This window comes from Thalassospiraceae bacterium LMO-JJ14 (assembly GCA_021555105.2).
In the GTDB taxonomy this organism is placed as follows: Bacteria; Pseudomonadota; Alphaproteobacteria; order Rhodospirillales; family Casp-alpha2; genus UBA4479.
On sequence record CP134604.1, the window covers coordinates 1,207,682 to 1,438,367 of the forward strand.

Annotated in this window: 224 protein-coding genes, 3 tRNA genes, 1 pseudogene and 3 riboswitches (2 of these 231 cut by a window edge); of the genes and pseudogenes, 120 read left to right on the forward strand and 108 right to left on the reverse strand. The window is 57.9% G+C overall.

The features are described from left to right. From L2D14_05860 to L2D14_05940, 17 genes and pseudogenes are all read left to right on the forward strand, one after another. Window positions 1–212: the final stretch of an RNA pyrophosphohydrolase gene (locus L2D14_05860; GenBank protein ID WNK00947.1), read on the forward strand. 298 nt of this gene lie to the left of the window's left edge; 212 of the gene's 510 nt are visible here — the last part of the coding sequence; its start codon lies off the left edge, out of view; the stop codon is at window positions 210–212. A gap of 4 nt (window positions 213–216) precedes the next feature. Next, window positions 217–1,194, forward strand: coding sequence for a calcium/sodium antiporter (locus tag L2D14_05865; GenBank protein ID WNK00948.1), 978 nt, complete (start codon window positions 217–219; stop codon window positions 1,192–1,194). 12 nt (window positions 1,195–1,206) lie between these two features. Next, window positions 1,207–1,962: an SDR family oxidoreductase gene (locus L2D14_05870; protein ID WNK00949.1), complete on the forward strand. Its 756-nt coding sequence runs from the start codon at window positions 1,207–1,209 to the stop codon at window positions 1,960–1,962. A 20-nt stretch (window positions 1,963–1,982) separates the two neighbouring features. Next, entirely contained in the window at window positions 1,983–2,396 is a 414-nt protein-coding gene (folB, locus tag L2D14_05875) for a dihydroneopterin aldolase (protein WNK00950.1), read from the forward strand. 351 nt (window positions 2,397–2,747) lie between these two features. Continuing rightward, window positions 2,748–4,658: an excinuclease ABC subunit UvrC gene (gene uvrC / locus L2D14_05880; GenBank protein ID WNK00951.1), complete on the forward strand. Its 1,911-nt coding sequence runs from the start codon at window positions 2,748–2,750 to the stop codon at window positions 4,656–4,658. 12 nt (window positions 4,659–4,670) lie between these two features. Further along, window positions 4,671–4,955 (forward strand): annotated as a pseudogene (locus L2D14_05885) (DUF3303 family protein). 59 nt (window positions 4,956–5,014) lie between these two features. Next, window positions 5,015–5,659, forward strand: a complete 645-nt coding sequence (gene pgsA / locus L2D14_05890; protein WNK00952.1) for a CDP-diacylglycerol--glycerol-3-phosphate 3-phosphatidyltransferase — start codon at window positions 5,015–5,017, stop codon at window positions 5,657–5,659. A gap of 71 nt (window positions 5,660–5,730) precedes the next feature. Continuing rightward, window positions 5,731–6,249 (forward strand): molybdopterin-guanine dinucleotide biosynthesis protein B, encoded by a 519-nt coding sequence (mobB, locus tag L2D14_05895; GenBank protein WNK00953.1) that lies wholly within the window; start codon window positions 5,731–5,733, stop codon window positions 6,247–6,249. Continuing rightward, complete coding sequence (locus tag L2D14_05900; protein WNK00954.1) at window positions 6,236–7,495, forward strand: molybdopterin molybdotransferase MoeA; 1,260 nt, start codon at window positions 6,236–6,238, stop codon at window positions 7,493–7,495. The genes mobB and L2D14_05900 overlap by 14 nt, the downstream gene beginning before the upstream one ends. Window positions 7,496–7,499: 4 nt before the next feature. Next, window positions 7,500–7,751, forward strand: a complete 252-nt coding sequence (moaD, locus tag L2D14_05905) for a molybdopterin converting factor subunit 1 (GenBank protein WNK00955.1) — start codon at window positions 7,500–7,502, stop codon at window positions 7,749–7,751. A gap of 1 nt (window position 7,752) precedes the next feature. Beyond that, a complete protein-coding gene (locus L2D14_05910) occupies window positions 7,753–8,217 on the forward strand; it encodes a molybdenum cofactor biosynthesis protein MoaE (protein ID WNK00956.1) in 465 nt (154 codons plus the stop codon). 4 nt (window positions 8,218–8,221) lie between these two features. Beyond that, a complete protein-coding gene (locus L2D14_05915; protein ID WNK00957.1) occupies window positions 8,222–9,064 on the forward strand; it encodes an LOG family protein in 843 nt (280 codons plus the stop codon). Window positions 9,065–9,137: 73 nt separating this feature from the next. After that, the gene (locus tag L2D14_05920) at window positions 9,138–10,352 is read left to right on the forward strand and encodes an EAL domain-containing protein (GenBank protein WNK00958.1); all 1,215 of its coding nucleotides are present in this window, start codon (window positions 9,138–9,140) and stop codon (window positions 10,350–10,352) included. A 57-nt stretch (window positions 10,353–10,409) separates the two neighbouring features. Next, complete coding sequence (locus L2D14_05925) at window positions 10,410–10,937, forward strand: gamma carbonic anhydrase family protein (GenBank protein WNK00959.1); 528 nt, start codon at window positions 10,410–10,412, stop codon at window positions 10,935–10,937. Window position 10,938: 1 nt separating this feature from the next. After that, window positions 10,939–12,462 (forward strand): AMP-binding protein, encoded by a 1,524-nt coding sequence (locus tag L2D14_05930; GenBank protein WNK00960.1) that lies wholly within the window; start codon window positions 10,939–10,941, stop codon window positions 12,460–12,462. Further along, window positions 12,459–13,253: a citryl-CoA lyase gene (locus L2D14_05935; GenBank protein ID WNK00961.1), complete on the forward strand. Its 795-nt coding sequence runs from the start codon at window positions 12,459–12,461 to the stop codon at window positions 13,251–13,253. Before L2D14_05930 ends, L2D14_05935 begins: the two co-directional genes overlap by 4 nt. A 3-nt stretch (window positions 13,254–13,256) precedes the next feature. Further along, window positions 13,257–13,883 carry a flavin reductase family protein gene (locus tag L2D14_05940; protein ID WNK00962.1) on the forward strand — a complete coding sequence of 209 codons (627 nt, stop codon included), beginning with the start codon at window positions 13,257–13,259 and terminating at the stop codon, window positions 13,881–13,883. A gap of 6 nt (window positions 13,884–13,889) precedes the next feature. Here L2D14_05940 and traT read toward each other — a convergent pair whose 3' ends face one another. After that, window positions 13,890–14,648, reverse strand: a complete 759-nt coding sequence (gene traT / locus L2D14_05945) for a complement resistance protein TraT (GenBank protein WNK00963.1) — start codon at window positions 14,646–14,648, stop codon at window positions 13,890–13,892. Window positions 14,649–14,680: 32 nt separating this feature from the next. Continuing rightward, window positions 14,681–16,855, reverse strand: a complete 2,175-nt coding sequence (locus tag L2D14_05950) for a S1C family serine protease (protein ID WNK00964.1) — start codon at window positions 16,853–16,855, stop codon at window positions 14,681–14,683. A 285-nt stretch (window positions 16,856–17,140) separates the two neighbouring features. On the opposite strand from L2D14_05950, the gene L2D14_05955 reads away from it, so the two are divergent. The 5 genes from L2D14_05955 to L2D14_05975 are packed head-to-tail and all read left to right on the forward strand — an operon-like array spanning window position 17,141 to window position 21,234. Next, a complete protein-coding gene (locus tag L2D14_05955; protein ID WNK00965.1) occupies window positions 17,141–17,827 on the forward strand; it encodes a dienelactone hydrolase family protein in 687 nt (228 codons plus the stop codon). Then, window positions 17,824–18,714, forward strand: coding sequence for an S-methyl-5'-thioadenosine phosphorylase (locus L2D14_05960; GenBank protein WNK00966.1), 891 nt, complete (start codon window positions 17,824–17,826; stop codon window positions 18,712–18,714). Before L2D14_05955 ends, L2D14_05960 begins: the two co-directional genes overlap by 4 nt. After that, complete coding sequence (locus L2D14_05965) at window positions 18,707–19,168, forward strand: GNAT family N-acetyltransferase (GenBank protein ID WNK00967.1); 462 nt, start codon at window positions 18,707–18,709, stop codon at window positions 19,166–19,168. Before L2D14_05960 ends, L2D14_05965 begins: the two co-directional genes overlap by 8 nt. Further along, window positions 19,165–20,253, forward strand: a complete 1,089-nt coding sequence (gene mtnA / locus L2D14_05970; GenBank protein WNK00968.1) for an S-methyl-5-thioribose-1-phosphate isomerase — start codon at window positions 19,165–19,167, stop codon at window positions 20,251–20,253. The genes L2D14_05965 and mtnA overlap by 4 nt, the downstream gene beginning before the upstream one ends. A 27-nt stretch (window positions 20,254–20,280) precedes the next feature. Next, the gene (locus tag L2D14_05975) at window positions 20,281–21,234 is read left to right on the forward strand and encodes an NAD-dependent epimerase/dehydratase family protein (GenBank protein WNK00969.1); all 954 of its coding nucleotides are present in this window, start codon (window positions 20,281–20,283) and stop codon (window positions 21,232–21,234) included. A gap of 18 nt (window positions 21,235–21,252) precedes the next feature. On the opposite strand, the gene purB is transcribed toward L2D14_05975, so the two are convergent. Next, a complete protein-coding gene (gene purB, locus L2D14_05980) occupies window positions 21,253–22,593 on the reverse strand; it encodes an adenylosuccinate lyase (GenBank protein WNK00970.1) in 1,341 nt (446 codons plus the stop codon). Between the two features lie 157 nt (window positions 22,594–22,750). Here purB and L2D14_05985 point away from each other — a divergent pair, with 157 nt between their 5' ends. Both L2D14_05985 and L2D14_05990 read left to right on the forward strand, forming a co-directional pair. Then, window positions 22,751–23,596: a type II toxin-antitoxin system prevent-host-death family antitoxin gene (locus L2D14_05985; GenBank protein ID WNK00971.1), complete on the forward strand. Its 846-nt coding sequence runs from the start codon at window positions 22,751–22,753 to the stop codon at window positions 23,594–23,596. Window positions 23,597–23,621: 25 nt separating this feature from the next. Then, window positions 23,622–23,954, forward strand: coding sequence for a DHCW motif cupin fold protein (locus tag L2D14_05990; protein WNK00972.1), 333 nt, complete (start codon window positions 23,622–23,624; stop codon window positions 23,952–23,954). A gap of 101 nt (window positions 23,955–24,055) precedes the next feature. On the opposite strand, the gene L2D14_05995 is transcribed toward L2D14_05990, so the two are convergent. From L2D14_05995 to petA, 3 genes are read right to left on the reverse strand one after another with little or no spacing between them, the layout of a single operon-like run. Further along, entirely contained in the window at window positions 24,056–24,883 is an 828-nt protein-coding gene (locus L2D14_05995) for a cytochrome c1 (GenBank protein ID WNK00973.1), read from the reverse strand. Between the two features lie 4 nt (window positions 24,884–24,887). Continuing rightward, window positions 24,888–26,177, reverse strand: a complete 1,290-nt coding sequence (locus L2D14_06000; GenBank protein ID WNK00974.1) for a cytochrome b/b6 — start codon at window positions 26,175–26,177, stop codon at window positions 24,888–24,890. Window positions 26,178–26,191: 14 nt separating this feature from the next. Continuing rightward, complete coding sequence (gene petA, locus L2D14_06005) at window positions 26,192–26,761, reverse strand: ubiquinol-cytochrome c reductase iron-sulfur subunit (GenBank protein ID WNK00975.1); 570 nt, start codon at window positions 26,759–26,761, stop codon at window positions 26,192–26,194. Window positions 26,762–27,060: 299 nt separating this feature from the next. Here petA and L2D14_06010 point away from each other — a divergent pair, with 299 nt between their 5' ends. From L2D14_06010 to L2D14_06030, 5 genes are all read left to right on the forward strand, one after another. After that, window positions 27,061–27,549, forward strand: a complete 489-nt coding sequence (locus tag L2D14_06010; GenBank protein ID WNK00976.1) for a tRNA (cytidine(34)-2'-O)-methyltransferase — start codon at window positions 27,061–27,063, stop codon at window positions 27,547–27,549. Between the two features lie 31 nt (window positions 27,550–27,580). Next, on the forward strand, window positions 27,581–28,459 hold the full coding sequence (hemF, locus tag L2D14_06015) for an oxygen-dependent coproporphyrinogen oxidase (GenBank protein ID WNK00977.1): 879 nt from the start codon (window positions 27,581–27,583) through the stop codon (window positions 28,457–28,459). Between the two features lie 28 nt (window positions 28,460–28,487). Continuing rightward, window positions 28,488–28,670, forward strand: a complete 183-nt coding sequence (locus L2D14_06020) for a PLDc N-terminal domain-containing protein (protein WNK00978.1) — start codon at window positions 28,488–28,490, stop codon at window positions 28,668–28,670. A gap of 18 nt (window positions 28,671–28,688) precedes the next feature. Next, on the forward strand, window positions 28,689–29,822 hold the full coding sequence (locus L2D14_06025; protein WNK00979.1) for a PrpF domain-containing protein: 1,134 nt from the start codon (window positions 28,689–28,691) through the stop codon (window positions 29,820–29,822). 71 nt (window positions 29,823–29,893) lie between these two features. After that, window positions 29,894–30,289: a hypothetical protein gene (locus tag L2D14_06030; protein ID WNK00980.1), complete on the forward strand. Its 396-nt coding sequence runs from the start codon at window positions 29,894–29,896 to the stop codon at window positions 30,287–30,289. Here the strand turns inward: L2D14_06030 and L2D14_06035 are convergent. Genes L2D14_06035 through L2D14_06060 form a run of 6 tightly spaced genes read right to left on the reverse strand, consistent with a single transcriptional unit; the run spans window position 30,270 to window position 33,975 of the window. Further along, window positions 30,270–30,548, reverse strand: coding sequence for a DUF3253 domain-containing protein (locus L2D14_06035; protein ID WNK00981.1), 279 nt, complete (start codon window positions 30,546–30,548; stop codon window positions 30,270–30,272). The genes L2D14_06030 and L2D14_06035 overlap by 20 nt on opposite strands. Then, a complete protein-coding gene (locus L2D14_06040) occupies window positions 30,541–31,179 on the reverse strand; it encodes a GDSL-type esterase/lipase family protein (GenBank protein WNK00982.1) in 639 nt (212 codons plus the stop codon). The genes L2D14_06035 and L2D14_06040 overlap by 8 nt, the downstream gene beginning before the upstream one ends. After that, window positions 31,176–32,480 carry a CCA tRNA nucleotidyltransferase gene (locus tag L2D14_06045; protein WNK00983.1) on the reverse strand — a complete coding sequence of 435 codons (1,305 nt, stop codon included), beginning with the start codon at window positions 32,478–32,480 and terminating at the stop codon, window positions 31,176–31,178. Before L2D14_06045 ends, L2D14_06040 begins: the two co-directional genes overlap by 4 nt. Continuing rightward, window positions 32,477–32,770 carry a hypothetical protein gene (locus tag L2D14_06050; protein ID WNK00984.1) on the reverse strand — a complete coding sequence of 98 codons (294 nt, stop codon included), beginning with the start codon at window positions 32,768–32,770 and terminating at the stop codon, window positions 32,477–32,479. Before L2D14_06050 ends, L2D14_06045 begins: the two co-directional genes overlap by 4 nt. A 3-nt stretch (window positions 32,771–32,773) precedes the next feature. Continuing rightward, window positions 32,774–33,388 carry a CoA pyrophosphatase gene (locus tag L2D14_06055; protein ID WNK00985.1) on the reverse strand — a complete coding sequence of 205 codons (615 nt, stop codon included), beginning with the start codon at window positions 33,386–33,388 and terminating at the stop codon, window positions 32,774–32,776. Then, window positions 33,385–33,975 (reverse strand): DUF1285 domain-containing protein, encoded by a 591-nt coding sequence (locus tag L2D14_06060; protein WNK00986.1) that lies wholly within the window; start codon window positions 33,973–33,975, stop codon window positions 33,385–33,387. Before L2D14_06060 ends, L2D14_06055 begins: the two co-directional genes overlap by 4 nt. Window positions 33,976–34,051: 76 nt before the next feature. Here L2D14_06060 and L2D14_06065 point away from each other — a divergent pair, with 76 nt between their 5' ends. From L2D14_06065 to L2D14_06080, 4 genes are read left to right on the forward strand one after another with little or no spacing between them, the layout of a single operon-like run. Then, on the forward strand, window positions 34,052–35,044 hold the full coding sequence (locus tag L2D14_06065) for a MoxR family ATPase (GenBank protein ID WNK01655.1): 993 nt from the start codon (window positions 34,052–34,054) through the stop codon (window positions 35,042–35,044). 11 nt (window positions 35,045–35,055) lie between these two features. Then, entirely contained in the window at window positions 35,056–35,937 is an 882-nt protein-coding gene (locus L2D14_06070) for a DUF58 domain-containing protein (protein WNK00987.1), read from the forward strand. Then, a complete protein-coding gene (locus tag L2D14_06075; protein ID WNK00988.1) occupies window positions 35,937–38,654 on the forward strand; it encodes a DUF4159 domain-containing protein in 2,718 nt (905 codons plus the stop codon). Before L2D14_06070 ends, L2D14_06075 begins: the two co-directional genes overlap by 1 nt. Next, entirely contained in the window at window positions 38,651–40,741 is a 2,091-nt protein-coding gene (locus L2D14_06080; protein ID WNK00989.1) for a hypothetical protein, read from the forward strand. Before L2D14_06075 ends, L2D14_06080 begins: the two co-directional genes overlap by 4 nt. Here L2D14_06080 and L2D14_06085 read toward each other — a convergent pair. Next, window positions 40,738–41,673 (reverse strand): LysR family transcriptional regulator, encoded by a 936-nt coding sequence (locus L2D14_06085; protein ID WNK00990.1) that lies wholly within the window; start codon window positions 41,671–41,673, stop codon window positions 40,738–40,740. The two genes, L2D14_06080 and L2D14_06085, sit on opposite strands and share 4 nt — an antisense overlap. Before the next feature lie 135 nt (window positions 41,674–41,808). Between L2D14_06085 and L2D14_06090 the strand changes: the two genes are divergently transcribed. Further along, window positions 41,809–42,441, forward strand: a complete 633-nt coding sequence (locus tag L2D14_06090; GenBank protein WNK00991.1) for an NAD(P)H-dependent oxidoreductase — start codon at window positions 41,809–41,811, stop codon at window positions 42,439–42,441. A gap of 21 nt (window positions 42,442–42,462) precedes the next feature. After that, on the forward strand, window positions 42,463–43,167 hold the full coding sequence (locus L2D14_06095; protein ID WNK00992.1) for a pirin family protein: 705 nt from the start codon (window positions 42,463–42,465) through the stop codon (window positions 43,165–43,167). Between the two features lie 7 nt (window positions 43,168–43,174). Here L2D14_06095 and L2D14_06100 read toward each other — a convergent pair whose 3' ends face one another. Next, window positions 43,175–43,600, reverse strand: coding sequence for a RidA family protein (locus tag L2D14_06100; GenBank protein WNK00993.1), 426 nt, complete (start codon window positions 43,598–43,600; stop codon window positions 43,175–43,177). Between the two features lie 106 nt (window positions 43,601–43,706). Here L2D14_06100 and L2D14_06105 point away from each other — a divergent pair, with 106 nt between their 5' ends. Then, window positions 43,707–44,687: an ABC transporter substrate-binding protein gene (locus L2D14_06105; GenBank protein ID WNK00994.1), complete on the forward strand. Its 981-nt coding sequence runs from the start codon at window positions 43,707–43,709 to the stop codon at window positions 44,685–44,687. A gap of 223 nt (window positions 44,688–44,910) precedes the next feature. Beyond that, window positions 44,911–45,693, forward strand: coding sequence for a flagellar basal-body rod protein FlgG (flgG, locus tag L2D14_06110; protein ID WNK00995.1), 783 nt, complete (start codon window positions 44,911–44,913; stop codon window positions 45,691–45,693). A 60-nt stretch (window positions 45,694–45,753) separates the two neighbouring features. On the opposite strand, the gene L2D14_06115 is transcribed toward flgG, so the two are convergent. Further along, window positions 45,754–47,052, reverse strand: a complete 1,299-nt coding sequence (locus tag L2D14_06115) for a D-alanyl-D-alanine carboxypeptidase (protein WNK00996.1) — start codon at window positions 47,050–47,052, stop codon at window positions 45,754–45,756. A gap of 165 nt (window positions 47,053–47,217) precedes the next feature. Here L2D14_06115 and L2D14_06120 point away from each other — a divergent pair, with 165 nt between their 5' ends. Continuing rightward, complete coding sequence (locus L2D14_06120) at window positions 47,218–48,441, forward strand: MFS transporter (GenBank protein ID WNK00997.1); 1,224 nt, start codon at window positions 47,218–47,220, stop codon at window positions 48,439–48,441. A 51-nt stretch (window positions 48,442–48,492) separates the two neighbouring features. Next, window positions 48,493–48,858 (forward strand): hypothetical protein, encoded by a 366-nt coding sequence (locus tag L2D14_06125; GenBank protein WNK00998.1) that lies wholly within the window; start codon window positions 48,493–48,495, stop codon window positions 48,856–48,858. 10 nt (window positions 48,859–48,868) lie between these two features. Here L2D14_06125 and L2D14_06130 read toward each other — a convergent pair whose 3' ends face one another. After that, window positions 48,869–49,108 carry a DUF6356 family protein gene (locus tag L2D14_06130; protein WNK00999.1) on the reverse strand — a complete coding sequence of 80 codons (240 nt, stop codon included), beginning with the start codon at window positions 49,106–49,108 and terminating at the stop codon, window positions 48,869–48,871. Between the two features lie 129 nt (window positions 49,109–49,237). Between L2D14_06130 and L2D14_06135 the strand changes: the two genes are divergently transcribed. Continuing rightward, entirely contained in the window at window positions 49,238–49,699 is a 462-nt protein-coding gene (locus tag L2D14_06135) for an Lrp/AsnC family transcriptional regulator (protein ID WNK01000.1), read from the forward strand. Here the strand turns inward: L2D14_06135 and L2D14_06140 are convergent. Then, the gene (locus tag L2D14_06140) at window positions 49,696–50,115 is read right to left on the reverse strand and encodes a VOC family protein (protein WNK01001.1); all 420 of its coding nucleotides are present in this window, start codon (window positions 50,113–50,115) and stop codon (window positions 49,696–49,698) included. The genes L2D14_06135 and L2D14_06140 overlap by 4 nt on opposite strands. 4 nt (window positions 50,116–50,119) lie before the next feature. Continuing rightward, the gene (locus L2D14_06145) at window positions 50,120–50,836 is read right to left on the reverse strand and encodes a haloacid dehalogenase type II (GenBank protein WNK01002.1); all 717 of its coding nucleotides are present in this window, start codon (window positions 50,834–50,836) and stop codon (window positions 50,120–50,122) included. Window positions 50,837–50,939: 103 nt separating this feature from the next. Between L2D14_06145 and L2D14_06150 the strand changes: the two genes are divergently transcribed. Beyond that, window positions 50,940–51,731 carry a DUF1194 domain-containing protein gene (locus tag L2D14_06150; protein ID WNK01003.1) on the forward strand — a complete coding sequence of 264 codons (792 nt, stop codon included), beginning with the start codon at window positions 50,940–50,942 and terminating at the stop codon, window positions 51,729–51,731. 26 nt (window positions 51,732–51,757) lie between these two features. On the opposite strand, the gene gcvP is transcribed toward L2D14_06150, so the two are convergent. From gcvP to L2D14_06180, 6 genes are all read right to left on the reverse strand, one after another. Beyond that, window positions 51,758–54,646, reverse strand: coding sequence for an aminomethyl-transferring glycine dehydrogenase (gcvP, locus tag L2D14_06155; protein WNK01004.1), 2,889 nt, complete (start codon window positions 54,644–54,646; stop codon window positions 51,758–51,760). Further along, entirely contained in the window at window positions 54,643–55,020 is a 378-nt protein-coding gene (gene gcvH, locus L2D14_06160) for a glycine cleavage system protein GcvH (GenBank protein WNK01005.1), read from the reverse strand. Before gcvH ends, gcvP begins: the two co-directional genes overlap by 4 nt. 41 nt (window positions 55,021–55,061) lie before the next feature. Next, window positions 55,062–56,177, reverse strand: coding sequence for a glycine cleavage system aminomethyltransferase GcvT (gene gcvT / locus L2D14_06165; GenBank protein ID WNK01006.1), 1,116 nt, complete (start codon window positions 56,175–56,177; stop codon window positions 55,062–55,064). Between the two features lie 75 nt (window positions 56,178–56,252). Beyond that, a riboswitch (glycine riboswitch) is annotated at window positions 56,253–56,348 on the reverse strand. Window positions 56,349–56,351: 3 nt separating this feature from the next. Then, a riboswitch (glycine riboswitch) is annotated at window positions 56,352–56,443 on the reverse strand. A gap of 71 nt (window positions 56,444–56,514) precedes the next feature. Then, complete coding sequence (locus L2D14_06170) at window positions 56,515–57,084, reverse strand: hypothetical protein (protein ID WNK01007.1); 570 nt, start codon at window positions 57,082–57,084, stop codon at window positions 56,515–56,517. A gap of 2 nt (window positions 57,085–57,086) precedes the next feature. Then, window positions 57,087–57,326, reverse strand: a complete 240-nt coding sequence (locus tag L2D14_06175) for a CDGSH iron-sulfur domain-containing protein (GenBank protein ID WNK01008.1) — start codon at window positions 57,324–57,326, stop codon at window positions 57,087–57,089. A gap of 94 nt (window positions 57,327–57,420) precedes the next feature. Beyond that, window positions 57,421–59,202, reverse strand: a complete 1,782-nt coding sequence (locus L2D14_06180) for a peptidoglycan-binding protein (protein WNK01009.1) — start codon at window positions 59,200–59,202, stop codon at window positions 57,421–57,423. 125 nt (window positions 59,203–59,327) lie between these two features. Between L2D14_06180 and L2D14_06185 the strand changes: the two genes are divergently transcribed. Further along, the gene (locus tag L2D14_06185; GenBank protein ID WNK01010.1) at window positions 59,328–60,290 is read left to right on the forward strand and encodes a homoserine kinase; all 963 of its coding nucleotides are present in this window, start codon (window positions 59,328–59,330) and stop codon (window positions 60,288–60,290) included. Further along, window positions 60,277–60,738, forward strand: coding sequence for a ribonuclease HI (rnhA, locus tag L2D14_06190; protein WNK01011.1), 462 nt, complete (start codon window positions 60,277–60,279; stop codon window positions 60,736–60,738). The genes L2D14_06185 and rnhA overlap by 14 nt, the downstream gene beginning before the upstream one ends. Before the next feature lie 123 nt (window positions 60,739–60,861). Here rnhA and L2D14_06195 read toward each other — a convergent pair whose 3' ends face one another. Continuing rightward, complete coding sequence (locus L2D14_06195; protein ID WNK01012.1) at window positions 60,862–61,032, reverse strand: hypothetical protein; 171 nt, start codon at window positions 61,030–61,032, stop codon at window positions 60,862–60,864. A 156-nt stretch (window positions 61,033–61,188) separates the two neighbouring features. Here L2D14_06195 and gcvA point away from each other — a divergent pair, with 156 nt between their 5' ends. Beyond that, window positions 61,189–62,151 carry a transcriptional regulator GcvA gene (gcvA, locus tag L2D14_06200; GenBank protein ID WNK01013.1) on the forward strand — a complete coding sequence of 321 codons (963 nt, stop codon included), beginning with the start codon at window positions 61,189–61,191 and terminating at the stop codon, window positions 62,149–62,151. 68 nt (window positions 62,152–62,219) lie between these two features. Here gcvA and L2D14_06205 read toward each other — a convergent pair whose 3' ends face one another. Then, window positions 62,220–62,699 carry a peroxiredoxin gene (locus tag L2D14_06205; GenBank protein WNK01014.1) on the reverse strand — a complete coding sequence of 160 codons (480 nt, stop codon included), beginning with the start codon at window positions 62,697–62,699 and terminating at the stop codon, window positions 62,220–62,222. A gap of 123 nt (window positions 62,700–62,822) precedes the next feature. Continuing rightward, a complete protein-coding gene (locus tag L2D14_06210) occupies window positions 62,823–64,991 on the reverse strand; it encodes a protein-disulfide reductase DsbD family protein (GenBank protein WNK01015.1) in 2,169 nt (722 codons plus the stop codon). A gap of 216 nt (window positions 64,992–65,207) precedes the next feature. Here L2D14_06210 and L2D14_06215 point away from each other — a divergent pair, with 216 nt between their 5' ends. The 3 genes from L2D14_06215 to L2D14_06225 all read left to right on the forward strand — a co-directional run bounded on the left by L2D14_06215 (window position 65,208) and on the right by L2D14_06225 (window position 66,992). Then, window positions 65,208–65,795 carry a YqgE/AlgH family protein gene (locus L2D14_06215; GenBank protein WNK01016.1) on the forward strand — a complete coding sequence of 196 codons (588 nt, stop codon included), beginning with the start codon at window positions 65,208–65,210 and terminating at the stop codon, window positions 65,793–65,795. 76 nt (window positions 65,796–65,871) lie between these two features. Next, the gene (locus tag L2D14_06220) at window positions 65,872–66,102 is read left to right on the forward strand and encodes a hypothetical protein (GenBank protein ID WNK01017.1); all 231 of its coding nucleotides are present in this window, start codon (window positions 65,872–65,874) and stop codon (window positions 66,100–66,102) included. Window positions 66,103–66,116: 14 nt separating this feature from the next. Then, on the forward strand, window positions 66,117–66,992 hold the full coding sequence (locus L2D14_06225; protein WNK01018.1) for a CoA ester lyase: 876 nt from the start codon (window positions 66,117–66,119) through the stop codon (window positions 66,990–66,992). Window positions 66,993–66,996: 4 nt separating this feature from the next. On the opposite strand, the gene L2D14_06230 is transcribed toward L2D14_06225, so the two are convergent. From L2D14_06230 to thrC, 3 genes are read right to left on the reverse strand one after another with little or no spacing between them, the layout of a single operon-like run. Beyond that, entirely contained in the window at window positions 66,997–67,194 is a 198-nt protein-coding gene (locus tag L2D14_06230) for a DUF3553 domain-containing protein (protein WNK01019.1), read from the reverse strand. A gap of 4 nt (window positions 67,195–67,198) precedes the next feature. Further along, the gene (locus L2D14_06235) at window positions 67,199–68,455 is read right to left on the reverse strand and encodes a pitrilysin family protein (protein ID WNK01020.1); all 1,257 of its coding nucleotides are present in this window, start codon (window positions 68,453–68,455) and stop codon (window positions 67,199–67,201) included. Next, window positions 68,452–69,861, reverse strand: a complete 1,410-nt coding sequence (gene thrC, locus L2D14_06240) for a threonine synthase (protein ID WNK01021.1) — start codon at window positions 69,859–69,861, stop codon at window positions 68,452–68,454. The genes L2D14_06235 and thrC overlap by 4 nt, the downstream gene beginning before the upstream one ends. Window positions 69,862–70,026: 165 nt before the next feature. Here thrC and L2D14_06245 point away from each other — a divergent pair, with 165 nt between their 5' ends. Then, complete coding sequence (locus L2D14_06245; GenBank protein WNK01022.1) at window positions 70,027–70,989, forward strand: TAXI family TRAP transporter solute-binding subunit; 963 nt, start codon at window positions 70,027–70,029, stop codon at window positions 70,987–70,989. 2 nt (window positions 70,990–70,991) lie between these two features. Here the strand turns inward: L2D14_06245 and L2D14_06250 are convergent, their stop codons facing one another. The 5 genes from L2D14_06250 to L2D14_06270 form a co-directional block, all read right to left on the reverse strand. Next, a complete protein-coding gene (locus L2D14_06250) occupies window positions 70,992–72,503 on the reverse strand; it encodes a carboxypeptidase M32 (protein ID WNK01023.1) in 1,512 nt (503 codons plus the stop codon). Between the two features lie 15 nt (window positions 72,504–72,518). Next, window positions 72,519–73,460 carry a heme o synthase gene (locus L2D14_06255; GenBank protein WNK01024.1) on the reverse strand — a complete coding sequence of 314 codons (942 nt, stop codon included), beginning with the start codon at window positions 73,458–73,460 and terminating at the stop codon, window positions 72,519–72,521. 82 nt (window positions 73,461–73,542) lie between these two features. Continuing rightward, window positions 73,543–74,946 carry a cbb3-type cytochrome c oxidase subunit I gene (locus L2D14_06260; GenBank protein ID WNK01025.1) on the reverse strand — a complete coding sequence of 468 codons (1,404 nt, stop codon included), beginning with the start codon at window positions 74,944–74,946 and terminating at the stop codon, window positions 73,543–73,545. Between the two features lie 3 nt (window positions 74,947–74,949). Beyond that, window positions 74,950–75,381 (reverse strand): DUF420 domain-containing protein, encoded by a 432-nt coding sequence (locus tag L2D14_06265; GenBank protein WNK01026.1) that lies wholly within the window; start codon window positions 75,379–75,381, stop codon window positions 74,950–74,952. Window positions 75,382–75,402: 21 nt separating this feature from the next. Then, on the reverse strand, window positions 75,403–75,552 hold the full coding sequence (locus L2D14_06270) for a hypothetical protein (protein ID WNK01027.1): 150 nt from the start codon (window positions 75,550–75,552) through the stop codon (window positions 75,403–75,405). Window positions 75,553–75,916: 364 nt separating this feature from the next. Here L2D14_06270 and coxB point away from each other — a divergent pair, with 364 nt between their 5' ends. The 4 genes from coxB to L2D14_06290 all read left to right on the forward strand — a co-directional run bounded on the left by coxB (window position 75,917) and on the right by L2D14_06290 (window position 79,936). Beyond that, window positions 75,917–76,792, forward strand: a complete 876-nt coding sequence (gene coxB / locus L2D14_06275) for a cytochrome c oxidase subunit II (protein WNK01028.1) — start codon at window positions 75,917–75,919, stop codon at window positions 76,790–76,792. Window positions 76,793–76,827: 35 nt separating this feature from the next. Continuing rightward, window positions 76,828–78,447: a cytochrome c oxidase subunit I gene (gene ctaD, locus L2D14_06280; protein ID WNK01029.1), complete on the forward strand. Its 1,620-nt coding sequence runs from the start codon at window positions 76,828–76,830 to the stop codon at window positions 78,445–78,447. A 21-nt stretch (window positions 78,448–78,468) separates the two neighbouring features. Beyond that, window positions 78,469–79,056, forward strand: coding sequence for a cytochrome c oxidase assembly protein (locus L2D14_06285; GenBank protein WNK01030.1), 588 nt, complete (start codon window positions 78,469–78,471; stop codon window positions 79,054–79,056). A gap of 64 nt (window positions 79,057–79,120) precedes the next feature. Next, complete coding sequence (locus L2D14_06290; GenBank protein ID WNK01031.1) at window positions 79,121–79,936, forward strand: cytochrome c oxidase subunit 3; 816 nt, start codon at window positions 79,121–79,123, stop codon at window positions 79,934–79,936. A 79-nt stretch (window positions 79,937–80,015) separates the two neighbouring features. Here L2D14_06290 and L2D14_06295 read toward each other — a convergent pair whose 3' ends face one another. Continuing rightward, a complete protein-coding gene (locus L2D14_06295; protein ID WNK01032.1) occupies window positions 80,016–80,237 on the reverse strand; it encodes a GDCCVxC domain-containing (seleno)protein in 222 nt (73 codons plus the stop codon). A gap of 9 nt (window positions 80,238–80,246) precedes the next feature. Continuing rightward, entirely contained in the window at window positions 80,247–81,653 is a 1,407-nt protein-coding gene (locus L2D14_06300) for an SLC13 family permease (GenBank protein ID WNK01033.1), read from the reverse strand. 92 nt (window positions 81,654–81,745) lie between these two features. Between L2D14_06300 and phaC the strand changes: the two genes are divergently transcribed. Next, window positions 81,746–83,542, forward strand: coding sequence for a class I poly(R)-hydroxyalkanoic acid synthase (gene phaC, locus L2D14_06305; GenBank protein WNK01034.1), 1,797 nt, complete (start codon window positions 81,746–81,748; stop codon window positions 83,540–83,542). Window positions 83,543–83,551: 9 nt separating this feature from the next. Here phaC and L2D14_06310 read toward each other — a convergent pair whose 3' ends face one another. After that, on the reverse strand, window positions 83,552–84,163 hold the full coding sequence (locus L2D14_06310) for a TetR/AcrR family transcriptional regulator (GenBank protein WNK01035.1): 612 nt from the start codon (window positions 84,161–84,163) through the stop codon (window positions 83,552–83,554). Window positions 84,164–84,343: 180 nt separating this feature from the next. Between L2D14_06310 and L2D14_06315 the strand changes: the two genes are divergently transcribed. Genes L2D14_06315 through L2D14_06360 form a run of 10 tightly spaced genes read left to right on the forward strand, consistent with a single transcriptional unit; the run spans window position 84,344 to window position 93,543 of the window. After that, the gene (locus L2D14_06315) at window positions 84,344–85,006 is read left to right on the forward strand and encodes a DUF1326 domain-containing protein (GenBank protein WNK01036.1); all 663 of its coding nucleotides are present in this window, start codon (window positions 84,344–84,346) and stop codon (window positions 85,004–85,006) included. A 56-nt stretch (window positions 85,007–85,062) separates the two neighbouring features. Next, complete coding sequence (locus L2D14_06320; protein WNK01037.1) at window positions 85,063–85,803, forward strand: DUF2182 domain-containing protein; 741 nt, start codon at window positions 85,063–85,065, stop codon at window positions 85,801–85,803. A gap of 48 nt (window positions 85,804–85,851) precedes the next feature. After that, window positions 85,852–87,630 (forward strand): SpoIIE family protein phosphatase, encoded by a 1,779-nt coding sequence (locus tag L2D14_06325; GenBank protein ID WNK01038.1) that lies wholly within the window; start codon window positions 85,852–85,854, stop codon window positions 87,628–87,630. Between the two features lie 6 nt (window positions 87,631–87,636). Then, complete coding sequence (locus tag L2D14_06330) at window positions 87,637–87,969, forward strand: STAS domain-containing protein (protein WNK01039.1); 333 nt, start codon at window positions 87,637–87,639, stop codon at window positions 87,967–87,969. Between the two features lie 43 nt (window positions 87,970–88,012). After that, window positions 88,013–88,822 carry an ABC transporter permease gene (locus tag L2D14_06335; protein ID WNK01040.1) on the forward strand — a complete coding sequence of 270 codons (810 nt, stop codon included), beginning with the start codon at window positions 88,013–88,015 and terminating at the stop codon, window positions 88,820–88,822. Window positions 88,823–88,831: 9 nt separating this feature from the next. After that, window positions 88,832–89,701, forward strand: a complete 870-nt coding sequence (locus tag L2D14_06340; protein WNK01041.1) for an ATP-binding cassette domain-containing protein — start codon at window positions 88,832–88,834, stop codon at window positions 89,699–89,701. Window positions 89,702–89,711: 10 nt separating this feature from the next. Continuing rightward, complete coding sequence (locus L2D14_06345) at window positions 89,712–90,716, forward strand: MlaD family protein (protein WNK01042.1); 1,005 nt, start codon at window positions 89,712–89,714, stop codon at window positions 90,714–90,716. After that, window positions 90,713–91,342 carry an ABC-type transport auxiliary lipoprotein family protein gene (locus L2D14_06350; protein ID WNK01043.1) on the forward strand — a complete coding sequence of 210 codons (630 nt, stop codon included), beginning with the start codon at window positions 90,713–90,715 and terminating at the stop codon, window positions 91,340–91,342. Before L2D14_06345 ends, L2D14_06350 begins: the two co-directional genes overlap by 4 nt. Next, complete coding sequence (locus L2D14_06355; protein ID WNK01044.1) at window positions 91,339–92,664, forward strand: class I SAM-dependent RNA methyltransferase; 1,326 nt, start codon at window positions 91,339–91,341, stop codon at window positions 92,662–92,664. The genes L2D14_06350 and L2D14_06355 overlap by 4 nt, the downstream gene beginning before the upstream one ends. Window positions 92,665–92,709: 45 nt before the next feature. Continuing rightward, the gene (locus L2D14_06360; protein WNK01045.1) at window positions 92,710–93,543 is read left to right on the forward strand and encodes a hypothetical protein; all 834 of its coding nucleotides are present in this window, start codon (window positions 92,710–92,712) and stop codon (window positions 93,541–93,543) included. 3 nt (window positions 93,544–93,546) lie between these two features. Here L2D14_06360 and L2D14_06365 read toward each other — a convergent pair whose 3' ends face one another. The 5 genes from L2D14_06365 to L2D14_06385 form a co-directional block, all read right to left on the reverse strand. Then, on the reverse strand, window positions 93,547–93,792 hold the full coding sequence (locus L2D14_06365) for a DUF2312 domain-containing protein (protein WNK01046.1): 246 nt from the start codon (window positions 93,790–93,792) through the stop codon (window positions 93,547–93,549). A gap of 105 nt (window positions 93,793–93,897) precedes the next feature. Then, window positions 93,898–95,085: an MFS transporter gene (locus tag L2D14_06370; GenBank protein WNK01047.1), complete on the reverse strand. Its 1,188-nt coding sequence runs from the start codon at window positions 95,083–95,085 to the stop codon at window positions 93,898–93,900. 129 nt (window positions 95,086–95,214) lie between these two features. Beyond that, a complete protein-coding gene (locus L2D14_06375; GenBank protein WNK01048.1) occupies window positions 95,215–95,379 on the reverse strand; it encodes a hypothetical protein in 165 nt (54 codons plus the stop codon). A 112-nt stretch (window positions 95,380–95,491) separates the two neighbouring features. After that, on the reverse strand, window positions 95,492–96,634 hold the full coding sequence (locus L2D14_06380) for a carboxylate-amine ligase (protein WNK01049.1): 1,143 nt from the start codon (window positions 96,632–96,634) through the stop codon (window positions 95,492–95,494). Continuing rightward, window positions 96,634–97,434, reverse strand: a complete 801-nt coding sequence (locus L2D14_06385; protein WNK01050.1) for an N-formylglutamate amidohydrolase — start codon at window positions 97,432–97,434, stop codon at window positions 96,634–96,636. The genes L2D14_06380 and L2D14_06385 overlap by 1 nt, the downstream gene beginning before the upstream one ends. A gap of 105 nt (window positions 97,435–97,539) precedes the next feature. On the opposite strand from L2D14_06385, the gene L2D14_06390 reads away from it, so the two are divergent. Continuing rightward, complete coding sequence (locus L2D14_06390) at window positions 97,540–97,764, forward strand: DUF1289 domain-containing protein (GenBank protein ID WNK01051.1); 225 nt, start codon at window positions 97,540–97,542, stop codon at window positions 97,762–97,764. 12 nt (window positions 97,765–97,776) lie between these two features. Continuing rightward, window positions 97,777–98,781 (forward strand): betaine--homocysteine S-methyltransferase, encoded by a 1,005-nt coding sequence (gene bmt, locus L2D14_06395; GenBank protein WNK01052.1) that lies wholly within the window; start codon window positions 97,777–97,779, stop codon window positions 98,779–98,781. A gap of 14 nt (window positions 98,782–98,795) precedes the next feature. Here the strand turns inward: bmt and L2D14_06400 are convergent, their stop codons facing one another. The 4 genes from L2D14_06400 to L2D14_06415 all read right to left on the reverse strand — a co-directional run bounded on the left by L2D14_06400 (window position 98,796) and on the right by L2D14_06415 (window position 102,036). Next, window positions 98,796–99,215, reverse strand: coding sequence for a VOC family protein (locus L2D14_06400; GenBank protein WNK01053.1), 420 nt, complete (start codon window positions 99,213–99,215; stop codon window positions 98,796–98,798). Window positions 99,216–99,249: 34 nt separating this feature from the next. After that, entirely contained in the window at window positions 99,250–100,170 is a 921-nt protein-coding gene (locus tag L2D14_06405; GenBank protein ID WNK01054.1) for a bifunctional helix-turn-helix domain-containing protein/methylated-DNA--[protein]-cysteine S-methyltransferase, read from the reverse strand. 108 nt (window positions 100,171–100,278) lie between these two features. Continuing rightward, entirely contained in the window at window positions 100,279–101,781 is a 1,503-nt protein-coding gene (locus L2D14_06410; protein WNK01656.1) for a PAS-domain containing protein, read from the reverse strand. A 180-nt stretch (window positions 101,782–101,961) separates the two neighbouring features. Next, a tRNA-Thr gene (locus tag L2D14_06415) sits at window positions 101,962–102,036 on the reverse strand. A 355-nt stretch (window positions 102,037–102,391) separates the two neighbouring features. Here L2D14_06415 and murA point away from each other — a divergent pair. The 5 genes from murA (at window position 102,392) to L2D14_06440 (ending at window position 106,708) form a co-directional block, all read left to right on the forward strand. Continuing rightward, the gene (gene murA / locus L2D14_06420; GenBank protein WNK01055.1) at window positions 102,392–103,657 is read left to right on the forward strand and encodes a UDP-N-acetylglucosamine 1-carboxyvinyltransferase; all 1,266 of its coding nucleotides are present in this window, start codon (window positions 102,392–102,394) and stop codon (window positions 103,655–103,657) included. Window positions 103,658–103,817: 160 nt separating this feature from the next. Continuing rightward, complete coding sequence (gene hisG, locus L2D14_06425; protein WNK01056.1) at window positions 103,818–104,486, forward strand: ATP phosphoribosyltransferase; 669 nt, start codon at window positions 103,818–103,820, stop codon at window positions 104,484–104,486. Next, window positions 104,470–105,771 carry a histidinol dehydrogenase gene (gene hisD / locus L2D14_06430; GenBank protein WNK01057.1) on the forward strand — a complete coding sequence of 434 codons (1,302 nt, stop codon included), beginning with the start codon at window positions 104,470–104,472 and terminating at the stop codon, window positions 105,769–105,771. The genes hisG and hisD overlap by 17 nt, the downstream gene beginning before the upstream one ends. Before the next feature lie 9 nt (window positions 105,772–105,780). Then, window positions 105,781–106,254 (forward strand): UPF0262 family protein, encoded by a 474-nt coding sequence (locus tag L2D14_06435; protein WNK01058.1) that lies wholly within the window; start codon window positions 105,781–105,783, stop codon window positions 106,252–106,254. A 7-nt stretch (window positions 106,255–106,261) separates the two neighbouring features. Then, window positions 106,262–106,708 carry an arsenate reductase ArsC gene (locus L2D14_06440; protein WNK01059.1) on the forward strand — a complete coding sequence of 149 codons (447 nt, stop codon included), beginning with the start codon at window positions 106,262–106,264 and terminating at the stop codon, window positions 106,706–106,708. A 16-nt stretch (window positions 106,709–106,724) separates the two neighbouring features. Here L2D14_06440 and L2D14_06445 read toward each other — a convergent pair whose 3' ends face one another. Both L2D14_06445 and L2D14_06450 read right to left on the reverse strand, forming a co-directional pair. Further along, complete coding sequence (locus L2D14_06445; GenBank protein ID WNK01060.1) at window positions 106,725–109,847, reverse strand: multidrug efflux RND transporter permease subunit; 3,123 nt, start codon at window positions 109,845–109,847, stop codon at window positions 106,725–106,727. A 3-nt stretch (window positions 109,848–109,850) separates the two neighbouring features. Then, complete coding sequence (locus L2D14_06450; GenBank protein ID WNK01061.1) at window positions 109,851–110,993, reverse strand: efflux RND transporter periplasmic adaptor subunit; 1,143 nt, start codon at window positions 110,991–110,993, stop codon at window positions 109,851–109,853. 184 nt (window positions 110,994–111,177) lie between these two features. On the opposite strand from L2D14_06450, the gene infA reads away from it, so the two are divergent. The 6 genes from infA to L2D14_06480 all read left to right on the forward strand — a co-directional run bounded on the left by infA (window position 111,178) and on the right by L2D14_06480 (window position 115,446). After that, a complete protein-coding gene (infA, locus tag L2D14_06455) occupies window positions 111,178–111,396 on the forward strand; it encodes a translation initiation factor IF-1 (GenBank protein WNK01062.1) in 219 nt (72 codons plus the stop codon). A gap of 45 nt (window positions 111,397–111,441) precedes the next feature. Next, a complete protein-coding gene (locus L2D14_06460; protein ID WNK01063.1) occupies window positions 111,442–112,026 on the forward strand; it encodes a Maf family protein in 585 nt (194 codons plus the stop codon). Further along, the gene (locus L2D14_06465; protein ID WNK01064.1) at window positions 112,023–113,423 is read left to right on the forward strand and encodes a ribonuclease E/G; all 1,401 of its coding nucleotides are present in this window, start codon (window positions 112,023–112,025) and stop codon (window positions 113,421–113,423) included. Before L2D14_06460 ends, L2D14_06465 begins: the two co-directional genes overlap by 4 nt. A 35-nt stretch (window positions 113,424–113,458) precedes the next feature. Then, the gene (gene yacG / locus L2D14_06470; GenBank protein ID WNK01657.1) at window positions 113,459–113,638 is read left to right on the forward strand and encodes a DNA gyrase inhibitor YacG; all 180 of its coding nucleotides are present in this window, start codon (window positions 113,459–113,461) and stop codon (window positions 113,636–113,638) included. 96 nt (window positions 113,639–113,734) lie between these two features. Then, window positions 113,735–113,810: transfer RNA gene (locus L2D14_06475), tRNA-Phe, on the forward strand. An 85-nt stretch (window positions 113,811–113,895) separates the two neighbouring features. Further along, a complete protein-coding gene (locus tag L2D14_06480; protein ID WNK01065.1) occupies window positions 113,896–115,446 on the forward strand; it encodes a tyrosine-type recombinase/integrase in 1,551 nt (516 codons plus the stop codon). Window positions 115,447–115,798: 352 nt separating this feature from the next. On the opposite strand, the gene L2D14_06485 is transcribed toward L2D14_06480, so the two are convergent. The 6 genes from L2D14_06485 to L2D14_06510 all read right to left on the reverse strand — a co-directional run bounded on the left by L2D14_06485 (window position 115,799) and on the right by L2D14_06510 (window position 123,721). Beyond that, window positions 115,799–116,692 (reverse strand): ParB/RepB/Spo0J family partition protein, encoded by an 894-nt coding sequence (locus L2D14_06485; protein WNK01066.1) that lies wholly within the window; start codon window positions 116,690–116,692, stop codon window positions 115,799–115,801. 59 nt (window positions 116,693–116,751) lie between these two features. Beyond that, window positions 116,752–119,925: a type I restriction endonuclease subunit R gene (locus L2D14_06490; GenBank protein ID WNK01067.1), complete on the reverse strand. Its 3,174-nt coding sequence runs from the start codon at window positions 119,923–119,925 to the stop codon at window positions 116,752–116,754. After that, window positions 119,922–121,190 carry a restriction endonuclease subunit S gene (locus L2D14_06495; protein ID WNK01068.1) on the reverse strand — a complete coding sequence of 423 codons (1,269 nt, stop codon included), beginning with the start codon at window positions 121,188–121,190 and terminating at the stop codon, window positions 119,922–119,924. The genes L2D14_06490 and L2D14_06495 overlap by 4 nt, the downstream gene beginning before the upstream one ends. Then, a complete protein-coding gene (locus L2D14_06500) occupies window positions 121,183–122,745 on the reverse strand; it encodes a class I SAM-dependent DNA methyltransferase (GenBank protein ID WNK01069.1) in 1,563 nt (520 codons plus the stop codon). The genes L2D14_06495 and L2D14_06500 overlap by 8 nt, the downstream gene beginning before the upstream one ends. Before the next feature lie 77 nt (window positions 122,746–122,822). Beyond that, a complete protein-coding gene (locus L2D14_06505) occupies window positions 122,823–123,410 on the reverse strand; it encodes a recombinase family protein (protein ID WNK01070.1) in 588 nt (195 codons plus the stop codon). Window positions 123,411–123,439: 29 nt separating this feature from the next. Continuing rightward, window positions 123,440–123,721, reverse strand: a complete 282-nt coding sequence (locus L2D14_06510) for a hypothetical protein (protein ID WNK01071.1) — start codon at window positions 123,719–123,721, stop codon at window positions 123,440–123,442. 417 nt (window positions 123,722–124,138) lie between these two features. Here L2D14_06510 and L2D14_06515 point away from each other — a divergent pair, with 417 nt between their 5' ends. Further along, on the forward strand, window positions 124,139–124,717 hold the full coding sequence (locus tag L2D14_06515; GenBank protein ID WNK01072.1) for a hypothetical protein: 579 nt from the start codon (window positions 124,139–124,141) through the stop codon (window positions 124,715–124,717). Window positions 124,718–125,059: 342 nt separating this feature from the next. Here the strand turns inward: L2D14_06515 and L2D14_06520 are convergent, their stop codons facing one another. Then, on the reverse strand, window positions 125,060–126,361 hold the full coding sequence (locus tag L2D14_06520; GenBank protein ID WNK01073.1) for a hypothetical protein: 1,302 nt from the start codon (window positions 126,359–126,361) through the stop codon (window positions 125,060–125,062). Between the two features lie 1,157 nt (window positions 126,362–127,518). Here L2D14_06520 and L2D14_06525 point away from each other — a divergent pair. Beyond that, window positions 127,519–129,183 carry an ATP-binding protein gene (locus L2D14_06525; protein WNK01074.1) on the forward strand — a complete coding sequence of 555 codons (1,665 nt, stop codon included), beginning with the start codon at window positions 127,519–127,521 and terminating at the stop codon, window positions 129,181–129,183. A 12-nt stretch (window positions 129,184–129,195) separates the two neighbouring features. Here the strand turns inward: L2D14_06525 and L2D14_06530 are convergent, their stop codons facing one another. Continuing rightward, on the reverse strand, window positions 129,196–130,188 hold the full coding sequence (locus L2D14_06530) for a WYL domain-containing protein (protein ID WNK01075.1): 993 nt from the start codon (window positions 130,186–130,188) through the stop codon (window positions 129,196–129,198). Window positions 130,189–130,303: 115 nt separating this feature from the next. Here L2D14_06530 and L2D14_06535 point away from each other — a divergent pair, with 115 nt between their 5' ends. Continuing rightward, window positions 130,304–131,065, forward strand: a complete 762-nt coding sequence (locus L2D14_06535; GenBank protein WNK01076.1) for a creatininase family protein — start codon at window positions 130,304–130,306, stop codon at window positions 131,063–131,065. On the opposite strand, the gene L2D14_06540 is transcribed toward L2D14_06535, so the two are convergent. Further along, window positions 131,051–131,758 carry an alpha/beta hydrolase gene (locus L2D14_06540; protein ID WNK01077.1) on the reverse strand — a complete coding sequence of 236 codons (708 nt, stop codon included), beginning with the start codon at window positions 131,756–131,758 and terminating at the stop codon, window positions 131,051–131,053. The two genes, L2D14_06535 and L2D14_06540, sit on opposite strands and share 15 nt — an antisense overlap. Before the next feature lie 60 nt (window positions 131,759–131,818). Here L2D14_06540 and L2D14_06545 point away from each other — a divergent pair, with 60 nt between their 5' ends. Further along, complete coding sequence (locus tag L2D14_06545) at window positions 131,819–132,445, forward strand: 2-hydroxychromene-2-carboxylate isomerase (GenBank protein WNK01078.1); 627 nt, start codon at window positions 131,819–131,821, stop codon at window positions 132,443–132,445. Here the strand turns inward: L2D14_06545 and msrA are convergent. Together msrA and L2D14_06555 are read right to left on the reverse strand one after the other, a co-directional pair. Further along, entirely contained in the window at window positions 132,442–133,077 is a 636-nt protein-coding gene (msrA, locus tag L2D14_06550) for a peptide-methionine (S)-S-oxide reductase MsrA (protein ID WNK01079.1), read from the reverse strand. The genes L2D14_06545 and msrA overlap by 4 nt on opposite strands. Window positions 133,078–133,151: 74 nt before the next feature. Further along, entirely contained in the window at window positions 133,152–133,616 is a 465-nt protein-coding gene (locus L2D14_06555) for an Lrp/AsnC family transcriptional regulator (protein ID WNK01080.1), read from the reverse strand. A gap of 166 nt (window positions 133,617–133,782) precedes the next feature. Here L2D14_06555 and ald point away from each other — a divergent pair, with 166 nt between their 5' ends. Then, window positions 133,783–134,901: an alanine dehydrogenase gene (ald, locus tag L2D14_06560; protein ID WNK01081.1), complete on the forward strand. Its 1,119-nt coding sequence runs from the start codon at window positions 133,783–133,785 to the stop codon at window positions 134,899–134,901. Window positions 134,902–134,971: 70 nt separating this feature from the next. Here the strand turns inward: ald and L2D14_06565 are convergent, their stop codons facing one another. The 4 genes from L2D14_06565 to L2D14_06580 all read right to left on the reverse strand — a co-directional run bounded on the left by L2D14_06565 (window position 134,972) and on the right by L2D14_06580 (window position 141,773). Continuing rightward, window positions 134,972–135,226 (reverse strand): MoaD/ThiS family protein, encoded by a 255-nt coding sequence (locus L2D14_06565; protein ID WNK01082.1) that lies wholly within the window; start codon window positions 135,224–135,226, stop codon window positions 134,972–134,974. Between the two features lies 1 nt (window position 135,227). Beyond that, window positions 135,228–137,057, reverse strand: coding sequence for an aldehyde ferredoxin oxidoreductase family protein (locus tag L2D14_06570; GenBank protein ID WNK01083.1), 1,830 nt, complete (start codon window positions 137,055–137,057; stop codon window positions 135,228–135,230). Window positions 137,058–137,193: 136 nt separating this feature from the next. After that, complete coding sequence (locus L2D14_06575) at window positions 137,194–139,239, reverse strand: hypothetical protein (protein WNK01084.1); 2,046 nt, start codon at window positions 139,237–139,239, stop codon at window positions 137,194–137,196. A gap of 254 nt (window positions 139,240–139,493) precedes the next feature. Continuing rightward, on the reverse strand, window positions 139,494–141,773 hold the full coding sequence (locus L2D14_06580) for an NADP-dependent malic enzyme (protein ID WNK01085.1): 2,280 nt from the start codon (window positions 141,771–141,773) through the stop codon (window positions 139,494–139,496). 127 nt (window positions 141,774–141,900) lie between these two features. Between L2D14_06580 and L2D14_06585 the strand changes: the two genes are divergently transcribed. The 3 genes from L2D14_06585 to L2D14_06595 all read left to right on the forward strand — a co-directional run bounded on the left by L2D14_06585 (window position 141,901) and on the right by L2D14_06595 (window position 145,011). Further along, entirely contained in the window at window positions 141,901–142,638 is a 738-nt protein-coding gene (locus tag L2D14_06585) for a glycerophosphodiester phosphodiesterase family protein (protein WNK01086.1), read from the forward strand. A gap of 106 nt (window positions 142,639–142,744) precedes the next feature. Next, entirely contained in the window at window positions 142,745–144,043 is a 1,299-nt protein-coding gene (locus L2D14_06590) for a nucleoside recognition domain-containing protein (protein ID WNK01087.1), read from the forward strand. Beyond that, window positions 144,043–145,011 (forward strand): DMT family transporter, encoded by a 969-nt coding sequence (locus L2D14_06595; protein ID WNK01088.1) that lies wholly within the window; start codon window positions 144,043–144,045, stop codon window positions 145,009–145,011. The genes L2D14_06590 and L2D14_06595 overlap by 1 nt, the downstream gene beginning before the upstream one ends. A 5-nt stretch (window positions 145,012–145,016) precedes the next feature. Here the strand turns inward: L2D14_06595 and L2D14_06600 are convergent, their stop codons facing one another. Next, the gene (locus L2D14_06600) at window positions 145,017–147,959 is read right to left on the reverse strand and encodes an SPOR domain-containing protein (protein ID WNK01089.1); all 2,943 of its coding nucleotides are present in this window, start codon (window positions 147,957–147,959) and stop codon (window positions 145,017–145,019) included. A gap of 580 nt (window positions 147,960–148,539) precedes the next feature. On the opposite strand from L2D14_06600, the gene L2D14_06605 reads away from it, so the two are divergent. The 3 genes from L2D14_06605 to L2D14_06615 all read left to right on the forward strand — a co-directional run bounded on the left by L2D14_06605 (window position 148,540) and on the right by L2D14_06615 (window position 150,842). After that, window positions 148,540–149,037, forward strand: a complete 498-nt coding sequence (locus L2D14_06605) for a DUF4402 domain-containing protein (GenBank protein ID WNK01090.1) — start codon at window positions 148,540–148,542, stop codon at window positions 149,035–149,037. A 190-nt stretch (window positions 149,038–149,227) separates the two neighbouring features. After that, the gene (locus L2D14_06610; protein ID WNK01091.1) at window positions 149,228–149,899 is read left to right on the forward strand and encodes a hypothetical protein; all 672 of its coding nucleotides are present in this window, start codon (window positions 149,228–149,230) and stop codon (window positions 149,897–149,899) included. A gap of 55 nt (window positions 149,900–149,954) precedes the next feature. Further along, a complete protein-coding gene (locus L2D14_06615; GenBank protein ID WNK01092.1) occupies window positions 149,955–150,842 on the forward strand; it encodes a hypothetical protein in 888 nt (295 codons plus the stop codon). 28 nt (window positions 150,843–150,870) lie between these two features. On the opposite strand, the gene L2D14_06620 is transcribed toward L2D14_06615, so the two are convergent. From L2D14_06620 to L2D14_06635, 4 genes are all read right to left on the reverse strand, one after another. Beyond that, window positions 150,871–151,377 carry a DUF4402 domain-containing protein gene (locus L2D14_06620; GenBank protein ID WNK01093.1) on the reverse strand — a complete coding sequence of 169 codons (507 nt, stop codon included), beginning with the start codon at window positions 151,375–151,377 and terminating at the stop codon, window positions 150,871–150,873. A gap of 117 nt (window positions 151,378–151,494) precedes the next feature. After that, entirely contained in the window at window positions 151,495–152,244 is a 750-nt protein-coding gene (locus L2D14_06625) for a helix-turn-helix domain-containing protein (GenBank protein ID WNK01094.1), read from the reverse strand. Window positions 152,245–152,361: 117 nt separating this feature from the next. Next, window positions 152,362–153,216: a universal stress protein gene (locus tag L2D14_06630; protein WNK01095.1), complete on the reverse strand. Its 855-nt coding sequence runs from the start codon at window positions 153,214–153,216 to the stop codon at window positions 152,362–152,364. A 133-nt stretch (window positions 153,217–153,349) separates the two neighbouring features. Then, window positions 153,350–154,384, reverse strand: coding sequence for an outer membrane beta-barrel protein (locus L2D14_06635; GenBank protein WNK01096.1), 1,035 nt, complete (start codon window positions 154,382–154,384; stop codon window positions 153,350–153,352). Between the two features lie 552 nt (window positions 154,385–154,936). Between L2D14_06635 and L2D14_06640 the strand changes: the two genes are divergently transcribed. Together L2D14_06640 and L2D14_06645 are read left to right on the forward strand one after the other, a co-directional pair. Then, complete coding sequence (locus L2D14_06640) at window positions 154,937–155,635, forward strand: GntR family transcriptional regulator (GenBank protein WNK01097.1); 699 nt, start codon at window positions 154,937–154,939, stop codon at window positions 155,633–155,635. A gap of 201 nt (window positions 155,636–155,836) precedes the next feature. Continuing rightward, window positions 155,837–157,222 (forward strand): aspartate aminotransferase family protein, encoded by a 1,386-nt coding sequence (locus L2D14_06645; protein ID WNK01098.1) that lies wholly within the window; start codon window positions 155,837–155,839, stop codon window positions 157,220–157,222. Window positions 157,223–157,337: 115 nt separating this feature from the next. Here L2D14_06645 and L2D14_06650 read toward each other — a convergent pair whose 3' ends face one another. From L2D14_06650 to L2D14_06665, 4 genes are all read right to left on the reverse strand, one after another. Next, window positions 157,338–158,879, reverse strand: coding sequence for a sulfatase-like hydrolase/transferase (locus L2D14_06650; protein WNK01099.1), 1,542 nt, complete (start codon window positions 158,877–158,879; stop codon window positions 157,338–157,340). 144 nt (window positions 158,880–159,023) lie between these two features. Continuing rightward, the gene (locus L2D14_06655; protein ID WNK01100.1) at window positions 159,024–159,986 is read right to left on the reverse strand and encodes a tripartite tricarboxylate transporter substrate binding protein; all 963 of its coding nucleotides are present in this window, start codon (window positions 159,984–159,986) and stop codon (window positions 159,024–159,026) included. Window positions 159,987–159,988: 2 nt separating this feature from the next. Then, a complete protein-coding gene (locus tag L2D14_06660; protein ID WNK01101.1) occupies window positions 159,989–161,500 on the reverse strand; it encodes a tripartite tricarboxylate transporter permease in 1,512 nt (503 codons plus the stop codon). Window positions 161,501–161,503: 3 nt separating this feature from the next. After that, window positions 161,504–162,088, reverse strand: coding sequence for a tripartite tricarboxylate transporter TctB family protein (locus tag L2D14_06665; protein WNK01102.1), 585 nt, complete (start codon window positions 162,086–162,088; stop codon window positions 161,504–161,506). 391 nt (window positions 162,089–162,479) lie between these two features. Here L2D14_06665 and L2D14_06670 point away from each other — a divergent pair, with 391 nt between their 5' ends. Beyond that, window positions 162,480–163,160: a GntR family transcriptional regulator gene (locus tag L2D14_06670; protein ID WNK01103.1), complete on the forward strand. Its 681-nt coding sequence runs from the start codon at window positions 162,480–162,482 to the stop codon at window positions 163,158–163,160. 527 nt (window positions 163,161–163,687) lie between these two features. On the opposite strand, the gene L2D14_06675 is transcribed toward L2D14_06670, so the two are convergent. Next, window positions 163,688–164,584, reverse strand: a complete 897-nt coding sequence (locus L2D14_06675) for a DMT family transporter (protein ID WNK01104.1) — start codon at window positions 164,582–164,584, stop codon at window positions 163,688–163,690. Between the two features lie 663 nt (window positions 164,585–165,247). Continuing rightward, window positions 165,248–166,423: a hypothetical protein gene (locus tag L2D14_06680; GenBank protein WNK01105.1), complete on the reverse strand. Its 1,176-nt coding sequence runs from the start codon at window positions 166,421–166,423 to the stop codon at window positions 165,248–165,250. Between the two features lie 15 nt (window positions 166,424–166,438). Between L2D14_06680 and L2D14_06685 the strand changes: the two genes are divergently transcribed. Next, window positions 166,439–166,831: a peptidylprolyl isomerase gene (locus L2D14_06685; protein ID WNK01106.1), complete on the forward strand. Its 393-nt coding sequence runs from the start codon at window positions 166,439–166,441 to the stop codon at window positions 166,829–166,831. 21 nt (window positions 166,832–166,852) lie between these two features. On the opposite strand, the gene L2D14_06690 is transcribed toward L2D14_06685, so the two are convergent. Beyond that, on the reverse strand, window positions 166,853–167,194 hold the full coding sequence (locus L2D14_06690) for a DUF1491 family protein (GenBank protein ID WNK01107.1): 342 nt from the start codon (window positions 167,192–167,194) through the stop codon (window positions 166,853–166,855). Between the two features lie 134 nt (window positions 167,195–167,328). Here L2D14_06690 and L2D14_06695 point away from each other — a divergent pair, with 134 nt between their 5' ends. Further along, entirely contained in the window at window positions 167,329–169,602 is a 2,274-nt protein-coding gene (locus L2D14_06695) for a PAS domain S-box protein (GenBank protein WNK01108.1), read from the forward strand. 151 nt (window positions 169,603–169,753) lie between these two features. Here L2D14_06695 and L2D14_06700 read toward each other — a convergent pair whose 3' ends face one another. Further along, window positions 169,754–170,914, reverse strand: a complete 1,161-nt coding sequence (locus L2D14_06700) for an amidohydrolase (GenBank protein ID WNK01109.1) — start codon at window positions 170,912–170,914, stop codon at window positions 169,754–169,756. Window positions 170,915–171,061: 147 nt separating this feature from the next. On the opposite strand from L2D14_06700, the gene L2D14_06705 reads away from it, so the two are divergent. The 6 genes from L2D14_06705 to L2D14_06730 all read left to right on the forward strand — a co-directional run bounded on the left by L2D14_06705 (window position 171,062) and on the right by L2D14_06730 (window position 176,697). Further along, window positions 171,062–171,526: a tellurite resistance TerB family protein gene (locus L2D14_06705; protein WNK01110.1), complete on the forward strand. Its 465-nt coding sequence runs from the start codon at window positions 171,062–171,064 to the stop codon at window positions 171,524–171,526. Window positions 171,527–171,546: 20 nt separating this feature from the next. Next, on the forward strand, window positions 171,547–172,734 hold the full coding sequence (locus tag L2D14_06710; GenBank protein ID WNK01111.1) for a CaiB/BaiF CoA-transferase family protein: 1,188 nt from the start codon (window positions 171,547–171,549) through the stop codon (window positions 172,732–172,734). Then, on the forward strand, window positions 172,691–173,173 hold the full coding sequence (locus L2D14_06715; protein ID WNK01112.1) for a thioesterase family protein: 483 nt from the start codon (window positions 172,691–172,693) through the stop codon (window positions 173,171–173,173). Before L2D14_06710 ends, L2D14_06715 begins: the two co-directional genes overlap by 44 nt. Before the next feature lie 125 nt (window positions 173,174–173,298). Beyond that, window positions 173,299–174,915 carry a hypothetical protein gene (locus L2D14_06720; protein ID WNK01113.1) on the forward strand — a complete coding sequence of 539 codons (1,617 nt, stop codon included), beginning with the start codon at window positions 173,299–173,301 and terminating at the stop codon, window positions 174,913–174,915. Continuing rightward, entirely contained in the window at window positions 174,905–175,438 is a 534-nt protein-coding gene (locus L2D14_06725) for a hypothetical protein (protein WNK01114.1), read from the forward strand. The genes L2D14_06720 and L2D14_06725 overlap by 11 nt, the downstream gene beginning before the upstream one ends. Continuing rightward, the gene (locus L2D14_06730) at window positions 175,435–176,697 is read left to right on the forward strand and encodes a hypothetical protein (GenBank protein WNK01115.1); all 1,263 of its coding nucleotides are present in this window, start codon (window positions 175,435–175,437) and stop codon (window positions 176,695–176,697) included. The genes L2D14_06725 and L2D14_06730 overlap by 4 nt, the downstream gene beginning before the upstream one ends. A 19-nt stretch (window positions 176,698–176,716) precedes the next feature. On the opposite strand, the gene L2D14_06735 is transcribed toward L2D14_06730, so the two are convergent. From L2D14_06735 to L2D14_06745, 3 genes are read right to left on the reverse strand one after another with little or no spacing between them, the layout of a single operon-like run. Then, a complete protein-coding gene (locus L2D14_06735; protein ID WNK01116.1) occupies window positions 176,717–177,946 on the reverse strand; it encodes a cyclopropane-fatty-acyl-phospholipid synthase family protein in 1,230 nt (409 codons plus the stop codon). 19 nt (window positions 177,947–177,965) lie between these two features. Then, on the reverse strand, window positions 177,966–178,757 hold the full coding sequence (locus L2D14_06740) for a DUF1365 domain-containing protein (GenBank protein ID WNK01117.1): 792 nt from the start codon (window positions 178,755–178,757) through the stop codon (window positions 177,966–177,968). Next, complete coding sequence (locus L2D14_06745) at window positions 178,754–180,088, reverse strand: NAD(P)-binding protein (GenBank protein ID WNK01118.1); 1,335 nt, start codon at window positions 180,086–180,088, stop codon at window positions 178,754–178,756. The genes L2D14_06740 and L2D14_06745 overlap by 4 nt, the downstream gene beginning before the upstream one ends. Before the next feature lie 237 nt (window positions 180,089–180,325). Between L2D14_06745 and L2D14_06750 the strand changes: the two genes are divergently transcribed. The 4 genes from L2D14_06750 to L2D14_06765 all read left to right on the forward strand — a co-directional run bounded on the left by L2D14_06750 (window position 180,326) and on the right by L2D14_06765 (window position 183,320). Further along, entirely contained in the window at window positions 180,326–180,901 is a 576-nt protein-coding gene (locus tag L2D14_06750; GenBank protein ID WNK01119.1) for a sigma-70 family RNA polymerase sigma factor, read from the forward strand. Next, complete coding sequence (locus tag L2D14_06755; GenBank protein WNK01120.1) at window positions 180,898–181,554, forward strand: ChrR family anti-sigma-E factor; 657 nt, start codon at window positions 180,898–180,900, stop codon at window positions 181,552–181,554. The genes L2D14_06750 and L2D14_06755 overlap by 4 nt, the downstream gene beginning before the upstream one ends. 123 nt (window positions 181,555–181,677) lie before the next feature. After that, window positions 181,678–182,160 (forward strand): hypothetical protein, encoded by a 483-nt coding sequence (locus L2D14_06760; protein WNK01121.1) that lies wholly within the window; start codon window positions 181,678–181,680, stop codon window positions 182,158–182,160. Further along, window positions 182,157–183,320, forward strand: a complete 1,164-nt coding sequence (locus L2D14_06765; protein WNK01122.1) for a hybrid sensor histidine kinase/response regulator — start codon at window positions 182,157–182,159, stop codon at window positions 183,318–183,320. Before L2D14_06760 ends, L2D14_06765 begins: the two co-directional genes overlap by 4 nt. 3 nt (window positions 183,321–183,323) lie before the next feature. On the opposite strand, the gene L2D14_06770 is transcribed toward L2D14_06765, so the two are convergent. The 3 genes from L2D14_06770 to L2D14_06780 form a co-directional block, all read right to left on the reverse strand. Then, window positions 183,324–184,598, reverse strand: coding sequence for an FAD-binding oxidoreductase (locus tag L2D14_06770; GenBank protein ID WNK01123.1), 1,275 nt, complete (start codon window positions 184,596–184,598; stop codon window positions 183,324–183,326). Window positions 184,599–184,611: 13 nt separating this feature from the next. Continuing rightward, a complete protein-coding gene (locus L2D14_06775) occupies window positions 184,612–186,708 on the reverse strand; it encodes a TRAP transporter permease (protein WNK01124.1) in 2,097 nt (698 codons plus the stop codon). A gap of 114 nt (window positions 186,709–186,822) precedes the next feature. Continuing rightward, entirely contained in the window at window positions 186,823–187,815 is a 993-nt protein-coding gene (locus tag L2D14_06780) for a TAXI family TRAP transporter solute-binding subunit (protein WNK01125.1), read from the reverse strand. 341 nt (window positions 187,816–188,156) lie between these two features. Between L2D14_06780 and L2D14_06785 the strand changes: the two genes are divergently transcribed. The 4 genes from L2D14_06785 to L2D14_06800 all read left to right on the forward strand — a co-directional run bounded on the left by L2D14_06785 (window position 188,157) and on the right by L2D14_06800 (window position 192,031). Further along, the gene (locus tag L2D14_06785; protein WNK01126.1) at window positions 188,157–189,059 is read left to right on the forward strand and encodes a LysR substrate-binding domain-containing protein; all 903 of its coding nucleotides are present in this window, start codon (window positions 188,157–188,159) and stop codon (window positions 189,057–189,059) included. Between the two features lie 161 nt (window positions 189,060–189,220). Further along, window positions 189,221–190,342 carry an FAD-dependent oxidoreductase gene (locus L2D14_06790; GenBank protein WNK01127.1) on the forward strand — a complete coding sequence of 374 codons (1,122 nt, stop codon included), beginning with the start codon at window positions 189,221–189,223 and terminating at the stop codon, window positions 190,340–190,342. Next, entirely contained in the window at window positions 190,323–190,622 is a 300-nt protein-coding gene (locus tag L2D14_06795; GenBank protein WNK01128.1) for a (2Fe-2S)-binding protein, read from the forward strand. The genes L2D14_06790 and L2D14_06795 overlap by 20 nt, the downstream gene beginning before the upstream one ends. Continuing rightward, window positions 190,619–192,031, forward strand: coding sequence for an NAD(P)/FAD-dependent oxidoreductase (locus L2D14_06800; protein ID WNK01129.1), 1,413 nt, complete (start codon window positions 190,619–190,621; stop codon window positions 192,029–192,031). The genes L2D14_06795 and L2D14_06800 overlap by 4 nt, the downstream gene beginning before the upstream one ends. 7 nt (window positions 192,032–192,038) lie before the next feature. Here L2D14_06800 and L2D14_06805 read toward each other — a convergent pair whose 3' ends face one another. The 4 genes from L2D14_06805 to tcuA form a co-directional block, all read right to left on the reverse strand. Further along, window positions 192,039–193,322, reverse strand: coding sequence for an FAD-binding oxidoreductase (locus L2D14_06805; protein WNK01130.1), 1,284 nt, complete (start codon window positions 193,320–193,322; stop codon window positions 192,039–192,041). 165 nt (window positions 193,323–193,487) lie between these two features. After that, window positions 193,488–193,697 (reverse strand): cold-shock protein, encoded by a 210-nt coding sequence (locus L2D14_06810; protein ID WNK01131.1) that lies wholly within the window; start codon window positions 193,695–193,697, stop codon window positions 193,488–193,490. Window positions 193,698–193,907: 210 nt separating this feature from the next. Beyond that, entirely contained in the window at window positions 193,908–195,302 is a 1,395-nt protein-coding gene (locus L2D14_06815; protein ID WNK01132.1) for an MmgE/PrpD family protein, read from the reverse strand. A 12-nt stretch (window positions 195,303–195,314) separates the two neighbouring features. After that, window positions 195,315–196,814 carry an FAD-dependent tricarballylate dehydrogenase TcuA gene (tcuA, locus tag L2D14_06820; GenBank protein ID WNK01133.1) on the reverse strand — a complete coding sequence of 500 codons (1,500 nt, stop codon included), beginning with the start codon at window positions 196,812–196,814 and terminating at the stop codon, window positions 195,315–195,317. Window positions 196,815–196,923: 109 nt separating this feature from the next. Between tcuA and L2D14_06825 the strand changes: the two genes are divergently transcribed. Continuing rightward, window positions 196,924–197,835, forward strand: a complete 912-nt coding sequence (locus L2D14_06825) for a LysR family transcriptional regulator (protein ID WNK01134.1) — start codon at window positions 196,924–196,926, stop codon at window positions 197,833–197,835. Between the two features lie 25 nt (window positions 197,836–197,860). Here the strand turns inward: L2D14_06825 and L2D14_06830 are convergent, their stop codons facing one another. From L2D14_06830 to L2D14_06865, 8 genes are read right to left on the reverse strand one after another with little or no spacing between them, the layout of a single operon-like run. Further along, window positions 197,861–198,049, reverse strand: coding sequence for a hypothetical protein (locus tag L2D14_06830; GenBank protein ID WNK01135.1), 189 nt, complete (start codon window positions 198,047–198,049; stop codon window positions 197,861–197,863). 19 nt (window positions 198,050–198,068) lie between these two features. After that, window positions 198,069–198,437, reverse strand: a complete 369-nt coding sequence (locus L2D14_06835) for a hypothetical protein (GenBank protein ID WNK01136.1) — start codon at window positions 198,435–198,437, stop codon at window positions 198,069–198,071. Further along, entirely contained in the window at window positions 198,434–199,801 is a 1,368-nt protein-coding gene (locus tag L2D14_06840) for an acyclic terpene utilization AtuA family protein (protein WNK01137.1), read from the reverse strand. The genes L2D14_06835 and L2D14_06840 overlap by 4 nt, the downstream gene beginning before the upstream one ends. Before the next feature lies 1 nt (window position 199,802). Next, window positions 199,803–200,564, reverse strand: coding sequence for an aldolase/citrate lyase family protein (locus L2D14_06845; GenBank protein WNK01138.1), 762 nt, complete (start codon window positions 200,562–200,564; stop codon window positions 199,803–199,805). A 14-nt stretch (window positions 200,565–200,578) separates the two neighbouring features. Further along, the gene (locus tag L2D14_06850) at window positions 200,579–201,688 is read right to left on the reverse strand and encodes a malate/lactate/ureidoglycolate dehydrogenase (GenBank protein WNK01139.1); all 1,110 of its coding nucleotides are present in this window, start codon (window positions 201,686–201,688) and stop codon (window positions 200,579–200,581) included. Window positions 201,689–201,691: 3 nt separating this feature from the next. After that, complete coding sequence (locus tag L2D14_06855; GenBank protein ID WNK01140.1) at window positions 201,692–202,660, reverse strand: hydroxyacid dehydrogenase; 969 nt, start codon at window positions 202,658–202,660, stop codon at window positions 201,692–201,694. 20 nt (window positions 202,661–202,680) lie between these two features. Continuing rightward, a complete protein-coding gene (locus L2D14_06860) occupies window positions 202,681–203,589 on the reverse strand; it encodes a phytanoyl-CoA dioxygenase family protein (GenBank protein ID WNK01141.1) in 909 nt (302 codons plus the stop codon). Window positions 203,590–203,626: 37 nt separating this feature from the next. Further along, window positions 203,627–204,289, reverse strand: a complete 663-nt coding sequence (locus L2D14_06865; protein ID WNK01142.1) for a GntR family transcriptional regulator — start codon at window positions 204,287–204,289, stop codon at window positions 203,627–203,629. Between the two features lie 202 nt (window positions 204,290–204,491). On the opposite strand from L2D14_06865, the gene L2D14_06870 reads away from it, so the two are divergent. From L2D14_06870 to L2D14_06895, 6 genes are all read left to right on the forward strand, one after another. Next, on the forward strand, window positions 204,492–205,523 hold the full coding sequence (locus tag L2D14_06870) for a TRAP transporter substrate-binding protein (GenBank protein ID WNK01143.1): 1,032 nt from the start codon (window positions 204,492–204,494) through the stop codon (window positions 205,521–205,523). Window positions 205,524–205,618: 95 nt separating this feature from the next. Continuing rightward, a complete protein-coding gene (locus L2D14_06875) occupies window positions 205,619–207,652 on the forward strand; it encodes a TRAP transporter large permease subunit (GenBank protein WNK01144.1) in 2,034 nt (677 codons plus the stop codon). A gap of 36 nt (window positions 207,653–207,688) precedes the next feature. Then, window positions 207,689–207,838 carry a hypothetical protein gene (locus tag L2D14_06880; GenBank protein ID WNK01145.1) on the forward strand — a complete coding sequence of 50 codons (150 nt, stop codon included), beginning with the start codon at window positions 207,689–207,691 and terminating at the stop codon, window positions 207,836–207,838. Window positions 207,839–207,847: 9 nt separating this feature from the next. After that, on the forward strand, window positions 207,848–209,587 hold the full coding sequence (araD, locus tag L2D14_06885) for an L-arabinonate dehydratase (protein WNK01146.1): 1,740 nt from the start codon (window positions 207,848–207,850) through the stop codon (window positions 209,585–209,587). Window positions 209,588–209,606: 19 nt separating this feature from the next. Next, window positions 209,607–210,332 (forward strand): ribonuclease activity regulator RraA, encoded by a 726-nt coding sequence (locus L2D14_06890; GenBank protein ID WNK01147.1) that lies wholly within the window; start codon window positions 209,607–209,609, stop codon window positions 210,330–210,332. A gap of 25 nt (window positions 210,333–210,357) precedes the next feature. Continuing rightward, window positions 210,358–211,059 (forward strand): RraA family protein, encoded by a 702-nt coding sequence (locus L2D14_06895; GenBank protein ID WNK01148.1) that lies wholly within the window; start codon window positions 210,358–210,360, stop codon window positions 211,057–211,059. A 22-nt stretch (window positions 211,060–211,081) separates the two neighbouring features. On the opposite strand, the gene L2D14_06900 is transcribed toward L2D14_06895, so the two are convergent. Continuing rightward, the gene (locus L2D14_06900; protein ID WNK01149.1) at window positions 211,082–212,419 is read right to left on the reverse strand and encodes a HAMP domain-containing sensor histidine kinase; all 1,338 of its coding nucleotides are present in this window, start codon (window positions 212,417–212,419) and stop codon (window positions 211,082–211,084) included. Between the two features lie 134 nt (window positions 212,420–212,553). Here L2D14_06900 and L2D14_06905 point away from each other — a divergent pair, with 134 nt between their 5' ends. The 3 genes from L2D14_06905 to L2D14_06915 all read left to right on the forward strand — a co-directional run bounded on the left by L2D14_06905 (window position 212,554) and on the right by L2D14_06915 (window position 214,966). Then, on the forward strand, window positions 212,554–213,390 hold the full coding sequence (locus L2D14_06905; protein ID WNK01150.1) for a phytanoyl-CoA dioxygenase family protein: 837 nt from the start codon (window positions 212,554–212,556) through the stop codon (window positions 213,388–213,390). A gap of 45 nt (window positions 213,391–213,435) precedes the next feature. Continuing rightward, window positions 213,436–213,649: riboswitch (cobalamin riboswitch) on the forward strand. Between the two features lie 60 nt (window positions 213,650–213,709). Next, window positions 213,710–214,396, forward strand: coding sequence for an energy-coupling factor ABC transporter permease (locus tag L2D14_06910; protein WNK01151.1), 687 nt, complete (start codon window positions 213,710–213,712; stop codon window positions 214,394–214,396). 81 nt (window positions 214,397–214,477) lie between these two features. Then, entirely contained in the window at window positions 214,478–214,966 is a 489-nt protein-coding gene (locus L2D14_06915) for a copper chaperone PCu(A)C (protein ID WNK01152.1), read from the forward strand. Between the two features lie 27 nt (window positions 214,967–214,993). Here L2D14_06915 and L2D14_06920 read toward each other — a convergent pair whose 3' ends face one another. Together L2D14_06920 and L2D14_06925 are read right to left on the reverse strand one after the other, a co-directional pair. Beyond that, entirely contained in the window at window positions 214,994–215,434 is a 441-nt protein-coding gene (locus L2D14_06920; protein WNK01153.1) for a M67 family metallopeptidase, read from the reverse strand. After that, the gene (locus tag L2D14_06925; GenBank protein WNK01154.1) at window positions 215,431–215,760 is read right to left on the reverse strand and encodes a hypothetical protein; all 330 of its coding nucleotides are present in this window, start codon (window positions 215,758–215,760) and stop codon (window positions 215,431–215,433) included. Before L2D14_06925 ends, L2D14_06920 begins: the two co-directional genes overlap by 4 nt. 98 nt (window positions 215,761–215,858) lie before the next feature. Between L2D14_06925 and L2D14_06930 the strand changes: the two genes are divergently transcribed. Continuing rightward, entirely contained in the window at window positions 215,859–216,827 is a 969-nt protein-coding gene (locus tag L2D14_06930) for an RluA family pseudouridine synthase (GenBank protein ID WNK01155.1), read from the forward strand. Between the two features lie 125 nt (window positions 216,828–216,952). Further along, window positions 216,953–217,837: an RNA polymerase sigma factor RpoH gene (gene rpoH, locus L2D14_06935; protein WNK01156.1), complete on the forward strand. Its 885-nt coding sequence runs from the start codon at window positions 216,953–216,955 to the stop codon at window positions 217,835–217,837. Here rpoH and L2D14_06940 read toward each other — a convergent pair. The 3 genes from L2D14_06940 to L2D14_06950 all read right to left on the reverse strand — a co-directional run bounded on the left by L2D14_06940 (window position 217,830) and on the right by L2D14_06950 (window position 220,808). Further along, the gene (locus L2D14_06940) at window positions 217,830–218,609 is read right to left on the reverse strand and encodes a hypothetical protein (GenBank protein WNK01157.1); all 780 of its coding nucleotides are present in this window, start codon (window positions 218,607–218,609) and stop codon (window positions 217,830–217,832) included. The genes rpoH and L2D14_06940 overlap by 8 nt on opposite strands. Before the next feature lie 143 nt (window positions 218,610–218,752). After that, on the reverse strand, window positions 218,753–219,580 hold the full coding sequence (locus L2D14_06945; GenBank protein ID WNK01158.1) for a nitroreductase family protein: 828 nt from the start codon (window positions 219,578–219,580) through the stop codon (window positions 218,753–218,755). 10 nt (window positions 219,581–219,590) lie between these two features. After that, window positions 219,591–220,808 carry a multidrug effflux MFS transporter gene (locus L2D14_06950; protein ID WNK01159.1) on the reverse strand — a complete coding sequence of 406 codons (1,218 nt, stop codon included), beginning with the start codon at window positions 220,806–220,808 and terminating at the stop codon, window positions 219,591–219,593. A gap of 192 nt (window positions 220,809–221,000) precedes the next feature. Between L2D14_06950 and L2D14_06955 the strand changes: the two genes are divergently transcribed. Next, window positions 221,001–221,090 (forward strand) — tRNA-Ser (locus tag L2D14_06955). A 234-nt stretch (window positions 221,091–221,324) separates the two neighbouring features. Here L2D14_06955 and L2D14_06960 read toward each other — a convergent pair. The 3 genes from L2D14_06960 to L2D14_06970 form a co-directional block, all read right to left on the reverse strand. After that, window positions 221,325–221,828, reverse strand: coding sequence for a DUF4135 domain-containing protein (locus tag L2D14_06960; protein WNK01160.1), 504 nt, complete (start codon window positions 221,826–221,828; stop codon window positions 221,325–221,327). 96 nt (window positions 221,829–221,924) lie between these two features. Further along, entirely contained in the window at window positions 221,925–222,641 is a 717-nt protein-coding gene (locus L2D14_06965; protein ID WNK01161.1) for a DUF4135 domain-containing protein, read from the reverse strand. Then, the gene (locus L2D14_06970) at window positions 222,638–223,153 is read right to left on the reverse strand and encodes a GNAT family N-acetyltransferase (protein ID WNK01162.1); all 516 of its coding nucleotides are present in this window, start codon (window positions 223,151–223,153) and stop codon (window positions 222,638–222,640) included. The genes L2D14_06965 and L2D14_06970 overlap by 4 nt, the downstream gene beginning before the upstream one ends. 470 nt (window positions 223,154–223,623) lie before the next feature. On the opposite strand from L2D14_06970, the gene L2D14_06975 reads away from it, so the two are divergent. Further along, window positions 223,624–224,007, forward strand: a complete 384-nt coding sequence (locus L2D14_06975) for a hypothetical protein (GenBank protein WNK01163.1) — start codon at window positions 223,624–223,626, stop codon at window positions 224,005–224,007. A 251-nt stretch (window positions 224,008–224,258) separates the two neighbouring features. Here the strand turns inward: L2D14_06975 and L2D14_06980 are convergent, their stop codons facing one another. The 4 genes from L2D14_06980 to L2D14_06995 form a co-directional block, all read right to left on the reverse strand. Beyond that, window positions 224,259–225,539, reverse strand: coding sequence for an HlyD family type I secretion periplasmic adaptor subunit (locus L2D14_06980; protein WNK01164.1), 1,281 nt, complete (start codon window positions 225,537–225,539; stop codon window positions 224,259–224,261). Next, window positions 225,536–227,239 carry an ATP-binding cassette domain-containing protein gene (locus L2D14_06985; protein WNK01165.1) on the reverse strand — a complete coding sequence of 568 codons (1,704 nt, stop codon included), beginning with the start codon at window positions 227,237–227,239 and terminating at the stop codon, window positions 225,536–225,538. The genes L2D14_06980 and L2D14_06985 overlap by 4 nt, the downstream gene beginning before the upstream one ends. 72 nt (window positions 227,240–227,311) lie before the next feature. Continuing rightward, window positions 227,312–230,020: a FecR domain-containing protein gene (locus tag L2D14_06990; protein WNK01166.1), complete on the reverse strand. Its 2,709-nt coding sequence runs from the start codon at window positions 230,018–230,020 to the stop codon at window positions 227,312–227,314. A 25-nt stretch (window positions 230,021–230,045) separates the two neighbouring features. After that, window positions 230,046–230,686, reverse strand: partial view of a TolC family protein gene (locus L2D14_06995; GenBank protein ID WNK01167.1) — the final stretch only. 661 nt of this gene lie beyond the right edge of the window; the window shows 641 of its 1,302 coding nt (coding positions 662–1,302); its start codon lies beyond the right edge, outside the window — the gene reads right to left on this strand; it ends in the stop codon at window positions 230,046–230,048.

Sequence of the window (230,686 nt, forward strand, 5' to 3'; positions counted from 1 at the left end):
GGCAGGCGCAACGCTGGTTCGCTTATGGCTTCACCGGCAGTCCGGATGAGATCAATCTAGAACACCATGGTGAGCCTGAGTTTCAGCAATGGGACTGGGTGCCGTTGAATCGTGTTCCTAGTCTGATTGTCCCCTTTAAACGCAATGTCTACTTGTCTATTGTAAGCGCGTTCCAGCCGCTAGCAGAGCGTTGGGCTCGACAGGGGATTTGACTGAATGATGATGTATTTGCAGGTTATCGGGGGCTTTGTGATCCTCGTCATTGCCGCTGAGGCAATGGTGCGCGGCGCTGTCATCCTGGCCGAGAAGATGGGAATTTCGGCGATGGTGATCGGCATGACTGTGGTGGCCTTCGGCACCTCGGCGCCGGAACTCATGGTCAGTCTGCAGGCATCACTCAACGGTTCGACCGGTCTTGCTCTTGGGAACATCGTCGGCTCGAACATTGCCAATGTCTGGTTGATTCTGGGGGCGTCCTGTCTTGTCACGCCGATCCTGGTTCGCCCCGATGCAATGAAGCGCGATGTTATCCTGTTGATGGGCGGTTCTCTGCTTTTTACCGGTTTCTGCCTTGAGGGAGAACTCAGTATCCTCGCTGGTCTGGTCTTGCTTGTGGTTTTTGCAGCATTCCTGGGGTTTTCTTATTTCCGGGAGAAAGCCGACCCGGTCGTGATGAAAGAGCATGAGGAAGAGCTGGAAGAACTTGAAAAAGGCTTGCCGAAGAGCGTCCCGCTGGCGATCGCGGCAACGGTTATCGGTATTGCCGGCCTGGCCTTCGGTGCAGACATGCTGGTTGCCGGCGGTTCCGAGATCGCCCGTTCGTTCGGCGTATCCGAGGAAGTTATCGGTCTGACCCTGTTTGCCTTCGGCACGTCGCTGCCTGAACTTGCGGCATCCGTCGTTGCCGCCTACCGGGGGCATCCGGACGTTGCCATCGGCAATGTCGTCGGCTCCAATATCTTCAATATGATGCTGGTCGGCGGCATTGTTTCGTTGGTGACGCCGATCCCGGTGCCCGGACAGGTGCTCAGCTTCGACATATGGGTGATGCTGATAGCGACCTTGATGCTTCTGCCGGTGTTGCTCGGCTGGATGAAGCTGGATCGTAAATATGCGTTCCTGTTTTTCGTCATATATATCGGCTATGTCGGTGCGCAGGCCTACGGTGTCGAGCGTCTGCTGGCGGCCATCTGAGAAAGATCGAATATGCGGCATGTCCTGGTAACGGGTGGCGCGAAGCGTATCGGCAAGGCAATTGTCGAATGTCTGGCCCAGGAAGGCTGGGACGTCGCGATCCACTACAACGGATCTGCCGATGACGCGGAACGGCTGGCCGCCGATGTATGCGCGACGGGCCGCAGGGCTGTTGCACTTCAGGCTGATTTGTCTGATGAAAATGCTTTGCAAAACCTAACTCAAGAAGCATCCGCCGCTCTTGGCGGTCTTTGCGCGCTTGTGAATAACGCTTCTGTTTTCAAGCGCGATGACCTCGGTACGGATGGTCGCACGTTCTGGGATCTGCACATGGCGGTTCATGTGCGTGCACCTTATGTCTTGTCACAAGCGCTGTTCCGGCAATTACCGGAAGATGTGCCGGGGGCGATCGTCAATATCGTCGATCAACGTGTGCTCAACCCGAGTAGCCATTTTCTGAGTTATACGCTCAGTAAGATGGCGCTCTGGGACCAGACTAAGGTGCTGGCGCGTGCGATGGCGCCACGTATCCGCGTCAATGCGGTCGGGCCCGGCCCCGTGTTGCCGAGTTCGCGCCAAAGCGGGGAAGACTTTGAGCGTCAGGCTCGCCAAACCCCACTGGCGCACGTCGTGCAGCCGGGTGAGGTGGGCCGTGCAGCGGCGTTTCTCCTTGACGCTCCGTCGGTGAGCGGGCAGATCATCGCTGTCGATGCGGGGCAGCATATGAACTGGGCGTTTGAGACGCCGGAAACGGCACCCCGGGAATAACGTGAAAGCGGAAGGTGAGCATGGAACCGAAAGAAGTCCTGGAACCCTTGAAGATTGCCGATGCGCGTCAGCGGGTTCGCCATGTTTTCGTCCGTGATCTCGTATTGCTGGCTCTAATCGGCGTGCATGATCACGAGCACGACAAGCCTCAGCGGGTACGGGTTAATCTCGACCTTGCGGTGCGTGAGAGTGAAAAAGGCCTCGATGATGATCTGGCGAATGTTGTTTGCTACGAACAACTGGTGTCCGGGGTGCAGAAAATCTTCGATCAGGGCCATGTCGGGCTTGTCGAAACGATTGCCGAGGCCATTTCCGAGATGTGCCTGACGGATACCCGCGTTCGATCGGCACGGGTACGTGTTGAAAAACTTGATATTTTTGACAATGCACAAAGTGTCGGCGTGGAAATCGAACGATTTAATAGCAAAGTATAAATCGTTAATATATCAGCGTTTACTTCCCTATAAATACGCCAGGTAGACTTTACCCGGCCTATGTTTTGCACAATTTGAGGTATGTTACGTACATATGGCGTACGTATTGAAAACCTTTTGCGGCTGCCAGGGAATTAAAAAAAAGTACAGCAATATCAATGCATTACGTGATTGCATAATTTTTAGGCACTTTAATTAAACCCTACTGATTCATAACGATTTTTCCCGGTTCCGGCTTTTTTCAACATGGTTATCCACAGGAATCGTGGATAGGTTTATGGTTAATCCTAACGTCATCCTGACTGTCCGTCCCCGAGTTGACGGATTGCCCTAAACTGTTGAAATAAAACCATGCAAGACCAGCCGTTAGAAATTGAAGGCGATAAGGGTGACGTCACCGGTGCCCCGGATAAGGGGGCGGATGTGATACGGGCGCGGTTGCCGGGATTGCCGACCTCGCCCGGGGTCTACCGCATGCTCAACGAAGCCGGTGATGTGCTGTATGTCGGTAAGGCGAAGAATATTCGCAAACGGGTCACCAGTTATGCCAACCCGAACCGTCAGTCGATCCGCATCCGCAGGATGATTGCGCAGACCGTCGATCTGGAAATCGTCAAAACCGAGACCGAGGCCGAGGCACTTCTTCTGGAATCGGATCTGATCAAGCGCTATGCGCCCAGATACAACATCCTGCTGCGTGACGATAAATCATTTCCGATGATTCTTGTTACCGGGGATCACGACTATCCACAGATCGTCAAGTACCGGGGCGCACGGAACCGTTCGGGAGAGTACTTCGGCCCGTTTGCCTCGGTATGGGCCGTCAATGACACGCTGGGGCTTTTGCAGCGCGCCTTTTTGCTGAGAACGTGTTCGGACAATGTTTTTGCCAACCGTACCCGGCCGTGCCTCTTGTTTCAGATCAAGCGTTGCAGCGGTCCCTGTGTCGGGCGGATTTCCAAAACGGATTACAAGGGACTGGTCGACGAGGCACGCGAATTTCTGACCGGTGACAGCCAACGCATCCAGCGCAAGCTGGCTGAGAACATGCAGGCCGCATCAGACGACCAGGAATATGAGCTGGCAGCGCAGTACCGAGATCGCATCCAGGCCCTGACGCGTGTGCAGTCCCGCCACGAAGCCTTCAGCGCAGGATTGGAGGAAGCCGACGTCATTGCCCTGCATCAGGAAGGCGGCCAGACGTGCGTGCAGGTGTTCTTTTATCGCGGTGCCCGCAGTTACGGGAATCGTGCCTATTTCCCGAGCCATGCACGTGAAGATACACCCGAAGAAGTGATGGAGGCATTTATCGGCCAGTTTTACGCCCGTACAACGCCGGCGCGTCTGATCCTGACATCGCATAAACTGCCTAACCGGGGCCTGGTCGAAGAGGCGCTTCGGGTGCGCGCGGATCGCAAGGTTGAAATCCGTGTGCCGACGCGTGGTGAAAAGAAACGCGTTATCGACAATGCCGTCACGAATGCCCGCGATGCACTGGCACGGCGGATGTCGGAAAGCGCGTCGCAACGTAAACTTCTTGAAGGCTTGTCAGGTGTGCTGAACCTCGACGGTACGCCGGAGCGGATCGAGGTATATGACAATTCGCATGTTTCGGGGACCAATGCGATCGGCGCGATGATCGTCGTCGGATCCGAAGGCTTCATGAAAAACGCCTACCGCAAATACAATATACGCCGTGCCGGTGCGGGCGGGGCATCTGCGGGGGATGATTACGATATGATGCGCGAAGTGCTGGAACGGCGTTTTTCGCGCGCACTCAAGGAAGACCCGGACAAGACAAAGGGGCAGTGGCCCGACCTTGTGCTCGTTGACGGCGGCAAGGGGCAGCTGTCTGCGGCACAGGATGTTTTCGACCGGTTGGGGATCGAGGATGTGCCGCTCGCGGCGATCGCCAAGGGGCCTGACCGGAATGCCGGGCGTGAAAAAATCTTCCTGCCGGGCCGGACCGAGGCGATCCAGCTCGGCTACAAGGATCCGGTTCTGTATTTTCTGCAGCGTATACGGGACGAGGCGCATCGCTTTGCGATTGGCACACATCGCGCGAAGCGCGGCAAACAGGTGAATAAATCCATATTGGACGAGGTTCCGGGTGTAGGTGCGAAACGGAAAAAGGCCCTGTTGCATCATTTCGGCGCTGCGCAGTCCGTCGCCAGCGCCGGTATCAAGGATCTCGAGACCGTTGACGGTGTCAGCCACGCCATGGCCAAGAAAATCTACGACTGGTTCCATCCGGAGGACTGATCCATGCTCTATATGGTCATCGAGACCTTTGATGCAGGCGCCGAGGCCGTCTATGCTAGATTCGCCGAAAAGGGACGCATGCTCCCCGACGGACTACACTACATTGATAGCTGGGTAACGATTGACCGGCACCAGTGTTAGCAGATCATGTCGGCTGAAACGCCGGAACTGCTCGACGCATGGATGGCGCACTGGAATGATATTGTCGCGTTCGAAGTGTTGCCGGTTCTTTCCAGCCGTGATGCGCAAAAGCAAATACCGGGTATGGAGCAGGTTTCAACCTGGGGCGGAAGCTGATAGAAAAGGTTGCTGGAACGGGGGCCTTGTGTCCACGCGTAACACCCGGGGCTTTGGGCATGCTGACGAAGATACCGAATATGCTGACGATAGGGCGGATCGTTGCGATCCCGCTGCTTGTCGTTGCCCTGATTTTCCTCGAAGCCCCGCTCGCCAACTGGATTGCATTTACCTTTTACACGCTGGCCTGCGTCACGGACTTTTTCGACGGCTATCTGGCGCGAGCACTGGGCCAGCAATCGGCCTTCGGACGGTTTCTGGATCCGATTGCCGACAAGTTGCTGGTGGCTTCGGTGCTGCTGGTTCTGGTCGGTGTCGATCGTATCAGTGATGTTACCGTTCTGCCGGCGGCGGTCATTCTTTGCCGCGAGATACTTGTATCGGGACTGCGCGAGTTTCTTGCCGAAGTCCGGGTGCCGATGCCGGTAACGGCGCTTGCGAAATGGAAAACGACCATACAGATGCTGGCCCTCGGATTTCTGCTGGTCGGCCCTGCCGGCCCTGAATTCGGGCCTTTAAGCACAACCGAAGTCGGTGTTATCGGTCTTTGGGGGGCGGCGCTGCTGACGCTGGTCACGGGGGCGGATTATCTTATCGTCGGTATTCGCCAGATTGCCGCTGTGGATGAAAGGGCGGCCGACAGTGACGGAAAATCCGGTAGCAGCCCCGACACCGGCGGCGGTAAAATGCGCAAGGTTGGCTAATACCTTGCACGGCCGATGAAAATTCACCACATACGAGCAAAATCCGATAAGAAACCAGAGGGTATCCAGGTATGAAGATTTTCGGTTTCGCAGGCTGGAGCGGCAGCGGCAAGACGACACTGGTCAAGGCGGTCATTCCCGCGTTGATCGAACGCGGCCTGAAGATATCGACCATCAAACATACACATCATAATTTCGATATCGACCGCCCCGGCAAGGATTCGTTCGAGCACCGTACGGCAGGGGCCCATGAAGTCGTGATTACCGGCGCCCAGCGCTGGGCCTTGCTGCATGAGAACCGGGGTGAGGCCGAGCCGAGCATCGAGGATATGCTGGCCCGCATGTCGCCTGTCGATCTGGTGCTGATCGAAGGCTTCAAGTCCTATCCGCACCCGAAGATAGAGGTTTACCGTCCGGAAATCGGCAAGCCATTGCTCTGCAAGGATGAGCCATCGATTGTTGCGGTTGCGACGACGGCGGCGCTCGATGTCGGCGTGCCGTGTCTTGATCTCGATGATGTAGGCGCGGTCGCGGATTTCGTGATGGCGTTTTGCGAATTGCCGGCGGAGCGGCGGCATGGCGCAGCTTAAGGATGATTGTTTTGCTTTCGGCGATACGCTGGTGCCGTATGCAGATGCCATGTCGGAGTTGGCGGCCAGGCTTGAGACGGTCGTCGATACCGAAACGGCTGCAATAACGAAAGCCGCAGGGCGGTTACTTGCCGAGGATGTCATATCCGACCGCCAGGTGCCGCCGCACGACAACAGCGCCGTCGATGGTTACGCCGTATTCCATGCGGATTTAAATCAGGATACGGAAACACGTCTGCCGGTTACGGGGCGTGTTGCCGCCGGGCATCCGCTGGGGCGAGACGCTAGGCAAGGTGAAGCCGTGCAGATATTTACCGGCGCCCCGATGCCTGAGGGCCTGGATACGGTCTTCATGGAGGAAGACTGCACGCGCGACGGCGATGCCGTTGTCCTGCCGCCCGGATTGAAGCAGGGCTCAAACCGCCGCTTTGCCGGGGAGGATATTCAGACCGGCGATGTTATCGTCAAGGCGGGAACCAAACTCCGCCCGCAGGACGTCGGCCTGGCCGCCTCGGTCGGCCGCGATACGCTTAAAGTCTACCAACCGCTTCGCGTCGCGGTCTTTTCAACCGGCGACGAAGTTCGCGATCCAAGCGGCGATGCACCGGCAGGGTGCATTTATGATGCGAACCGTTACACCGTGATGTCGATGCTCGCTCAATTGGGCATGGAAGTTACGGACCTCGGTATCCTTCCGGACAATGAACAGGCGATTGCGGATGCACTGGCGTCTGCCGCCGATGCGCATCATGTCCTGATGACCTCCGGCGGCGTTTCAGCCGGTGAGGAGGATCACGTTAAGTCCGCCGTTGAAAAACTCGGCGATATTCATTTCTGGCGTCTTGCCATCAAACCTGGCCGACCGATAGCGCTGGGTCAGGTTGGCGATACCGCATTCGTCGGCTTGCCGGGCAATCCGGTCGCCGCGATGGTGACATTCCTGATGGTGGCGCAGCCGATGCTGCGCCGGCTTGCCGGAGAAACCGGCTATAAGCCAACACGCCTCAGGGTAACGACGGATTTCGCCTATAAAAAGAAAAGCGGTCGCCGTGAATGGGTGCGGGTCGGGCTTGGCGGCGACGAGAACGGCGTCCCCGTCGCTTTCAAGCATCACTCCAGCGGCGCCGGCATTCTGACATCCATGGCCGCGGCGGATGGTCTGCTTGAAATCGGCGAAGATGTCGAGAAACTGGAAGCCGGTGCCAGCGTCACGTACATTCCCTTCAACGGGCTGTTATCGGGGTAAGATATTGAAACTTCTTTATTTCGCATGGGTGCGTGAGCGGATCGGCCAATCGTCGGAAGAAATCGCACGCCCGGAGGGTGTGGCGACGGTCGGGGAACTGATCGGTTGGCTGGCCGAACGCGGTGGCGGGTATACCGAGGCATTTGAAAATACGGCCCATGTCCGTGCGGCTGTTAATCACGAGCATGTTGATGCATCGCATCCGGTAACGGATGATGACGAGGTTGCTTTTTTCCCGCCGGTCACCGGAGGCTGAGATGATCCGCGTTCAGGAAAAGGATTTCGATCTGGCGGCCGAGTTGCAGGCGATGAGTGCCGGCAACACGGCAATCGGCGGTCTTTGTTCCTTTGTCGGCCTTGTCCGGGATATGGCGGGTGAGGCCGATATCGGCGCGATGACGCTTGAGCATTATCCGGGTATGACCGAACGCGCCCTCGAGAAGATCGAGGCGGAAGCGCGCGCACGCTGGCCGTTGGAAGCAACGCTGATCATACACCGATATGGGCGCCTTGAGCCGGGCGAGCAGATCGTGCTTGTCGCAGCGGCCTCGGCGCATCGTGAAGCTGCCTTTGAAGCCTGCCATTACCTTATCGACTTTCTGAAAACCCAAGCGCCGTTCTGGAAGCTCGAAGAAACGCCGGAAGGCCCTAAATGGGTGGATGCACGTGCCAGCGACGACGCCGCTACGGCGCGTTGGGCTGCCAAGGGCGGCGGGGAATAACCGTATGAAAAAAGGTGATGGCGGGAACTATGATGAGCCGGATTCCCAACAACCGATCAAGGCTTATGAGGATTTGGAATTCCTGAGAAGCCGGGACGGTCGGACGCTGAGGATATTGTCCGAATATCTGGAACCTGAAGCACGTTTTGAAGAATACAATATTGCCGATACCATCGTATTTTTCGGCTCGGCCAGGGTCAAAAGCCGCGAAGAAGCTGAAAAGCATCTGGATGCCGCTAAACGACACGGCGGGGATATCGTGGAAGCCGAGCGTGGCTTGCACATGTCACAGTATTACGAGGCCGCCCGGACCCTGGCGCAGCGCCTGACCACATGGTCGAAGACCCTTGAAGGGTCGCGCCGGCGTTTCGTCGTATGTACCGGCGGCGGCCCCGGTATCATGGAAGCGGCCAACCGGGGCGCTTCCGAGGCCGCCGGCATCAATATCGGGCTGAATATTTCCCTGCCCCATGAACAGCACGAAAACCCTTATGTGACGCGCGAGCTTGGATTCGAATTCCACTACTTTTTCATGCGCAAGTTCTGGTTCATCTATCTTGCCAAGGCGATGCTGGTTTTCCCGGGCGGTTTCGGCACCATGGACGAATTTTTCGAAACGCTGACCCTGATGCAGACCAATAAACTGAAAAAACGCGTGCCGATTGTGCTCTTCGGGAAATCGTTCTGGAAAGATGCCCTGAATCTAGATGCTTTGGTCGAGGCCGGGACGATTACGCCGGAGGATCTGGACCTGTTCCTGACGACGGATGATATCGACGAGGCATTCGACTATATTACGGCGGAACTGACACAACATGCGCTGGGGGCGCCCGGCGGCATATTGTAAGCGTCACTATTGCCGAAAAGATCGAACATGCGTACCCTAACTGACTGATTTTACCCAGAAAGGGGAACGGAGTTTGCCGGAAAATATCTATTCACGCTTGTACAAGGCGGGAGACGTCATCTTCCGCAGAAACGAGCCGGGCGATCATGCCTATTTCATTGAACGTGGGTCTGTAGACGTGATCATCGAAAAAGATGGTGCTGACTTCGTTATCGCACAGCTTGGACCTGGTGAAATCATTGGCGAAATGTCGATGATCGACGATGCCCCCAGATCTGCCGATGTCATTGCAACTGCGGATACGGAATTGATCGTGATCCAGCGCTCGCGTTTCATCAAGCCGCTGACATCCGCCGATCCGATGATGAACCTGATCTTGCGGGTTGTGCTGACCCGGTTCAGGAGTGCGCAAAATCGCTATTCCGGGCTCAGTAACAAAGACGACATCCAAAACGGTTCGCTCGAAGAAATACGGGCGATGGCATTTCAGCGGATCCATGATGAACGCGATTTACTGAGCGGCCTTGAAGCGCAGGAATTCCGGATGCATTACCAGCCGATCGTGTCTCTGGAGAGCGGCAAGATTGCCGGTTTTGAAGCGCTCATGCGCTGGCAAAAGGATGACGGCTCTTTTATTTCGCCGGGACAGTTTATCCCGCTTGCCGAAAACACCGGGCTGATCGTCGAGCTGGGCCGGTTTGCGCTGGAAACGAGCTTAAGCGACCAGAGCCGTTTCGCGGAAGCCTTCGCGCAGAAGAATCCCAATGACCCATTGCCGTTCATGAGTACGAACGTGTCCGGACTGCAGCTTTCCGATCTCGATGAAATTGATCGTATCGGCAGCATCATTCATGCAAGCGGGGTCGATCTGGAGCAGGTTAAGCTTGAGATCACCGAAACGCTGATGGTCGAGAACCCCGATCATGCGGCGAATGCCCTGAAAAAATTGAAGGCACTGGGACTTTCGCTTGCGATTGATGATTTCGGGACGGGGTATTCCAGCCTCAGCTATCTGCACATGTTCCCGCTCGATACCCTCAAAATCGACCGGGCATTCGTCAACAGCATGGACGAGACCGAAAATAGCCGGCGAATCGTGCACAGTATTGTCGGGCTGGCATTGGCGCTCGATATGAATATCGTTGCCGAGGGTATTGAGACCGAAGCGCAGCAGGCGCGGTTGCGGGAGCTCGATTGTCATTACGGGCAGGGTTATTTGTTCGCCAAGCCGCAATCGGCCGATGATGCGCTGGCACTGATCAACTCCGGCAAGACCTGGCAAATTTAGACGTTTTCCTTCCCATTCGCAGTCTGCCAAAATCTCCCGGACAAACGGAGGATACTTATGAAATACGCACTCGGTGAGGACCGGGTTACGACCCGTGGTGATGATTACTGGATTGCCCCAAATGCATCGGCGATTGGCAAGGTGACGCTGGAAGCTGGCGTTAGCATATGGTTCGGCGCTGTGCTGCGCGGGGACAATGAGCATATCATTATCGGCGAAGGCTCGAACATTCAGGAAAACAGCGTTCTGCATACCGATCCCGGCTATACGCTGCGTCTCGGTAAGGGTGTCACGGTGGGGCACATGGCGATGCTGCACGGCTGTACAGTCGGCGATAATTCACTGATCGGGATCGGCGCGGTGGTGCTCAACGGTGCCAAGATCGGTAAAAACTGTATTGTTGGCGCCAAGGCGCTGATTACCGAGAATACGGAAATTCCAGACGGATCGCTGGTCGTCGGCGCGCCCGGCCGCGTCATCCGTCAACTGAAACCGGAAGCCATTGCGGATCTGACGCGCATTGCCGAGCATTACGTGGAACGCTGGAAGCGCTTCAAGACCGATATGGTCGAGGACGGTGCCTGAGATGCTGCCGATCGACCATTTTTTCAGAGCCGCGCAACGCTTTCCGGACAGAATTGCGGTCCGGAGCGGCGAGATTGACATCACCTATGCGGATCTGGCGCGTCGCACCAATGCACTCGCCGCCGCACTTCAGGCAATCGATCCTGAACCTCAAACCCGCGTCGGTATTTGCGGTTATAATACGTTCGAGCATCTTCTGGCCTGGCTTGCGGTATTTGCCGCCGGCAAGACATGGGTGCCGCTCAACCCCCGTAATGGCAAGCCGGAGCTGGACCGGATCTGCGAAGTCACCAATCCGAAGATCGTCGTTATCGATGCGGACTGCTGGGACAAGGTGGATTGCCCGTCGGCCATGCGATTGATCGGCAAGCCGGGAGATCGGGCCGAAGGGACAGGCATTGAACAGCTTGTCGGCCAGTTCGATGGCGAAATGCCGACCCGTCACGATCTTGATCTCGATGATCTGCAGGCCATCAAGTTCACCGGCGGTTCCAGCGGTCAGCCCAAGGGCTGCATGCAGACCTACCGGGTTTGGAATACCTGCATCGTTTCTATGCTTCATGAATTCGGCTTTGATGCGGATGATCGCAATCTTCTTGCGGCGCCGATGACACATGGGACCAATACCCTGATTATGCCGACGTTCGCCGTCGGCGGGATGCAGGTTTTCATGGGGCAGGCGAAGCCGGCGTCGATTATCGAGGCGCTGGAAAAAGACGGTATTACCAGCGTTTTCCTCCCGCCGACCGTGATCTACATGATGCTCGACGAACCAGATGTCGAGAGCAGGGATTTCTCGGCACTCAGGCATTTGATCGTTGGCGGGGCGGCCATTCGCAAGGATGAAGTGCCGCGCGCGATGAAGGTCTTCAACAACGCCCTTGAAACCTGCTTCGGCCAGACGGAAGCGCCGCAAATCGCCATATGCATGCGTGCGGAGGACTGGGCCAAGCCGGAGAACTGGGCCTCGACCGGGCGCGCCACGCTTATGACGCGTGTCGAAATCATGGACACGGCGGGCAACATCCTTGCGCCGGGTGAAACCGGCGAGATCGTGCTCAAGGGCGACCTTGTCATGAAGGGCTATCTGGACATGCCTGAAAAAACAGCCGAGACGATTATCGACGGCTGGCTGCATACGGGCGATGTCGGCATCATCGACGAACGGGGTTTCATCTATATCAAGGACCGTATCCGCGATGTTGTCATCACAGGCGGCTTCAATGTGTATCCGAGCGATGTCGAGGCGGTATTGGGCCAGCATCCGATGGTCAGTGAATGCGTCGTCTTCGGTATTGCGGACCGCAAATGGGGCGAGGCGCTGACGGCGGCGGTCGAAGTTCGGCCGGGAAGCGATGTCAGTGGCGAAGAGATCGCTGCTTTCGTCAAGGAACGGCTGGATTCCGTGAAGACGCCGAAAGTTGTGCATATTGTCGATGAGTTACCGCGCTCGCCCGTCGGCAAGGTTTTGCGGCGCGAGGCCAAGGACAGATTCACGCCGAAGGATGGGGAGAGTGCAGCATGAGCGGGACAGAAAAGCCGACGACACGGCTGGCGACGCATACCAACGAGGAACTGTATTACCGCGATGACGGTCTTGTTGCGGATCTGATGGGCAATGTTACGTTCACGGAAATGATGTTCATGCACATCATGGGGCGCAAGCCGACGGCGGGCGAGATTGTTATTCTGGATGCGGTCCTGGTAACGCTGATGGAACATGGACTGACCCCCAGCGCAATCGCCACACGGCTAACGTATCATTCGGCGCCTGAAGCCCTGCAGGCGGCAGTGGCGGCGGGGCTGCTCAATGTCGGTTCGCAGTTCGTCGGCACCATGGAGAATGCGGCCAAGCTGCTCATGAGCCTTTTGCAGGACGATGAAGGGTTCGATGCCGCTGCCCGCCGTGAAATTCGTGCTCTCAGAGCCGCCAGGAAGCCGTTCCCGGGGTATGGCCATCACCTGCACAAGCCCGACGATCCGAGGACCGAGCGCCTGTTCGGAATTGCCCTGTCGCAGGAAGGGATCGACGGCATATACATCGACGCCATGAAGCGTTTGTCGGGCCTTATAGACGATGAACTGGGCCGTCATCTGACGATCAATGCGACAGGGGCCGTGGCTGCCGTATTATTGGAGATCGGGGTCGAGCCTGAAATCATGCGCGGGTTTTCCGTGATCAGCCGATCTGCGGGCCTTGTCGCGCATATCCGTGAAGAGCAATCCGAACCGACGGCGCGCCATATTTGGGATGTGGTTGAAGAAACGATCCCGTATGTTGGCGATGCACCAATCGGCGAGATGGAGGAGCACTAGATCATGTTTTGGAAAACCAGCGAACCGCACGGTCTCCCGCGCAACCCGTTCAAGAGTTGTGTCATCCCGCGTCCCATCGGCTGGATATCGACAATCGGTCCCGATGGTGTCGGGAACCTCTCACCATATTCGTTTTTCAACGGTGTCTCGGGCGATCCGCCGATGGTCATGTTTGCGAGTGGCGCGCGCTCTGCCGAAGCCCCCAAGGACAGCATTTACAATGTTCAGCAGACGGGGGAATTCGTCTGCTCGATGGTCTCATATGAATTGAAGGAAATTATGAGCGATTCCAGTGCGGCTTATGGACCCGAGGTCGATGAGGCCAATCATCTGGGAATAGAGATGGAGCCGTCCGAGTTGGTCAAGCCGATGCGCGTCAAGGCGGCCCCGATCCATTTGGAGTGCACCTACATCGATACCATGGAACTCCCCAAGGACAGGAACGGCGGTGGCAATGCGATCTGTGTCGGCCGCGTTGTCGGTGTGCACATCAAGGATGAATTCCTGGTCGACGGCATCGTCGATGTCGAAAAAATCCGCCCGGTCGCAAGGCTCGGGTATATGGATTACACCTCGGTTCAGGAAGTATTCCCGATGGCACGGCCAAGCCTGAAATCGGCGGCGGAGTGAGCCGCGTTAAATGATGTTGCCGACGATACGGGCGATGCGTTCGCTCACAATGCTGGAAATTTCGCTTTGTGAGGTATTACGTCCCCCGGCGTAAACGGCAACACCGGTTTGTACCGAGTGTTTCAGGCCGCGCTTGGAGCGATTCTGATCTTCCTCTTTTTCCTCGTCAGTTTGTCTGCTGCGGCTGAATGTCACGGTTTTCGAAGGCTTGCTCGTGGTACGGTCCCTGATCGTCGCGACGGTAACGTTCGTGACGATGATGTACGTGTCATCGGTGACGAAGCTGCCGATTATGCTGCCAAGGGCGGCGCCTGACACCGCACCGATGCCGGCATCGGTGCGCGTTGTGCCGATGCTTGCCCCTGCAAGGCCGCCAGAAACGCCGCCGAGGAAGCCGTATTCAGCGGACATATTTGTCTGTATCTGCCCGCTGTATTGAACGTTGACGTCGATGAGGATGCCAAAATCATCCTCCGCCGTCGGCTCGAAGCCGATATTCCGGTATGCACGCTCAATCTGCGAGCGGAACCTGTGCAGGTCGAAGGCAGTATCGCCGGATGTGTTGCGGATGCGGACCTTGATCTTCTTGTTCTTATGGAACGATGCATCGGTGACGATGTTCCGCTCAATCGTCGAGCCGATCATCAGGCCGGAACCGTCTTCCTGTTTAACCATGCCCATCCGGGTGGTCGGCGCGCCGATACACCCGCTCAGCATCGGTGAGATCAGCAAGGCGCACATAAGCAGGAAACGGGGAAGGGTCATTTTTAATTTATGGAAATATATCATGATCACTCCTATGACCCACCGAGATTTTCATTCAGAAAACGCTGTGCTTCGGAATGGTGGACAGTAAAATTCAAATTTTCTGAACCTTGACGCGCATCCCCCCAAGACACGACCGAAATGACATAATCATCAAGGAAAACAGGGCCTCCGGAATTGCCGGGGCTTGTGGCCGCATCAATCTGTACAAAAAGGACGTCGGAACCGGCTGCCAAGTTCACGCTTTTGCTTTTTCTGATGGCACTGACGACACCGCGCGTGATCGAAAATTCATATCCCTTTGGATGTCCGATCACTTCCACCGTGCTTCCAAGTTCAATTTTATTTTTATTGAAAAAGCGAACAGGTTTCCCGCGGCTTTGAACCTTTATGAGCGCGAGATCGAGAACGGCATCGCGGGCGATCACCTTGCCGAAGGTTTCCTGTTCGTCGTGCATTTTAAGCTCCACGAACTCACCCTCGTCGACGACATGATAGTTTGTCATGACAATGTCAGGTCGTACAAAAAAACCCGAGCCAAGTGATGTTCCGGTATAAATGGCAACAACGCTGTCAAAGCGCGGGTCGTTGGCGGTGCTTTCCTCGAACGTGTTTTCCTTGTATTTCGCAATCGCCGTGTTCCGGTCCTCCAGCATTTCCTTGCGCAGCGCCGTGATGTTCGTCATGCGCTTGGATTTGGACTGATTGGCGAGATAATGATCGACCAACTGGCTCAACTTAACGCTGGATGGTGCTTTTTCCCAGTCCGCGACATCCGCTTCATCGTCTTGCTTCCCAGCAAGGTTCTTCGCATCAGGATCTGTCTCGCTGATACCGTAAGCGACTTCGAAGCGTTCGTTTTCTGTAATATCGAATGTGGACTTGAAGTATCGTTTGTTGGCTTTGTCGATCACATAGTAGTGCACGGTCATTGTTTTTGATGCATCGACGTTGGCCACGCGGTACTGGTAAGCGGCCTTTACCGGCACTTCGATCATCGTCGGTGTCGAACTCAACTGCCCCATGATGTTCTGTAACTCGTTCTGCGCTTCCTGGCGCTTCGCATCGGCCGCTGCGACGGCGATGATCTTGCCCATGCAGCCGAGGCCGTAGCAGTATTGAGATTGCGCCATGTTAACGTTCATGGCTTCCGTCTGGACGCGCATTTGCGTCGCCGTGACCTGGTTTTGCAGTTGTGTGTATTTCGGGTTGGATTCCTGTTTGTACCCGACAATTCTCTTGGAAGACCTGCCGCTCATCTTGCCGATTTTACGACGCACCTTGGCCAACGCGACATCGAACACGACAAGATAATCGGCATTGTTTGCAGTAGAGCTTTCGAACGCCGTATCCAGCTCGCTTTTTTCGATATCGAATGGAAGGTCAACTTCGATCGAGGCCGGAAATTCGATCTGCCCCTGGTTGAGAAGCGTGCGGCTTGTGACTTCAACAAAGCCGACCTTTACGCTGTCCAGTTTTTGCACTTCATAACCTGCCGATTTTGCCGCAGAGACGATGCTGAGGACATCGGCGAGCTTTCGGTTCTTTTTCGGCAGTTCTTCAAGCCGGGCGTTCACATAGGCGCGGCTGATGGTTTGCCAGTCGTCGCCGGCAACATTGTCCTGTCCGAGCTGGTCGGCGAATTTAGAAATTTCAGCGCTTGAGCGGCCCTTCAGAACAGCCGGCAAAGCCGTCGGGTTTTCAACGAAAAACTCTTTTGCACTGAATGATCCGGGATGAACGGCGAAAAAGGGTTCGCCGGAAAAATGGTCGTAAGCGATGAAATCCGTTGCGGTGCTGCTATCCACCTGTTTGCGAAGCGCAGCGACTTTGGTTTTCAATGCCACCAGACCTTCAGGTTGGTAGGACGGGTTCACGAAAACGCCATCAGTAGGGATTATTGCCAGGATGCGTTCGGCTGTTTGCAGCTTCAATCTGGCAGAATCCCAGTTCGAAGGATCGGCCGGCCATGAAAACGTATCGAGATCAGCCATGGTTTCGGAAATATCGGACTCGAAAACCGTACTGACGTTTTTGACGACGTTGGATATCTCCGAGGACAACTCGGGGTCGTCCTTGGCTTTGGAATCGAAGTATTCCCGCTGTTCTTCGTAAAGGATCGACGCATCGGCGAAGTTCCCGGCAGCCGTCAATTCCTTCAAATGATCTTTTTGGTCAAAAAATAATGTATAGCTGTCTTTTGCCACGCGAAAATTGCTGCCTGACGCGTTGGAGACACCTGTGCCGGTTGTCTGGCAACCCGTGACAAACAGCATGAACGTCATAGTAGCGCTGAGTAGCAGCTTTCTTCGTGGAACCCCCATCATACCCCCAAAATCCTATTATTTTTTCCCCTGAGAATTCAATCATAACGATACGATAAAAATAAAGTACAATTTTTGTAGATGAATTCAAACCGCAATGCTCTGCATTTGCTCTATGCAAGGACGTAAGCTATTTTTCCGGATCACTTCAGGAAGGAAGACGAAAAAATGCCCGAAACCATCAAATTGACAGCATCAGACGGCCACTCGTTCGATGCTTATCGCGCCGATCCTGAAGGTACGCCCTTTGGCGGCGTGATCGTCATACAGGAAATCTTCGGTGTGAACGTGCACATCCGCGATCTGGTCGAACGCTGGGCGGCGGTCGGCTACACGGCGATTGCGCCGGCGCTGTACGACCGCTGGGAGCCGGGCTTCGAAACAGGCTACGAGCCTGCGGATATAGAACGTGGCCGTGCCCACAAGGCGACCGCCAATGAAGATCTGGACGGCGTTATCGCCGATGTCGATGCTGCCCGAGCCGCGATCGCCGATGCCGGGCGGATCGGTGCGGTCGGATACTGCTGGGGCGGGTTCGTGACGTATTTGGCTGCTTGCCGGCTCGATATCCAGGCGGCCAGTGGTTATTACGGCGGCGGTATCACCGATGTGATCGACGAGGCGCCTAAGTGCCCGACGATTTTGCATTTCGGCGATAACGATGCGTCCATTCCGCTTAGCGACGTCGAAGCCGTCCGCGCCGCACATCCGCAAGTGGGCATCAACATTTACGAGGCCGGTCATGGCTTCCATTGCGACATGCGGGGCAGCTATGATCCGCGTGCGGCTGCCATTGCCGGGATGCGGACGACGCAACTGTTCGAAGCCGTCCTGCGCCGCGGAGAGAGCGTATGAGCGATGCGGCGCAGACACCGATGATCGGCGTGATCGGCGGCAGCGGTCTTTACGAAATCGACGGACTTGAGGATGCCCGCTGGGAGAGCGTGAAGACCCCCTTCGGCGATCCGTCCGATGACATTCTGCGAGGCACACTCGACGGTATCGAGATGGCCTTTCTGCCGCGCCATGCGCGCGGGCACAGCATTCCGCCGTCGGACCTGAACTTCCGTGCCAACATTGATGCGCTGAAACGACTCGGCTGCACCGAGGTTCTTTCACTGTCGGCGTGCGGCTCGCTCAAGGATGAATACCCGCCGGGCACGTTCGTCGTCGTCGATCAGTTCATCGACCGAACGTTCGCGCGCATCAAAAGCTTTTTTGCCGAGGGTCTGGTCGCCCATGTCGGGTTCGGGCACCCGGTGTGTTCGCGCCTCGGCGATGCGCTGACGGAAAGTCTGGCGGCGCTGGATATTCCGCATGCGCGGGGCGGTACATATCTCGCCATGGAAGGGCCACAGTTCTCGACCATCGCGGAATCCAACCTTTACCGCTCATGGGGATGTGACGTGATCGGCATGACCAACATGCCCGAAGCCAAGCTCGCCCGCGAAGCCGAGATGTGTTACGCCTCCGTCGCCATGGTCACGGATTACGACTGCTGGCATCCGGATCACGACCACGTCTCGGTCGAAGCCATCATCGCCGTCCTGGTCGGCAATGCCGACAAGGGCCGTTCGCTGGTCAAGGATGTGGTGCCGCGGCTCAAAGGCCGCACGGAAATCTGTCATCAGGGCTGTCATACGGCGCTGGACAACGCGATCATCACTCATCCGGACAAGCGTGACCCGGGCCTCGTCGCGATGCTCGACGCGGTTGCCGGACGCGTGCTTAATGATGGCTGAGTTGATTTTTCGCCCTGCTGTTGGTGAAGACCTCAATCGACTTCGTGATATCGCTTTCCGGGCCTATGCAAAATACGTGTCGCGGATCGGCCGCGAGCCGGCACCGATGGTTGCCGATTTCGCTGCGCACATCGTCCGCAATGAAATCATCGTCGCGGTGTCCGATGACGTCGTTTGCGGCTATATCGTATCCTTTCCACGGGTGGAAGACTTCTTTATCGAGAATGTTGCCGTTGATCCGGATGCTGCAGGCACCGGGATCGGCAGGGCCTTGATGTCGCATGCCGAGAAAGCGGCCCGTGCGGCGGGCTGCAATCTTGTCCGTCTTTATACGAACGTAAAAATGCACGAGAACTTTCCCTTCTATGAAGCACTTGGGTATCTTAAAACCCACGACGTGACGGAAAGCGGGTTTCACCGGGTGTATTTTGAAAAGGCACTGGAGCAGGCATGAAAGTAGACGGCATTCCTTATCGCACCATCTGGCTGGCCGACGACGGCTGGGCGGTTGAAATCATCGATCAGACGCGTTTGCCGTTCGAATTCGTCACGGTACGGCTGGAAAACGTCGACGATGCCTGTGTCGCCATTCGCGACATGCTGGTCCGGGGTGCGCCGCTGATCGGCGCCACGGCGGCCTACGGCATGGCGCTGGCGATGCAGGCGGATGCTTCCGACGTGCATCTTAAAGCGGCCTACGGCAAGCTGCTGGCGACACGGCCGACGGCGGTCAATCTGCGCTGGGCGCTGGACGACATGAAGGCTCTGCTGGGGCCGCTGTCGGAGAATGAACGCACACAGGCGGCATACGCGCGGGCCGCCGAAATCTGCGATGAAGACGTGGAAATCTGTTCCGCGATCGGTGACAACGGCCATGCCATCATCCGCGACATCGCCGCGACCAAACCGGGCGAACCGGTCAACATTCTGACGCACTGCAATGCCGGATGGCTGGCGACGGTCGACTGGGGCACGGCGCTGGCGCCGATCTACAAGGCCTTCGACGCCGGCATTCCGGTGCATGTTTGGGTTGATGAAACCCGGCCCCGCAACCAAGGCGCCAGCCTGACGGCGTGGGAACTGGGCCGCCACGGCGTGCCGCTGACGGTGATTGCCGACAATGCCGGCGGCCACCTGATGCAGGAAGGCCGGGTCGACATGTGCATCGTCGGCACAGACCGGACCACGGCGTCGGGGGATGTCTGCAACAAGATCGGCACCTATCTGAAGGCCCTGGCGGCGCACGATAACGGTGTGCCGTTCTATGTCGCCCTGCCGTCGCCGACCATCGACTGGACGCTGGACGACGGCATGGACATACCGATCGAGGAACGTTCCGCCGAAGAGGTGACGAAGATTCAGGGCAAGACGGCGGACGGCAAGATCGTCACCGTTGAAATCGTGCCGGAAGGTGCGCAAGGGGGAAATCCCGCGTTCGATGTCACGCCGGCCAGGATGGTCACCGGCCTGATCACCGAACGGGGCGTCTGCGCCGCGTCGAAAGAAGGCCTCAGGGGATTGTTCCCCGAAAAAGCCTGAACAAATCCGTTCTGTGGGAGGAACATCATGAAAATCGTCATTACGGGCGGCACCGGTTTCCTTGGCCGCCTGCTTGCCGAGCGGGCTGTTGCCCGCGGTGATCAGGTAACTCTGTTTGATATTGCCTCGCCGCCGGACGGTCTGGGCGGGCTCGACGGCAAGGTCGACGTGGTCCTTGGTGACATCACCGATGCTGCGACGGTCAACGCCGTGATCGCAGGCAGTGACGCGGTGGTGCATCTGGCGTCCATGGTCAGCGCCGGTTCGGAAGCGGATTTCGACGCCGCCATGCGGGTCAATCTGGATGGCGGGCGGACAGTGCTGGAAGCGGTCCGCGCCAACGGGCCGCAGACGAAACTGTTGTTTACTTCAAGCCTGGCCGTGTTCGGCGGGACCGCAATGCCGCCGACGGTTGACGGCATGACCCGCCCGGTGCCGCAGAACACCTATGGGATGACCAAGACGGTCATGGAGCTTCTGATCAACGACATGAGCCGCAAGGGCTTTTTCGATGGTCGTGTCGGCCGGTTGCCGACGGTGATCGTGCGTCCCGGAAAGCCGAATACGGCAGCCTCATCGTTTGCCAGCGGCGTAATCCGCGAGCAGTTGACCGGGGATGTCTGCGAACTGCCGGTCAGCCGCGACCTCACGCTGTGCGTCGGTGGATACAGGACCGTGGCCGACGGCTTGATGGCGATGTTGGATGCGCCCGCCGAAAGCTTCGGCGACGACCGGGTGATCAATCTGCCGAATATCACGGTCAGTGTCAGCGACATGATCGCCGCCACCAAAGCCGTGGCGGTGCGTCACGGCATCACGCTGGGCACGATCGAGGACACGCCCAACGAGACCGTCCGTGCCATTGTCGGTAGCTGGCCGGTGGCCATGGATGCGACCCGGGCGTTGGCGCTCGGCTGTCCCCGCGATACCGACCTTGATGCGATCATCGAGGCGTTTATCGCGGATTACCTGCAGGGCTGAGGGTGGAGTAAGGGATAATCATCCCTCGGCGACATCCCGGGCCATGCGCGCCGCCAGGCCGATATAGGCTTCGGGGTCGAGCAGGGTATCGATTTCATCCTCGCTCAGGGCATCGGTCACGGTGGGCAGCCGCATCAGCGCTTCCTTCATGGTGGTATCTTCCTTGAAGGCAGTCATGCAGGCGGCGTGAAGAACATCGTGCGCCTTCTGGCGGCCGAATTTCTCACCCAGCGACATCATAACCGCTTCCGAAAGCGTAAGCCCCTTGGTGATGTCGAGATTGCGGCGCATGTTGGCGGCACGGACATCCAGCCCGTCGCAAAGAACGATGGTTTTCGCCAGCGCGGCATCGGCCTGACATACGGTGCGGCTGATAAATTCCCGTTCGGTGTTGAGTGCAATTTTATCGCGTTCGTTCTCGCTGACCATCGTCTCGAACGCCAGTGAAACGCTGGAGCGCACCGTCCGCACCAATCCGGCGATGCTTTCACAGATCGCGGGGTTGCGCTTGTGCGGCATGGTCGACGAGCCGACCTTGCCGGCGGGGTAGGGTTCCTCGACTTCCTGCAGTTCGGTCTTGGTCATCAGGAACAGTTCGTTGGCGATCTTGCCGCAGGTGCCGGCGATCATCGCCAGAACGGAAACCATCTCGACCAGCCGGTCGCGGGCGGTGTGCCATGTGATGGCCGGTTCCTCTAGTTCCAGATTGCGCATCAGTTTTTCACGCACGGCAAAGCCCTGATCGCCGAGCGCGGCCAGGGTGCCGACGGCGCCGCCGAACTGTCCGGCCAGAAGCCGCGGGCGCATTTCGTCAATCCGGGTCTGGTGGCGGCGGACCTCGTCGAGCCAGATGGCGGCCTTGTAGCCGAACGTCACCGGCTGCGCATGCTGGCCGTGGGTGCGGCCGGGCATGGCCGTGGCGGCATGGGTGACCGCATGATCGGCCAGGCTGTCGGCCAGGGCTTCGAGTCGCCCGGCGATGACATCAATGGCGTCCCTGATCTGCAGGATCATGCCGGTGTCGGTGATGTCCTGCGTCGTCGCCCCCCAGTGAACATATTCGCCCAGACCGTCCGGGCATTTCGCGCCGATCATGCGGACCAGTGGGACGATCGGATGCGAAGTGCGGTCCATCTCGCGTTTCATTTCGGAAAGATCGTAATCGGCGGCATCCCCGGCATCGCGAATGGCTTTGGCCGCCTCGGCGGGGATGATCCCCAGTTCGGCCTCGGCTTCGGCCAGGGCGACCTCGACATCCAGCCAGGCCTGTACGGTGCGGACGTCGGAGAAGATCTCCCGCATTTCGCTGGTTGAAAACTGATCACGAAACAATTCGCTGTCGATAACGTACGCGGCCATTGGGGAAACTCCTGTGGGGAAACGCCTTATTTATCCGGCAGAGATTGGACGGCATCCTATCGGGGCCGTCAACGCCGATAGGATTGATTTTCCTTGATCTATGATGAATTGGAATAATATAGTGACTTACCTATATAGGTATGTAACTAATTAATATATGAAACATGATCGATTCGCGTTGAAAATCAGCGCCACGGATGCCAACCAGCGGTTTTCGCGCCTCCTTGCCGAAAGCGAAGAGGGCCGCGATGTCATTATCACCAAGCGCGGTCGCCCGGTAGCACGGCTGCTGTCGATGCATGCGGACACCAAAGCCGCCCCTTTGGCAGGTGTGCCGGTGGATCCCGACATACCCGATTTCTCTAAACGCCGGGCGCTGATCGATACCTGTCGGCGGATGAATGCGGTGGGATTGAATCAGGGGACCAGCGGCAATGCGTCGACCCGCGTCGAGGGCGGGCTGCTGATCACGCCGTCGGGGCTCGATTACGACAGAACGGAACCGGTCGATATCGTGAAAATCGACTGGGCGGGCCGCGTGCTGCGGGGCCACCGCGCACCGTCCAGTGAATGGCATTTCCACTGCCGTGTCATGGAAGCCCGCCCCAAGGCCGGGGCGCTGCTGCACACACACTCCATCAATGCGACGACGCTGGCGTGTTTGAGCCGGGGCATTCCGCCGTTTCATTACATGGTCGCCGTGGCCGGCGGGCGGGATATCCGTTGTGCGCCCTATGCCACCTTCGGCACGGAAAAGCTCGCCGACGCGGTGCTCGAAGCGCTGGACGGCCGGCTTGCATGCCTGATGGAGAACCATGGCATGCTGGTGTTGGGACGGGACCTGGAAGAGGCGTTCAAGCGGGCCATTGAAATTGAAACGCTGGCCGAGCAGTACCTGAAGGCGCTGGCCATCGGCACTCCGAAACTGCTGACCGTCGGCGAAATGGAAGTGGTGCTTGAGAAATTCAAAAATTATAGCGCCTGGGCCGACCCGAAGCGCTAAGTGATCAACAGAACAGGTCCAACAAATGAAAATTCCCGAACTGCCGTTTACGCTGACAAACTGGGACGATGTCGACCCCGTCGTCTATCCGGGTGAAACCGGCGAAGCCATCTGGCGGACCCTGAACATCGGCGATATCCGTGTCCGGGTCGTCGAGTACTCCGCCGGGTATCTGGCCGATCACTGGTGCGATCGGGGGCATATTCTGTATGTCCTCGAGGGCGAGCTGACCAGTGAACTCAAGGACGGCCGCAGCGTCGTCATGACGCCGGGGATGAGCTATCAGGTCTCCGATTTCGGGGATGCGCCACACCGCTCACGGACACAGGTCGGGGCGAAACTGTTTATCGTCGATTGAGCGGTCGGACCTCTTAAGCCGCCGCATGATATCCAGTGCGGAAAACAAAAAAGCCCCAGTCGCGAGACCGGGGCTTTTCGTTTGGGCTGGCCGGCGAACCGTTAGTGAATGTCGGACCAGATTTTCCGTTTCAGTGCATAGAGCATGGCGGTCAGAACGATCAGGAAAAGGATGACCTTGATCCCCATGTTCTTGCGGTGCTCCAGCTCAGGTTCCGCGGCCCAGGCCAGGAACGTCGTAACGTCCGACGCCATTTGCTCTGTGGTGGCCTTGGTCCCGTCTTCATAATCAACGACGCCCTCGCCGAGCGGCGGTGCCATCGAGATCGCATGGCCCGGGAAGTAGTGGTTGTAGTACTTGCCATCGGGCAGCGCGAAGTCTGCCGGCGCGTTTTCCTCATACCCGGTCATCAGGGCGTAGAGATAGTCCGCACCCAGCGGGAAGCCGGCGGGCTGCATCAACGAAACGCGGATCGCCGAGTCGCCGCCAGAGCCACGCGCCTTGGTAATCAGCGACAGATCCGGAGGCGTTGCGCCGCCGTTGGCCGCCGCAGCGGCCTTGTCATTGGCGAACGGCGCCGGCCAGTGATCGGACGGTGAAGCCGGACGGGTAAACATGTCGCCATCGTCATTCGGGCCGTCCTCTACTTCATAGGCACCGGCAATCGCTTTGACTTCGTCTTCGTTATAGCCGAGCGATTCCAGATTGCGGAAGGCGATCAGGTTGAGCGAATGGCAGTTGGCGCAGACATTGCGGAACACTTGAAAGCCCCGTTGCAGTGCGGCTCGGTCATAGGTCCCGAAGATGCCGTTGAAGGACCAGTCCTTCGCAGGGGCTACGGGGCCGCCACCGGCAGCCTGAACAGACGTGGCACCGACAAGAATGCCGAGACCGAGGGCAAGGGCGGTGAGGGTTTTGGTCATCTTCATGGTCTTACTCCGCCGCCTGATGTGCACCGGTAACCGACGCGGCAATGCTCTCCGGAAGCGGTTTCGGGCGCTCCAGGATACCGACCAACGGCACGATGATAATAATGTGGAAGAAATACCAGAACGTGGATATCTGGCCGATCAGGACCAGCGCCCCTTCCGGCGGTTTTCCGCCGACCCATCCAAGCACGATGCAGTCGAGCACGAATACCCAGAAGAAGAACCGGTTCATCGGACGGTACTTCGACGAACGAACCCGCGAACGGTCGAGCCACGGCAGGAAAAGCAGAACCAGGATCGACGCGAACATCGCGATAACCCCGGCCAGTTTTGCCGTCATCAGCCACCCGCCGAGGGAAATCACCTGATACACCCAGTAGTCGCTCGTGAAGGCCCGCAGGATTGCGTAGAACGGCAGGAAGTACCATTCCGGCACGATGTGCGGCGGCGTCACAAGAGAGTTTGCCATGATGTAGTTATCAGGATGCCCGAAGTAGTTGGGCGCGAAGAAGATAAAGAACGCGAAGAAGATCATCATGATCCCGAGGCCGTACAGATCCTTGATCGTGTAGTACGGGTGGAACGGGATGGTATCCTGTTTTTCGTCCTTGATTTCAACGCCGGTCGGGTTGTTGGAGTGGTGCATGTGCAGCGCCCACAGATGCAGGAACACAAGGCCGACGATCACGAACGGCAGCAGATAGTGCAGCGAGAAGAACCGGTTCAGCGTCGGGTTGCCGACAACGAAACCGCCCCACAGCAACTGCACGATCCAGTCCCCGACCAGCGGAATGGCCGAGAACAGGTTGGTGATCACGGTGGCGCCCCAGAAGCTCATCTGACCCCATGGCAGAACGTAGCCCATAAATGCGGTCGCCATCATCGCCAGCAGGATGAAAATCCCGATCATCCAGAGAATTTCGCGCGGCGCCTTGTACGACCCGTAGTAGAGACCGCGGAAAATGTGGATATAGACGACGATGAAGAAGATGCTGGCGCCGTTCATGTGGATATAGCGGATCAGCCAGCCGGAGTTGACGTCGCGCATGATCCGCTCGACCGAGTCGAACGCCATGTCGACATGCGGCGTAAAGCTCATCGCCAGCGTGATGCCGGAAACGATCATGATGACGAGCACGATGCCGGCCAGTGAGCCGAAGTTCCAGAAGTAGTTCAGGTTTTTCGGCGTCGGATACTGATGCAACTGCGAGTCCAGGAACGAGAACACCGGCAAACGGTGCTCGATCCAGTTCACGACCCGGCTGTTGGATTGGAAATTCGAGGTTCCACTCATTGTTCTTTTCCCCCTCAGCCGATCAACACGGTCGTGTCGGTGGTGAATTCATATGATGGCACCGGAAGATTGTTCGGTGCCGGACCTTTGCGGATACGGCCGGACGTGTCGTAGTGCGAACCATGGCAGGGGCAGAACCAGCCGCCGAAGTCGCCTTTCGGATCGCCCTGCTTCTGACCGAGCGGAATGCAGCCCAGATGGGTGCAGACGCCGACCATGATCAGCCATTCGGCTTTCTGGACACGTGCCGAGTCCGGTTGTGGATCCGGCAGGTCGCCAAGCGAAACAGCTTCGGCTTCGGAAATTTCTTCGGGCGTGCGGTGACGGACGAAGACGGGCTTGCCGCGCCAGATGACGGTAATGCTCTGACCGACCTCGATTTGCGAGACATCGACTTCGGTCGATGCAAGTGCCAGCGTATCCGCAGCAGGGTTCATCTGGTCGATGAACGGCCAGACGGCTAAAGCCGTCCCTGCGGCGCCGACGGCAACCGTGCTCCAAATAAGGAAATCGCGGCGCGTCTGTTCATCGATTTCTGCGCCGCCACTCGTGGGTTGGCCCGCATGGTTTGCGGTTTCGCTCATGGAAATTCCCCTCGATTGACAAATTACCCGTCGCCGCCGAAACGGCATGTTGTTCTGTTTCGGGACCGATCCACTCACCCTTGGATCGAGCCTTCGCTTATCGTAAGAGAGCGCTGCTGCCTGATTCAAGCGTACAGCGGCAAACGAACGATAAAACACGCCCCGGGAAAGCCCCGGAAGCGCTCAATCGTTATACTTGATGACCCAAACGTTGCAAGGGTTTAGATACTCTGCAAGAACCCTTAACCGGGCAAATGAAAGGCATTTGCAATGGTTCAAGGTGCAAGGAGCGCTGAGACATGAGTGCCGGACATGTTCCTGCTATATCGCTAAGCCTTTTTCAGCCGGATATTCCACAAAATGCGGGCAGTTTGTTCCGCACGGCGGCTTGTTTCGGTGTGCCGGTACATATCATCGAACCCTGTGGATTCGTCCTCAACGACACGAAAATGCGCCGTGCCGGCATGGATTATATGGCGCATGTCGATTTATCCCGCCACCAGAGTTGGCAGGCGTATCAAAATGACCGGCCAAGCGGGCGAGTGGTGCTGTTGACCACGAAAGGCGACAGTTCCCTGACCGGATTCCGTTTTGAACCCGGCGATAATCTGCTGCTGGGCCGTGAAAGCGCAGGCGTCCCGGAGGACGTCCATGCGGCATGCGATGCACGGGTGACGATGGATATGATGCCCGGCCTTCGGTCCATGAATGTCGCGGTTTGCGGCGGGATTGCGATGTTCGAGGCGCTTCGCCAGTTGCGGGCGCTGCCTGTCCCAACATATATATAGTGGATTCCATGCGTTTCTCGGGAGATAGGGTATGAACGATGTGGCTGCCGACACCCTGTTCGGCGAGGCGCATAAAGAGCGTGCGACGGCTTGGTTCGCGGAAGTCCGCGACAATCTGTGCGCGCGGCTTGAGGAACTGGAGCAGACCGCCCAGCCCCACGAACTGAACGAAGCGTTCGCGCCGGCCGCGTTCGAGCGTAAATCCTGGACCCGCGACGGCGGCGGCGGCGGCACCATGGCCGTTTTGCGCGACGGCCGGGTCTTCGAGAAGGCCGGCGTCAATATTTCGACCGTTCACGGCGAGTTTTCCGACGAATTCCGGAGCCGGATTCCCGGCACCGACAAGGATCCGCGATTCTGGGCTGCGGGCGTTTCCGTCGTCATCCACCCGCGTTCGCCGCTGGTGCCGATCGCGCACATGAACACACGCATGATCGTCACCACCCAGGGCTGGTTCGGCGGCGGCGGCGATCTGACGCCGGTTTATCCCGACGAGGCGGAAACACAACGTTTCCATCAAGCCTTCGCGGATGCCTGCGACAGGCATTGCGCGGATTATTACGACCGCTTCAAGAAATGGTGCGACGAATATTTCTATTTGCCGCACAGGGGCGAGGCGCGGGGTGTCGGCGGCATCTTCTATGACAATCACTTCACCGGGGATTGGGAAGCCGACTTTGCCTTTACCCAGGATGTCGGCCGGGCTTTCGTCGCCGCCTATCCGGACATTGCCCGCGACAAGATGGACCTGACGTGGACCCCCGACCAGCGCCTTGCGCAGCGCATCAAGCGCGGACGATACGTGGAATTCAACCTGCTCTACGACCGGGGCACGATATTCGGCCTCAAGACCGGCGGCAATGTAGAGGCCATCCTGATGAGCCTGCCGCCCGATGTCGCCTGGGTTTAGCCGGCAGAATATATAAAGGAGAACGATCATGGGTTTGGAAGGAATCGGCCTCGGCGGCCTGTTGATATTGATCGCCGATGTTTATGCGATCATCAAGACGCTCGGCAGCACGCAGGCGACGACGGGCTCCAAGGTATTCTGGATCATCCTGATCCTGCTGCTGCCCATTCTCGGCGTCATCTTCTGGTTTTTTGCAGGCCCCAGAGACTAACCGAACAGGATCGAATACATGGCACAGCAGGGCTACACGGCGACCTTCATGCGCGGCGGTACATCGAAAGGTGTGTTTTTCCGTCATGACACACTTCCCGGTGACCTCGAGGCACGCGATCGCATCTTCTTGCAGGCGCTCGGCAGTCCCGATGCCTACGGCCGTCAGTTGAACGGTATGGGTGGCGGGGTGTCGTCGGTTTCGAAAGCGGTCATCGTCGGCCCTGCCAGTGTCGACGGCGCCGATGTGGACTACACATTTGCGCAAGTCGTGATCGACAAGCCGGAAGTGGATTATTCCGCGACATGCGGCAACCTGTCGTCGGCGGTCGGCCCGTTCGCCGTCGATAGCGGCTTGCTCAGTCCGGAAGAAGGCCAGCAGACCGTTCGCGTCTACAACACCAATACGAAAAAAATATATCATGCCACCTTCGAGGTTGCGGACGGCGTGTTTCAACCGGTCGGCGGCTTTGAGATTCCCGGCGTCAGCGGCACGGGATCGCGCATCCGTCTCGATTATCTCGATCCCGGCGGCGCCACATCAGGGTCGCTGCTGCCGAGCGGCAATGCGATGGATGTGCTCGACGTGCCGGGCGTCGGTAAGGTCGAAGCAAGCCTCGTCGATGCCTCGAATGCGGTTGTCTTCGTGGCCGCGGAACGGTTCGGCAAGACGGCGACGGAATGCGTCGGCGATCTTGAGGCGGATAAAAAATTCATGGCCGATCTGGATGCCGTCCGGCGCGTCGCCGCCGTCGTCATGGGACTGGCGCAATCGCCGGAAACGGCATCGCTGGGCAATCCGAAGATCGGCATCGTCGGCAAGGCCGCGGCGGGGACAACGCTGGCCGGGACGACATTCACGGCGGACCAAAACGATTTGTCGGCGCGTATCGTCTCGATGGGGCAGGTGCACCGGGTGCTGCCGCTGACCGGGGCCATGTGCCTGGGCGTTGCCTGCCGCATACCGGGCAGTGTGCCGAATGCCCTGTGCCGCGAACAGGCGGGGGATCTGCGTCTAGCCAATCCCTCGGGGATTTTGCCGGTCGATGCCAACGTGGTGAGCGGCGCAAACGGGGTGGCGGCCGAAAGCTGCACGGTTTACCGGACCGCGCGGCCGTTGATGCTGGGCCAGGTGCTGGTTTCCGGCGGGTGATGCCCGTCACAGCTAAGTCTCTCTCATAAAAGCTAGAATCAGCTTCCTGGGGACTGCCATAGGGGGCTGTGATGGATATGACGCCTGGATTTTTGAGCAGAGAGCGTGCCGAACGCCGTGAATTTGAACGGCTGCATCGAGCGCAGCTCTATCTGCGGGTCGGCGGACAGGTTTTCCATACCGTGGAATGGAGTTACGGCGGCTTCGTGATCGAGGATCGCACGGGGTATCTGCCGACCGGTGCGTTGTTGCGTATAGACGGGCTGGCGGATGAAGAAACCTATCGCCATGCTCAGCCGCCTTATCAGGTCGATATCCGAGCCCGCGTGGTCCGCACAATACCGGATCTGAGGCAGGCGGCTCTTTCCTGCCTCAAGCTGGACGATGCGGCGTACCGGATTCTGAGCGGGATTGAAAACGGCGTATCCCTGGCCGAAACCGAACCGGTTATGGCAAACCCAGCCTGATCACACCCTTGAACGTTTCGGGGTCGACGGCTTTGCCCTTGCGGTAAATAGCGATCCGTCCTTCGCGCGCGAGTTTTTGTGCGCAACGCCGAACCGGTTTCATAAGCGAGCGCCAATCGTCTCCCCGCTCGGCGCGCGCCGCTTCCGACGGGCAGATGGTTTTCCCGGCGCCGCTTTCATTGACCAGGCGTAAAATATGCGCCGTCAGCCGGGTATCCAGATTCCCTGCCGGCGTGGCCGTTTGCTCTTCGTCAGTCATCGAACCATTTCCGCCACGCATCCCAGCCGATGATGTGCTCGGCGATGATGTCATATCCGCCGCTTCTCGGGTGCACGCCGTCGCCTTTGACATAATGGCTGGCCCAGCCGGGATCGGATGCGGTCAGGGTGAAGATATCCAGATACGGCACGCCCAGTTCGTCGGCGACGCTTTCGAACATGTCGGATAATTGGGCATTGCGGCTCGACGACAAGAAGCGTTCGCGTCCCGGTGCCGATGAAAACGGCATATCGTCGTCATTGACGGGCGGCGGCCCGACCCAAAGCGTCGGCAGCCAGTCCTTGGCCTCCGTGATCATGCGCCGGGCGGAGGCGACGGCAATTTCGGGCGAGTTGCGTAACTCGCCGTTCTGCATCGCCATGTCGTTGCAACCGAAAGAAAAGACCAGCGCACACGGATTTTCAGCCGGCAGCCGTGCTTCCGCTTCGGCCCGCCAGCGGGCTTCGACCATCGTCGTGGTATCGCCGCGAATACCGGTATTATACATGGTGACGTCATGCCCGGCTTCGCGCTCGCGCTGCATGACCCGACCGGGCCAGCCGAGATATTTTTCATCGCCGGTGCCGAGCACCAGACTGTCGCCGATAAAACACACGCGAAGTTCAGTCATTTATCCGTAATTCCTTGTTCCGCAAAAATGTCCTTGAGTTTTTCAAGACAGGCTTCGCGATCGGCGGTGAACCCGCCATCAGCCCACCAGTCTTCGACGGCACGCAAGGCGGTGCCGATTTCAGGGCCGCGTGGTACGCCCATGATTTTCACATCTTCGCCACCGATCGGCAATATTGGCGCTTGCCAGGAAAACGCGGTTTCCAATGCTTTGCGTCTCAAGGCGGTCTCTTCAGCCGGCAGCTTGGCTTCGGAGGCAAGGCGCGCGGCCCACGCCAGGATCAAAGCATCGCCCACGGTTTCGTTGCCGAGCTTGTGGATGCGTGTTTCGATATTCTGCAATGTGTCTGCGACCGCAAATAACGGGGCAAATTTTTTCATGCTGACGAGCCGTTCGGTTTCCTTGTTCGACAGCCGCAGACGCTGCGCGATGCCCTTGGCATCGCAATCCGGGCTAAGAAGTGCGCCAAGACGGCGCAATGCATCCGGTTTCAGGCCATCGATGATGACCCCGCGCGACGCCAGCCACGCGGCGGCACGCAGGGAACCTATTTCCGTCGCTTCCGGCAGGACCACATCAAGCACATGAGCGTTCCGCATCATGATGAAGGCATCCGCAGGCTCAACGGCTCTGAGCGTACGAACAAGTTCGTGGCGAATACGCTCGGCTGAAATGCCGCTCAGCTTTTCCGCGTGTTTGCGGCACGCATTGAAAGCCGCGTCGTCATAGGGCGGGCGGCCGAAGTGTGCGTAAAATCGAAAATAGCGGAGGATGCGCAGATAGTCCTCCTGCACCCGCTCCTCGGCGATGCCGACAAAGCGGATGCGGCCATGCGCCAGGTCGGCAATGCCGTCGTGATAATCATAGACATCGCCATCGCGGTTCGCCGAAAGCGCGTTGATGGTGAAATCGCGCCTGGATGAATCGATGATCCAGTCTTCCGTATAGGCAATGACGGCGCGGCGTCCGTCCGTTTCTACGTCGCACCGAAGCGTCGTTATCTCGAACGGCTGCCCTCCCTTGATGGCGGTGACGGTGCCGTGCTCGATCCCCGTGGGAATTGATTTGATGTCGGCCGCCTTTAGCCGCGCAATAACCTGCTCGGGCGGTTCCGGTGTGCCGATATCGATATCGGCGACGGGACGCCTCGCAATCGCGTCGCGCACGCATCCACCGACATAGCGGACATCCGCGCCGCCGGCGGAGAGGGCATTCATCACGCTGAGGGTATTCGGATCTGTAAGCCAGGGTTCCGGGTTCAACTTGCCGGTCGGATCTCGCGTGGCATTCAGCGAGATCACTGCCCGGGCACTTTCTCATAGCGCGGCGGCAGTATTTTGCCGTCTTCATATCGGGGCGCAATATAGCGGCCGGAATCGGGGTCTTCGCCGCCTGTCAGCGCCAAGGTGATCAACGATGCCGCGAGCAGGATGAACCCGGCGATAATCGACCAGAAAATCGGCCCTTTCTGCAGGCTCGGCTCCTCGCCGCCGGTCTTGCGCGCCTGAGCACGGGCATACGCATTCCATGCCAGGTACATCAGAAACGGCAACAAAAGCGGTAAAACGTACGTGATTACAAGCCGTCCCATATGTTATTCTGCCTCGCCGATCAAAACGTCATAAAGATTGCGGATCATACCTGCCGTTGCTCCCCAAATATAATAGTCGCCATAAGGCATGGCATAGAATTCCCGCTTCAATCCCTTGTATACACGTGAATCGCGACGGTGGTTCGCGGCATCAAGCAGGAAAGAAAGCGGCACTTCGAACACTTCCGCGACCTCGAATTCATCGGGGTTCACAGTGTATTCCGGATGGACTAGACCGACCACCGGCGTTACCGAAAATCCGGTGCGGGTGATGTATTGATCGAGCCTGCCGACGACACTGATATGCTTGCGGTCGAGCCCGACCTCTTCTTCGGCTTCGCGGAGTGCCGCTTCTTCGGGGGATCCGTCTTCAGGTTCGATGTGGCCGCCCGGAAAACTGATTTGCCCGGGGTGATGGTCGAGATGATCCGTGCGCTGGGTCAGCATCATCGTCAGCCCCCCGTCACGTTCCACCAACGGTACCAGAACCGCAGCCTCGCGGAGTTCCGTCCCCGGAATCATACCGGGATTGAGATCGTGGTCGCCACGCGATGATGAGCGTACGCCGAACGTCTCGAATGACTGCTCCAGACGCTCGATGATGATTGAACGTTTCATGCGTCCTCCGGCACCGGTCCCAGTACAAAAGTCGCGCCGGCGCTCTTGATGATCAGCATATCTTGTCCGTCCATTTCTGCCACAACTGCATTTTCCACCAATTGATAGAATACCGCACGATTGATTCGCGCCTCCGTGCCGTCTTCAGCAAGTTGAATATAGGGTCTGGGTTCGTCCGTTTCAGGGTCTATGTCGACGCGAATCGGGTGTCCGGCATCCGCGGTAACCCATTTGTCGACATTTGTCCGGAATTTCAGGGACTTCACGTGTTTGTCATTTGTCTCAATCAATTCGACAGCCAAAAATGGTGCATCATCGACCTTGATCCGCGCCATTTCTGCGGGCGTAATAAGCCAATAGTCTCCGGCTTTGTCGCGGCGCACCACGGTCGAGAAGAGTTTGACCAGTTTTTGGCGGTTTATGGGCGTTCCGTGATAAAACCAAGTGCCGTCTGCGCTGATACGCATATCGATATCGCCGCAGACAATCTGGCCCGGACGGGGTGTATACCCCTTGGGCGGCGGACATGGCGAACCCGGCGTTTTCGCAAAAGTAATATTTTCGACCTTTTCCGGCGTATCGATCATCCGTTACGCTTCCTTGTAATCATCTACAGGAGGTTTCGACGTGACAACGACGACCACCCCACAAGATAAAGATAGCCTGAACGGCGTCGAGCGCCATAGCGCAGTTGCCGAGGTCGAGGCTTTGGCGGAACGGATTACCGCTGCACGTGCCGCCGTGGGCCAAGCCATTTTCGGTCAGGAAGACGTGGTTGAGGAAAGTCTGGTCACTCTGCTGGCCGGCGGACACATCTTGCTTATCGGTGTCCCCGGGCTTGGCAAGACCCGGCTGGTCGAAACACTGGGTACGGTCTTCGGCCTTGATGACAAGCGCGTACAGTTCACGCCGGACCTGATGCCGGCGGATATCCTGGGCTCCGAAGTTCTCGAAGAAGCCGACAGTGGCCGCCGCTCGTTCCGGTTCATCAAGGGGCCTGTGTTTACACAGTTGCTGATGGCCGATGAAATCAACCGCGCCAGCCCACGAACGCAATCCGCCCTGCTGCAGGCGATGCAGGAAAAGCGGGTTTCCGTGGCCGGCCATTATCACGATCTTCCGCGTCCGTTCCATGTTCTGGCGACGCAGAACCCGCTGGAGCAGGAAGGAACATATCCGCTGCCCGAAGCGCAGCTCGACCGCTTCTTCATGCAGGTGAACGTTGAATATCCTGATTTGGACGCGGAACGGGATATCCTGATCCGGACGACCGGGAATGAAGATGTAAAGCCGGGCCAGGTCATGGACCCGGAAAGCCTGATGGCGGCGCAGCGTTTGGTGCGCTCGATCCCGGTCGGGGAATCTGTCTCGGAAGCCATCCTGACACTGGTCCGTGCAGGTCGCCCGGAAACCTCGGATCTGGCGCTGGTGCAGGCCAATGTGTCCTGGGGACCGGGGCCGCGCGCGTCGCAGGCGCTGATGCTCGGCGTCAGGGCCCGTGCCGTGATCGATGGCCGGATGTCCCCCAGCATCGACGACGTTCTGGCCCTTGCGGGACCGATCCTGCGACACAGGATGGCGTTGACGTTTGCCGCCCGCGCCGAAGGCATAACGTTAGAGGAAATCGTCGGCGCCCTATGTGAGAGAATCGGCTGAGGTAGTAAAGCATGGCCGAGCGCGTAAAGCGTTCCCACCACAATGCAGAAGCGTTAGCCGCCGGGTTGCCGCCGTTGATGGTCGCTGCCGAAAGGGTTGCGTCGACCGTGTCACAGGGTGTGCATGGCCGCCGGCGTGTCGGTCAGGGCGAAACATTCTGGCAGTTCCGCCGGTATCAGGCCGGTGACAGCGTTCAGCACATCGACTGGCGTCAGTCGGCGAAGAACGATCCGGTTTTTATCCGCGAAACCGAGTGGGAAGCGGCGCAAAGCGTTTGGCTTTGGCGCGATGGTTCGCCGTCTATGTCGTTTTCTTCGGGGGATGAATTCGTCTCCAAACAGGAACGCGCCGAGCTTTTGATGATGGCGCTTGCCTCTCTGCTGATCAGAGGGGGCGAGCATGTTGCATTGCTTGGCACCGGCACGCCGCCCGCCTCCGGACGACATGTGCTGACCAGACTGTGGAACGAAATTGAAGGCGGTTATGCGTCGTCCGGCAGCCTGCCGGCATTCGAGATGCTGCCAAGGCACGGTCGTGTCGTGATGTTCAGTGACTTCCTTTCTCCCCTCGATGATGTGCGGATGGCGATCAATGCCTTTGCGCATCATGGTCTCAAGGGGCATTTGATTCAGATCGTCGATCCGGCGGAAGAAACGTTCCCCTATGACGGCCGTATCCAGTTCGAAGGCCCGGAAGGCGAAGGAAACGCCGTGATCGGCAATGTGGAATCCATTGCAGGGACATATCAGAACGCTTTCAAAGCACACTTGTCTGGCGTCCAGACAACCGCCCGCGCAGCGGGATGGGGATATACCCGTCATCGCACGGACCAGGCGCCGGAAATCGCCTTGATGTCACTTTATGTCGCACTTAGCGACCAGGGCAGGCATTGATGTTTTCGTTGGGCCCCCTGGCATTTGCACAACCCTGGGCGCTGGTTGCGCTTTTGGCGCTGCCGGCGATCTGGTGGTTGCTGCGTCTGACACCGCCGTTACCCAAGCGCATCGTTTTCCCGCCGATCCGGCTGCTGTTCGGGATTGTCACCGAGCGCGAAACCTCGGCCCGCACGCCTTGGTGGCTTTTGGTGCTGCGTTTGCTGCTGGCGTCATTGATCATTCTTGCCGCATCAAGGCCGCTGTGGAACGCAGAAGCCGAAATCGGTGGTGGCGGTCCGGTGCTTCTGGTCGTCGATAACGGTTGGGCGTCGGCCGGCCGATGGGATGTACGCCGCGACGTTGCGGTGGCCATGACCGACCGGGCGGTTCGGGCCGGACGGCAGGTTATTCTGTTGACGACGGCCCCGCCGGCGGATGGCAGTGCCATCACGGTCGCCGCGCTGGCGCCGGGCGATGCCCGCGGTGAGGTTTCGAAACTGATCCCGGAGCCATGGCCGACGGACCGCGGTCAGGCGGCACAGGCCGTAGCCGATTGGACGGAGGGCTTCGGCGGCATTGCCGATGTGCGCTGGCTGTCGGATGGCTTGGATGGACCGGGTGCGGATGTGCTTTCAGAACGTTTGCGGGCTTTGGGCCCGGTCACGATCTACGGCGCGGGGGACGTCCCTGTCACCGTATTGCGTCCGCCGTCCTCAACACCGGAAGGCTTGAACGTGCACCTGGAACGTTCCATGCCGCAGTTGCAGCCGGTCAGCGTTGAAGTGCGGGGCATGGATCGGGATGGCCGTGTGCAGGCTGTTGCGACGGCGGAATTCGCCGCCGACGATACCGAGACCGATGCCGTGCTTGGTGGCCCGGTGGAGATTCTTAACCGCATTGAACGGGTGCAGATCGAAAGCGGTGCGCATGCGGGCGCTGTCGTGCTGCTTGATCTGCGCTGGCGCCGCCGTCCGGTCGGGGTCGCTGATGTTGATGGTGCGGCGGCCGTTCAGCCACTGCTCAGCAGTACGTATTATGTCGAACGCGCCCTTGAGGGCACGACGACGATTCAACGTGGTCCGCTGGATACGCTTTTCGCCCAGCCGATGTCCGTGCTGATCGTCCCGGACGGCCTGGAATTTTCCGCAGACCAGGTTGCCGTGATTGAGGACTGGGTTTCCAAAGGCGGCATTCTGGTTCGCTTCGCCGGTCCCGCTCTGGCACGGCGTACCGGCGACATCGTTCCGGGTGCCGGCGGAGAGCCGTTGCTGCCCATCGTGCTGCGCGGGGGCGATCGGATCATCGGCGGGGCCATGTCATGGCGTCAGCCCATGGGCTTGATGCCGTTTCCCGAACATTCGCCGTTTGCCGGGCTGGCCGTGCCAAGGGATGTGCGCATCAACCGTCAGGTGCTGGCGCAACCGGCCCCGGATCTGGCGCAAAAAACATGGGCCAGACTGAGCGACGGTACGCCGCTTGTCACCGCCGATCAGCGCGACCAGGGCTGGATCGTCCTGTTCCACACGGCGCCGAATACGTCGTGGTCGACATTGCCGATCAGTGGCGTCTTCGTTGAAATGATGCAGCGTCTGACGGCCTTGGGACGGGGGGTGAAGAATGCCGGTGAAACGCCGCCGTTGCCGCCGTATCGGATTATGGATGCATTCGGCCAGTTGTCGGCACCCGCCGCGAACGTGCAGCCGATCGATGCCGCCGCCGTAGATAGCGAACTTGTCTCGGAACAGCATCCGCCAGGCATTTACGGCGCAGAGGATTTTCGCCGCGCCTTCAACCTGACCACGTCGTTGCCGCCCCTGAAGACGCTGCCCGTCCCGTCCGACTGGACGCGCGCGGTTTATGAAAAGCCTGTTGAGCGTGATTTAACCGGGTGGTTGTTCCTTGCGGCGTTGGTGCTGTTCCTGATCGATATGACGGCCGGTCTTTGGGTGCGGGCGGGCGGCCGGTCCGTACGGCCCGCGGCGAGCGCGGCTGCACTGGCGTTGTTTTTCATCACAAGCGCGGCTCCGGCTATAGCAAACGAGAAATTTGCTCTCGAAAGCAGTCTCGAAACACGGCTGGCTTATCTTGAAACCGGCAATGCGCGTGTCGATGCGACCAGCGCAAGCGGCCTGACGGGGCTGACCACGATGCTGGCCCGGCGGACAGCCGCTGAGCTCGGCCTGCCGCAGGGGGTTGAGCCCGGCGTTGACGAATTGGCTTTCTTCCCGCTGATCTACTGGCCTGTGACGCCGGACCACGAGCTTGATGACGTTTCGGCGCTGGCGGTGAAGGAATACCTCAAGAACGGCGGGACGATCCTTTTCGATACGCAGGACCGGGGCGGCGGGGCGCAGGCCCAGGCTTTGCGGGATCTGGCGGTAAGGCTCGATCTGCCGCCGCTGGTCCCTGTCGAGGCCGGTCACGTTCTGACCCGCTCATTCTATCTGATGAACGATTTCCCGGGCCGCTATGCAGGCGCGTCGATCTGGGTCGAGCGGGCCGGCGAGCGGGTTAACGACGGTGTCTCGCCGATTGTCGCCGGATCAAACGACTGGGCTTCGGCGTGGGCTATGGATGAAGCGCAGCGGCCGATGTATCCGGTGGTGCCGGGCGGCGAACGGCAGCGCGAAATGGCGTTCCGCTTCGGGATAAATCTCGTCATGTATGTGCTGACAGGCAACTACAAGGCCGATCAGGTCCACCTGCCGGCGATCATGAAAAGGCTCGGCCAATGACGGCGGAAATTCTCTGGACCCCGGCGCTGCCGACCGGCGTGATTGCCGTTCTGGCGGCCCTAGGCGCTACGCTATTGCTGGTGCAGCTCTTGCGGGCCGGCCGGCGTGGCGTCATCGCCCGGGCCTGCCTGCTGGCGGCGCTTGTGCTGGCGTTGCTGGAGCCGCGTGTCAGTGTCGAAGAACGCGCACCCGAGAACGACATTGCCATCGTGCTTGTCGACGAAACCACCAGCCAGCGGATCGGCGAGCGGCGAAAGCGCAGCGAGGATGCGGCGTCGAATATCGCCAGCGACCTGGAGGCGATGCCCGGCATGGAGGTCCGGACCGTTACCGTTCGCGACGGGGACGGGCATGGCACCCGTGATGGATCAAGACTTGTCGGTGCGCTCGTCGATGCGCTGGGGGATCTACCGCGGTCGCGCTTTGCCGGCGCAGTGATGATTACGGACGGGCAGATTCACGATACGGAACTCGCCGCCGGCGGCGGCGTTGCCGGACCGGTGCATGTGCTGATCAGTGGCGAGCGCGATGAAATGGACCGTCGTCTGGTGATCGCCGACGCGCCCGGTTACGGCATTGTCGGCAACGAAGTCAGTGTGCGCTACCAGATTGAGGACAGGGTCACCGGTGACGGCAGCTTCGGCACCGGGCTTGTCGATGTGACGGTGCATGTCGATGGCGTGGCGCGCGAGACATTGAAACTGCCCGCCAACACCGATCATGAATTCAAGCTGACGCTGGAACATGCCGGTCCGACCTTTATCGAGATCGAAGCAAAGGCCGCCGAGGGCGAGCTTTCCGCAGTCAATAACCGCGCCGTTGTTTCCGTGAACGGTGTGCGTGACCGGCTCAGGGTGCTGTTGGTTTCCGGTCAGCCGCATGCGGGTGAACGCACGTGGCGCAATCTTTTGAAATCCGATCCTTCCGTCGATCTAGTACACTTCACGATTTTGCGCCCGCCGGAAAAGAACGATTTCACCCCCTTGAACGAAATTTCGCTGATTGCCTTTCCGGTACGTGAGTTGTTCGAGGAAAAAATTGACGAGTTCGACCTGATCGTCCTCGACCGGTATATCGTTCGCGATGTTTTGCCGCCGTTGTACTTCCGCAATATCTCCAGGTACGTGCGTGACGGCGGTGCGGTGCTACTTTCCGTCGGGCCCGAGTACGGCGGGCTCAGGTCACTGGCGCGGACCCCGCTTGCAGATATTTTGCCGGGCGAGCCGACGGGCCAGATATTCGAAAAACGCTTCAAGCCGCGCATATCCGAGCTGGGTCATCGTCACCCCGTGACCAGTGCATTGCCAGGCGCCGTGGTGCCCGGCCGCGACGACCTGGAACCGAGTTGGGGCGCATGGTTCCGCCAGATCGGTGTTACCAGCGGGGTCGCGCCGTCGTTGATGCAGGGCGCCGACGGCAATCCGCTGCTGCTGATGGAGCGTGTCGACGAGGGGCGTGTGGCGTTGCTTGCCAGCGATCAGATATGGCTTTGGGCGCGTGGTTTCGACAACGGCGGCCCGCAGGCCGAACTGATGCGCCGTATTGCGCATTGGCTGATGAAGGAACCGGAACTGGACGAGGAAGGCCTGTTCGCATCGGTTGAAAACGGCGAGCTTCGGATCGAGCGCCGGAGTCTCAGCGCGGCCCCGGCCGAGGTCAGTGTCGAAAGCCCGAGCGGCGAAAAAATGACGGTCAAGCTTGAGCAGCAGGCTTCGGGCAAGTCCACGGCACGGGTCCCGGTCGAGGAAGTGGGGCTGTATCGCGTCGGTGACGATACGCATGTCGCCCTGGCCCCGGCGGGGGCGCTGAACCCGCTGGAACTTGCCGATCTTCGTGCCACGGAAGGACCGGCGAAGACGATCGCCGATGCCGCCAACGGCGGGGTGCGCTGGCTGATCGACGGATTGCCGAGCCTGCGCGGCGTGCAGGCCGAGCGCCAGACACACGGTTCGGGTTGGCTTGGCTTCGTCAGGAACGAGGCCTTCACCGTCACCGGCGTCACCAGCGTGCCGCTGGCGCCGTGGTGGCTGGTGATTGCGCTCGGCATCGGCCTCGCCAGTCTGGCGTGGTGGCGCGAGGGGCGTTAGGCGGAAATTTCCGGCGTGATTATCCCGTCCCAATAAGGATTGTCCCCAAAGCGCGCTGCCAGAAAATCGACGAAGGCACGCACGCGCGCCGACAGGTGGCGGCGGTGCGGATACACCGCATAGACCGATATCGGGTCGTCCTCATATTCGCCAAGCGCGATTTCAAGCTCACCGTCGCGGACTTCACCGCAGCAAAAGAACGTCGGCGCCAGGGCAATCCCCAGGCCGCATTTCGCCGCATTCAGCAAGACCTCGCCGTTGTTGGCGCGAAGCCGCCCCGAGACGGTGACGGCGATTCGGCCTTCCGGCCCCTTGAAGGTCCATGTATCGGGTTCGCTCAGGTAATCGTAGATCAGGGCTTCATGATTTCTGAGTTCGCTCGGATGCGTGGGCCGCCCCATACGGTCCCAGTACGCGGGGCTGGCCAGCAGAACACGGTGACAAGGGGCGAGGCGGCGGGCGATCAGGCTCGAATCCGGCAACCGGGCAATGCGGATGGCGACATCGAACCCGTCTTCGACGACATCGATCTGGCGGTCGTTGAGGACAAGATCGATTTCGATCTCGGGATATTGATACATGAAATCCGCAATCGCCGGACCGAGATGCAGCGTGCCGAACGACATCGGGGCATTCACGCGCAGCACGCCGCGGGGTGCGCTACCGGTGTTGTCCAGGGCATCCAGGGCTTCACGTGCTTCATCGAGGATGCGGCGGCAATGCTCATAGAAAGCACGGCCTTCATCGGTCAGGGAAAGCCGGCGCGTCGTGCGGTTCAGCAAACGGACACCAAGCCGGTCCTCAAGCTTCTGCAGTTGCGTGCTGACCGAAGCCTTGGAAGCGCGAAGCTGCTTTGCCGCCGCCGTGAAGCTGCCGGCATCGACCACGGCGGTAAAAACGGTCATGCCTTCAAGCGGGTCTGAAACGGCCATGATGTGCCCTATTGTTCATAATAATGAACAATATATTCATATATTGACCAATTGTCTCGTTTAATCGACGCGCTTATCTTCCCTCCAACGCCACGGGAAAGCCCGATGGCCATCACACAAGAGAGGACGAAAAAAATGAAAACATTGCTCGTTATGGATACCAGCCCGCGTCAGGACGCCGCATCACGGCAGTTGACCAACCGGTTCATTGATAAAATGAACGCCAGCTTTCCGGATGCCCGGATCATCCACCGAGACATCGGCGCCAACCCGCCCGTGCACATCGACGATGAACTGATCGACGCGCTCCGGCGTGAACCGGAAACGCTGAGCGCACGCCAGCAGGCCGCGCGTGCCGCATCTGATCAGATGATTGCCGAGATGCGGGATGCGGACGCCATCGTCATCGGTGCGCCGATGCACAACTTCACCATCACCGGTGCGCTGAGAACCTGGATCGACCACATTGCACGGCCGGGCAAGACGTTCGGATACGATCCGGATACCGGCCCCAAAGGGCTTCTGGACGACAAGCCGGTGTTCGTGCTGTCGACGCGCGGCGGCAAATACGGCGACGGCGACCCGGAAAACCCGAATCCCGCCGATTTCCAGAGTGGCTATCTGCGTCATATCCTCGGCTTCATCGGTATTGAAGACGTCCGCATCATTGCCGCCAACGGCATGGATATGGGGCCGGAACCCCGCGCCGAGGGCCTTGCAGAAGCCAGCAATAAAATCGATGCCGCAGTCGCGGCGCTTGCGGCCTAGGTTTGGAAGAGGAGAATTGAAATGATCGACGTTACGAACTTCGAAGACCTGGGCACCTTCAAAAACGATTGGTTGAATGCCCATTACCACTTCAGCTTTGCCGAATATCACGACCCGGCAAAGATGGGGCTGGGACCGCTTAGGGTCTGGAACGACGACACCATCAATCCGCACACGGGTTTCGATCCGCACGGTCATCGGGATATGGAGATCATCACCTATGTCCGGACCGGTGCGATCTCGCACGAAGACAGTCTCGGCAACAAGGGCCGGACCGAAGCGGGCGATGTGCAGGTGATGCATGCCGGCACCGGTATCCGTCATGCCGAGATGAACCGCGAGGATGATGAAACCACGCTGTTCCAGATATGGATCCAGCCGGACAAGGCCGGGCACGAACCGGGCTGGGACGCGCGGCAGTTCCCGAAGGACCCCGTCGCAGGCTCGCTGCCGGCGCTGGCATCGGGTCGTGCGCATCACCCGGACGCCATGCGCATCCATCAGGATGCCGCCGTGCATGGCGGGCGTATCCGTGCCGGCGACGCCGTGCACCATGAACTGGGCGAAGGCCGCGCGGCTTATCTCGTCGTCAGCGAGGGTGCGGTCGAAGTCAACGGCACCTTCGTCGACACCCGCGCCGGGGCGACGATCAAGGACGAGACGACCCTTGAAATCAAAGCGCTCGAAGACGCGGAAATTGTCCTCGTTGATGTCGCGCTAAGCTGACCGGAGGTCAGGCCCCGCCGCTTTCGCCGGCGGGTTGGCCATCGTGTGTGTATTTGGCGGCGACGGCCTCGATCTCGACGGTCCAGTCCGGATCGGCAAGGCCTGAGACGATCAGCAACGTCGACGCCGTCAGATGCCCGTTCAGATGCCGGTCGCGGACTTGCCGGTACAGGCCGACATCTTCCGGCCTGGTCAGATAGGCCGTGACCTTGACGATATTGCCGATCCCCATGCCCGCATGTTGAAGCACCGCGATGATCCGCTGCCAGCAAACGTCCATCTGTTGGGCGCTGTCACCGGCAAGGGCACCGTCGGGGTGGGTGCCGACCTGACCGGATATATGCAGCCACGATGTCGCGTCGTCGGCACGGACACCGTGCGTATAGGCGGATGACGGCGGGGCGACGCCCGGCGGATTGTGAATGGATTGCATATCGAAGTCTCCCGAAAAGTCTTGGTGGACAGGCGCGAAAGATACGCGATCATAGTGCCGGAACTGCGGCCCGCTGTCATCGGCCGCGGCAGGGGAGGAGACAAGAATGCCCGAGATCAGTCTGGCCTGCTGGGATTATGACCGGGCGCTGCCGATACTGGACGGACGCATCGGCGTCGCCGGTTATCGCCTCAAGACCGAGACGGCACCGCCCGGCAAACTGTTTCCGCTGGCGGTCGGCGACGCGCCATACGATGTCACGGAGTTGTCGTTTGCCAGTTATGTCATTCAGGTTTCCCGCGGCACCTGCAAGTACATCGGCATCCCGGTATTTCTGTCCCGAGCCTTCCGGCACGGCGCGATCTATGTCAGATCGGATCGCGGTATCCGCACGCCTGAAGATCTCGAAGGCCGTGTCGTCGGCGTGCCTGAATATGCGATGACGCTGGCGGTCTGGGTGCGCGGGTTTCTTGTCGACGACTTCGGGGTCGACGTTTCGGCGCTGAAATACCGGACCGGCGGGCTGAACGAACCGGGCAGGGTTGAGCGGTTGAAGCTCGATCTGCCGGCGGAAATCGATCTGCGGCCGTTGGGGCCTGAGAAAACCCTGAACGAGGCCCTGCTGGAAGGTGAATTGGACGCGATCATCGCGCCGGCGCCGCCCCGGGCCTTTGCCGATGGAAATCCGCTCGTTCAGCGGCTGATAGATCCTGCTGGCCCGGCGGAGCGGGCTTACTTCGAACGCACCGGCATCTTTCCAATCATGCACATTCTCGGTGTTCGCAAGGATGTCGCGGAAACATATCCCGACTTGCCGAAAGCTTTGTTCGATGCTTTCGAAGATGCACGGAAGCTTGCCATGGCGCGGGTCAAAGCAGTTGCCGAAGCCTCAGCCAACCGCGACATGTCGCCCTGGTATGCCGAAGCCTATGAACAGGCGGTCGCCACTATGGGCAAGGATTTCTGGACCTATGGTGTGGGCGGCAACGAGGCGGCGCTGGACGCTTTCTGCCGCTATATTCACCAGCAGCACCTGAGCGCGCGGCAAACCCCGATCAGGGAACTTTTTCATCCTGAAACCCTGTAAGGCCGGGCATTTTGCCGTTCGGGGGGCAAAACCTGCCGTATGCACGTGCGTATTCGACGATATGCGGTAATTATTGCAACAGATTCCAATATAACGCATTGAAATAAAACAAATTATAAATTGGCACGCCCGTTGCTTATTAAATCTTGAGAAGATCGCTCAGAAGAGCGGTTCGGGACGAAAAGCACGGCCAAAAAGGTCGGCAGATATAAGGAACGGGATAATGGATGCTTTACGCATTGGCGCCTCCGGTATGATGGCGCAGCAACGAAACGTCGAGGTTGTCGCCAACAACCTCGCCAATATGAATACAACCGGTTATCAGCGGCGGCGGACGGAATTCCACGATCTGATCTACAAGAACAGTGCACGGCCGGACGAAGTCGGCTCGCGCGCCGGCGACAAAGTGCCGGGCGGCGTTCAGTCGGGCCTCGGTGTCGATCTGATGTCTGTCTATCGGGTAACCGAGCAGGGCAGCCTGAAAGCCACGGACAATACCTTGGATCTTGCGATTCAGGGTAAGGGGTATTTTCAGGTGCAGCTACCGAATGGTGAAACCGCCTATACCCGCGATGGTACGTTCCAGTTGGACAGCGGGGGTCAGATGGTGACGCAGGACGGGTTTCTTGTGCTGCCGGGTATTTCCGTGCCGGTCGATGCGATTGATGTATCCATCAATGCCGCCGGCGAGGTTCTGGTCAAACAGGACGGTGCGGATTTGCCGAGTAATGTCGGTGCGATCGAGCTTGCGATCTTTCCGAACGAAGGCGGCCTGCGTGCCGAGGGGAATAACCTGTATACGGAAACGGCAGCTTCTGGGGCGGCGTCGGCCGTTACCGCGGGTCAAAACGGTTCCGGTGCAGTCCTTCAGGGCTTCATTGAGGTTTCCAACGTGAATGCGGTTGAAGAAATAGCCGAAATGATCCGCGCACAACGCGCTTACGACATGAATTCAAAGGTCATCCAGACGGCGGACCAGATGATGGCACCGTCCAGCGGCCGATAAAGAATAGGGTTTCTCCACGTCCCACAAACTGGGCCGGCGATTTCGCCGGCCTTTTTCTTTTCAGTAATTTCTTATCCAGCGTGAGATCAGGGCGGCTTCGAAATTGTCCGAACGGTCTCGCCAGCTTGTAGAGGCCGACCGTGAGCGGGCTCCGAATCGCGCAGGGTCGTTTTCCAACCGGTCACGCAGCACCGGATCATGAACGAACAAAGCGAAGATCAGGCGTTTCCCGGACCTGGCATCGAGATATCCGGCAAGCCCTTTGATGTAGCGCATGGTGCCGCTTTTTGCCCAGATGCGCAGTGCGGTGTCCGGATCGCGAAAACGGCCACGCAAGGTGTTGCGGGCGCCGCTCGGTGTCAGCAGGCTGTCGAACCGCCAGCCGTCGAAACGGCGTTCAAGCGCGTATTTGAGGATCAGCGTCATCTGCCGGGGCGTCACCCGCGAAGCCGTACTGAGACCGGAATGGTTGGCCAGTGCCGTTGCGAACTTTCCGAGCCCCCCGACTTCACCCTCAAGCCAGATGCCCAGTGTATCCGCGGAGCTTTGCAAGGTTTCCGCACCGCTGCCGAGGGCTCTGGATGCGGCTAGCCCGGCAACTTCGGCGACCATATTGTTGGAATATTCAAGACCGGCGCGGGCGATTTCGATGAGCGGCTGGCTGCGTATCTGCGCCAGTGAAACGGCACCCGGTGGCGGGGGACCGGCTTCAGGGTCCGGCAATGCAATCCCTTCAGCCAAGGCAAAGCGGCGCAGCATCAGCGCGGCGAGTTTGCCGGGCGCGCGCACCGGCAGTTCTTCCTGCTCGGGGCCGGTGCCGGCGAAAGAGGGGACCAATGTCAGTGCTTCGGGGGGCGTCGTGTGGAAGGGTGGATCGGCGGCATCGCCGTTTCGTGTCAGCAGAACCCGGTTGAACTCGATATTCAGGCCGCCGAGGCCCTGATTATACGCGGCATTCAGGGGTTGTGCCGGTTCAACTTCGGCCAGCACCGGTATGGCGCTGGCATAAAGAAACCGCCCGTCCAGCCGGGTAATACCGATGTCCTTCATACGGATGGCCAAAGCCCGCAAGTCGCCGGCGGTGAGCAAGGGATCGCCATCGCCGGCAAGAACGAGATCGCCGCTCAGCACGCCCGCTTTGAGTTTGCCGCGGGCAAGCAGCTGCGTGGTGAAACGGTACGTCGGGCCCAGAATACCGAGCGCCGCGATCATCGTCGGCAGTTTCGCCGTCGATGCCGGTGGAAAACCTGCATCGGCGTTATGGGCCTCAAGGACCGCGCCGCTCGTGGCATCCATCAGCAAATAACCCCAGGCGGCTTCGCGCAGACCCAGCGCCTGAGCGGCCTCGGGTTCGCGCATTTCGGACAAGGTCCGCACAGAAGGCGTCGGTTCTTCCGACATCGGCGGTGGCGGCACTGCACATGACCCGAGGAAAGAAAGCGCCAGAAGAACGAGCAGGGATTTCAATGAATACATAACGACAATATAGACCGGCGCGCGGCCAGCGGCTACGGTTGGCGAAACATGAGCACAGACGCCCAAAATCCCGAGATTTCCAAGAATCTTGCCTTCGCCACCATCACCGGCGTCACCGCCGTACAGGTGATCGCCACGATGGCGATGCTGATTCCGGCCGCCGTCGCACCGGAGATCGCCAGGACCCTGGATTTGCCGGTATCCATGATCGGTTTCCAGATTTCACTGGCATATGTGGGCGCAACCCTGATGTCGTTGGCCGCTGGGCTGGTGCAGCGCCGTTTGGGCGCGGTCCGGGCGAACCAGGTCGCTGCCTTTGTTATTATGGCATCGCTGTCGGTTATTGCGATTCCGCATGTCGCCATGCTTGGTATGGGAACGGTCGGGCTCGGTGTGGCTTACGGATTAACCAACCCGGCGGCAGCGCACTTGATGATGAAGATTGCGTCCGGTGCCAACCGAAACCTGATTTTTTCCATCAAGCAGACAGGACAGCCGCTTGGCGGTGTCGTCGCCGGGCTGGTTGCGCCGCCGATCGCGGTCGCTTTCGGCTGGCAGTGGTCGTTGCTGGCGGGGGCCGGTCTTGCATTTGTGGTCATGTTGTCGATTCAGCCGTTACGGACATTGCTGGATGGGGACCGAGACCCCCGGACAAAATTCCGGGGTGCGGTGTTTCGCGATCTCGGCCTCGTGCTGCGCAATCGGAACCTGCGTTTACTTGCTTTGCTCGGGCTTTGTCTGGCGGCGGTCCAGCTTGCGCTGATGGGGTTTGCCGTTGCGATGCTGGCGGATGAAATTGAGCTTGATCTGGTAACGGCCGGTGTCGGGTTGGCCGTAATTCAAATCGCCGGCGTGATCGGCCGGATCGGCTGGGGGGCGGTTGCGGACCGGACGCACAATGCCAGATACACGCTGATTGCGACGCAGCTTCTTTCCATCGTCGCGGCATTACTGACGGCCATGCTGGCACCCGGCATGCCGATCTGGGTGATCTTTGCCGTGCTGTTTCTGTTCGGGTTTTCGGCGGTCGGATGGAATGGCGTGTTCATGGCGGAAGTCGCCCGGATGGCACCGGAGGGCAGGATCGGCAGTGCAACCGGCGGCGTATTGGTGCCGGTTTTTATCGGCGTCATGATCGGCCCGGTCCTGTTCACCGGCATCCACGAGGTGCTGGGTCTGTATACCGTTTCATTCGCCGCTGTTTCTGTTCTGACGGTGATCGGGATATTACCGATGATGGTGATCGGGCGCACTGCGCGAAAAATACCCTAACCCTATACCCAATTCAGCATTTGCCCATTAGTATCGGGTCAGGAGAACGCCATGCCTTATGCTTACCGCGACGAGAACGGGAATATCCTTGCCGTATATGAACAGCCCGTCGAGGGCTGTGACGAGGTAGCGCCCGACGATCCGGCATTGAAAGCATTCATTCAAAAGAACCTTCCCACGGCTGGCGTTGACGATTGGGTGCAGTCGGATTTGCAACTGGCCCGCGTGCTCGAGGATTTGATCGAAGTGCTGATCGACAAAAAGCTGATCATGTTCTCCGACTTCCCCGCCGGCGCCCAGAAAAAGCTTTTGGAACGCCGCGGTTTGCGTAAAGAATTCTCGTATGTCGAAGACCTGTTCGTCGGCGGTGAGGATTTCGAGGATTCAGACGGCAACAACTCCGGCGGACTTTTTTAGCCGGTTTCCCTCAGACAGACTCGGATAGCTGCGCCGAGTTCGGTTTGCGAACTCGTCCGGGCCCGGTGCGCTGATATAAATCGGCGATCATGCGGCTTGCAGTTTTTTCGAACACGAACGGCAGCACGGCATGCACCGCGCAGACCGCCGCCGCCAATAACATGGAAGCGGCGAAACCGGATGCCATACCCATATGCTCGAAATAGGATTCGCCGACCGAGTGCGGATGCCGTGTGAAGTGCTCAAGCATGAAAATCTCCGTATGCCTTAGGTTTTTCTTGAAGAGAATATACGGCGTATTTCCTGAAAGAAGTTTGCTTTTTAACTACAATATGGTCATATTTTTAGAAAAATATTCTAATATAATAGGAATATTGAAATGGATGGGTTTGATCGTAAAATTCTGGCGGTGCTTCAGGAAGATGCCTCAATGCCGGTCGCTGAAGTCGCCGATGCCATCGGCCTGTCGACGACCCCATGCTGGCGGCGCATCAAGAATATGGAAGATGCGGGGGTTATCCGGCGCCGGGTTGCGGTCCTCGACCCGGTCAAAATCAATGCCGGTGTCACGGTTTTCGTTGGCGTGAAAGCCGGGCGGCATGCGGCGGATTGGCTGGACACCTTCGCCAGTGCCGTGCAGGAGATCGACGAGGTGATGGAAGTCTACCGGCTTTCCGGAGAAATCGATTATCTGCTGAAAATTGTCGTGCCGGACATTGCGGCGTATGACGATGTTTATAAACGCCTGATTGAAAAATCCGACTTTGCCGACGTCAGCTCGTTCTTCGCGATGGAGGAGGTCAAGTCGACGACGGCTTTGCCGTTGGGGTATCTGAGCTAGTCGCCGTAAGCCGGCCCCTTGAGTTCAAGCATGTTGCCTTCGGGATCGTCGAGATAGATTGAGGGCCCTTCGCCTTCGGCACCGTTACGGGTTTCAACCGGGCTTGCCGTGATGCCTTCGGCGGAGAGATACCCGAGAATGGTATCGCTGTCCCATGGATCGATGCGCAGGCAAAGATGGTCCATGTTCAGACCGTCTTTGCCGGGGGCGGCGCCCCCCTTGCGGCCAAGTTCGCCGTTCACGTCAACCAAATCGATCAGGGTGCGGCCGGCGCGAAGTTGAAACAGCCCAAGGCGCTCAATCGGACGTTCCATGCTGCAGCCAAGTACGCGCTGATAGAAATCGAGCATCACGGCAATATCGCGTGCCCGGATCACGACATGATCGATGCCCAGTATTTTAAATGGAATAGCCAAAACCCTAGCACCCCATAGCGTCGGCAACCCCTTCGGCGCTGTCGGTGATGATGTCCCAGTCGCTGGTTGCTTCGAAGTCCTTTGACTGATCGACACCGTATTCGGTCGGCCGGTTTATATAGGCGGTCCGCATGCCTTGTTCGCGTGCGGCTTCAAGGTCGTCGTTATGCGCGGCACCCATCATGACCTCGCCCGGTTCCATGCCGAGCAGGGCAATCGCGTTCTGGTATACGCGCGGGTCGCGTTTATAGGCCTTGTGCATGTCGCTCGAGAAGACGAAGTCCCAGGGAATGCCGGCACGCTTGGCCATGCCGGCGAGCAGTGTCAGCGATCCGTTGGAAAGCGGCGCGATGAGGAATTTTTTCTTGAGACGCAGCAGACCCGGAATGCTGTCCGGCCAAGGATTGATCCGGTGCCAGGCACGGGTCAGGTGATCGCGCTCCGCTTCGTCGAGCATATCGAGACCGAACTGCGGCAGGATTTCTTCGAGCCTTTCGCGGTGGATGACGTCGATCGGTGTCCATTCACGCTCTCCCGAGATGACCGGCTTCATGCCGGGACGGTAGCCGGCGCGCCAGGCGCGGGCGAAAGCATCGCCGTCGAATTCCGTTAACCCCTTGTTTCGGGCGACAATTTCGCCCTCTCGTGCAATCGAGGACCGCCAGTCGGAAATGGTGCCGAATGTATCGAATACGATTGCCTTGACGTTATTCATGGTCATGTCGTTGACTCCTCCCATGGATAACTTTCGCCGGTTTCCCCCGACCGATCAAGGCATGGACAGGCCCAGTCCAAAGGCAATTAGTTTTGTCCGCGCTTTGTCCATGTTTCTGCTGATCATGTTGACGGCCGCGCGCCCGGCGCCAGCCCAGGCGCAGGAAGGTCTGGTGGATCTTGAACTGATCATCGCCGTCGACATTTCCGGTTCCGTCGATGATGACGAGGCCTATCTGCAGCGCCAGGGCTATATCAAAGCTTTCCGCGATCCCAAGGTGATTGAGGCAATCCAGCGGGGATTCCATGGCGCAATCGCCGTAACGTTCTTTGAATGGGCCGGGGCGCACCATCAGCTGACGCTGGTGGACTGGAGCTATATCAATAGCCCGCAAAGCGCCAACGATTTTGCCGATGCATTGGCGTTCGAACCGGTCATGGTCAATGTCTGGACGTCGATCAGCGGCGCCATCTCGGCGGGGATCGACCGGTTCAGCCACAGCCCCTTCAAAGGCAAGCGCAAGGTAATCGATATTTCAGGCGACGGCGCCAATAACGATGGCCCGCCGGTTGTTCTGGCACGCGAACGGGCTTTGAGAGCAGGTATCACCATAAACGGATTGCCGATCGTCAACGACAAGCCGAGCCGCTATGGACGGCGGCAGATTCCCAACCTTGATTACTATTACATCGATTGCGTGATCGGCGGGCCGGGGGCTTTCATCATCGTTGCCAACGGTTTTGAGGATTATGCCCGTGCCGTCCGCCGCAAGCTTATCCTCGAAATTGCCGGGGCTGTGCCTGCAAAACCCAGGACCACAGGCTTCATTCCGGTGCTCGGCCATGACCGCCCGCCATGCGACGTAGGGGAAAACCTGCGTCAGGATTGGGACGACTTCTAAGCCGTCCCGGATTTCCCGATCTCTTATTATTCCGCAGCTTCCTGATAAGCCTCGATCGCCGGGCAGGTGCAGACCAGGTTTCTGTCGCCATGCGCGTTATCGATACGCCCGACGCTTGGCCAGTACTTGTCATGACGCAGTCCGGTGGCGGGATAGGCGGCGATTTCACGGGTATAGGCGTGGTTCCAGTCGTCCGCCATGACGACGTCTGCCGTGTGCGGGGCGTGCACCAGCGGGTTGTCGTCCGCGGGCCATTCCCCGGCTTCGATCCGGTGCGCTTCGGCGGCAATCGAAATCATGGCTTCGCAGAACCGGTCCAGTTCCTCGCGCGGCTCTGACTCCGTGGGTTCCATCATTAGTGTGTGCATGACGGGCCATGACATGGTCGGGCTGTGAAAGCCGTAATCCATCAGGCGTTTGGCGATGTCGTCCACGGTAATGTGTGCGGCGTTCTGAATCGGCCGGGTATCGATGATACACTCGTGTGCGACCAGCCCGCCCGGACCGGTATAGAGAATCTTGAAGTGATCCTTGAGCCGTGCCGCGACATAGTTCGCATTCAGGATGGCCGCCTGTGTCGCTTTCTTCAGACCCTGACCGCCCATCATGGCGATATACGCCCACGATATCGGCAGGATGGATGCCGAGCCCCAGGGCGCCGCCGAAATCGCACCGATCCCGTTTTCGGGACCACTCTCCGGGACCACCGGGTTCCCCGGCAGGAAGGGTGCCAGATGTTCGCCGACGGCAATCGGGCCGACGCCCGGTCCACCGCCGCCATGCGGGATGCAGAATGTCTTGTGCAGGTTCATATGCATCACGTCGGGGCCGAAACGTCCCGGACGGCATATGCCGACCATCGCCTGCAGGTTGGCGCCGTCCATGTAAACCTGTCCGCCGTTGGTATGAACGATGTCGCAGATGTCCTTGATTCTGGTTTCAAACACACCGTGCGTTGACGGGTAGGTGACCATGAGGGCGGCCAGATTGTCGGCATTGGCTTCGGCTTTTTTCTGCAGGTCCTCGACATCGACATTGCCGTGATCGTCGCAGTCGACGACAACGACTTTCATATTCGCCATGACGGCGCTGGCCGGATTGGTGCCGTGTGCGCTCGACGGGATCAGGCAAATGTTGCGGTGGTCGTCACCGCGTTCATGATGATAGGCGCGTATCGTCAGAAGCCCCGAGTATTCACCCTGCGAGCCGGCGTTGGGCTGCAACGATACCGCGGCAAACCCGGTGATCTGGCATAGCTTGGCTTCCAGATCCTTAATCATCTCAAGATAACCCGAAACCTGATCCAAGGGCTGGAAGGGATGGATCTTGCCGAAGCCCGCCCAGGTGATCGGAATCATCTCGGATGCGGCGTTGAGTTTCATGGTGCACGATCCAAGGGGGATCATCGCCCGGTTCAGCGCGAGGTCCTTTTCCTCCAGCGCGCGCAGATAGCGCATCATCGCGGTTTCCGAATGATGTGCATTGAAAACGGGATGGGTCAGGATGTCGCTTTCGCGCAACAGCGATTCTGGCAGGCCGTCTTCCGATTCCGCATCCAGCTTGGATATATCCAGGCCATGGTCCTCGCTGCCGGAAACAATTGCCAGCAATGCGGCGATATCGTCACGGGTCGTCGCTTCGTTCACGGAAACGCCGACGCGGTCCGCATCCATGCGGCGTAAATTAAAACCTGCTGCGACGGCACGCTCGTGAATGGCTTCGGCGGCGCCCGGCGTCTTCAGGGTCAGGGTATCGAACCAATTGCCGTTTTCGACCTCGATTCCAAGTTCTCTGAGACCGGCGGCCAGAATAGACGTCAAACGATGGACGCGGCCGGCAATCCGCTTCAACCCGTCGGGACCGTGATAAACGCAATACATGCTGGCGACATTGGCCAGCAGGACCTGGGCGGTGCAGATGTTCGATGTCGCCTTTTCGCGGCGGATATGCTGCTCGCGGGTTTGCAGCGCCATACGAAGCGCCTGTCTACCCTGCGCGTCGATGGAAACGCCGATAATGCGGCCCGGTACGGAACGGCGGTATTCCTCGCGCGTCGCCATGAACGCCGCGTGCGGCCCCCCGAACCCGAGCGGTACACCGAAGCGTTGCGCCGAGCCGACGACGATATCCGCGCCCCATTCGCCGGGCGCTTTCATCATGACCAGCGCCAACGGGTCGCAGGCCACGCTCAGCAGCGCGCCGGCGTCATGGATCTTGTCGGCCAGGCTTGCGTAATCGTGCACATCGCCATCGACGGTCGGGTACTGCAGGACCACGCCGAAAACCTCGGCCGGGTCCAGGTCGTTGAACGGATCGCCGGTTTTGACCGTAAAGCCGAGCGGGTGGGCCCGGGTTTCGATGACGGCGATGGTTTGCGGCAGGCAACTGTCGGCGACAAAGATCGTGTCGCTTTTGCTTTTGCCGGAACGTTTCATCAACGTCATCGCCTCGGCGGCGGCGGTGCCTTCATCAAGCAGCGAAGCATTGGCGAGGGGCATGCCGGTCAAGTCGATGATCGCCTGCTGGAAGTTCAACAGTGCTTCCAGCCGACCTTGTGAAATTTCTGCCTGATACGGGGTATAGGCGGTATACCAGCCTGGATTTTCGATCAGATTGCGAAGGATAACGCTGGGTGTGAGCGTATCGTGATAACCGAGACCGATCATGGATTTCATGATCTTGTTCTTATTCGCCATCCGCGCCAGCTCGGCCAGGGCCTCGTCTTCGGTCATCGCCGGTTCGTCGAAGGCTTCTTCTGTACGGATGCCGTCCGGCACGGCCTTGTCGACCAGCTCATCAAGGCTCTTCAGGCCCACCACGCCGAGCATTTCATCCAGATCGCTATCCGACGGTCCGATGTGCCGGCGGACAAACGCGTCCTTTTGTTCGAGGTCGTCGAGGCTGACTCGGCTCATTCATCAAGCTCCTTCAGGAATTCCTTGTATGCGGCGGCGTCCATGAATTCGTCGAGTTCGGTCATGTCGGACAATTTGATTTTGAACAGCCAGCCGTCACCCTCGGCGTGCTCGTTAACGGTGGTCGGGGCGTCGGCAAGGTCTTCGTTGACCTCGACGATCTCGCCGGAGCAGGGGGCATAGACTTCGCTCGCCGCTTTGACGGATTCGACGACACAGGCTTCATCTCCCTGATCAAGGGTTGCGCCGACTTCAGGCACTTCGACATAGACCAGTTCGCCCAGTTGCTCCTGTGCATGGTCGGTAATGCCGACGGTGCCGATTTCGCCATCGATGTCGATCCATTCATGTTCTTTGGTGTACTTCGTCGTCATATTCTCTCTCCTGCTTGTGCGCGATCCCTGTGTGTCAGGGATTATCCCTTGAAATAACGGTGTGGTTGAAACGGCATTTTAACGACCGTGGCCGGCACCATGCTTTTGCGCACGGCAAGCTCAAGTGCGGTCGCGGCGCTGGCGTGATCGGAGGCGACATACCCCATGGCGATCGGGCCGCCGACGCTGGGACCGAACCCGCCTGACGTTACCGTGCCTATAACATCGGCGCCGGGTGCGTGAATGACGGTTCCGTCGCGGGCCGGGGCGCGGCCTTCGGGCAGAATGCCGACGCGCTTGCGTTTCGGCCCCTCCGTCAGTTCACCGATGATCCGGCCGGCACCGGGAAAATCAGCGGCTTCACGGCGGCGTTTAGAAATCGTCCAGGCCAGACCGGCCTCGATCGGCGAGGTTTCTTCATCGAGATCGTTGCCATACAGACAAAGCCCAGCTTCAAGCCGGAGGGTGTCTCGCGCGCCAAGCCCGATCGGCATGACGTCGTCATGATCGCAAAGCGATTCGGCGATGGCTTCGGCATTCCCGACAGGCATGGAGATTTCATAGCCGTCTTCACCGGTATAACCGGACCGCGTGATATGGCAGCGGACACCATCGATTTCCGCTTCCAAGGCACTCATGAAGGCCATCTTTGCCGTCGCCGGCACTATGGCGGACATCACGGCGGACGCTTTCGGCCCCTGGAGGGCGATCAGGGCGCGGTCCTCGAGAATCTCCAGCTCGGCCAACCCTGTGGCCGCGGTGGCAATCAGGGGAAGATCGATGTGTTTACGCGATGCGTTGACGACGATGAACAGCTTGTCTCCCCAACTGGTGACGATCAGGTCGTCGACAATGCCACCGGCGTCGTTGGTGATCATGGAATAGCGGCCATGTCCGCGATGCAGCGCCTGTACGTCGCCGGGCACCAGCTTTTCCAGTGCCTTTGCCGCCTCGGTACCATGCAGCCATGCCTGCCCCATGTGCGAGACATCGAACAGCCCTGCTTTTTCGCGGGTATGTCTGTGTTCCTCGATGATTCCGGCTGAATACTGGACGGGCATTTCATAACCTGCGAACGGCACCATCTTGGCGCCCATGCGTCGGTGAAAGTCTGCCAGTGGTACGGTTTTCAGGTCTTGTGCGGTGTTCTGTCCCACAGATGTCCCCTTAAAACAGATGGTCGCTTCCAGCCGACCTGGGGCAGAATGCCTTTCGGTCGCTCAAAGCGCCCCCTCTGTCTCGGAACCTGAAAGTGTCACCCCGCCGATATCGGAGGCAGGGTTTACATCTTCGGTGGGTGTGGCTGAAACCACATCCGCTTTCCAGAGCCTCAACCCGTTGCGGTCCTTTTGCCTGAGAGATTCCGGGGCGGTTGCTCCTTCGGCGCCGACATCAATGTGCCGGTCTCTCCCACAACGGTGTGACGAGGATCTCGTCTTCATTCGGGATCATTACAGATGCCGGTGAAACGGTCAACATGACCCGGTGTGTAACTTACTGCAACCGGTCCTGAATTGCTTTGCGGTTATATTCGACCTGATCCTTGGTCAACTCGAAGCCGCTATAGATCAGATAATAGTTGTTGCGAATTTCCGGCGTGATCGGAATTTCCACCGTTGTCGGCGGCGGCAGAACGACGAGCTTCGTTCTGTTCCCCTTGAAAGAAACGGTCATTGTCAGGGGTTCACGATAAAGGATGTTCTTTTTTGGATCGGTGACGATAACGAAATAAGGAAGCGACGCCGTCTGTGTAGCATTGGCCGGGCCCATTTCAGCCGCAATGACAGGCGCGACTTCGACGAGCATCTTTCCGGCGTTGGTGTCGTTATCGATATCGGTTATGCAGCCAAGCTGCATTTCGCCGATCTGTGCACGAACCTCAACATCTGTAATGTCACGGCCGGGGCCGTCGCGGAATTTTGTGATCGTGGCGGCATCTTCAAGAACAAAGTAATCGGGACACTGCAGGACAGTCTTCTTTTCCGTGAACGGAACATTGACGTTTTCACATGCGACAAGCGTGATTGCCGCCAGGACCGCGAATATTCCGGGATAAAGGCGCATTGTCACAGGTCCGAATGCGTGCCGTCGCAGAATGGCTGGTCTGAAGTTTGCTTGCAGCCGCACAAATATGCGGTTTCGCTCTTTTCAGCAGTAAAGACAACAGGCGCCATGCCGACTTCCTTGTGCTTGCCGTCGCAGAACGGCTGGGTCGAACTTAACCCGCAGGCACACCACGCGTACTTTTTACCTTCGACAAGTTCGACGGCGTAAGGTTCTTTCTGTGCAATCGTCGGGCCTGCCATGGGGTATCCTTTCCTTGTATTGTCAGGCGGAAATGTAAAGGACGCTTGGCTGGGCGACAAGCAATGGTCTCTTCAACGCCCGAAGCCCTGGTACTCAAGGGGCACTTGGCGCACGCCCCCGGCCCGGATCGACAAGGCTGATCAGGGTGGCGGCGAGCTTGGCGAGGGTCCGCGAGCGGCTCCAGGCGTTGTCGATATGCCGCGCAATTGCAATGCCATGCCCAAAAGCGCCCCATGCAGCATCATTCTCACCGTTGATGGCGTGACCTTCCGCGATATCCGCGAACATCCATACCCGGCTCAAATCTCCGGGAATATCGTCGGTTGCCGCCTGCGCCAAAGACTCGGTGTTCGACCAGGCATCATCGCCTACGGCTTGCTGACGGGCGGCGATCAGCCAAAGCGTATGCGCCTTGAGCCGGCGGTCATCGATTAATTCAGCGGCTTCGACGGCGCGTTTTGCCGCTGTCCTGAATGCCGCCATGCTGTTCTCACCGGTATCAGCCTTGTCGCCGTGGATTTGCGTCAGGGCAAGGGAGATGCGGCTGATGGCGAATGATCTCGCATATGGCCGGTCAATCCGGTCAATTGCCGCGAAAGCAAGCTCCAGTGTCGTGTCGGCATCATCAATACGTCCGGCATGTGCCTGCGCCAGTGCAATCCGGCCCAGCAGGATGGCCCGATAACGGACGTTCTCTATGCCGGAAGCCGTTGCCAGGGCGGCAACTGCATCGCCGGCCCGGGCCTGTGCCTCGGCGGCGGACATCAGGACGGGGATCTTGTCCGACGGGCTTGATACGGCATCCAGCATCTCAAGGGCACGCGCGGTTTCTTCCATGTCGGCCAATGCCGATGCAACGTATCGGATACCGGCGCTTTTGGAACTGTCGCGCGGCAGTGCGCGGGCATCCTGTTCGGCGATTTGCAGTTCGATCTCGGCCAGATCGCGGGCGTCGGCTTGGGCATAGATAACGGCGGCGCGGGCTCTGAAGGCGATTTGTTTCAACTTGTCGCCGACGTCATCGATATCGGACAGCAGTCTTTCCAGGGTTTTTTGCGCATCGCCCTTGTCGCCGCGGCGAACCTGAATTTCGGCGATGGCGGCAAGGGCATCGGCCTGTTTTTCACGGTCGGGAATGATTCCCGCGGCGGCCAGCGCATCGTCTGCCCGCCCCGTCGCGGCCTGGGCCTCGGCTATGTCGCGAAGGGCCACCATGACAAGTCGCGGGTCCTTGATCCGGGCCGCAGTCTCCATCGCCTTTTCACCCAGTCCGGCACGCGCCTCGGCGATCAGGATTTCCCCGAGGGCCCAGTCGCGAAGCTCCGCTTTGGCAATGGCTTTCGCACTCTCAAGCGCTTCGGCGAGCAGGCACAGCGTCGTCGGGCTTTTGAAACAGGCGGATGCATCGCGAGTCGGGTCGGCGGTCTCGCCGGTGTTATCGGTTTTCATCAGGTCGCGGGTGGCCGGATGGTTCATCAGTTTTGAGCGGGCATCCTTGATGCTTTGCGAACGGGCATCCTCGAGCTGACGCATCAGTTTGCGCACACCGACGGCGTATTCCAGTTTGCCGATCAAATCCATGGTGATGCGGCCAGACGGATCGATTCCGTTGGCGCGCTGGTAAATGCGAATGGCGGCGCGGGTCGATTTGTCGAGAACGCCGTCTTCCGGCCCAAGGTACAGGCCCAGCTTGGACAAAGCCTGCTGGGCGCGGCGAACCATCGGGCTGGGCTGTGTGCGCGAAGCTGCGGCAGGCTGTTCGTCCAGCGGCGGCAGGGAAGCCCGCGCAGGGATGCCGGGCAAGGCAAAAAGGCCCGCGCACAGCGCAAGGACGGCCGCATATCGCGCCTTCAAGATATATCCGGTGCGTCTCATTCGTTCCGGTCGCTTTCCAGCTACGATCCAGTTGCCGGTTAAATTATAGCCGATTTTCTGTTTCAATGCCGCGCTCATTCAGATGCGCACTTGGCGTCGGGGTATCTACCCCTTAAAACGCCCGGATGGCGGTTTACACGGAAATTGATGACGATGCACTGATAGACTTCATTGCCGGTTACGACATCGGCGAGGTGCTGTCGTGCAAGGGTATTGCCGAAGGCATTGAAAACTCCAATTTCATCGTTACCACGACGACGGGTCCCTATATCCTGACGCTCTATGAAAAGCGTGTTCAGATTGAGGATTTACCGTTCTTTCTGGGGCTGATGGACCACGCGGCGGCGCATGGCATTCCATGTCCGGTGCCGCTGCGGACGAAGGCCGGCGAAACGCTTCGCGAACTTTCCGAACGACCCGCGGCGGTCGTCAGTTTTCTCGCCGGTATGTGGCCGAGGCGGCCGACGGTGGAACATTGCCGCCAGGTCGGCGAAGCGCTGGCGCTTTTTCATCTGGCGACGGAAGGCTTTCCCCTGAAACGGGCCAATGCGCTGGGTACGGATTCCTGGGCGGGACTTCTGAAATCGTCGGGTGACGGTGCCGACAGCGTCAAAAAAGGCCTGAGCGACATGCTTTCAGGGACGCTGAAGGAGCTCACGGCGGAGTGGCCGGATGACCTGCCGAAGGGTGTCATCCACGCAGATCTTTTTCCGGATAATGTCTTTTTTCGCCAGGACCACCTTTCAGGCATGATCGATTTCTATTTCGCCTGCAACGATCAGTTTGCCTATGACATTGCGATCTGCCTGAACGCCTGGTGCTTTGAGCCGGACCTGAGTTTCAATGTGACCAAGGCACGAAGGCTTCTGCGCGGCTATCAGGATGTGCGTCCGCTGACCCGCGCCGAAATCGACGCCATGCCGCTGCTGGCACAGGGCGCGGCGATGCGGTTCTTGCTGACGCGGCTTTATGACTGGCTGCATACCCCTGAAGACGCGTTCGTGACACCGAAAAGCCCGATGGAATACATCAGGAAGCTCGAATTTCATCGGCGTGTAAAAGGACCGGAATCCTATGGCATCGACTGAGCCGGACGAAAATACGATCGAGATATTCACCGATGGTGCGTGTTCCGGGAATCCCGGTCCCGGAGGCTGGGGTGCTATCCTGCGCTGGAAAGGTCATGAGAAGGAGCTTTGCGGCGGCGAAGCGGAAACCACCAACAACCGCATGGAACTGATGGCGGCGATTCGCGCCCTTGAGAGCCTCAAGCGGGATGCCAGGGTCAATATCTATACGGACAGCACCTATGTTCGTGACGGGATTACGTCATGGATACATGGGTGGAAGCGAAACGGCTGGAAAACAGCCGCCAAGAAACCGGTGAAGAACGAGGATTTGTGGCGCCGTCTGGACGAGGCAATCCGTAGTCATGATGTCGAGTGGCATTGGGTCAAGGGTCATGCAGGGCACCCAGAGAATGAACGCGCCGACGAGTTGGCGCGCCAGGGCATATCCGAAACCGCCGGCCGTTAGGTTTTCCGGAATTCACATAAAAAAAGGACACAGCCTTATGGGAGGCTGTGTCCTTTCAGGTATCCCGCGTACAGGCTTCGCAAGGGAGGTCGCGATGCATACGGGAGATTACAGGGTCGCAAATCAGGCGTGTCCGAGGCTCCAGCGCATCCGCTGTGCAGCGTTCGTTGCGTTACCGCCAGCGGCATTGTACTCGCGGCCTTTGACTTCGGAGCCGACCGGGTCGCCCCAACGGTCACGGGTGGCGGATTGACCGGGGAACCAGTTGGCGAATTTCTTGCTGTTATTGAACATGTGCTTATCCTCATGCCTTGCCCAACCAAATCGGGCTGTAACTTTCTGAAACCATATGTACGCTTGACCTTGTTGGGGCACAAAGGATAGTTTTTCATTCTATGCATGAGTATTTATTCATGTATAATTCATGCATGATTGCTGATTGGACTTGAAATGGCGCATCTTCCGCCGATTGCCGCGCTTCGTTCCCTGGCTTGTGCCGCCCGGCATTTAAGCTTCACCAAGGCCGCTGAAGAGTTGAACGTGACGCAGAGCGCCGTCAGCCATCAGATACGTCATATCGAGGAATTGTGGGATATCCAGCTCTTCGAACGCAGGCCCCGTCAACTGCTGCTGACACCGGCAGGGGAGCAGTTGGCAGGAATCGTCAACGACTTCATCGACGAGCTTGGCAAGGCGCTGGATGAGTTGAAGGCGGAAGAAGGTCATACCGCGTTGCGGGTCGAGATGCTGCCCTCGCTGGCCGTGAAGTGGCTGGTGCCGCGGTTGCAGTATTTCAGGGCCGAGCACCCCGAGGTCGATGTCTGGCTGTCGACGCGCCAGGATATTCGCCCGGCAATGAGCAGTACCCTTGATGCTGTGATCACGTTGGGCGACGGACAGTATCCGGGTTTCGCTTCGTGGGAGTTAATGCGCGATTATGTGATCCCTGTGGCAAGGCCACGGCTGCTTGAAGAATACGGCATGCCGGAAACGCCGGCGGATCTGTGCATGTTGCCGCTTTTGCTCAGGCACTCGGGTGTTCTGTCCCCCGGTTGGGAATACTGGTTCGATTACGCCGGCGTCCCGCCGGAGGTCTATCAGTCGGCGTTACGGGAAGGGACCCGTTTCCCCGACACCAACATGGCTATTCAGGCCGCGTTCGAAGGGCAGGGCGTGGCGCTGGCGCGTAGCGCGCACGTATGGGAAGACCTGGAGACCGGGCGATTGGTCAGGCTGTTCGATATCCATTGCCCGTCGGACGTGTCGGTTTATTTCGTGTGCCGGAACGATCAGGCCGAAAGACCGGCGCTGATCGCGTTTCGCGACTGGCTGCTTCGCGAAGCCAAGCAGTCCCAGGCGGCATTCGATGCGGCGGAAAAGGATTTGCCGAAGGGCAAGGCGGAAAAGCGTTAGGCCAGGGTATAAAGAGGGCCTGGGAAATTGAGGGCGCCACCTGGCGGCAGCGCCCACAAATCCGGAACTTAAAGTTCGCTCAGCATCGTTTCGGCGCTGGTTTTCTCGAACACACCTTCATCAATGTGCAGTGATTCTACCGTGCCATCGTTCACGACCATGGAGAAACGCTGACAGCGGACACCGAGGCCGCGCGCCGTCAGGTCAAGCTCGAGGCCGGTGGCCTTGGCGAAATTGGCGGAGCCGTCAGCCAGCATGGTCACGGCGTCGCCGACATTCTGGTCCTTGCCCCAGGCGCCCATAACGAACGGATCGTTTACCGATACGCAGGCAATCGCATCGATTCCCTTGGCTTTCAGGGCGTCAGCGTTGGCAACGAAGCCCGGCAGGTGCTTGGCGGAGCAGGTCGGCGTAAAGGCGCCGGGGACGCCGAAAACAGCGACTTTCTTGCCGGCGAAGAAATCATCGGTCTGAACGGCATCGGGGCCGTCTCCGGTCATGACGTTGAGCGTGACGCTCGGAATTTTGTCTCCCACCTTGATGGTCATAGTGTCTCTCCCGCAGGTCGTTGTTTAAAAATATGGTTCTGCCGGCACGTGCGGCGTGCCCCACAGATAGGGTTATTGGCCGGTAATGCAAAGGATTTTTCGCGTTAACATAAACGTTAACGGCTATTTCAGGCTGTCTGCCAGCCGCTCCGGCGCGGCGCTTCTGAAGCCTGCCATAACGTTTTCCTCGCCCAGCAGTTCCGGTAGCGCAATTCCGTTCGGCGCGGCAGCACCGTAGACGGCATTGAAGGGGATACCGTATCGCCCGAACGATGCCAGATAAGCGGCGATGTCGGGGTCGGGTCGGGTCCAGTCCGCCTGCATGGCAATCACGTCCGGGCTGTTGAGCAATTCCAGAATCCGGCCTTGTTCAAGAACGAACCGTTTGTTGACCTGACATGTTATGCACCAGTCGGCGGTGACATCGACGAAGACAATCATCCCTTTCCCGGTCAGGCGATCGATGGCAGCGGGGTTGAATTTTTGCCATTTGATTTTGCTGACACCGGGCGTGGTTGTATCGAGCGGACCGTTAATATCGCCGATTTGCGCCGTCGTGATCGCGGCAAAAGTCGCAAGAACGAGGGCGAAAGGTGTCGCTTTCCTGATTTCAGGCACGGTGTGCATGACCGGTCCAAGCCAGAGCCCAGACAGGATCAGCAGCGCCCCCGTCAGAATTGCGGCGAAAAGACCGGCGGCGCCTGCAAGGACGCTAAGCAACCACAAGGCTGTGGCGGCGAGCGCCAGGCCCAGGACGAATTTCAGCCGCACCATCCAGGGGCCGGGTTTCGGCATGAACGTTACAAGCCGCGGCAATGCTGCAATTAATAAATAAGGGGCGGAAAGGCCGAGCCCGAGCACGGCGAATACGGCGATAATGTCGCTCGGTCCCCGGGCCAGGGCAAAACCGATGGCGGTGCCCAAAAACGGTGCCGAGCATGGCGTCGCCAGCAAGGTCGCGAAAATACCCTGAAGAAAATGTCCGAAAATGCCGCTGCGCGCACCGGTGCCTTGCCCGACATTGGCTATGGCGCCGGGAAGACGGAATTCGAAAAATCCCCACATGTTACAGGCGAAAAGCGTGACCAGAAACGCCATGATGATCAGGAACCAGGGTTGCTGGAACTGAATCCCCCAGCCGATGGTGGCCCCCACCGATTTCAGCGCAATCAATCCCGATGCCAGGACAAGAAAGGCAAACACGATGCCGCTGGCGGAGGCCAGAAAACTGAGCCGTACCGTGCCGGGCGCAGACCCGCCATGTTTGACGACGCTCAGGAACTTCAGTGACAGCACCGGCAAGACGCAGGGCATCAGGTTAAGGATCAGGCCGCCGAGAAGCGCAAATAGCAAGATCACGGGCAGGGTATAGGCATCAGGCGCCATCGGCGCCGACGCCAGAAGATCGGGGGCGTAAGGCTTGGGTGCGGCGAGGGAAACATCCGCTTCCATGGACCGGCCGCCATCAAGGAGTGTCAGCGTAAATGTGCTTCCGCTCAGGTTTGCGGCGGCTTCCTTCGGCGTGCCGGCATAGCCCGACACCGGAACGCGTAACACGGCTTGCCGGTTGCCGTTATCGATGTGCACTGCAGGTGCGCCGTATCCAAAGCCGACGGGGCCTTCGAGAAACAGGTCCGGCCCCTTGAAGGGGATTTGCGAGGATGCACGCGCAACGACGTAAAGGCCTTTATCGGATGCTTCTGTCCATGCCGCCTCTATGTTTAGGCGCGCAGCGTCACCCGAACGGGGTACACGGGAATCGTATTGGCCGATGATATGCGCCATCGCGGTGGGTGCACCGTCACCGGCGGGCAACGTCATTGTCAACTGCGCATCATAGGGGATGCAGATTTCCTTGCAGGTGAGATACCGGACTGCGGTCTTGATTTCAGCGGGCTCAGCCGGGTTCGGGGCCTCGATATTGAAAGGCAGGACGACGGCGTTCTCATAGCCGAGCGTTTCCAGGCCAAGCACGGAAAACCTTTCCGGGACCGGCCACCGTATTGCGCCGATCTCTGCATTCGAAGTGGTCTTGAAATCGGGCTGCGGCGGAAAACCGGCATCGCCGGGAGAGCGCCAGTAAACCTTCCAGCCGGGTTTCATGCGAAACTGCAACCCGGCCAGTACCTTGCCGTCCGTACCGAGACCGTCGCGCGCCGCGATCAGCCGGACGGCGGACTGCTCTTCCTCTGCCCAGTCCGAACTGGCGATGCCGGCCAAAGCCAACCCGGCCGGGGCCGTTACGGCCACTGTCAGGGCAAACACAAGAATGAGCAGAATGCGGTTCATCATCGTCCAGTCACATTTCTCCGGATGTCTATATGATTCGCCATACTCTTGGCGTCAACACAAGGGCGAAGGTCGATCTCACACATTGTTGAATGGGCTTGAGATGCATAAACTGCAGCGTGTTTTTGCCAGCCGCATCCAATGTGTCATAATGACGCCGCAATCGCTGCACAAACTGTTTCAAATCTGACGAATGCCCGCGAACGGACGGAGATGTGCGTGAGAGGTTTTTTAAAAGAGGGTTCCAGCGAAGACAGCTACCTGACAGGCAGGTTTCTTGTAGCCATGCCCGGGATGCAGGATGATCGCTTTCAGCAAACCCTGATTTATATGTGCGCGCACGGCCCCGAAGGGGCGATGGGTCTTGTCGTCAACAAACCGATGGACTCCATCAGCTTTCCGGACCTGCTGAGCCAGCTGGATATCTCCATGCCGCCGGCGGGTGAGGGGATCGAGGTTCTATTCGGCGGCCCCGTCGAAACCGGTCGTGGTTTTGTTCTGCATTCCCCCGATTACATGCATGACGCGACCATGGTTGTGGATGACGAAGTCGCGTTGACCGCAACGGTGGATGTGCTGCGCGCCATCGCCGATGGCTCGGGGCCAAGGCAGCGCCTGCTGGCGCTTGGCTATGCCGGCTGGGAGAGCGGGCAGCTGGATGAAGAAATCAAGGCCAACGGCTGGCTCAGCGTTGATGCCGATCCGCAACTGCTTTTCGATTCCGACATCGGCTCCAAATGGGAACGCGCCATGGGTAAACTCGGCATCGATCCGCTGATGCTGTCCGATCGGGCCGGGCATGCCTAAGTCACGGCGTCCCGGTGGACGGGGTCATGGGAGCGGAAAGCCAAAAACAGCGGGGAAAGCCGATCCGGATGCCTTCATGCGCGAGCTTATCCAGCGCATGGATGCATGCGATACCGCCGAAAAACTCAATGACGAGGTTCTGATGCCCTTCGTACTGGCGCTCGAGAAAGTGTGCGGTGCGCGTGGGTATGTCATGAACATCTATGGGGAAACGGCGAATATCGTTTTTTCCGGCAATGAAGAGGATGCGGAAGCGATTTACCAGATCGTCGAAGCCTACATGGATGATCAGCAGGACGACGACTGATCGGCCGCCCGAACATGACCGCATCGAAACCGCAATTTGATCACAACCTGACGACATGGCTGTTCGTGACATCGATCGACGTTGATCAGATCAAAGCCGCCGCCGATGCCAGACCCGATTGCGTGATTGTCGATATGGAGGACTTCACGCCTCAGCATTTACGCGAACAGGGGCGAAAGCGCCTCGCCGGGACCTTGTCGAGCATTGCCGATGCCGGCGTTATCCCTTGCGTCAGGATAAACCCGACGGGGTCATCCGATCATGCTTCCGACCTTGCGGCCGCCCTTGATGCGGGGGCACGCATCATCGCCCTGCCGAAAACAAGCACGGCTGCGGAACTGCACGCCCTCAACGATGCGATTGCAATGCACGGCGGCGCGGCGCGCACCAAGCCCCAGTTGCTGCCGAATATCGAAACGGCAGAAGGCCTGGTGAATACGTATGCAATTCTCAAGGAAGCACCGCCGTTGATCGGCTGTCTGGTTGCGTCCGAAGATATGACGACAAGCCTTGGCGCGCCACGTGATAGAAGCGGGACCGCAATCCGCTATGCGCGCGAAAGGTTTTTGCTGGAATGCCGGGCCGCCGGAGTCGCACCGGTCGATTGCCCCTATACCTGGGCCGACCATGAAGGTCTTGTCGAAGAGACGGAATCCGCCAAGGCGCTCGGCTATCATGCGAAATCGGCGGCACGCGCCGATCAGATTGCCGTGATTCGTGAAATTCTCGAACCGAGCGAAATGGAAATTGCGCATGCGCGCCTGTTGATGGAAACCTTCGAGGCCGCCGAGCGTGAAGGCCGCGACCGGGTCGAGGTGAATGGACAGATCGCCGAGCGGCCGTCGTACCTCAATGCCAAGGCGCTGCTGGAAAGGGTGAGCGCGCGTTAGGGTTTCAAGCCCTGTCGTTCGGATCGACGACCGCCAGTTCAATGACCGAGCCGTCGACGATCAGCTTGCCCGCATTTTCGAAATTCACCGTGATCCTGTCGCCGACGACGGTTTGAACCCGGCCAAGCCCAAGCTCAGGCGCTTTCGGGTGACGAACGAACGAGCCTTGTGAAATCAGGAAATTGCCGGGATGCAGCGCCATTACGTCAGTTGAATCGGGCGCTGAGGCTGTCAGCGGATTCAAGACCCTTCACCGGGCCGATGGCGGAGACACTGGGCACACCCCGGAACAGCCGTTCGGCAACAGCGCGCACGGCGTCATCATCGACGGCGTCGATCTTGGCGACGATTTCTTCCGGCGGGATCGGACGGTCAAACAGCATGAGATGGCGGGCCATCTGTTCGGTTCTGGACGATGTGCTCTCACGGGCCATGAGGATGCTGGCCTTGAGCTGGGCGCGGGCGCGCTGGGTTTCCTCGGCTGTCAGCGTCTTGGCGACCTTGTGCGCTTCATCGACGAGCAGCGGGATCAGGTCGCCCAGATGTTCCGCGCCGGTGCCGGCGTATATGCCAAAAATGCCACTGTCTTCGTAGCACGACAGGAATGAATAGATGGAATACGCAAGGCCGCGTTCCTCGCGCACTTCCTGAAACAGGCGCGACGACATGCCGCCGCCGAACACGGTGGATAATACCGACGCGGCATAGAAATCGTCATCCTTGTAGCCGACACCATCGAGACCGAGGACGATGTGCACCTGTTCCAGATCGCGGTCGAGGCGAATGTCGCCACCCTTGTAGCGCGCTGTTTCGCGACCATTTGCCTTTAGCTGGGGCAGCGGCGCGAAGGTTTCCGAAATCAGCTCGACCAAATGATCGTGATCGACCTTGCCGGCGGCGCAGAACAGGCTCTGCGGTGCGGTATAGCTCTGGCTGCGGTATCCGTCCACGTCGCTGCGATCGAGCGAGCGGATGATTTCCTCGGTGCCGAGCACCGGGCGGCCGATGGCCTGTTCAGGGTAGGCGGCCTCCTGAAACAGATCGAAGACAATGTCGTCGGGGGTGTCGTGGGACTGGTGGATTTCCTGACAGATGACGGATTTTTCGCGCTCCAGTTCCTGCGCGTCCATGGTGGCGTGCATGACGATGTCGGAAACCAGATCGACGGCGAGATCGATGTCGTCTTTCAGGACTTTCGCGTAATAGGCCGTGTTTTCACGGGACGTATAGGCATTCAGATGGCCGCCGACGGCTTCGATCTCTTCCGCGATCTGCCGTGCGGTCCGCCGTTCCGTGCCCTTGAAGACCATATGCTCAAGCAGATGAGAAATGCCGTTGACCTCGGCCGCTTCATCGCGGGCGCCGATCCCGACCCATGTGCCGAGCGTAACCGTCTCGACGTTCTGCATGCTGTCGGTGGCGACGCGCATGCCGTTGTCGAGTGTCGTGACGCGAACGCTCATGAGACCTCCGCCGGTGTGCCGAGGGTGTCGTTCACCAGTTGCTCGATGACCTCAAGGCTGTTGTCGATCAGCTCGGCGCGTTCTTCGCGTTCATACAGATCGGCCATGCGTTCCGGCAACGGCGGACGGACTCCGGTGGCCGCCTCGACGGCGTCGGGGAACTTGGCCGGATGCGCCGTCGACAGAACCACCATCGGCGTGCCGTCCTTGTCTTGCCTGGCGCGTGCCGCGGCAAGGCCAACCGCCGTATGCGGATCGATCAGCATGCCGTTTTCCTGATACAGGGCGCGGATCGTTTCCGTTGTCTGTTTGTCGTCGAAACGGGCCGCCGAGAATTTTTCGCGCACCGCGTTCAGCATGCCCTGATCGACGCGGAAGCTGCCTTCAGACCTGAAGGTCGTCAGGGTGCTTTCGACCTTGGCCCCGTCCCGGCCCATCATGTCGAACAGCAGACGCTCGAAGTTGGATGAAATCTGAATGTCCATGCTGGGGCTGAGCGTCGGCACCACGGCATCGGTGCGCATTTCGCCGCTTTCGAAAAAGCGCGCCAGAATATCGTTGGCGTTGGCGGCGACGATGAATTTCTTTACCGGCACACCCATTTTCATGGCAGCGTATCCGGCGAATACGTTTCCGAAGTTGCCTGTGGGAACGGTGAAGGAGACTTCACGATCCGGCGCACCCAGATGCAGCGCCGCATGAACGTAATAGACGATCTGCGCCATGACGCGCGCCCAGTTGATGGAGTTCACGGCGGACAGATGATGACGGTCGCGGAAGGGCGTGTCGTTGAACATCGCCTTCACCAGGTCCTGGCAATCGTCGAAAGTGCCGTGCACGGACACGTTGTGAACATTGTCGGCCAGTACGGTCGTCATCTGGCGGCGCTGGACTTCGGAAACCCGGCCTTCGGGAAACAGCATGAAGATATCCAGGGAATCCTTGCCCTTGCAGGCCTCGATGGCGGCGGATCCAGTATCGCCCGATGTCGCGCCGACTATGGTGACCCGTTCACCGCGTGCCCGCAGCACATGATCGAACAGACCGCCCAGCATCTGCATGGCGACATCCTTGAACGCCAGCGTCGGACCATGGAACAGTTCCATCAGGTGAATGTCATCGCCGATGCTGACCAGCGGCGCAACCTCGCCGCCGTCGAATACCGAATAAGCCTTGGTGATGATGGCCATCAGCGCATCGTCATCGATACAACCGCCGACGAACGGCTTGATCACCCGCAAAGCAAGTTCATTGTAGCTGAGCGATTTCATCGCCCTGAGATCGTCGGCGCTGAACCGCGGCCACTCCGCAGGAACATATAATCCGCCGTCACGGGCAAGGCCGCTCAACAGAACATCGTCGAAAGCAAGCTCCGGCGCACGCCCACGGGTCGAAATATAACGCACTGAAAACCTCCCTCTCGGGGCGCTAACGTAGGCGCCCCCGGCAATTTTGCTAAACCTATCCATCGAAGCGCGGTGAAACAAGGACGACGGCATGCTTGTTGATTGTTGATGTCAAAATCGCACTCGGGCATGATTTAACCGGTTTCTTTGAGGGAGGACCGTCCAGTGAACATCAAGCCCCTGAAATTCCTGCTCGGTTCGGTTTGTCTTCTTGTTCTTTCGGAGACGTCCGGCGTGCAAGCCGCCGACAAGGTGGTGATCGGGACAGGGGGTAAGACGGGGATCTATTACGCAACCGGACAGGTGCTCTGCGATCTTTTAAAGACCAAAGGGTTCGACTGCGATGCGCCGCCGAGCGGCGGCTCGGTCGCCAACCTGAATGCGCTCAAGGCCGGTGAAATCAGTTTGGCGATGGCGCAGTCAGACTGGCAATTCCACGCCCAGCACGGTTCCAGCAAATGGGAAGGTAACAAGATCGACAACCTGCGGGCCGTCTTTTCGGTTTATGCAGAGCCGATGCAGGTGGTCGTCAACCGCGATGCCAAGATCAAAAACTGGTATGCCCTGAAGGGGCACAGCATCAACATCGGCAATCCCGGCGCCGGGCATCGCGAAACGATGGAAGAAATGCTCGATGCGCAGCGCTGGAAGCTCGATACCTTCAGTGCCGTCAGCGAACTGCCGTCGTCCGAGCAGGTCGATGCCTTCTGCGCCGGTAAATTCGAAGCTTTCGTCTATGCCGTCGGGATTCCGAACGCCGCCATGCAGCGTGCCGTCGGTGAATGCAACGGGATGCTGATCGAGCCGCACAACACGATCATTCGCAAGTTGGCGACGGCAGCCCGGCCTTATTATTCGAAAGTAAAAATCTCCGCAAAGACGTATTGGGACGGTCAGAAAAAAGTCGACACCTTCGGTGTCATGGCGACGCTGGTGACGACGGCAAATGCTGATCCGTCGATTGTCGATGCGCTTATTAAAGCCGTGTTCGAGGATTTCGAGGGCTTTAAATCCAGACATCCCGCCTATGCCAATGCGACGCCGGAAGTAATGGTCAGTGACGGGCTGAGCGCACCGCTGCATGATGCGGCGAAGGCGTATTATATGTCCAAAGGCTGGATCAAGTAAGCTCAGGCGGGCAGGTAGCGCGCCTTCATGTGTGCCTTGAACGGGGCAGCCTGCAACGGTCGGCCAGTGGCCCGGCGCAACAGTTCAGGACCTGACAGCAAACGGCCGTTGGCATGGATGTTTTCACGCAGCCAACTTAACAGCACCGAGAAATCACCCTTGGCAATATCACCGGGAATGCCGGGATGCGCGGCACATGCGGCCTGATATACCTGGGCCGCTGTCATTGCGCCCAGTGTATATGTCGGGAAATAGCCGAGCGCGCCATCATACCAGTGAATGTCCTGCAGGCAGCCCTGGGCGTCGTTCTCAACCTCGATACCGACCAAGCCCTTGAAGGCGGTGTTCCAGGCGTCAGGTATGTCGCGTACGGCGAGCTTGCCGGCGATGATGTCTTTTTCCAGCCGATAGCGGACGATCACGTGCAGCGGGTAGGTTACTTCGTCGGCGTCGACGCGAATGTAACTGCGCTCGACCTTGTGATAGAGCTTGAGAATGTTTGCCGCATCCCATGCCGGACCGCTGCCGTTGAAGGTCTCGCGGATCAGCGGCAACGCGAATTCCAGGAACTCGGGCGAGCGGCAGACCTGCATTTCCATCAACAGCGACTGGCTTTCATGGATCGACATGCCAAGCGCGGAGCCCACGGGCTGCAACCGCCATTTTTTCGGCAGGCCCTGCTCGTAAAGGGCATGGCCGGTTTCGTGCAACACGCCCATCAGCGCAGAGGTAAAATCGCTCTCGTCATAGCGGGTCGTGATGCGAACGTCATCTGGAATGCCGCCACAGAACGGGTGATGGCTGACATCAAGGCGGCCGCGGTCGAAATCGAAGCCCAGCACGTCCATGAACTTCATGCCGAGCTGGCGCTGGGTTTCCTCGGGGAACGGCCCTGCCGGCATGATCGCCGGTGCGGTTGCGGCCTGATGCGTCAGAACGTCATCCAGGAAACCCGGCAGGAACGCCGCGAGATCGTCGAGCACGGGGTCAATGTCGGCGGCCCGTCCGCCGGGTTCGTAGGAATCCAGCAAAGCGTCATAGGGGTCGAGGCCGAAGACCTCGCCGATTCGTTGTGCTTCCTCGCGGACGAGATCGACCAGCATACCCAGAGGTTCCGCGACAATGCTGAAATCGTTCTCTGCACGGGCACGCCGCCAGGCCTGCTCACAGGTGCTCGACGTCCTTGAAAGTTGCGTGACAAAGCTTTCATCGAGCGCTGAAGCACGCTGGTGACGGCGTTCGATCTCGTGCAGGTTCGCGGCCTGCCATGCATCGAGCATGGCGGCATCATTCTTTGCCGCATCGATCAATCCGGCGGTCTCTGCACTGACGAGGAGCCCATGCGAGATGGCCTTTAACTCGGCCAGTTGTTCCGAGCGCGCATCGGCACCGCCCGTCGGCATGACAGCGGCATAATCCCAGTGCAGCATGGCTTCGGCTTCACCGAGCAGGGCAATGCGGCGAAAGCGGGCTTCCAGTTGTTCGTATGGGCCGGAGAGGGACGCGTCTGGCATTGTCTGAGCGGCGGCCTAGACGACCGGGATAAACAGCAGCCGGTCCGCGATCATCGCCAGGAAAATCATGAACAGATAGAGGATCGAGAACAGGAACAAAGGCTTGGCCGGTTCCGTGCCTTCGACTTTCCAAAGACGCCAAGTGCGCTGCCAGAACATCACGCCCAGCACGGCGGCGGTGATTAGATACAGCCAGCCGGAAACGCCCAGGAAGCTTGGCGCCAAGGTGGCGGCGATCATCAGGACGGTATAAATCAGCATCTGGCGCTTGGTTTCGCGCTCGCCGGCGACAACGGGCATCATCGGCACGCCGGCGGCGGCGTAATCGCCGGTCCGGAACAATGCCAGCGCCCAGGAATGCGGCGGCGTCCAGAGGAAAATAATCATGAACAGAGCAATCGCGCCCGGATCGATCGTGCCGGTGACCGAGGCCCAGCCGACCAGCGGCGGAAATGCGCCGGCAGCGCCGCCGATGACGATGTTCTGCGGTGTGCGGCGTTTCAACCAGGCGGTATAGATAAAGACATAATAAAAGATCGTCATCGCCAGCAGGCCGCCGGCGACCGAACTGACATGGACAGTCATCATGACGATGGAGCCGATGGCCAGAAATACGCCATAAACCAACGCCAGTTTCGGATCCATCCGCCCGGCCGGGATCGGTCGATCCATCGTGCGGCGCATGATGCGGTCGATATCGCGGTCGTACCACATATTGATGGCGCCTGCCGCGCCCGCGCCGATGGCAATGCAGAGAACGGAAATCAGGCCGGTCTTGGCATCCGCGCCACCCGGCGCCATGAGGATGCCGACAAGCGCCGTAAACACGACCAAGGACATAATCTTCGGTTTCAGAAGGACGGCAAAATCGTTGATCCGGAACCGCGGTTCGTGCGGTTCCGTTGCCGTTGTCTCCAGATTTTGCAGTGTCACGTTGCTGCGACCGCTATCGCTCATTACTTGTCCGCCTGCTGGCTCTGTCCGCAAGTGACGGGTTATAGAAGATTGTCCCGCCAACATCCAGACTTTCCGAAATATCCTATGGTGCGCGTGCCAGAACCCGCTTCGCGGCGATCCAGATAAACATGATGCCGCCGATAACCGCGATGACGCCGCCGATACCTATGCCGACATGGCCGATCCAGTTGCCGATGACATCCATGCCGGGGGCCGTGTCGGAAACCTTGCGCGGTGCGCCGTACCCGCCGGCGATAAAAAGGCCCAGACTATGCAGAAGCTGACCAAGGCCATACAGCCAGAACGATGCCCGGATGGTCTTCCATCGCAAAAGTCCCCGCTCCAGCAAAGGCAGGACAAACAGGATGATCAGGCCCATGGCGGCCACGTTTACGCCGCCGATGACGCCATGATAATGAGCGGGCGTGCGAGTATCGGTGCCGTCGACAAAGATGCCGAGGACGCCGCCGGCAAAGAAAACGACCAGTGACAGCGCCAGCGCAAGGCGAGCGGTCCGCCGGGCGTCGCCTTCGGGTTTCGGTGCGCGGAGCAGGTTAACCCCGGCGATCAGGCCGACGAAGATCGGCACCGGGGCCAGTGCATACTGATAATGCGTGAACAGCACGCGTTCCTCGGCGGAAAACGGCGCTTCGATGAACATCAGTGCGAATCCGCCAAGGGCGAGCACGGCATTGAACCCGAACGCTCCCATCACGAGCCTTGGCGTCACGGGGGGACGGCCAAGGGCACGACCGCCCAGCAAAACCCAGCCGGCAATCATCAGGCTGGTGTTGAAGAACTGCAGAATGTGACCACCGGCCCAGAACAGGTCCTCATTCTCGGCGGCGATGGCCGGCATGATACCAAGGCGGTTCCATGAAACGGCGAATGCGGCAACGGCGAGCAGCGCAATGACGGCACAACTGAGCCCGGCGGCGCCGATCGGTTCAAGCGGACCGCTGCGCATGAGCGCATTTGCAATGATGCGTACCGCCGCGAGCGTGATCGCAAAGGCGACCATCAAAAGACCGATATAATAAACGGGATCGATAATTGCCGGCACGTAGTTGTTCAGGGACGGCTGTCCGCGGTCCATCAACGCAGGCACCGCCAGCATGACGAAAGCGATGGTCATCGCCGCCAATGCCGATGCACCGAGGCTGCGAAGTTTCGGCGCGCTGTCCGATAACCGGTATGCGCCGATCAGCATCAGAATAATGCCGATCGCGAGATACCAGACGACGAAAGAGAAGACGACATGGATGATCAGGCTTTTTTCATAAAAAGCCACCGGCCATGGAAACAGTGTGTCAGCACCGGGAATGCGTGAAATCGCCAACAGCAGCGCATAAATCCCGGCGATGGCAAGGGCGCCCAGCGCGAGCACCGTCCAGCGCCTGAGCTCGCGTGAAGCAGCGGCGGACGAGAGCGCGGGCCTGAAGCCTTCGACAGGGTCCCAACGCTGTTCCTGAGTGGGCTGAAACACGGCTCAGCCTCCTTGATACGGATACATGTGGACCGCCATGACATAGACGACGACACCGGAAATACCGACGTACATCCAAAGTGGCCAGGTAATGCGGGCAATCTTTTTATGTTGATCGAAACGTTCGCGCAGGGCGCGGATCGCCGTGATCGGGACCAGCGGTACGATGGCTATGGCGCCTAGCACATGCACGAATAAAATCGTGAAATAGACATAGCGTACAGCACCTTCGCCGCCGAATTGAGCAAAGCCGGCGTTGAGTTTGTAAATAACGTATGAAACCAGAAATACAGCCGATGAAGCCAGCGCCGAAATCATCATGGCGCGGTGCTTACCCCGCTCGCCGGACTTGATGAAGTAGTACCCGAGTGAGAGAAAAACCACGGAAATGCCGTTGAACAGGGCATTCGTATGGACCAGTTGATCGAAATCCATGATGCGGCAGTTCCCGGCGCTTTATTGCAGTGGATTGTCCGTCAGGCGCAGGAAAATGCTTGCGTACATGGCCAATGCGGCAGTCGCCAGAACAATCGCCAGTATCACGTTTCTCATTTTGCGATTCGATGCCGGTATTGTGTCGCCGTTTGCTTGTGTTTGCTCGCTCATGGATTCGCTTTCCGTTTACGTCTGGTTGCATCTTCAGCGGGCTTGCGGGAAGCCACGCCTTCACTTGCCGTGGATTTAGGCGCTCACGTCCCGAAATGCACGGACTTTGTATGCCATATTTCCACGCTATGAATGGGGTTTTCCCATCTAACCTCTTGTCATCCAACACTATCATGCCCAAAATCAACGTGAGAAAAATGTAAAAATATAAGCATGGATTGCGATTGGCGGCTTGCTCCTTTGCGGTCTCGGCTTTAAAAACACGTTCTGAAACTTCGTGTCTGGTGTTTTGTCCGTCACGGCGTATCGGCAATGACAATTTAAAGGCGGTCTATAGTAGGCGGCCAGCAATCAGGTGAGACGAATGCTAAACAAGCTCAAGATTTTCGTACCCGCGCTTGTCGGCGTGTTGATGGCCATGGGCCCGGCGCTGGCCGGCCCGAATGGTGAAGTGCGCTCGGCGCCTTGGCAAATGTGGTTGCAGGAACCTGCCTCGCCGACAGCAGACCGCATCGTTGCCTTCAATGCGCAGTTGTTGGTGATCGAAACCCTTATCGTGATCTTCGTTCTGGGGTTGATGGCTTATATCGCCTTTCGCTTCAGCGCCAAGAAAAATCCGGTGCCGTCAAAAACCACACATCACACGGGTCTGGAAGTCGCCTGGACGATCATTCCGATTTTCATTCTGGTCGGCATTGCCGTCCCGTCACTGAAACATCTGTATTTCGCGGACCGTACCCACGATGCGGAAATGACGCTGAAGGTTACAGGCAATCAGTGGTACTGGAATTATGCTTATCCCGACAACGGCGACTTTACCTTTGACAGCATCATCGTTCCGAAGGATGAACTGAAGGAAGGCCAGCCCCGGCTTTTGACCGTCGACAACAAGGTTGTGCTCCCGGTCGAAACCAACATTCGTATTTTGCTGACGTCTGCGGACGTTATTCATAACTGGGCGATCCCGTCGCTGTCGGTCAAGATCGACACCATGCCGGGCCGTATCAACGAAACCTGGACCCGGATTCATGAAAAGTACGTCGGCAAGACGCTGTACGGCATGTGTTCCGAGCTTTGCGGCGTCAACCACGGTTTCATGCCGATCGCCATTCAGGCGGTATCGAAGGAAGATTTCGCCAAGTGGGTCAAGGAAGCCCAGGAAAAATTCGCATCGGATGACACCAAAACGGATGGCACGGTTCGGCTGGCAGCAGCCGGTGTACCGGCTATCACCCGTTGATCATCCGCACAGATATTTGAGGAGAGGGACGTAACATGGCGAACGCAGCTGACGCCCATCACGACGAACACGGTCACGACGACCACTATCCGAGCTTTTTCTCACGCTGGTTCTGCTCGACGAACCACAAGGACATTGGCACGGTCTATCTTTATGTTTCGATGGTTGCCGCCATTATCGGCGGTGGCATGTCCTGGTACATCCGCCTGGAACTGGCCGAACCCGGCATTCAATACATCGAAGATTTCCAGTTCTATAACGTGCTGTTGACCGCGCACGGATTCCTCATGGTGTTCTTCGTCGTCATGCCGGCAATGATCGGCGGCTTCGGCAACTGGTTCGTGCCGCTTATGATCGGTGCGCCGGACATGGCGTTCCCGCGTATGAACAACATCAGCCTGTGGCTGCTGATCGTAGCACTGGCGATGCTGGTAATTTCGGCATTCGTGGCAAGCGGTGTCGGGACTGGCTGGACGGTGTATCCGCCGCTTTCAAGTAACGTCTACCATCCGGGCGCAGCCGTCGATTTCGGCATTCTGTCCCTGCACCTTGCAGGCGCCTCGTCGATTTTGGGGGCGATCAACTTTATCGTGACCATTTTCAACATGCGTGCGCCGGGCATGACCATTCACAAGATGCCGCTGTTCGTATGGTCTATACTGGTGACGGCGTTCCTGCTTCTGCTGGCGCTGCCGGTTCTTGCCGGCGCGCTGACCATGCTGCTGACGGACCGTAACTTCGGCACGCATTTCTTCGATCCCGCCGGTGGCGGCGACCCGATCCTGTGGCAGCACCTGTTCTGGTTCTTCGGCCACCCGGAAGTTTACATTATTATCCTGCCGGCGTTCGGTATCATCTCGCAGATCGTGTCCACGTTCTCCAAGAAGCCGGTGTTCGGCTATCTCGGGATGGCGTACGCGATGGCGGCGATCGGTGTTGTCGGCTTCGTCGTGTGGGCACACCACATGTACACCGTCGGTCTCGACGTCGATACCCGGGCTTACTTCACCGCCGCGACGATGGTCATTGCCGTGCCGACAGGGGTTAAGATCTTCTCCTGGCTGGCGACAATGTGGGGTGGGTCCATCGAGTTCAAAACGCCGATGCTGTATGCCTTCGGCTTCATTTTCCTGTTCGTTGTGGGTGGGGTCACGGGTGTGACGCTGGCCAACTCGTCGGCGGACCTGGTGTTCCACGATACTTATTTCGTGGTCGCCCACTTCCATTATGTGATGGCGATCGCGGCGATCTTTGCGATGTTTGCCGGCTGGTATTACTGGATCGGTAAAATGTCCGGCAAGCAATACAGCGAAGGCTGGGGCAAGGTTCAGTTCTGGATTTTCTTCGTCGGTGTGAACTTGCTGTTCTTCCCGCAGCACTTTGCGGGGCTGGCCGGCATGCCGCGCCGTATTCCGGATTATCCGGATGCCTATGCGGGTTGGAACTACCTGAGTTCCGTCGGCGCCCTGATCACCGCGATCGGCACATTGCTGTTCTTCGTGATCCTGTTCAGGACCTATGCATCCGGCGCGAAAGCCGAGCAGAATCCATGGGGCGTGGGTGCAACCACGCTGGAATGGCACGTGCCTTCCCCGGCGCCGTTCCACACCTTCGAGGACCAGCCGGACATGTCCGGTAAGGCACCGGCCGAATAAGCCGGCCTGCGGAGCGAAACGATGGCGAACGCCAAACGCAAGAATGCCCGGACGGCGGTGATATTATTCTCCGTCGCTGCCGGCATGCTTGGACTGGCGTTCGCGTCGGTGCCGCTTTACCGCCTTTTCTGTCAGGTGACGGGATTGGGCGGCACGCCGGGCGTTCAGGCGAACGCACCGGAAACGGCGACCGACATCGATTTCACGGTTCGTTTCGATGCCAATACCAATTCCGGCCTGGGATGGCGCTTCAAGCCCGTACAGCATGAAATAAAGCTGAAGCTTGGCGAAGAACGTTTGGCGTTTTTCCAGGCGACCAACCTGACGGACAAGACAATGACCGGCACGGCGACGTTCAATGTGACGCCGCTCAAGGCCGGACAGTATTTCGTCAAAATCGACTGCTTCTGTTTCACCGAACAGGTGTTGAAGCCGGGGGAAACCGCAGAGATGCCGGTATCTTTCTATGTCGATCCGGCGATCTATGACGACGTAAATACCCGTGACGTGAAGACGATTACGCTTTCCTATACCTTCTATGAGCAAACTGATGCTGAAAGTAAGGTTTCGGAAGTGCGGCAACCGTTGAAAGCTGCGGAGAAGGGCTGACAAGGGCGGTATATCCAATGCCGTCCCTGTCATGAGTAATTAAAACCCGAGGGGGAAAATACCGATGAGTGGTGCGAAAAGTCATCCCTATCATATAGTCAATCCGAGCCCGTGGCCGTTCGTGGCAAGCATGCTTGCTTTTGCCATGGCGATCTTCGCGATCATGTATATGCATGGATCGTCGATGGTCGGCTTGCTGGTCTGCTTCGCGGCGCTGGTGATCGTTGCGGCACTGTGGTGGCGCGATGTCATCGCTGAGGGGCGTAACGGACATGATCATACCGAGGCTGTCCGCCATGGTTTGCGCATGGGGATGCTGCTATTCATCGTTTCTGAAGTGATGTTCTTCTATGCCTTCTTCTGGGCATACTTCAACGCATCGATCCCGGCGCTCAGTTTCGTCGCATCGCCGACCTGGCCGCCGGAAGGCATCGAGCCGCTGGCAACGTGGCATCTGCCGTTCCTGAACACCTTGATCCTGCTGACGTCCGGCGTCACCGTGACCTACGCACACCATGCTATTCGCCTGGGTGACAACAAGCGTGGTGCCACCGGCATCCTGCTGACGGTTATTCTGGGCGCATTGTTCACGGCCTGTCAGGCCTACGAATACGGCCATGCAACGTTTGGCTTCCAGGACGGCATCTACTCATCGACGTTCTATTTGGCAACCGGGTTCCATGGCTTCCATGTTCTGGTCGGAACGATCTTCCTGCTGGTCTGCTATTTCCGCACGCTGAAGGGGCACTTCACACCTGAAGGCCATATCGGTTTCGAAGCCGCCGCCTGGTACTGGCACTTTGTTGACGTGGTTTGGCTGTTCCTGTTCACCGCCGTCTACTGGTGGGGTTCATTCGGCTATGTCGCACCCGCGCAATAAACGCCGGATATCATGAATGACGAAGGCCGGGGTTCGCCCCGGCCTTTTTCTATGCGCCCTGGTTCTAATCGTCCTGGTTTTATTCATCCTGGCTGTTGCAACATTGATCGCCGGCTTGGATAGGTGGGCAGGGGGTATCGCCATAGGAGCAGAATACGCAGCAATCACCCGGTTTGGGCTTAAGCACGACGCCGCATTTGCCGCATTCGTGAAAATAGATGCAGGCATCTGTCGGCATACTCAGCGTTTCCTCAAACCCGCATACGGGGCATGTCAGCGCCGAAGTTAGTTTGACCTGCACAAACGCCTCCTAGAGCAACCCCAGGAACACCCACCACAGATAATTAAGCGGCACCAGCACGATCAGCGAGACGGCCGCCAGCGCGATGGTCATCCTTGCACCGTCCCGGAGCGAGACACCACCCAATTGCATGGCGACGATCAGCGGCGGCACCTGATAGGGCAAAATCACCGTTGAATACGCGATCACCTGGCTCATCAGTACGGTTCTGAGCGGTATCCCGGTCAGGTTCGATAATTCGCTGGCCATGGGGCCGACGATGGCGGGCACACTGGGCGCGGTCGCGACCATGTTGACCACGGTGCCTAGCCCGATAATGGAAAAGAACGACATCAGCGGGGCATCTTTTGACAGCGGGATATGTGCCAGCAGCCAGCCGCCGATCCATTCGCCGGCGCCTGTTTCGACCAGAACTGCACCCAGACTAAGGATGCCGGCAACGTAAATGGCGGACGGAAAGTTCACCTTTGTTTTCAGATCGTCGCCGTTGACGATACCGATGCCGGGCAACATGCAAACGACGGCCGCGGCCATCGCAACCCAAGCCGGGGAGATATGGTGGATGAAGTCGGTGACCCAGAAACCGAGAGTCACGGCCAGTATAAGTGCAAGCCGACGGCCCTCCGGGCGAAGCGGCTGGGCGGGTTCAACATCAAATGCAATGTCGCGGCCTGTTTTCGCGCTCGGAAACAGCATGAACACCAGTGCAACGACCGAAACGGCTTTAATAATACCGTTAACCGGCATGTGCATCAGCATGTATTCGCCGTAGTTGAAGGTCATGCCGAACATGTTCTCGGCGACACCGACGAGTACCATATTCGGCACGTTTGCCGGTAGAATAGCACTCGACGGCATCCAACTCGCACAGGCCAGCGTCATGACCAGGCCGGTTCGCTCGCGAGAGCCCTGGCCGTATTCCAGCTTGTCGGCAAGGGCAAGGACGATCGGGGCGAGCAGGATAATCCGGCCCATGGTCGACGGCATCAGTAACGCCAGCGCGATGGAGACCAGCGCGACACCACAGACGACACGGAAATAACTACCGGCGAATTTGGCGGTGATCGTTGTTGCCAGTCGAGCGCCAAGACCGGTTTTCTGGACGGCGACCCCGATAATCAGTCCACCGAATACCATCCAGAAGGCTGTTGAATGAAATCCGGAAAACACGACGTCCGCCGGGGCGGCACCGATGACCATGGCCAACGTGAAGAAGACCAGTGCCGTCAGAAATTCGGGGATCGCAACGGTGGCGTATAATCCGACCGCCAGCAGGCCGAGCGCCGCTCCCGTAAACGCGCTCTGTGGCACGCCGGCAGGCGGCGGCGTCATAAACAGAAAGACTGCTGCGATGGTTGTCACCAAAGCAAGCAAGTGTGAAGGCGAGCGGACAATGCCGAAGGGTGCTTGAGACATGGACTTCGTTATAAAGCGCCAAAGGCGGTCGACAACACTTAAATCAATAGCGAAGCTGGGTTATGATGGGCCGAACCAGGGGAGACGAAGCCATGGCCGAGGACGGCAATGAAACCAATCAAGTATTCGATGCGGAAAAGCATGCAAAAATTTATGCAGACTTTGCCGAACGCTCGCAACGCATCGTAAATACCTTTCTCGAGCGTCAGCAATCAGGCGAAAACTACAGCGTTGCCGATCCGGTCGAAATCGGCCGGATGTTCATGGATGCTTCCATGAAGATGATGTCCAATCCGCAGAAATTCGCTGAATCCCAGGCAAAGTTGATGCAGGGGTATGCGGAAATATGGCAGGCCACGGCCAAACGCATGTCCGGCGAAGAAGATGTGAAGCCGGTGATCGAACCGGCCCGCGATGACCGCCGTTTCAAGGACAATGCCTGGTCCGAGGATGCGGTCTTCGATTTTATCAAGCAATCGTATCTGTTGACGTCGGACTGGCTGCATAATCAGGTCCGCGATGTCGAGGATGTGGACCCGAAAACCCGCGAAAAGTTGCAATTCTACACACGCCAGTTCGTCGATGCGCTTTCGCCGACCAATTTTGCAGCGACCAACCCGAAGGTGTTGAAAGCAGCACAAGAGACGAAGGGCGAGAACCTGATCAAGGGTCTGGACCAACTGCTCAAGGATATGGAGCGTGGTCAGGGCGAACTGCGCATTTCAATGACCGATGCCGATGCGTTCGAGCTTGGCAAGAACGTCGCCGTGACTCCGGGCAAGGTTGTTTATCAGAACGATTTGATACAATTGCTGCAGTACGAGCCGACGACGGAAAAAGTCGCAAAGCGGCCGCTGCTGATCGTGCCGCCCTGGATCAACAAGTATTACATCCTTGATCTGCAACCGAAGAACTCGTTCATAAAATGGGCAACCGACCAGGGGCAGACGGTATTCGTCATCTCGTGGATCAACCCCGATCAGAAATATGCCGATAAAAGGTTCGAGGATTATATGCTCGAGGGACCTCTGGCGGCGATGGATGCAATCAAAGAGGCAACCGGCGAGTCCGAGTTGAACCTGATCGGTTATTGCATCGGCGGGACGCTGACGGCCTCGACGCTGGCGTATATGGCCGAGAAAAAGGATAACCGCGTCAAATCGGCGACCTTCTTTACGACCATGGTCGATTTCTCGGAACCCGGCGAACTGGGCGTCTTTATCGATGAAGCCCAGCTTAAGCGCCTGGACGAACACATGGAAAAAACCGGCTACCTCGATGGACAGTACATGAGCCAGGTCTTCAACATGATGCGGGACAACGATCTGATCTGGTCGTTCGTGGTCAACAACTATCTGCTGGGCCGCGAGCCGATGGCTTTCGATCTGTTGTACTGGAATTCCGATAACACGCGTATGCCGAAGATGATGCATTCGCTGTATCTCAGGAAAATGTACCTGGAAAACAAACTGGTGCAACCGGGCGGCATCACGCTTGACGGAGTGGGGATCGATCTGACGAAGATCAAGGTGCCGGTGTATTGGCTGTCGACCAAGGACGATCACATCGCGCCGTGGAAATCGACGTATATGGCGACAAAGCTTTATAAGGGGCCGAAGCGGTTCGTGCTGTCGGCAAGCGGTCATATCGCGGGTGTCATCAATCCGCCGGCGGCTGACAAATACTGCTACTGGACCAACACCAAGACGCCGGAAGATGCGGATGAATTCTTCGATGGCGCCACCCAGCATGCGGGTTCGTGGTGGCCGGACTGGCAGAAATGGGTCAAGAAATATGCTGGCGGAACCGTGGCTGCGAGAAAGCCCGGCGACGGCAAGCTCAAGGTGATCGAGGATGCCCCCGGTGCTTACGCCAAGGTGCGCATCTGATCCAAAAGGCTATCTGCCGAGCAGAAGTGCGGTTTGTGCCTGCAGATTGCGGAATTGCCGCCCCGGCAATGCCGGGTCCTGACGCACGCCTGCCAGAATGATAGCGCCTTCACCGGCACTGACGAACAGGTCCACCAGATCATCCACATCCACAGCTTTCCGGGGCGGCGCGGCGTCAAGCGCGGCTTGATAGTAGGGGCGAAGTTTATCTACGGTCTGCTCGATGCTCACGCTGGTGAGGCCGCTGATGGTTGCAGGGTATTCGCTGCGTTGCAGGGCGACAGAAGCATAAATACACCCCTCAATCACCTCGGGATGCTGGTCCAGAGCATCCGCATAGAGGCCCAGGATGTTCAGCAGTCTTTGCACCGGATCGTCGCTGAGCCGTTCGGCACGTACGCAGATATCATCAAAAAGGGCGGCTTCGGTTTCAATGAAGCGTGTGACCACAGCTTCGGCGAGGGCGGCCTTGTTCGGAAAGTGGTGAAAGAACGCCCCCTTGGTGATTCCGGCTTCGGTAATTATGCGGTCAATTGACGCACCGGCAAAGCCGCGCTGCAGGATGATTCCCTGCGCGGCGTTGAGGATATTTAGGCGGGTGGTGGCTCCGGAACGCGGCATATTTTCAAACCATATAGTATGTATAAACTTTAAGTGTGATTTATATCACATCTAAATTATTATTATAAATACAATTATACAGATTTACATAACAGACTAGTTGGTATAGTAACGCGCCCGTCCTGACCGACGCGGGCTGATTAAGTCCGGCCGGAGGATCAGATCAATAGGAGGGTAACAGTGAGTGAATACAAAGATTGGATGTTGCGCGGGCCCAAAATCGGCGGGTGTAGTTGCGATTACGGGTGTCCGTGCGAGTTTAACGGCCGCCCCACGAACGGCGATTGTGAAGGCATGGAAGCCATGCGGATCGACGAGGGCTATTTTGAAGACGTTCGTTTGGATGGACTTGTCTTCGCCGTACGGTTCCGTTGGCCTGGTGCCGTTCATGAAGGTGGCGGCACGGCGCAGGCTTTTGTCGATGAACGTGCAACGGAGGCACAAGTCGATGCCTTGTTCAAAATTCTAAGCGGCGAGGAACAGGAACCGACCACGGTCTTCAATATCTATGGTTCGACGATAGAAACCGAACTCGATCCGGTTTTTACGGCCATTGAATTCGCGTGCGATATCGAAAACGCAACTGGATCTTTTAGCGTACCTAAGGTTATGGATTTCGAACTCGAGCCGATCAAGAACCCGGTCACCGGGGAAGATCACCGTGCGCAGATCAACCTCAAGACATCGTTTGAGTTCAAGGTCGGCGAAATGGCCAGCGCAACGATCAAGTCCCCCGGTCCGGAGATGCCGATGGATTGGGAAAAGGTTTACGGTGTGCTGTGCCACGTGACTTACGGTCCGTATGGCATCATCAAGGATCATCTTTTTGAAACAGCGGCGTAAGGCTAAGGCCGATGCTAGCCGGTTTGTTTTCAAGAATACTGCGTAAGGACCGCCAGATGGCGGTCCTTGTCCTTGCGCCTGTCTGCATCATTGCCTGGACCTATACCGCGCTCGGTGTCGGCATGAACATGACGGCTATCGACATGACGGGTATGGCCAGCGACATGGCGATGCCGCCGACTGCGTGGACGCCGATGAACAGTGCGCTGATGTTTGCCATGTGGTGGGTGATGATGGTGGCGATGATGCTGCCTTCAGCGGCGCCCATGCTTTTTCTGTACCAGCGTGTGGTCGCAAGGCGCAACCGTGATCGCGCGCTGGGTGATATGACGGTATTCGCCCTTGGCTATCTTGTGACCTGGGGCGGTTTCAGCCTCGCTGCGACGGGATTACACGCCGCAGGGGAACTGAGCGGCTGGGTTAATGGCATGATGGCGTCTTCCTCGCACCTGCTGAATGCCGTGCTCCTGATCGGGGCCGGGGGCTGGCAGTTGACCCCGGTTAAAAATCGTTGTCTTGAAGCTTGCCGTACCCCCGTGGTGTTCCTTAGCAGAATCTGGCGCCCGGGCGCCGGGGGGGCGTTTCGGATGGGCATTGTGCATGGGGTGTTCTGTGTCGGTTGTTGCTGGGCGATGATGCTTCTGCTGTTCGTCGGCGGGGTAATGAACCTTTACTGGATCGGCGGCCTTGCGCTGTTTGCATTGGCAGAGAAACTCACGCCAGGTTGGCCCTTGTTCGACCGGTTGACAGGCGGTGCGCTGATCCTTTCTGGGATGGCCGTACTGGTTCTTGGATAGCCACTAACGGATTTGCCCGCTGGGGGCTTTCCGGGCATAGTTTCGGCCATGGCCGAAGGCAACGTAAACAGTGTGGAATTGAGCAGCGGCGCACGCTTCGGTGTGGCGCCAGGTGATGCGCACAGCCATCTGGAACTGTTGGCCGATATGGGCCGCGATTTCGCGACCAGCCTCGATCTGGAAGCAACACTGGCGCGTGCCGTACAACGCATCACGGACTATGTCGATGCCGAGGCCGGTGCGTTGTTCATGCTGTCCCCGTCTGGGGAAAAACTGCTCTGCGATGCCTGCGTCGGGCCGGTGGAAATCACCGGTCTGGAGATTGCTGCCGATCAGGGGATCGTCGGGTTCTGCGTGCAGAACGACAGCGGACGCATCGTCCGCGATGTCGCCAAAGATCCCGATTTTAATGCCTCGGTCGACGACGAAACGGGCTTCAAGACAAAGTCGATCCTGTGCGCGCCGATGAGCGTCAAGGGCGAGCAGATCGGCGCCATCGAGTTGATCAACAAACGCGGCGGCGACGGCCTTTTTGACGATAATGACCTGCACCTGCTGCAGGCGCTTTCCGTTTCAGCCGGGCTGGCAGTTCTCAACGCCCGTATGGCGGCGGCGCTGGTCGAACAGGAACGGGTCAAGCGGGAACTCGAACTGGCCGCCGAAATTCAGCGCTCATTGCTGCCGGAAGAAAAAGATTCGGACTTTCCGGTCAAGGGCATCAATTTGCCGGCCCGTGTCGTTTCCGGCGATTTTTACGATTTTTATCCCCTCGATGACGGGCGGGTCGCGTTCACCCTCGGCGATGTGTCGGGTAAGGGGATGAACGCAGCGCTGATGATGGCGAAAACCGCAAGCTTGCTTCGTTGTCTCGGAAAATCAATCAAGGAACCGGGCAGGCTCCTGACGCTCGTGAACGAGGAAATATGCGAAACCGCGACGCGCGGCATGTTCGTGACACTTGTGCATGGCGTTTACGATCCGGACAGCGGTTATGTACGGCTGGCCAATGCCGGGCACGAACCGCCGCTGATTTACGGCGCCGACGGCAGTTTTCGCGCCATCGAAGCGGAAGCGCCGCCATTGGGGATATCGCCCGCACTCCTCGACGAGGATGGGTTTCCCGAAACGGAACTGAACCTGAATGGCGGCCAACTGTTCGTTTTCACCGATGGCGTCACAGAGGGTTATATCGCCGATGGCGTCGAGCTTGGCGCGGATGGCCTGAAAGAACTCATTGCCAATGCCGGCACGGGCGGCGTGCAGGGTATTTTGAACCAGGTACGTGAAAAGATCGGCGGGACAGGTGAAGCGCTCCGTGACGATGTAACTTTGCTCGCTATCGACGATGGCACGGCCAAACATACATCGGGGGTGGCGCTTGGCGCTGCGGAACCCGGTGCTACGGACGCGCCCGGCGAGAAAATTTTCCAACTCCGTGTCACGGCCAAGGCCAACCGCCTTCGTCTGATCCGCAATGCTGTCCGTGAGACGGCATCGTTCTGCGGATTTTCCGAAGCCGATACACGCGATATCGTGCTGGCGGTGGATGAAGCCTGCCAAAACGTCATTCGTCATGCCTATGGCCACGAAGGCGAGGGGGATATAGCTATAGAGATCCGGCACCGTCCGGATGCGATGGTTCTTTTCCTTCGCGACTTTGCCGATCCGGTGGATATTTCCAAAATCAAGCCGCGCGATCTGGACGATTTGCGTCCGGGCGGGCTGGGGACGCATCTCATCAGCGAAGTAATGGATGAGGTAGACTTCTTGCCGCCGCCGATAGATGGCGGCAATCTATTGAGAATGGTTAAAAGAATCGGGGATTAGGGACCAATGGAGCATCAATTATCCGAATCCGGCGGCGCGTTAGTCATCGCGTTTGCTGGCGATATCGATCTGCAGACTTCTCCGGATGCCCGAAAGGCTCTGTTGGCGCTGGTCGGCAAAGGACAACCAATTCTGGTCGACCTGTCGGGTGTCGGTTACATCGACTCATCTGGCGTGGCATCGCTTGTCGAGTGCCTCCAAAGCGTCAAGAAGTCGGGACAGAAACTGGCCCTCGTGTCGGTCAGCGAAGGGGCGCTTCGGGTGCTGCAACTGGCACGTCTGGACAGGGTCTTTACGATCTGCGCCAGTGTGGATGAAGGTATTATCGCGGTGGCGTGAAAAATCTTCCCGGTCACGGCCGGGAGAGACGGGGGACGACGACTTGGCGGGGCAAAAGATTACCGCAGTGGAAAAGATCGAAGGGATCGGCAGGACGGCCGTGGCCTTTGTCGAATCTGTCGGTAACGGCGGCATCCTCGTCGCCGAGAGCTTTTACTGGCTGCTGTTCGGTGTTCGTGAACGCCAACCGGTTCGCATGGGTGCGGTAATCCAGCAGATGATGGAAATCGGCGTTGCGGCAATACCGATCATTCTGATGCTGACCGGCACCATCGGTGTCATGCTCGCCATTCAGGGCATTCATACGCTCAGGATATTCGGCGCTGAAAGCCGGGTGACCATCGGCATTGCATTTTCCGTGGTGCGCGAATTCGCCCCGCTGATAACCGGCATTCTGGTCGCCGGACGTTCCGGTTCCGCGCTGGCGGCGAGAATCGGGACCATGAAGATCAACCAGGAAATCGATGCCCTCAAGGTCATGGGCATTAACCCGACGCGGTTTCTTGTTGTCCCGGCCTTGGTGTCGATGCTGGTCATGGTCCCTGCATTGACGCTTCTTGGCAATTTCATGGGACTTTTCGCCGCCGGACTTTATGTAAATGCGGACCTCGGTATTTCGCTCGCGGCCTATGCCCATGACACCATCGATATCCTGTCGCTGGACGACCTCGGTCACGGTATCGGTAAGAGCTGTATTTTTGCCGTGCTGATTGCCGTCATCGGTGTCGTCAACGGGGCCGGTGTGCAGGGCGGTGCCGAAGGGGTGGGCAAGGCAACGACCCGTTCCGTGGTGCAGTCGATTTCGGCGATCATCGTCACCGACATGCTGTTTGCCTTCGTGGCGACGCGGTAGGACCGGATCATGCGCAACCCGCAAAGCATCATGGAAGAACGCAAATCCCGCCAGCGTCCGCCGAGCGGACCCGAGGCGGTGATCGAAGTTGAGAATCTGGTCACGCATTATGGCGAGCGGATGATCCTCAAGGGCGTCAGCATGCAGGTCCTGGAAAACGAGATCATGGTCATCATGGGTGGCTCGGGATCGGGGAAATCGACGCTCCTTCGCCATCTGATGGCGCTCGAGGAGAAGACATCAGGCAACATGCGGATTCTCGGCAAGGATATTGACCAGATCACACGGCAGGAATTTCTCGATGTGCGGAAGAAGCTGGGCGTGGCGTTTCAGTCCGGCGCACTTTTCAGCTCAATGACGGTCGGCGAAAACATCATGCTGCCGCTCTATGAGCACACCGATCTGGACGCTCTGACCATGGAAATCATGGCCCGCATGAAGCTGGAGGTGGTCGAACTCTCCGGCTTCGAGAATCTGATGCCGTCCGAGCTGTCCGGCGGCATGATCAAGCGCGCTGCATTTGCCCGCGCGATCGTCATGGATCCAAAAGTGCTGTTCTGTGACGAGCCGTCGGCCGGGCTCGATCCGGTCGTGGCGTCGGCGCTGGACGACCTGATCCTCGACATGCGCGACGCCATGGGCATGAGTATCGTCGTCGTAACCCACGAACTGGACAGCGCATTCAAGATTGCGGACCGCATCACGATCCTCGATCGCGGCGAAATCCTGATGATCGGCACGGTCGAAGAAGTGCTGGCTTCGAAATCCGATCGTGTGCAGGCACTTTTGAACCGCATCCCCGAAGAAGACACCATGGACCCGGATGACTACCTCAGCCGCCTTGTCGGCGAGAACAACCCGGGCACGGCGCATTTATGAGGACGGACACGTGAGAACAAGCAAGATCAACTACTTCATCGTCGGGCTGTTTGTGATCACCATGATCATAGCGCTGGTCGCGGCGGTCGCTTTGCTGACGGGGCGAACCGGTGCAACGGACAGCTATCATGCTTATTATTCGAATGTGACCGGGGTTAAATTCGGCACCCAGGTGGTTTACGAAGGCTATCCCATAGGTCAGGTCACCGAGGTGACGCCGGAAGAAAAAGACGGCCGCATGCGTTTCCGGGTCGATTTTGATGTTGTCGAAGGATGGCGGATTCCGAACGACAGTATTGTCGAAATAGCAGCGCCCGGTCTGCTGGCCGCCGTTACCCTTGCCGTAGAAGCGGGTAAAAGCACGACCGCGCTTGAACCGGGCGCCGAGGTGAGTGCCGTTGAGCGAGCTGACATGTTTGCCGCCGTCGCCAATGTCGCAGGGGACTTCGGCGATTTGTCGAACAACTATCTGAAGCCGTTGCTCAGGAACGTCGACAACACGGTGACGCAGATCGGCGAGTTTCTGCAGGTCGGGGGCGAAGGCCGCATGATTGCCGCCGATGCCCGCGATACCATGGGCATGGCGCGCAACATCATGTCGGACCTCAAGGACCGCATACCATCGATCGCCGAAAAGCTTGAAACGATCCTGACCGACGTCAGTGTCACCAGCAAACGCCTGAATGACATTCTGACGCCGCAGAATCAGCAGAAAATTCTCGGCATGATCGACAATCTAAATGCGGCGACGCAGAAATTCGATACCGTGCTGATCACCATGAATTCCATCCTCAAGGATATCGACGATCTGGTGCTCGATGATGAGGGTGATCTGGCCAAAACCATGAAGGAAAGCCGCTACATCGCCGAGTCGATTGCGCGCAATATCGATGCCATCAATCAGAACATGGATGGTGCGGCCAGAAACCTGTATGAGTTCAGCCGGCAAATCAGGCAGAACCCGGGATTGTTGCTGGGCGGATCGTCCCCTGAAGACAAAGGAACGGTACAATGATGCAAGCAAACGTGAAACCGGTCCGAAAAATCATGCCGATGGCGTCGCTGATTTTCGCCGCTGTCCTGCTGGTTGCCGGCTGCGCTTCGCAGCCGCCGGTGCCGACCGACAAGTATTACCGTCTGCAGGCGGTCCTGGCCGCAGCGCCGGCTTCCACCCCCAGGTTCCAGGGTAATTTCCAGGTTGAACGATTCACCGCCGATGGCCTGACGGCGGGGCGGCCGATCGTCTATGTCGAATCCAATGACGGGAACCAGCTTCTTGAATATCACTATCACTTCTGGACACAGCCGCCGACGGTCATGTTGCGTGATGAGCTGGTGACGTATCTGCGCGCATCGAAGATTGCCGAGAGTGTTGTGACGCCGGATATGCGCCTGGATCCGCAGTATGTAATGACGGGGCGTATTCGCAAACTGGAACAGGTGCTCGGCTCGCCGAACCGCACGCGTCTGGAACTGGAAATAGCGTTGCGTCAAACCGACAACAACAAGCTGATGTTCCTGAAGTCCTATTTACATGAAAGCAACCAGACGTCGCCCGGTGTTTCTTCCGCTGTCGATGCGCTGAACGAGGCCTTGAATATTATCTATTCCGATCTTCTGGCCGACCTTCGGTCCCTATGAGTCAAAACAAACGGCGCCGGTCTGCCCGGCGCGGCAAGCCTGCCCCTAAGCGTCCGGCCGAAACCGTTGTCATTTCAAAAATCGCCCAGCAGGGCGATGGTGAGGGACAACTGGCCGACGCAACACGCGTGTTCGTGCCGCTGACCTTGCCGGGGGATAAAATCCTTGTGCAGCCGGGGGCCAAGCGTGGCGATGGCCTTGCCGGGTCCGTGCTGGAATGGATCGAACGGCAACCCCGAAAAGAGCCGATCTGCGACGTCTTCGGCACATGCGGCGGATGTCAGCTGCAACATGTTCCGGAAGCGGATTATCGAAACTGGAAGTCGGATGCCGTGCGCACGGCACTGGCACGGCATGGTTTTTCATTCGACATAGAGCCGTTACGCCAGGTTCCGCTGGATGCCCGAAGGCGGGCAACGCTTTCTCTGGTGATGACCGCCGACGGCCCGGTGCTCGGCTTTAACGGGGCGTATTCCGACCGGGTGGTCGGCATGGACGGCTGCCCGTTGCTGGACCCGACCCTTTCGCGCTTATGGGGGCCGGTCAGGGATTTCTGCGTGCAGGTGTTCAAGGCGCCGATGCGGGCCGATATCCGCATTACCGCCGCAGCACCCGGTTCGATTGAAATCGTCGTTGCTGCGGATCAGGAACTGGACCTGGCGAAACGTGAAGCCATTGCCGAATTCTCCGAAGCTCATGATATCGCGCGGTTCTGCTGGAAAAATGCAGGCGCTGCGCCGGAACCCGTTGTGCAGCGCCGCCCCGTGCTTCTGTCCATTGCCAAGGCGGAGATTGAACTCCCGGTCGGAGGATTTCTGCAGCCTTCGGCTGAGGGTGAAGCAACCCTTCAGGAACTGGTGATGGCGGGTGTGGCGGAGGCCAGGAAAGTTGCCGATCTGTATTGCGGCATCGGGACTTTCTCGTTCGTGCTGGCAAGTGCCGGCAAGCATGTGCTGGCCATCGACGATAACGCCGGCCAGATCGCGGCGCTGGATCAGGCAGCGGGCCGGGCCGGGCTCGGCGGACACATCCAAACCGAGGTCCGCGATTTGAAATCGTCACCGTTGGAAGCAGGTGCGTTTGCGGAAATGGATGCCGTGGTATTCGACCCGCCGCGTGCCGGCGCAAAGTCTCAGGCTGAATGCCTTGCCGATAGCGATGCAGGGACGATTGTCGCGGTGTCGTGCAATCCGGCGACGCTGGCGCGTGATCTTCGCATCCTCGTCGATGGGGGCTACCGGATCGAAAGCCTGACACCCGTTGACCAGTTCCCGATGAGCTATCATGTCGAGGCGGTCTGCGTGCTGCGCCGGGCGGGCTGAGCGGCGCCGCTTCCGATTGATGCCGATGAGTGATAGCCTTTTCCTATGAGAAGAGAATCCAGCGTCGAAGAAGTGCCGAAGGCTGGCCGCTGCACACAGGCCCAGGGGGAGGTGTTGATCTGTGCCCCGGGCGGGGTGGAAAAACCCCTTCTATGCGATGCCTCTTTCAGAACCGGGGACAAGGTGCTGGCCGGTGAAAACGCATCGGCGGCTCTCAAATTCACGGACGGCACGATGATCACGCTCGGCCCCGACAGTGTGCTCGTCATCGATGCCTTTGCCTATGAAAGCGACACCGAAGAGGACGCGGCGCTGCTGACGGCAGTGATGGGTACCTTCGTCATAGAAACCGGCGATCTGGCCATTCAGGCCGATAATTTCACCGTCTCGTTGGGCGACAGCACATGCGGGTTGAGATGTGCGCGGATTGCCGCCCGGGTCGATCCTTTGGGATACGACATGGTGACATTGCTGCCGGCACTGCACGGCCCACTGGGCGAAGTGCTGGTGCATAACAAAATCGGCGTGCAGATGCTGAACAGAGTGTGTCAGACATTGCGGCTTGGTAGCGGCGAGGCGGACATTCCGGCGCCGTTGACACTGCCTTCGGGTGTCATCCGTGAGACTTATGCCGGCCCTGGTGTTTCGGATGACCTGTTTCCAGCGGGACAGCCGGATAAGGACGAGGACCTGTCAGAGGAATTTCAGCCGTTTCGCGCGTTGCACGACAGGTTTCTGGAGCGCCAGTTCATGACCCGCACGGTCTTTCCGATTGACGGCCCTGTCATGACGGGAGATGGGGATGAAATGCTTGAGGATGCGTTCGAAGGAACCCGCTTCCGGTTGTCCGACCCGGACCCGGAATCGTCAGGCGGCTGAGCCTCAGTTCATCTCAAGCGCGCGTTTATAGACGTCGATCAATTCTTCCATCTCGGTGCGGTCGGATGAATCCATTTTGCGGAGCCTGATAATTTGGCGCAGCACCTTGATGTCGAAGCCCGTGCCTTTGGCTTCGGAATAGATTTCACGAATGTCGCCGGCCAATGCGGCCTTCTCTTCCTCAAGGCGCTCGATACGATCAACAAAGGACTTCAAGCGCTCGCTCGCGACGCCACCGACATCGGCCATGATCTTGCTCTCCACTGCATTAGTTGACTTTCAGCGCGGCACGTTAGCCTTGCATGGGTGAGCGGGCAAGCCCGCTTGGCGTAAAAAATCTGGGGATATCGGGGATTACTCGGCGGGAGCGGCTTCCGGTCGCTGGGCGGGTATCAGGATTGCCGTCGCGATGAGAACGATAACCGCAGCGGTGCTCATCACCATGAAAAGGGAATCGAAGCTGCCGCTGGCTTCGTGCAGGCGACCGGTCATCTGTACGGCGACGGCGCCGATACCCAGGACCAGAACGGATTTGACCGCATAGACGCGTGAGCGGTACTCGGTGCTGATGTAGTGCGCAACGATCCAGTCGTTGACCGGAATGATGCCGAACGTCGCCAGCATCAACGGCAAGGTCACGGCAAGCGACAGCCAGCCGGCCGCGGTTATCGCCAGTGTGCACATCACCAGTTGCGCCAGAACCAGGCCGATATAGATGCGCTTGGTCTGATAACGGTCCAGCATTTCACCGACCGCCAGTTGCGCGAACGCAGCGCAGGCAAAGACCAGTGCGGTGACCAGGCCGATCTCGGACGTTTCAGGGAGAATGGACGACAGCCGTTCATCCATGATTTTCGGCAGGGAGATCGTGGTTGCCTGAAATATCAGGCCGCCGACCATGGGGGCGATGATGAGAAACAGAAAGACGCGTTTCTGTATGGAAAGCGGGACCTGCGGCGGGGCTTTCTTTTGTTTGGCGACGTGATCCGCATCGACACCTTTCAGCAAATGCAATCCGTACAACACACCGATGCCGATGGACACGATACCGGGGATGATGAATGCCATGCGCCAGCCATATATATCGGCAATGGCGCCGGTGGTCAGGGCCGCCAACGCCACGCCCATGTTGCCCCATACGCCGTTTACAGCCAGCGCGCGACCGACGCGCTCGGCATCCTCGACCACCAGGGCCAGACCGATCGGGTGATAGATGGCACCGAAAATGCCGACCATCGCCAGACCGATTTCGATCTGCAGCGGATCGGCGGCAAAGCCCGTCAGGATCGAGGCGGCGCCGATGCCGATGAAGAACACGAACATCATGCCGGTTCTGGACCATTTATCGCCGAGCCAGCCTGCGGGCAGGGATGCCCCGCCGAAGAAAAAGAAGCTCCACGTCGTCAGCAACAACAGCCGACCATAGGAATCGGCAAACTCGCTCTCCATGGTCAGTACCGCAGTGGTAAAGATCAGCATGAAAAAATGATCGAGCAGATGCCCGAGATTGAGAAACAGGAAATTCCGTTTTGCGGTTGTCATGACATCAACCTAGCAAAACATGTGGCGGCTGTATCACGATGGCAGGACAATAAATATCGCTAAACGGACACATGGAACGACACGCCGTGCCGGCGTGCCGCCAGGAAGAAATGTGAAGGACTCAGACGATCAACCGTGTGCCTTTTCTGCCGTCAGGGCATTGGCATAAGCGCGTTCTGCGTACTTAAGCATCCGGTAATCCAAGGTGTTGTCGGTATCCGTGGCGAGGGCAAAAAGCCGTTCGGCCCAATGTAACTGTTCGCGCACGTAACCGTTCCAAACGATTTTAACCACGTTATGTCTCCCTTTCTGGAACGCCGTGGAACGTATCAAACGATTGCTACAGTATATATATGCCGAACTGAATTGAGAGAATGATCGGGATCACCACTGTACTCAATTTTATTTAAATTTCCGAAAAATCCCGGGTTTCTGCGGCTAAATGATCGACAACGTCGATCAGCGCGGTCTCATTATTATTGCCGTTTTGAAGTGAATCTTCATAACACTTCACCTGTCTGTGCGCGCTTGTCCCTCTTTTGGCGATCTTTTTGAGGTTCATGATCTCGTCCATGCAGCCCAGGGCTTCGGCGTCTTCGTTAACCAAATCGATCAGTTCGTCGATCAGGTCCGCACAGGGAACAATCTCGCCACGGCCGAAGTCGACAAGCCCTCCGTCAAGGCCATACCGTTGTGCGCGCCAGCGGTTTTCGGATATCAGCATCATCGCGTATTGCCGCCAGCGTTGATTTCTCGTCTTCAGCCGCCACAGCATTCTGAGGATGCAGCAATAAAGGGCGGCGACGGCTGCCGCATCATGAATATATGTGCAGATATCGCAGATCCGCATTTCCAGTGTCGGAAAACGGGCGCTCGGACGGATGTCCCACCAAAGCTTGGTTGCATCTTCGATGATGCCGGCGTTGACGAGTGCGGCGACGTGCCGCTGATACTCGGCATGGCTATCGAAGTCGTTCGGCAGGCCGGTGCGGGGCATTTCGTCCCAAACGCTGAGCCGGTAGGATTTCAGTCCGGTGTTCTGGCCCTGCCAAAACGGTGACGAGGTGGTCAAAGCCAGAAGGTGCGGCAGGAAATAGCGGACCTGGTTCATCAGATCGATGCGCAGCTCATCGTCGTCGACTCCGACATGCACATGCATGCCGCAGATCACCAGCCGGCGGACGACAGCCTGCAGATCATTGGCGATGGTGGTGTAGCGTTCCTGCTCCGTGAAACCCTGTTCGGACCAATGCGAAAACGGATGCGTTGATGCGGCAATGGGCATCAGATCGAATTCCGCGGCGATATCGACGATCGTCTGGCGCAATTCGCCCAGCATCTGTGTCGCTTCAGGCACAGAGCGGGCGACCTTCGTATTCACCTCGATCTGCGACTTGAGGAATTCGTGTGCGACCTGGGGGCCCAGTTTCGCCGCGCACTTTTCGTACATTTCCTTAGGGGGGTCCGCCGCCAGAGCCCGGGTCTCGGCGTCGACAAGCAGGTATTCTTCTTCAATTCCAATGGTCAGCGATGGTGCGCCGCCGACCATCAGAACCGCTCGACCCTATGCAGCCCAGGAATATCGAAAATCGGCAAAACGCATTCAGACAGGATATCGACCCATTTCAGAACACCGCTTTTATCCCTGATCTGGTCCTGGTTGATTTCTATGGCACAGTTGGCAATGCCGGCGGCGGCACCGTGCATATCGATGGTATAAGCCAGATCATGACCCGAATAAGGCTCGTTATCACCGACTTCGAGTTCGAAGCGGTCGAGATGTTCCATCAGCGGGACCGCAATGCGCGGATCGCGGTTCCACAGCACGCCGATATCCCAAGGCCTCGGCTTGCCGCCGAAAGTCGGGCTGAAGCTATGGATCGACAGGATCGCCGGGGCCGGGCCGCGGTCCCATAATCTCGCCAGCGCCCGGTTGACGGCATCGTGATACGGTTCGAATATCTGCCGCACACGCTGCCGGCGGGATTCTGACGATAAATCCTGGTTGGCGGCAATCCTGAACCCATCATTCTCCGGCATGATGCTGTCCGGGTGTCCGGGCGGTCGATTGACGTCGATGACCAGCCTTGAATACCCGGCGAGAACGGCCTGCGCATCAAGCCTGGACGCCAGCCCGCGGGTGACGGCGGCGGCACCAATGTCATATGTGATATGCTTTTCGAAGGCCTCATCGGGCAGGCCCAGATTGCCTAGCTGTGCCGGGACAGTGTTGCTGGCATGGTCACAGACCAGCAGCATATGAGCACCGCCCTCGCGATTGATGACCTCGAACGGGGGCGGATCTTCTGGGCCGAGCAGGTCGGGCCCATCATTCGGTAGAGTTGTCATGAAGAAATTATAGCGTGCGTTTTCCCGCTAAGCGATACGGAAAAGCCTTCTCTTGCAATCCATACAGATGCGGATTAAGTCCGGTCATTCGAGAGGAAAAGCCGAATGGACCAGCCGCAGCACATTGAAAGCCCATGCATCAGTGTTTGCCAGCTCGATGACGAGAGCGGGTTATGTCAGGGATGCTGGCGGACACGCGATGAAATCGCTATGTGGGGCAGGGCTACTAACGAGCAGCGGCTCGAAATCCTTGCGAAACTTCACGACAGGCGTGAACAGATGACCGGTATTTCCCGCCGCAAAACGCGCAGACGCGATACCACCGGCTGACGGAGTAATAGAATGACGGATATTCTGTCCAGGCTGCTTGCCGAACGGGATTGGCTGTTATGCGACGGGGCCATGGGGACCAGCTTGTTCCAGCGCGGCCTGGCAACGGGCGAGGCCCCCGATCTATGGAATGTCACGCATCCGGATAAAGTTGCCGAGGTGCATCAGGGCTTTGTCGATGCCGGTTCGGACATCATCCTGACGAATTCCTTCGGCGCCAATGCGTTGAGACTTAAACTTCATGGCGATGAACACCGTGTGGCGGAGTTGAATATCGCCGCGGCCGGAATTGCACGAAACGTTGCCGATGCCGCCGAACGCCCGGTCGTCGTCGCCGGTTCCATCGGGCCGACCGGTGAATTGATGCAGCCGATGGGCGCGCTGACCCCGGAAATTGCCGAGCAGGTCTTTGCCGAACAGGCAGCGGCGCTCAAACAAGGCGGCGTCGATGTCATCTGGATCGAGACCATGTCATCGAAGGAAGAATATGCCGCCGCAGTTGCCGGTGCGGCAAAATGCGGCCTGCCGGTGGTCGCCACAATGAGCTTCGATACCAATGGCTGCACCATGATGGGCGTAACGCCGGAAGAAGCGGCGACTTTCGCATCGTCGCTCGAACCCGCGCTGGCGGCCTATGGATGTAATTGCGGTGTTGGTCCGGCAACGCTGATCGATACCGTGCTGGGATTGAAAAAAACCGCCAAGCCCGGCGACGTCATCACGGCCAAGGGCAATTGCGGCATTCCCGAATATGTCGATGGCGCCATTGCCTATAGCGGGCCGCCGAAAATCATGGCGGATTATGCCCGACTGGCGCGCGATGCGGGGGCCAGGATCATCGGTGGTTGTTGCGGCACCACGGACATGCACGTCAAAGCCATGCATGATGCCCTCAAGGGTTATGACCCGGGAGCGGCACCGGACCGCAGCCGAATCGAGGATATTCTGGGACCGGTTGATCAGGCTTTGCCCCGCGCCGACGGTGCAGGCGAGCGCCCGCGCCGCCGTCGCCGGTAATCAGGGGGCAACGCTTACCAGCTTCCTGTGTTTTCCATGGATGACCAGGGTTCGGCGGGTTCCAGCGGATCGCCTTTCTGCAGCAATTCAATGGAAATGCCGTCCGGTGAGCGGACAAACGCCATGCGGCCGTCACGCGGCGGGCGATTGATGGTCACGCCGCCGTCCTGCAGGTGCTGGCAGAGATCATAGATATTGTCGACGCGGAACGCCAGATGGCCGAAATTGCGGCCGCCGTCATATTCTTCCGGATCATAGTTGTAGGTTAGTTCGATTTCGGCATCCGGGGTCTCATCGGCCGAGAGGAAAATCAGACAGTAACCGTGTTCCGGGCGGTCGCTGCGCCGGACTTCCTTGAGGCCGAGCAGATCGCAATAGAACTTAATCGACGCATCGATGTCCGAAATCCGGACCATGGTGTGCAAATATCTCATGAAGGGCCTCCCCGAAATTTAAGTTATTAGGAACTTAGGGAGTGTGTGCGGCGGTTTCCAGTCCCGTTTCCTGCATACGGACGGCTTCCAGTCCCAGGATTGCCGATTTGCGCACCGGGTCCCACCGATAGCCGGTAATCATGCCGTTATCGCGGATGACACGGTGACACGGAATCACATAGCCGATCAGGTTGTTGGCAATGGCACCGGCGACGGCACGCGCAGAACCGGGGCGCCCGATGTGCGCCGCCAGTGCGCCGTAAGACATGACACCGCCTTCTGGGATACGTAACAGGGCTTCCCAGACTTTGACCCGGAAAGGCGAGCCCCGCAATAACAGCTTCAGTTCGGGCTTCGGGCTGTCATAGGCAAAGGCGCGCTCGGCATAAGGTGCCGTCGCGGCATCGTCGTGAACCCAGTCCGCGCATTCCCATCCGGCTTTCTGTTCGGCCAAAACCGATTCGCGGTTATCGACAACGAAGGATATCCCGGTCAGGCCCCGCGCGTTTACGACAATCAGACATTCTCCGAAAGGTGAAGGGTGGAACCCGTATCGGAACGTCAGGCCCTCGCCCCGGCTTTTGAATTCCCCCGGCGTCACGGCGTCGATGCTGACGAAAAGATCATGCAGACGGCCGGGTCCGGAAAGGCCCGCATCGAAGGCGGTATCAAGAACGTTCGTTGACTGCCTGAGGCGCGATTTCGCGTCTTCCAGGGTGATCGCCTTGAGGAATTTTTTGGGGCTGACGCCGGCCCATTCACTGAATGTGCGTTGCAGGTGATGCGGACTCATGCCGATATGCGTGGCGACATCATCCAGTTCCGGCTGCTCAAGCCTGTTTTCATGAATATATGCAATCGCCCGGGCGATCTGCGTATAAAGCCGGGCTTGGGTTTTCGATACTGATTGCGTGCCGTTATCGGACATATGATCGGTTGTCCTGTGTGCCGTCATGTCGGGATCCTTATTCACGTCCCTGCCTTCAGGGGATTTCCCAACATAATGACTGGATTGTACAGGCCCACCCGAAACTTGATAAAATGACCGCGCAGGGGCAAAAAATCAGGGCTCGAAGTCGGTAATGACCCGCTCTTTCGGAAACGTTACACGGACGGCTGTCCCCTTACCCAGATCGCTTTTGATCGACAGCTTCGCCTGATGCAACTCCGCCAGTCTCCGGCTTAATGGAAGACCGAGGCCGGCACCTTCATGCTCGCGTGTCATTGAATTTGCGACCTGGCCGAATGGCTCAAGTGCGACCCTGATGTTTTCCTCATCCATGCCGGCGCCTGTATCCGCGACCTCCATCGAAATTGATCCGTCTTCGTTTGCGTACCAGCCGAATGTAATCTCATCATTGGTGCTGGTGAATTTGATGGCATTCGTCATCAGGTTGAGGATGATCTGTTTGATCCGGGTTTCGTCGGCAAACAGCCGGACTTTCGGCGGCCTTTCATGATTGGTGATCTTTGTGCCGGCCCGGCGGGCGCGTTCGCTGATCATGCGCAGGCATTCTTCACTCAATTCACGCAGGCATAGCGCTTCTTCATCAAGCTTTAACTCGCCCACTTCGATCTTCGAGATGTCGAGAATGTCGGATATCAGTCTGAGCAAGTGCCTGCCCGACCGGTTGATGTCCGATAAATATTCGTTGACGCTGCCCGCGCCGAGCGTTTGGAAATCTGTCGAAATCAGCAATTCGGAAAACCCGATGATGGAATTCAGCGGGGTTCGCAGCTCATGCGACATGTTTGCCAGAAAATCGGTTTTGGCGCGGTTTGCAAACTCCGCTTCTTCCTTGGCGCTGATCAATGCCAGCTGCGCTTTCTTCAGTTCCGTAATGTCACTGCTGACCATCACGGTATGGCCGCTTTTCAGTGTCACGACCTCGACCAGGCGCCAGTGACCATCCGTTCGCTCAACTTCCAGGCTGCCGTGTGGATCGCGTTTGTTTTGATTCCATTTTTCGATCCAGGCGTCCTCGCGCTCTTTCACGCCGGCGATAATGTTATATTCGAGTGCAGCGCGCGCCCAGGCTTCATAGCCGAATCCGGGCATGGCGATCCCGCGAATGAAAGGATTGCCGACGCGGATCGTGCTGTTGGTCAGGACCAGATTGTCATCCGGATCGAATATCGCGATGCCGGCGGCACTTCGGTCAAGGGCCTGACTCAAGAGATCGCTGTAGGATTCCGCGCTGTCCCAGTCGGTAATATCCGTGTACGTCGTGACAAAGCCATCATTGCTCGGCAAGGGCTTGCCGACGATTGCAATGACGGTGCCGTCTGGGCGAATGCGTTGAAACGAGTGGGGCTGAAACAACTGGGCGAGATCGACGCGTTCCTGTATCTGCTGATCTATGTCCCCCGGCCCGTATTCACCGCGTTCCGCGTTGTAGCGGATAAAATCGGCGAACGGCCGCGGCAGAACGTCATAATCAGGCGGGAAATCGAGAAGTTTTATAAACTGCTTATTGCACAGCACGATGGAAAGCTGGCCATCAACCAGCTTCGTAACACTCAAGCCTTGGCTCATTGAATCAAGGCTCTGTTGGACAAAATCCATGCCGATAAGCTCGGAATAGATATCCTTTGTCTGATCCGTGTCCACTTTTTGCTTCCGTCCCAGCGTCCCGGGAACGACAGTAGCCGATAAATAGCCGGAAATCGATGTATTCCGTAATAGACGGAACGTCTGCACGAAACCGGCAGCGATGGACAGGCTGGCAGGAAAGGAATAATGGAATGGTGCTGCCGGAGAGATTCGAACTCTCGACCTCCCCCTTACCAAGGGGGTGCTCTACCCCTGAGCCACGGCAGCCCCTGAAGTGCGGCGGAACATGCCACAGGGTTTCGATAGAGGCAAGGCCGGAGACAACGTTGAATGACGAAATCTGAACCCCCCGGAAATACGGACAGGCCTTCACCCAAGTCGGGCGGCAAGGAAGACCGGCGTGTCCGTGCTGCCCGGGCTCTGCGGGAAAACCTGAAAAAGAGAAAACAGCAGTTAAAGGCCCGGGAAAAGCCTGAAAAATAGCTATCCACGTCATATTCGCGCCATATCCGACCTGCATACCTGACTTTATACTGGCTCTTACTTGCACCGGCGGGGCGGGTCGCCTACAAGCCGATACAAACTGGCCGATACAAACTGTACGGGATGATTTGAGGAACATATGGATCGCATTCGTATCACCGGCGGGCGGCCGCTGAATGGGGAGATTGAAATCGGCGGTGCCAAGAACGCGGCGTTGCCTTTGCTGGCGTCTTCGATTTTGACGCCGGGAACGCTGGTGCTCGAAAACCTGCCGATCGTTGCCGACATACGTGCAATGGCCCTGCTTCTCGCCGAGCTGGGCGTGCAAACCGAGATGGATGCGGAAAGACGCGCTATATCCATGGTTGGCGATAACATCACCGAAACCACGGCACCGTATGACATTGTGCGCAAGATGCGCGCATCCGTGCTGGTGCTGGGGCCTTTGCTGGCCCGTTTCGGCAAAGCCCGTGTCAGCCTGCCGGGCGGTTGCGCCATCGGCACACGGCCTGTCGATCTGCACCTTAAAGCCCTTGAGCAGATGGGGGCGAAGATCGAACTGAGCGGCGGTTATATTAATGCTCATGTGAATGGTCGCCTTAAGGGCACGCATATTCTGTTTCCGTCCATTACCGTGGGCGGCACCGAGAACATTCTGATGGCGGCGGTGCTGGCCGACGGTGAAACCGTGATTGCCAATGCGGCGCGCGAGCCGGAAGTGACGGACCTGGCGCGTTGTCTGCAGGCCATGGGGGCAAATATCACCGGGATCGGCAGCGATACCCTGCATGTGACCGGGGTCGAGGAATTGGGCAGTGCGCGCTATTCCGTCGTGCCGGACCGGATCGAGACAGGGACCTATGCCGTCGCCGCCGCAATTACCGGCGGCAATGTTTTGCTTCGGCATGCGGAAATGGCCAGTAACGAAGCGGTCTTTGGATTGCTGATGCGTGCCGGCGTCGAGGTCGTGGAAAGCGAGGATGGCATCCGTGTCACCCGCCAAAACGGCCGAATTCGCGGTGTCGATGTGATGACGGAGCCTTATCCCGGCTTTCCGACCGATATGCAGGCACAATTCATGGCGCTGCTGAGCCTTGCCGAAGGGGCATCGATGATTACGGAATCGATCTTCGAGAACCGCTTTATGCATGTCCCCGAGCTGTTGCGGATGGGCGCAGACATCAATGTTCACGGCTCTTCGGCGATCGTCAGGGGGGTGCCGAAGCTTTCCGGTGCACCGGTGATGGCTACCGATCTGCGCGCATCCGTGTCGCTGGTGCTGGCAGGACTTGCGGCCGAAGGGGTGACGGATGTGAACCGGGTCTACCATCTGGACCGGGGATATGAGCGGATTGAGCAGAAATTGGCTGCCTGCGGCGCCGATATCGAGCGGATGCCCGAATAAAAACCTGTTCTTGCCGGCGGCGACAACTGTAGTTCCAGGCTTAAACAGCTTCTTCGCAGCCAAATCATAGGTAATCCACTGGCAATACGGGGCAAAAACCTCTAAGTAAGGCTCGCTTTTGCCAGCCTGAAGGCATGGCACCTGTAAAAAGGACAAGATCGTGACGGCAAACGAAAAAATCGTCCTGGCGCTGCCAAAGGGGCGCATCCTCAAGGAAGTGATGCCGCTGGTGCGTGCAGCCGGGATCGAACCGGAACCCGCTTTCGATGACAAGGATGCGCGGCAGCTCCGATTCGAGACCAACCGGCCCGAAATCGACATTATCCGTGTCCGTTCCTTCGACGTTGCGACTTTCGTCGCTTTCGGCGCGGCGCAACTGGGCGTTTGCGGTAACGATGTCCTGATGGAATTCGACTATCCGGAGATCTATGCGCCGCTCGACCTGAATGTCGGCCACTGCCGTTTGTCGGTGGCGGAACCCGTCGATCTGGCCGGCGAGGACGATCCCAGGACATGGTCATCGGTCCGTGTCGCCACCAAGTATCCGGCGCTGACCCGGCAGTATTTTGCCGCGCGCGGCGTGCAGGCGGAATGCATTAAGCTGAATGGTGCCATGGAACTGGCGCCGCCGCTCGGGTTGTGCCGCCGTATCGTCGACCTGGTATCGACCGGTGCGACGCTCAAGGCCAATGGCCTGGTCGAGGTCGAGACGATCTGCGAAATCACATCCCGGCTTTGCGTCAACCGGGCGGCATGGAAAACCCGCGCCGATGAAATCAGCGCCTGGGTCGAACGCTTCCAGGAGGCCACCGATGCCGTTGCGGCTTGATCAACGGAGCGGGGATTTCGAAGCACGGTTCAAGGCGTTTTTGTCTGTAAAACGCGAAACCGAAGCCGACGTCATTGACGTGGTGAAGGCGATCCTTGCCGATGTCCGTGCCCGCGGCGATCAGGCGCTGGTTGATTACACGACGAAGTTCGACCGCTATCCGTTGACGCTGGAATCCATGCGGATCACGCCGTCGGAAGTCGCCGAATGCAAGAAGCAGTGCGATAGCGAGACCTTGAAAGCGCTGAACGTCGCTTATGAACGGATCGTTGCCTTTCACGAACGTCAGCGCCCCGATGACCTGGACTTTATCGACGATGACGGCGTCGGGTTGGGGTATCGATGGACATCAGTCGGCGCCGCCGGGCTTTATGTGCCGGGTGGGACCGCAGCTTATCCGTCATCCGTATTGATGAATGCCGTCCCGGCCAAGGTTGCGGGCGTGCCGCGCCTCGTCATGGTCGTGCCGACACCGGATGGTGTTATCAATCCGCTGGTCATGGCGGCGGCCGACCTGGCCGGTGTCGACGAAATTTACCGTATTGGCGGGGCGCAGGCTGTCGGCGCACTGGCTTATGGCACCGAGACGATTGAAGCAGTCGACAAGATCGTCGGTCCGGGGAATGCCTTCGTGGCGGCGGCGAAGCGCGAAGTTTTCGGCACCGTCGGTATCGACATGATCGCCGGACCGTCGGAAATTCTGGTTTTGGCGGATGGTCAGAACGATCCGTCATGGATTGCCGCCGATCTGTTGAGCCAGGCCGAACACGATACTGCCGCGCAGGCGATCCTGATCACCGACGATGCGGCATTTGCCGACGCCGTCATTGAGGCCGTCGAGAGTCATCTGAAGACACTGCCGCGCACGGAAATCGCCCGTGAAAGCTGGAACAATTTCGGTGCGGTGATCCTGTGCCAAAGCCTGCAGGCGTCATTGCCGCTGGTTGACCGGCTTGCCCCTGAACACCTGGAAATCGCCGCCGACAATGCCGATGCGCTGGCTGCGGGTATCCGCAACGCGGGCGCTATGTTCCTCGGCCGTCACGCACCGGAAGCGATCGGCGATTATGTTGCCGGGCCGAACCACGTTTTGCCGACGGCACGTTCAGCCAGATTTTCCAGCGGGCTCGGTGTTCTCGACTTTATGAAGCGCACGTCGATGATCCGCTGCGATGCGGCAGGGCTGCGCAAGATCGGCCCCGCGGCAAAACGGCTTGCCGATGCTGAAGGGCTGGGCGCACATGCGCTTTCCGTATCTATCCGACTGAACATCGCATCGGAATAGGATGGCGGCATGAGTGAAACTCAGTGCATCGCCAATATCTATCTCGACGAACGTTCCGTTGTCCGGCTGAGCCCGCAGGTAGATCATGAGCGCAAGGTTGCGATCTTCGATCTTCTGGAATCCAACAGTTTTGATCCGGCCGGTCTGCCCAAGGGTCCGTATAACGTGATCCTGTTGATAGAGGATAACCGGCTGGTTTTTGATGTCCGCGATATTGCCGACAAGAAGCTCGACCGCTTCAGCCTGCCGATCGGCGCCTTCCGGCGCATCGTCAAAGACTATTTCATGATTTGTGACAGCTATTTCGAGGCCATCAAGCGATCCTCTCCCTCGCAGATCGAAGCCATTGATATGGGGCGGCGCGGCTTGCACAACGAAGGTGCGACGATCCTCAAAGAACGTTTGTCCGATAAGGTTGAGATCGACGATAATACCGCGCGCCGCTTGTTCACGCTGGTCTGCGTGCTGCACATCCGTGCATGAGGCGCCGATGAGCGATCTGCCTTCCGCCGTACTATTCGCCTGCACGATGAATTCTGTGCGCTCGCCGATGGCAGAGGCGATTATGAAATTTCTGCATGGCCATCGGGTCTTTGTCGATTCCGCCGGGGTGCGCTCGAAAGACATCGACGGCTTTGCGGTCGCGGTGATGGATGAAATCGGCATCGACCTGTCGCGTCATCACGCAAAAACGTTCGATGATCTGGAAGACGATTATTTCGATATCGTCATCACACTGTCACCGGAAGCGCAGCATCGGGCGATCGAACTGACCCGGGTCATGGCGTGCGACGTTGAATTCTGGAACACCATGGATCCGTCGCTGATTGAGAGCGAGGACCGTGAAGTGGTGTTGCAGGCATACCGCGATGTTCGAGATCAGTTGATGCAGCGGATTAAGGACCGCTTCCCGCTGCAGACGGCCATGGATACCTGACGCATTTTCAGAGCGCCTAAGCGGCTCCGGATTTCTGCGGCCGGACTTTCTCACGCAACGACTGAATGAAGACGTATAACGGCGGAATGAAGAAGATGCCGATGAATGTCGCTGCGACCATGCCACCGAAAACGACAAATCCGACAGACACCCGGCTCGCCGCCCCGGCACCGGAGGCGACGATAAGGGGCGAGACGCCCAGAATAAACGACATTGCCGTCATCATAACGGCGCGGAACCGGAGCCGGGCCGCTTCCATGGCGGCATCGTAAATGCTCAACCCGTCTTCACGCCGGACTTTGGCGAACTCGACGATCAGGATGGCGCTTTTCGCGGCAAGACCTATCAGCATCACCATGCCGATCTGTGCATAGAGATTGAAGTTCAGGAACGGAAGCAGGCTGATCGGCACCAGCGCACCGAAAGCGGCAATGGTGACGGACAGGATCACCGAGATCGGGATTGTCCAGCTTTCGTACTGTGCGACGAGGAACAGATAGGCAAAGACCACGGCAAGGCTGAAGATCGCGACGACGAGCGCGCCGGCCTGTTGTTCCTGCAGGGCGGTCCCGGTCCAGCTGAGGGCATAGCCCGGAGGCAAGGCTTCGGCGGCCAGTTTTTCCATCGCGGGGATGGCTTGTCCGGTTGAAAAGCCGGTTGCCGGTGTCGCGTTGATGTTGGCGCTCTGATACTGGTTATAGCGCTTGATGCTGATCGGCCCCAGGATCGGCTTGATGCTGACCAGTGCGCGAAGCGGTACCATGTCGCCGGCACTGTTACGCACATATAGCCGGTTGATGTCCTCGATCTTCGAGCGATATTGCGATTCCGCCTGTATGCGGACCTGATAGATCTTCCCATAAAGGTTGAAGTCGTTGATGTAGCTGGAGCCGAAATTGGCCTGCAGGGTCGAGAAAATATGATCCAGCGGCACACCGAGCACCTGCGCCTTGTCACGGTCTACATCCAGAAACAGCTGCGGCACGTTGGCCGAGAACGTCGAAAAAGTCCGCGCGAATGCCGGGCTTTGATTGGCATGCACGACAAGGCTCCGAACGGCGGCGGCCATTTCCTGGGGCGAGCGGTCCTGCAGGTCCTGCAATTCAGCCTCGATGCCGCCCGACGTGCCGAGGCCCATGATCGGCGGCAGCGGAAACGCGAAGGCGTTGGCGCTCGATATTCCGGCGAGCTTTGCGTTGATCTTCTGCAAGATCTCATACCACTTAAGACCCGGTCCCCGCCGTTCGTCCCATGGCTTCAGGATCGGGATAACCAGCGCCGCATTCGACGCGGCCCCGGAAATGATGCTGAAACCGGTGACGGAAATAACGTCCTGCACGCCCTCGGTCTTGAGCATCATGTCGACGACGTTGGTGACCACTTCGTTGGTTCGTGTCAGCGACGCCCCGTCGGGAAGCTGAATGTTCGAGAACAGCACGCCTTTGTCTTCCGTCGGCAAGAACCCCGTTGGTGCGGTTTTGAACATCATAAAGGTGGCACCACCGAAGATCGCAAAAACAGCCAGCGAAAGCAGCAGGCGCCGCGCCATGACGCCAACGATCCTGACATAGCTGTTGCGTCCTGCACCGACCATGGCAGCAAACCACTTGAGCGGGCCTTTCGGCACACCGGCACCCTTCTTGAAAAGGATTGCGCAGACGGCCGGGGCCAGGGTCAGGGCGTTTAACGACGAGAACGAGACCGCGACACAGATGGTCAGCGCAAACTGGCGATAGAGTTGCCCTGTAACACCCGGCATAAAGGCCACCGGCACGAAGACGGCGAGAAGGACCAGCGTCGTCGCAATGACGGGGCCGGTGATCTCGTGCATGGCCTTGCGGGTCGCATCAACGGCATTCTGGTCTTGTTCGTCCATGATCCGCTGCACGTTCTCGACAACGACGATGCTGTCGTCGACGACGACGCCGATGGCCAGGATAAAGGCGAAGAGTGTGATCATGTTGATCGAGAAGCCGGCAACGTAAAGCACCGCGAGCGTGCCGATCAGGGACACAGGTATAGCCAGGGTCGGCACAAGCGTTGCGCGCCAGTCGGCCAGAAACAGAAATGTTACGAGGACGACCAGAACAAAAGTGATGAACATCGTCGTCACCACTTCTTTAATAGAAGCCCTGACGGCACGCGTGGTGTCATAGATGATCTTGGTTTCCACACCTGGCGGAAAGCGCTTGGTCAGCACTTCGAGTTCCGCATAGACGGCATCGGCAACATCCAGGGCATTTGCCCCCGGTGACAGGTAAACCGCAATGGCCGTGGCCGGCGCATTGTTCAGCCTGGCGCTTGAGGCATAGCTTTTGGCGCCGAGTTCGATCCGCGCGATATCGCGAAGCCTGACGAAAGAGCCGTCCGTGTTTGCGCGGATGATGATGCCGCCGAATTCCTCGACCGTCTCGAGACGGCCCTTGGCCTGAATTGAAAGTTGGAATTGCGGGGCGCCGGCGAACGGGGGCGCACCGAGAGAGCCGGCGGTGGCGAGAATATTCTGCTCGTCAATGGCCTGCGCAACATCGGTCGTGGTTATGCCGAGCGCGGTCATGCGCTCGGGATCCATCCAAACCCGCATGCCGTAGTCGAGGGCGCCGAACTGCGAGACGCTACCGACACCGCTCAGGCGCGATAACGCGCCTTCGATGTTTATCGATGCATAGTTGCTGAGAAAAATTGCATCCCGGCTCTGGTCCGGGGACACGACATTCACCACCAGCAGCATGTTCGATGACTGTTTTTTTGTGACGACTCCTGAACGTGTTACATCGGACGGTAGCCGTGGTGTGGCAATGGCGACGCGGTTCTGTACGTTGACCGCGGCTATATCGGGATCGGTGCCGACGGCAAACGTGACAGTCAGTTCATAGCTGCCGTCGTTGCCGCTCGACGATGACATGTACAGCATGTCGTCGACGCCGTTGACCTGTTCTTCAATGGGGATGGCGACGCTTTGCTTGACGACTTCCGCATTCGCACCGGAATAGCTGGCGGTCACTTTGACCTGTGGTGGCGTGATGTTCGGGTATTCGGCAATCGGAAGGGCGCCGAGGGCAATGGCGCCGGTCAGCGTGATGATGATGGAGATGACGAACGCAAACCGCGGGCGGCTGATGAAAAAGTCAGAGAGCACGGATCAGGATCCCTTTCCACTCTCTGCGCGAAGTGTTGGGACAACTTTTGTGCCTACGCCGGCTTTCTGGATGCCCTGGACGATCACACGTTCGCCGGTGGCAAGACCATCACTGACGATCCATTCACTTTCAATTTGGGGTCCGACGGAGATGCGGCGCATCTCAACCCTGTCCTCGCGATCGACGACAAGTACGAAATAACCGGTCGCATCCTGTTGCACGGCCACCTGCGGGATGGCGATGGCGCGTTCGACGGCTTTCTGGCGCACCAGTACGGAGACGAACTGGCCGGGCAGCAGAAGTTTATCCGGGTTCGGGAATTCGGCGCGCGCTGTAATAGTGTCGGTGCCTTCGTCGACCTTGGCGGCCAGATACTCGAACCGTCCTTCATAGGAAAAACTGGAGCCATCGGACAATAGCAGCGACGGCGCTACCGGTGGGTTATCGAGGTCGATGCCGCGTTTGCGTGCACTGATCAACTGTTCCTCGCTGACCTTGATGGTAACGTATATGGGATTATAGCGGGTAACCGTGGCCAACGGTTCACTCGATGGATTGACCAGATTGCCGACGCTGTAGGTCGCACGGCTGATCCGGCCATCGATCGGGCTACGGATTTCGGTGTAATTGAGATCAAGGCTTGCCGCTCTGAGAGAGGCCTGGGCATGCAGGACTTCGGCCCGGGCCGAGGCAAGCGCCGCTTCGGATTCATCCAGCATAGCCTGGGATACATCGTTACGCCTAATCAGGGACTTCTTGCGTTTGAAATCAGCTTGGGCGTTCTTTTCGGTGGCCTCGGCGGCGGCCAGTTCGGCACGGCGCTGCTCGACGACGATTTTGTAAGGTTCCTGCTCGATGATGAACAGCAGGTCGCCCTTGGCGACATCAGCACCTTCGCGAAAGTTTCTCTGTTCAAGGAATCCTTCGACGCGGGCACGGAGATCAACGGTCTCGATCGCTTCGGCGCGCCCCGGATATTGAAAGACGGGCGTTACTTCGCGTTCGGCCGCTTCGATGACGACAACGCTGGGGCCGCTCTGGGCGGGCTTTTCCTGAGCCAGGGCGCCGGCGAGGGGGATCGCGACGAAGGTCAGGACTAAAACGCCATATTTCAGGCGGGATTTCATATGTTCTAACTGTATCATGTCGGCTGCTCCGATGCTGCAGCGCAACATACCAGACGCAGAACAAAGAGAAATACCAGATTTGTCGCGAATTGTCGTAGCGGCGGTTTTTCCCGGCTGTAAATGGGTGGTTTTATTGAAAACTTGACCAATCGCGACGATATGGGCATGGTCTGCTCGATTTTGACATCAGGCATGGAAAAGTATGGCTAAAGAAGACCTCCTAGAGTTCACGGGAACCGTGATGGAACTGCTTCCGAACGCAATGTTCCGCGTGAAACTCGATAATGAGCATGAAATTCTCGCCCACACGGCGGGCAAAATGCGCAAGCACCGTATCCGTGTGCTCGCCGGCGACCGCGTCAACGTTGAAATGACGCCTTACGACCTGACCAAGGGTCGGATCACTTTCCGTTTCAAGTAATTGAGGCGTCCATGATGACGCACCTTTTTTGAATCCGAGTTTTTTATGAGTGCCCGGCTCATCCTTGCGTCCGCATCGCCGCGCCGCCTTGAGCTTCTGGCACAGATCGGCATTACACCTGACCTCGTCGCGCCCGCTGACATCGATGAGGCGCCGCTGCCACGCGAGCGCCCGCGCCAGCTTGCCGAGCGTCTCGCCGCTGCCAAGGCGGCTGTCATTGCCGCTCAGCATCCTGACGATTTCGTCCTTGCCGCCGATACCGTGGTCGCGCTCGGTCACCGCGTCCTGGAAAAACCCGCCGATGCCGACGAGGCCGGCCGTTTTCTGGAACGTCTGTCGGGCCGGCGGCACCGGGTCATCGGCGGTTTCGCCGTCGTTGCCCCGGGCGGAAAAAGCGTCATCAGGAGCGTCGTTACACAAGTTCGTTTCCGCCGTCTCGACAAGGACGACATTCGCGCCTACGTCGCCACGGGCGAATGGGACGGCAAGGCCGGCGGCTATGCCATTCAGGGCCGGGCGGCGGCCTTCATTCCCTGGATCAACGGATCCTACAGCAACGTCGTCGGCTTGCCGCTCAGCGAAGTTTCCGGTGTGCTCGCCGGTCTCGGCTATGGCAGGCGTGCCCCGTGAGCGGGGCTGGACGTATCGTTATCGAAACCCGACCGGGCGAAGTCCGGGCCGCCGCACTTGACGACACCGGACGGCCGGTCGCCTTTCGTATCGAACGCGAAACGGGCCGCAGTCTGGTCGGGGGCATTTATCTGGGCCGTGTTCAGGCCGTGCGCCGTGAAATCGGCGCGGCTTTTGTCGATATCGGCATCGGCGTGGACGGGTTTCTCAACCTCAAGCAGGGCGCTGCCGCCTGCACCGGGGCGGCGATCGTCGAAGGGGCGGCAATTCCGGTTCAGGTCAGCCGCGATGCGGCGGAAGGCAAGGGGCCGGCGCTATCGAGCGTTGTCGATATCGTCGGTGCGGCGCTGGTGCTGACACCGGGCAAGCCCGGTCTCGGGCTTTCCGGCCGTATTTCCGATGATGACGTGCGCGCACGCCTGAAGGGACTGTTTGACGGTCAGGACTTCAGTGCCGTCGGGCTGGTTGTGCGGACCGCTGCCGAAGACATGACGGATACGGATATTCTGGCCGCATTCTCGACGCTGCAGAACCGCTGGCATGACATGCAAGAGCAACTCAAAACCCTCAAGGCACCGGCGGTCCTGCAGCCGGCGCCCGGCCTCGCCGAACGCATGATCAATCAGTTCGCGGGGACGCAGACACGCGAAATCATTACCGACGATACGGATACATTGCTGCGCCTGCAGGCGCATATTCTGGGTGCCCTGGATGCGTCGTTGCCGTCACCGTCTCTATGCCCCGGCGGCATGCCCGCGTTCGAGGCGGCTGGTCTTGAGGAAGCCTTCGAGGCTGCGTTATCGCCGTTCGTAGCGCTTCCGTCCGGGGGAAGCCTGATTATTACCGAAACCCCGGCGATGACGGCGGTCGATGTCAATGCCGGGCGGACGGCTGGCGGGAATCCGGAACGTCTGGTGCTGGAAACCAATCTGGAGGCCGCAACGGCGTTGGCGCACGCGTTGCGCTTGCGCGGTATCGGCGGCCTGATTGCCGTCGATTTTCTGAAGATGCGCGAGGAAGCCAGCCAGAAGCGTGTGCTGGAGACACTGGGGAAGGCCTTCAGGGGCGATCCGGAGAACCCCCGCGCCGGGACTTTCAGCCGGTTCGGCCTTGTCGATATCGTACGTCAGAGCAGGGGGCCGTCATTGGGGGATGTGCTGCTGGCACGAACGCAATCACGGACACCGGAGAGCGCGGCACTCGATGCGCTGGCCCGGATCGAACGCCGGGGCGGCAGCGGCGCGGTGCTTCGCGCATCCCCGGCGGTGTGCGCCTGTCTTGAAGGGCCGCTTCTGGAAATCCGTAAAAACCTTGAACAGAAGCTGGGATTTGTTATTCGTCTTGAACCGGTGCCCGGCGCCGGGATGGAAGTGACAGAGGTTGAAACCCCCAGATGAATGCCGATCCGGAAAATCCCAAGACCGCCAAGGTAATCCCGCTCAGGGGGGCCAAGTGCCCGATCTGCGCCAAACCGGCGACGGCGGAAATGCGGCCGTTCTGCTCCAAACGCTGCGCCGATCTCGATCTGGGCCGCTGGCTGGGCGGGGATTATCGCCTGCCGACGAACGAAGCCCCCGGCGATGCCGAAGCCGGCTTCGACGAAGACGAATAAAGTCTTTCATCAAGTGGAAAATTCCGTCTTCGGGGCGCTGGACAGGCCCCGGCATATCTTCTATAAGCGCCTGTCTTCGCGTTCGCGCGATACGGTGCCCAGGTAGCTCAGTTGGTAGAGCATCGCACTGAAAATGCGGGTGTCGGTGGTTCAAATCCGCCCCTGGGCACCATTTTCTCCCTAAGTCCTTGGAGAGAAATAACTTCTTTAAATTCATAGCCTTACGCCTCCCCTAGTGGTACAGACAGGGGGTACATATGGTGTTGGCAATGTCGCGTCCATGGAAACATACGAAGACGGGTGTCTATTACTTCCGGAAGGCTATTCCGAAAGAGCTTCGACCTCTGTTGGGAAATCGCTGGGAGGAGAAGATTTCTCTCGGAACGAAAGATCCCGTCGCAGCGCGTGAACTTCATGCGGAGAAAGCTGCAGAGGTTGCGATACAATGGAAGGCGCTTCGATCACAAGCGGTCTCACTAACACACAAGCAGATTGTCGCCCTCGCTGGGATTATCTACCGGGACCTTATTGAGTTGCTCGACGGTGAACCCGGTGAGGTTGGTATTTGGGAGGAAGTGCTCCGACTTCACGCAGAGGCTCGGGAGACGGACATGCTTGAGGAATGGTTTGGTCAGATTGTTGATGACGTTCTTCTCAGCCAAGGCTTGCGGGTCGATGCAGACACAAGGAAGCGCCTTCTCGAAGAGACCGATAAGGCAATAGTCCAAGCCTCAGAGGCGATCGAGCGGCAAGCTTCGGGGGATTACAGGCCAGATCCAGAGGCAGATAGATTTCCAAATTGGACGCCTACAGGCACAGATCTCAGTTCTAGAAGGTCAACACTGGGTGTATCTAGCCACATCACTTTAGCTTCCCTTGTTGATGGCTGGTGGGCTGAGGCGGAACGGGCTGGCCGGTCGGTATCCACATATGAGAGCTACAGGAATACCTTTAGAAAGTTCTCAGTGTTCCTTGGCTCTGATGATGCAGTAGGAGTAACGACAGAAGATGTAATTGCTTACAAAGACCATCGGCTTTCGGAAGTTAATCCGAAGACTGGCAATCGGATTTCTCCGAGGACGATCAAGGATAGCGATCTCGCGGCACTTAAGAGTGTCTTTAAGTGGGCAGTAGCCAATAAGAAATTGCAGATAAATCCTGCTTCAGGGGTCTCAGTGATTGTGGGGCAGAAGGTACAACTCCGTGACACCAATGGGTTTACGGATGCAGAGGCTAAGGCACTACTCTCGGCGTCATGGAACCTTGTGCAGGGGAGGGAGTCTGATCACATTTACGCTGCAAAGAAGTGGGTGCCGTGGTTGTGCGCGTACACGGGCGCTCGGGTTGGTGAGATGGTGCAGCTGCGACGAGAAGATGTGACCGAAGACGATGGTCATTGGGTTTTGCTTATCACTCCCGAGGCAGGGCGGGTTAAGAATAAGAAGCCAAGAAAGGTCGTCATGCACACTCATTTGATTGAGCTGGGGTTTCCAAAGTTTGTCCAGTGTGCTGCAGAGGGTCACCTGTTCTTCTCGAAGGCGGGTGGTGAAGACACGAGGGGACGTTGGCGAACCGCAAAGAACCGACTCCGCGAGTTCATTCGTACGGTTGTAACTGACCCTTCCGTACAGCCAAGCCACGGGTGGCGACACCGCTTTAAGACTGTCGCGCTTGAGGTTGGCATGGACCCCCGTATCCGCGATTACATACAAGGTCATGCACCACGCACCGAGGGAGAAGCGTATGGGGGGAATACCCCGAAAGCGCAGTTCAGAGAACTCTCCAAAATGCCCCAGTACGAGCTTTGAGTTAGCTACTAATCAAAAACAGATACACAGGGATGGATGAGCCTGAAGATCAATATCTTGTAATGGCGTTGAACATTGAGGGTTGGGCTTTGGCCAGTGGTGGTTGGTCTCCTAGAGGGGCGTCTAATTGAATGACTCTCAGGAGCCACCTAGGAGTCGTTGGAGCGGCTGTCTCTCCTGCTCGACCCCGATGTACCTAATGTTGAGTTGTCGCTCAGTGCGCCTTGTGTAGCCATACAGAGACGGTACCGGATAGCGTCTCTGTATTTCGGCGATCAAGGTTTAGTGCGTGGCAAACAGCTGCCTAATTTGCCTATGCATTATGCACTACTCAAGGAGTGCATAGGTCAGACTAGAAATCGGGATCGCCAGTGTCTTCTTTATCAAAGAGAAAGGGATCTTCATCTGACAAGTAATCTTGTAGTTCGAATGCTAGTTCACCGATCCGCCGACCAAAGTGGATCTCCAACGCCCGTGCTGCGATAGTAGTGTTATTAGCGAGTTTAGTTCCGAATTCCTTGGACAATCGATCAGCGTATTCGTTCGCTTGTGCTTCAATCCAATCATCGTCGATTCCAGTAAAATCGTCAGTCTGGCCTTTGTGCGCTATCCAAGCGGCCCACCAGTTCCTCGCCTGAAATGCGGCGTCACCCAACTGCCTTTTCACCCTACGCATGTTGGCGACTTGGCCATCTGAAACCCCAGAAGCTTCTCTGATGTTTTTCTTGGAATACGTCGCTCCAAGTAACACCAAACGCCATGCATACTCTTGACGTTCGGACGACGTCATTGGCAGCTTAGCCTTGCTGTTTGCCTTGCCTGACTCCAGGACAGCTTCTTCCAGTGTCCCTTTAAAGTAATTCACTGGCACAGCCGCTGTGACTTTAGATTCCACATATGCGGCAATGCGATGGTGTCCATCAATTAGGATATTTGTTCCACCGACATTGATTACGGTTATGGGGTCGAGTGCGCCATGGGCTTTGATGGAACGTCTGAGTTCCTGAATGTGTCGCTCATTAATCTCCCTAGGCTGAAACAAAACGGTCTTCAGAATGATTCGGCTAATTGGCAACTTGCTAGGCAGAACACTAGGACGTTCGCCACCATCATCCATCGCGTTAAGTTCTCTAAGAACCTCCGCCGGTTCAAAATAGAGTTCATCCTCTTTTACATATCCATTGGCCTGTGGGGCTTCAGTCGACTTAAGTGAAGGTGTGGACGAGGGGGATTGGTCGGAGGCCATTTGCTCTTTAATCTCACTGAAGTTTGACGATGGTGAATCGTTAGGAAGGAGTGAGTGGCCTACATTTGGGCAGCATTGTAAATGCTTTCTCCGCCACCGGCATAGCTACTGAAGACATGATTGAACGTGGCACTACACTTGGCATCATAGATGGCCTCATCATATACCTCGGGGAGTCCCTGGTCTAAGACCGCCTTAATAGCCTGTTCCACGGCTCCTCGTGCTTGAGATTTGTTCCTCCAATCGATGACTAGCTTCTCGGCTTTCAGCGTCTCCAGAAGGGCCTTGCAGACCTTCTTCACTTCGGTGCGTTCCTTGTCGGTCAACTCAGGTTCCGGCTTGGTGAGAATATCGAAGACCGCAAGTTCTTCCTCGGTGAGGCCTTCGCGCATGGCTCGTCGATCTTCTTCGCTCAGGTCTTGGGTCAGCTTGATTAATTCGGCGAAGAATGCCTCGACGTTGAGGCTGGCAGAGTTGTACTTGTCGATCAGCTTCTCGAACCGTTCCAGGAAGTCGGCACGGGAAGGGTTCAACTTCGCCATCTGGACTAGCTTCTGGTTCAACAGTGCCCGCAGCTTCTCGGCCTCCGTCCGCTTCCGTCCTTTGGCGAACTTCTCCTTTAGTTTGTCAAAGTCGATCTGGCTCAGGTCGAACAGCTTTTCCTCGTCCATGTCTTCGATGACGTACGGGATCGGAGCGACTGAACGATCCAGCAGGTCTTCCACCTGGTCCATGATGTGGGAGATGTTCACAGGCGGGGCCAACGACTTGATCTTCTGCGCCAGGACGGAGACCAGAACCGCATCCGTTATCAGTTCCTTTGCCAGTGGGTCGGGCAGGATCGCCCGGTATACGCGGGAGACAGCCGCCGCCATGCCCAGGTAGGTCCTCTTGTTCTCGTCCGTGTCGATTAACTTCTCGACCGCATCGTCCAACAAGGCGATTTTCTCAAAGCCTTGAGCTTCTTTGATAGCTGCCGGGTCGATGCCGCGCTCCACCAGGAAGGCGATAGCTTGGGCGGACAGAACCCTCAGGTACTCAATCAATTCTGACTTGTCCTTGATCGGCTGTTCGCCGCCTTCCCCCGTCGCCCCACCGTAGATGGCTAGGGCCTCCTGGAGTTTGCGAAACACGCCCACATAATCGACGATCAGCCCCGCTTCCTTGCCAGGGTACTTGCGGTTGGCCCGCGCGATGGTCTGCATCAGGGTGTGGTTCTTCATAGGCTTGTCGAGGTAGATGGTCGAACACGACGGTACGTCGAAGCCCGTGATCCACATAGCGCAGACGAAGACCAGCCGGAGTGGATCGTCCGGGTCTTTGAACTTCTCATCGATCTCGCCTGAGACCATACGCTTCCGGTGCGGCACGATGTCGAGACCCTTGGCCTTCATCTCAGCTTCTTCGTTCTGACCCTGGGAGACGACCACGGCCATGTCCATCTTCTCCATGCGCTTGATGGTGGCCTCAAGGGCTTCACGGCCTTCCTCAGCCACGGTGGGCCGTTGCCCTTTTAGCTTGGCGAGGTGGGCCTTCCAGTGGGCCTGGACTTTGTCGTACATGCGAACTGCTGTGGCCTTGTCGATGCAGACCATCATCCCCTTGCCCTGGTGCCCCCGTCCTGTGAAGTGCTGGACCAGGTCCTCGGCGATGGCCTCCAGACGTTCATCACGGGTGATCAGGTGGTACTCACGAGCAAAGACCCGCTGGACCTTGCGCTCCTGATCGTCATCTAGCGCAGCGTCTTCCAGCAGTTGTTCCAGATCGTCGGAGAGGTTCTCGTTGGTTAGCTGGAGTTCCGGGATGCGGTTCTCGTAGTAGAGCGGCACCGTGGCCCCGTCCGCGATGGACTGGCCGAAATCGTAGACTGAGACGTAGTCGCCAAACACCTCCTTAGTCTTCTCTTCTCCGGCGATCAACGGAGTCCCAGTGAAGCCCAAAAAGGCCGCATTGGGCAGGGCCGAGCGCATGTTGAGGGCCAACGTGTCGTACTGGGAGCGGTGGGCTTCGTCGGTGATCACGATGATATCCCGGCGGTTGGACAGCTGGGGGTAGGTCTCGCCTTGCTTGGTGTTGAACTTGTGGATCAGGGTGAAGACGTAGCGGTGGTCCTCGGTCAGCAGATTCTTCAAGTGTGCCCCGCTGGTGGCATGGGCTTCTGCTTCGGTGACAGCCCCAGTAGCTGCGAAGGTCTTGTAGATTTGGTCGTCCAGCTCCTCGCGGTCGGTAACGACAACGAAGGTCCAGTTGCCGGGGACGGTGCGGAGGATCTTCTGGGTGAAGAACACCATGGAGAGCGACTTGCCTGACCCCTGAGTATGCCAGAATACGCCCAACCGCCCAGCCTCGTCCTCGGGGCGTTGATTGACTTTGTCCAACTCCAGGATCGCCTTGTTGACGCCCAGATACTGGTGGTTCTTGGCCATCTTCTTGATCAGGCCGCCCTTGGCTTCCTCAAACACGGTGAAGTTCTCGACGATGTCCAGCAAACGTTCCGGCGTCGTTGCACCCCGGATCAGGGTCTCCAGCGAGACCACGCCTTTCTCGCCTTCGTCGTTGATACGCTTCCACTCGAAGAAATGTTCCCATTGAGAGGAAGTGCTCCCCATCACGGTCTTGGAGCCGTTGGACAGAACCAAGAAGCCGTTGAAGGTAAATAATTGCGGAATGGCCGAGCGGTAGTCGGTCAGATTGCCGTCATACGCCGCTTTGAGCGTGTTATGGCTGGCCTTCAGTTCGATGAACAATAGGGGGATGCCGTTGACAAAGCCGATCAGGTCACAGCGGCGGTTGTAGATGTCGCCCCGCACCCAAAACTGAGAGGCGATGAAGAAGTCATTGTTCCCGGCTACCCGCCAATCGATCAGGCGCACCCGCTCGGTCGTCATCCCGCCGCGCTCATCCGGCACATCCACGTTGATGCCGTCCTTGAGCAGTTTGTAGACCTCCTGATTAGCGTTGACGGGGATCATGGTAGACCGGTCCCGTGTCAGGACCTCAATGGCTTGGTCGAAGGCCGCATTATCCAAGGTTGGATTGAGACGAGCCAAGGCAGCCCGAAGGCGCGGCACCAAGACCACATCATAATCACTGCCCCGACCTTCGCTGGAGATGCTGCCCGTCCATTCGCCGTAGAGGTTCCCCGTCTCCCACCCCAGATCACCGAACAGGCCCAGAGCGGCTTGCTCCAGGGCGTCTTCAGAATAGTCATGGGCAGGAGACGGAGGGGTCATGCGACGACATCCTCAAGGGCAACCTCAGACTCGCTGACGTCGATCTCACCGGCAACCAGCTTGGGCAGCAGGAGGTCGCGTTGGGTGCGAAGGTTGGTGTTCTTCGAAAGCAGAACCTGTATCTGCCTTTTCATTGGGTCAACCAACTCTCCGAACCTGGATTGTATGGGTTGGCTGGGGTGAAGGACCAACGTCTCAGACACTCGGGTCTTTGATAGTTCCGTTTGCCCTGTTGCACCTACACCCTGATCTTCGAAATGGGGCTGTAGATGTAACAACTGCTGGCCGTAGAAGACCTTGTCCATTGTGTCGTTGGCACGGGCAATTGTGACATGGCTGTCCACTGTCACCTTGTCGAATTGCTCCTGCACCTGTGCTACACGTCCCAGAGTGCCCACACCTGTGGAGTTGATCAGAAGGTCACCAAATTGAACGTACTTATCTTCAGGTACGTTCTTACTCTGTCGGCGGGATAGGTCCATGTTCAGCCTGTGATCGCGGATGCACTTCTGGTTGATAACCCGACACTCAGCGTCATCGTCGTATTTGGGCGAAATGCCACGGCTGATGAAAGCCGAAACCTCACCAAGTTGACAATACTTCCACCCTCCCGGCACACGGCCATGTTCGGTTTCGGTGAAGGTGGCGTCCTCATGGCCGGGGAAGCGGAAGTGGACGAACCACTCTTCGTAAAGCCGTCGGGCCATTTCCTCCAAGATTGTTATCCGCCGCATGTTGTTCTCGATCAGGTCGTCGTATACGGAGAGGATGGAGGCGATGCGGTGCTGGGTTGATTGTGGTGGCACGTTGATCTCAAAGGTCCTCATGTCCCTGAGCAGCAAGTTCTTCTGGGCAGTGCCTCCTGCGAAGGCTATGAGACGCTCAACCTCTGCCAGTAGGTAGTAGTACAGCCAAGTGTTAAAGACCTTCGTATGGTCAGGCTTCACAATTGCCACACTCTTTTGGAACGTGGTTTGGTGAGTTCTATCCGCCTTCGGCGCGATAGCCATTCGACCAATTGTGCCGCTGTTCGTCACGAGTATGTCGCCAGGTTCCAATTGGGTGCGACGATGGGTATCAAGGAAATCAACCTCTGTAATTTGCCGCGCCCCTACGTAGTTCAACTTCCCATCGCGGACGTCTTTGCAACTCAAGAAATAGTAACCAGAGGCTTCTTGATTCTCGCAATCACCATGTTTGCCGTCAGTGATAAGATGACAGACGTCCTGTAATTTCATTCGAGTGCTGGCGCGGTGATCAGCCATCGAGAGCCGCCTCCAACACAGAGACTACGTTTTCTGCGATCTGGGCTTCCAATTCCCTTGCTTCCGCGTTGAGAATTTCCAGTTCCTCGTTCAGTTCTTCCAAGCGTTCAGTGAAGTCCACGTCCTCGGCTTCTCGCGCCGCTGCACCAACGTAGCGCCCTGAGTTGAGGGACCAGCCCTGGGCTTCGATCTCCGCCCGTGTGGCGATCTTGCAGAGGCCGGGAACATCCACGTAGCCATCATTCAGCCCCTTCTCCGCCAGTAGGTTGTCACTACCCTGCTCCAGTTCGACCTCTTGCCCTCGGTAAAGGCGTACGATGTTGGCCAGGAACTCGATCTGATCGGGTGTGAAATCGCGATGCGCCCGGTCGATCTGGCGGAAGATGTGCCGGGCATCGACGAACAGGACCTTGTCTTCGTTGTCCTTGCCGACCTTGCCCTTGTCGAAGAACCACAGGGTGCAGGGCAGGGTCACGGTGTAGAAGAAGTTGGGGCCGACGGAGACGATCACGTCCACCGCGCCAGTTTCGATGATCTTCTGACGGATATCCGCCTCACTGCCCCGTGCATCACCGGCTGAGTTGGCCATGACGAACCCGGCCCGGCCCGTTGCGTTCAGGGCTGCATGGAACAGGCTAATCCACAGGTAGTTGGCATTGTCTGTTCGGGGTAGCCCATAGGGGAATCGTAGGTCTCCCTCTAGACGCTCTTTATCTACGCCAGAGACGTTGAACGGCGGGTTGGCCATGATGAAGTCGAACCGGCCACCCAGCTTGTCCACCGCTTCATGAGGGTCTTCGTAGAAGGTGTTGGCCTTGATCACGTTGCCCGACAACCCGTGGATAGCGAGGTTCATCTTGTTCAGGTTGACGGTGATCTGGTCTTTCTCGGTCCCGAAGATGGAGATTTCCTCCATCGCTGTCTTGTGGTGGCGTTCCACGAAACCAGCCGAGTGGACGAACATACCACCGGAGCCACAGGCCGGATCGTAGATGCGCCCGTGATACGGCTCGATGATCTCTACGATCAGTTTCACGATGGCTTCCGGGGTGTAGAAGACGCCGCCTTTCTGGCCCTCGGCCATGGCAAAGTTGCCAAGGAAGTATTCGTAGACCTTACCAAATGCGTCCCCGGTCAGGTCCACGGGGGCCAGCAGTTTCAGAAGTTCGACCAGAACGTGGTTCTCGATCTGGGTGTAGGTGCGGGGCAGAGCGCCCTTGAGGTCGGTGTTCTCGTCCTCCACAGCCTTCATGGCATCGTTAATGGCCTTGCCGATGTTGTCGCCTTCGGTGAGGGAGAGGAGATGAGAGAAGCGAGCTTCGGCTGGCAGGAAGATCACCCCCTCGGCTTCGTAGTCAGCCTTGCTGATCTTGCGACGACCACCGGAACCGACCTGCCCCAGCTTAGCCTCGGCTTCAGCATACTTCTTCTCAGCATAGCGAAGAAAGATCAGGCCCAGGACAGGGCCGGAGAACTCACTAGGCTTTAAGCCTGTGTTCGCCCATAGCTGATCCGCTGCCGCCCAAAGGCGTTTCTCGTCGTCACCGTTGACCAAGTTGCTCTCCCCTATGTTTTCTTAATTGGGATGATACCCGCCATAGGCGAGCCATGCCACAGTTCCGGCACTAGCCCCTATGCCGCTGCGCTTTTAACGATGCCGTGCACGGTACCCAATGATACGCCAGCCTGCTTCGCAATACTGCGAAGACTACGTCCTGCTTCTCTGGCAGTTAGAATTTGGTTTCGGAGGTCATCCGAGAGGGCAGGGCGTCCGAGCTTTATGCCGTTGGCCCTAGCACGATCCAGTCCGGCTTTGACGCGATCTTGGATCATGGAACGTTCAAACTCGGCGAATACACCCATCATTTGAAACATCGCCTTCCCTGCGGGTGTTGTTGTGTCGATGCCTTGTTGATGAAGGTAGAGATCGACATTGGTCGCGTGAAGTTCGCTCAGGAAACCGACGAGGTCTTGAAGTGACCGGCCAAGGCGGTCAACCGACCAGGCCATCGCTACATCGAACTTCCGTCGCGTGGCATCGTGATAGAGTCGGTTGAAGGCAGGGCGATGATCACGGCCCTTTGAGCCGGATATGCCCTGGTCCTCGTATATCTCTACGATATCCCATCCGGCACCTTTGGCAGCTTCTTCAAGAACGAGGCGCTGGTTCTCGGTGTTTTGATCATTGGTGGAAACGCGAATGTAAATGGCGGCTTTCATCAAATTGGCTCCTCGGGCTACATGCATTTTTAAAGTGGATTGATCTTGCCCCTACCAGGTTCGCCTCCACCTTTCTTAATTTCAGCCAATGCTTTCATGACTCTATCCAGATCATCAGTGCCTGATGGATAGGATGGCGATCTGCGCCCTGATACAGCGCCTCCATAAACCATCTGTACCTTGATTACATGGACTGGCTCTTTGCCGCCCCAATACTCAAGCCCAAAGGATACAAGGTATTCGGTGTCTTCCGGGTGTGGCTTGCTTGCTTTGACGTATATGCATCGAACCGGGTGATAGACTTTTGGCATCTACTCCTCCTGTATGTGATATGCCTATAAAAGAACCTAACGGAGTCCTATAGGAACCTATAGGAACTTACAAGTTATTATTGTCGTGCATTAAGGCTCATAGGCTCAATTGGATGGAGAACCGGACAGCCAATACCAACGTTGCGTGGGCGGATCTTGGCCGGGGGCACATAACGCCCAATTCTATATGTTCATTTAACAGATGGTTTATGAACGCCACATCAAGGTGTCCTTAGGGCACAGAAATCCTAGGTTTACAGACACGGATTTTGGAGGGGTTTTTTGAACGCCAAGTTGAACAAAATCACCTAAACGGCATCAGTCACTTATGCATAGATTTATTTATTACGCCTAGTCCTTGACCAGGCTGGGTAGTCAAAAGACATTGATCCGACGTTTTTAACCGTGGGGTCATATATGACACAGAGTAATAAGTTTTTATTAGATGCTTTATTAGCTGCTGGTGAGGATAAAAAGCATCCATTTCTCAGTAGGTTATTCCAAGAAGCGGAAGATGATTTTGGGGTGTGTAGTGGTGCAGTTAAGGAATTGATGGATGAAAAAAATTGGTCCGTTAAACGGCGTCCGAAGATCATTGTTGTGGCACGAGAGAATCAATCAGGTAACCTGACAGTGAGGTGGTACCCACTTAAATCAGTAAATCAGCCAACTAGATATAAATCTCAGATTTCGATTGAAAAATTATCGGAGCTTGAATTCGAAGAGTCATATCTAGGGCAGTGTGAAGGTACAGAGATGACGGGGGGCATGCCGTATCGTCCGCTGAATGAAATAATGTGGTTTCGTCAATTTAGAGATTTATGCCGATCTCGCAATGAAGTGAAGTCTGAAATCACAGCCTCACTTTTGCATGCTGTTGAAGCCCGATATTTAGAATTGTTGGATAGCATCGGTAAAAAACTGGTGATCAAACAGGCTTCAGAATTTGTGCCTATCTATAAAAACGGGTGGGTCTCTGATTTGGAACTGCATTAGAATGTAGGTTTAATGACACTCCAGCGCCTCATAAGAAGAATGAACCCCAAAGCTTAATAATTGCAGCTTGTGCCGTTGATGCGCCGGGGGCACGGGGGGATCGTGCCTTGGAATATTTATTGATACCCCAACAGAAATTCCTATCAAAACTTAATCGGTTTTATCCGGGTACCCTTCCAAGTGTGTGCCCAAAAGAACTTCGAAAGTAGCTTCTTAGAAAGTTGCAAATGCTACGTCTTTGTATGGCCTAAACCCTGCTATCGATAAGGATGGAGGAGGATATAGCTGAGTCATCTCGATAGTTAAATCAGACGCAAGTCTTCAAAATTATATAGCGTAACTTTATTCGTCCGATTCTTGGCGTTGTTGCATATAGCGGTCAATCCATCGTGACAGCCGTCCGGTATTATTCTCTGCTGCAATTGAGCGGCCATCGGGCAAGATCACGCATAAGCATTCGACAGTAGTGAGTTCTAATTCTTTTCCTTTCCGTGCAACCAAGCGTGTTTCGATTAAGGTGTTGATAAATTCGTCAGCAGTTAGCCCAGAACCTGAGACGAAGGATAAGAAGTCCTTCTTGCTCGTGTCGACCGTTTCGCCTTGGCATAGAAGGTTGATAACAACGAACTGCTCTTTCGTAAGCTCGTTGGGTTCCCAGTTGGTTGCCACAGGCGCATTTTCCAACGCTTTCTTGCTGATGGTCTCGGAAGTACATATCCAACCGTATTGCTCCGGATTTTCTGGGTGCTCAGCCAGCCTCGTCCAAAGAAGCGGCGAAAACCCCTCCATTTGAAGGTCTTCGCCAAACAGTTCAGGCATTGGCTGGATATATGATAAGCGTGTCCAGATCAGCTCTAACATAAGGAGCAGGGGGTTGGAGCTAGAACTCGCCAGTAGGAGCATATTGTCGCCGTTCATTGGGGATCGGTAGGGATGGCCGGTGAATTTTACGAGGCTGGCGCCCCCCGCCACAATTAGTTGTGGAAAGGCGTGCGGACCATATCCTGTTTTCAGAAGCTTATCCTCGAGGAATTTCAGGAACCCCTTGCGCAACCCGTATTCACTGCTGAAACCACCGTATCCAAATGCAATGCGCACCGGTGAAAATTGGTCACCTACAACGGTATGAAAGATATGTTCGATCTCAGGCGGTAATTCACTTAGCCTTTCATAGGAAGGCGCGATAATGCCCGTAATTTCGCTAAAGGCGCGGCGTGAAGGTAGCATGTTGACGGAATTACCGCCTTTGACCTTCTGTATCCAGCGTGAATGGGTTTCTAGGACCTCGCGAAGCTGATGATACGCTTCATCGAGACTTTTGGAGAACAGGTTCTTCTTGACCTCGATAACGGCGATAACGTCCTTAATGTGCCATTTGAATTTATCAGTGTATGGCACAGGCGTTCCTTTGCCACGGACGAGCATGCAATCGATCTGATTGCTGAGTTCACCTTCGTCGTCTTCGGCAAAACCTGATACGACTTGGAGTCCTAAGCCCGGTGGGATCGTACGCTCAAGAATGTCGGTTGTTAAACCTTCATACATTTCACCGATGGTTGGAGCATGACGGATACCCGCTTGTTCAAGCGTTATGGCTTCCTTTTCTGCAAAGGAGCGCAATAGGTTCGCGACGTCATGAATCATTCTTTCACCTCACAATTATGATGTGATAACCCGGTTGCGAGTAAATAATACGTTTTTGCCATCGTATTTATGCTTCTGTCGAAAATAATGCATCTCCTAGTTAGATGCCGATAACTCGCCTACTCGAGGCTTAGTCGGATCATGATTTGTAAAATGTCAGTGTTCGTTTAGAGGTGAATGAAACCGTCATTATGGCGAGGTGGTATTGTTCATATACGGAAATGACAGTGTTATAAGGGCTGTCACGTCCAATCTTTTGTTTCCCTATGTCAGTTAAGGTAGAGGCTTGGTCGTATGCAAACGCAACGTTGGACAGATGGTTAAGTGGGATGATGCGTTGGTTGAGAATATGCCAATTATACTCGGCCAAAGGTCAAGACATGGCTACAACTGGCGACCTACGTATTTCGAGATATTGTCCGGTCATGATTATGAGTGGTCATTGCTTCGCGTGCTGGCGAACCGTCACTACGTCAATAGATTAGAGTTTATGATGTTGTCGCTGGCACAACGCGGTGGTACAGAGGGGGTGATTGGGGATGTTGTTAAGCTATTGAAAATATAGAAGTATAGCTCTTCGGCGACACAGTCCGCCCCTGGGCACCATTTATTTTCAATGACTCATCCATAGTATCCAATCCTGTAGTGCGGTGCTCTTCGGTTCCAACGCGGTTCAATGAAGCCGAGCTGGCCCGCTCGCTGGCGCTCGCATTCAACGCTTCGGTTTGTTCAGGTTGACGGCGAACGTCTGCTGCTGACGCTCGGATCGATCAACAGGATGTGTTCCGGAAACAGACGCCCAGGCGCGCGAAGTGTACTAGTGCCTGACGCCGGGGGAACATTTCGCAATTCTCCACATGAAATGAACTTGTTGAGTTATGCACATTTCTGAATGCAGATCTAATTCTGTTCGAGAAAATCAGACAATATGTCGTCGATTACTTTGTTCTGAATTATTCCGAGGCCGCTATATTTCAGTATAAGGCGGCACGGTGTGCATAAGATCGCAGAATAAGGTTTTTTTAAGCCGATGAGTTCTTTTATTAGAGAATGCTTATTTTGGAAGGGTATAACAAACACGCTTCATTAATTTTATTTGATCGTCTATTCTTGTATCTGTGCTTATGGGGGGAGGCGCACAAGCGCCCCTACGATACATGGAAAACGTGCAACAGATCGACTTCGGCTCAAGTGAGCCAGGAAGCAAGGCTGAAGCGCGACTTGCGGCATTAACCATGCTGGCGGGCGCCACCGGTACGCATACCGAGTTTCTGCAGACGGCTTTACGTGCGTTATCCATTGGTCTGAACAGCGTGATCGCCGGGGTTGGCGAACTCAGTAAAGACGGCACGAAGATCAACCTGATTTGTGTGATCAAAGATGGTGAGTTTATGGAGCCGTTTACTTGCGAAAGGGACGGGACAGCGTGTGGCGAAGTTTACAATCCAGAGAACAGTGAGGCGCATGTTTTTTGCGGTAATAACCTTGGTGGTGTCTTCCCCGTAAAAGGTATCGAACACGATCTGGGTTTGCAGAGCTATCGCGCCGAAGGCTTTCACGATCTGCAGGGAAACACGATCGGCCACGTCTTTGTCTGTGACCACAGACCGATTAAAGAAGACGATACGGACACAGCCTTCTTTCGCCTTGTCAGTCAGCGTATAGGCGCCGAGGTAACCCGTTGGCGCGCTGACCATGCACATCAGGAGCAACGCTTCCTGCTGCAGACGATTGTCGACAACCTGCCAATTCCGATCACCCTTTGTGACATAAATGGACGCTATATTCTGGCGAATTTGAAATTCGAGGAATGGTATGGCACGCCGATAAGCGATGTTATTGGCAAAACGGCGCGTGAGGCCCTGCCGATTCCTGACCGGGATTTGGTAATTCGCGAGGAGATGGAACGCCTCGTGCTTTCGACAGGCGAAGTTCGTCGCCGTGAAGAAGCCAAAACGCTTGCTGACGGCTCGGACCATTACGTGATTGTCACCAAGTTTCCGGTATATGACCGTGCCGGGAAAATAATTGCTTTCGGCTCGACATCGACGGACATCACGGACCGTCGCGAGAACGAAACCGAACTGCAAAACGCCAAAGAACGTGCCGAGATGGCGTCCCGGGCAAAAAGCGAATTTCTGGCGAACATGAGCCACGAATTACGAACGCCTTTGAATTCCATAATTGGACTGTCCGAAGTTATGCTGGAAAACATTTTTGGCGCGCTGAACGACAAGCACAGGGAATATGTTACCGATATCAATGTTTCCGGTGAGCATCTTCTGGATGTCATCACCGATATTCTGGATATATCCAAGATCGAGGCAGGGGAAACGGATCTCGAGGAAACGGCCCTCAGTATTCCAGACATCGTCCGCTCGGCCTTGCGGCTCGCCTATACCCGGACAAAAGACAAGCGAGATTGGACTGCTATCGAAATCCCCGACGGTCTGCCCAAGCTGCTAGCCGACAAGCGGTTATTGAAACAGATTTTGGTCAATCTGTTGACCAATGCGATCAAGTTCACACCTGATGACGGCGACGTCGGCATCAGCGCCAAGCTGGATCAGGACGGCGGCATCGTAATTCGTGTCATCGATAGCGGGATCGGCATTTCCGAGAGCGATATCCCCCGCGCACTTGAGCCTTTTGGCCAAGTGCGAAACCGCTCGGAACTGACCCATGGCGGCACCGGCCTTGGTTTGCCGCTTTCCAGGAAGTTCACGGAACTGCATGGCGGTTCGCTCAGCATTCAAAGCGCGCCGCAAAAAGGGACCACGGTCATCGTGGCTTTTCCGCCGGAACGCACCATCCGCGACTAATCAATTTAGCCTTTACGGTAGTGCTGGCCATGTGGGCCGGTGGTTTCCGACCAGTTGTTTTAGGCTTTCGGGGGCCAGGACCTCGACCTTGTCTCCCCACATATACAGATGCCAAGCCATCTCAAGATCGGATGCCGCCCAAAAACGTACGATCAGCGCGCCGTCTTCCTGAGGTTCAAGGACCTGGGTCGGGTGAAATTCGAACTCTGCGGCTGTCGTTGCCGCCTCGGGTGAGAATTTCCAGATCACTTCGTATGGATCTTGCTGATAAACGCCGAATGACCGGGCTGCGAACTCGGAAAGGCGGAAGGCCGGATCGCGGACAAAATAGTCTTCCAGTATCCGGACTCCTTCGATATTGCTGAGGCTGAACAGTGCCATGTCATTGGCCTTCGGGTGTTCGTGAAAAGCCACGAGATAATTACGGTGGCCGAACAGGAAACCATAGGGGTGTACAAGGCGCGTATTCAGTTTGCCGTTCCTGCGGTTGCGATACTCGATCTCGGTCTTGAGGCACGCTTTCACCGCATCGCGAAGTTCCACCATGACCTGACCGGGGACCCGCGGCCGGGGGCCCGGGCGCATGGCAAAGCCTTCGGCTTCCAGAAGCGCGTCTATATCCGGCTCGGTGCGTCTGGCGACATCCGGGGGAATAAGCGCCCTCAGCTTGCCGCGCAGGTTTTCCAGCCGTTCCGCGCGGTCCGGCTGACCATTGGCACGGAGCAGGGTAATCGTGCTTTCGATATCGGCCAGCTCGTCGGCGGAAAACGAGACCAAACGGTCGAGCACACCCGGCGGGATGCGCCAGCGCTTGGTCTTTTCGCCGGTGTCGACCTCGATCGCTTGCGGGAAGTTGCGTAAAATCGCATCGCGCATGCGCATGGCCGTGCGGCGGCCGACGTCGAAGCGCTCCTGAATATCCGGCAACGACAGGCCCTGCCGCGCCGCCTGCATTTCAAGGGCGAGCTGTAACAGGTTGTCGGCTTTTTCGTATCTGAGGCTCATGGTTCAGTCTTATTCTATATATATGACATATTTGGTCACCCATTATTGCATGACTTCATGGGCAGATGAATTATGGTGCTCTCAACCCGCCGTTACGTGACAAGGAGATAACCGCATGCGCTTGCAACTGATGACCTGGCCCGAGGTCGAAACCTACCTGAAGCGTTCTACGGCCGTGATCATGCCGATCGGTTCCGCCGAGCAGCATGGCCCGACCGGTTTCATCGGTACCGACGCCCTTTGCCCGGAGATCGTCGCTGAAAAGCTGGCCGAGGAAGTGGACGGGGTGATCGCGCCGACCATCAGCGTCGGCATGGCACAGCATCATCTGGGTTTTCCGGGGTCCATCACGCTCCGCCCGACGACCCTGATCGCCGTCATCGGCGACATGGTGACCTCGCTGGCCCGGCACGGTTTCGACCGGTTCTATTTCGTCAACGGTCACGGCGGCAACATCGCCACCGTCAAGGCGGCGTTCGACGAGTTATACGCGGAAAGCAGCATGGGGACCGCACGGCACAACCGAAGCGGTCTGCGCTGCGTGCTCAGGAACTGGTTCGAATGCCCGTCGGTGCATGAAATCGAAGCCGAGGCGTTCGGCGATGCCAACGGCTCGCATGCCACGGCAGGCGAAGTATCGCTGACCTATTTCGGGTATCCCGAAGATGGCGCGCGCATTTCCAGCGCATCGAAACTGTCGCCTGAAATCGCTCCGCGGGGAAGCTTCTATGACTGCGAAGATTATCGCCGTCGGTTCCCGGATGGGCGGATCGGCTCGGACCCGACGCTGGCGACAGCGGCCATCGGGGAGCGTCTGCGCGCTGCGGCGGTCAAGGATCTGGCCGCCGATTACCGGAATTTCCTAGAGGCCGAGTAACGCCTCGCAAAGGTCATCCGCCGCCGTTACGAACGGCGAGTGTCCGCTGTCCAGTTCAACGATGGGATCGCAGCCGGCACGCTCGGCCATCCAGCGTTGGTGCGCAGGCGAAATTGCACGGTCCCCGCTGCAAACGATGGCGGCCTTGCGGACGCGGCCGAAGTTGGCGTCACTCAACGCAATCGGGGTGCGAAATGTATGGGCAGCCTGAAGCTGTATCCGGTCCTCGACCCAGCCGAGCTGTTCGTCCGTCGCGTCGTTGTAAAATGCGTCTTGCAAAACCCCGGCGCCGAGACTGATTGCGGTTACGCCGCCGACATCGATTTTGCCGGCTTTTACATGCGATTCGGGATCGGTTTTGACCATGTCGCCGACACTTTCGCCGTCTGCCGGAATATAGGCGGCGAGGAATATCACTTTTTCCAGTTTATCGGGCCGAAGCTCGGCGGCCCCGGCAACGACGGCGCCGCTCATGGAATGTCCGAGCAGTACCGGCGGGGCCTCTGATTTGTCGATGAGGTCGACGATCGCATTGATATAATTGGACATATCCTGCTGCCCGATCCAACCGTCGGCAAAAGCATGCCCCGGCAGATCCGGGGCGATAGCGTCATGGCCGCGGGCGCGTAACCGTTCGATCAGGGGCTGCCAGCACCAGCCGGCGTGATAGGCACCGTGAACCAGAATAAACATGCTTGAAGCTTAGTGGATCGTCCTAAGAATGTCTCATGCAACAAAAAGAGAGGAAGCATCATGCACGTGCACTGGTATTTTGACGTTATTTCGCCATTCAGTTATCTGCAGTTCCTGCGTCTGGACGAGGTGTCGAAGCGTTGCGATCTCTCGCTCAAGCCGGTGCTGTTCGCCGGGCTTTTGAATGCCAACGGCCAAAAAGGACCGGCGGAAATTCCGTCAAAGCGATTGTTCACCTATCGTATGGTAACGTGGCAGGCCAAAAAACGCGGTGTGCCGTTTACCATGCCGGACGCACATCCGTTCAATCCGATCCGGGCGCTCAGATTATGCATTGCTCTGGGGTCGACACCTGAAGCCGTCGGCAGCATCTTCCATGCGATCTGGGGCGAGGGGCATTTGCCCGACAGCGATGCGGGTTGGCAGGCCATTCAGGACAGGGCGGGCGTTGCGGACGGCGATGCGCGGATTGCCGATCCTCAAGTGAAGCAGGAATTGATAGCCAACGGCGAACAGGCGTTGGCGGAGGGTGTCTTCGGCGTGCCGTCGTTCGCGGCGGATGGTGAAGTGTTCTGGGGCGACGATGCGCTCGGTTTCTTTTCCGAATGGCTCGATGACAAGGACCTGCTGGAATCCGCGGAAATGCGGAAACTCGATAATCTGCCGTCGAGCGCCAACAGGATCTAGCCGCAGCGCACCCCGGTGCCGCCGAGCCCGCAATAGCCGCGCGGGTTCTTGTGCAGATATTGCTGGTGATAATCCTCGGCGTAGTAGAATTCCGGCGCGTCCAGGATTTCCGTCGTGATTGCCGGATATTTGTAATTCCGCAATGCCTTCTGGTAGGCCTTTTTGGTTTCCTCGGCGTTGGCGCGCTGGTCGTCGGACGTCACGTACACGCCGGACCGGTATTGCGTGCCGACGTCATTGCCCTGGCGCATGCCTTGTGTCGGGTCATGGGATTCCCAGAAGGTTTGCATCAGCTTGCGAAACGGCACTTTCTTCGGATCGAAGACGACCAGGACAACTTCATTGTGGCCGGTGCGCCCGGTGCAGACTTCTTCATACGTCGGGTTCGGGGTCAGTCCACCGGCGTAGCCGACGGCGGTCACGTAAACGTCCGGCAACTGCCAGAAAATTCTTTCCGCGCCCCAAAAGCAACCCAGCCCGAACAATACCGTTTCATGGCCTTCCGGAAACGGCGGCTTTAACGGGTTCCCGTTGACGGCATGGTGTGTTGCCGTCTGGATGGCTTCGGCGCGACCGGGCAGGGCTTCGGTGCGTTTCGGAATTTCGGTCGGCTTCTGGAATAGTCCGAACATGGCAAACACTCCTTCACTATCTGCCAAGCATATGGTGTTTGATGGCCGAAAAGCCAGCCGGCTTTATTCACGAGTTAGTGTGCATCCAGATGTACGCCGTTACGCCGCACGACCTGCCTGAGGGCGAAGCTGGATTGGATACGCGCCACACCGGGCAAGCGCGACAGGTAGAGCTTGTGGATACGTTCGTAATCCGCCGCATCGCGGGCCTGCAGGCGCAAGACGTAGTCGGCATCCCCGGCCATCAAATAACACTCCATCACGTCGGGGCAGTCGGCAACGGCGCGCTCGAAAGCGCTTAGATAATCCTCGCTCTGGCGCTCCAGGGTTATCGAGACGATGACGTGGGTCGCCCAGCCAAGTGTCGCGGCATCGATCACGGCAGCATACCCGGCAATGATGCCGCGCTCTTCAAGGAGCTGCACACGGCGCAGGCAGGCGGACGGTGAAAGCCCAACCTTGTCGGCAAGCTGCACATTGCTGATTCGGCCATCCGCTTGCAAAGACGAAATGATGGAATGATCGATAGAATCAAGCATAATTCGAATATTATTCTGTTAAATAGCTATTTAAAACAGTTTATTCTAAAAATGATGGTTAAAGTCCGTATTTTTGCAAGGACTCACGCCATCTTTCAGGGATAAACTCCGTGCCATCGTGTAATCCCCTTGCGCTGAGCAAGGGTAAAAAGTGGAGGATACGGGATTGCTCATCGGGGTTCCCAAAGAGATCAAGAATAACGAATTCCGGGTTGGCCTGACGCCGACCAGCGTGCGCGAGGTCGTGAAACACGGCCACCAGGTCATTGTCGAGAAGAACTGCGGCATCGGCATCGGGCGCAGCGATGAAGATTATCGGGCCCAGGGTGCCGACGTCATCGACAGCGCCGAGGAAATCTTCCAGCGCGCCGACATGATCGTAAAGGTCAAGGAACCGCAGCCGGTGGAACGCAAGATGCTCCGCGAAGGGCAAATCCTGTTCACCTATCTGCATCTGGCCCCGGACCCCGAGCAAACGAAGGATCTGGTTGCAAGCGGTGCGATCTGTATCGCCTACGAAACAGTCACCGATGCCCGGGGGCGTTTACCGCTTCTGGCGCCGATGTCGCAGGTCGCCGGACGCATGTCGGTGCAGGCCGGGGCACACTGCCTCGAGCGGGCACAGGGCGGCGAGGGGATTCTGATCGGCGGCGTGCCGGGTGTGGCCGCTGCCAAGGTCGTCGTTATCGGCGGGGGCGTGGTCGGCGAGAATGCGATCCAGATGGCCATCGGCATGGGCGCCGATGTGACCGTGCTCGACCGGAATCTGGACGTCCTGAATCATCTGGCCGAGCGCTTCGGACCGGTTCTGAATACCATCTATTCGACGACGGCCGCGCTTGAGCAGCATGTGCTTGATGCCGATCTGGTTATCGGCGGCGTGCTCGTCAAAGGCGCCGCCGCACCGAAACTGGTGACACGCCAGATGGTCAAGGAAATGAAGCCCGGAACCGTGCTCGTCGATGTCGCCATCGATCAGGGCGGTTGCTTTGAAACATCGAAGGCAACCACGCACGCAGAGCCGACATTCGTCGTCGATGATGTCGTTCATTATTGCGTCGCCAACATGCCGGGCGCGGTGCCGCGCACTTCGACTCATGCGCTGAACAACGCAACGCTGCCCTACACGCTGATGCTGGCGGACAGGGGCTACAAGGATGCGCTGTTGTCGAGCGAGCATTTCCTCAACGGCCTGAACGTGATCGACGGCAAGATCACCGAGGACGCCGTGGCCAGGGACCTGGGATACACATACGTGCCGCCGCGTGAAGCCCTCGGCAGCTGAAGCCTGTCAGACGTAAAAGAATCTTCCCTAAGTAAACTCGGGCGGGGTGTTCGCATCCCGCCCTTTTTCTTTACCCGCCTTCGATCGGCGGGAAGACGACAATCTGATCGCCGTCGTTCAGCGTCTTTGCCGTGCGGTTTTCGGGGGCCACCGGATCGCCGTTGACCAGTGTCATGAAGCCGAGTTCCGGTTTCATGCCGATCATGGACATGGCTTCGGCCAGGGTGCCGCCATCCTTCAGGGGGATTTCGCCAAGGCCGTCACGGCCGAGCCCCTTGTACTCGGTGGCATCGATGGAAACGAGCTGGAAGCCGACCTGGATCACGTCAGCTCAGCCCAAGACGGCTCAAGGTTTGCGTTGTCGGCTCACCGTCCGGTGTCCAGCCACGCAGTTCATAATACTCCGGCAGCATCTTCGAAAGCTCGGTGACCCTGCCCTTGCCGGCGCCTGAAGGAGCGGGTTCGTCCAACATGCGTTTCGGCAACGTGTCGTCGTCTTTGGTGAACCCGGCGCGCATGTTGAACATCCGTTCCATGTTCCAGATGCGCTCGCCGGTATCGAAGAACCGGTCCACCGACCAGTCGCCGGGCAGTGCGCCGGCAAGCTGTGCAACCAAATCATCGACTTCCCAGGCGTTGCCGGCAAACAGGCAGACGCCGGTGGAATCCCACGCCGCGTTGCGGTCCTGTGATTTCTTGACGATCTCTGCCTTGCCGTCGGGCCTGACGTGCGCGAAATCATCGACGAAAGGACTGGCGCGAAGATGGCAGGCACCCCGGTTGGACGTTGCGTATGCCAGCCCCATGCCCTGCATGGCACGTGTGTCGTATCCGGGAAATTCCTGGCCTTTGACGGTCATGGAAAATTCCGGATGACCGTACTTGTCGCAAAGCCGCTTTGCGCCCAGGCCGATGTCCTTGCCAAAACCCGTCGCTGTTCCGGTCACTTCAGCCGCCCAGCAGAGCGCTTCCGCGGATCCGAACTCGAGCGCTATGCCGCCGGTGTCTTCCTTGGTGATCGCGCCGACATCATACAGTTCCATCGCTGCTGCAACGGAAGCGCCGAACGAAATCGGGTCCATGCCGTGTTCGTTACACAGCGCGCTGGCGTATGTCGCTGCATCGATATCGTCGACCCCGCACATCGGACCGACCGCATAAATGCTCTCATATTCCAGTCCGCCCAGCGAATGCTTGTAGCGGGGCTTGTCCTTCACCGAGAAATGCTCGGGGTCAATGGTGGCGATGCGGCCGCAGCCGATGGAACAGGCAAAACAGGCCTTGTTGCCCTGAACGTTCTTGTGTCCGTCGGAGCGTCTGGGCGTGTGCGCGGCCTTGACGTTGATCTTGTCGGTGCCGGCAAACTGAACAGCGCGGCAATTCATGGTCGGCACCGAACCATAGGCGTTCGTGACGTCGAGCATGGAGTGCGTGCCGATGGTCGAAAGACGGGTCCGCGCGGCATGCGGGTCGAGCTTGTGGCGTGCGGCGGCGTTGGCTTCCTTGAATTTCTCGGGATTGGCAACGGTGGTGCCGACAGTGCCGTATGCGGCGATGGCCTTGAGATTCTTCGACCCCATGACGGCGCCGACACCGGAGCGCCCGGCGGCGCGGTCGCGGTCGTTCATGACGCACGCAAAGCGGCACAGGTTCTCACCGGCAATGCCGATGGAAGCGATCTTGATGTTCGGGTTCTGGTGCTTGGCGGTGATCTTGTCTTCGGTATCCCACACGGTTTCACCCCAGATGAAATCCGTGGCCGGCAGGATGCGGACATCGTCATTTTCGATATACAGATACACAGGGTCCGGAGATTTGCCTTCGAGGATCAGCATGTCCCACCCGGCGAGTTTGAGGTAGGCGCCGAACTGGCCACCGGAGTTGGAGCACGCAATAGCCCCCGTTAGCGCACCCTTGGTAATGACCGAATAGCGGCCGCCGGTCGACACCCCCGTCGCGGTCAACGGCCCGGTGGCGAAAATCAGTTTGTTTCCGGGCGCCAGGGGATCGACGGCCGGGTCGATTTCTTCAGAAAGGTACTTGGTGCCGAGACCGCGCTGGCCCATGTACTTCTCTGCCCACTCCATGTTGAGCGGTTCCGGCGTAACCGTGCCTGAACTGAGATCGACCCTGAGAATTTTGCCTTGCCACCCCATGCGGCGTACTCCTGATTTCATCTGATTGTTATGGAACGGTGAACATCCGTTGTTGCCTGAACGCTACGACAAATAGCGGGTGATGAAAAGCAGGGGAGGGCGATGAAACTGATGTGAAGCGAAGGAAGGAACTGGATTATTGCTGCTTTGGCGGCTGATTGACCTCGACCGGCGCGTTTGCCAGCCGGCGGCGCTGCATCAGCATCAGATCCATCGTCGAGATATGCTTGAAAATCGGCCGCGACCCGTTGCGATAAAGCCGTACCATGCCGCGATCCATATCGGCGAACGAGCGGCGCAGATCGTCGAAATTGCGTACTTCGAGGACGATGGCATCGGTGTGATCGGCGCTGAACGCTTTCCAGCGGAAGGTCGTATTGGGTAGTCTCGGCGCTTCCAGCATGTGCATCCAGCCGATCTCGCGTTCCTGCGGCGGGCCAAAGCGGTGCTGCATGAATTTAACGACATCGGCAAAATCGCCGGCTTTGAAGACGGCATAAACACGACTGACGGTGCCGTTTTCATAGCGCACAACGCCTTCGCCCGGCAGCACGAATGCGGTATCTGTAGCAAAGCTGGCGGCGATCTCCGATGGCCAGTTCAGGTTCTTGAGGCAGAAAACGCTGCCCTGAAGCGATCTTTCAACGCAGCTATCGGCGTTATGAGCGGCGGCGTCATAAGGGGCGCCGATAATGCTGTCCCGGCCCATGAAGAGATCGATATTCTTGAGCGGGCCATCGCCGATCTTTGTTAGCTCCTGCTCCTTCAAATTTGCATCAGGCGATATATACCCAAGGTCGAGCTTTTCCTCGGGCACGATGCGGTCGGATACCTTGCTGGCGAGGGTTTCTTCCGCTTCGGCCGGATTGTCGATGCCGAACAGGTTCTCCAGGACGCGGTCGAGAAGCGATTCGTCAAGCGGATCCGGAGTCACCGATTTATGCGCGTGCCCAAGTGCGGCGTGATTGCGCATCAAGGGGCGATAGGGGGCGCGGGTGCGAAGGACGGGGATTTTCTGCTCAGGTTCAGTTACAGCCGTTTCAAGGGGGGCGGGTTCGGAAACAACCGGCGCGGCAGCGAGAAGCGGTGAGCCATTGATTGTGAACAGGTTGTCATCCGGATTGAACGGATCGCTTTCCGGGCGCGGCACCCATGGCGCGATTTCAAGGGGAGCAGTTTCCATCGGTTTCTGCGCGACAGCCATCTCGACGTCAGCACCCCTGCTTTCATCATCCTGCGGCAGGGCCGTGGGGCGGGAAGGCTGAGTGTCGGCAACTGCCGCCGCCGGTTCAGGGGCGGGAACGGATGCCATATCCGTGCTCACGCTGATGTCCTTGCTGGTATCCTTGGGTGACAAAAGGCTGGCGATATCGCGAAGCAGCCAGGATATCGGATCCATGGACGGCGTGTTCTCCACGCGTGTTGCATTTTCAACGGGTATCACCTGAGAGTGCGCGCTTGCGGAGGCTTCCGGTTTCGTTTCAGCAACAGGGGGCGCGTCCGCACCGGGGGCGGCGGCGGACGCGGTTTCAACGGTATCGTTGATCTTGGCCGTTTGCGGCGCCGGGACGGCGGTCTTTGGAGCCAGCAGTTTCGCCAGATCGCTGAACAGCCAGGCAATCGGGTTTTTGGGTTTATCGGTGCTGTCAACAGGGGTGGCCACGGTGGCGGCGGGCGCCTCAACAGGGGCCGGATTCTGGCTCACCGTGCCATCGCCGGCGGAGGACGACACTTTTATCGGTGCGGGGACGCCGCCGGGATTGGCAACTTTCTGTTCGATCTCGAGATCCGGTTGAAAGATGCGGGCAAGATCACTGAGAAACCAGGCCAGGGGATTGCGGGATTTGTCGGCGACCACGGCGTTTTGCGCAGCCTGATCATGCGCGGTTTCGCTGGCGGCTGGTGCGCTTTCGGTCTGCGGCGCATCGGCAACGGGGACCATGGCGGATGCTTTCCGGCGGTCGTTTTTTTCCTCGTTCTCGGCTTCGGATTGTGTGGTTTTCTGCTTCAGCGATGACGTTGCTTTCTGCAGCAGTTTGCCAAGATCATTGAGCAGCCATTCGATCGGATTCCGGTCTTGCCGGTCATCTCCGTCGATGTTTGCACGTGAGGTTTCAGCCCATGACAGGACGAGCACGAATGCCAGAACCATAGCGGTGCTTTGCCGCATTTTATCCGTCAACCCCGACCCCTGTTGCTGCAGGCTGCATCCCTCGCGCGAATGTCGCACGACATGTCAAAACCGGCAACCGGCTTAGCTTAAAAACTGAACGATGCATCGCCGCCCCATTCCATTACGCCATCGATGCGGTGGCGCTCATACCCAGTTCACCGGATGGAAGAGAAAATCTCTGCGAATCCGGTGAATAACACTATATTTTGTCTTGGGTACTTTAACCAAACACATTTTATGGAATTGTTAACGCGCTGGCGATCTTAGCTTTTTTTGCTGTTTTGGGAGTCGAGCACGGCCACCGCACTCATGTTGTAGATGCCGCGGGATGTGACGGCCGGTGAAAGAATATGCGCCGGTTGTGAAACACCGACGAGGATCGGCCCGACCGATAGACCGTCACCAAGCATTTTCAACAGATTGAATGAAGTATTCGCAGCGTCGATGTTCGGGAAAACCAGCATATTCGCGGCCCCGCTGAGGCGTGCGTGCGGGAAAATCCGCTTGCGCAGTTCCTCATCCAGGGCGGTGTCGCCTTTCATCTCGCCTTCGACCTCGAAATCGAGGTCCTTTTCCATCAACAATGCCATGGCGGCGCGCATTTTTTCCGCGGACGGGCATTTGCCGCTGCCGAAGTTTGAATGCGACAGCAGCGCCACCTTGGGAATCATGCCGAAGCGTTTGACGGTTTCAGCCCCCAATTGCGTCATCTCGGCGATTTCTTCGGGCGTCGGGTCCGGGGTGACATGCGTGTCGCAAAGAAAGTACGTCCCCTTGCTGAGGATCAGGGCGCTGAGTGAACTGACATCGCACACGCCCTTGGCCCGGCCGATGATGTCGAGGACGTATTTCAGGTGCCACTCATATTGACCATAAGTGCCGCAGATCATGGCGTCGGCTTCGCCGCGCTTCAGCATTAAAGAAGCAATCGCCGTGGTGTTGGTCCTGATAATGGTTTTGGCTTCGTCGATGGTGACGCCTTTGCGCTCGGTCAGTTCGTGATACAGGCTCCAGTATTCCTCGTAGCGGGGATCATCGAGCGGGTTGGTGATGCCGAAGTGGATATCCGGTTGAATTCTGAGACCCAGCCTCTCGATCCGCTTGGCGATGACGTCCGGACGACCGACAAGGTGCGGCCGGGCCAGCCGGTCGTCGACCAGTGCCTGTACGGCGCGGAGGACACGTTCATCTTCGCCCTCGGCAAAAACGATTCGTCTGGGATCGCGGCGGGCATGCTCCAAAATCGGCTTCATCAGCATGCCGGAGCGGAACACGAACCCGGCCAGTTTTTCGCGGTAGGCGTCAAAATCGACAATCGGCCGGGTGGCGACGCCGGTATCCATTGCCGCCTTGGCGACGGCAGGCGCGATTTCGGAAATCAGACGTGGGTCGAACGGTTTCGGGATCAGGTACTCCGGCCCGAATACCAGCCGTTCGCCGGCATAGGCGTCGGCGACCCTTTCCGAACTTTCGGCCATCGCCAGATCGGCGATCGCCTTGACCGCAGCCTGTTTCATTTCCTCGTTCACGTCGGTGGCACCGCAATCCAGTGCGCCCCGGAAAATGAACGGGAAACAAAGCACATTGTTGACCTGATTGGGATAGTCCGAACGGCCGGTCGCCATGATCACGTCGGGATTGGCTTTCTTGGCAACGTCGGGATCGATTTCCGGATTCGGGTTGGCAAGGGCCAGGATAAACGGCTTCGGATCCATTCTTTCGACCATCTCGGGTTTCAGAATGCCGGCTGCCGACAAACCCAAAAAGACATCCGCGCCGTCAACCACATCGCCCAGTGTGCGCAGGTCGGATTTCTGCGCATAGCGGGATTTGCGGTCGTTCATCTGTTCTTCGCGGCCTTCGTAGACAAGTCCGACCTGATCGACGAGCCAGATGTTCTCGGTTTTGACGCCCATAGAAACCAACAGGTCGAGACATGCGATCCCGGCAGCGCCGCCGCCGGTTGAGACCAGTTTGATGTCCTCGAATTTTTTGTTCTGTAGCCTGAGTCCGTTCAGGATAGCAGCGGCACAGACGATGGCGGTGCCGTGCTGGTCGTCATGGAAGACCGGGATGTTCATGCGCTTGCGGAGTTCTTCCTCGACGATAAAGCATTCCGGCGCGCGGATATCTTCAAGGTTGATGGCGCCGAAAGTCGGTTCCAGGGGGGCGATGACTTCCACCAGTTTATAGGGGTCCAGCTCGTTCACCTCGATATCGAAGCAGTCGATGTTGGCAAATTTCTTGAACAGGACGGCCTTGCCTTCCATCACCGGCTTCGATGCTTCAGCACCGATCGGACCCAGGCCGAGGACGGCCGTGCCGTTGGTGATGACCGCAACCAGATTGGCGCGGTTGGTCAGTGCATAGGACTCCATGGCGTCGTCGACAATGGCATTACAAGCGGCGGCAACGCCCGGTGAATATGCCAGCGCCAGGTCGCGCTGGGTCGCCAATGGTTTGGTCGGTTGAATCTGAAGCTTTCCGGCAGGTGCCTGTCGGTGATATTCGAGTGCCCGTTCGTCGAGTGATTTGTCGGACATTGAGCTTGGTCTCCCGCTATTAAGTTTGTCCTGTTGAGCATAGGTTGATCGGTTGCAGGCGCTGGGGCAACCTGAATTAAAGGTTTCTTGTATCTCAATGAATATACGCGATTAAGTAGTGGTTGAAATGACAGACACTTCTTCAAATGTCCCATTCGTAATCGGTCACCGTGGCGCTGCGGGGCTGGCGCCGGAGAATACGCTGATCAGCCTACGCCGCGCCCGCCTCGAGGGGGCGGCATGGGTTGAATTCGACATCATGCTGAGCGCCGATGGCGTGGCGATACTTTTCCATGACGATAAACTCGATCGCACAACCAGCGGCAAGGGACCTGTTGCCCGCCAGAACTTCGATCAAATCCGGCGGTTGGAAGCAGGTGCGTGGTTCGGTGCATCTTATGCCGGGACCCGTGTGCCCACTTTTGCGGAAGCGATGCAGACACTTGCAGATGAGGGCCTTGGCGCCAATGTGGAGATCAAGCCATACCCCGGGCTGGTCCGTGAAACGGCAATTGCGACCTGCAAATTGATAGCCGAAGCCTGGCCGTCCGGCGTACCGGGGCCTGTGATTTCCAGTTTCGAACAGGATGCCATGGCGGTGGCGCGCGATATGCTGCCGGATTCGGCGCGTGCCATGCTGTTCGGCAAGTTGCCGAAAAACTGGAAGGATATCGTTGCCGCGTTGGATTGCCGTGCCGTGCATGCATCGAATCGGCATGTCACCGAACAGGTTGTCCGCGATGTTACGAGTGCGGGGTTCCCGCTCAGAATTTACACGGTCAACGACCCGGCGCGTGCGAAAACATTGCGTGAGTGGGGCGTATCCTCGGTGTTTACCGATCGCCCGGACCTGATCAAGGACTAGGGCACTTTCCACCATTGCGTCGATGCTGACTTTCCGCAACCATGACCCCGGGAGTACATAGCCGACTCCGTGTCGGCTCTGCGGGATCGAAAAGCGGAATAAATCCTTGAACGGCATTTTCTTTGCCATAGTTGCTATTGCCTTCGCCGTGGCGGCGTATCGTCAGGTGAATTTCACGGCACCGGACGCTGGCGATGTCGATGCGCCGATGGATGCGCTCGGCAAGGCGATGATCGGCACCGCCGGCGATGCCGTGACATTGGCTATCGGCTTGGTCGGCGTGATGGCGCTGTTTCTCGGCCTGATGAAAATCGCCGAGCGTGCCGGTTTGCTTCTGGTCGTTGCCCGTACCCTGCAGCCCTTGATGACGCGGTTGTTTCCGGGTGTCCCCGCCGAGCATCCGGCAATGGGGGCGATGATCATGAATTTGTCGGCAAATGTCCTTGGTCTTGGCAATGCCGCGACGCCGTTCGGTATCCGGGCCATGGAACATCTGGATACCCTGAACGGCGACAAGGGGAAGGCAACCGATGCCATGATCCTGTTTCTTGCCGTCAACACATCAAGTGTCACTTTGTTGCCGACCGGGGTCATTGCACTTCGCGCCGCCGCCGGTTCGACGGACCCTGCGGGTATCGTGCCGACGACGTTATTCGCGACACTGGTTTCGACCACCGTCGCCATTCTGACAGCCAAGCTCTGCGCGCGTCTTTTTGCATCGTCGGCACCGCCGCACGTTAATCACGATTCAGATACTGCCGCAGCTGAAAAAGACGACGATGACCTGCCACCGCCGCCAAGTGAAGGCTATCCCATCTGGATTTCCGCCCTGGCACTCGGGTGTGTCTTGGCATTGGTACCGTTGACGATATTTTACGGCCGCAGCTTTGCCCCATGGATCGTTCCGGGACTGATGATTGGATTTCTGGCGCTGGGAATGTGGAAGAAAGTGCCGGTTTATGAATGCTTCGTCGAAGGGGCCAAGGATGGCTTCAATGTCGCGTTGCGCATCATTCCTTATCTGGTGGCGATACTGGTTGCCGTGTCGATGTTCCGCAACTCCGGCGCCCTGGAATTGCTGATTACGCCGCTGGGGGCGGTAACGGAACTCGTCGGACTGCCTGCGGATGCGCTGCCGATGGCGTTGCTGCGGCCGCTCTCCGGTTCCGGCGCTTACGGTATTCTGGCGTCGATCATCAATGACCCTGCCGTCGGCCCCGACAGTTATACCGGCTATCTGGTCTCGACCTTCCAGGGATCGACGGAAACCACGTTTTACGTGATTGCCGTTTATTTCGGTGCCGTGCAGATCAGGCGGTTGCGCTATGCCCTGATCCCGGCTCTGACAGCCGATGCCGCCGGGATTGCGGCGGCTGTCTTTATCGTCGCCGTGCTGTACGGATAATGAAGAACCCGCTCGCCCATCCGACGGACCCGACACCTAATCTGTCTGTTGAGCCGCCCCGCAAGCCCGGCGGTGCTCGCGATACGGATTCGCCGGGGAAGGCAATCCTCTGCGCGCTCGCAGGCGGCGCTGTGCTGACCCTTAATGACGGGTTGGTGAAAACGCTGACGGCCGATTTTCCGGTGGGCCAGGTGCTGGCCTTGCGGGGTTTGATTATGTACATCTTGATTTTCACTTTGGCGGTTCGTTTGGGCGGCGTTCATACCGCGTGGCAGATCAAAAGCTGGAAGGGGCAAGGACTGCGCGGGGTATGTGTTATCGGCGGTTCGTTTTCATTCGTGACCGGGCTTTCGTATCTGCCTCTGGCTGACAACATTGCCATCGCCTTCGCCGGCCCGTTGTTCGTGACCCTGATGGCGCCCGTGATGTTGGGCGAACATGTCGGCTGGCGCCGATGGGCAGCGGTGCTCGTCGGTTTTGTCGGCGTCCTGGTGATCGTTCGTCCCAGCTCCTCGGCATTTCAGTGGGTTGCGATATTTCCCTTGATGGCGTCTTTCCTGGGTGGGATGCGCGATGTATTGACACGCAAGATGGCGGCCAGTGAGACAACGGTGGCGGTGTTGTTCGTAACGACGACGTCCGTCGTCGGTGCCGGGTTCGTCTCGTATTTTTTTACCGACTGGATGCCTATAGAGACGCATCATCTTAAATATTATCTCGGCAGCGGCTTATTGATCGGTGTCGCACACTATCTGATTATCGAATCATTCCGACTTGGCGAGGCGGCACTGGTCTCGCCGTTCAAGTACAGCAACATACTTTGGGCGGTCCTTTTCGGATATCTTCTGTTCGGCGATCTGCCGGATGGCGCCACGCTATTGGGCGCGTTTATCGTCAGCATGTGCGGTTTGTACATTTTGCACCGTGAACGTCTGCGGTCCCGCGCGGCCCGCCAAACGCAAACCTGACCCTTTTATTTGATCGAGATATTGAGCGGGTTGCAGAACGTGTCGCCGAAGCGCGCGCGCAGTTCGATGCAGGCGTTCTCGGCGGCGTCGCGGCTCGGGAACGGCAGCGCATAAAGATCGACATACCTGGCGCGGTTGTCCTGCGCCGGTGTCTCCGGGAACTCGGCGGTGACGTCCTGGAAAATCTCGGGCAGCGCCGATCTGATCTCGTCCCAAGCCTTGCGGGCTTCATCGGCGCTCGCAAACGATGCCAGAAGCACGCGGGCTTCAAGCTTGCCTTCGGCGGCTTCGCCGATGACGAAGTCCTCGCCATTTAGAATGGTACCGTCCTGGCCAATTATTATATTGCGTGGCTCGACGTCCGGCAGTTGCAGGCGCGCAAGCTGTTCGGGGTCTATCCTGAGCTGATAAGTCCCCGGACGGATGAATTCGAGGAGATAGAAGCCGTCGTACTGTGAGCGGACTTCCTGAGCGATATCACCGTTGCTGTCGACAAGCTGAACAATGACATCGGATACAGGTTTCGACCATTTGCCGTCACGGCGGTAAATCACACCATCGATTTCGCCGGTCGTGACGACGGCAAAATCCACATGACCCGGGACGCCTGGCCGCAAGGTCACTTCGACACCTTCAGGAGTCGGGATCCAATAAGGGTCTTCGAGAGTTCCTTTGTCGATCTCGAAGTTGACCGGCTCAAACGTGTCGAGCGAGGTAATGAACGCAATGCCGTCGGCATTCGTTTGTTGTTTCAGCTTGGTGCGGCCGGAAGCAAAGCTGACGCCTTCAAGCGGTTCGTCGACACCTTCTGTAAAGGTGCCGTTGCCGTCCAGATCCCTAAACACGCGGGCTGTCATGGTGCCGCGCTCGGCAGTGGCCTTCGATGCCACGCGCAGGCCGCCGTCAGCGGCGTCCTTGCCCCATGAGTAAGAAAGCTTGAGCTTGGCCGAATAATTACCGCCGGTGTCATATGTGCCTTCGAGGCCTGCAGCGACGATCTCGAAGTCGGAGTTGACGCCTGCCGTATAGGACGTCAGTCCGGAATCGGTCAGTTCCTTGGAGATGCCGGCGCGTGCATTAAGGCTCGAATTCAGTTTCCAGTCTCCCGACAGGGCAACGGTGGTCAAAGCTGGTTCGGGCATGGCGTCGTATGCAAGCTGGCCACGGGTCCGAAGGTTGCCGATGGAGCCGCCGACCTGGAAGGTACCCGCAGCGGTTTTCGTATCCTCGCTTTCGGCAGGATCGGTGAGCGTCAGATTGAGTGTATTGGAAATCGATGCCCGCCCGATGGCCGTGGATAAGCGGTTTTGCAGGGTTGTCGTCTTGTCGCGGGACTTGAAGTTCTCATGAGTGACATTCAGGGCATAGGGAATATGCGGTAAAAGATCAGAGCGGATTACGCCGTCTATTCTGAGCCGGGTTTCAGATTCCAGCGGATCGGTTTCGTTGTCGTATTCTTCGCTCAGGAAATCGTTCAGAATCGTGTGTTCTGCGAACACGCTAACGCCGAACAACTGGGTCTGTCCCGATAGCGTTCCGGCCCAGCCGCCCTTAATATCCTTGGTCAGGTCCGTACGGAGATAGACCGGCCCCAGCGATGTTACGACATTGCCACCCGTGTACATTTTGTGGCCGCCTTCGAACGGGATGCTGGCAAAGTTTGTGCCGACGGACAGGTTTTTGTTGATGCCGTACTTGTACTGCGCCGCGTAACGGGATTTCCCCTGGAATCCGTCGCTGTTGTTGTCTTCGTCGTCGCCCATGAGCGTGAGACGGTTTTGCTGGTTGTACGACACATTGTAGGTGTGTGAACCGGGTTTGATCTGGTCCGGGCCGACGCGGATCTGCTGTATTTCCTCACGTTGCTGGCCTTGCGGGCCATAAAATACCAGCTTGATGACGTTGACGCCGAACAGCAGCGGCACATCCTCGAACAGATACCGGCCGTCGTCCTGGGATTCACGGAAATCGAGAAGAATTTCGTTTCGGTACAGTTCGACTTCCCAGCCAAGCTGCAGATCGCCTTGCAGGGTGATGCGGTCGAATTCCGTTTCGTCGCCGATCGGGGTGTTGGAAATGCTGAAGCCGCGGCCGAGCTTGGTGCGGGTCATGTGCGCGATTTGAGGGCCGTAAATGTCGCCGACAGCAAACTTGGTCGCATCGAGTTTTCCAAGCAGACCGCCATCCACATCCTGGCGGCCCAATTTAATGCGCGCGACCTTGAGCCGGTCGTCCTGAGTGCCGGACAGGAAAACATCTGCATTGAGTTTGACCAGATCCGCGGTCGCCAGGGTTGTGTAGTTCCTGCTGAGCGTTGGACCTTCGTCACTGGAACTCACGGTAAAATCAAGCGTTGTGTCGGATACCGGCCAGGTGATCCATTTGTAAGGGACCTCAAGCTTGTCGTATGTGCGGCCCTTACCGCCACGCTGTCCGAAAATCCTCTTGCGCCGTTGTTCTCGTTGCAGCCGGGCTTCGATCGGCAACGGTTCACGGGATTCGATATTCAAGATCAGGTTCGGGATATCGTACTCGATATCGATCGGGAACCATGTCGACAGGGTGCGGACATCGACATAGATGTCGTCGGGCAACTGTTCGACGAAAGCGGGATCGACGGGGCGGACCTCCCCGGCGATCACGACTTTGCTGGCTGCGAGATCAAGCGAAAACAACCTGTTCTCGTCAAGGAACCAGCCCTGTGCACGTCCGTTTTCAGCGTCAACAGTGATGGGAAACTCCAACGCTTCAACGACGTCAGTTAACGGCAGGATAAGACTACCCTGCTTGGGGAAACCGAAAATTGCATCGCGCAGAATGATCTTTCCAAGAGTCATCTGCAGGATCAGCAATTCCTCGTCACTGCGTTCGGCAGTTTTGAAAGGGGTTTCGGCTTCGGGGACCTGCGCAACGTATGAAGAAACATCCAGGGTGGACGAATACTTCACCGTTTTTGCAAGGCCGGGAGCGGGCGCAAAAAGAATGGCCGCAATGAAAATCATTGCAACCAGCACAACAGGTCCGGAGACAAGTCTATCCAGTCGTAATGCGGATATGAGCAAACGTCCCGCCGAAGGCAGGGCAAGTGCTGTCTCTGTCGTGTGCCGCCGGCACGGTGTAACCACCGCGCCGGAATGCGGCACGTTTACTTTTTGCAACCTCAAACGAACTCCCATCATGTTCGTTGACTGAGTAATGCACATCAACGTGCCACCCGCCGCCACCGGGAGGTCGACACGGGCCCCGAAGGGCGCGTCTCCCGTACACAGGCATTTGCAAGTGCCTGCGCGGCAAAAGGATGACAAAGCTAGTTTGCGGCGAGTTTGGTTAAGGCCGGCTTAAGGGCTTTTGGGGGTGTTGTCAGGTTTCTGTAAGGTTTTGAAAAACTTCACTTTTTTAGAATCTGTCATGTTTGTGTCAGTAATCATCGTTAGAAAGGCGATACATATTGAGGGATGGGGCCGCTAGGCCCTTTAGTTATGTCATTTTTGCCCCGGCAATCCGGGTATGAGTAAAGGAAACTGTGAAATGAAGATCAGAAAAATTCTTGCAGTGGCTGCCTTGGTTGCCATGTTCGCCGCACCTGCTTCCGTCAAAGCCGCAAGCGATACCGCCAGCGCATCGGCAACGATTGCCGCCGCCGTGACGGTCACCAAGGTCAGCGACCTTGAATTCGGCCTTATCTCCCCGACGGGGACGGCGGGTACCGTGACCATCTCCGACGCCGGTGCACGCACGGGCGATGCCAACGTCGTTCTGCAGTCCGGCACCACGCCGTCGCAGGCCTCGTTCAACGTCAGCGGTTCCGCCAGCCAGGCGATCACCGTGACGATCCCGTCGACCGCCGTTCTGACCGGTTCCGGGACCGATATGACCGCCACCCTGAGCCAGACCGAAGCCGGTTCGCAGACCCTTGACGGTAGCGGTGCATTCACCGTTGACGTCGGCGCAACGCTTGCCGTTGGTGCGAACCAGGGTGCAGGCGCATACTCCGGCAGCTTCGATGTGACGGTTGTCTACAACTGATTTTGCCCAACCCGGGGATTATCCGTTAAAAAGCTTTAAAAGCCGCCGGAGAAATTATGCTCCGGCGGCTTTTCGATTCTGTGTTAACCTCTTGTTCGGAAAAAGTTAATACGTTCAGATCAATGCGGTTTTTATTGGCCCGAATCACGATTTCATGTATTGTCGCGTTGAACAGAATGAAGGTGGTGCGTTGAAAAAGACGCCAATAGGTATAGTCAGCACCCTGTGTGCGCTCGGTTTGGTGGGCGGGATCGTCAGTCTTGATGCAACGTCCCTGCAGGCGGGGCCGACGCGCGATACAGCGACTATTTCGGTCACCATCCAGGCCGCCGCCAGCCTTGGCGTGACAAGAGTAACTCCGGTCACGACAGCAAAATCCGGGGGTATCCCGTCCATACCGGTCAGCACCACGTCCAATGTCGGCTACGACTCGTCGGCGTCCACGACTGCGGATGCAGGCACGGCTGCATCCACGGGTACATCGGCAACACCGGATCAGGCGGCCCGCACTTTTGCCGCGAACGGTGCATCGCCGATTTCGATCGGGCCCAGTGCCGCTGTTGCCGTTGCGGGTGCGCCAAATCAGACATTCAATGTAATTTTGCCGGGCAAGACATCCTTTGCCAGCGGCGGGAACGTCGTCAAGCTCAGCGGGTTTCAGCATAGCGCCGGCGCCACACCTGCGCTCGGCAGCGATGGGTCCGGTACGTTCAGCATCGGTGCCGCAGTAGACACCGCACCGGTGGCTGCCGGGGTCGCAGCCGGTGCAGGTGGCGGTATAGGAAACGGGCAACAGACGGTTCTGGCGGCAGCGTTTACTCAGAGTTCTCCTTTTGTAAATATCGTCGTTTCCTATAACTGAGGCTGCCGCATTTTCTGCGGACAATCATCCATCATGAGAAAAGGGGCCATAGCCAATGTCGCGAGAAAGAAATAGCGCCCGTTCGGTGCCGACACGCGCGATCCCCACGTTTTTACTGGGCGTGCTGACGGCTGCGCTTACCGCATCCGTTTCGTTCGGGCCGCTTACCGCACAGGCACAAGGCGCCGGAGACCTGGTTGTGTCGCCGACGCGTGTTGTCCTCGAGGGCCGGACGCGTTCCGCCCAACTGGGTCTGGTCAATAAAGGCTCGGGAACCGCGACATACCGTATTTCCGTCATTAACATGCATATGGGCGAGAACGGGAGCATGACCGAAGTCGCGAAACCGGTTGACGGTCAACAGTTTGCCGACAAACTTTTTCGCTATTCACCGCGTCAGGTGACGCTAGAGCCCGGCGCTTCGCAGGCAATCCGGCTACTGCTGCGCAAGCCCAAGGACCTGCCGGATGGTGAATACCGTTCACATATCATGATGCGCGCCGTGCCTGATGCTGCGGGACAAAGCGTCGAGAGCACCGGCGACGGCGCTACGGTGCGATTGATTCCGGTATTCGGAATCGCTGTGCCGATTATCGTCCGGCACGGCAATGTCGAATACGACATGTCGCTGAGCGATATCTCGTTCGTGCCGGCAACGGAGCAGAATCCACTGCCGAAAATCCGTTTCAATCTGAACCGAACCGGTAATCGTTCTTCATACGGGGATCTGACGGCAACATTGATGGCTGGAGGCAAGGAAGTGGTCTTGTCTGAAATTTTCCGCCTTGCCGTATATACCCCGAATGCCAGCCGAACCGTTGAAATGTCGTTACGGGTGCCGGATGGGGTCAAGCTTTCCGGGAACACCATCAAGGTTACGTATAAGACGACTTCGGACGAGGGCGCGAAATTGCTCGCAGAAGGCTCGACCGTCCTTCCCTGAGGGGCTTGAGGCGGCCTGTTCCGGATCCTTACAAATATTCGACGATATACGTGAAGGTATTTTCGTCGTTGTAATTGCCTTTTGTCTGATCGGTTGAGATGTGCAGCGTCGCGCCGATGTTGATCGTCTTTTTACCGTCTTTTGAAAGCTTGACCGGGTTTGTCTTATCCATCGTGAAATTGTCGATCGTCATGTAATTGTTCGACGTGCCCTTGCGGATCGTTATCGATGATGGCAGCGAGACAATCACATACGCTTTGGGTTCGCCGACGATCTGAAACCGTGCGCGTTTAACTGTGCCACCGAAATTGGTGATCGCGCCGGACCAGGACACACTGTCCGCATCCGGGCTTAATACGACGGTGCCGCCGCCATCGATAGAAGCGGCAAATTCACCGAATTTCATATTGCGTTTGGGGACAAGCGTGATGGCGACCTGGGTTGTCGCAGGGCCGGGTGCGAAAACACAAAAGGCGACCGCAAGGCAAGCGGCACGTATCCAGGAGCGTTTTTTCCCCAATGATTTCGTCAGCATGTGAAGGTTATTCCCAAAAGAAGCATTCTATGCCGCCTTGTAGCATAGGAGCATGACATAAGCCTGACGAAAGCTACCTGGAAGCTGCTATCCGTCCGGTACAATACGATTAAAAAATCAGAAGCCTTCGGCGACCGAGGTCAAGCCGTCTTCGTCGAGGATTTCGATCTTGCGATCCCGGTCTCCACCGATCAGCCCGTCCTTGCGTAATCTGGAAAAGGTCCGGCTCACGGTTTCCGTCGTCAGGCCGAGGAAGTCGCCGATGTCGTCCCGGCTCATGGGGACGTCCACGGGATTTGCGCTCACGCCACGTTCACCGGCACGCCGCGCCAGCATCAAAAGAAATGTGGCGACCCGTTCGTGTGCGGTTTTGCGGCCGAGCAACAGGAGTTGTCCCTGAACTTCGGCAAGAGCCTCGGAGGCCATATCATGCAGGCGTCTTTCGAGATTTGGAATGGACCCGGCAAGCTTTTCCAGTTCACGGCGTTCCATACGGCACACGTTTGCCTGTGTAACGGCCTCGACACTGCTCGGGTTGGTTTCGGATCGGGCAAGGCCCAGGAAATCACCGGGGAACAGGAAGCCGATAATCTGGCGGCGGCCATCCGGCAGGAGCTTGAAACATTTAAGGCATCCGTTCGTCACTGAGAAGACATGCGTTTCAGGTTCGCCTTCGTCCACCAGATGATCGCCGGGCTGGAGAATGACATTCTTCATGACGCCGCCGAAACGCGAAAGCTCGGCCGGAGCCAGTGCGCCGCATACCGCGTGTTCGCGGACCTGACATGCCGCACACGGGGTTTCCGCGGCTTCTCCACGCGGGATTGCCGGTTTCAGGGCAGGGCTTTTTTGCGGCGAGCCGGACATCTGTAAATCCGTTCCCTCTCGGCTTCGGGACCCCCATCATAGATAAATATATTCAGGGTTTCCAGACTTGCCTTGAGAAGGAGTTACAGTCCTTGAAAAAAATGGTTGCAGCGGCACTCAGTGCGAAACAAGCAGGGGAATGTCAGCTTTCGACATCACCGTACGGGTGACGCCGCCAAACATATATTCAGCAACGGCGCTGGTGCCGTAGGCTCCCATGACCAATAGTGCGTGGCCGTTCGTTCTGGCCGCCTCCAGCAGGGTATCGGCGACGTTCTCGCGGGTAGCGGAAATGGTGCGCGATACAGATTTGATGCCGTGTAATTGCAGATATTTTCCGACATCCATTGGGTCGGTTTTCGCATCCCCGTCAACCATTACATGAATGATTTCGACTTTGTTTGCGATCAGCATAAGCGGCAGGGCATTGCGAATGCTTTGTGCGGACTCCCTGGAGCCATCCCAGGCGACGGTTACGTGTCCACCGATGACGGGGCGTGGATATCGGCACGTGATCAAAACCGGCCTAGCGGTATCAAGGAGGGCCGCTTCAAGAGCGGCACTGTCCAGTCCGCCACTTTCAGCATTCGGAATGCCGATCACGATCAGATCGAACAGCCGCCCGCGCTCGGCGATTTCGCGGTTCTCATAGCCGATAACGGATTCTTTGGTCACGGCAAAAGTGGCGACCTCGTTGACGTCATCCGGCGATATGACAGGCAAGCCGGCGGCAATGACCGCCTGCTCGTACAAGGTGTCAAAATTACTGCGGCGATCATCGATGGACCGTTCCATATCAGTAATCATGCCCTCAATTATTTCAGGAGGTGCGGCATCAAGAACAGGGTAAATGCTATTAGCAGCCGGGGGCGTAATCTGCATGAGCGACGTTACGGCATTGAAGCGTTTGCCTAGCTCAATAGCCGTCGTGAGCACGGCCTTGCTCTCGACGCCACCATCGACGATCGCCATGATCGACCTGATATCCATGCCGGGCCTCCCATGATGGCCGCTATCCCCGGCCTGCCAAAATGGCACGACCTTTCATTGCCACATATTCTTGTCGGCAATGCGGCTTGTCGCATTGATTTACATCAAGGAGAAATCAGAACTGGAATCTAAGTCCGGCACGGAATTCATGTGCCAAAAGATCGTCATACTTGGTCGCTGTGGTGCCGCTGCCGTTGGTGAACGTACCATCCTGTTCGTACTGGCCAAGATTGATGAAACGGTAGCCGATATCCAGCGTGACCTGTTCGGAAATTTTCGATGCCAATCCGGCCATCGCGGCATATGTCAGATTATAGACCTGTGTTCCGCGCTCGGTATTGCCGCCCGCAGTCATGCTGTCCGTATCCAGCATGGAAATGCCGATCCCGGCACCGACATAAGGCGTGATGATATCGCTGCCGAGCCATTCATGCGCTTCGGAAATGTCATAATAGAGATTGAGCATGGCGCTGATGCTGTCGACCTCACCGGAAATAGTGTTGCCGGCACCATCGGTGCCGTCTATCGCCATTGGGGAACGATAGCTCAGCATGCCCTCGAGACGGACCTGTTCTTCGACCCGTGTCCCCATGCCTAGACTGATGAGGCCCGTATCCTGGGTTTCGCTAATGCGATGCGGGCCGTTGTTGCCGCTTCCGTCCGGGTTGGACGTCATGGCATATCCGCCATCGATGCGGAGATAAGGCCGGAACAAGGCGTCATCTGTGGACGCCATTTTTTCCTTCATGTCGGCAGCGGGCTTTGCTTTTGCCGCCGGTGCCGTTTCCGGCGTTGTTTGCTGAGCGGCTTGCGCCGGTGTCTTTGTGTCGTCTTCGGATTTGGCGGCCATCGGCTTGCTTTGTGCCTCTGCGGCGGGGACGGGTGCCGTTGCCGATTTATTGACCTCAAGGGCGGCCGGTTTTTTCAAGGGATCGCGTGATTCGGCCGTGGGCTGCGTCGGCACCATGTTGGTTCCGCTGTCGCGCAGTTCCTTTTCAGTGGCGACGTTGCTTTCATCGGCACCGGCGACTTCAATATGATAAGTGAAGGAGAAATCATTCTTGATGCGGTCTGACGCAGCAACGGCGCCGGTGGAATAGAGAACCGTCATTCCCAGTGCAAGCGCCGTCATTGGCCCAGTAATTTTCATCGTAACCCCGTTGTCCCAGTCTTTGGGCCGGCGCGAATCGTGCGACGCCCCTTGAGGGTAGAATCGCCTGAAGACGTAAAAACGTGGTTAACGTTCGGTATATATTCAGCAACGGGTTAGACGGTGGATACTGTAGAGTCGGAAGGCTTTTTAAGGATTGTTAAACGCAACGACCGTGAATATTGGCAGAATGGCACGCCAGCCAAGCGCGTTCCTGTCGAATTTCGAGCTTTATACCACAATTATCTAAAAAGACTCACTTCAGTAAAGTTATAGTGAGCAGATGTACGGAGGCAAAAATGATGCATATCCGATCTCCGACTTTCCGCCTCAGCCTCTGCACAGCCGTCAATGATTTGATGAAGGACGTTTGTATAACTTGATGCAATTCAAGGTAAGCGACGCAAGGTCTGGTTAAGTCTGCAAAGCAGGTCAAGTCTAGCCTGACAAAAATGGCGGCAATTAGCCAGAAGCAGACGTTCGACAATAGGGGTATTACGTCATCCGTATCTTCACGGTATGATGACCGGCAATCATAGGACGGAACCGGGAATGGCATCAAACAAGGATCAGGCGGAGCCCAGCTCGCCGACGCTCGGTGCGGAAGTATCCGTGCGCCTGCAGGAGGAAATTCTGGCTGGTAAATTTCAGCCGGGCGCAGCGTTGCGCGAGATCCCGCTAGCCGAAGAATACGGTGCATCCCGCCAGACCATGCGCGAAGCGCTCCGATCCCTGTCCGATCTTGGGCTGGTCGAGCTGCATGCGCGGCGCGGTGCACGTATTCCGACCATGTCGCCCAGCCGTGCGCGTGAAGTTTATACCCTGCGCGCTTTACTGGAGCCCTTCGCGCTTCGTGCATCGCTCGTCGAAGGACGGATCCGCCGTGCCGAGATGACCCGCATCGAGGCCGCTTATGATCACATGGTGGCCTGTGCCGAGAGCAATGACGTTGCGGCCCTGATTGAAGCCGACATGACGTTTCATTGGGAACTCTGTTCGCCCTGTAATCACGGCATGCTGCTCGAATTCCTGAAACGGCTCCAGAATGCCACACGGCAATCGATGGTCCATATGAAGGTTTACGGTTCCGACGCCGAAGGCGAGGTCGAATCTCATGCGCCGATATTGCGCGCGGTGCGCGAACGCGATGCCGACGGTGCGGCGCAGGCCATGCGTGAGCATATCAACGCACATGGTGAACGGTTGCTCATCAAGTTGCTTGAAACAGATCCGGAAGAGGGCCATTCGTAGAATTTTGTCGACAACCACCCTCGACAAGCAGTTGCCGCATCACCCCCGAGCATTCCGCAGCTGTATCTATATAAAACATTGATATAGAGCCAATGCTGCTGGAAGATCAGCTCCAGTCGCGCCGCAACTTCGCTTTTTTATTGTCAGACAAACATAACAATATTAGTTTATTTTGTCTGACAATAAATGCTGGAGAAACCGATGCCACTGCACGCCAAGCCGAATTCCACGGCCGCCCGGGATATTGCCAATGTCCTGCACCCCTACACCAATGCGCGCCGCCACGAAGAGCGGGGCCCAACCGTGCTGGAGCGTGGCGACGGCATCTACGTCTATGACGACAACGGCAAGGAGTATATCGAGGGTCTGGCCGGACTTTGGAGCGTTGCGCTGGGATTCGGGGAGCAACGCCTCGTCGACGCCGCGACGGAACAGCTCCGGAAACTGCCCTATAGCCACATCTTCTCGCACAAATCGCACGGGCCGGCAGTCGATCTTTCGGAAAAACTGGTGTCGATGACGCCGGCCGGCCTGGATCACGTCTTTTTCACGAATTCCGGTTCCGAAGCCAACGACACGGTCATCAAGTTCATCTGGTATTACAACAACGCGCTCGGGCGTCCGGAAAAGAAGAAGATCATATCGCGCGAAAAAGCCTACCACGGTGTCACCATCGCTGCCGCGAGCCTCACGGGTTTGCCGCTGAACCATGAAGCCTTCGACGTGCCGGTCAACGACAGGTTCCTGCATACCGGCTGCCCGCACTACTATCGGTTCGGAAACGAAGGCGAGAGCGAGGAAGAGTTCGCCACGCGGCGCGCCGACGAGTTGCGCCGGATGATCGAGGACGAAGGCCCCGATACCATCGCCGCTTTCATTGCCGAGCCGGTCATGGGCGCCGGCGGCGTGCTGGTGCCGCCTGCGACCTACTGGGAAAAGATCAGCGCCGTTCTGAAAGATTACGACATTCTGTTCGTCGCGGACGAGGTTATCAACGGGTTCGGCCGGACCGGAAAACTGTTTGCCTGTGAACACTACGGGCTCGAGCCCGACGTCATGGTGTTCTCGAAACAACTGACGTCATCCTACCAGCCGCTCGCGGCAATTGTGATGAGCAACGCGCTATACCAGGGCATTGCCGACAATACGGCGCGCATCGGTGGCCTCGGCCACGGGTTCACCGGTAGCGGACATCCGGTGGCGACGGCCGTTGCACTTGAAAACCTACGGATCATGGAGGAGCGCGAGCTTGTCGATCATGCTGCGCGGATGTCGCCGATCCTGCTCAATGGCTTAAGGAGATTCGAGGATCATCCCCTAGTCGGCGAAGTTCGCGGCATCGGCATGATCGCCGCCGTCGAACTGGTCGCTGACAAGGCAACGAAAGAGAGCTTTTCCCCGCCGGGCAAGGTCGGCGGTGCATTTTTCGAACGCGCACATCATCACGGCCTGATCATCCGCAACATTCAGGACAGCATCGCATTGTGTCCGCCGCTGATCATCGAGGAAGACCAGATCGAGGAACTGCTACACCGCTTTGAGGCCACCCTCGATGACATCACTGTCTGGGCCGCAGATAACATGTGAGCCGGGTACCGGTTTATTACTGCTAGACACAACCCTGGCAGACTAAAGGGCGGCCCCGGAAGATTACGGTGCTGCCCTTTCTTTGTCGGGATATTTCTGTTTGTCCCTCGATCAGTCAGAACATGCCGACGATCGGCAGAGGTTCGGGCCGGATATCATCCGGCCGTGTGGCGCGCACCTTTTCCATCTCTTCGCGAAGCGACGCCGACTTTGCATCGTAGAAAAGATTGTTCATTTCATAGGGGTCGTTCTTGAGGTCATACAACTCGCCGTCGCCGCTCGTGAGCTCGATGGTATAACGGTAGCGCTCGGTAACCACGGTTCTGAGATCAAGATCGACACCGCACCGCGAGGCATCCAGCCCCCATTCCACGTGCGCCATATTGCGCATCGCCGAGACGCCGCCGCCTAGAGCGGGCATCAGGGACTGACCGTGATAGCCGTCGAACGTGCCGCCGCCGATATCGACCAGCGTCGGCGCCAGGTCGACGGTCGACACCACGTTGTTGACGACCTTGCCCTGATCGATGCCGGGCCCGGCAGCAATCATGCCGACCCGGATCAGGCTGTCATAGAACATCGGCCCCTTGAACAGCAGCCCGTGGTCGCCGAGAAACTCGCCGTGGTCGGAGGTCATGACGACGATCGTATCGTCGATGATACCCTTCTCGGTCAAAGCCTGCATGATGCGCCCCACGTTATGGTCGACGAGCGAGATCATGCCGAAATAATTCGCGGTAATATCCCGGATCTGGCGTTCCGTGAGTGTGCGTTGACGCGACAGCTTCTCGCGGACCGTGCGGAACTCATCCGTGGTTTTCGGGGTACGGGTCAGTGCCGCCTCGTGCCACCACGGTCGCCGGGACAGGTCGAGATCGTGGTGCTTCGGAATGTCCACCTGGTTCGGATCGTACATCCGCCCGTAAGGGTCGGGTGCATCGAACTCATGGTGCGGGTCCGGGAACGATACCCAGAGCATGAACGGGTCGTCATTCTCGTCGTCGTGCCTGGCAATGAAATCGGTGGCCCGATCGCCGAGCCAGCTCGATGTATGGCAGGCCACGGGAAGATCGGAAACATGCGTTTGCTGTGCCCCGCTACGCGGCCGTTCGCCGCTGTGATACAGCGCATGTTTCTCTTTGCCGCGTCCGTCCGCGAATAGCCACTTCGTAAAGTGCAGGCCCTCGGGCGGTTCCCAGTCCGGCCACTTGACCGGACCGTCGATGAACAGTTCCAGATAGTCGAACCCCATGTAAGGGCCGAACCAGTCGTCGTAATACTTGTGCATGGTCTTGCGGCATTCCGGGCGGCCGGTCGCCTCGAACGTGAACTGCGTCGAAAAGTGCGCCTTGCCCATCAGCGCCGTCCTGTAACCCTGATCGGCGAGTTGCTGCGCGAACCCGCGCCCGATCATGTCGTCGGGCAAGTCGATGCCGTTGTCGCGCACCCCGTGCGTGAGCGGCAGCATACCGGTCAGGATCGATGCCCGAGCCGGTTGGCACAGCGGCCCCGGGCAATAACACCGCTCGAAGCGCGTGCCCCGCGCCGCCAGTGCATCCAGGTGCGGGGTTTTGATATCGCGCCGGGCAAAGGAATAGCAATCGGCACGATGCTGGTCGGTCGTGATCAGAAGAATATTGGGGCGGCGTTTTGGCATGCGTCGTTCTTTCGGATGTTTGTTTTGTCTACTTGTTCTTGCGCCCTGTGAAAAGATTGATGGACGCTCCCGGATATTTGAGAGCGCCCATCAACTATGGACGGCGGCAGGGTCTGTAACCACCATCCCTTATCCATACTGCGACTACTTGATGGAGCGGTATGCCTTGTCCTCGCTCTTCATGAACTCGCAGAATGACTTGCCGGGGATCCATACCGGATCGAAACCGAACTTGTCGCCAAAGTCCTTGAACGACTGACTTTGCGCGGCTCCACCGACGATTTCGATCGCTTTATCGATGACCGCGTCCGATGTGTCTTTATGCATATACACACCGCGGATCATGCTGATTTCCTGGTCGATGCCGTGGTCCTTGAGCGTCGCCATGCCCTGCAGCGGGCCATGTTTGATGCTTTTCAGCGAGCCGCCGGCAACCAGCACATTGGCGACGCCGGCCTTGACCTCTTCGAGCATCACGGGCGCGATCAGCACACCGGCATTGACCTGGTTGCCGATCAGCGCCTTTTTCAGCGGCGCACCGCCGTTAAAGGGAATGACCCGTACATCGATGCCGTATTTCTTGATCAGCAGATCTGCGGTTACATGATCGGGCGTGCCGAGCGCAGTCACACCAAGCGACAGCTTGCCAGGCGCCGCCTTGGCGGCTTTTACGAAATCGCCGAAATTCTTGAAGCCTTGCTCCTTGTTGGCAATGATCCATGTCGGCGTCGCATAAACCCCGCCGACGCATTTATAGTCATCCATGCTGTAAGGAACGTTCTTGAAAACGATCGGCGCGGTGATGTCGGCGGAACCGTTCAGCACCATTGTATAGCCGTCGGGCTTGGCGTTCTTTACCGCCAGCATACCCGCCGTCCCGGACCCGCCGGTCACGTTTTCGACAAGGACGGCCTGACCGGAAATTTTTTCCATCTCCGTCGCCAGAGCACGGCCAACGGAATCGGTGCCGCCACCGGCGCGCCACGGCACGACGATGCGCAGTGTGTTGTCGGGATAAGCCGCAATTGCCTCGCCCGCCGCGCTGACGCATAGCGCACCGACAACGGCGGCCGACAGCACGCGTGTGAGTGTCTTCAGGTTTTTCATGATTATACTCCCTGTTCGAGTTTGGGTTTCGAGGTTGAACGCATTCTGCGGAAGCCCAGATAAAATTCCCTGATGACAAGGACTGAGATTCCGCCGAACATGATGGCCCTGGGCCACGTGGTCACGAACGTGGTCCAGTCGCCGGCCGAGTAGGCCAATCCGAGGCGAAGGTTGTATTCGATGATCGGCCCCAGGATCGCACCGAGGACGATGGTCACGACGGGGAATTTCCGGGCTTCGAAAAGATACCCGACGATGCCGCACGCAAGCGCGATATAGACCGGGAAGATATGGTTGTCCTCGGCGAAGGCGCCGATCACGGTAAATACGAGGATGAATGGAAATATGGACGAACGGTCGCGTTTCAGGATCGCGATGAAGAAACGGATCGAGAGCAGCGCGACCACCAGCATGAAGATGTTGGCGTAAAACAACGACGCGAGAATGCCGTATACGAAATCGGCGCTGGACGTCATCAGCGTCACACCCGGCTGCAGGCCATGCAGGATCATCGCGCCGAGCATGACCGCCGTCGATCCGTCGCCCGGAATGCCGAGGGTCAGCATCGGGATCATCGTGCCGCCTGTTGTTCCGTTGTTGGAACTTTCAGGCGCGAGGATTCCGTCCGGTTCGCCTTTGCCGAAATTTTCAGGGTTCTTGGACTGGCTGCGCACGGTGGCGTAGGCCATCCATACCGACCCGTCGGAACCGACACCCGGGATCGCGCCGACGACGACACCGTAAAAAGTGCCGATCACCCATGCTCTCCAGCGCCGCATCATGTCGCCCAGCTGCGGCAAGGCCATGCCGACCTTCTCGCTGACGAGGCTGGAGCCGCGTCCGACCATGTCGATATCGGTCAGCACCACGGCAATACCAAAAAAACCGACGAGTACCGCCGAGAACGAAACCCCTGACGCCAGTATAGGATGACCGAAGGAATAACGTTCGATTCCGTCCTGCACGTCGTATCCGACGCTGGCGATCATCAGCCCGATCAGGACCCCCATCATGCCGCGGATCATCGATGCACGTGTGAAGGACGCCACCATCGTCAGACCGGCGATCGCCAGCAGCGCGATATCGGCGGGTTCCGAATGCAGCGCAACCGCCGAAATCAACGGGACGAAACTGACCGCCACGACCCAGCTGATCATGCCGCCCGCGAAAGACCCCATGGCCGAATAACCAAGCGCCAGACTCGCCTTGCCCTGTTGCGCCATCGGGAATCCATCCAATGTTGTACACGCGGCTGCCGGCGTTCCGGGTGTGCGCAGCAGAATGGATGCGAAAGAGCCGCCCAGCTTGGTGCTGACGTAGATCCCCATGATGATTTCGAATGCCGACAGAGGACTCATGGTGTAGGTAATCGGCAGCAAAACGATAATGGCCATCGGCGACGACAGACCTGGAAGCGCGCCGACAAGCAGTCCGAGAACGGTACCGGCCAGAATCAGCCCGAGGTGCGACGGGGCGCTAACCGTGACAAAAGCGTCAAGCAATCCTTCTATCATGGATCAGACCCCCAGCGACCTGAGTGCCGCACTGAGGGCCGGCGTAAGCGGATCCCACGTATGGCCGGTCAGCGGCATTTTGAGAAGATGGGCAAACAGCGTCCACAGCGCGAAACTGCCGACAATCGACACCAACAGGTTTTCCACCAGTTTTGTCCGTCCGAATACATAGAGCACAAAGAACAGGAACACTGGTGTCGCTATGGCAAAGCCGTACGCATTCATTGCCTGCGAGTACACGATTAGCGCGGCAATCACCGCGATCCGGCGCAGGGTGGATATCTGGATGCCGAATAGTGTGGGATGAGGCGCTGCTGCTTCGAGTGCCTCTTCCTCGGCTTCGGCTACCGCTTCCTCGGCTGTCACTTCGTCAACGGGGATCGGTCCGCGGATAACGGTGATAGCCAAAAAGACCACTGCGAGCGCCATCAGCAGGCCGGAATAAATAAACGGAACCGTACGCCAGCTTACGCCCCCGGGACCTTCCGTCACCGGCGCGTCTGTTGGATTAACGAAAACAAAGCCGACGATACCGATACCAAGGACGAACGTCCCGAGAAGAATTTCCTTGAACTTCTCACTCTGCATTTTGCCCCCTGCTCGTCCCTCTGGGCCGACTCCCCTGTTGGAGTCGATGATGGCGTTTCGCCTTGATTATTGTCCGTCAACTATCACCATTTCAATCAAATTGTCGACAAAAAATTATCAAGTCTGTTAATTTTAATGCTGAAGATCATCGATGAATATCATCCATCAACCAGCTTTAACCATGAGAAATATACTATAAAAAATTATAACTAATTGTAATAATTGATGTATTAAGGGGTTTTTATCCGCCAATCAGAAGTGGGAACGCGTTTTGGCTAGCGAATAGAGAAGGCGATCATAATATATATATTGTCGACAATATGTCAGGTCTCTATGCTTTAGCGTACACGGGCGGCCGACACAGCCCGTCAGGGAGTAAATGGAAGGCCAAATGGGAATTAACCCGGCGGATAACCGCTCACCAACGCTAGTCGCGAAAATCGCCAAGAAACTCCGCACGGAGATTCTGGGTGGCGCGTTCATGCCGGGCGCCGCACTTCGCGAAATCCCGCTGGCCGAGAAATACGGAACATCACGGCAAACGATGCGCGAAGCGCTGCGCACGCTGGCTGATCACGGCCTGGTCGAACTGCATTCCCGGCGCGGCGCGGTCCTGCCAAAACTCACCGTGGCCCGCTCGCGCGAGATCTATACGTTGCGTTCCATTCTCGAGCCCTTCGCGTTGCGCACGGGGATGGTAGAGGGACGAATCAAAGAAATGGAACGGCTGACAATTTTCGGGGCTTACGAGCACATGCGTAAATGCGCGGAGAACGGCAGTATCGCGGAACTGATCGAAGCCGACATGGCCTTTCATTGGGCGCTGTGTCAGCCGTGCGGCCATCAGATTCTGCTGGAATCGCTCGAACGCCTGCAGGCAGCCACGCAACTTTCGATGCTGCACATGAAGGTCTACGGTTCCGATGCGGAGGGCGAAGTGGAATCACATGCACCGATACTGCATGCCGTCAACATCCGTGATGCGGAGGGCGCCGCACAGGCCATGCATGACCACATCATCCGAAACGGCGAACGTCTTCTTATAAAGGTCGCCAATGGCCATGATGAATAACACTGCGCAGGGTAAGGCTCATCCAACTCGTTAATCAGAGTGTTTCCCCTGAATTTTTTCGAACCTTCAGGCCTTCTCAGGTCAAGATATGGCGAAGCTGAATCGATGGTCGGGCCACGATCTGGAAGTGATTATAGGTGCCATATGGCATGTCTGCTTTGGATCATTTGCAGACTAACACCACACCTATGAATTCCGAACGTAATCGGTTTCACAGCGGACATCGATAAAAAGAAAGGGCCACTCGGAGAATATTCCGAGTGGCCCTTTCAATTACTCCGCCGTCTGCAAAGCAGACATGATCTTATCAGATACACAACTTGCAGCATCATGAAGAGTCTGCGAGGACAGATGAGCATGCTTTTGGGTTACTTTCGCATCACTGTTCCACGTATGGATGATATGAATGTAGTGCACATCTGTCTCTTCATTGAGTGTTGTCCTGTCTTTATTCCCGGCTGGGACAAAAGCTTTATTGAATGCTCGCCAAATAGCAGGTCCGAATTTGAAAGGCAGTTAGGTGTTGATCAGTTTCGGTTGCGGCGCAAACGCCAAATCGACTGCAGCATAACCGATGAAATCACGACGGCGCCGCCGACAAGCGTCATTTCGCTCGGTTGCTCATCTATCACGAGCCACACCCAAATAGGACCGAGAACCGTTTCCAAAAGCAGAAGCAACGCGACCTCGGGCGCCGGAATGGTCCGCGGCCCAAGCGTAATCAGGCCGAAAGACAGCGGCATTATCACCAGCCCCAACAGCACCATTAGCCCGAGCCGCGCGCCTTCCAGCTGAAGTGGTTCGGCTAACGGCATTGCGATCACCGCAGATATCAGCGCGCCGACAGCGGTCGCCGGGATCATGTTCACATGTTTGTTGCGGCGGATAATGATGAATGTCACGGCAAGTGCGATCGCCGTGACCAACGCCAGCAGGTCGCCTAATGACGTGCCGGTGCGCACACCGTCGCCAACGACAATAGAAACACCAGTCATTGCCCCGGCGATTGCCAGCCATGTCGGCAGTGCGACACGCTCTTTAAGAACAATAATCGAGAGCAGTGCCGCGATCAGCGGCGTAGAAGCGAGGATTATAAGGACATTGGCGACCCGTGTGTGATCGACAGCCAGCACAAAAGTGATCGCGTTAATACTGTAGATCAGTGCAACCGAGAAGCCGGCGAGGCCCAGCGCCTTGACCCCGGCCCACGCCTGCCCACGCACGGCCAATATGTAACAAACAGTCAGGCTTAACGACATCAAAAGCCCTCGCCACAAGTTCATTGTCCAAGGGTCGATATCGATCAAACGTATTAACAAGGTGTCCGGGGTAAGTACCAGAACACCAAACAGGGTTAGAGCAAAACCACGGGCATGCTCCTTGGGGTCGGAGGCCGCTGGGATGTGTCCGCCGGGCAACGTCATATTCGTCCTTCCTTTTGATTGCTCCTTGTTCTACTCCGTCACCACGATAGCGGTCACGACAAGCTTTTCGTTTAGCAACTTGAAGGTCATCCTTTTCGATATTTTTCATTCTTTCGCTTTCAGAAACCGGGCAGACGAAACAATGACAAAAAGAAAACGCCCTGGCTATTTCCAGCTTTGGCAGTCTCATTAATAAGTTGAGACAGGGATGGTTCATCCACTGACGAACCACCCCTGCCAAACGGATACGATTATCACCTATGCTGAACGAGAGCCATTCACGGATATTGAATGCCGCGGCCCGGCTGTATCGTGAACGGGGGATTGAGACGACGAGCGTCTGCGAGGTTACGATAGCTGCCGATATGACTCATGGGGGGGGGCTATCGGCACTTCACCTTAAAAGACGATCTAACGGCGGCAGTCATCGAACATTCGGTCAGCGCTTGGACAAGAACCTTGGATGGGCTCATTGCCGAACATGTCGGCGACGAAGGGGTGCGGGCATATGTCGAAATGTATTTGTCGGTAGAGCACATCGCGGACCCAGGCAAGGGATGCCCTATTGCCGCTTTGGCTCACTAAGCGGAGAAGCTAATAGGTGGCTGGTTAGATTTCTGCAATACATAATCGCGCAGATTCACAACGCCCACCAAATCTGGATTAATTCGCCGGTTTTTCGGCTTCGGCCGGGAACATTTCCGGCATCGCCTGTTTGAAGGCATCGCGGGCCTTGATAGCCTTTGGATATCCCCGTTCGGCGGCACGGTTGATCCAGTCGAAGGCCGTCTTCAGGTCCTGCGCCACACCTTTGCCCTCGTAATACAGGAAACCGAGGTTGTATTGCGCCTGGGTATGGCCGCTTTCGGCCGCGCGCTCGAACCACTTTGCCGCGTTGGCAAAATCCTGTCCGCCGGTCTGGCCTGTATAGTTCATGATCCCGAGGTTGTATTGCGCGCCGACATGACCGGCTTCGCCGGCTTTCATGAAGAACTGCGCCGCCTTGCCGAAATTCTGCTCGACGCCGTCTCCGTTATAGTATTTCAGGCCTTGCTGATAATCGGCCTCGCCGGGGCGCTGTTCTTCGGCAGCGGGTGGCGGTGGGGGAGCGTCGGTTGGCGCAGCTTCGCTGCTTGCGGGCAGGGATGCCTGTTCGCCCATGGCGGCGGGCTCGGCTGGCGGCTGCTCTGTTGTGGCGGCGCCATGTTGTGCATCCGGCATGCTTCCCGCCAGCGGCTGTTCACTGACGGCAGTGACCGGTACGGGGGCGGGTGCCCCTTCCATCGCGGGGGTGCCGTTGCCGATTGCAGACATCGCGGGAGCGGCGTTCATCGGTTCGGTGGGCGCAGCTTCGGGCTTGGCCGTTGCGGGTGCTGTTGATGCCATTTCAGTGGGCGTAGTTTCCGGCATCGTTGCGGGCATGGGGGGCACAGCCGCAGGTTTATCGGCCGGCATTCCCGGTTTTGCCTCGTTGGCAGGCATGCGTGTGATATTTTCCGGCGGCGGAGGAATACGCATCACGACGCGTGGCGTGCGGTTGGTTGGGGAAAAATTCATGATGTCGTTAATTTTTGTCCGGAACCAATAGACAAAGGTATCGCTTTTCTCGCTGACCGTATCGATCGTGTCGTGTTTGATGCCGAGCAGCGTATCGGCCGCACCGCCTGTCGTATTTTTGATCAGCTCGTCATCAAGCACCAGCACGGCAACATAGGTCAGTGCCGAAAGTCCCAGCAAGCTGAGGATCAGGTACTTGGCGATTTTCTCGATCACATTGTTTCCGTTCGAAAAAGTGCGAATCTGCAGATAAGCGTAGCCGCCTTTTGAAACAGTTTCCATAGCCTCGGTAAATTCGTGGACAGCGATCCTTGTAACTCATTCGCAGATGCGCTACGCACCCCAGCGAGAAATAAAGACAAGACGGAATTCCTTGATATGGAGAGTATGATGTCCGACCAAATCCGTGCCTCGCATATTCTGGTGTCGACCGACACCCGCAGCAAAGATGATGCAAAAGCGGAATCCGAAGCGCTGCACAAAAAAATTTCCGACGGCGCCGATTTTGCCGATATCGCGCGGGAAGCTTCCGATTGCCCTTCTGGAAAGAGTGGCGGCGATCTGGGGCAATTCGGGCGCGGCGTCATGGTACCTGAATTCGAACAGGCGGCCTTTGATCTTGAGGTTGGTGCGCTTAGCGGCCTGGTTGAAACCGATTTCGGTTACCACCTGATTCTGCGGACGGAATAATCCCCGGCGTTTACTTGCGGATTATGTGATTACAGGGGCGTCCGGTTGATACTGGCCGTCCCTGTCTTCTATCTCGAGAACCCAGATGTCCGGGTCGTTCTTGACCCGGCGTTCGATATATTGCTCCACATCAGGGTCGGGTATCGGTTCGGCGCCGTTGCGCGACATCCAGACCTGACGGCCTTCGGCGTCACGCGACTGCGATAGCAGCACGGAACTCCCGTCCAGCCGGTCGAGACGGATCAGAATGCTGCCGGCATCCGGATCGCCACGGCGGCGCACCACGGCGGGAAGCGCCATAATGCCACACATCCGGATTTGCGCCGATACCCAGATCGACGCCTTAACTCTCGGTTCTTCCAAGGAATTTCCCCATACCGGCCAAAACGGATGCATCGACGACTACCCAGTGTGACTCGCATACCGTAATTCACTATAATATCAGTAGATGGACGGCTCAATCTGCACGGTAAGTGTGCTTTCGGAGTTGAGGCGCATTGGTCTTTGAAGAAGACAAAGTACCCCGAAAACTGCGTAGCGAAGCGGAAGATATTTCGCGCTTCCGCGACTATGCCGATGCCGATGCGGACTGGTTCTGGGAACTCGATCCGAATTATCGCTTCGCTATTGTTTCAATGCGCCGTGAGGGGCGGTCCTCGGTTCGCGAATTCGACCTCCTTGGAAAAACGCCTTGGGAATTCGCCGATGCGGATCCTGACAGTGATCATGAATGGGCTGCGTTCGTCGACAGACTCCAACGCCGTGAGTCATTTCGCGATTTTCGGATATCGTTACGCCAGAAGTCCGGCGGCCTCGTTTATTGGCGCCTCAGCGGCAAACCCGTTCTGGGCGCTGATGGCATGTTTTTTGGTTACCGCGGGATCGCCACGGACGAGACCGTGGATGCGATCCGCCGCACCCAGCAGGAAACTCTCGCCGCCGATTATCAGCTGACACTGGAATCCATGAGTGAGGGCGTGGCGTATTTTGACGACCGCCAGCGCCTCAGTTTCACCAATCCGGCATTCAGGAATCTGTTGCCGTTGCCGAGTGAGCTCTTTCAGGTCGGGACCAGCTACAGCAATTTGATCGCGTGTCTGGCGCCGTTGATTTCCGAAGACCGCCGTAAGGCGTCGCAAATTCGCCGTGTCCTTGGTCATGGTTTGATCGATTGGCATTTTCAGGATGGCCGTAAACTTGGCGGTGAGATGCGGGCCCTGCCGTCGGGACGGTACATCTTGGTCGTCAACGAGGTTGCCGAGGCCACGGGGGCTGGTGCTCAACCGAAGGGCGGCCTTTTTTATGATACGCTTGAGGTCTCCAAGCAGGCATTCATAACGCTTGTGAGAGGTACGGTTGTTTTCGCCAATCAGGCGGCGGCGGATACATTCGGTTGCTCAATCGGTGAAATGCTGGGCCGCAAGGTTTGGGATTTCATTCATCCCGATGACCGTGAACGCTTGGATCACTTCAACGCCGACAAGCACAACGGGATGAATGCCCCGGAATCCTCTAAGGCACAGGCAATTCGCGCCGATGGTGAAAATTTGTGCCTGGAATTTTTTGTGTACGACGGCCTATGGAACGGCCAGCAGGCGACGCAGGTATTTATGCAGGACCGCACGGCAGAGCAGCTTGCCGAACAGGCGCTGATCGGCAGTGAGCAGAAATACAGAAACCTGATCGATGGCTCCATTCAGGGCATGTTCGTGCACCACGATTGGGAAATCCTCTATGCCAACGATACGGCGGCACAGATTTTCGGTTACGAAGTGGATGACTTCATTGGCCGTAGCGTTCTCGATCTTGTTTCGCCGCAAGAGCGCGGCGTGATTGCGGACATCCGCCGGCGTCGTCTTGCCGGTGACCAGGATGTGCCTGAACGATATGAATTTTCAGGTGTACAGGCCAATGGCTCGAAAGTCGTTGTGGAGATTTTTTCAAGGCTTGTGGAATGGGAAGGTCATACGGCCATCCAGGCGACGCTGATGGATATTACGCGGCGCCGGGAAATCGAACAGAATCTCATCACCGCCAAGGAAGCCGCGGAAAAGGCGGACCGTTCGAAAACGGAATTTCTCGGCAATATGTCACACGAACTGCGTACGCCGCTGAACGCCATCATCGGATTTTCACAGTTGATCCGGGACAAGATCATGGGCGATCTGAATCCGCATTATGTCGATTATGCGGGCTCGATCCATGCATCGGGGATGCATCTTCTGGAAGTCGTCAATGATCTGCTGGATGTCGCTTCCATCGAAAGCGGGGCGATGGTGTTGAGTGAGGACGATGTCGAACTGGCGGTCGTGATCAGGTCCTGTGAACGAATGCTGCGTACCCGTGTGCAAAAGGCTGAGCTTTTGATCTCGGTGGATATTTCTGAAAAGGGAATGTCGGTGCGGGGTGATCCAAGGCGGTTGAAGCAGATTCTCATCAACCTCGTCAATAATGCCATCAAGTTCACACGTCCCGGCGGGCATATCATCGTGCGTGCCTATCATAACGACATCGGCGAGCCGGTTCTGGAAGTTGAAGACAGCGGTATCGGAATTTCCAAAGAGGACCAGAAGATCATCTTCGATGCGTTCATTCGCGTAAAATCAGCCTTTGTCAGCGAACGCGAAGGCACCGGTCTTGGTCTGCCGCTTGTGCATGCCCTGACGGAACTGCACGGGGGGCGCATTACACTGGAAAGCGCCATCGGCAAGGGGACGAAAATCGCCGTAATTCTGCCGAAAGAGCGCATGTTGCGGACGGGATTCAGATAATTTTTCCACTTTAGATCCCTGATCCAAAAGAATTTTCATAAAAATCTGCAAGGTTGTGACCGGGGTCACTGTGAAAAGCGTTAACCATCGCTATGTTGACGATGATATTCACTTCTTCTCCTTCACCGGGCCGACGGGTCCGGTGTTTTTTTTATGCCGGTGCGGCGATGACACGGCCGGCTTTGATCAGGGTCCGGTGCGCCGGTCTCGACACGACCGCGTCTGCGACGTTTTCAGCATCGATCAAAACCAGATCCGCCCGGCACCCGAGGCCGGGGCCATGTCTGTCCAGACCCATCACCCGCGCGCCGCCCTGCGTAGACATTTCGAGGGCGAAAGCGAGTTCGTCATCGCGCCGGTAGTTTGAGCGATAGGCGAGCAACATGGCGCGCTCGAGCATGTCGGCATTGCCGAACGGCGTCCAGACATCGCGGACACCGTCGGAACCGGCAGCGGCCCGGATATTTCGTGTGCGCATTTCATCGAGCGGCGGAAACGGTTTGTACCCGGGCGCAGAGGTGATCACGGCAACGTCGAGTGCGGCGATCCGGTCCATCAACGACTGCATGCGGGATTCGCTGACCATGCCGATGCAAAATCCGTGGCTGACCGTGACGCGTCCCTGCAGGGCATATGCATCGACCGCATCCAGAATCAGATCAAGTGTGTCCGCGCCTGTCTCGCCTTCCTCATGATGGTGAATGTCAATGCCGGCCCCGGTGCGTTCAGCGATATCGAAAATGGTCCGGATATGGGCCTTGGCATCGCCATCGATAACCTGTGGGTCTATACCCCCGACAAGATCGACGCCCAGTTTTATGGCGGTTTCCATCAGCTCGGCGGTGCCGGGGCGGCGTATGATGCCAGTCTGTGGAAAAGCGACAAGCTGAATGTCCACACGGTCCGCGTATTCGGTTTTGATGCGAAGCAGAGTTTCTACATTCGATAGCCCGAGGTCGGGGTCGATATCGACATGGCTGCGGATCGCCGCAGTGCCGTTCATCATGGCCTGAGCGATCAGCTTTTCCGCCTGGCGGGCGGTGTCGGCGCCAAGCTCGGCCCGCGCCGTGCGTTCGTTGGCAATTTTCTCGGCCAGGCTTTTGCCTGCCGAATGTGCGCGCCAGGGCAAACCCCATAGCGTCTTGTCGAGGTGCATATGCGCATCGACGAAAGCCGGCAGCACCAGTGCACCGGCGCCGTCCAGATGATCGGCATCGTCGATGCCTTCCATGACCATGACCCCGTCGGCGATATGTATGTCGCAGGCGGCACCGCCCATGGGACGGACATTGCGAATGCTGAGGTTGTTCATAGAGCGGTTACTCCTTAATTGCACACTAACCAAACCACCGGGCACGTTCCAGCGGCACAAAACAACGTCTGTCTGCGCAGGTCGTGTCTGGATAAAACTTTTCCGGGCGTGATAGGATCACGCCGAACAACGGGGGACACCCTTCACGTGAGCAGCATTCTTGAGCGGTTTTCCGACCACACCCGGCGGATTTTCTCGCGCCATCGCGGCCGGGCCTTCCTTGAAGGCGCCATGGCGGCGTCGGCGCTTGTCGCGCTGGCGGATGGCGATGCATCGCTTGAAGAGGGGGCCGAGGTCGGCCGATTGATGCGGGTTCTGGATGTGCTGCGCGATCATCACCCCGAACAGGGCGTGGAGAGCTATCTGCGTTATATCGACACGCTGCGCAAAAACCCGGCCGAGGCCGAGGATGTCCGTCAAAAGGTCAAAGCGGCCGCCGGCACGGATCTGGAAGCGGCGGCGCTGCTGGTCGTGGTCTGCCATGCGATCAGCGAGGCGGACGGTATCGTCAGGGTAAGCGAGATAGAAGAAATCGAACGCCTTTCAAAAATGCTCGGTGTTACGGCCGAGAGCGCGATCAATCTGATCGCTCCACAAGAAACAATCGCATAAATACCGGGAGAGACATGACCATGAGCGACTATCAAGGACCCTTATCGCGCTTTACCGTACTGGATCTGACGCGGGTTCGTTCGGGACCGACGGCGGTGCGTCAGTTCGCCGACTGGGGTGCCAATGTCATCAAGATCGAAGCACCTGAAGCGGTCGATACGGCCAAAGGTATGGGGGGTGCCAGAAGCGGCCCGGATTTCCAGAGCATCCACCGCAACAAGCGGTCGCTGACGCTGAATCTGAAGGAACCGGAAGCCCTCGGGATTTTTCTGAAAATGGTCGAAACCGCAGATGTGGTGGTGGAAAACTTCCGTCCTGATGTGAAGGCACGCCTTGGCGTTGCCTATGACGACCTGAAAAAGGTCAACAAGGGGATCGTTTTGCTGTCGATCTCCGGCTTCGGCCAGGACGGTCCATACGAAAAGCGGCCCGGGTTCGACCAGATCGCCCAGGGCATGGGCGGATTGATGTCGATTACCGGCGCTCCCGGCGAAGGGCCGATGCGGGCCGGCATCCCGGTCGCCGATCTGACGGCTGGGATGTATGGCGCCATGGGCGTGCTGACGGCGCTTCTGGAGCGCGAGGTTTCGGGCGAAGGACAGTGGGTGCAGACGTCACTGTTGCAGGCCATGGTGGCGATGCTCGATTTTCAGGCGGCGCGCTATCTGATCAAGGGCGAGGTCGCGGGACAAGCCGGCAATAACCATCCGACCTCGATCCCGACCGGGGTTTTCAAGACGTCGGATGGATACATCAACATCGCCGCCGCCGGCGATCAGATGTGGGACCGCATCTGTACCCTGTTCGGCGATGACGAGATCACCAACAATCCGGACTTCGCGACCGGCGAGTTGCGTTCTGAAAACCGAGATGCCGTCAACGCGGCGCTCGAAAAGCACACCGTCACCTTTACCTCTGACGGCTTGATCGAGGCTTTGATCGAGGCCAGTGTACCGTGCGGACCGATCAATACGATCGACAAGATTTTCGCCGACCCGCAGGTCAATCATCTGAACCTGCGCCACCCGGTCGAAAGCAAAACACTCGGCAAGATGGATCTGCTGGCGCAGGCGGTGGTCCTGTCGCGCTTCGATCCGCGAACCGGGATGGCAACGCCGGAACGAGGTGAGCACACGGACGATATCCTCAAGGAATACGGCTACGATGACGCACAAATCGCCGCATTCCGCGACAAGATCGTCGTTTGAACAGATGAGCGAGCACGGTTTCGACCTGACCCGGCGTGAGACGTTCAGCGATTTCACGCCGGTAACCATCCGGTTTTCCGATCAGGACAGCATGGGTCACGTCAACAATGTGTCCTTCGGGGCATATATTGAAGCGGCGCGGACCATGCTGGTTCAGGGCCTCCTTGATCAATTCGATCATCCCGATCTGGATTTCATCCTCGCCCGCGTCGTCATCGATTACCTGCGCGAATTGCATTATCCCGGCACGGTCGACGTCGGGGCGAGGCTGATCAGGATTGGAACGAAATCCCTGACATCCGGATATGGTGTCTTCAAGGGAGACGTATGCGTCGCGACATCGGAAAGCGTCAACGTTTTCTATGACATGAAGTCGCGTTCCTCCGTCGTGCCGCCGCTGGAAGTGCAGGAAGCGGTTCGGCGCAAAATTGCCGGATAGTGCGAATTATTCCGCCCGTCCTTGCATAGGAATAACAGCAAGGCGTCAACGGGCCTTTGCCGTGACCACCATCGCGGGTATCCTCGCAATGGTTGAGTCATGAACAGACGGAATATGGGGCGCGGATGTCGACGGCACTGGAGAATCTCAATCTGGAAGAAGGCAAGAGCGACACGCTCAGGGCCGTATTCGCAGGGATTGCCGAAGCCACTTCCGCAGATGGTGGTCCGCGCTATTCCGCGAAGGTCAGCCGCGAGCTGGCGCGAATTATCGTCTGCCGCAGTTATGCAAAACCGCTTTTGGAATTGTCGCATCTTTTGGTTGCGGCATCGGCAGGCCCCAGCCGGTACGAGGATCTGTTCTGGGGAATGCCGCGTGCCAGTGCGGGGGACTTTCGCCGCGCGTTCATGGCGCTGGATAACAGGAATGCGGATGTCTGGATAAGCGACAATGGGGTGCGTTACGAAGACGGTAATGGCGGTTTTCAGATATCCTATGGGCGGATGCCGTTGCTGGCGGCGCTATTGGAATTCATGGTCATGACCGTCGGTTATCCCGAGCTTGAGGGCATGACGGATACTTTGCGTCAACGAGATGTGGACAGTGAAGCTGTCCTCGATGCGGCACGCGCCCTGCAGCGTGGTCTTTATTCATATCTCAAGGCGCACCTGCCGGCCGTGCAGCGCCAGCGCCGCGAGCGGCATTTCCTGACCTATACGGATGCCCATGCGGGAAACCGTACCGGGACCGAGGCCATCAACGACGATGTGGTGCTGGGATACTGGCAGACATATGCCGATTCTGACGAGATCGACGCCAAGACTTTCCGCGCCGTCTACGATACGGCCCGGAAACTGATTTCAGCCCTTGATGCCGCGCAGGAGCGACTTTCGGGGGCCTATGCAAAATCCATTGGCACGGATGTCGAGGCTGGCGAAGTCGACCCTGCGGACATGGAACGCGTGGTCGGTGCGCTTGACGAAGACGATGGGCCGCTTTTACGCCTGATTGAAATCTGTGATGAAAATGTGAAGTTCGTTAACGTGAACGAGGCCGAGACCCTGTCCGATTTGCCGCTCGGCGATGCAACGGCCAGGCGCATTCCGGTATCGGTACTGCGCAACGCCGTGTTCGGCGCGGTACAACTGCGGATCAGCACGGCCTTGCGGCGCGGCAATATACCCAGGTCCGGCCTTCTCCCGGATGGGCAGGGGTATTACCTGGAAAGGCTGCAAGCCTACGCCGACATCATCGCCGGCACGGAAAGATTGGCGTTGGCGGCGCTATGGGCGCTGCATCAATCCGCTCGCATCGAAGCCGTTGAACTTGCCCTCGCGCTTGCGCCGGATATCAACTGGGGACATCTGACCCCGCCGCAAACCGAAGCCGGCGGTGAAGATGTCGTGGATTTGGCGGCCATGGCGGCTGCGCGACAGTTCTTTGCCCTGTCGGCGGATGCCAAGGGCGACGAGATTCCGGCGCTGCTGTCCGACGCCCGGCGCGCGTGGCGAAGTGTCAACCGGACCGGGTTTCGCGATGAGGCGGACGAAGAGACCCTTGATATCATGGCGGCTGGCGTGCCGGAGGTGTTGCGTCTGATCCAGTCCGTTCACCGCATACTTGGCCGTGAATTGGGTATGGTCGATTGGACCGCCTTTGAAACCTCGGACATCGGCACCTTTGCGGCGATGTTCGATAAACTGTATGACCTTGGAGAGGAGGCGGATAGCCATGCCTGCTGACGATCCTGTCCGGAAACTGGCCCTCGCCGCGCTTGATGCCGATGCGCAGGCGCGCGATCTGCTTGATGCATCTGCCGCAACCGCGACGCGTCTCGCAGTTTCGGTGCTGTATCGTTACGCAAGTGACCTGAGCTACGAGCTTTCCCCCGCCGATGCGCAAAAACTGGCATCGGACGATGCCGCACAGGCGGATCTCGCCGGTCTGATCGCAGCCAACGCTTTTGCCTATATGCCGCGGCAGGCGGCGGCGGCATCCGGGGCGGTCTCGCGCCGCGAGAGCGGGACGGCGGTACTTACCTTAACGCCGTCACAAGCGGAACCGGGGCAGGTTTATCTGGGCATCGAACTTTTTGATCCGGAAGCGCCGCCGCCGGTGCATCTGTTCATCAGGCACGCCGATGGCCCGTGGCGCCGTATTCAGTTGCCGCCCTTCAGCGGCGCCAGGGCACAAATGTTACTCGATGCGACAGGTGAAACCGCCTCTGCGCTGGCGGATCCCGAGACGGAGGTTTATCTCCGTTGAACGGTGCCGCATTTTTTATTCTGACGACAGAAGGCCCGGTCGCGATTCAACGCATCAGCGAAGAAGATCCGGCCGTCCGTTCCGTCATCTGCCTCGACGGACTAACGCAGATTCTGCCGATCAGTGCGTCTTATGAAGCGTTCGTTCGCAGTCCCGCCGGTGTGATCGAACGGATGACCGGACACGGCGCTTATCGGATGGATGTTGCGGCAAGGATCGACGAAGGCCGATCATGGCAGCTAGCGGCATTTCTTGCTCATGCGGCCCGGCTGAAAGGCGGGGCGGGGGAGATTACGGTTTTTGCCACCGGCGAAGTCGACAGCGCGCTTGCAGTGCGCCCGGTCGAACATGTCGATCTGAAACTGAAGGCGCTGGCACGGTTCCTTGCGGACAATGAAATCGCATCTGAAAAAGCGGTTGTCCTGGTGCCGGATAGCACGGCCGATCTCCCGGATCAGATTGCAGGCATTCCGCTCAGAAAGCTCAGCAGCATTCCCGAAGCGTTGCAAGTGACGGGGATTGAAATGCCGCCGCCATCGCAGGGGCGTGGCGCTGGTGACGCAGGTGCCACCCTGGCGCGGCGCCAGCGGACACGGACGCTGCCATTTCTGTTTGCCGCAGCTTTGATCGCGGCCGCTCTTTTCTGGGTTGGCGGAGACTTCGCCCGCTGGTCGGCTTTATTTGAACAGGGCCGGATACTCGAGCTTGAACAGGATATGGCAAAGGCCGGAGAAGACGGTTTCGGGCGTCTGCGAGCGGACGCATACAGGGTGTGGCGCGACTTATCGAAACCTGGGGAGGTGCCTGATCTTTCCGGCGCGCTGTTTGTCACCGAGCAGTTTGCGGATTGCGCCGATACGTCGAAGCGACGAAAACGACCGATGACACCGGTGTTCAAGGAAGCCGGCACCGTCTGCATGGTGGAAATCCGCGGCGTTGCCGCTGGCGGCGCGGTGCTGATCGGCAGGCTTGCTTACTGGCCGGATGGCCTTGGTCAGGGCGAGCGGTCGGCGCGGACAATGCGCGGCAGCCAAGAACCCTCGGGTCGCACCTGGACGCTGGAATTCGACAATCCACCACAACCGGGCGCGGCATTGCGGCTCGTCGTTATTTCCGGTGCGGTTGATGTTCGCGGATCGCAACCGTGGTATCAGGACCTGTTGGCCGCCCCCCTCGACAGCGCGGTCTTTAACGCCGCCCAGGAGCGGTTGACAAGCCTCGGCTTCGAAGTGACGGCGCTGGACTGGCAGCGTCAGTGAGGCTGCCTTGGGCCGCCGGTCAGGCTTTTTGCAGGACGAACTGGCCGACGTCGATGGCGCCCGATCTGAAACCGGCTTGGCAATAGGCGAGATAATATTCCCATAACCGGCGGAAGCGCTCGTCGAAGCCGTGCCGTCTTATTTCGGGCCAGGCCCCGGTGAACCTGGACTGCCATTCGCCAAGTGTTTGCGCGTAACTTTGACCGAAAAAGAATGCATCCTTCAGATCCAGCCCGCCCAGGCGGGCGTTTTCGCGGAAGGCCTCGACGGAAGGCAGCATGCCGCCCGGGAACACATAACGCTGGATGAAATCCGCTTTAATGCGATAGCTGTCGAAGCGGTTCTCATGGATGGTGATCACCTGCAGCGCGGCGCGGCCGTGATCGGCAAGGCGGTTGCGCAGCCCGGCAAAAAAATGCGGCCAGTTGTTCTCGCCGACGGCTTCGAACATCTCAATCGAGGCGATGCCGTCATATTTGCCGGCAACGTCGCGATAATCCTCGATGCGGATATCGACGCGCCCATTCAGTCCTTTCCGTGCAATTTGCTCGGTGGCAAAATCGTGCTGCGCGTTCGACAACGTTATACCGGTCACGCGGCAGCCGTGCTGCTCGGCCAGATAGGCGGAAAAGCCGCCCCAGCCACAACCGATTTCCAGGATGTGCTGGCCGGGTTTGGCGCCGATCATCTCCGCCATGCGCCGGTATTTGCGCAGCTGCGCGCGTTCCAGCGGGTCGTTTGGGCAGTCATAAATGCCTGATGAGTACGTCATCGTCGGGTCCAGCCACTCACGATAGAAGGCATTGCCCAGATCATAATGCGCCTGAATGTTGCGCCGCGAGCCGCGCCGCGTGTTGGCGCGGAGCAGATGATATACTCGGTCGATGATGCGCCGGAACCGCGTGCCTTCGACCTTGAACTCGATGGCTTCATCATTTCTGGCGATGAGTTCCAACAACGCATTGAGATCCGACGTCGACCAGTCGGCATCGATATAGCCTTCGGCGAAACCGATATCGCCGCCGGTAAATAACCGGCGGATCGCACGCCAGGAATGAATAATGAAATCAGCAGCCGGGCCGGGGACCGTGCCGGTGAACGTTTTCATTTCGCCATTCGGCAGTGTCAGCGTCAGCGTGCCGGTGCGGATGCCGGATGCCAGCCTGAACAGCCATTTGTCGGCGAGAGAGGGCGATTGCCCCTGCAATGCCGGGGCGGGCGTGCCGGTTCTGCTGTAAACGATACCCATTTCAGTTTCCCTGTGTTCTTTAAAGTTCGGGTTTTATGATGCTGACATCGCCACGCTGCTGTGGCTTGTGCGAGAAATACGGGATGCCTTTCCGCCATAGCCGAAAGGCTTCGTAGTGAATGCCGGCGATGACCTTCAGCGTCATCAGCGGGTGGCGCAGCATCGCAGAGATCAGTTTTCGTGTGCTCAAATCTTCGCGGACGCCGGTAAAACTGGCGTTCAGCAGCGGCCCGCTTTCGTCGGATTGGCGGATCACCACGCACACCTTGTCGTTCGGCGGCAGGATGGAAAAATCGTACCGACAGTCCATCGGTGTGAAAGGCGACACATACATTGCCTTGTCACAGGCCTGATGAATGGGGGTGACGGTGCCCGGTTCCATATCGCTATCGACGGGCAGGACGTAGGTATGCCTTTCGCCGTAGGTATTGTTGACCTGATATAATATGACCCGTGTCCGGCCGCCGTCGTCATCGCAGAAATAGACGGTCAACGGGTTGAACACATAGCCGAGGATGCGTGGATAACAAAGAACGCGGACGTTCAAAGCGGTGGCATCGAACCCGGCGTCGCTCAGTTTCTGATCGACCCAGGAACGGAGACTGCCCGAACCGGCACCGTGATCGCGTTCAAGGAACGACAGCAACCCCCAGCGGTTTATTCTCAAGACAGACTGTTGTCCTGCAATCTCGTCCAGTTGGTCGAGGTCGAGCAGCAGCGAAAACACCCGGTATTCCAGAAAATGGGTCTTCGGCCGCAGCCTGCGGTGCACGACGCGGCCGGTGTATATGGCGCCGAAATCCCCGGTCATGCGGCGCAGACCTCGGCCGGTGGGGCGAGATGAATGCGTCCCGACTCATCGTCCACGGTCCAGGGGCGGCGCACTGCACCGGCGCTTTCCGCCGCCCAGAGACCGGACTGCAATCCATCCTCGTGAAACCCGGTGCCGAAATAACTGCCGCAATACCAGGTGCGGCGGTGCCCCTGCAGACGCCAGAGCTGTTGCTGCGCATCGTTGGTATGGTTGTCGAACAGGGGATGATCGTAATGAAAGGTGCGGAGAATCTTCTCGTTAGCCGGCGGCCTTACCGGATTAAGAGTTACGAACAGATTCCCGGCATCGCCCAGATTCTGAAGATTATTCATCCAGTAAGTGACGCAGACGGCATGTGCATCACCGGCCTCGGTCGGGCGTGCAATGTAATTCCAGCTCGACCATGTGCGGCGCCGTATCGGCATCAGGTCTGTATCGTTGTGCAGTACCGCGAGGTTCCGCTGGTACTTGAACGGCGACAGCAGGTTGCGCTCCATATCGTCGGCATCGTCCAGCATTTTGAGGGTTTCGTCGGCATGTGCGGCCATGATGACGGCGTCGAAGCGATCCTCGTGGCCTTTGCTGTCAATCACGGTGACGCCGTGCGCGTTACGGCGAATGGCCCGCACACCGCCGGTTCGGGCCGGAATACCCGCGGCAATCTTTTCCACATAGGATCGGCTGCCACCGGTGACGGTGTGCCAGGCAGGGCGCCCGACATATTTAAACAAGCCGTGGTTGACGAAGAACCTGACAAATGCGGCGGCTGGATAGTCGCGCATCCCTTCAGCGGTGCCTGACCAGATCGCGGCAGCCATCGGCAACAGGTGATCGCGCTGGAACCCCGGCGAATAACCGCCCTGGTCCAGCAATGCTCCCAGCGTCATATTTTCGAGTTCACCTTCCGCCAGCATCATGGGTGCTGTCGAATAGAAACGGTGCAGGTCCATCAGCATGCGCCAGAAACGCGGTTTGATGATGTTTGACGGCTGAGCGAACACGCCGGCCAGTGTGCCGCCTGAATATTCGAATTTGCCGTCATCGGCCGAAACCGCGAACGACATATCCGACGCATGCGTGGCGACGCCCAGATGCTGCAACAGGGCCTTGAAATTCGGATACGTCCAGTCATTGAAGACAATGAAGCCGGTATCGACATCTACAGTACCTGACGGTCCTGGTACGCTCACCGTATTTGCATGTCCGCCGAGCCTGTTTTCGCGTTCATACAGGACAACTTCATGACGTCCCGACAATAACCAGGCGGCAGAAAGTCCGGAAATTCCGGCGCCGATGACGGCGTATCGTTTTGCGGGGCCTTCTTTCATGTCGGCTGCCTTTTTTAATCTCGTCTGCGTTTTCGTTGTAGCAAACCTTTTACGCAGCCGGTTTTGCCATGGATCACCAAATTAATCCGGCAAATGATCCGTTGCCGAAGAAGGTGCGTACTACCTAGTATGAGTTATGGCATCGATACTGCGAATACATGGACTGGGAGAAGGTTTCCGCTTTCTGCCGCAACCGCCGTTCGCCTTGATCAACGGCGCAGGCCTGTCGGGTGGACGATGACGGATGAAACGGACACGGCGGAAACAGCGGACGGCGCTACGTCATTGATGCATCGCGTCGCGGCGTCGGGTGATCGACAGGCCTTTGCCGTTCTGTTCGCCCATTTCGCTCCGCGCGTGAAATCCTACATGTTGAAACTCGGCACCAATGACTCGCTCGCCGATGAGCTGGCGCAAGAAACCCTGCTGATGGTCTGGCGTAAAGCCGGGCAGTTCGACCGTGCCAAGGCATCGCCGTCGACGTGGATATTCACCATCGCACGAAATCTGAGGATCGATGCATTTCGCAAGATATCCAGACCGGAACTGGATCCGAACGATCCGGCACTGGTCCCCGATCACGAAGAACCGCAGGATGACCGCGTCGTCCGTTTACAACAGGCGCAAAAAGTGCGCGACGCGATGGCCTTGCTCAATGAAGAGCAATCGGAAGTCGTGCGGTTGTCCTTTTTTGAAGACATGAGCCACAGCGCTATTGCAGAGCGCCTCGGGCTTCCGTTGGGAACGGTGAAATCAAGACTGCGCTTGGCCTTTTCGAAAATTCGCGATGCCGTCGGAGAGAGTTTGAAATGACGATTCAGCATCATATTCCTGATGAAACGCTTGTGTCCTATGCCGCGGGCGATCTGGACGACGCGACGTCGCTGGTGGTGGCGACGCATCTGGCATTGTGCCCGTCTTGCCGCAGGTCGGTTGCCGTCGCAGACGATATCGGCGGCGTCATGCTGGATGAACTGATGCCGGCCCGTATGTCGGATGATGCGCTCGCACATGTGTTGGCGCTAACTGAACGCCCACTCACGGAAACAGCGCGGCCCGAACCGGCGTCTTCACATGCGGCGGTCGTTTTTCCGGAACCGCTTCGCCGGCGCATTGGCGGTGATCTGGATGATGTCAGGTGGAAACGTATCGGCCCCGGTGTGCAGCAATTGAAGCTCGAAAATCCGGATAATGCATCTCAGGCACGGCTGCTCAGGATCGCTGGCGGACAGGGCGTTCTGGAGCACGGTCACACCGGCGAAGAATTTACGTTGGTTCTTGCCGGTGGCTTTTCGCACGGCACTCAGTCGTTCGCGCGTGGTGACGTCGAATGGGCCGATACAGAAATCATACACCACCCGGTGGCCGATGAAGGCGAGGGATGTGTATGCCTGGCCGTGACATCGGGTCCCCTGAAATTCTTCGATATTTTCGGTAAAATTGCCCAACCTTTCATCGGCATATGAAACGTTCTATTTGGATTGACGACTGGACGTTGTTGCATTTTTTTGCGACGATGTATTGTAAGGAACTTGTAAGGGTTCAGTAGGTTTACGAACTGGAATTCAAATCAAAGCAGGTTCAAAGCATTGAAGTATATAGATTATTTATCTTTCATCTTCATATTGGGGCTTGCCTCGGGCGTGGTTGGCTGTGCGGACGTAAGCGTTGAAAAAACCCGGACTTTCAATCCAGACGTTCAACCGCTTTTGAAACAACTCCACATGCAATACGGTTCAATGGCTTTGCGTAAGCAAAACGAAGGCAACCCGGACTCTGTACACCACTTCAACGCCAAAGCCCTGCAAGCGGCCGAAGGGCTGGTTGTGAAGGCAGATCAGCCTGCGGATGACGAGAGCCGAGATGCTTACCGGCGCCTGACGGCGGGGTTAACAGAAGCTGCCATGCCTGTGGACCCGGCCGTTAAGGCTAGGGCGCAGGTTATGTTCGATTGCTGGCTAGATGAGCGGGCGCAAGGCGTGGACAAGGATGATATCAAAGCCTGCAAACAGGAATTCGAGCGTGCGCTCCTGTCGATTGAAAGCGCATCAAGCGGCGTGGCTTTCCAATGACGCTCAATCTCATCATTGTTGACGGGAATCCGGCGGATCTTGCGATCATTCGGCGTATGCTGAACTCAAGCGATCTTGATGTCGAGCTTACCGAATTGGTTTGTGCGCGTGATTTCCTCGCGTTGCCGCTCTCTGAATACGATTGCGCCTTGATTGATGCCCGGCTTCCTGACCGTGACGGCATAGAGTCACTGGCCGAATCCTGTAGCGGGAAATCCTATCCACCGTGCCCGATGATCGTGATGTCGAACCACGGGGACGAGCATACGGCTGCGCGTGCCTTCAAGGCAGGGGCCAACGATTATCTGATCAAAGACTCGATGACGCCGAACAGTCTTAGGCGGACCGTCGTCAATGCCATCGACAAATGGCATACAGAAGATGCGATGCGCAATGACTGGGAATGGCAACGGCATGCACTTCGCGATGCTGAACGCGCGAATACCGCCAAATCGCGGTTCATCGCCAATCTTTCCCATCAGCTGCGCACGCCACTGACGACTATCATAGGTTTCTCGGAGCTTATCGAAGTTGCCGGTCTTGGCGACGATCGAGAAAACTGGGAAAGATATAAACACTATGCTGGCCATATCAGCAGTTGCGCGCGCGAAGTCCTGGAATTGATGAACGGGATTATCGATCTGGCGCGCATTGAAAATGGCGAAACCCCGGTTACCACGTCCAGCTTTGATCCGAGGCAGGCGCTGAAAGAAGTAATCGATGCCTTTTCAGAACACGCAATAAATGCCCATGTTGGACTTCGTGTCGATGACCGGATGGCGCCGCATTTAATGGTTTCGGACGATCGTGCCATCATGGTCATTATGACCAACCTTTTGTCGAACGCTATCAAGTTCACACCTGCCGGGCGGCACGTTCAGGTGCATTTACGGGAACTGGATGGTGATAAATGCCTGTTTTCCGTCGCTGATGCCGGGTCTGGGATGACGCCGGATGACCTGCGTGAGGTGACGCGGCCCTTCGAACAGTACAGGGCGCAAGTCATGTCGTCCGGGAATGAAGTAGGTATCGGATTGCCCCTGGTGAACTCGCTTGTCCAGACGCTGGGCGGCGATCTGAAATTCGACACCACGCCAGGCATAGGCACGACGGCGACGGTGGTTTTGCCGAAATCGGTTTCCGGTGAGGCCTCGCAGTAAGCCTTAAACGTTGTCGAAGCGGCCCAGGGAATAAGCTGAAATATCGATATTCGGGGTCTCGTCCATGGCGAGAGCGGCGACAATCCTGCCGGTCATGGGCGCCGCGGTCAGTCCCAGATGGCCATGCCCGAATGCCGAAATTACACCGGGCAGGCCCGGCACCAAACCGATGGCGGGTAACGTGTCCGGGAATGAAGGGCGCTGCCCCATCCAGACTTCGCGGGCCTCTGCATTGAGTTTCGGCAACAACCGTTTCGCCGGTCCGGCCAGCACATGGGCACGGCGGTAATCCGGTGGATGGTCGAGACCCGCGAATTCCGCCGTGCCGGCACAGCGAATACCCGCGGACATGCTGGAAGCGACGAACTTTGAATCCGTCACCATGACGGAATTGTTGAGCGTCACACCCGGATCGGTGAAGACGATGTGATAACCGCGCTCGGATTCCAGCGGTACTTTAATGCCGTGCGGTTTCAGTAGTTTTGCAGACCACGGGCCGGCACTGAGAACGACCTTATCGGCGGTTTTCGTGCCGGCATCGGTTTCAAGCGTAACGCCGCCACCCGCGATCGGCTTGATGGCGTTGACCCGCGCCTTCAGCAGGGTGCCGCCCGCGGATTGGAATTTCTCGGCTAGTACCTTGCCGATGGCGCCCGGATCGATGGCGCGTCCCTGACCTTTGATCAGGATCGCCGCTTTGTATTCAGGCGAGATATCCGGTTCCACATCTTGCAGGGCTTTGCCGTCGATCAGTTCCAGCGGCACGCCGCGTTCCCTGCGGATGCGCCATTCAAGATTTTCAAGATTGGCTTTTTCAGGGTCGCGGTATGCGAAGACATACATGGAATCGCGAACAAGGTCTTCGTGCCCCGTACCGGACAGGTGATGCCGGAAAAGTTCCACCGTCGGGCGGTGAAGCTGCAGCATGGCATCGGCAATGGCGGGGATGCGGTCTGCGCGCCCGGCGGCGAAGAACTGAATCATCCAGGGCAGAAACTTGGGCAGGTAAGACCAGCGGAGTGCGACCGGACCTTCCGGATCGAGCAGCCATTTTGGGACATTTTTCCATAGCCCTGGCATCGATTGTGGCACGCATGACCAGGTCGAGATCACGCCGGCATTGCCGTAGGACGCCGCATCCGCCGGCGGGTTCGGATCGATCAGGGTGACTGTGAGCCCGCGCTCGATCAGCGATAATGCCGAGCAGATACCGACGATGCCGGCTCCGACGACGGCATGGCCAAGATTCTCGGGCCCGTCGGCCTGAGGCTTTGTCATTTCAGCAGTTCCTTCAGGTGGTCGCGGCGCTGGTTTCGGCAGTCTGTGCACGCCAGCCGAGATATTGCTGTGCGGCGACAGGAGCAAAGAAGACCAGAGCCCAAAGATCGCTCTCGACACCGGGCGCGATCAGGAACAACCCGGCAAGTGCTGAAAGCACACGCACGGGGCCCGGCATCGGCGCCAAGCAGTAAGCCGACACGCACATCGCCATGAGGACGACCCCGACCCCGCAGGTCAGCGTTGTCGAAAGGAAGGCGCTGAGGGTGTAGTACTCGGGGAGGACAATCAGCATTGCCGGAGAATAAACAAACACCATCGGTACAATCAGCTTGCCGATGCCGAGTGTAAACGCCGAGACGCCGGTTCTGAATGGGTTGGCGTTGGCAATACCGGCCGCCGCATAAGCGGATGCGCAGACCGGGGGCGTGATCTCGGAAATGACGCCGTAGTAGAGCACGAACAGATGCGAAGCCAATGGTGGCACACCCAGCTTGCCCAATGCCGGCTGGGCAACGGTCGCCAGCATGATGTAAAGCGCCGTCGTCGGCAGCCCGGCGCCCATCAGGATGCAGGTGATGGCAATCATGACCAGCGACACGAACAGGGTGATCCCAGGAACCTGGAAATCCGAGAACGGGATGAAGCTCAGGATCGGGTAAAGTCCTTCGGCGATGGTCTGCGCGCTATTGGTGACCATGAAGCCGAGACGGAAGCCGAGGCCTGTCGAGTTGACGACACCGACGACGATGCCGATGGCGGCACAAACGGCGCCGACGGCGAGAGCATATTTAACCCCAAGCGCACAGCCTTCCAGCACGTCGCGAACGGTGATCCGATGCATCGGGTTCAGGAAGCCGATCGCCAGGGCTGACGTAATCCCCCAGAATGCGGCCATATTCGGCGAGAAGCCGCTGAACAGCACATAAATCAGCACGCCCAGCGGGGCCGCTGTCGGCCAACCGCGTTTGACCACACCCCACAGCTTGGGAATTTCTTCGGACGGCAGGCCCTTGAGCCCGAGACGCTTGGCCTGGAAGTGGACGATGCAGAGAACGCCGATGTAATGCATCGCCGCCGGTGCAATGGCGGCGACCACGATGGTGGTGTAGGGCACTTCCAGGAATTCGGCCATGACGAACGCGGCGGCACCCATGATCGGCGGTGTGATCTGTCCACCGGCACTGGCGGCGGCTTCAACGCCGCCGGCAAGGTGGCCGGGGTAACCCATACGTTTCATGTTGGGGATCGTCAGCGATCCGGTGGACACCGTGTTGGCGATGGACGATCCGGAAATGGTGCCGAAGAAGGCCGACGAGACGACGCTGACCTTGGCCAAGCCGCCGGTATAGCGCCCGGCAATGACCGTGGCGATGTCGACAAAGAACTGGCCGAGGCCCATGCGCTGCGCCAGCACGCCGAACAGAACGAAATGGAATACGACGGTTGAAACGATCCACAGCGTCACGCCGTAAATCCCTTCGGCAGGGAAGTACATGTTGTTGATGTATTGCGCCCAGCTGATGCCCGGATGCTTCAGAATCTGGATCGGAATGTACTGACCGAAGATGGCATAGCCGGTGAAGATCAGGATGATGATCGGCACGATAATGCCGAGCGAGCGGCGCACCGCTTCCAGCAGCACGATGATCAGCAGCGTGCCGAAGACGATATCGATATCCATCGGATTGCCCTGGCGCAGCACCTGGTCGGGCATCTTCAGATGGTAACCGAAAATGTTCCAGTCGATGGCGAACCACGTGACGCCGATATAGAGCGAGCACGCAACCCCGACGATGATGAAAACCCAGTCCCAGATAGGTACGTTAGAATAACGCCACCAAGTGTTGGGCCGAGGATCCCCGCCCAAGCCGCTTTTGAGTGCTGGAAAGCCGATAAACACCAGCAGGATCACCCCGGACATATGGAATCCCATGTGCCAGTAGTCGATCGGGGTGCCGAGCCCGGCTGTCAGATAATGATAAAGTGCGAATAAAATTGAAAAAGCGAATGAGAACTTCAGGAGTACAGGGCCGAGTGCCCGGGTATTCAGGCCGGAATCATATTTTCGTTCCAGTTCCTCGGCTTTTTTAATATCGAACTCAGCCATAATCCAAACACCCGCCATAAATGGATAAAGAGACGGACAGGAGCCCGTCGAAAATTACAAAGAAAATCGGCGAGACGTGCCTTTCAGCGCGTCCCGCCAATCTCATACGGCTGATTACTTGATCAGGCCGGCTTCTTTGTAGAACTTCTCGGCACCCGGGTGGATCGGGATCAGCACGCCCTTGAGGGCGGTTTCGAGCTGAATTGCTTTACCCTTCGAGTGACCTTTGTCGAGCAGCTTGCGGGTGTTCTTGTTCCACAAGGCTTTCGTGATGTCATAGATCAGATCATCCGGTTGGTTGGCACCGGTGATCAACTGACCGTTCACGGCAACCGTCGGCACATCGTAGGTGATGTTTTCGTAGGTGCCGGCGGGGATCAGCGACTCGACATAGTAAGGAATGATGCCGTTGATCGTTTTCTGGTCGTCAGCAGTGAACTTGTAGAGCTCGAAGCCCTTGGTCGAGCCCAACTGGATCAGGGCTGCGAACGGTGTACCGCCGGCGTAGAAGAACGCATCGAGCTGACCATCGGCCAGGCGCTGCGTGCTCTGACCAAGGCCCAGTTCGTTCTCGTCAGCCTTGATGCCGTATTTTTTGAGGATCATGCGCACCGAAACCTGGGTGCCCGAACCGGCTGCAGCAACACCAACGCTTTTGCCGTTCAGATCCTTGAGGCCAGACAGGGTGGAACCCTTCGGCGTTACAAGATGCATGTCTTCCGGATACAGGTTGGCGATGATGCGAATGTTCTTCTTGGCATTGCCTTTGAACTTGCCTTCGCCGTTGTAACCTTGCGTCACGCTCTGCGCACCGGCGAGGCCGGCGTCGAGCTGACCTGCATCGATGGCGTTAACGTTGGCGACGGATGCATTGGTCGAAACTGCGATGGCGACCAGGCCCGCCACGCCGCAGCTACCGCCCTTGTCGCACGGGCGTGAGCCCGGCGGGTTGGAGATCGCGTTGGCGATGAGGCCGCCAATCGGATAGTAGGTGCCACCGGCGCCGCCGGTGCCGATGCGCCAGAATTTCATTTCCTGGGCTTCGGCAACGCTGCCGAGAGCAATGGTTGCGACCGCGGCTGCGGTCAAAAGCTTAATGTGTTTCATGTGCGTCATTCTCCCTGTGAGTTCATTCGCGTGAATTTTCGACACCGCCCTACATTGATTGTGACTGGTGCGGTCGATATTGGCGCATTGCTTGAAAATGTCATTTATCGTTGGTTTCTCGCCCCCTGCGCCGTTTTTCGACACCCGCACGTACGTCACATCAGATACACGCAGTGTCTAGCCTTAGACTCTCAAAGGCTAACACTATGTTGTCAAATTCATTTTAACCGAGACCCTATGCGTTTATGTTATATATTGTTTGCAGTGCACCAATTATTCACTACGAATGAACTGCTTTCAAACCGCCCGAAAACTGTCTGAAAAATCCGGAGCGCGACGCCATGTCCCTTAATCTCAAGCAGATCGAAGCCTTCCGTGCCGTCATGTTGACCGGTACCATGGTCCGCGCGGCAGAGGCGCTTTACGTATCGCAGCCGGCCGTCAGCCGTTTGATCGCCGACCTGGAACGCGATCTGGGTTATCTGCTGTTTAACCGTACCCGTGGCCGGTTGCAGCCGACGGAAGAAGGCAATGCGCTGTATGCCGAAGTGCAGCGCTCGTTCGTCGGTTTGTCGCAGGTTGAGACGGCAGCGCGGGCGCTGGCCAGAGATTCGTCAGGCGTTCTGCGTATCGTTGCCATGCCGTCGTTGACCGGCGAGCCGTTAACACGGGCCATTGCGGTTTACGCCCGCGAGAATCCCGATGTTTCGTTCGAGGTCGAAGTCCGTCCGCGCCGTCAAGTTGTCGAATGCATTGCCGCCCAGCAATACGATATCGGTGTCACGACACTGCCGGTAGACATGCCGAGCATCGATGTCCGACAGTTGAGCGAGGGTAATTCTGTCTGCGTCGTGCCGGCGGATCACCCTTTGGCGGCAAAGGACGTCATCCATGCCCAAGATCTGGAAGGGGAGCCTTTCGTCTCGTTTTCAACCGATACGCTGTTCCGTATTCGTGTCGACCGGATATTCGAGGATCTGGGTGTGACCCGGCGCATGAGATTTGAAACCAGGACGGCGGAGGTCGCGTGCAACCTGGTTGCCGAAGGCGCGGGTGTGGCCATCGTCGGGACCTGGGACGTGCCGGCTTCCAATCGACCCGAGCTTGTATTGCGGGCTTTCGAGCCGGCATTACCGTTGCGCATCGGCGCGTTGGTCCCGGCACACAGGCCTTCGTCACGGCGTGTGGAAATGTTCATCGATACCTTGGCGACTTCCTATGGCGAGACTTCCATGCCGCACTGAGGTGAAAACGTCTGAGCCACGATGTCAGGCCTCAATATAATATTTTGGCATAGATAAGGCATATTTTCTGATTTGACTTATGTGCTGCGCTGACGGTTTCCTGTACACCGAAACAGGGAGGAGCCCCGAAGATGCCGGACATAACGGCACCCGGAAAATCTGTGGGAAATTTTGACGTCGCCGTCATCGGTGGCGGCATGATTGGCCCGGCAATATCGCTGGGGCTTCTCGAGCGCGGTCTCAGCGTCTGCATCCTCGATGAAGGTGACGACGTGTTGCGCGTGGCGCGGGGCAATTTCGGCCTGGTGTGGTTCCAGGGCAAGGGCTTCGGCATGCCCCGATATGTCGACTGGACGCGGCGCTCGGCGGCGCTATATCCGGATTTTGCGGCGGAGCTTCAGGAACACACCGGAGTCGATGTAGGTCATGCCAACCCGGGCGGACTGGAACTGTTGCTGGGCGAAGAGGAACTGGCGCATCGTCGGCACTTCATCGGACAAATTTACCAACAGGGCGGGGGCAGGAAATATGAGGTTGAGTTTCTAGACCGCAAGCAGGTCGATGATATGTTGCCGGGTATCGTCCTGGGCGACGAGGTTGTCGGCGCGTCCTACAGTCCCGTCGACGGACACGTCAATCCGTTGTTTCTGCTTCGCGCCATGCACACCCGGTTTCAGCAGGCAGGCGGCCGGTATCTGCCGCATCACCGTGTCTCGGCAGTGCGCCGAACCGGTGACGCCTACGAGTTGAGCACGAAAGCCGGCACCGTCAGCGCCGCCAAGGTCGTCATCGCGGCGGGGCATGGCCTGAAGGAACTGGGGCCGCCGCTGGGACTCGACATTCCGATCCGCCCGCAGCGCGGCCACATTCTGGTCACCGAACGCACGAAACAGATACTGCCGATGCCGATGAGTGCGTTTCGCCAAACGGTTGAAGGTTCGATCATGTTGGGCGTATCGGCGGAAGAGGCAGGCTACAACGATGCCGTCGATACGGCCACGGTGGCCAGAATCGCCGAGCGCGCGAGCCGGACCATTCCGGCACTCAGGCATCTCAATATCGTCCGCAGCTGGGCGGCGCTCAGGGTGCTGACACCGGACAAATGCCCGGTCTATGCCGAGTCTGAAAGTCATCCCGGTGTCTATGCCATCGCCTCTCATAGTGGCGTGACGCTGGCAGCGGTAAATGCCAAGGTTGCGGCGAACTGGATTGCCGGCGATCCGGCCCCTGAAGAATTCGAGGCCTTTGGCGTGGAGAGGTTCGATGCTCAAAAGACGGCATAGCGATGCGGCCGTGGTGCGGATCAGCATCGACGGCGAGCAGGTCGAGGCACGGGCCGGCGAAAGTGTCGCCGCTGCGGTTTTGGCGCATACGGAAGGTGCGACCCGGACCACGCCTCTCAGTGATGCACCGCGCGCGCCGTATTGCATGATGGGTGTGTGCTTTGAATGCCTGATGGAAATCGACGGCGTCGCCAATCGTCAGGCCTGCATGATACGCGTCGCGGACGGAATGTCGGTGAAGCGCCAGCAGGGCGCACGTAGTGTGGAGGGTAGAGAATGAGCCTTCCCGCATTCGACCTGGCGATTGTCGGCGCCGGTCCGGCCGGATTGGCGGCAGCGCATGAGGCCCGCAATCTCGGACTTTCGGTTGTCGTCATCGATGAGCAGGATGGTCCGGGCGGACAGATTTACCGCGATGTCGAGCGTGTCGCCATGCATCGCGCGCACGACCTTGATGTACTCGGGCCCGATTACAAATACGGCTTCGGGCTGGTCGAAAGCCTGCGTGCCTCGGGGGTTACGCATTTGGCGGGGTACATCGTATGGCAGATTGAAAGCGGCGGCACCGTCTGGTGTTCGGACGGCAGTCAGGCGAAACGCGTTGACGCCAGACGGGTATTGTTGGCGACCGGCGCCATGGAGCGTCCGGTACCGGTGCCGGGATGGACGCTGCCGGGCGTGATGACCGCGGGGGCGGCGCAGATATTGATGAAGAGCGCCGGGATGGTGCCGGGCGGGCCGATTGCCATTTGCGGCAGCGGGCCGTTGTTGCTGCTGATTACCGATCAACTGGTCCGCGCCGGTGCAAATATCGCCGTGGTCGCCGAGACGACATCATTCACGGATTACCTGAGGGCGGCGCCGAAGCTGCCCAAGGCCCTGCTGGGGATTGAATATCTGCAGAAGGGACTTGCCATGCGCCGCCGTATCAAGGCCGCCGGCGTGCGGATGTTGAGTGGTATATCCGAGCTTCGTGTTCTGGGCGACGAAAAGGCCGATGGCGTCTCGTTCAAACGCGGTGGACGGACACACACGGTTCAGGCATCGAGCGTGCTTTTGCACCAGGGCGTGGTGCCGAATACGCAAGCAACGCGCCAGTTGCGGCTTCAGCATCTTTGGCATGAAGAACAGCATTACTGGTATCCGAAAACCCTAGACAATGGCGCCACCGAGCTTGAAGCGGTCTACCTTGCCGGTGACGGCTGCGGTATTTACGGCGCGCGCGCGGCGGAGGCATCCGGCCGCTTGAGCGCGTTGCAGATCGCGCGTTCGCTTGATGTCATCGATGACAAGAATTTTACTCTCAAGTCAGCGCCCTGGCTTTCCGAACAGAAGCATCATCGCGCCGTGCGGCCGTTGCTGGATGCGCTCTTTCCGCCGCCTTCGGATATCCTCAATCCGCCGGACGATGCCACGATCGTCTGCCGTTGCGAGGAAGTGACGGCGGGCAGTATCCGCAAGGCCGTCGCGCTGGGTGCGCAGGGACCGAACCAGTTGAAGGCATTCTTGCGCGCCGGTATGGGGCCCTGTCAGGGGCGGATGTGCGGCCTGACGGTGACGGAAGTCATGGCCAGGGCAAGCGGCAAGTCACCGGCCGACATCGGTGCGTATCGAATCCGCCCGCCGCTGAAGCCGCTGACGCTGGCCGAGCTTGCCGATATGGATCCGGCGGATATGGACGCCGAATAAACCGGCGTTACTTCATCGTTCCCGTCATCCGGTCCTTGAGCTTGTACCAGTTCATCATAATCGGCAGGAACCATGGCGTGCCGTTGTAGAACGGGATGGCGCGGAACGGCAGTTTGTCGAATGCCGAGGCGCCTTCTTCCATGCCCATGACGACCATTGCGGCCTTCTGTCCCATCCATCTGGCCCAGACCACACCCGACCCGCAAAATCCGGTCGCATAGATCACACCGTCGTGGATCGTCAGTTTGGGCAGTTCGTCCATCGGAAACGCAACGAAACCGAACCAGTGATGCGAAAGCCGGGTTTCCGAAAGGTCCGGGAAGATTTCCAGCAGACCGCTGCGCAGGCGTTCGCGTGCCTTGGCGGCATCGTCGTCATAGCGCCTTCCACCCAGCAGAATGCGCGTGCCGTCCGGCGACGGCCGGTAGTAATGGCCGAGCAACCGTGTTTCGCCGTGCATCTGCTGCTTCGGCATCAACGTCTTCATCATGTTCTGGCCCAAAGGTTCGGTCGCGATCATTTCCGAGACCACCGGCACCAGGCGGCGGCGCAGCCAGGGCAGTCCCTTGTCGGTATAACCGTTGGTGGCGACGATAACGTGATTGGCCTTGACCGTGCCCTTGGGCGTCGTGATCACGAATGTGCCGCCGACACGTTCGATGCCGGTAACACCGGTGCCGCTAAAAATCTTGGCGCCAGCGGCTTCAGCGACACGGCGTAATTCACGGTGCAGCTTGCCGGGATGAATGCCGCCGATATCGCTGCGCACGATGCCGCCGTGATAAAGTTCGGAGCCGATCTCTTCAGACTGGTTGCTGCGCTCGACAAGCTTGGGTTCGAGGCCGAGGTGACGATTCAGCATATCCGCTTCGCGTTTCATGGATTCGAAGATTTCCGGACGCATGGCGCCGGTGAACCGACCGCATGGCTGATAGTCACAGTCGAGTTCTTCATTGGTAATGAAGTCGTACAGGTCCTCTCTGGCAGTGATCCCTTCGCTATAGACGGCCTTGGCTTGTTCCATACCGAACTTGCTGACCAGCTTTGTAAACGATAACCGGATATTGCCACTGGTTATCCCGCCGTTGCGGCTGGATGCGCCGTCACCAGGGCGGTCGCGCTCCAGCAGGATCACATCGCGTCCGGCCCGCGCCAACGGGATTGCCGCGCCCAGCCCGGCATAGCCGGCGCCGACGATGACCACGTCCGCACTTTCCGGCGGCGCGCCGTTCTCGGCAGCTTGCGGTTCAGCTTCTTCCCACCAATAGGGGAGGTCCTTGACGTTGCTCATGGGTTTATCTCGCAGAAAAATTGTGGACGGGCATTCAGCAAACTTAGTCCCCGGATTGCAGGCTTGCCAATGGCGGGGTTGATCAAGGCACAAAAAAAGCACGCCGAAGCGTGCTCTTTCGAAAGGCGACCGCCCCCGGAATGAACCGGGGGCGAGCCCTATGTATTAGTCTTCGACCGTAAGATTTTCGGCGGACGACTTGCCGTTTTTGCCCGGCTGCAGTTCGTAATTGACCTTTTGGCCTTCACGAAGCGTGCTCAGACCGGCGCGCTCAACAGCGGAGATGTGCACGAATGCATCATTGCCGCCATCGGACGGTTCGATAAAGCCGAAACCCTTGGTCGGGTTGAACCATTTAACAGTACCAGTAGCCATCGTTTTTTCCTCTAACAGTTGGCATGGACGGCGTCACCGCACAGTGCGGAGACGGGTCCGATAACGCTCACATTGTCAGTGGATCTCGAAGCTCACCGGCGAGCCGGTTCTCATAGGACTCATAACAAATGTAATACGCAAGCGGACTATGCGGCCAAAACGTGCGTAAAGTCAATTAATATGAGAATCCAGATTATTTTTCGTGCGGTCTCATCCAGCGCTCAAAGACGCGGTTACGGCACTGAAGTCATTGCGGTTTTCAAGGTCCATCAGGGCCTCGAACGCGGTATCGGCAGCGGCCTCGCCGATCGCCCGTGCCGCGCAATCCGAGAACTTGTCGTGCAACTCGTCACGGGACATGGCGTTATCGCCACTGCGTCCGACCATGTTGTCGATGCGCCTGGTGAGCGTGCGTCCGTCCTTGAGGGTCACGGAGACTTTCGCATCCCAGGTGCCGCCATTCGGTGTGCCGCCTTCGCGGAATTCGGAGGCCCTGGTAATTTTCAGCAAATCGACGATGGCGGGGTCGAGGAAGGCATCGTCTTCGAAATCCTTGAGCCGGACAGCACCGTCCTTGAGCGCGCGCGCGACTGCATACTGTTGTGAAAACTTGGCCTGCAGGACGCTGTTCGGAAACGGTGTATTGGTATGACGCAGACGCCTGGGGTGGACGTGGATGTCGATCGCGCTGACCTGCGCCGCCGTGACGCCATCGTCCTTCACAAGGCTTAACATCGCCGAAATGGCGTGATGCGTCGATCCGCAGCAGGGGAATTGTTTGATGCCGATGCTCGGCAATTCGATGGTCAGCGGTTCTGTCCACGCCGATGTCAGGGGCGCCGGGTTGAAGGTGCCTTCGCCGTTGAAGACGTTAAAGAAGCCCTGATGGTGTTCCATGGCTCGGGCATTGGCCTCGAACCCACGCTCGGCGATCAGCGCCGCCATCAGTCCGGCGCGGCCGGCATGTCCGACATGCAGCGGTTTGGTCATGGTGCCGAAGTTGGCCTTGATGCCGCTCGCCAGCGAGGCGGCGATGGCCAGCGCGCGCGTCGTCTGATCGGCGTCGAATTTCAGCGCATACGCCGCCGCAGCCACGGTGCCGAATATGCCCAGCGTCGCCGTCGGATGCCAGCCCTTGTCGTAATGATGCGGGTGCAGCGCCATGGCGAAGCGGTGCTCGACCTCGAAGCCGACGACATAGGCATCGATCAGTGCGCGCCCGGAAAGGCCATGTTGTTCAGCCAGGGCGAACAGGACCGGGACCAGCGGCACGGACTGGTGCCCGCCGAGCACATCGGAAAAATCATCGAAATCGAGGGCATGCGATGCGACACCGTTGATCAGCGTTGCATCGAGTGCGCTGGTGCGCCGGTCGGTGCCGAGAATCAGGCACGGTCCCGCGGCGTCTCCGATGCCGGGTGTAGAAAGCAGGATTTGCGTGCACGGCTCGGGCAGGCCGGCGAGGGTGACGCCGATGGTGTCGGCAATGCCGGCCTTGGCGGTGTGCAGTGCGCCGGGCGTGATCTTCGACGGATCGAAACCGATGATGTGTTCGGCGAGCAATGCAAGAACGGCGCCCGCCTCCGTGGTGTTCAATCCGTCCATTTTATATTCCCCTTAGGCCACGGCTTTGTTGCTGACCGCATATGTAGCGGCGCTTTCACCTGCCAGCTTGCCGAATACAGTGCCGGCCATCAAGCCGCTGCCGCCCGGATAATTCTCATAGAACAGTCCGCCGACCAGCTCGCCTGCGGCATAAAGACCCGGAATCGAGCGGTCGCTCATGTCCTGGACGGCACCGTCCTTGTCGATGCGCAACCCACCGAAGGTAAACGTGACGCCGGTCGTCGTCACGAACGCCTCGAACGGCGCTTCGCTGATCGGTAGCGCCCAGTTGGTTTTGTTGACGGCCAGTCCCTTTGTGGTGACGCCATCCAGAACGGACGGGTTGAAGTCGCCGGGCTGACAGGCAGCGTTGAACTCATCAACGGTTTTTGTCAGCGCCGCTGGATCGATTTCCAGATGCGCGGCAAGTTCAGCAATACTGTCGGCGGTATATTTCGTCACTTGCTTGATGCGGTATTCGTCACGCAGCAGGGGGATGGTTTTCTGGTCGAAGATCTGGATCGCGGTGCGGAACGGCTGCTTCATGATCTCGCGGCCGAACTTCACATAGGTGTGGTTGCGCAGATCCTCGCCTTCGTCGACGAAGCGCTCGCCCTTCAGGTTGACCATGATGCCCCACGGATAGGAGTGCTTCTGGAAGTTATCCAGCACCTCGTAATCGCCGTATGGCGGCGCTGAAATATCCCAGCCCACCGAATGGCATCCCGACCAGTTGCCGAACGGGCGTGCGCCGATGTCGATGGCCATGCGGATGCCGTCGCCCATGTTGTGGCGTGTGCCGCGTACCCGGGCCAGATCCCAGCCCGTGCCCAGATACTGCGCGCGCATGGCGGGATTGGATTCGAACCCGCCGCAGGCCAGAACCACGGCATCGGTCTGGATATCCTCGTAGCCGCCCGGCCCCCGGACCTGCAGACCGATGATGCGCCGCTTGCGGTCCTGGTGGAGTTGCGTCGCCCCCGTCGAATAGCGAATTTCGCAACCCATTTTGAGCGCGTGCGCCAGTTCCATCTCGACCAGCCCGGCACCGCCGCCGACGGCTTCGATATTGACGCCGCCATAGAAGTGATGCTTGCCGTCGACCAGGAAAGACTGGCGCCCGAACATCGGAATGAAGCGCACGCCGTGTTCGCGCAGCCAGACCATCGCCGGGCGCGACCCGTCGATCAACTGCCACGCCATGTCCTCGTCGGCCTGATGGTGGGTGACTTTCATCAGGGCATCGTAAAAAACGTTGCGGTCATGAACCGGCAGCACAATCTGTTCACGTTCGGCATCCGACAGATCGGTCAGGACGTCCGTCGCCGCGTCTTCAACGCCGGTATGACAAAAGCGGAAGCCGCCGGCGGTGAAGTAAGAGTTGCCGCCTTTTTCGTCTTCGGATGCTTTTTCAAGTATGAGCACGTCAGCGCCGCTCTCGCGCGCCGCCATGGCGGCACATAGCGCGGCATTCCCCGCGCCGACGACGACGACATCGTATCTTTTCGACATTGGATATTCCTCATAATAAACGGCCATTCAGGCATTGAGGAAATTTTGGCGCTTCTTGATTGTAAAGTAAATTTAAATTAGATTTATTTTTATTAAGGATAGATAATTTATGAACATTCCCTACGGCATCAAGGACATTGAGGTTTTTGTCGGGGTCATCGACACCGGAAGCTTCAAGGAAACGGCGCGTAAGCTGAACGTGACGCAGTCGGCGTTGACGCAACGGCTACGCAAGCTCGAGGAAGCCCTGGGTGCCAGACTGATTGACCGTACCACGCGGTCCGTCGCGTTGACGTCGGTGGGCGAAGCGTTTTTGCCGAATGCGCGTCGTCTGCTGGGACAGTTCGAACAAGCCTATGGCGATATCCGTGAGGTTATCGATGTTTCCGGCGGACGTGTGACGCTGGCCAGTCTGATTTCGGTGGCGACCTATGTATTGCCGACGGTCATCAGCCGCTTCACGAAGGACCACCCCAACGTCGGTGTCCGCATCATCGATGTTTCCGAACGTGAGATCATGCCCTACGTGCGCCGCGGCGAGGCGGAATTCGCCATCGATATGAAGACCGACGAGATCGAGGACGATCTGGCGGCGACGCATTTGATGTATGACCGGTTTGTGCTGGCGTGCCGCGATGACCATCCGCTGGCCGAAGGCGGCTCGGTCGATACCGCCGATCTGGCCGGGTTGTCGCTGATGGTGCTGGGGTCGCGAAGCGGTACCAGCCGTGTCCTGCAGACGCATCTGGCCGAACGGCCGAAAAGCGCGAAGTGTATGCACGAAGTTCAGCACTTGTCGACGATGGTCGGTTTCCTTGAAGCCGGCATGGGTGCCGGGATCGTTCCCAGCATGGTGATGCGCGGGATATCCTCGCGACGGCTTGTGTCCCGGCCATTGGCCGCGCCCGCCCTTTCAAGGGAACTGGTGCTGGTCGAACGCAGCGGCGCAACGCTGTCACCGGCGGCGGAACAGTTGAAGCAAATGCTTCTCGTCAAATTCAAGGAACTTGAGGATGCCTGAAATCAGGTTCTGGACGTAAGAAATTTCAGCTCTGCAAGCGTAAAGAAAAGCCCAAGCGTCGCCTGTATCCAGCGCCGCGCCCGTCGTGCATGGCCGTGCCGATGATCGACATGATATTCGGTCCTGGACTGGCAAGGCCCACCGGACAAGTGGAATACGCAATCAGGATGCCGGGCAGATAAAGTGCGATGGAGTCCATATTCACTTCTTTCATGGGACTGCCCCGGGTGTGACTAACGGCTCAAGTAGCGCGAACCGGCCGGGATGCAGGATTTCGGCACGGTGACGTCTATTTCGCCCAGCAGCATGAACGACAGGGTCTTGCCGTGCAGGTCCTGGGTCAGCGCACTGTTGACGCCGCCTTCGAGCGCATTGTCGATAACGAAGTTCATCGCCGCAAGGTTTGGTAGTTCATAGCGCATCACTTCGCTCGCACCCTTGTGACGGAATACATCCATCACCCGCTCGGACGTGACCTGTTCCAGCAGATACGGGAACGCTTCCGCCATATACGGGATCAGCGAAATGTTCGAGCGGTTGCCCTTGTCGCCGGCGCGACCGTGAGCGACGGCATGCAGCGGCACGGTGATGTTGTTCGTCATGGATGAACCTCCTCGGCGCGCGCCTGTGCTTCGACCGGGCCGCGCGGCACAAGCACGGATGCGGTATTGACCTGACCCGTGATGTTGCAGCGATACCCGCCGCCACCCGCGGGGCCGGAACAGAACAGGCTCAGCACCTCGTCATTGACGTATTGCGCCGTTGCCTTGTCCAGCGTGCGGATCGCCGCGCGCAGCCGGTATTCCCCGTCCATGGGCATGTTTTTAGCGCGTTCGCGCTCGGCCCCATCGTTGTCGAAGACGGCGCCGGTGCCGATGATCTCGATCCTGACCGGCTCGATGACGCCGTGCTTCGCGACGCGCGAGCGGACCACGTCTGCGGCAAGCCTTGCCCGCGCCAGGGCATTCGGGCCGGCATAGATCATTTCCGATTCGGCAAGCCATCCGCCATCCGCCGATATCGTCACCTTGAGCGTCTCGGGCGGCGGTGCACCTCGTGCACCGATGATGCGGACCCGGTCCTTGCCGTCGTCTTCGAGCGTCACGTTGGTGATGTCGAGCGACACATCAGGCGTCAGATACGCCGACGGGTCATGCACCTCGTACAGCATCTGTTCGGTGACGGTGGCTTTCGTGACCAGGCCGCCGGTGTTGTCGGCCTTGGTGATGACGATGCTGCCGTCCGCTTCGATCTCGCCGATGGGAAAGCCCAGTTCGTCCATGCCCGGCACGTCCTTGAAGCCCGGGTCGCAGAAATAACCGCCGGTAACCTGTCCGCCGCATTCCAGCAGGTGCCCGGCCAACGTGCCGGCTGCCAGCAGATCCCAGTCTTCAGCCTCCCAGCCGTATTCATGGATCAGCGGACCGAGCACCAGAGCGGCATCGGTCGTGCGCCCGACCAGCACCACATCGACGCCGAGTTTCAGCGCTTCGGCCACCGGGCGTGCGCCAAGGTAGGCATTGGCGGCGATGATTTCCTTGCCGTCGATGCTGATGCCTTCGACGGCGGGCAGGCCGGCGATCTCGTCGGCATCCATGAACGCAAGCAGGTCATCGCCAAGAACCACGGCAACCCGCAGGCCTTCGACGCCGAGTTCCTTTGCCAGCTCATGTGTCCGTCGGGCGCCGCCGAGCGGGTTGGCGTTGCCGAGGTTGGCGACAATCGTCACGCCATGCTGCTTGGCAGCGGCGAGGACGTTTCGCAGATACGGCTCCAGATACGGCGAATACCCAAGTTCGGGTTTGCGCATCTTGATCCGTTGCGCGATGGCCAGGGTGCGCTCACCCATGACTTCGAAAATCAGATAGCGGGGGCCGTCCCTGTCCTTCAGGGTCTCGACCACGGCGACTCCGGCATCAAGCCGATCACCCGCAAATCCGGCCCCGCTGCCGATATATACCGTCATGTCATGCCTTCCGGATGTCTTCTGCGACGGCCTTGGCGCCGTCCAGAATGTAGCTGTGTTCGGATGCGATAAAATACATGGTGACGCCGAGTGCCTTCAGATCCGGCACCCATGACGTATTGGGCGCGAAGGTGACGAGGCACTTGCCGTGCTTTTTCGCCGCTTCGCCGACGCGGCGGATGGCGAGCCGGACTTCCGGTGCCGCTGGATCGGTGAGGCCGTAGCAAAGCGCGAGATCGGCGGGGCCGACGAACAGCGCGTCGATGCCTTCGACGGCAGCGATTTCGTCGATATCGTCGACGGCTTCCGGCTCCTCGATCTGCGCCAGCACCACGGTTTCCGTGTCACTCTGTTTCAGAATGTCCGGCATTTTGCGCGTTGCGTATCCCGCCCAGCGGCTCGATCCGGCAAAACCGCGCCCGCCGTGCCCGAAACGCGCGGCCCTGGCAATGTCGCGGGCCTTTTCGGCGGTGTTCACATGCGGCACGACAAGCCCGGTGGCGCCGGAGTCCAGCATCGTCAGGATTTGCGCCGGTGAGTCGTCGGGGATACGAACCAGTGCCGGAAAGTTCAGCGCCCGTGCCATGCCGAGACAGGCATCGACCGCGCCCCGGTCGAACGGTGCGTGCTCGGCATCGAGGGCAACAAAATCCATGCCCGACATGGCGAGGATTTCGACGAGTTGGAAAGCCGGTGTCTTCATGAAGGTTCCGGAGAGCATGTCGCCCGCCAGCATTCGGGATTTCAGCGTTGCTTGTGACATCGGTTACTCCGTTGCTATGCGTTTGCGGTCGCGGTCCTGGTCATGGTCTCGCGCGATAGGCCGATGTTTTCGCCGGCGTCGAGAATGCTGTTCCATGCGGCGGCGGCGATGTCGAAACCGTTTACAGTCCGCTCCGCACGCGCCTTGCGTTCGGGATCGCCGGGGATCATCACCGGGGCTTCGGGATCGCGCGGCCGCGCCGAGCGGACATAATCGATGTAATCCGAAACCGAGGCTGCGAAGCCGTGACCGTCATCCAGAAGTTCCGGTTTCAGGTATACGGAGAACATGCCGTTATGTGTTTTTGTGCCGGGTCCGGTGGTGCCGGAACCGGTCAGGGCGCCGGCCAGCAGTTCGCACGCCAGCGCCAGTCCCGAACCCTTGTGCTCGCCGAAGGTGACCAGCGCGCCCGCCCCGGCACGCGGGTCGGCGACCTGGCCGGGTTTTAAGTCGCCGTAAAGCGCATGCGGGTCGGTCGTCGGCTGGCCGTCGCCGTCAATCAGCGCACCTTCGGGGACCGGCTTGCCGCCGCGAAGCGCCACCATGACCTTGCCTTCGGCAACCTTCGACGTTGCAAAATCGAGGATGAAGTCGTCGCCGCCCGGGTTCAGCACGCCGATGGTGACGGGTGCCGTCGAAACGCGCCGGTCGGCCGCGCCAAACGGGGCGACCAGCATGCTTTGTGAGACGTTGGTAAAATGGATCGATACAAGTCCGGCGTCGCACGCACGTTCGGCCCAGAAGCCGATCCGCCCGAGATGGCCGGCGCGGCGCAGTGCGACAATGGCGATACCGTCGGCCTTGGCCTTATCGATGCCGATGTCGACGGCTTCGCGCCCGACCACCTGGCCGAAGCCCTTGTTGCCATCGATCAGGGCGAAATTGCCGCCTTCGGCGACCACTTCCGCGGACTGGCCGAATTTCAGATTTTCCGTTCGCTCCCACATCAGATAACGCGGGATGCGGACGACACCATGACTGTCGTGACCGGAAAGATTGGAATTCACCAGATTGGCGCTGATCGCTTCGGACTCCGTCGCTGACGCACCGGCGCGTTCGAAAATGTCGGCGCCGAGCCGGGTCATCCCGGCAGCGGTTACGCGGGTCGGTTGATTGTCGGTCATGGCTTAGCGAAGTCCGTCCAGATTGAAGATCATGTCATCTTTCAGCCGGCCGTCGAAGCAGTCGAGAATGTTCTCGGCCGCCATGCGCGCCATGGCAATGGATGACGAGATTGATGCGGCGCCGTTGTGCGGGGTGACGATGACATCGTCACGCTTTAGGACCGGATGGTCGGGTTCCGGCGGCTCACGGTCGAGAACATCGATCCCGGCTGCGAAGACCTTGCCGGCATCCAGCGCCGCCAACATCGCATCGTCATCGACGATGCCGCCGCGCGCACAATTGAGAACAATGACGCCATCCTTCATGGCGGTGAACTCGGCGGTTCCGACAAGGTGCCTTGTCTTGTCGTCCAGCGGCACATGCAGGGTAACGTAATCGGCTTCGGCCAGGGCGTCGTGGAAATCGGTTATCAGCCGGATACCCATTTCCCCGGCGAGCGCATAGTCGGGCGCGATGTCGGCGGCGATGACGTTCATGCCGAAAGCCGTGCAGAGCGGCGCGACGAGACGGCCGATGCGTCCGAAGCCGACGATCAGGATTGTCGCACCCCTGAGATCGCGGAGTTGGAATTCGTTGCGGTTCTTCCAGTTGCCGCCCTTGGCCATCTTGTCCTGTGCCGGCAGTTCGCGCGCCAGCGCCAGCATCAGCGCCATGGTATGCTCGGCGACCGAAAGCGAATTTGCGCCGGCCGCTATGGCGACCGGAATGCCCCGTCCCGACAGGTAATCGACATCGATCAGGTCGCAGCCGACACCATGGCGCGAGACGATTTCAAGATCGTTGGCATGGCTCAGGACGTCCGCCGTCAGATGCGCCGAACGCACAGCGATGGCATGAACGCCGGGCATATGCGCTATCAGTGTTTCGGGGCGGATGTCGCCTTTCAGATTGATGATTTCGATGTCATCGCGCGCACCCAGGATATCAAAGGCGCAGGCGTGCATGGTCTCCGTGACGAGGACGCGTTTCATGATGTTTCCGTTTTTTGTTGTTACTCGGCGGCAGGTTTGGCGCCGAAGTATTTGTTCTTAACCAGTGTCTGACTTTCGTAGATGGAGCCTTTCTTGAGCGGTTCGGGGTAGGGCAGGCGGATCGGTGTCGGCACGACCCGGGGTTCGTTCGTCACTTCACCTGCGATCATCGTTGCCTTGTATTGATCCCATGAACCGATGCGGCTCATGCCGCGGATGTCCCAGGCATCTGCGGCGGCAACCTGCAAAAGCAAAAGCCGGCGGTCCTTGCCCGACGTGTTCAGCGCAGAGCCGTGCATGGTGCGGACGTGGTGGAAGCTGCAGGCCCCGGCCTTGCCCTTGATCTTTTCAGCTTTCGAAAAATCGATGCCGGACGATTCTGGGTCGATGGCGCCGACGAAATGCCCGTCCTGATGATGGTCATAGGTCGGCCCCTTGTGAGAGCCGGGAATACACAGCAATTGGCCGTTATCGTCGGTCATGGCGTCGAGCATGACGCCGACCGCGAGAACGTCGTCGTTGGTGTGCGGATAAAAGGCCCAGTCCTGATGCCATTCGACCGGCGAGCCGTATTCGGCGGATTTCAGATTGATCTTGGAGCCGTGCATTCTGAGGTTCGGGCCGATCAGCGCCGTCAGCGCGGCAATCAGCTTCGGTTTCTTGGCCATTTCATGGAACACCGGGTGATTTAGGAACGGCTCCTTGATGCGGCGCACGCGCGGGTTGTCCGGTGTGTGGCTAGGTTCCAGGTCAATGACACCGGTATGTTCGCTGAGTCCGTGGGCGCTGTTGACGATCTCGTGCATCGCGGCGTCCATTTTTTCAAGGTCTTCGGCGGAAAAAATGTCCTCGACGACAACAAAGCCTTTTTCTTTGTATCCGCGAACCTGTTCATCCGTGATGACTGAGAGTGGATCATGCGTATCCATTGAAGTGGTTCCTCGTGGTTACCGGTTTCTATCCGGCTTACCTGCCGGATTGGACGAAATATTCCGGAAAGTGAGCGCGCAGTTCTTCCGATGTGAAAACGGTGCCTTTCAGGTGCTCACGGACTGCCGCTTCTGCCGCGTCCACGTCGTGCGAGGCAATCGTCTTAACAATCGCCTTGTGGTCGCGCAGGATGGATTTGACCTTGCCCTTGGTCGGCAGGTGCAGCCGGCGTAGCCTGTCGAGGTGTGCGCGTTGCCCATCGACAATGTTCCAAAGGCCGCCGACACCGGCAAATTTATACATCAGTTCATGAAAGCGGTTGTCATGCAGAGTGAAAGAGGAATAGTCGTTGATGGAATCGGCTGCCACCTGCAACGCGATGGAATCGCGCAGTTCCGAAATTTGTGATTTCGAGATATCCTGGGCAAGAATGCGGGCAATCTCGACTTCTACGCTCCGGCGCAGGAAGTGCGCCTCTCTTGCGCTCTGAACGTCAATGCATGAGACCTCGGTCCTCGATTGCGGAAAAATGTCGACCAGTCCTTCCTCTTCCAGAAGTATCATGGCTTCGCGAACCGGTGTCTGGCTGACCCGGTATCTGTCGGCAATTTCATTTTTTGAGAGGACCGTGCCGGGTGGTAGCGTCAGGTCGACGATCAAGTTCCGCAAATCAGAGTAAATCTGCTGCACGGTTGTCATTCGGACCCCGCGTTTTGCGGCGGAAGGCAGGGAATTTAGTGCGGAAACCTCAATTGGCATTGCTTGAAAACCGTGAATTTCATTCCATTAATGCAGTGTAATGATGATGGAAATCGACTTGACTCGACAACTGATATATTAGTATTTCAATATCTGACAAGTCAATCTTGTCCAAACAATTTTTTAATTGGGAGATTCCATAATGTTGAAAAAGTCTTTGATGGCCCTGTCGATTGGGGCTCTCGTGTTGGCGATGGCGCCGGATGGTGCCGCTGCCAAAACCCTTAAGGTCCAGGCGAGCTCCAAGGCCGGTGACTGGGCGCACCGCTTCATGACTGACGATTGGGCGCCGAAGCTGGAAGCCATGACCGGTGGTAAGATTAAAATCGACGTGCTGCCGACAAAGGCAGTCGTCCCGCACCGTGAAACGATCGATGCGGTTGCCAATGGTATCCTTGATGGCGACCTGAACGCTGTTTCCTATTTCTCCGGTCGCGACCCGGTGTTTGCTATGATCGGCGATCTGATCGCCGGTTACGATACCGTCGACCAGGTTCGGACCTTCTGCCAGTATGGTGGCGGCAAGGAAATTCTTCAAAAAGCGTATGACAAATACGAAAAGGGAAAAGTCCATGTCGTCGGCTGCGGTCCATACGCCAAGGAAGCATTCGTTTCGACGATTCCGATCAAAAGTGTTGCCGATTTCAAAGGGGTGAAGGTCCGTTCGCCGGAAGGTCTTGCCGCTGAAGTGTTCAAGCGCGCGGGCGCAGCACCGGTGTCGCTCCCGTTCTCGGAAGTTTATTCCGCGCTTGAGAAGAAAGTCATCGACGCCGCTGATGCTTCGGCACACGTCAACAACAACGCGCAGGGTTTGTACAAAGTTGCCAAGTTCCCGATCTACCCGGGTATCCACTCCATGGCCGTTCTGCAGTTCATCGTGAACAAGAAGGTCTGGGACAAGCTGGGCAAGGAAGGCCAGACGGCCCTCGAAGTCTGGTACCAGGCCGCTTACGACGCCATGCGCCGTGAAGCAGATCTTCAGGACCAGGCAATCGCTGCCAAGCAACGCGCCGGTAGCGATATCACGGTTATCGACTGGTCAACCGAAGAGCGCGCCAAGTTCCGCGAAATTGCGGTTGGTGCCTGGCACGATTTCGCCGCTAAGTCACCGTTGGCGAAAGAAGCACTGGACGCTCATCTGAAATACATGAAGTCCGTAGGCTTGCTGAAATAAGTAAAAAGACCATTGGTGCCGCCACGCCGTTCCGGCGTGGCGGCCCTTAATATATAAAAAAAATCGGTTAGCGATTTCGTTTCAGGGAGAGGGCGATGTCTGGAATTACGGAGCGTCTCGTCGGCGCACCGATCGGGGCCAATTTTAACCAGTCTGTCGATCACGTCAGCCGGTTCTTGGGGCTCTCGGTCAGTTTTCTGTATCTGCTGGCGGCTGCATGTACGCTTTGGGAAGTTATCGCCCGCTATATATTCAATTCTCCGACACAGTGGGTTTTCGAAGTCGTCATGGTACTCTGCGCTTGTTCGTGGATGCTGTCAGCCGGCTTCGTCACATTGCAGAAGCGGCATATCGGGATCACCGTCCTTTACCTTATGGCGCCCAAGCGCGTCCGTTGGTGGCTCGATTTTTTTGCGATGGCCGTCGGCGTTATCGCCCTCTACATGCTGGTATCCGATACGCTGGTCAGAGCGCTGGAAAGCATCGATCTGACTGAGCGAGGCGGAACCGCCTGGAACTCGCCATTGCCGATGGTTCTGAAAACCGTGCTTGTGAGCGGTTTGTTTCTTTACCTCGTTCAGTTGCTGGTCAATTTACGCAGGCACTTTCAATCCAAACCCCTGCAGGTCACGGTTTACGCCGTATTAGCCCTGATTTGCCTGCGTCTGCTGGTTCAGGTTTTCGCGCATTACGGCGATGTCAGCAGCATGTGGGTCGGCCTGGAGGATAACCTGGCCGAACGCAGCGGCGAAATCATCGATCAGTTCCGTGTTGACCGCGAAGAGGTCGGCATCGGCATGATTTCGCTGCTGATCGTCGCCGCGCTGCTGGTACTGATGATGACGGGCATGCCGCTCGGTATCGTCACGCTGATCATCTCCGTTACCTGTGCTTTGGCGTTCTATGGATTGCAGGGCATGTATCTTGTGTCCACGAACGCCATGGACCTGTTGGAAAAGTATCCCTTGGTCGCGGTGCCGTTCTTCGTGCTCATGGCGTCGATACTGGAGCGTGCCGGTATCGCCCAGGATCTGTTCGATGCGATGTCGATCTTCGCCGGCGGTCTGCGCGGCGGTGTTGCCGTGCAGACGACCGTTGTTGCCGTGATCCTGGCGGCGATGTCCGGGGTCATGGGCGGCGAGATCGTCATGCTGGGTCTCGTCGCGCTGCCGCAGATGCTGCGGCTCGGTTATGATCGCAAATTGACGATCGGTCTGATCTGTGCGGCGGGGGCGCTGGCGACCCTGATTCCGCCTTCGATCGTTATGATCGTTTATGGTCTGAGCGCCAACGTCGGTATCGGCGATCTGTTCTCGGCCGGTTTCATTCCGGGGCTGATGCTGGCGACGTTCTATGTGTCGTTCGTTCTGGCACGATGCAATCTCAATCCTACATTGGCGCCGACGGCGGCTGAGATCGCCCTGAAGACAGGCGAGGAAGCCAAGCTCGGACGCCATCAGGTGATCGCCGTTGCGTTGTGCATCCTTCTGATTTTCTGCGTCATGGGATCGATCTACGGCGGCATTACCAGTGTTACCGAAGCCGCCGCCGTCGGTGTCTTCGGCGCGATTTTGGTTGCCGCTGTGCGCTTCAAATTCAACTATAACCTGCTGCGCGATTGCCTTGCCAACACCATGGCCGTGGTCGGGACTATCATCTGGCTGATCCTGGGCGCGGTCGCATTCGTCGGGCTGTATAACCTGATCGGCGGTGCCGACTTCATGCGTAGCCTGATCAAGGGGGCCGGTCTGGGTCCGCTTGGCACGATCTTCGTGATGATGGCCATCCTGGTTGTGCTGGGCACGTTCATGGAATGGATCGCGATTATTTTCATTACCGTCCCGGTGTTTGCGCCGGTGGTCCGCGATCTGGCGCCGGAACTGGGTATGCAGCCGGAATGGGCGGCGGTGTGGTTCGGTATTCTGTTCGTCATGAATATCCAGATATACTTCCTGTCACCACCGTTCGGCCCGGCTTGTTTCTGGCTGAAATCCGTGGCCCCAAGGGATGTGAGCCTGCAGGAAATCTTCGTCAGTGTGTTGCCGTTCATCGTCTTGCAGATCATCGGCATGTTGCTGGTCATGTTCTTCCCGCAGATCGCCCTTTGGATGCCGCAGGCGCTGAATTGATGACGACGTCAAAAATGTTGTTTCAGGAGTACTGATATGTCGATGCCCGGAGACCTGCATGACGACCTTGAAGAGGACGAAACGATCGACAGCAATCACTATGGGGTGTTGACCGGTATTGCCGGAATTCTCATAGGCGCCGGTCTGATCGTGTTCATGTTCATGCTGGCGGACGGTTTTTCGTAAGAAACGACGATGAGTAAAAATAAGAAAAAATACGAAGACCTGCGTTCGGCACGCTGGTATGCACCGGATGACCTGCGCTCATTCGGCCACCGTTCACGCACACTGCAGATGGGTTACGATCCCAGCGACTGGGTCGGCAAGCCGACCATCGCCATTATCAATACCTGGTCGGATATCAATCCGTGCCACGCGCATTTCAAGCAGCGCGTCGACGATGTGAAGCGCGGCATCCTGCAGGCCGGGGGCTTCCCGATCGAATTGCCGGCGCTGTCGCTGTCTGAAAATTACGTCAAGCCGACGACCATGCTGTACAGGAACCTGCTGGCGATGGAAGTCGAGGAGCTTCTGCGCTGCCATCCGGTGGACGGTGCCGTGCTGATGGGCGGCTGCGACAAAACGACGCCGGGCCTTGTTATGGGTGCGCTCAGTGCCGGTCTGCCGATGCTGTTTTTACCTGCGGGGCCGATGCTGCGCGGCAACTACAAGGGCCAGCCGCTCGGCAGTGGTTCGGACGGATGGAAATACTGGGACGAACGCCGCGCCGGCAATCTTTCGGCGGAAGAGTGGGGCGAAGTCGAGGCGGGTATCGCGCGTTCCTACGGTCATTGCATGACGATGGGGACGGCGTCGACGATGACCGCCATCGCCGAAGCGATGGGACTGACCCTGCCCGGCGCCAGTTCGATCCCCGCCGCTGATGCCAACCACATTCGCATGTCTGCCGCCTGTGGCCGCCGCGCCGTCGAAATGGTCTGGGAGGACCTGACGCCCGACAAGATCATCGACCGCGCCGCCATGGACAATGCCGTCACCGTCGCCATGTCGATGGGTTGTTCGACCAATGCCGTCGTGCACCTGATCGCCATGGCCAGGCGCGCCGGTGTCGATTTGACCCTCGATGACCTTGATGCGACGTCGCGTCATGTGCCGGTGATTGCGAACGTGCGGCCAAGCGGGTCCACTTATCTGATGGAAGATTTCTATTATGCGGGCGGGCTGCGCGGGCTGATGACGCGTTTGACCGACAAACTCAACCTTGATGCCATGACCGTTGTGGGGCGGACGCTGGGCGAAACGCTGGAAGGTGCCGAAGTCTATAACGATGACGTCATCCGGCCGATCGACAATCCGATCTATGCGCATGGATCGCTGGCGTTGCTCAGGGGCAACCTGGCGCCGAACGGCTGCGTCATCAAGCCGAGCGCGTGCGATCCCCGTTTCGATCATCACCAGGGCCCGGCGCTGGTATTCGACAGCTATCCGGAAATGAAGGCCGCTGTCGATGACGAGAATCTCGACGTCACTGCCGATCATGTGCTGGTGCTCAGGGGCGCCGGACCGCAAGGCGGGCCGGGGATGCCGGAATGGGGCATGCTGCCGATCCCCAAGAAGCTCTTGAAGGAAGGGGTGCGCGACATGCTCAGGATGTCGGATGCCCGCATGAGCGGCACCAGCTACGGTGCCTGTATCCTGCATGTCTCGCCGGAAAGTCACATTGGCGGGCCGCTGGCGCTTTTGAAAACCGGCGATATCGTCAAGATCGATATCCCGAACCGGACCATCGACATGCTGGTCAGCGATGCGGAGCTGGAAACGCGCCGTGCCGCGTGGACGCAGCCGAAACCGAAGTTCGAACGCGGCTACGGCTGGATGTTCGCGCAGCATATCAAGCAGGCTGACGAGGGCTGCGATTTCGACTACCTGGAAACATCCTTCGGCGGCCCGACGCCAGAGCCGGACATATTTTAATCAGAAATTGGAGATTCACATGAGCACGACCGAGCTCACCGCGGAAACGCGCGACAAATTCCAAAAAGTATCGACGGCGACGATCAGCACGGCCCTGTTCAAGGTCGGCCTCAAGAACCAGTTTCTGCAGGATGTCCATCCGGTCAGCCCGAAAGGGGCGAATATGGTCGGCCAAGCCTATACGTTGCGCTACATTCCCGCGCGCGAGGATCTGAATCCGATCAGCGTGTTCCAGAACCCGTCACATCCGCAGCGGGTTGCCGTCGAGCAATGCCCGCCCGGCCACGTCATGGTTATCGACAGCCGCAAGGATCCGCGCGCCGCGTCGGCGGGATCGATCCTGGTGACGCGCATGATGAAGCGCGGCGTTGCCGGCGTCATCACCGACGGCGGTTTCCGGGATTCGCCGGAAATAAGCAAGCTGGACATCCCCTGTTACCACAACCGGCCTTCCGCGCCGACCAACCTGACGATCCATCAGGCAATCGAGCTTAACGGCCCGATCGGATGCGGTGACGTCGCCGTGTTTCCGGGCGATGTCATCGTCGGCGATGACGAAGGGGTGGTGGTAATCCCGCTCTACATTGCCGACGAGATCGCCTACGAGGCGACCGAGATGACGGCGTTTGAGGATTTCGTGACTGAGCGGGTCAACGAAGGGCATGGCGTTATCGGCCTGTATCCGGCGACCAAGGACGAGACCAGGGAAGATTTTGCCCAATGGCGCAAAAAGAACGGCCGTTAAGACCAGACAAGCAGGGGAGAGAATCATGAGCGACATTACCGAAGACGATCTGAAAATTCTGACGCAATGGGATACCCCGACGATTTGCAATGCGCTTGAGGAAATCATGCCCGAGCGACGCGGCCACGGGTACACAACAGAGCAGCTCGTGCCGCTCGATGCCGACCTGCCGCCGATGTGCGGCTATGCCCGGACTGCGATGATCCGTGCAGCCGGGCCGTCATCGGATACCATCGAGCAAGCGGCTGCAAAGCGGCTGCCGTATTACGAATACGTTTCCAATGCGCCGGGACCGACAATCGTCATCATTCAGGACATCGACCCCCATCCCGGCCACGGTGCCTTTTGGGGTGAAGTGCATACACACGTGCACAAGGGACTGGGCGCTGTCGGCGCAGTCACCAACGGCTCGATCCGCGATATTCCCGACAGCGTGCGCGGCTTCAACCTGTTGGGCGGCAAAATCGGGCCGAGCCATGCTTACGTGCATGTCGTCGATTTCGATTGTCAGGTTACGGTTTATGGTCTGACGGTCGCGACCAACGACATTGTTCACGCCGACCGGCATGGCGCAGTGATGATCCCGCGGCAAGCCGTGAATAAGATCCCCGACGTCGTCGCCCTGCAACAGCGCAAGGAAGCAAAAATTCTCGATGCGGCGAAAAGCCCGGATTTCAATTTCGAGAAACTCAAGGCCGCGATCGGGGCTTCCAAGGAAGTGCACTAACCCCGTTTGGCGGATTGTCGCCTCAGGCCTGCGCTGCCGGCAGCCTGAGGATGAATGTGGATCCGCTGCCGGGCGCCGATTGAACGCCAATGCTGCCGCCGAAGCTTTCGACGATATTGCGGCATTCCGCAAGACCAAGGCCATAGCCGGGAATGCTACCCATGTCGCGGGCACGTTCGAACTGCCCGAAAATTCTGTTCTGATCGTCGGTGGAAATGCCAACGCCGTTGTCTTTGACCGACAATGACACCCAGCCGGTATCTTCGGCCGATGTTATGTGGATTTCGAGCGGCCGCTCAGTAGCGCAATACTTGATCGCATTATCCACAAGGTTCTGGAAAACCCGCGTTATCTGAAACGGTATCGCCATGACGCCATGTTCGACGGCGATGTTCACCTTGGCGCCTGCGGCATCGATCTTGTGTTGCAGCGACTTTAGGGCGTCTTCTATGCAGGCTTGCGTGTTGACGGCTTGCGCCGGACGTTCTTCATGCCCGTCACGAGACTGCTCGAGAAGATCATGGATAAAGCGGCTCATCCGCAAAGCCGCTTCGTGTGCCGATGCAACGAACTGGATTTTGCGGTTTTCTTCCGAAGCCGGCAGGTGGTTGATGGCTTCTAGATAGCCGACAATGGCATTGAGCGGCGTGTTCAGGTCATGCGCCACGGCCCCGGAAAAACGTTCCAGTTTGTCGTTCGCGGCGCGGAGCTGGAACTCGGCGACGCTATAGGATGTCCAGACAAAGCCGTGGGTCCAGCCAATCGATACGGCGATGCCGAAAAAGACATAGGCGATCTCGAACGACGGGACCTGCATGTTCACCGGTACCGGAAGTTCGACAAAAAGCCGCAACACGGCGCGAACGATGCTGATGGCGGCAAACGCGCCGAAGACGAACCCGAGAATTCGGCAACCGGGTTTCAGAGCGGTTTCGGGTTCGCGGAATAGGGTGCGCGCAGTGATGGTGCAGACGATTGCGTAAGCCGTGGAATGCAGCACGGCAATGCCGGAAAAATTCCCGCTGACAAAAAGAAAATAGACATCGCCGGCAGCGCAGCAGAAAACCGTCACGCCCTCTATCACGTAAAGCGGCGTTAAGCCCTGAAGGCGCCGCATGGCGCGGGCAGCCGCCAGAAAGGCGATGATGAAGCACTGAATGCCGATGAATGCGAAGTAATGGTTGGCGGATGAAGTCCCGACACCCGTCAATACGGCGCCCAGACTGCTGATCGCCATGGCCGACGCCATCTCAAGCAGACCGGGTGCGCTCACCCGCAACCGCCAGAAAGTCATCAGCACCGCAGCCATGACGACTTGAACGACGCAAAGCGACAAAAGGACGGGGGCTATGTAAAACATGGCCGGATACTATCCGAGACACCGGGGGCATGAAACCGGATAGTGAGGCCTCAGACACATACCTGGTATTGACGTTTTTTGTCTGTATTCGTGCGCCGGCTCTGGCACTATCGAAGCCGGATAAGGAGGCCGCCATGGGCAAGGTGCTGAGCGACAAACAGATCAAACAATTCCAAACCGACGGTTTTCTGTCGCCGGTCCGGTTTCTCGACGAGGCAGAGGCCCTTGGGTATCTGGCGCGTCTTCAGACATTCGAACAGACGCATCCGGAACATGCCGGGAAACTCGATTTCAAGGCGAATCTGCTGCTTGACTGGATCGACGGTCTTGCGCGCCGAAACCATGTTCTCGACATCATCGAAGACCTGCTCGGCCCGGACATCTTGAACTGGAACGCGACATTTCGTTTCAAGAACCCGGACGGCAAGGCACATGCGGCCTGGCATCAGGACAGCATGTACATCAGGCTGAAACCGTTCCTGATTATCGCCTGGCTGGCGGTGTCGGCGGCGAGTGCGAAGCACGGCTGCCTCAAGGTCATCCCCGGATCGCACAAGTGGCCGTTGCTGAAGCATGCCGAAGGCGATAACGGCGACAGCATTCTTTCCCGCGCGCAGTACATCACCGACGATTTCGATGCTTCGGGCGCGGTCGAGGCGGAACTCAAGCCGGGGGAGGCTTGTCTGTTCGATCACCGCATCATTCATGCCTCCGGTCCCAATACGTCGGGTGAACGGCGGGTCGGCTTGCTGCTCGACTACCTGCCGACGCGGGCCGAAAAGGAAGGGCCCCGCGACAGTGCCATGCTGGTCCGGGGACATGATGGATTCGGCCATTTCGAACTGGAAACGCAGCCGGTGGGTGAAGCAACACCGGAAAACATCGAACAGCAGCGCCAGGCGCTGGAAATGATTACCGCGACCATGTACGAGGGCTCGGCCTTCACCCCGAAGGGGCTGGTTGAACCGTAAGACCTAAAATAGCCGCCCAGTGTGTTGTCATTTTTTGCAGGTTTATTTACCTTAAAATTTCGTGGTTCTGCCCAATCGACCGAGCGGGCGGATTAAAAGGGAATACGGTGAGGCGTACCCATCAGGGACCGAATCCGTGACTGCCCTCGCAACTGTAAGCGCGAGCCACTTCCATCATGCCACTGGGCGAAAGCCTGGGAAGGCGGAAGATCGGTTATGAAGCGTGAGTCAGGAGACCTGCCCGAATGTCGATCCAACCTGATGCCAACGGATTGTTGGCGTCTCTGATGCACGATGGGTGCAAAGAAAGGTATATACTATGCATATGGAACCTGGCGTCGTTGACGGCGCTAAACTGATTCTCAGCTATGCCACGGCTGCGGGCTCATTGGGCTTGGTCGCCAAATTGGGTTATGAAACCATCAAAAACGATGGCGGTGTGACATCATTGGTTGCACGGTCCACCGCTGCAACGGCTTTGGTCTTCAGCTTCTTTGAAATCCTGCCGCATTACCCGGTCGGTGTTTCCGAAGTTCACCTGATTCTCGGCTCTACGCTGTTTCTGATTCTCGGTGCCGGTCCGGCTGCTTTTGGACTGGCCGCCGGATTGTTGATACAGGGAGTGTTTTTCGCCCCCTTCGATCTTCCGCAATACGGGATGAATATCACCACATTGCTGGTGCCGCTCTATGCCATGAGCTTCCTGGCTGGGAAAATTATTCCCAAGAAAACGGCCTACAAGGATATCAAGTACAGTCAAGCCTTGGCACTATCCACGGCATATCAGGCAGGGATCGTCAGCTGGGTCGCATTTTGGGCGCTTTACGGTCACGGCTTCGGCGCGGAAAATCTTACCAATGTTCTGTCATTCGGCTCCGCATACATGCTGGTGATCATTGTTGAGCCTCTTGTCGATCTGGGCGTGCTCGCAATTGCAAAGACCATGTACGGCTTTAAAGACAGCGCGTTTACGCATCGCCGTTTGTATGAGGCGGAAGCCGCTTGATTTGAACGGAATCCGCAATTGATAACAGGGCGGTAGAAATTTGCCGCCTTGTTCTTGCGCCTGACATGTAGGAGTAGGGAAATGAGAAAAATTATTGTCGCCGTTATATGCGGTGTTTTCCTGCTGGCGCAGCAAGCATCCGCCGACGGCATGAACCGTGACGGCATTATGGTCGAACAGGCTTGGGCGCGGGCAACGGCGGGCCCCGCCAAAGCCGGCGCCGCCTATATGACGCTGATTAATATGGGCAAAGAGGCGGATCGTCTCGTCGATGTTCAATCAGAGCTTGCGGCGCGGACCGAAATCCATACCCACCTGATGGAATCGGGCATCATGAGAATGCGCCGGGTGGACGGCGTCGAGATTGCCCCCGGCACCACGGAAATCCTGCAGCCGGGCGGCCTGCACATCATGTTCATGGGCTTGAAAGCACCGTTCAAGGAAGGTCAGGAACTGCCGCTGACACTTGTTTTCGAGAAGGCGGGCCGGATCGATATAACGTTCGAGGTGCAGGGGGTCGGCACCAAGTCCATGCCACAGGGGCACAACATGCACAAGCACGGCAGTTGACGGATTCGGGTGCCGGGCAGCGGCCGGTCAGTCTTGCCCGGTGGCCAATTCCAGGGCCTCGAATCGGCTGCGGTCGGGGCGCGGCCTGAAGGCATTCAACGCCGTCGCGCCGTCCTTGGTGACGCCGCAAATCAACCAGATGAAATCCACCTCGTAGGTCATCGCAAGGTCGGTTGCCGACGGTTCCGCCGGGTGGTCGGGGTGCGAATGATAATGGCCGATGATTTCGCTGCCGTCGGCCTGGGCTTCCAGCGCGCGCATCAGATCGAAACGGAGCTTGGGGTCGACCTCGAAGCCCGTTTTCGGATCTTGGGCCGTGACGTTTTCGCTTTCATGCACGCCGGTGATGCTCACCGTGCCGTCGTTGTGGCGGATGCCGGAGAGCAGTCCACACGCTTCATGCGGATAGCCCCGTTCCGCGTGCACGCGGATGCGCGCGGCGAGGCCGTCGCTGAGGCGAACGGTCATCTGGGATCGACACGCCCGAGGATGCGTCCGTCCTGGGTGTCGATGGCGATCACGCCGTTGCAGACACTGGCCGGGCCAAGCAGAAGATAAGCGCGGCGCCCGTCCGGGCGAACGTCTTCGATGTAACACTCATCGGCCAAGCCCAGGTTCAATGCGCCGAAGGCATCGGGTGCCGCGGATATGGCGGCGGCGGGGGTATCCGGGCGTGACCCGAACAGTTTCCATCCGGGATCGACGGACTTCTTGTACAGGCCGAATCCGATCAGCCCGACCGCAAGCACGATCAGGGCCCCCATGCCGATAACAATCGCCTTTAATGCCTTCATCGTATCCACATATCCTTATCCACTGGTCTTCATCGTCGCCGGGGCTATTCTTGTCAAGAGATTGGGCATCGGTGCCACGATAGGGCATAAAGGCGGTTATGAGCGAGGCACGCGAAATCACCCTGACCGTCGACGCCGCCGATGCCGGCGCGCGTCTGGATAAATGGCTGGCCGACAATGCCGGTAATCTGTCCAGAACGCGGGTACAGGCGCTGATCAATGCGGGTCATTTGCGTGGCCCGGGGGGTGCCGCCGGGGATATTTCGCGTAAGGTCAGGGCCGGCGAGAGCTATACCCTGACCGTCCCGCCGCCGATACCGGCCCGCCCGGGTGCAGAGGATATCCCGCTCGAGGTGCTGTATGAGGATGAACATTTGATCGTGCTGGTAAAACCGACCGGGCTGGTCGTGCATCCGGCACCCGGCCATTCAGGCGGGACACTGGTAAACGCACTTTTGCATCATTGCCGCGGCTCGCTGTCCGGGATCGGCGGGGTAACGCGCCCGGGGATTGTACACCGGCTCGACAAGGATACATCCGGTGTCATGGTGTGCGCCAAGAGCGACATCGCACATCGCGGTCTGGTCGAGCAGTTTCAGGTGCACAGTATCAAGCGCGCCTATATGGCGGTTGTCTGGGGGATGCCGAACTCGCGTGCAGGACGCATCGAAAACCGCATCGGCCGCGATCCCAAAAACCGGAAACGCATGGCGGTTGTCGCTTCCGGCGGCAAACTGGCGGTCACGGATTACCGGGTAATCAGGCCGATTGGTGCTGTCGCGGCATTAATGGATTGCCATTTATTCACAGGACGGACTCACCAAATTCGTGTTCAAATGTCATCAATGGGTCATCCGCTGGTGGGCGATCCTTTGTATCATACAAGGGGAAGCAGCCGAAAAGATCGGGAAATTGTGATCCAGGGCCAGCCCGGCGCGTACAAACATCAGGCGTTGCACGCGTACAAACTCGGTTTCGAGCATCCGGTTACACACAAGGAGCTTGATTTCGAGATTGAACTATCAAATGAGATTAATGAGTTAATTGATAGTTTAGAAACATTATAATAAGACTATATCCGAGTAAAAAACTCGGGTACAATGAACAAAACGATCGTCACGGACTCACGGGAATCGGGCAATGCCCGGACGTGCGGACTGAATGATGATGAAACTTAGGGAAGATAGGCACAATGGGCACGCTCGCCAAAGATTTCAATCCGACCCCTGAGGAAAACCTGTCGCGTTATCTTCAGGTTATCCGCCGCTATCCGATGCTGACGCACGAAGAGGAAATTGCCCTCGCAGAACGGTGGCGCGATCACAAGGATGACGAGGCCGCGCATCAAATGGTCAACAGCCACCTGCGTCTGGTCGCCAAAATTGCCATGGGCTATCGCGGCTACGGCCTGCCGGTAGGCGAACTGATCTCGGAAGGCAACATCGGCATGATGCAGGCCGTCAAGCGGTTCGACCCGGACAAGGGGTTTCGTCTGGCGACCTACGCCATGTGGTGGATTCGCGCCTCGATGCAGGAATATATCCTGCATTCATGGTCGCTGGTAAAGATGGGAACCACGGCAGCGCAGAAAAAGCTGTTCTTCAATTTGCGCCGGATCAAAAGCGAACTGCAGGCCATACATGACGGCGATCTGACGCCGGAACATACCGCGTTGATCGCAACGCGGCTCAAGGTTTCCGAGCAGGAAGTCACGAATATGAACCGCCGCCTGGCCGGTCCGGACCATTCACTCAATGCCCCGCTGCGAGACGATAGCGAGGGGGAATGGATCGATTGGCTCGAAGACGACGGCCACTCGCAGGAAACAATTGTCGCCGAGCGTCAGGAGTCGAGAAACCGACACCAGATGCTGCTTGGGGCGATGAAGTGTCTGACCGAACGTGAACGCCATATCCTCATGGAACGTCGGCTTAAGGACGAGCCGATGACACTGCAGGATCTTAGCGATGTGTACGGCATCAGCCGCGAACGTGTGCGCCAGATCGAGGTGCGGGCGTTCGAAAAGGTTCGCAAGTCCGTACGTAACGCGGCGATCAAGGAGCACATGGTCAACTGATCGGGTTCGTTCCGCTTGCCTTGTCGGTGAAATCGCCTTCGACCGGCGGTGTGCCGAAATACAGTTTTCTGAAACGCCGTAGCGACTTGCCCTTCAGGTGCGAAGCCGTACGCTCGAACAATTCATGCGCGTTGCCCGGCGCGCGGCTTTTCAGTATCTGAAAGAAATCCCGGATATCACTGAAGCCCTGCTTTCCGTTCTCGGCAATGGTTGCAGCGAGAATGCGCTCGAGATCCGCGATATGGCCACCCGTGACGAGTGCATCGGCGAGGCGTCGGTTCGACTGAAACGTTTCGACGCTGATTACCGGTAACAGGGCGCGGCAGGCCGGTGAGCTGAGTGCGTGATGATCCGATTTCCCGTTGAGTTTTTCCCGTGCCCGGCGCATGCCGCTGTCTATGACGCTACGTGCGCCCTTGGGGGATTTGCTGTTGCACACGGCACGGTGTGACAGAGGCAGCCTGCCCCCGGCGAGGGCACGGCGGACGGCGCGTTCGGTTTCATCGCCCGGTGTGAGATACACGTCGCCGGCTGTGGTTGAAGAGGTGCTCGTCAAGGTTTGCCGCGCATGTTGAATGGCGCGGAAAATGACGGCGTGTGTTATCGCGGGGTTGGCATTTTTATCGAGCAAACCGGCCCTGGTCAGGGTCTGCGTAATAATATGCAAATCTTCGGGGGCATTTGTGGCATTCGGACCGATGCCATGACGCAGCACCGAACGGACCTGCCGGGGCTCGCTTTTAGGTGTGGCATAGGCGTCAAAGTTTCCCATGAAAGGTCTCCTTCCCAGGCGGAGTCTTCAAGTAGCACGTGCCAATAACGGACACCTTTAAGGTGTGTCTTATGTATATAAATCTACTTTATAGATATAAACATGAAAAGTCGTATTTACATAAACATTCAGTTGTATGTACATCACAGCTTGTATCCGGTTCGCTTGATATAGGCGGCAAATGCAAGCCGTTCCGTGTTCGCCGTCTGGCGGGCCTTGTCGTCGGACCAGCCATAATTTTCCTTACTGCCATAACGGTCGGGATTGCGTTGCTTGCCATACGGGTTCGTCAGGCTGCGGCGGCGGTCATAGCTTTCGACTTCGGCTTCCAGATTGCTGTCGTCGTAGCTGTCCTTGTGTACGGTCAAGCGCATCGGCAGCCGCACGCTGATGGCCGGATCGTCCGCGGGATGACCGACACACAGACCGGCAAACGGAAAAACGCCCGCCGGCAGCCCAGCAAGTTCAGCAATTTCGTCGGTGACTTCGCGTGCAGCGCTGATCGGGCAGCAACCAAGACCCTCGGCTTCGGCGGCGATGATGAAATTCTGCATGACGATGGCGGCGTCGGCGGCGGCATTCAAGAACGCGTCCAGCGGTTCGTGCGCAAACGATGTGCCGCGAAGCTCGCACACGCGCCGGATACGCCGCCCGTCGCCGCAAAACAGCAAAAATACCGGCGCCTGCTTGATCCACGGCATGGAAGGAAACAGATCGGTGACCTTGTCCCGCTTGGATGCATCATTGAACTGGATAATCGCTACCTGTTGCAGATCGGACTTGGCCGGCGCTGACAGGGCACAGGCATAAATAACATCGAGTACATCCTGTGAAACCGGGGTGTCCTTGTATCTGCGCCGTGAACGGTGCCTGAGTTGCAGGGCCTGCGTGCCTTCCGCAGGGCGATCCCCGCCGATCTCGGTGGGTTCGGCAAAGCGGGCGGCGATCAGATCACGTAGTGTCTCGGTCATGGCGGGTCTCCTAGGGATTGAGTTCTCGATGCGAACGCCGGGCGTTCAGGGCGGCGGCGGCGGTCATGACGATCATGACGATGGGAAAGGCAATGCCGGGTATATCGGGAAACGCGGCGACCACGGCGCTGGCGCCGGCGCCGGCGGACATCTGCAACGCACCCAGAAGCGCCGTCGCGGTGCCGGCCCTGGCCTTGAACGGGCTGAGTGCGCCGGCGACACCCAGTGGCAGGATCGTCCCCAGGGCAAATCCGAAGATCACCATGAAGAACATGATCGTGACAACGCTGGCGAACCCGCTCATCGACAGCAACAACATGGCTGAGGCCGAGGCGCACATGCCCAAGGCGCTGGCGATAACGACTTTGGAAGGCTCGGTGATACGTTCGCTGAAAACCGAAACGGCGGCGGCACCCAGCATATAGGCGCCGGAATGCAGGAACGCAAGAAAGCCGAATGAGGACGGGGTCAGGCCCAGTTGCCGGATCATCAACTCAGGACCGCCGGAGTGAAACGCATACAAGGACCCCAGTGCCAGCGCGTTGGTGACGGCGAAGCGCCTGAAGGTCGGGTCCTTGATGATCGACAGATAATTGAGCGCGACCTGCGGCACGGAAATGTCCTCGGATGACGGGGTGCCGGTCTCGGGCATGGCGAAAAAGCACAGGATCAGGACACCGGCGCCGAGCAGGGTTGTGATCGCCATGTTCGCTTGCCAACCGACGTAGTCCTGTGTGAATCCGCCGATGATCGGTGCGATACCGGGGACGATGCCCATAGTCAGCGTCAATAGCCCGAAGATACGGACCAGTTCCGCGCCTTGAAATGAATCGCGCGCGATTGCCCGGGCGGCGACAAATCCTGCCGCGGCGCCAAGCCCCTGCAACAGCCGCGCCGCCAGCAACCATTCGATGGACCCTGCAAGGGCGGCGATGCCACCCAGCAGCGTATAAAGGATCAGGCCCGGAATCAGAATGCGGCGTCGCCCGAACCGATCGATGAGGGGGCCGACAATCAGTTGTCCACTGGCGAAACCGATCAGGAACACCGATAGTACGAGCCGTTCGCCGCCCGGGATCACTTGCAGATCGGCGCCGATCGCCGGTAGCGAAGGTAATACGATGTTCAGGGCCATCTGCCCCAGCGTCCCAAGCACCATCAACAGTATGACGGCAAGTCGGCTCAGCGGCGCTGCGGGCTTCGGTTGATGGGGAGGGGATTGCGGCAAGCGTCTTCTCCGGGGCGGGTAGAGTCGGTTTGTATGATGATGCCGGGGGAAGGGTGCGGCAAGGCTTCCATGTGCCGGGTTTAATAGATTTGGGATCGTTTCAGCGTGGTTGACGCTGGCCGGTCCAGCCCGTACATTCCCGCCGTCTTTTCCGGCCATCCCGAGTTTCCGATTGGGGCGCCGGACCCGCGTGGAGGGGTGGCCGAGTGGCTGAAGGCGCTGGTTTGCTAAACCAGTATACGGGAAACTGTATCGAGGGTTCGAATCCCTTCCCCTCCGCCATTTATGCGTTCGCACGTGTTCACAGCCATTCACTAAACTCTCTATACATGTTGAAATATAAGGGATTGAGCTCAGCTTATCGCTTGCGCCAACATCTGCGCATTCGAATCTCAACCCTGCGCGAGGAATCGGAGCCAAAGAGCATTAGGCTCGCGCTCTGACATCGGTATCGAAGAATTCATTCAACACATCGATATGTTCTGCAAAGTCGATTTTGCGCAAATCCCGAATATCCTAGATCGCCTGTTGCTTGGGTGACGTTCTCGATTCCGTCGTCTGAACGGCTCCGGTTTCATGTAAAACCCAGTTGTCGTTCGCGGTCACCCAAAAATACGGTATATCTCGCCGGTCCATATCATGAAGTTCCGCACGTAAAAGTTTTTGAGATACCGATTCCGTGAAGTGCCCCGCGCTTGCGAAACGACGAAAGACGCTTTCCCTCCAGGCCGGGTAAAGTTCTCCTGCTGGGATGTTCAGCATATGGGTGGTGATGCTGTATAGGCGGGTCTTTCTGACCAAATATCGAATACGAAAATCTCCGGAAGCTATATCGTCAATGATGTCGGTAAGGAGGGCTGCATTGTTCGTCATCCAGCGCATCGCGTCGATGTATCCGCTCTTGAAGGTTGAGCGGAAATCGGCGGGGTCCCATTCGTTGCCGTTGTTGTTGACTATTCTGTTGTGAAACGTCGGTGACGGTTTTTTGTATGAGACTGCTTTGCCGCTTTTGATTTGCAACCCAATTTGGAAAAGCCTCGCATTCCCTTTACCGCCGCCGCGTAGCGCCGAGAGAAGTGCGTTGTGGCTAAGGAGGCCGGTGCTTAATAAGCGTTCCTACGTAGTAACGGGTGCGAAATTTGAAAATATACATTCGGGATCAATGATCACGGGACGCTGGCCGTGAATGACGATATTTTCCATATGCAGACCGACGATCCGAAGGGCATAGGCGACAGCGGTCAAAATACCAACGGCGTACATGAACGGTTTCGGTTGATTGGTTGCGCGAGACGTTGTCGTTAAATACGGAATGAAATACCAGTCGTTAGACGGGGACGATATGATTTCCGGCATCCGTAAATCGGTTTGCAGGCCGGTCGATACCTGGCTGAGAATATCCGCCAAACAGCGGTATGGGCGGGGATCCGCATGCTTCAGGACAAGGGACGTCGCATCGCCGCTCAACAACAAAGGGCGTGCCCCACCTTGATGTGAGTCATCGGCAAGCGGTTTGAAACTCTTCAATGCAGGGAAGGAGGAAATACATGTCGCCTCAGTGCATGCGAGCGCAGATTTGCGTAGTGCCTTTCCTAAATCACAATACCGTCGCTCCACGACCTCGTTGAGGCACCCAAAATCCAATGTTAAGGGGCCGTTTCCAGTTTCGTTTATCGCCGTACCAGTCGGCGCATGCAATGTCGGCGCGACGATAGATATCAAGTCGTTGCGGATAAAATCGCGTGTGTCCGTTTCGTTAAAGCCGCTAACTCTCAATTGGTATGGACACTGCCAACCCTCCGGAGTGATGGCTGTTGTATATCGCGCTCTCATGAGCTGTTTTCTCCACCTCGATCCGCTATCGAAAGATTAGATGCGCGCCCGCAGACCGCCATTTGCGGGCGGGCGGGAATGCCGCCTTTGACGAAAAACGGCTGTTGGCCCGTGAACGGTTGAACATAGAGATCGGTATGACCAAAACGTTCATTTACGGCCTTCAATATCGCGCTGCCGATGCCGCTTCCTTGCCGATCCGGCCGAACTGCAATTTCTGCAATCCAGGATACGGAGGTGTCGTCGCTATAGACCCGCGCCATTCCGATTAGATGTTGATCTTGGTGAACGAAGAAACCGAACACGCCGTCGCCGAACATCCGTTCGACCATGTCCGTCAGATGCTCATAGTGGCGACGCTCGCCAAAACCCACGGATACGTATAGATCAATGAGTTCTTCCTTTGAGACGTTGTCTGTCGTTTGCAGGATCCTGTAATGATTGCTGTTATCTTGCTGCATGGTTTTCCCTTCATGTTTTGATTGGGGTTCTGTATTCGTTTTCTCGTGCATCCGGTTCGCTCTCGCATACAACAAGACAACTGGTTTTTCGTAACAAACCCTGCATTGAGAGAAGCCGATACGGCATGTCGCGGCATAGCCGCATTCGCATAGCGGGCTTGGTTCTCGACAACCAGACACGCAAAAGCGCATCAGTTCCTGTCTAAAAGTATCTGCTCTGCTATGAGGCAAGTCGATAGAAGTAAGTTGCATAAAATAACTATAAAGTAGTATTGATGGCGAAAGAGATATTCATAGATTCGGCTGTGCTCTAGGATCTGTGCTTGTTCCTAGAGGCGATGCCGGAGTTGCAAGATCCCGACATAACGCCGATGACGTTTGCGGTCGTCCTGGACGCGAATATCGCAATCTCAGACCGTCTTCATAAATAAGAGCGCCTGCCATCAAGCAGACAGCATTGGAGGAGTGCGCAAGGGCGGGGGGTTCTCAAATTTCATGCGCCGCGTTGGTTAGACAACGGAATGACTAACAGTACAATTCCACAAGTAGCCGAGAGAAAAGGGCTTAACGAGGCCGAACTTCGATTGGCATGGTCAGACTACAAAGAAATGCTCATTTGGGATGACGACTTGCAATATCCAGCAGATACGGATTTCGGTGAAATTGACCCTAAAGACAAACCGTATATTCAACTTCAAGAGAAGATTGATGCCATCGGTATATTAAGCCGAGACAAGCATAATAATGAATTAGGTGGCAATTCTCTGAAACTAGGTTTTGTTTTGTCTGCGAGGCAGTACGCGAGAGCGCTGTCAGTGCACATCAGCATCGAACTTGGCGGCGTGATCATTGGCACTGTAACCATAGATGCGCGGGTCCAAATTGATGTCCTCAATCCAAGTTGATACCCTTCGTGCATACTGTCGCGTTGAGATCGGTTTTTCCGGATGGCCGCGTCCAGGGAAGATATAGACTTGGTTTGCCGTCCTCATGCGGTTGAAAGACTGTTATTCTTAGCTAAACGACGGCCCCGAGGCCAAAGCAGACGCTCTAGCCACCACGGCGATGGCTGTTAATGACCCATATCAGACATCCACACCCAAATTTCCGAAGTGCGTTCCCTGATGGGGTGATGGGGCACTGCGACAGCTCATTCCTATCTTTCCCTGAGCGCCGTTTGAATTGAGGTCAAAAACGGGTCGAGAATATAGGCCATGACGGAACGCTGGCCGGTGCGGATCGCACAGGCGACCTGGACGCCCGGCAGCAGCGCATAGCGAAGTTGCGCGCTTTTGAAATAGGTCTGGTCGGTTTCGACGCGCACCTTGTAGTAGGGAATGCCGTCGCGCGTTTCGATGGTGTCCGGGCTGACGTTGACGACCTCGCCGACAATCCGTCCAAAGCGGATCGCCTCGGACGACGCCAGCGACACCTGAACGGGCTGTCCGGTCTGGACGTAACCGACGTCCCGGGTCGGCAGGCGCGCCTCGATGACCAGCTTGTCGCCTTGCGGCACGACATCGACGACCGGATGGCCCGGTTGCACGACGCCGCCGATGGTCGCGACATGCAGCGTCTTGATGACGCCGGCGACCGGCGAGCGGAGAACGGTGCGTTTCAGTGCGTCTTCAAACTTACGGAGCCGCGCTGCCGTTTCGCCTGCGTCCCCCTTTGCCTTGGACAGAGCTTCACGCACGCCCTCAAGATATTCCGCGTCGATTTCTTCACGATCTGCTTCCGCTTCCTTCGCCGCGGAGCGCGCACGGGGCAACGCGGCCTGATCATCCCTGACGCGCGCCGCAAGCGCGGCTTCTTCCTTCAGAAGGTCCAGATGATTCATTCGGTTCGAAAGCTGATCTTCCATCAACCCTTCGGAAATCTTGATCTGCTCGCGCACCAGCTTGAGCCGGCCTTTGTTGCTGGCGATGCGGCCTTCGATCGCTTTGATTTCGTCGCGGCGTTGTGAAATTCGTTCATTCTGCGATTCGATCCGGTTCTCGATGCGCGCGCGGCGGCTGGCGAACAGTTCGCGGGCGCGGCTTGTCTGCTCGGGATAGGCCTCGGCGATGCCCCCCGGAAACGATATCCGGCCAGCACCCGCCGATTCCGCTTCCAGCCGGGCAATCTCGATCTTCAGATTGGTTAGTTGCACCGTCAGTTGCGCCACGTCTGCGTCGGACCGCACCGGGTCGAGCTCGATCAGCGGTTCGCCCGCACCAACACGCTGGCCCTCGCGAACAAGGATGGCGCGGACGATCCCGCCTTCCAGATGCTGCACGCTTTTGACCTGTGTCGACGGCACAACCTCGCCCTGCGCCGTCGCCACGACGTCGAGCCGCCCGATCAGCGCCCAGGCAATACAAGCGGACACCAGCCCGACCATCAGCCAGAGCACAAGGTGGGGGGCAGCGCCTGATTGCCTTTGTTCGGGACTCATTCGCCGGCCTCCGATACACGCGGTTGCGCGCCCGCGCCCATGTTCGTCGGGCGTGGCAATCGGGTGACGCGCGGCGACGGCTTGGAGGAAAGATCAATCACCCATTCCGCGCCCTTGATGATGTTGGGATCGAAGGAACAGGCGATGATCGTGCCGCCTTTTTGTGCGTGCGCGTTCATGGCGGCGTAGACAAGTGCGCGGCCTTCCTCGTCCAGTCCCTCGGTCGGCTCGTCGACGATCAGAATTTTTCCACCGACGGCCAACGCGCGCGCCAGCGCCAGACGCCGACGGATACCGAGTGCAAGGTGGTCGCCGCCGTTGCGAATTTCCATGTCGAGGCCTTCGGTGCTGGCATTGATAAACGGGCCGAGCCCGGCGGCGGCGATCAACGCGTTGAGACCGGCTTCGTCCAGAGCCGGGTTCGCGGCCAACAAATTCTCGCGCACCGTTCCCGGCAGGAATTTCGGTTCTTGCGGCAGGTATGAAATCTGTTGCCGCCACCAGGCGGGAGAGACCTGTTCGAGGTCCGTGCCGTCAATCAGGATATTGCCCCGGGTCGGCGTCCTGAGCCCGGTGATCAGTTGTGCGACCGTCGATTTTCCGCTGCCGTTCGGGCCGCTGACCGCCAGTGTCTGCCCCGGTGCGACATCGACACTTAAATGTTCGAATACCGGTGCGCGCTGTCCCTGATAGACGAAGGCCGTATCCTTAAGCGAGATGGCGCCGGTGTACCCGGGCAATTCGACGCCGCCCCGCCGTTCGGGTTGCACCGTCTCCAGTTCATCCAGAACAAGCCGGCTTTGTGCAGCGACGGCGAAGGCACGCTGAATGCCCGCGAGACGCCCGAGCGGCATGATCGCGCGCGCGGCCAGAATGTTCGCACCGATCAATGCGCCGACGTCCAACAGGCCCTGAACCACAAGGTATCCGCCGACGGCAATCATGGTGACGGTCAACAAAGACTGCAGCGTCTGCGTGACCGTGCTGATGAAATCCTGATTGGATGCAAACGATGCCTGGGCGGTGTCGCTCTCGGCGCGGGACTGACGCCAGCGGCGTTCTATACATCCGGTTGCGTCAAAAAGCCGCAAGGTGTCGGCGGCGCGCATCGCCGATTGCGTCAGCTTCTGACGAATGGCGCCTGTACGCTCCAGCGTGCCGGCCGGCGCTTTCAGCATTGTCTGCCCAACAAAGCCCAGCAACAGAACGGCAACGGCGAAGCCGCTCGCAATCATGGCAAGGGTCGGGCTCAGAAGCGCCAGCACACCAATGAACAGCAGCGCAAACGGCACATCGAGCATGACCAGCATGTTTGCCGGTCCGTATGCGGCACGGATGGTGTCCGGCCCGCTTGCCGCCTGAAACCGCGCCCGGTCGGTAAACATCGAAAAAACGGCGAACGGTGTACGCAGCAAGGCGTTGCGCGCGGTCTCGGCGGTTTTGTCGTCAAACGGCTGCGCGGCGCGTTGCGCGAGCTTGAGGCGCACACGCCGGAAACCGAACTCGAACACGACGGCGATGACCGCGCCGGCGGTCAGCGTCGCGAGTGTGGTATCGACCCCGAACGCGACGTAACGGTTCAGCACCTGAATGACGAAGATCGGCGCCGCCAGCGCCAGGACGTTGGCGAACAACGTCGCAACCAGCAACTCGAAGCCGAGGCCGGGACGGGAAAACAGACGGGCAAGGATCGCACGCATGGGCTGACTATACTGAAAAGACGCGGATTTCGCGACCTGCAGGTTTCAACGCGGCATGCTGCTGCGGGCGGGTCAGGAGAAGCCGTCGAAGTTGGCGGCTGTCAGGTTGTCGTTGTTGACGCTCGACAGGTCGGCGACCTGGGAAAGTTCGCCGGACTCGACGGTGCCGTCCGCCGTGACCTGACCGTCCGCCCAATACCACAACCGGCTATCCGTGCCGTCTCCGACGGCGAACAGCATCGTGTTTCCGGCGCTGAGGCCCGTGAGATTGTTGAGCGCGGTCGCGACCGTGCTGGCGGTCGTGTAGCCGGCCACGTCCGTCGTGTAACTGACGACTGCGGTATTGGCTTGGACCGTACCGCCCGTCGCCAGGGCCTCGAAAACATTGCTTGTCCCCCGGCTGACGCTGACATTGAAATCGATGACATCACCGCTGCCGCCCGCCGTGAAGGCTGAAATCGTATCGCCGAAATCGCCCGTCTGGTCATAGTTCAGGTGCTGACTGCCGGCCCCGAGCGTGATGTTGTCGGCGCCGCCGCCGCCCGTGATCGTATCGGCACCGCCGCCGGAAACGATGGTGTCGGTGTTCGACCCGGTCACGATGGTGTCGGCAGCGGAACTGCCGGTGACGTTGTTGGTGCCTGTGTTTGCACTCCCGGAATAGGAAAGGGCGTTCGTCAGCGACGAGCCGTCGAACGAAACCGTGGCGCTGGTGATGCCGGTGTTGAACCCGACGGCGATGCCGGAATTGTTGAAGCCGGTATCGAAGTTGCTGCCCGCCGTAATGCTGTAGGTTGCATCGGCACCGAACTGGAAACTTTCGAAATTACTGAAATTGGCAAAGTTCGCATCCGCCAGCGACGCGGCCGTCGTCAGGCGGAACGTATCCGTATCGGCGCCACCGTCGAACGTCGGCGCGCTGGACATCCCGTTGACGGCAAGCACGTCGTTGCCGGCGGCCAGACTTACCGAGGTCGTGCCGTCTGCGCTGTTGATGGAGACGGTGTCGGCGCCGGAACTGCCGGTGATGGATGCCCCACTCGACGAAGGGCTGAGGGTGAAGGTGTTCGTGCCGGCCGACAGCAGCCAGGATTCGACATTGGCGGCGCTGGCGATCGTGTTCGTGCCGGCGGCAAGGGTGACGCTATCGGTTCCGCTGCCGAGGTCGATACTGGAATTTGATGCGTTGGTGGTGTTCATTTGGAAGCTGAGCGTCAGGTTCTGGTTCGTTGCATTCCCCAAAAATGCGAAGGGTGCGCGCGGCCCGGCCGTCGAGGCATCCTGGTTGGCCATTGTCAGGTTGCCGGCCGTCTGCCATGTCAGCGATTGCACGTCGGAGATGTCGGACGTCGAGTTGTACGCCAACTGCAGCGTTTCGACGTTGGAAAACGCCAGCGTATTCGTCGTCGAATTGAGAATGAGCGTGTCCGTTCCGTCGTCCAGATCGACGATATCGCCGCCACCGCCCTGGCTGGCGCCGCCGCCCATCAATGTGATCGTGTCTGTGCCGGTGCTCCCGGTGATAACGTCGTTGGCACCGTTCGTTAGTATCACCGTCTGTGTCCCGCTGACGCTATGGCCGATGGTTACCTCGGAAATGCTCACCAGCGGCACGTCATCCGTCGTATCGCCGACCGCAGCCAGAATCTGCTCGTTGATATTCTGGCCGATGGCGAGCGCCACCTGCTGCACGACTTGCTGAACGGCCTGATCGATCACCTCGTTCCCGGTTTGGGCGCCGATGAGCGCACTATACGTTGCCAGGCCACCGCCGGAAATAAGCGCCGTCGGATCACCGACAATCGTATTCGTAATGCCGCTGATGACGTCGTCGATGGCGTTTTGAACGGTAAACGTATCCAACTGCGTCGGATCGAGCCCGAAGCGCGATATTGTCAGTTCCGCCGTTTGCGCCGCGATCGCGAGGGCTGCGACCGGATCGACGCCGTCGGCAAGGGCCTGGGCGAACGCATCGGCCGCCGCCGCCTCGGCCTCGGCCTGGGCGCCGGCGCCCTCGGGGGCGTCCCCGGTCGTGAGGGTATCGCCGATATTCTCTCCGTCCTCTCCCGTGCCCTGCTGGGACGGCGGCGTCGGCAGCGCGGCGATTGAACTGCCGAAAACGGCCTGCAATGCGCTTGCGGGCAGTACGACGGGCGTGCTCGGCGGCACGAACGGGTTCGGCACGCTGGTGGTGGCGTTGACGCCGTTCAGTGTCTGCGAGCCCGTCGGCGTTGAAATGTTCATTTCCCCGGCCTGGCCGGTCACCGGATCGCGGAAGTTGGAAAATGTGCCGCTTGGCGGCAACGGCGAGTTCGGGTCGTCGGCCTGCGGGTTGATGACGCGGCCGCCGCCGGCAGTACCGCGGATGCCGATCGTCGCCGCCGACGTTTCAATCTTCATGGCATCGACGGATGATTTTGCAATCTCGCCGGATACGAACGTAAAGACCCCCTTGGCGACATTGAAAACCGAGGAACCCTCGTTCGTGGCCGGATCGTAGACCAGTTCGTCAATGGTCATGCGGCCGTCTTCGGCGAGGGAAAAAGTGGTGTCGTCGACGAAGATCAGCCCGACGGACCCCTCGCCGCTGGTTTGGACGACATCGCCCAGAAAGACCGGCGTGCCGGCTTCGGCGGTGACGGTCTCGCCGTCGGCGCGAATGATTACGGCATCGCCATTGGCCGTGTCGACCTGCCCGATCGGTTCACCTGTCACGGCTTGTGCGATCTCGATCAGATCAACTTCAGGAGCGTCGGGGCCGAACCGCGGATTGCCATCCATTTACGCGGACTCCCTCATCGTAAAACTATCCGTCTATCGCATCGGGCGTCAGACGGCCCATTGCGGACAACAGACGGTATGCTGCCTGCAGGACATCGACCTCCGCCGACGCGGCGTCGCTGGTCGCATTGATCAGCGCGGTTTCACCGGCCAGCACGTCGATCAACGAGCGGTTGCCAAGCTGGCGTTCACGACGCGCCAGCTCAAGGAACTCGCTCGCGATATCCGTCTGATTGTTTAGTTGCTGGAAGCGAAGACGTGCCGTTTCAAGATCGGTCCAGGCATTGCGGACCCGTTCTTCAACCAGGTCGCGTTCCTCCTTGAAGCGGCTGATACCCGCGTCGTGCGTCAGCTCGGCGGCGCGCAATGTGTTCGTACCCGTCATACCGAGGTTGAGCGAATACGTCATTTCGACCTTGAACAGGGTTTCCTGCTTGCCGCCGACCGTGCCACCTTCGTCGCGCTTGAGGTTTTTTTCCGCCGTCGCGCTGATGGTCGGATAGAACTCGTCGGCTTTCGTTTCAATAACGTTCTGCTTGGTAACCAGGGTCCCCAGATAGGTTGCCTTGAGCTGCGGGTTCTCCTCCAGCGCGGTGCTGATCGCAGAATCCAGATCCTGCGGCAGCAGGTCTACCGGCACACGTGGCAGCGCTACAGCTTTGTTCT

Bases quoted from the DNA above. Each gene is read 5' to 3' on its own strand.
- L2D14_06965 (WNK01161.1), bottom strand. From the start codon at position 222,641: ATGAGAGCGCGATATACAACAGCCATCACTCCGGAGGGTTGGCAGTGT.
- L2D14_06805 (WNK01130.1), bottom strand. From the start codon at position 193,322: ATGAGCAACGTCAAGGACCTCCCCTATTGGTGGGAAGAAGCTGAACCG.
- L2D14_06630 (WNK01095.1), bottom strand. From the start codon at position 153,216: ATGGCGATCGTCGATGGTGGCGTCGAGAGCAAGGCCGTGCTCACGACG.
- L2D14_06620 (WNK01093.1), bottom strand. From the start codon at position 151,377: ATGCTGACGAAATCATTGGGGAAAAAACGCTCCTGGATACGTGCCGCT.
- L2D14_06800 (WNK01129.1), top strand. From the start codon at position 190,619: ATGAGCCTTCCCGCATTCGACCTGGCGATTGTCGGCGCCGGTCCGGCC.
- L2D14_06095 (WNK00992.1), top strand. From the start codon at position 42,463: ATGATCGACGTTACGAACTTCGAAGACCTGGGCACCTTCAAAAACGAT.
- L2D14_06175 (WNK01008.1), bottom strand. From the start codon at position 57,326: ATGGCAGGCCCGACGATTGCACAGAAAGAACCTTACGCCGTCGAACTT.
- L2D14_06520 (WNK01073.1), bottom strand. From the start codon at position 126,361: ATGATTCATGACGTCGCGAACCTATTGCGCTCCTTTGCAGAAAAGGAA.
- L2D14_06655 (WNK01100.1), bottom strand. From the start codon at position 159,986: ATGAAAAACCTGAAGACACTCACACGCGTGCTGTCGGCCGCCGTTGTC.
- L2D14_06185 (WNK01010.1), top strand. From the start codon at position 59,328: ATGGCGGTTTACACGGAAATTGATGACGATGCACTGATAGACTTCATT.
- L2D14_06755 (WNK01120.1), top strand. From the start codon at position 180,898: ATGACGATTCAGCATCATATTCCTGATGAAACGCTTGTGTCCTATGCC.
- L2D14_06635 (WNK01096.1), bottom strand. From the start codon at position 154,384: ATGAAAATTACTGGGCCAATGACGGCGCTTGCACTGGGAATGACGGTT.
- L2D14_06860 (WNK01141.1), bottom strand. From the start codon at position 203,589: ATGGATACGCATGATCCACTCTCAGTCATCACGGATGAACAGGTTCGC.
- traT (WNK00963.1), bottom strand. From the start codon at position 14,648: ATGACCCTTCCCCGTTTCCTGCTTATGTGCGCCTTGCTGATCTCACCG.
- L2D14_06870 (WNK01143.1), top strand. From the start codon at position 204,492: ATGTTGAAAAAGTCTTTGATGGCCCTGTCGATTGGGGCTCTCGTGTTG.
- coxB (WNK01028.1), top strand. From the start codon at position 75,917: ATGCTAAACAAGCTCAAGATTTTCGTACCCGCGCTTGTCGGCGTGTTG.
- phaC (WNK01034.1), top strand. From the start codon at position 81,746: ATGGCCGAGGACGGCAATGAAACCAATCAAGTATTCGATGCGGAAAAG.
- L2D14_06220 (WNK01017.1), top strand. From the start codon at position 65,872: ATGCGCGAGCTTATCCAGCGCATGGATGCATGCGATACCGCCGAAAAA.
- L2D14_06980 (WNK01164.1), bottom strand. From the start codon at position 225,539: ATGAGTCCCGAACAAAGGCAATCAGGCGCTGCCCCCCACCTTGTGCTC.
- L2D14_06180 (WNK01009.1), bottom strand. From the start codon at position 59,202: ATGAGACGCACCGGATATATCTTGAAGGCGCGATATGCGGCCGTCCTT.
- L2D14_06170 (WNK01007.1), bottom strand. From the start codon at position 57,084: ATGCGCCTTTATCCCGGAATATTCGCGGTCCTGGCGGCAATCACGCTT.
- L2D14_06130 (WNK00999.1), bottom strand. From the start codon at position 49,108: ATGCTTGAGCACTTCACACGGCATCCGCACTCGGTCGGCGAATCCTAT.
- L2D14_06360 (WNK01045.1), top strand. From the start codon at position 92,710: ATGAGAAGAGAATCCAGCGTCGAAGAAGTGCCGAAGGCTGGCCGCTGC.
- L2D14_06145 (WNK01002.1), bottom strand. From the start codon at position 50,836: ATGACCATGAATAACGTCAAGGCAATCGTATTCGATACATTCGGCACC.
- L2D14_06745 (WNK01118.1), bottom strand. From the start codon at position 180,088: ATGAAAGAAGGCCCCGCAAAACGATACGCCGTCATCGGCGCCGGAATT.
- L2D14_06450 (WNK01061.1), bottom strand. From the start codon at position 110,993: ATGATACAGTTAGAACATATGAAATCCCGCCTGAAATATGGCGTTTTA.
- L2D14_06830 (WNK01135.1), bottom strand. From the start codon at position 198,049: ATGAAAGAAGTGAATATGGACTCCATCGCACTTTATCTGCCCGGCATC.
- L2D14_06700 (WNK01109.1), bottom strand. From the start codon at position 170,914: ATGAACAACCTCAGCATTCGCAATGTCCGTCCCATGGGCGGTGCCGCC.
- hisD (WNK01057.1), top strand. From the start codon at position 104,470: ATGCCGTTGCGGCTTGATCAACGGAGCGGGGATTTCGAAGCACGGTTC.
- L2D14_06875 (WNK01144.1), top strand. From the start codon at position 205,619: ATGTCTGGAATTACGGAGCGTCTCGTCGGCGCACCGATCGGGGCCAAT.
- L2D14_06640 (WNK01097.1), top strand. From the start codon at position 154,937: ATGGCATCAAACAAGGATCAGGCGGAGCCCAGCTCGCCGACGCTCGGT.
- uvrC (WNK00951.1), top strand. From the start codon at position 2,748: ATGCAAGACCAGCCGTTAGAAATTGAAGGCGATAAGGGTGACGTCACC.
- purB (WNK00970.1), bottom strand. From the start codon at position 22,593: ATGGCCGCGTACGTTATCGACAGCGAATTGTTTCGTGATCAGTTTTCA.
- L2D14_06025 (WNK00979.1), top strand. From the start codon at position 28,689: ATGGCACAGCAGGGCTACACGGCGACCTTCATGCGCGGCGGTACATCG.
- L2D14_06670 (WNK01103.1), top strand. From the start codon at position 162,480: ATGGGAATTAACCCGGCGGATAACCGCTCACCAACGCTAGTCGCGAAA.
- L2D14_05935 (WNK00961.1), top strand. From the start codon at position 12,459: ATGAGCGGGACAGAAAAGCCGACGACACGGCTGGCGACGCATACCAAC.
- L2D14_06645 (WNK01098.1), top strand. From the start codon at position 155,837: ATGCCACTGCACGCCAAGCCGAATTCCACGGCCGCCCGGGATATTGCC.
- L2D14_05930 (WNK00960.1), top strand. From the start codon at position 10,939: ATGCTGCCGATCGACCATTTTTTCAGAGCCGCGCAACGCTTTCCGGAC.
- gcvH (WNK01005.1), bottom strand. From the start codon at position 55,020: ATGACGACGAAGTACACCAAAGAACATGAATGGATCGACATCGATGGC.
- L2D14_06010 (WNK00976.1), top strand. From the start codon at position 27,061: ATGAGTGCCGGACATGTTCCTGCTATATCGCTAAGCCTTTTTCAGCCG.
- L2D14_05990 (WNK00972.1), top strand. From the start codon at position 23,622: ATGAAAATTCCCGAACTGCCGTTTACGCTGACAAACTGGGACGATGTC.
- L2D14_06225 (WNK01018.1), top strand. From the start codon at position 66,117: ATGACCGCATCGAAACCGCAATTTGATCACAACCTGACGACATGGCTG.
- L2D14_06265 (WNK01026.1), bottom strand. From the start codon at position 75,381: ATGGATTTCGATCAACTGGTCCATACGAATGCCCTGTTCAACGGCATT.
- L2D14_06625 (WNK01094.1), bottom strand. From the start codon at position 152,244: ATGTCCGGCTCGCCGCAAAAAAGCCCTGCCCTGAAACCGGCAATCCCG.
- rnhA (WNK01011.1), top strand. From the start codon at position 60,277: ATGGCATCGACTGAGCCGGACGAAAATACGATCGAGATATTCACCGAT.
- L2D14_06715 (WNK01112.1), top strand. From the start codon at position 172,691: ATGACGCACAAATCGCCGCATTCCGCGACAAGATCGTCGTTTGAACAG.
- infA (WNK01062.1), top strand. From the start codon at position 111,178: ATGGCTAAAGAAGACCTCCTAGAGTTCACGGGAACCGTGATGGAACTG.
- L2D14_06890 (WNK01147.1), top strand. From the start codon at position 209,607: ATGAGCACGACCGAGCTCACCGCGGAAACGCGCGACAAATTCCAAAAA.
- L2D14_06925 (WNK01154.1), bottom strand. From the start codon at position 215,760: ATGAAGGCATTAAAGGCGATTGTTATCGGCATGGGGGCCCTGATCGTG.
- L2D14_06940 (WNK01157.1), bottom strand. From the start codon at position 218,609: ATGGGAAACTTTGACGCCTATGCCACACCTAAAAGCGAGCCCCGGCAG.
- L2D14_06035 (WNK00981.1), bottom strand. From the start codon at position 30,548: ATGACTGACGAAGAGCAAACGGCCACGCCGGCAGGGAATCTGGATACC.
- L2D14_06490 (WNK01067.1), bottom strand. From the start codon at position 119,925: ATGACCCCTCCGTCTCCTGCCCATGACTATTCTGAAGACGCCCTGGAG.
- L2D14_06300 (WNK01033.1), bottom strand. From the start codon at position 81,653: ATGTCTCAAGCACCCTTCGGCATTGTCCGCTCGCCTTCACACTTGCTT.
- L2D14_06270 (WNK01027.1), bottom strand. From the start codon at position 75,552: ATGAGCGAGCAAACACAAGCAAACGGCGACACAATACCGGCATCGAAT.
- L2D14_06290 (WNK01031.1), top strand. From the start codon at position 79,121: ATGAGTGGTGCGAAAAGTCATCCCTATCATATAGTCAATCCGAGCCCG.
- L2D14_06825 (WNK01134.1), top strand. From the start codon at position 196,924: ATGAACATTCCCTACGGCATCAAGGACATTGAGGTTTTTGTCGGGGTC.
- L2D14_06040 (WNK00982.1), bottom strand. From the start codon at position 31,179: ATGACTGAACTTCGCGTGTGTTTTATCGGCGACAGTCTGGTGCTCGGC.
- L2D14_06080 (WNK00989.1), top strand. From the start codon at position 38,651: ATGACGGCGGAAATTCTCTGGACCCCGGCGCTGCCGACCGGCGTGATT.
- L2D14_05910 (WNK00956.1), top strand. From the start codon at position 7,753: ATGATCCGCGTTCAGGAAAAGGATTTCGATCTGGCGGCCGAGTTGCAG.
- araD (WNK01146.1), top strand. From the start codon at position 207,848: ATGAGTAAAAATAAGAAAAAATACGAAGACCTGCGTTCGGCACGCTGG.
- L2D14_06390 (WNK01051.1), top strand. From the start codon at position 97,540: ATGGACCAGCCGCAGCACATTGAAAGCCCATGCATCAGTGTTTGCCAG.
- L2D14_06900 (WNK01149.1), bottom strand. From the start codon at position 212,419: ATGTTTTACATAGCCCCCGTCCTTTTGTCGCTTTGCGTCGTTCAAGTC.
- hemF (WNK00977.1), top strand. From the start codon at position 27,581: ATGAACGATGTGGCTGCCGACACCCTGTTCGGCGAGGCGCATAAAGAG.
- L2D14_06410 (WNK01656.1), bottom strand. From the start codon at position 101,781: ATGGATTTTGTCCAACAGAGCCTTGATTCAATGAGCCAAGGCTTGAGT.
- L2D14_06650 (WNK01099.1), bottom strand. From the start codon at position 158,879: ATGCCAAAACGCCGCCCCAATATTCTTCTGATCACGACCGACCAGCAT.
- L2D14_06680 (WNK01105.1), bottom strand. From the start codon at position 166,423: ATGGAAACTGTTTCAAAAGGCGGCTACGCTTATCTGCAGATTCGCACT.
- L2D14_06835 (WNK01136.1), bottom strand. From the start codon at position 198,437: ATGACGAACAACATCACCGTGCCGCTGCATGCCGTCGCTCACGGTCGC.
- L2D14_06325 (WNK01038.1), top strand. From the start codon at position 85,852: ATGGCCGAAGGCAACGTAAACAGTGTGGAATTGAGCAGCGGCGCACGC.
- gcvP (WNK01004.1), bottom strand. From the start codon at position 54,646: ATGAGCCGAGTCAGCCTCGACGACCTCGAACAAAAGGACGCGTTTGTC.
- L2D14_06675 (WNK01104.1), bottom strand. From the start codon at position 164,584: ATGACGTTGCCCGGCGGACACATCCCAGCGGCCTCCGACCCCAAGGAG.
- L2D14_06580 (WNK01085.1), bottom strand. From the start codon at position 141,773: ATGTCCGACAAATCACTCGACGAACGGGCACTCGAATATCACCGACAG.
- L2D14_06985 (WNK01165.1), bottom strand. From the start codon at position 227,239: ATGCGTGCGATCCTTGCCCGTCTGTTTTCCCGTCCCGGCCTCGGCTTC.
- pgsA (WNK00952.1), top strand. From the start codon at position 5,015: ATGCTGACGAAGATACCGAATATGCTGACGATAGGGCGGATCGTTGCG.
- L2D14_06765 (WNK01122.1), top strand. From the start codon at position 182,157: ATGACGCTCAATCTCATCATTGTTGACGGGAATCCGGCGGATCTTGCG.
- L2D14_06750 (WNK01119.1), top strand. From the start codon at position 180,326: ATGACGGATGAAACGGACACGGCGGAAACAGCGGACGGCGCTACGTCA.
- L2D14_06810 (WNK01131.1), bottom strand. From the start codon at position 193,697: ATGGCTACTGGTACTGTTAAATGGTTCAACCCGACCAAGGGTTTCGGC.
- L2D14_06250 (WNK01023.1), bottom strand. From the start codon at position 72,503: ATGCCAGACGCGTCCCTCTCCGGCCCATACGAACAACTGGAAGCCCGC.
- L2D14_06355 (WNK01044.1), top strand. From the start codon at position 91,339: ATGAGTCAAAACAAACGGCGCCGGTCTGCCCGGCGCGGCAAGCCTGCC.
- L2D14_06880 (WNK01145.1), top strand. From the start codon at position 207,689: ATGTCGATGCCCGGAGACCTGCATGACGACCTTGAAGAGGACGAAACG.
- L2D14_06320 (WNK01037.1), top strand. From the start codon at position 85,063: ATGGCGGTCCTTGTCCTTGCGCCTGTCTGCATCATTGCCTGGACCTAT.
- L2D14_05865 (WNK00948.1), top strand. From the start codon at position 217: ATGATGATGTATTTGCAGGTTATCGGGGGCTTTGTGATCCTCGTCATT.
- L2D14_05940 (WNK00962.1), top strand. From the start codon at position 13,257: ATGTTTTGGAAAACCAGCGAACCGCACGGTCTCCCGCGCAACCCGTTC.
- L2D14_06435 (WNK01058.1), top strand. From the start codon at position 105,781: ATGAGTGAAACTCAGTGCATCGCCAATATCTATCTCGACGAACGTTCC.
- gcvA (WNK01013.1), top strand. From the start codon at position 61,189: ATGGCGCATCTTCCGCCGATTGCCGCGCTTCGTTCCCTGGCTTGTGCC.
- L2D14_06920 (WNK01153.1), bottom strand. From the start codon at position 215,434: ATGACCGTTCGCCTCAGCGACGGCCTCGCCGCGCGCATCCGCGTGCAC.
- L2D14_06850 (WNK01139.1), bottom strand. From the start codon at position 201,688: ATGACCGACAATCAACCGACCCGCGTAACCGCTGCCGGGATGACCCGG.
- L2D14_06070 (WNK00987.1), top strand. From the start codon at position 35,056: ATGGCCGAGCGCGTAAAGCGTTCCCACCACAATGCAGAAGCGTTAGCC.
- rpoH (WNK01156.1), top strand. From the start codon at position 216,953: ATGGGCACGCTCGCCAAAGATTTCAATCCGACCCCTGAGGAAAACCTG.
- L2D14_06710 (WNK01111.1), top strand. From the start codon at position 171,547: ATGAGCGACTATCAAGGACCCTTATCGCGCTTTACCGTACTGGATCTG.
- flgG (WNK00995.1), top strand. From the start codon at position 44,911: ATGGATGCTTTACGCATTGGCGCCTCCGGTATGATGGCGCAGCAACGA.
- L2D14_06795 (WNK01128.1), top strand. From the start codon at position 190,323: ATGCTCAAAAGACGGCATAGCGATGCGGCCGTGGTGCGGATCAGCATC.
- L2D14_06495 (WNK01068.1), bottom strand. From the start codon at position 121,190: ATGGCTGATCACCGCGCCAGCACTCGAATGAAATTACAGGACGTCTGT.
- L2D14_05960 (WNK00966.1), top strand. From the start codon at position 17,824: ATGAGCGATGCGGCGCAGACACCGATGATCGGCGTGATCGGCGGCAGC.
- bmt (WNK01052.1), top strand. From the start codon at position 97,777: ATGACGGATATTCTGTCCAGGCTGCTTGCCGAACGGGATTGGCTGTTA.
- L2D14_06915 (WNK01152.1), top strand. From the start codon at position 214,478: ATGAGAAAAATTATTGTCGCCGTTATATGCGGTGTTTTCCTGCTGGCG.
- L2D14_06440 (WNK01059.1), top strand. From the start codon at position 106,262: ATGAGCGATCTGCCTTCCGCCGTACTATTCGCCTGCACGATGAATTCT.
- L2D14_05915 (WNK00957.1), top strand. From the start codon at position 8,222: ATGAAAAAAGGTGATGGCGGGAACTATGATGAGCCGGATTCCCAACAA.
- L2D14_06895 (WNK01148.1), top strand. From the start codon at position 210,358: ATGAGCGACATTACCGAAGACGATCTGAAAATTCTGACGCAATGGGAT.
- L2D14_06120 (WNK00997.1), top strand. From the start codon at position 47,218: ATGAGCACAGACGCCCAAAATCCCGAGATTTCCAAGAATCTTGCCTTC.
- L2D14_06210 (WNK01015.1), bottom strand. From the start codon at position 64,991: ATGATGAACCGCATTCTGCTCATTCTTGTGTTTGCCCTGACAGTGGCC.
- L2D14_06660 (WNK01101.1), bottom strand. From the start codon at position 161,500: ATGATAGAAGGATTGCTTGACGCTTTTGTCACGGTTAGCGCCCCGTCG.
- L2D14_06370 (WNK01047.1), bottom strand. From the start codon at position 95,085: ATGACAACCGCAAAACGGAATTTCCTGTTTCTCAATCTCGGGCATCTG.
- L2D14_06975 (WNK01163.1), top strand. From the start codon at position 223,624: ATGACTAACAGTACAATTCCACAAGTAGCCGAGAGAAAAGGGCTTAAC.
- L2D14_06775 (WNK01124.1), bottom strand. From the start codon at position 186,708: ATGGCTGAGTTCGATATTAAAAAAGCCGAGGAACTGGAACGAAAATAT.
- L2D14_06235 (WNK01020.1), bottom strand. From the start codon at position 68,455: ATGAGCGTTCGCGTCACGACACTCGACAACGGCATGCGCGTCGCCACC.
- L2D14_06405 (WNK01054.1), bottom strand. From the start codon at position 100,170: ATGACGGCACACAGGACAACCGATCATATGTCCGATAACGGCACGCAA.
- L2D14_06535 (WNK01076.1), top strand. From the start codon at position 130,304: ATGCGCTTGCAACTGATGACCTGGCCCGAGGTCGAAACCTACCTGAAG.
- folB (WNK00950.1), top strand. From the start codon at position 1,983: ATGGAACCGAAAGAAGTCCTGGAACCCTTGAAGATTGCCGATGCGCGT.
- L2D14_06460 (WNK01063.1), top strand. From the start codon at position 111,442: ATGAGTGCCCGGCTCATCCTTGCGTCCGCATCGCCGCGCCGCCTTGAG.
- L2D14_06505 (WNK01070.1), bottom strand. From the start codon at position 123,410: ATGAAAGCCGCCATTTACATTCGCGTTTCCACCAATGATCAAAACACC.
- L2D14_06000 (WNK00974.1), bottom strand. From the start codon at position 26,177: ATGAGTGGAACCTCGAATTTCCAATCCAACAGCCGGGTCGTGAACTGG.
- L2D14_06945 (WNK01158.1), bottom strand. From the start codon at position 219,580: ATGACCGAGACACTACGTGATCTGATCGCCGCCCGCTTTGCCGAACCC.
- L2D14_05925 (WNK00959.1), top strand. From the start codon at position 10,410: ATGAAATACGCACTCGGTGAGGACCGGGTTACGACCCGTGGTGATGAT.
- L2D14_06310 (WNK01035.1), bottom strand. From the start codon at position 84,163: ATGCCGCGTTCCGGAGCCACCACCCGCCTAAATATCCTCAACGCCGCG.
- L2D14_06585 (WNK01086.1), top strand. From the start codon at position 141,901: ATGACAGACACTTCTTCAAATGTCCCATTCGTAATCGGTCACCGTGGC.
- L2D14_06090 (WNK00991.1), top strand. From the start codon at position 41,809: ATGAAAACATTGCTCGTTATGGATACCAGCCCGCGTCAGGACGCCGCA.
- L2D14_06030 (WNK00980.1), top strand. From the start codon at position 29,894: ATGGATATGACGCCTGGATTTTTGAGCAGAGAGCGTGCCGAACGCCGT.
- L2D14_06075 (WNK00988.1), top strand. From the start codon at position 35,937: ATGTTTTCGTTGGGCCCCCTGGCATTTGCACAACCCTGGGCGCTGGTT.
- L2D14_06540 (WNK01077.1), bottom strand. From the start codon at position 131,758: ATGTTTATTCTGGTTCACGGTGCCTATCACGCCGGCTGGTGCTGGCAG.
- mtnA (WNK00968.1), top strand. From the start codon at position 19,165: ATGAAAGTAGACGGCATTCCTTATCGCACCATCTGGCTGGCCGACGAC.
- L2D14_06525 (WNK01074.1), top strand. From the start codon at position 127,519: ATGGAAAACGTGCAACAGATCGACTTCGGCTCAAGTGAGCCAGGAAGC.
- L2D14_06725 (WNK01114.1), top strand. From the start codon at position 174,905: ATGCCTGCTGACGATCCTGTCCGGAAACTGGCCCTCGCCGCGCTTGAT.
- L2D14_06380 (WNK01049.1), bottom strand. From the start codon at position 96,634: ATGGTCGGCGGCGCACCATCGCTGACCATTGGAATTGAAGAAGAATAC.
- L2D14_06385 (WNK01050.1), bottom strand. From the start codon at position 97,434: ATGACAACTCTACCGAATGATGGGCCCGACCTGCTCGGCCCAGAAGAT.
- L2D14_06930 (WNK01155.1), top strand. From the start codon at position 215,859: ATGAGCGAGGCACGCGAAATCACCCTGACCGTCGACGCCGCCGATGCC.
- L2D14_06530 (WNK01075.1), bottom strand. From the start codon at position 130,188: ATGAGCCTCAGATACGAAAAAGCCGACAACCTGTTACAGCTCGCCCTT.
- L2D14_06780 (WNK01125.1), bottom strand. From the start codon at position 187,815: ATGAAACACATTAAGCTTTTGACCGCAGCCGCGGTCGCAACCATTGCT.
- L2D14_06785 (WNK01126.1), top strand. From the start codon at position 188,157: ATGTCCCTTAATCTCAAGCAGATCGAAGCCTTCCGTGCCGTCATGTTG.
- L2D14_05965 (WNK00967.1), top strand. From the start codon at position 18,707: ATGGCTGAGTTGATTTTTCGCCCTGCTGTTGGTGAAGACCTCAATCGA.
- L2D14_06970 (WNK01162.1), bottom strand. From the start codon at position 223,153: ATGCACGAGAAAACGAATACAGAACCCCAATCAAAACATGAAGGGAAA.
- L2D14_06855 (WNK01140.1), bottom strand. From the start codon at position 202,660: ATGAAACGCGTCCTCGTCACGGAGACCATGCACGCCTGCGCCTTTGAT.
- L2D14_06515 (WNK01072.1), top strand. From the start codon at position 124,139: ATGACACAGAGTAATAAGTTTTTATTAGATGCTTTATTAGCTGCTGGT.
- L2D14_06865 (WNK01142.1), bottom strand. From the start codon at position 204,289: ATGACAACCGTGCAGCAGATTTACTCTGATTTGCGGAACTTGATCGTC.
- L2D14_06485 (WNK01066.1), bottom strand. From the start codon at position 116,692: ATGGCCTCCGACCAATCCCCCTCGTCCACACCTTCACTTAAGTCGACT.
- L2D14_06570 (WNK01083.1), bottom strand. From the start codon at position 137,057: ATGGGGTGGCAAGGCAAAATTCTCAGGGTCGATCTCAGTTCAGGCACG.
- L2D14_06770 (WNK01123.1), bottom strand. From the start codon at position 184,598: ATGACAAAGCCTCAGGCCGACGGGCCCGAGAATCTTGGCCATGCCGTC.
- L2D14_06195 (WNK01012.1), bottom strand. From the start codon at position 61,032: ATGTTCAATAACAGCAAGAAATTCGCCAACTGGTTCCCCGGTCAATCC.
- msrA (WNK01079.1), bottom strand. From the start codon at position 133,077: ATGTTCGGACTATTCCAGAAGCCGACCGAAATTCCGAAACGCACCGAA.
- L2D14_06615 (WNK01092.1), top strand. From the start codon at position 149,955: ATGTCGCGAGAAAGAAATAGCGCCCGTTCGGTGCCGACACGCGCGATC.
- L2D14_06135 (WNK01000.1), top strand. From the start codon at position 49,238: ATGGATGGGTTTGATCGTAAAATTCTGGCGGTGCTTCAGGAAGATGCC.
- L2D14_06720 (WNK01113.1), top strand. From the start codon at position 173,299: ATGTCGACGGCACTGGAGAATCTCAATCTGGAAGAAGGCAAGAGCGAC.
- L2D14_06205 (WNK01014.1), bottom strand. From the start codon at position 62,699: ATGACCATCAAGGTGGGAGACAAAATTCCGAGCGTCACGCTCAACGTC.
- L2D14_06055 (WNK00985.1), bottom strand. From the start codon at position 33,388: ATGAAACGTTCAATCATCATCGAGCGTCTGGAGCAGTCATTCGAGACG.
- L2D14_06020 (WNK00978.1), top strand. From the start codon at position 28,488: ATGGGTTTGGAAGGAATCGGCCTCGGCGGCCTGTTGATATTGATCGCC.
- L2D14_05985 (WNK00971.1), top strand. From the start codon at position 22,751: ATGAAACATGATCGATTCGCGTTGAAAATCAGCGCCACGGATGCCAAC.
- L2D14_06740 (WNK01117.1), bottom strand. From the start codon at position 178,757: ATGACCGGGGATTTCGGCGCCATATACACCGGCCGCGTCGTGCACCGC.
- L2D14_06255 (WNK01024.1), bottom strand. From the start codon at position 73,460: ATGAGCGATAGCGGTCGCAGCAACGTGACACTGCAAAATCTGGAGACA.
- L2D14_06085 (WNK00990.1), bottom strand. From the start codon at position 41,673: ATGGCCGTTTCAGACCCGCTTGAAGGCATGACCGTTTTTACCGCCGTG.
- petA (WNK00975.1), bottom strand. From the start codon at position 26,761: ATGAGCGAAACCGCAAACCATGCGGGCCAACCCACGAGTGGCGGCGCA.
- L2D14_06905 (WNK01150.1), top strand. From the start codon at position 212,554: ATGGGCAAGGTGCTGAGCGACAAACAGATCAAACAATTCCAAACCGAC.
- L2D14_06400 (WNK01053.1), bottom strand. From the start codon at position 99,215: ATGAGATATTTGCACACCATGGTCCGGATTTCGGACATCGATGCGTCG.
- L2D14_06845 (WNK01138.1), bottom strand. From the start codon at position 200,564: ATGTCACAAGCAACGCTGAAATCCCGAATGCTGGCGGGCGACATGCTC.
- L2D14_06595 (WNK01088.1), top strand. From the start codon at position 144,043: ATGAAGAACCCGCTCGCCCATCCGACGGACCCGACACCTAATCTGTCT.
- L2D14_06330 (WNK01039.1), top strand. From the start codon at position 87,637: ATGGAGCATCAATTATCCGAATCCGGCGGCGCGTTAGTCATCGCGTTT.
- L2D14_06990 (WNK01166.1), bottom strand. From the start codon at position 230,020: ATGGATGGCAATCCGCGGTTCGGCCCCGACGCTCCTGAAGTTGATCTG.
- L2D14_06100 (WNK00993.1), bottom strand. From the start codon at position 43,600: ATGCAATCCATTCACAATCCGCCGGGCGTCGCCCCGCCGTCATCCGCC.
- L2D14_06555 (WNK01080.1), bottom strand. From the start codon at position 133,616: ATGCTTGATTCTATCGATCATTCCATCATTTCGTCTTTGCAAGCGGAT.
- L2D14_06125 (WNK00998.1), top strand. From the start codon at position 48,493: ATGCCTTATGCTTACCGCGACGAGAACGGGAATATCCTTGCCGTATAT.
- L2D14_06285 (WNK01030.1), top strand. From the start codon at position 78,469: ATGGCGAACGCCAAACGCAAGAATGCCCGGACGGCGGTGATATTATTC.
- L2D14_06230 (WNK01019.1), bottom strand. From the start codon at position 67,194: ATGGCGCTGCATCCCGGCAATTTCCTGATTTCACAAGGCTCGTTCGTT.
- L2D14_06840 (WNK01137.1), bottom strand. From the start codon at position 199,801: ATGACGGTATATATCGGCAGCGGGGCCGGATTTGCGGGTGATCGGCTT.
- L2D14_06665 (WNK01102.1), bottom strand. From the start codon at position 162,088: ATGCAGAGTGAGAAGTTCAAGGAAATTCTTCTCGGGACGTTCGTCCTT.
- L2D14_06050 (WNK00984.1), bottom strand. From the start codon at position 32,770: ATGGGACGGCTTGTAATCACGTACGTTTTACCGCTTTTGTTGCCGTTT.
- L2D14_06510 (WNK01071.1), bottom strand. From the start codon at position 123,721: ATGCCAAAAGTCTATCACCCGGTTCGATGCATATACGTCAAAGCAAGC.
- L2D14_06605 (WNK01090.1), top strand. From the start codon at position 148,540: ATGAAGATCAGAAAAATTCTTGCAGTGGCTGCCTTGGTTGCCATGTTC.
- L2D14_06150 (WNK01003.1), top strand. From the start codon at position 50,940: ATGTTTCTGCTGATCATGTTGACGGCCGCGCGCCCGGCGCCAGCCCAG.
- L2D14_06910 (WNK01151.1), top strand. From the start codon at position 213,710: ATGCATATGGAACCTGGCGTCGTTGACGGCGCTAAACTGATTCTCAGC.
- L2D14_06480 (WNK01065.1), top strand. From the start codon at position 113,896: ATGGTGTTGGCAATGTCGCGTCCATGGAAACATACGAAGACGGGTGTC.
- L2D14_06365 (WNK01046.1), bottom strand. From the start codon at position 93,792: ATGGCCGATGTCGGTGGCGTCGCGAGCGAGCGCTTGAAGTCCTTTGTT.
- L2D14_06340 (WNK01041.1), top strand. From the start codon at position 88,832: ATGCGCAACCCGCAAAGCATCATGGAAGAACGCAAATCCCGCCAGCGT.
- L2D14_06815 (WNK01132.1), bottom strand. From the start codon at position 195,302: ATGGACGGATTGAACACCACGGAGGCGGGCGCCGTTCTTGCATTGCTC.
- L2D14_05900 (WNK00954.1), top strand. From the start codon at position 6,236: ATGGCGCAGCTTAAGGATGATTGTTTTGCTTTCGGCGATACGCTGGTG.
- L2D14_06115 (WNK00996.1), bottom strand. From the start codon at position 47,052: ATGCGCGAACCCGAGGCCGCTCAGGCGCTGGGTCTGCGCGAAGCCGCC.
- tcuA (WNK01133.1), bottom strand. From the start codon at position 196,814: ATGTCGAAAAGATACGATGTCGTCGTCGTCGGCGCGGGGAATGCCGCG.
- L2D14_05975 (WNK00969.1), top strand. From the start codon at position 20,281: ATGAAAATCGTCATTACGGGCGGCACCGGTTTCCTTGGCCGCCTGCTT.
- mobB (WNK00953.1), top strand. From the start codon at position 5,731: ATGAAGATTTTCGGTTTCGCAGGCTGGAGCGGCAGCGGCAAGACGACA.
- ctaD (WNK01029.1), top strand. From the start codon at position 76,828: ATGGCGAACGCAGCTGACGCCCATCACGACGAACACGGTCACGACGAC.
- L2D14_05995 (WNK00973.1), bottom strand. From the start codon at position 24,883: ATGAAGATGACCAAAACCCTCACCGCCCTTGCCCTCGGTCTCGGCATT.
- L2D14_06060 (WNK00986.1), bottom strand. From the start codon at position 33,975: ATGATCGATACGCCGGAAAAGGTCGAAAATATTACTTTTGCGAAAACG.
- L2D14_06545 (WNK01078.1), top strand. From the start codon at position 131,819: ATGCACGTGCACTGGTATTTTGACGTTATTTCGCCATTCAGTTATCTG.
- murA (WNK01055.1), top strand. From the start codon at position 102,392: ATGGATCGCATTCGTATCACCGGCGGGCGGCCGCTGAATGGGGAGATT.
- L2D14_06735 (WNK01116.1), bottom strand. From the start codon at position 177,946: ATGGGTATCGTTTACAGCAGAACCGGCACGCCCGCCCCGGCATTGCAG.
- L2D14_06105 (WNK00994.1), top strand. From the start codon at position 43,707: ATGCCCGAGATCAGTCTGGCCTGCTGGGATTATGACCGGGCGCTGCCG.
- L2D14_06350 (WNK01043.1), top strand. From the start codon at position 90,713: ATGATGCAAGCAAACGTGAAACCGGTCCGAAAAATCATGCCGATGGCG.
- L2D14_05955 (WNK00965.1), top strand. From the start codon at position 17,141: ATGCCCGAAACCATCAAATTGACAGCATCAGACGGCCACTCGTTCGAT.
- L2D14_05870 (WNK00949.1), top strand. From the start codon at position 1,207: ATGCGGCATGTCCTGGTAACGGGTGGCGCGAAGCGTATCGGCAAGGCA.